The sequence below is a fragment of the Vibrio gallaecicus genome (assembly GCF_024347495.1).
In the GTDB taxonomy this organism is placed as follows: domain Bacteria; phylum Pseudomonadota; class Gammaproteobacteria; order Enterobacterales; family Vibrionaceae; genus Vibrio; species Vibrio gallaecicus.
Genome location: NZ_AP025490.1, coordinates 288358 through 519043, shown reverse-complemented (window position 1 = coordinate 519043; position 230686 = coordinate 288358). Strand labels below are relative to the sequence as shown.

Genomic DNA, 230686 nt, shown 5'->3' with positions numbered 1-230686 from the left:
TGAGTGTGTTCAATTGTCATCAATTCTTTCTCGTTATTTTGCTAAAGCTTTAATAGCTTCAGCGACAGTCACGTCAGCATCGAGCTTTGCAGCATTACGAGCTTTAGTCGCCATCATTTTTAATTCATTTCGGTCTAGTGTTGCAATTGCATTTGTTAAATTATCGACAGTTAAGTCAGGTTGCTCAATCATAAATGCAGATCCACACTCTACAAGGTGGTCAGCATTCAGTGCTTGTTGGCGATCTTTATGCATAAATGGGATAAAAATAGCACCTACACCAGCAGCCGAGACTTCAGATACGGTTAACGCACCTGAACGGCAAACTAACAGATCAGCCCACGCATAAGCTTGAGCAACATCATCAATAAACTCCGTAACTTGGACAGTATCAACAGAGTGTGAGCGATACGCATCTAACACATTTTCTTGATTATTCTTTCCAGCTTGGTGCATAACGGTAAAACCAGAGCCCAGCTGTGACATGACTTTTGGTAAAGTATCGTTAAGAACTTTAGCCCCTTGGCTTCCGCCCATCACTAATATACGAACATCACCTTGGCGATCTTTCATACGCTCGCTTGGATCTTCCAATGCCACCACATCTTCACGAACTGGATTACCAACGACTTCTGCTTTAGGGAATGCCCCTGGAAATGCCTGAAATACTTTTTTGGCTATTTTAGACAGCCATTGATTCGTTAAACCCGCAACAGCATTTTGTTCATGTAATACAACTGGAATACCTGATAACCAAGCCGCAATACCACCGGGACCACTTACGTACCCTCCCATGCCTAATACAACATCTGGCTGCCAAGCTTGAATATGCTTTTTCGCTTGGATAATGGCATTTATTATTTGAAATGGTGCTTTAATCAGTTTGGATACACCTTGACCGCGTAGTCCTTTGACTTTGATGAAGTCAATGTCAATACCGTGTTTAGGTACAAGGTCGGCTTCCATCCTGTCAGCAGTTCCTAACCAACGAGTTTCCCAACCTTGTGCCTGCAATTTTTTAGCTACGGCTAAGCCTGGGAACACATGACCACCAGTACCACCAGCCATTACTAAGAGTTTTTTATTTTTCTTCATGTCATTCTTATTCTATTTGGTCGTCTAAATCATCACCATGTTCCAACCTTTCAAGTCGGCACTCATGATCAATACGCAATAACATCGATACCGCCGTCGTCATCACTATTAGGCTTGAACCACCATAACTAATCAATGGGAGCGTCAGACCTTTTGTAGGCACAAGCCCGGCAGCAGCACCAACGTTTACAAGGGTTTGAAAAGCAAACCAAATGCCAATACCAAAGGCTAAGTAGCCTCCAAATTGTTGATTCGCTTCAAACGATCTTTTCCCAATAAATACTGCTTTTAGGACTAAGCTAAATATCAACATTAAAACCAAGGTCACTCCAACGAAGCCTAGTTCTTCAGCAAGCACAGCAAACACAAAATCAGTATGAGCTTCAGGTAAATATTCTAGCTTTTGAATGGAGTTACCTAAACCTTGCCCCATCCAATCACCGCGACCAAAAGCCATCAATGATTGTGTTAACTGATAACCGCTACCAAAGGGATCATTCCAGGGTTCCCAAAACGATGTAACTCGTCGAATACGGTAGGGTTCTAGAGCAATAAGCCCTATTACCGCCGCAATACCAGCGACCATTAAAGCAATGAACTGAGTCAGTTTTGCTCCAGCTATGAATAACATTCCAAATAATGTCACAAGCATTACAACAACAGTCCCTAAATCAGGCTGACCTAGTAACAAAACGGCAAGTGCCCCAAAAACCATAATGGGTTTAGCAAAGCCGCCAAAAAATGTTGCTCGCACTTCATCTTGCTTGCGCACTAAGTAACCCGCCATGAATATAAATAGCGATAATTTCGCAACTTCAGCTGGTTGTAAATTAAATAAGCCAAGCGGGATCCAGCGAGAAGCACCATTAACCGACTTACCAGCAGCTAATACTATAACCAAAAGCACGAAAGATAAGGCAAGCAAGTAATAGCTGTACTGCATCCACCGTTTCATTGGCACTTGTAAAATCACACTCGCAACACCGAGAGCCAGTAACAGAAAAGTAGCGTGCCGAAACATGAAATGAAACGGTTGATCAGTTAAACGCGAACTAATAGGGAATGAAGCCGATGTCACCATCACGAGCCCGGTGAGCATAAGCCCAAGTGCAATCCATACTAACTGACGATCAAATAATGTATCTGGCGTAGATCGATTAAGCCACTGCCATATGTTTTGATTAATTTCTCGTACACTTCGCACTTAATCTTAATCCTTTACCAAATTACGCGAATTCATGTGCAAGTTGGGTAAATACATCCCCCCTCGCCATAAAATTATTGAACTGGTCGAAGCTCGCACATGCGGGAGAAAGCATCACCATATCTTCTGCTTTAAGTCTCTTAGATATGCTTTCAATCACATCTCTCATAGTGTCAAATTGGGTTGCAGACTGGTGCAGAGGCATAAATTCAACCGCATCCTTACCAAAACAACAAAGTTCAAGAGAATTTAGTTGAGCTAAGACCGGAGCCAGTTCGCTAAAATCAGCACCTTTGCCTACTCCACCTACCAGTAAATACAGTGTTCCTGAGCAATCCAATCCAGATAATGCGGCTAAAGTACTCGCGACATTAGTCGCCTTAGAGTCATTCACCCACTTTATACCACGCTGATCTACTACTACTTGACAGCGATGAGTCAGACCATTGTAATTTTTTAAAGCATTTATCGATTTAGAATAATCAACTTGTATATTTTTCAGTAACGCTAACGCCACTAATGCATTAGAAATATTATGTCGACCTACTAAAGTTAAGTCTTTGCACTTAACGACTGGCTTACCAAAATCAGCTAACCACTCTTCACCGTTCAGCTTGATTAAACCGAATTCTTTTTCATCAGAACCAAAGCTTACGATAGATAACTGATCACCCATGTTTTGAGGATAGGTTTCTTTATCTTCTCGGTTAACAATTGCACACTGAGCATTATCAAAGATTCTAAGCTTCGCTAAACGGTAATCATCCATACCCGTATAACGATCCATATGATCTTCAGATAAATTTAGGAAGGCAGCGGCAGAAAGTTGTAAATTCGATGTAGTTTCGAGCTGAAAACTAGAAAGCTCAAGTACATATAAATCAGCATCAAGCTCTAGAAGGTCTAAAGCTGGAATACCGATATTGCCACCCACACCCACTTTTAAACCGGTTGCTTTTGCAAGTACACCAGTTAAATCCGTTACAGTGCTTTTGCCATTAGAGCCAGTAATAGCCACTACAGGTTTATCTACCGCCCAAGCAAATAGCTCGATGTCACCAATAACGGCCACATCAAGTTGAACGACAGTTTGGATCTCTGGAGTAGCAAGAGCAATACCGGGGTTAACAACGACTAAATCGGCTTCAGCTAGCCACTGTTCATTCCAACTTCCAGAATGCAGTGAGACTGAGTTGGGTAGAGCATCTAAACCGGGAGGTTGTTCACGAGTATCAATCACACGAACATTACATTGAGGTTGGTATTTTACGAGATGCTTAACGACGGAGAGCCCGGTAATACCGAGCCCTACAACCACTACATTATGAATATTCAGCCAACGATCCATTTGAACACGATGCTCTCTATTTGAAGTGAGCACCTGCCTTTAATACAGATGCTCGAATTATTAACGTACTTTCTATTAACGAACCTTTAATGTCGCTAAGCCGATAAGAACAAGAAGGATTGAAATGATCCAAAAACGTACAATAACACGAGGCTCTGGCCAGCCTTTTAGCTCATAGTGATGATGAATCGGAGCCATACGGAAAATACGCTGACCCCGTAGTTTGTATGAACCTACCTGTAAAATTACAGACAAAGTTTCCATTACAAACACACCACCCATAATAACCAATACAAGTTCTTGGCGAACTAAAACAGCAATAACACCTAAAGCGCCACCTAATGCAAGTGAGCCTACATCGCCCATAAATACTTGAGCCGGGTAAGTATTAAACCATAGGAAACCTAAACCAGCCCCTACCATTGCAGTACAAACAACCACTAACTCAGAAGCATAAGGGATGTATGGGATATGTAAGTATTCGGCAAAATTAACATTACCTGTTGCCCATGCAATTGCAGCAAAACCAGCAGCTACAAGCACTGTTGGCATAATCGCTAACCCATCTAGGCCATCGGTTAAATTAACAGCGTTACTGGTTCCCACAATAACAAAGTAAGTCAGAACGATATAGAGTAAACCGAGCTGAGGCATAATATCTTTAAAAAATGGGACAACAAGCTGAGTCGCGGCAGTATCTTTTCCGTGAGCATACAAAGCAAAAGCAACAATTAATGCAATCGCGGATTGCCAAAAATACTTCCAACGAGCAACTAAGCCATCTGTATTTTTTCGCACGACTTTACGGTAATCATCGACAAAACCTACAGCACCGTAACCGAGTAAAACAGCTAATACTGCCCACACGTAAGGGTTTGATAGATCTGCCCATAGCAAGACAGTAATCACAATTGCTGCAAGGATCATTATACCCCCCATCGTTGGGGTACCGCGCTTGCTGAAGTGAGATTCAGGACCGTCATTACGAACAACTTGACCAATTTGTAGCATCTGTAAACGCTCAATTAGCCTAGGTCCCATCCAAAGAGATAAGCACAATGCAGTAATTACACTAACGATTGCACGAAATGAAAGGTATTCGAACAATCGGAAAAAAGAAAAGTATGGCTGTAGTAGCTCTGATAGCCAAATTATCATGAAAAAGTCTCCTTTAAAGCAGCCGCTATTTTACTCATCCCAGCACTATTCGCTCCCTTAACTAATAAGGTGTGGTTCGTGCTGTTGGATAGGGTTAATTGCTGCTTTATGTATGTAATCATCTCGGAATGTGTTTCGAAGTGAATGCCGTTACAAACATCACTGATCACTTTCGTGTCTTCACCATAAGTGAGGACATACTCAAAATTGAATGGGGCAGCATATTCACCGACTTGGCGGTGAAGTGCAAGGCTTTCATCGCCGAGTTCTGCCATATTACCTAAAATTAACCAACGCTGACCTTTAAAGCCAGATAGCAACTCTGCAGCCGCTTTCATAGCAGGAACACTGGCGTTGTAGCTATCATCAATTAATTTAATTTTCTCTGTTAAAGGCTGAACTTCAACTCTACCTTTAACCTGTATTAGATCTGTAAGACCTGCCTGAATTTGTTTCAGTGTAGAGCCAAACTGTATCGCTAGTGCGGCGGCAGCAAGAGCATTAGCAACGTTATGACGCCCAATAATACCGAGTTTCACATCTATCGAACCAGTTGGCGTATTAAGCTCAAAGCTGGCTTCACCTTCAGTATTTATCTCGATATCTCTAGCAAAATAGTCGGCTTCAGTATCAGCTGTAGAAAAAGTAATAACAGACTTATCGGCTAAAACATCATCCCAAAAGTGTCCACCATTACTTTCTAAATTAAGAATGGCAGTTCCACCAGATGGCAGCCCTTGGAAAATTTCACCTTTAGCTTGTTTAACACCGTCAATAGAACCAAAACCTTCTAGGTGTGCAGCCGCAACATTGTTCACTAGTGCGACTTGCGGAAGCACAAGTTGTGTCGTGTACGCAATTTCACCGATATGATTAGCACCTAGCTCAATAACGGCAAACTCAGCTTCCCTTTCACTTCGTAATAAAGTCAGAGGAACGCCAATTTCATTGTTAAAGTTCCCAGCAGTAAAAAGTACATTGCCGCGTAATTGCAATATACTCGCCACCATCTCTTTAACTGTCGTTTTGCCACAGCTACCAGTAATAGCCATTGTTGGTATATCACACTGTTTGTGTACCCAAGAGCCCAACTGACCTAAAGCGATTTTAGAATCTTCAACAATCACTTGCGGAATATCAAGAGCAAGCTTTTTTTCAACTAATAAAGCACTCGCTTTAGCATCGACTGCTTGTTGACAGAAATCATGGGCATCAAAACGCTCACCAACAAGGGCTACAAATAAGGCACCAGTATTGAGTGTTCTTGTGTCCGTTGAGACTGCTGTTATCGTGCAATCTTCACCAATTAATTTCCCTTTTACGGCAGAGCAAATTTGCTCTAGGGATACATCAATCATAATGATATACCTAAAAGTTCTGTTGCAGACTCTCTGTCAGAGTAATGCACTATTTCATTCTTTAATACTTGATAGTCTTCATGCCCTTTACCTGCCAATAAAATAATATCGTTAGCAGATGCATGAGCCAGTGCCAGCTTTGCGGCTTCATAACGGTCATGCTCGACAAAAGCTTCATCAGCTTTATTTAACCCCGCAAGCATATCTTTAACGATTAATCGAGGGTCTTCACTACGAGGATTGTCATCCGACAAAATGAGTTTATCTGCAAACTTTTCTGCGGTTTCAGCCATCATTGGTCGTTTACCGATGTCTCTATCGCCACCACAGCCAAAAATAACCCATAGCTGACCAGAACAATGCACTCTCAAAGCTGAAAGCGCTTTTTCAAGAGCATCTGGTGTATGAGCATAATCAACGACAACTTTGGCTTTCTCCGGTACTTGGAATAATTCCATTCGACCAATAACAGGCTGAAGTTTAGATGCTGTATCGATTAGTGCTTGCTTATCAATACCTAACGACAGCAAGGTAGCAAAAGCCACTAATACATTTGACGCGTTGAATTGTCCAATCAACGGAACCGACAAATGCCCTTGCCCATAACAGCCATCAAAAGAAAGCTTAATCCCCGTTTCAGCATAAACCACTTTTGTTGCCCAAATACCTTTATAAAAATCAGCTATTGGTTTTAAAGAAACCGCCACAGCATTAGGTAAGTCTTCCACCCAAGAATAACCGACAGGATCATCAATATTAATGATCGATGCTTGGCATTTATGCTGAGTAAATAAGCTTTGCTTTGCGAGTGCGTACTCTTCCATTGTCCCATGATAATCAAGGTGATCACGGCTTAGGTTCGTGAATACTGCCGCGCTAAAAGTAAGAGCTTTAACTCGACCTTGTACTAACCCATGAGAAGAAATTTCCATGGCAGCATACGCGGCATCTTGCTTAGCTAATTCACTTAATGTCTTTTGAATTTCAATAGCACTGCCAGTGGTGTTTGTTGCAGTTTTTAAATTATCAAGAAAACCATTGCCGGTTGTTCCCATCACAGCAGATCGCTGACCAATTAAGTCTAACCACTGAGTGATTAATTGGCTGATGGTGGTTTTTCCGTTAGTCCCGGTAATACCGATTAATTTCATGTTTTCCGATGAATACAATCGCCCTGCTAATTTAGACAACGACTGATTTAAGTCATCAATATAAACAACTGGAATTCCACCTACTACACCAACACTTCCATGAAGATGTTCATCACACGCCTGAGCAATAACTGCTGCAGCACCTTGCTCAATAGCCGTAGGAATAAATTGACGACCATCAACAGCATGACCAATCACTGCCACAAAGACATCACCACTCGATACTTTACGGCTGTCTAACTCTAAAGACTTAACCGGTATTGCATCTAGTTGCGAGGAGTTAAAATCTCCCCAAGGAGAAAGTAGGCTGGAAAGTGAAAGAAGATTGCTCATATCTAGTCCTGATCTACGCTAATTTTGGAATTGATTTTCATCTGGTGCCACATTTAAAATTTGTAACGCACCTTTCATAATTTCTGAGAATACCGGAGCCGCAACCGAACCACCGTAATACAAGTCACCTTGTGGCTCATTCACAATAACAACAAGTGCAACTCGCGGGTCACTCACAGGTGCGACACCTGCGGTAATTGCAATGTATTCATCACTGTATCCACCTGCCGCTGCTTTTCGAGATGTACCAGTTTTAGCCGCAACTCGGTAACCCGGCACTGCAGCTCGTGTCGCTGTACCGCCTTTTTGAGTCACGCCTTCCAGCATTTCTAAAACAAGTTGAGCATTTTCTGGCGAGACTACCTGTTTAGAAAAGTCTTGTTGGTTACTGTTTATGATATGAATGGGCTCATACATGCCTTTATTTGCAAGAGTCGCGTACGCGTGAGCTAACTGAATAGGGGTAACTGAAATAGCATAACCAAAAGATAAGGTCGCAATTTCAAATTTTGACCATCGGCGACGGTTAGGGAAAATACCAGAAGTTTCACCAACTAAGTTAAGCCCAGACATTTCACCTAAACCAACAGAACTGTACATACCAAGTAGGGCTTCAAGAGGCATATCCAAAGCTAGCTTTGCGACACCGATGTTACTCGATTTCTTTAATATTGTGGCGAGGTCAGCCTTACCAACCTTTGATGTATCGCGGACTCGGCTACCCCCAATCTGCATAATTCCGTTGCCCGTATTAATCACAGTCTCAGGGGTGGCAGTTTCATTTTCTAGAGCCGCTAATACCACAAACGGCTTTACTGTTGAACCTGGCTCCATTGAATCAGTCAGTACACGGTTACGCATTTTAAAGCTTTGTAAGTCCGAACGATTATTTGGGTTATAGGACGGTGCATTGACAATTGAGAGTACGGCACCGGTTTTAACATCGAGTAAAATGGCAGAGCCCGAAGTAGCTCGATGATCAGCGACCGCCTGTTTTATTGCGCGGTACGCAATAGCTTGTAACCTTTGATCAATAGTTAGCGTAAGTGGCTTACCCTGCTCACGCTCTTCTAAAGCAATATTTTCAACTACACGACCATAACGATCTTTACGTATCGTACGCTTACCCGCTTCACCAGTAAGCCATTGGTCATAACTGCGCTCAACGCCTTCTAAACCATGTCCATCAATACCAGTTACACCGATTAAATGTGCACTAACTTCACCTGCTGGGTAATAACGACGAGATTCAGCTTTTAGACCGACGCCAGCCAGTTTCAACTCACGAATGTATTTTGCCATCGCAGGACTAACTTGGCGCTGAAGGTAAATAAAACGGCGTGACTTATTCTTAGTGATTTTATTGATCATCGATTGGCGGTCGATACCCAAAACATCAGCGAGTGCATACCAGCGATCTTTCTCTAGCAAGCCATCTTCTTTAAAGATCGTTTTAGGATCAGCCCAAACGGCTTCGACAGGAACACTAACCGCAAGCGGTTCACCATTTCGATCTGAAATAATACCACGGGCAGAAGGTAATGCTTTGACTCGAACAGAACGTAAATCACCTTGGCGGATGAGGTTATCAGGTTCAATAATTTGAATGTAAGCGACACGTGCAACAAGCGCAGAAAAGACAATAAATATGAAGAAAATAACGACGTTAAAACGCCATTTAATTAAAATTGGAGCCGCTTTTACTTCCTTTTCAGAACGCCCACTTTTCGGCGTTTTATCCTTTTTAGCTATCATTTCAATGAAATCACGACTTCTTTATCAGAATCAGGGCGTTTCATCTCTAATTCTGTTTTTGCTAACGATTGAACTCGGCTGTGTTCAGCAAGAGCAGTTTCTTCAAGCATTAAGTTGCGCCATTCATCATCCAGTTGTTCTCTTTCAACAAGAGCCATATCTTTCTGAGTAATGGCTTGGCGCGACATATGAGTACTGAGCACAACTGCCATGGCACTAACAAAAATACAGATCAACAACAGTAATGGAACTCGTCCCACCGTCAGTAAATCAAAAAAAATTATCTTTGCTAAATTTGGCTTTGAAGCACTCATCTGTAATTACAATTTCTCAGCAATGCGTAATACTGAACTGCGTGAGCGAGTATTATCATCAACTTCATTTTTAGATGGTTTAATTGCTTTACCGATTGGTTTTAAATCCGCACTTCCAAGCTCACTAATCTGAGCTTCTGTAAGCGGTAAGCCATGAGGTACTTGTGGTCCTTGGCTTTCTTTACGAATAAAACGCTTCACCATACGATCTTCCAATGAGTGGAAGCTGATCACAGATAAACGACCTTCCGGTGCAAGAATGCTAGCCGCACCTTTTAATGCCGTATCAATCTCTTCTAATTCACTATTGATGTAAATTCGGAAAGCTTGGAAAGCACGGGTAGCTGGGTGTTTTTTCTCTTTAAAGTTTTTAGGCGCAACATCAGAAATAAGCTTTGCTAACTGACCAGTACGCGTTAAAGGTTCGTTTTCTTCGTTTTCTTGATAAGCAATAATGCCTTTCGCAATGCGGCGAGCATGCTTATCTTCACCAAACTCACGAATCACCCAAGTAATATCATCTAAATCTGCATCAGCTAACCATTGAGATACGGGAATACCTGAAGTCGGGTCCATACGCATATCTAACGGACCATCTTTCATGAAACTGAAACCTCGCTCAGCATCATCTAACTGCGGAGATGAAACACCTAAATCAAACAGTACGCCATCAACCTTACCTACTAGGTCATAACGTTCTGCGTATTCAGCAATGCCCGAAAACGGACCATGAACAATCGTAAAACGAGGGTCATCGATAGTTTTTGCTTCAGCAATTGCCTGAGGATCACGGTCAATACTGAATAAACGACCATTTTCACCTAGCTTAGACAAAATCGTACGACTATGACCACCGCGGCCAAATGTACCATCGATATAGGTACCGTCAGGTTTGATCGCAAGTCCGTCAATGGATTCGTTAAGCAATACTGATACATGTTTGAATGCTTGTGTCATAGTCTTCTCAATGAGTGAATGTGGCCATTTAATACGGCATGTTCAAATATCGTTAAACTTTCAGTGTACTGATTTCGTACTTTATCGCCACTATTTGTGCATTGCTTCGCGTGATTTTGCCGCCAAATTCAATGGATATTACAAATGTTAAAGCAATTTAAAAGCTTAACGTCAATATAAAGCAAAAAACCCATCACTACTGGTTAGTAATGATGGGTTCTTATAATAGGTGGAGTTGACACATACGCCGGGTTCTGTACCGTTTTCACGGTGGTAACCATTCGTCTAGGCCTGCAATCGCTCACAGGCTCAAGCAATCTACCCGCCCCCATACGCGAGCAACGCAATGTGAGGGCCTATTTGATCTTGCTCCGGGTGGAGTTTACCTTGCTACGAACTGTTGCCAGCCGCACGGTGCGCTCTTACCGCACCCTTTCAGCCTTACCTGTGCCTCTTCCGAAGAAATGAGGCCATCGGCGGTCTTCTCTCTGCTGCACTTGTCGTGGGCTCGCGCCCCCCAGACGTTATCTGGCACCCTGCTCTATGGAGCCCGGACGTTCCTCCCCTCCATCAGTCTCCCGAAGGACATCAATGAAGCAGCGATTACCCGTTCAACTCCGAGGCGGATTGTATAGTGAAAGTTTAAGAGTGTCTACTAAACACCAACTAAGTGGTCACTAACTAATCCAATTATTGATTCAGCCTATCGATAGCGAACTATAAGAGACTAATCTAAGTTCTCAAGTCCCCATTTATAGAGTGCATTCTTCTTCAAATTATAAATTTCAGCCGTCATTGCTGCCGCTTTTTTAAGTGGAAGTTCTTTCGTTAAAATACCAAGAGTTCGAGTCGCCTCATCAGGAATGTCGGTTGTTGCTTCTTCACGGTGCCCATGAATCAACAACACCATTTCACCACGCTTACGATTCGAGTCTTCTTCAATCCAGTCAATAAGCTCTCCTAACGGCAAGCCTTGAATAGTTTCAAATGTCTTGGTTAGCTCACGCGCCAATACTACCTCACGATCAGGACCTAAGATCTCGAGCATATCTTGCAGTGATTCGGTAATGCGATGTGGTGACTCATAAAAAATACAAGTGCGTTCAGCTTTAGCTATCTCTAAGAACTTGTCTTTACGACCTTTGCTTTTTGCAGGTAAAAAACCTTCAAAGCTAAAGCGATCAGACGGCAAGCCCGAAGCACTTAACGCAGTAATAACAGCACAAGCACCAGGTAACGGGACAACTCTAACACCCGCTTGACGACATTGAGATACAAGATGGTAACCTGGGTCACTAATTAAAGGGGTTCCAGCATCAGAGACTAATGCGATAGACTGCCCCTCTAATAACCTTTCAACTAATACTTGCGCTTTGGTTTGCTCATTGTGATCATGTAATGCAAACGTTCTAGTTGAGATATTGAAGTGTGCTAGTAGTTTGCCTGTATGACGAGTGTCTTCAGCAGCAATAACATCAACACTTGATAAGATTTCAATTGCTCTTTGAGTGATATCTCCCAAATTTCCAATTGGGGTAGGCACAATATAGAGAGTCGGGCTCTCTTCGAGCAAGGTTTTGTTATCTGTCATTTGTTTACCATCACTTCAACGATTAATATAGATACAACTTTATACGGAATTATAAGAACTCATGGCAATGATGAACCATAAGAGACTCAGTGTACCACGCTTATTAACTCCAATTGCATTAGCAATTACATTGGCAGCTTGTTCTTCTTCACCACAAGCCCCTGTAAGCGTAGATATTACTCTAGATCCATCTCAAAGCACTCAAAACTACATGATGCAAGCAGATAGTAGTCAAGGAAGCCTACAAAACGACTGGTTAATCATGGCGCTTAAAGCTGCAATTCAATCTGGTAGCACTGACCAAGCAACACTGCTTATCAAACGGTTAGCCAAGCAGCAGCTTTCTGAAATTCAACAAGCAGAATGGCAATTATCTAGAGCTCAGTTACTTTTTAATAACGACCAACCTGAAGAAGCTTATAAGCAGCTTAATTTTCAAGCGTGGTGGAAATTACCAAGTGAGCAATGGAAAGACTATTACAGTTTGCGCTCAGATATGCTTGAAGTCATGAGTCAATATTTCTCTGCAAGTCGAGAGCTAGTATTACTATCGGACTATGTAGAGACAGCTGAACAAGAACTGATCGCCAATCGAATTTGGCAGAACTTATCAGCCTATTCTCAGTATGAAATCACCGAATTAGAAACGAATAAAAATGAAGAAGTATTAGACGGTTGGCTGCAACTAGCCATTTATATGAAGACGCTCAACTCTAATGTTCCACAGCTAAAGAATACGCTTGAGCATTGGCTTGAAGAAAATTCAAATCACCCAGCTGCTTTATATACTCCCATTGAAATCTCTGACATCTTAAAATTAGATATAAGTAAGCCAACAAGCACAGCCCTACTTCTTCCATTAACAGGAAAGTTTGGTAAACAAGCTCAACTTGTAAGAGATGGTTTTATCTTCGCAATGATGAATGATACAGAAAGAGAGCAAGATGCTACATTGACTGTGCTAGATACAAACACTCAAAGTGCTGAAGCCATTAAAGCTAAGCTCATTGAAGATAATGTTGATTTTATTGTCGGTCCTCTAATTAAAGGCAATATCACTAAACTTCAGCAAGCTCAAACAGGCAAGGTAGATGCAATTCCAGCTTTAGCGCTTAACATTCCAAACGAAATCGTCGATGGAACGAACATGTGCTACCTCGCTTTGTCACCAGAGCAAGAAGTAGCACAAGCTGCTAAACATTTATTCACTCAAGGCTACAAATACCCCCTAATCTTAGCGCCAAAAGGTCGTCTTGGTGAGCGAGTAAAAGAAGCGTTTGAGCAAGAGTGGCAGAAATACAGCAGCAATGAAGTGGCGATGAGCTCTTTTGCTGATAAGCGTCAATTACAACGTAATATCAATCAAGTGTTTGGTCTACAAGAAAGCCAGCAACGTATAGCGCAAATGGATGCCCTGCTTAACCTTCAAATTGAAACTGAGCCAAGAAGCCGACGTGATATTGATTCAGTATACATTGTGGCTAAAAATTCAGAGCTCACTTTAATCAAACCATTTATTGAAGTCGCTATTAACCCAGATGCAAAACAGCCTGCGCTATTTTCCAACTCACGTAGTAATAGCGGTGATAAACAATATGAAGATTTAACCGGTGTTATTTACAGTGATATTCCATTGCTCATTGAAGAACAAAGTGCTGTAAATAGCCAATTAAACGAATTATGGCCAAATAACTCTCATGCAAAAAAACGCTTACAAGCTTTAGGAATGGATGCTTATTCATTAATGGAAGCACTTCCACAAATGAAAGTGATCGATGGCTATAGTATTTCCGGTGAAACCGGCGTTCTCACTATTGATAACCAGTGCATTATCCAAAGACAAATCAGCTGGGCGGAGCATGGGGCTATTTAGCCGTAAAGCAATAACCGATAGAATCACCCGAAAGCAAATAGGTGATCACTACGAAGCCTTGGCAAAGAGATACCTTTCACGCCAAGGCTTATCGTATATCACTGCAAATTTCACAACTAAATTCGGTGAAATTGATCTTATAATGAAACACCACCAAACCATTGTGTTTGTTGAGGTGAAATACCGAAAACAATCACATTATGGGCATGCTGCAGAAATGGTGACGCCGCAAAAAATGCGAAAGCTCTATAAAACAGCAAATGTTTGGCTGATAAAACAAGGTTTGTCTGTCCACACAACCGACTTCAGGTTTGATGTTATCGCCATTCAAGGTGAAGAGAACAACATCGACTGGATCCAAAACGCTATTACCCAAGGATAAGCAATGCTAGAAAGCATTAAAGAAAGTTTTACTGAAAGTATTCAAATTCAAATTGCTGCAGCTGAAGCACTCCCTGATGCTATCACTCATGCAGCTCAAGCGATGGTTGCCACTCTTCTAAATGGTAATAAAATCTTATGCTGTGGAAATGGCGGGTCTGCATCTAACGCACAGCAATTTGTATCATGCTTGCTTAATCGTTTTGAAACTGAGCGTCCTAGTTTACCCGCGATGGCATTAACTGCCGACAACACAACGCTTACTGCAGTCGCAAACGACTACCATTACGAAGAGATTTTTTCTAAGCAAGTTCGTGCTTTTGGGCAAACTGGAGACATCCTACTTGCTATCTCGACTAGTGGTAATAGCAAAAATATTATCAAAGCAATGGAAGCGGCTGTAACTCGTGATATGACAATCATTGCCTTCACTGGTAAAGACGGTGGTGAAATGGCAGGGTTATTAGGTGAACATGATGTTGAAATCAGAATCCCTTCTCATAGAACTGCACGCATCCATGAAGTACATATGGTCACCCTTCACTGCTTATGCGATTTGATAGATCAAGTTCTATTCCCAGCCCATGAAGAGTAATGGAGCGACTATGAAGTTATTAAAAATTATTACTATACCTTTACTAGCCTTCTCTCTATCTGGATGTGCAGGGTTATTTATTGCCGGAGCAGCTACTACTGCAAACTTGGTTACTGATACCCGAACAACAAAAGAGATGTGGAATGATAGCAACATCGAATTTGAAATAGCTGCAATCAGTAATAAAACACCATTCAAAGGTAGCACTAGAGTCACAGCAAGTGCCTATAATGGCTCGATCATTTTGATGGGGCAAGCTTCAACAGATGCAGAGCGAAGATCATTCGAAAGTAAGGCTAAAGATATTGATGGCGTTACCTCAATTCATAACCAGATTAGAGTCCAAAAACCTTTGTCAGTCAAAGAGATCAGTAATGACAGTTGGATCACGACTAAAGTTAAATCGGCACTTTTAGCTAATGCCGATTTAAATGGCATTAAAGTAAAAGTCATTACAGAAAATCAAGAGGTCTTTTTACTCGGTTTTGTATCTCATGAACATGCCGATATTGCTACTGAAGTAGCAAGAAATATTTCAGGAGTGAAGCAAGTCATAAGAGCATTTCAGTACAGTGAACACGAAAATGATGAAAGCTAATTAAAGATTTGAGCGAAAGAGCTAAATCGTTCAAATTAATGAAAGCAATTTTTAGATAAGAAAAAAGCAGCGATAGTCGCTGCTTTTTTTTATTTGATAACTCTCAAACTTGGCTTGCCTTTAGGACGAGGGATTTCTGGTTCAGGACCAGGTTCCTGAGAAGCTACCTCTGGTTTTGCTACGCTTAAAGTTGGCGCTGTCGTTACTTCTTCAAATGGAGACTCTTCAATCTCATTATCAGTAGCATTAACATATGCTTCTTCAGGTTCAAACATAGTACCAGCACCGTTTTCACGGGCATAAATAGCTTGAACGGCGTACAAAGGTACAATCACGCTATGAGGGCGACCACCAAATCGTGCACTAAAAGTTACAGCTTCGTTACCTAGCTCTAACTGACCTACGGCACGTGGAGCAACATTTAGAATGATTTGACCATCTTCAATGAACTCTTCAGGTACACGAACACCTGGTAAAGTTGCATCAACTACCAAGTGAGGTGTTAACTCGTTATCTACCAGCCACTCATAAAATGCACGAAGCATATATGGACGGCGTGGAGTCATATTTTCAATATCCATAAACTTAACGAGTTAATCGCATCTCACGCTCAGCTTCAGTCAAAGAAGCTAAGAATGAATCGCGTTCAAATACACGGTTCATGTAGATCTTAAGTTCTTTCGAACCAGGACCAATCAACTCAATACCTAACTCTGGCAGGCGCCATAGTAAAGGAGCAAGGTAGCAGTCAATCAAGCTAAATTCTTCACTCATGAAGTATTCGTATTCAGCAAAAATTGGAGCTAGTGTTAGAAGGTCATTACGTAATTTAACGCGTGCTGCTTCAGATTCTTCAGCATTACCTTTAACAATTTTTTCAGCAACTGAGTACCAGTTACGCTCAATGCGGTACATCATTAGACGACTGTTACCACGAGCAACCGGGTAAACAGGCATCAATGGTGGATGAGGAAAACGCTCATCAAGATATTCCATGATGATCTTTGAGTCATATAAAGCAAGCTCACGATCAACTAGAGTTGGTACTGACTTGTAAGGGTTCAGTTCAACGAGTTCTGCTGGCAAGTTTGCCTCATCGACTAACTCTACTTCAACACTTACGCCTTTTTCAGCAAGAACAATGCGCACCTGATGGCTATACATATCAGAAGCACTTGAGAAAAGAGTCATTACAGAACGTTTGTTGGCAGCTACAGCCATGGAGCCCTCCAGTACACTTTAAATAAAAAAAATGGAGGCCTAAGCCTCCATTGTAAATTTAGGAATTAGCACGAAATTATAGCACAATTAGTGCACATCACGCCAATACTCTTTCTTCAGTAACACAACAACTATGGTGAATAGCACAAGGAATGCCATTACCCACCAACCTAAAGCATGTCGCTCAAGTTGGACAGGGTCTCCTGAGTAAACGAGGAAATTCACTAAGTCGCGAACAGCATTATCGTATTCGCCAGTACTTAGTTCACCTGAACCGTCTGTTTCAATACCGACAACGGCAGTTACTTCTTCACCATCGACCATGTGTGTATCGTAAACCGGAGTTGGGATACCTTGCAGCTCTTCAAGAACATGCGGCATACCAACACTTGGGAAAACGATATTATTCACACCAAATGGGCGAGATGGATCTTCATAAAATGAACGAAGATAAGTATATAGCCAATCAGCACCACGAACACGAGCAACGAGAGTTAAGTCAGGTGGCGGAGCACCAAACCAATTCGCAGCTTGCTTTGCAGGCATAGCGTTAACCATAAGATCACCGATTTTTGCCTCAGGGTCAAAAACCAAGTTCTCTTTCATTAGGTCTACTGGGATTTCTAAATCATTCGCAACACGCTCATAACGCTGATATTGCGTAGAGTGACATGCGAAACAGTAGTTCATGAATAACTTCGCACCATTTTGCAATGAAGCTTTATCTGTTAGGTCATTATTTGCTTTATCAAGCGGTACACTTGCGCCAGCAGCCATTGCTAGTGAAGGTAACATAGCAAATAAAATTACAATCCACTTTTTCATTTGAATGTCACCCTTTCTGGTAATGGTTTCGTCGCTTCATTTTTACTGTAGAACCACAGTAGAACGAAGAACATGAAGTAACCTAAGCTAAAGATTTGAGCTAATAATGTGTATGTTGGTGTTGCTGGAAGCGCACCAAGGATACCAAGCGCAATAAAGCTTATTGTGAATTGGATGATGTTAATCAAATGCAGCTTGCTACGGTAACGGTATGAACGTACTTTACAACGATCGAACCATGGCAGTAAGAACAGCACAACAATAGACGCACCCATTGCTACAACACCTAACAACTTATCAGGAACAGCACGAAGTACAGCGTAGAACGGCGTGAAGTACCAAACGGGAGCAATATGCTCAGGTGTTTTCAGTGGGTTAGCAGCTTCAAAGTTAGGCGGCTCAAGGAAGTACCCACCCATTTCAGGGTTAAAGAACAGCACGTAACAGAACAAGAATAAGAAACCAGCAACACCTACCATATCTTTCACAGTCCCGTATGGGTGGAAAGGAATAGAATCGATGATGTCGTATTTCTTCGTGTAGTCCTTGTGGAATGGGAACTGAGTTTTGTAGTCGTCGCCCATAGTACCTTTAGGAAGTTTAGTTTCGATACCATCAGGGTTATTCGAACCAACTTCGTGTAGCGCTAGTACGTGTAGAACGATAAGCAGCAATAGTACAATTGGTAGAGCAATAACGTGTAGCGCGAAGAAACGGTTTAGCGTTGCACCAGAGATGATGTAGTCACCACGGATCCAAAGCGTTAGGTCATCACCAATAACAGGGATCGCACCAAACAGAGATATGATTACCTGAGCACCCCAGTAAGACATTTGCCCCCATGGTAGTAAGTAACCCATGAAAGCCTCTGCCATAAGCACTAAGAAGATCAACATACCGAAGATCCAAAGTAGCTCACGAGGTTTTTGGTAAGAGCCGTAGATTAGACCACGGAACATATGCAGGTATATAACAACGAAGAACGCAGAAGCGCCAGTCGAGTGCATATAACGCAGTAACCAGCCGTATTCCACATCACGCATGATGTATTCAACAGAAGCAAACGCACCTTCACCTGATGGAACGTAGTTCATTGTTAACCAAATACCGGTAAGGATTTGGTTAACCAGTACTAACATTGCTAAAGAACCAAAAAGGTACCAAAAGTTAAAGTTCTTAGGCATCGGATATTCTGACAAATGCTTTTTATATGCATTCATCGCGGGTAGACGTTTTTCTACCCAATCAAGCAGTCCTTGCATTATGCATCTCCCTCGTCAATGCCGATAAGGATCTTAGTGTCACTCAAATACATATGCTTTGGCACAACAAGATTCAAAGGAGCAGGAACACCTTGGAACACTCGACCAGCCATATCAAACTTAGAGCCATGACACGGACAGAAGAAGCCAGATTTAACACCTTGAACTTGTTCTGCAAAAGAATCAGGAAGGTAAGTTGGGGAACAACCTAAGTGTGTACAGAAACCAACAGCTACAAAATACTCAGCTTTAATAGAACGAAACTCATTCTGTGCGTATTCTGGTTGTTGTTCAGCTTCTGATTGTGGGTCGCGTAATTGGCTACCGATAGACTTCAGGTTTTCAAGTACCGAATCAGCACGGCGTACAACCCATACAGGTTTACCTTGCCACTCGACACGAACCATCTGACCGGCTTCAAGCTTACTGACTTCCACTTCAACCGGAGCACCAGCAGCTTTCGCTTTAGCACTCGGATTCCATGATTTAATAAAAGGCACGGCGACAGCAGCTGCTCCTAAACCACCAACAACTGCTGTTGTTGCGGTTAAGAAACGCCTGCGACCGTTATTTAATGGCGCGTTGCTCATCCAAACATTCTCCCATTTGCTCCTTTTGGATTATAATTATTCCGCTTACAGAGCATGGCTAACAAAATTATACATTTAGTTCTATTTATTGACGGAAGATGATAAATAAAACCCTACTTTTTGACAAGATAAAGCTACCTTTTTGTAACAATCATGAGGCAAAGCGCACATAGAGTTATAAAAGCTTTCAAATTATAAGAAATGGATTAGAAATCTAGTAAGGAAAGGAGTTTTGCGAAGTGTAAAAAACAAAAAGCCCGGCATATAGCCGAGCTTTTGGACAACAATTCCAGTAATAAAACTGAAGCGTGTTTTCTGTAATAGAAAATTAACGCTTAGAGAATTGTGGTTTACGACGTGCTTTACGTAGACCAACTTTCTTACGTTCAACGCAACGAGCGTCACGAGTAACGTAACCAGCTGCACGTAGAGCAGGACGTAGAGTTTCATCGAACTCCATTAGAGCACGTGTGATACCGTGGCGGATTGCGCCAGCTTGACCAGAAATACCACCACCAGAAACAGTGATGTAAAGGTCAAGTTTCTCAGTTAGTTCAACTAGCTCAAGAGGTTGTTTAACAACCATGCGAGAAGTTTCACGACCGAAGTAAACATCAAGGCTACGCTTGTTGATTACGATCTCACCAGAGCCTGGTTTGATGAAAACACGAGCTGCTGAGCTTTTGCGACGACCAGTGCCGTAGTATTGATTCTCTGCCATTTTCATAATCCCCTTAGATGTCTAGTACTTGTGGCTGTTGAGCAACATGGTTGTGCTCAGTACCAGCGTATACTTTAAGCTTACGGTACATCGCGCGGCCTAGTGGACCACGTGGAAGCATACCTTTAACTGCTAGTTCAAGAACCATTTCTGGTTTCTTAGCAATTAGCTTTTCAAAAGTGATAGTTTTTAGACCACCAGGGAACTCAGAGTGACGGTAGTAAACCTTACCCTTAGCTTTGTTACCAGTTACAGCAACTTTCTCAGCGTTAACAACGATGATGTAATCACCAGTGTCTACGTGAGGAGTGTATTCTGCTTTGTGCTTGCCGCGTAGGCGAGAAGCGATTTCACTTGCTAGACGGCCAAGAGTTTTGCCTTCAGCGTCTACAACATACCAGTCGCGTTTTACAGTTTCTGGTTTAGCAACGAAAGTTTTCATGCTAATAATTACCTATTTAAAAAATTTACACTTAAGGAATACGGAAGTATTCCCACTGTCTAAGAGTACCATTCATCACCCCTTCGAGTGTTGGAGACTCTTGGCATAGCTAGATTTTACTCATTGCTAGAGGCCCGCAGTAACGGTAGGTCGCAGGATTATAGAGAAGAGCGAAGAAAAAATCACCTCTTTTTGAACAAAATCACGATTTTTTTATTCTCTGTTTCTGTTGTACACATTTAATACTAACTGAGGTGCTCTTTTGCTAAGTAGTCATGACTTTGCATTTCGATTAAGCGTGACTGACAACGCTTAAATTCAAACTCTAGTTGACCTTTAGTATACAAATCTTCAAGAGCTACTTCGGCTGAAATTATGAGCTTCACATTACGCTCATAAAATTCATCGACTAATGCAATAAAACGTCTAGCTGCATCATCTGAAGTCGCTCCCATCTGTAATACATCAGCTAGCAAAACTGAATGATAGATTCTAGATAGCTCTATATAGTCATTTTGGCTTCTAGCTGATTGGCATAACTGAACAAAAGTTGCATGTAAAACACCATCACTCGCTTCAAGTACATCCACTTGGCGGTGATTCACTTCAATTTGAGAGAGCTTTTCTTTATCTTCTCCAACTAACTGAGCGTAATACTTTTCCAAGTTGATGTTAGCTTGCTTATCTAGAGGGTAGTGATAAATCTCAGCTTGCTCTAATGTTCTTAATCGATAATCAATACCGCTATCTACATTAAGAATGTGACAATTCTCTTGGATAAGTTTTATAGCAGGAAGAAAACGAGCGCGCTGCAACCCATTTCGGTACAAATCAGCAGGGGGAATATTTGATGTTGCTACCAGCACAACACTTCTTGAGAAAAGCTCTTGGAACAATGTTCCTAAAATCATCGCGTCTGTGATATCTGAAACAAAAAATTCATCGAAACAGATAATGTCTGCTTCTAGCTTCAATTTATCGGCGACTAAAGGTAATGGATCACTGACATTACCCAGCGCCTTCAACTCATCATGCACCCGATACATAAAGCGGTGGAAGTGAACTCTCATTTTTTTTGTGGTTGGTAATTCATCATAAAACGTATCCATTAGATAAGTTTTACCTCTCCCTACCCCTCCCCAGAAATACAGACCTTTGGGAGGTTGTGGAAGCTCAAGCTTCTTCCCCATCAGTTTTTGAAAACGAGTCAGCTGCGGTGTAGGTGCATTCAAATAATCTTGAAATTCATGAAACAGTTTATCCAAGCTTTGAACCGCTTGCTCTTGGGCTGGATCTCTTTGAAAACCATGCTCTTGTATATCTTGTTCGTATTTTTGAATTGGGTTCATGACGGAGGTTTCCACAATAAAAGCCACACTGGCTCACTACCAAACTTAGATAAAGCCAGAATAAAACAGTGTTCACAATAGTATAAATCGACGCCAACTTGCTAACTAGCGCACATGCATTTCTCTTTATACTGCATCATTCTCATAGTACCATGGAGCCGCAATACGTGTAACTACACAGTAACAAACATGTTAAAAAACAATTATAAGGAGCTGTTATGCCTTGGATGTATGCCGTTGCTGGTTTGCTTGTGGGAGCAATTTTAGGGGTTGTTATTTCTCGTCTCATGACCCCTGAATACAACAAACAGAAAAACGTACAAAAAGAATTAGACTCTGCAAAGTTTGCATTAGAGCAACAACGACAAGAGTTAGCTGATCACTTTGCACAAACTGCAGAAATGCTGGACACCTTAGGAAAAGACTACACTAAGCTGTACCAACATATGGAAAAAACGAGTGCTGAACTTCTTCCAAACTTACCAGAGCAAGACAACCCGTTTGTAAAAACAGCGGCAGTTCACTCTGACAAAGCTGAGAAGTCGGAAACTTCAATTGAGCAGCCACCAAAAGATTATGCTCACGGTGCAACCGGTTTGTTTAGCGAACCAGAAAAAGAAATTATCGATTCGCCTGAACTAGTGACAGCAAAAGCATCATAATCTTATTGCACCTAAATCATTTAAGGTGAACTTTAGAAAGGTTTTTGAGTCATAACTTTCACTCAGGTCTACTGATTAGCATCATTATTTATCTACATATGATGATACGAGACCATAACTAGAGAGGAGTTTATGATGAAAAAACCTTTGCTTGCTTTATCGATAATGACTTTAAGCTTAAGTTCCATCATCACCCCCATTCAAGCCACCGCAGCACTACCACTGAGTGTAAATGGTGAGCAACTTCCCAGCCTTGCACCTATGCTTGAACAGGTGACCCCTGCAGTAGTGAGCATTGCCGTTGAAGGTAAGCAAGTTCAACGTCAACGTATCCCTGAACAATTTCAATTCTTCTTTGGTCCTGAACAAACTCAAGAACGTCCATTCAGAGGATTAGGATCTGGTGTCATTGTCGATGCTGAAAAAGGTCATATCGTTACTAACTATCATGTGATTAATAGTGCGGACGAAATCAAAGTAAAATTACACGATGGTCGTGAATACGACGCAGAGTTGATTGGCGGTGATGAAATGTCAGACGTCGCTCTTCTCAAATTAGAAAAAGCAAAGAACCTAACTCAAATTAAATTGGCGGATTCAGACCAACTTCGTGTTGGTGATTTTACTGTTGCAATCGGCAACCCATTTGGCTTAGGTCAAACAGTTACGTCTGGTATTGTCTCAGCATTAGGTAGAAGTGGTCTAAACCTTGAGAACTTTGAGAACTTCATTCAAACCGATGCGGCAATTAATAGCGGCAATTCCGGCGGTGCCTTAGTCAACTTGAACGGCGAACTGATTGGTATCAATACGGCTATTTTAGGTCCCAATGGTGGAAACGTTGGGATTGGCTTCGCTATCCCATCCAATATGATGAAGAACCTCACAGAGCAAATCCTAGATTTCGGCGAGGTTAAACGCGGTATGTTGGGAGTTCAAGGTGGAGAAATCACTTCGGAGTTAGCTGAAGCCCTCGGCTACGAGTCCAGTAAAGGTGCGTTCGTTAGCCAAGTTGTGCCAGATAGTGCGGCAGACAAAGCCGGCTTAAAAGCTGGAGACATTATTGTCTCTATCAATGGCAAACGTATCGACACTTTCAGTGAATTAAGAGCCAAAGTTGCCACTCTGGGGGCAGGTAAAAAAATCAAACTGGGAGCAGTGCGAGATGGTGACCAAAAATCATTCGACGTTACTCTTGGCGAATCGACCAATAGCAAAACGAAAGCAGAAAAACTGCATGACGGTTTAGCGGGCGCAGAGCTTACGAATACCACAGATAAAGATGCTGTAGTCGGAGTTAAGGTATCCTCGGTAGCGAAAGGATCCCCAGCTGAAGCTTATCAACTCCTAGAGAATGACATCATAATTGGTCTCAATCGACAGCGAGTAGAAAACCTCGCAGAATTACGAACAATGCTAGAAAAGAAACCAGCAGTTCTCGCTTTAAATATCCAAAGAGGTGAGCGCACTATCTACCTAGTAGTTAGATAACGTTACTGACTGACTAGGTACCAGTATAAAATTGTACCAATGCAAAAAATAAGGGGAATGGCTGAAAATATGGTTAATACCATCGCGACACAAACCAAAACCCTATGAAAAATAGAGTGAACATTCGATGAACTGTTGGGTGTTCACTCTTTCATTTCGCTGAATCAAAATGCTATGCTTCACTGGTAAATCACTTTGCCGTCTTACATCGGTGACTTATACCTTACCTGTTGAAGAGGGAAACATGCTGTCCTTTCTATTTCGTTCTATCTCACTAGGGCTAGTGTCTGCCGCACTTGTACTGACTGTATCCCCTAGTCTTCGACCTTCAATTATTCCTCAAGTTATTGAGCAACAGGTTAGTAATCTCAACTCACTACAAGTCTCATTCAACCAAGCGGTAAGACGAGCCTCGCCAGCAGTTGTAAATATTTATAGCCAAAAATACTCCGATAACGACCGAAGTAAACTTCTCATTCAAGGGCTAGGCTCTGGGGTCATCGTAAGTGAAAAAGGCTACATTATTACGAACTACCATGTTGTGGAAATGGCAGACCAAATTATTGTAGCACTTCAAGATGGGCGGTCTGCAGCTGCTCAACTTGTTGGCTCAGATGAGCGCACGGATATTGCGATATTACGAGTCGAGGGTGATAACCTACCAGTGATCCCACTTAACCCAAATTACACAGCCAATGTGGGTGATGTGGTACTCGCAATAGGTAACCCTTACAACCTAGGGCAAACCACTACATTTGGGATTATCTCAGCGACAGGTCGCTTTTCAAATAATACTGATGGGCACCAAGCCTTCATTCAAACAGATGCCGCTATTAATGAAGGCAACTCTGGAGGAGCTTTAATTAATACCCAAGGTGAGCTGGTCGGCATTAATACCGCATCATATCAACCAGCAACGGACATGGAAACTTATGGTATTTCATTTGCGATTCCCTACCAATTAGCGAATAAAATCATGCAAAAAATCATTGCTGATGGTCGAGTTATACGTGGGTATATCGGCGTTAACGGGCTAGATATAAATTCAGTCACTGGTCGCCTTATCGGCAGCAAAAGCATTGGAGGTGTTGTCGTACTTCGCATTGACCCGAATGGACCGGCAGAAAATGCAGGCTTTGAAGTGCAAGACATAATCCTTAAAATTAACAACATAAAAATAAACGACCTACAAAGTGTGAGGGATATAGTCACTGATTTACGACCAGGAACTGTGATTGATGTCGGTATACTTCGCAAAGGTGAAGAGATCACGCTTCAAGTAACAGTTGAGGAAGCTATTCGTTAAACTGGGTAATGTGATACCTCCTTGAACTCCTTATCAATTCATCATGCTGTTCATTTCTTTTAGCGGCATGATGTGATCTCTCAGCTATTTTAAATAGCTACTTGTTTTTTCTTTACTTAGCATCCATGTTAGGCAAAGACAAAAATATCTAAACGCACATATCAATAGGTTTGCTGACATGAGAGTACCTCGTATTTATCACCCTGAATTCATCCACCAGCTAGGCGCCCTTTCTTTAGGTGAAGACGCTGCCGGTCACGTTGGTCGAGTATTACGAATGAAGGAAGGCCAAGAGGTCCTACTATTTGATGGTAGCGGTGCGGAGTTTCCTGCAACGATTTCAGAAGTCACAAAGAAAAGTGTCATTGTTGAAGTAAGTGAACGTATTGAGCGTAGCAGCGAATCCCCCCTGAATTTACACCTAGGTCAGGTTATCTCTCGCGGTGATAAAATGGAGTTCACCATTCAAAAGTCCGTCGAATTAGGTGTGAATACCATTACCCCTCTAATTTCAGAGCGTTGCGGTGTAAAGCTTGATGCCAAGCGTTTCGAAAAGAAGCTGGCTCAATGGCAAAAAATTGCTATTGCAGCTTGCGAACAATCAGGGCGTAACACTGTTCCAGTTATCCGACCAATCATGCAACTTGAAGAATGGTGCGGTGAACCAAGCGAAGCCCTAAAGCTGAACTTACACCCTCGAGCAAAATACTCCATTAACACACTTCCAGAGCCTATCAATAAAGTTCGACTCTTGATCGGACCAGAAGGTGGGTTATCCGCTGAAGAAATCAGCATGACAGAACAATATCAATTTGAAGAGACGCTACTCGGTCCTCGTGTATTACGTACCGAAACCGCGGCTCTAACTGCAATTACTGCCTTACAAGTCCGTTTTGGCGATCTAGGCTAGGAGAATAAAATGATCAAACTTGGCATCGTAATGGATCCGATTTCATCCATTAATATTAAAAAAGACTCTAGCTTTGCCATGATGCTTGAAGCACAGCGTCGTGGTTATGAAATCCACTATATGGAAATGGATGATCTACACTTAGATCAAGGTGTCGCTATTGCAGATACGAAAGTAGTCGAATTAAAAGAAGATCCAAACGGCTGGTATGAATTCAAATCAGAGCAAACTATTGCACTATCTGAACTTGATGCTGTATTGATGCGTAAAGATCCTCCTTTCGATACTGAATATATTTACGCAACTTACATTCTTGAGCGTGCAGAAGAAAATGGCGCTCTTATTGTCAACAAGCCTCAAAGCTTGCGTGATTGTAACGAAAAACTGTTCACAGCTTGGTTCCCGGAACTGACACCCACGACAATCGTAACTCGTAAAGCTGAAAAGATTAAAGCGTTCCGCGAGAAGCACGGTGATATCATCCTGAAACCATTAGATGGCATGGGTGGAGCTTCAATTTTCCGAGTGAAAGAAGGCGATCCAAACGTATCAGTGATCATCGAGACATTAACAAACCACGGTCAAAACTACGCAATGGCACAAACTTTCGTGCCTGACATAAGTAATGGCGATAAGCGTATTCTGGTTGTTGATGGTGAACCTATGCCTTACTGCCTAGCTCGTATCCCAGCTAAAGGTGAAACTCGTGGCAACCTTGCTGCCGGCGGTACAGGTGAAGCTCGACCTCTAAGCGAAACTGATTGGGCGATCGCTAAAGCGGTTGCACCGGCACTAAAAGAAAAAGGACTGATTTTTGTTGGTCTTGATGTTATTGGCGACAAACTAACTGAAATTAACGTTACGAGCCCAACCTGTATCCGTGAAATTGAAGCTGCATTCGATGTTTCAGTAACAGGCAAGTTAATGGATGCGATTGAACGCCGAGTTAACGATAAATAGTAATTCCGAAGTCTCAAGGATTTCGATAATCTCTAGCAAAACCTATACAATTAGAGCGACAGCTTTGTCGCTCATTTTTCCTTAGTGGCAGGAGATATTATGAATTTGACTAACCATTTTCTCGTAGCAATGCCCGGAATGAAAGATCCCTACTTTCAGCACTCAGTTATCTACTTATGTGAGCATAATGATGAAGGTGCAATGGGGTTAATGATCAATGCTCCAATTGATGTCACAGTAGGGTCAATGCTCAAGCAAGTTGAAGTAGAACCGATCCAACCTCAGCATAAGCAAGCCAGCTTAGCGCAACCTGTATTAAATGGTGGACCTGTCGCTGAAGATAGAGGTTTTATTCTTCATCAACCTAAAGATACTTACCAATCAAGCATCAATATGACTGATCATATCTCGGTAACCACTTCCAAAGATATTCTTTCAGTACTTGGCACCGATGCGGAACCTCAGAATTACCTTATCGCTCTGGGTTATTCAGGGTGGGACCCAGGTCAACTAGAGATAGAACTCACCGAAAACTCTTGGCTTACCATCGAAGCTGATCCAAAAGTCATTTTCGATACACCGATAGCTGAACGCTGGAAAGTAGCGGTACAAATGCTAGGCATCAATGTATCTCAATTGTCTTCGGATGCTGGTCATGCCTAGAGATCATAAGTTCTAAATTTTAGTCGCACACAACAAAAAGCCTTTTCTTTAAAACATTTGGAAATACCATGTCACGAACAATTATGGCGTTTGATTACGGTACTAAAAGTATCGGTAGCGCTATCGGTCAAGAGATTACTGGTACAGCAAGCCCGTTAAAAGCATTCAAAGCAAAAGATGGTATCCCTAACTGGGATGATATAGAGAAACAACTCAAAGAGTGGCAACCCGATTTGGTTGTCGTTGGTTTGCCTACCGATCTTCACGGCAAAGATTTAGAAACGATCACACCAAGAGCAAAGAAATTTGCGAATCGCCTCAAAGGACGCTTTGGTGTGAACGTTGAGCTTCATGATGAAAGGTTATCAACCACAGAAGCGAGAGCAGACCTATTCGAAATGGGTGGATATAAAGCGCTGAGTAAAGGTAATGTCGATAATCAGTCAGCAGTGGTTATCCTAGAAAGCTGGTTTGAAGCTCAATGGGGCGAGTAATCAAATAAAAAAGGGTTGCTACCAAGCAACCCTTTTTTATATCTGTAAATTCATACTAGTAAGAAATCGTTCTTACTCCATATCAATCTTCACACCTGCAAGTGCACCGGTTCCGTAGCTGTCATCACCGCGTTGGGTCTTGAGCATCAAGCGTAGATCATTGGCAGAATCAGCACTATGAAATGCATCCTCTTCACTGATTTTCCCTGAAACAACTAAGTCATATAATGATTGATCAAAAGTTTGCATACCAACTTCTTTCGATTTCGCCATCGTCGCCTTCAATTCATGAAGATCACCGCGGCGAATCAAATCAGAGATCCTTGGGCTATTGAGCAGAATCTCAAACACACCATGTCGACCATTACCATTTTTATCTCGGATAAGTTGCTGAGCAACCACACCGCGCAAGTTCATTGATAAGTCGAATAAGAATTGCTCTTTTTGCTCTTTTGGCACTAAATGCAAAATACGCTCTAACGCTTGGTTAGCATTATTGGCATGAAGTGTCGCCATACAAAGGTGACCAGTTTCCGCGAAAGTCATGGCATATTCCATCGTTTCACGGCTACGTATTTCACCAATAAGAATCATATCAGGCGCTTGTCGAAGCGAGTTCTTTAAAGCAACTTCATAACTATCTGTATCTAACCCAACTTCACGCTGAGTAACGATACATTTTTTGTGCTCATGAACAAACTCGATTGGGTCTTCAACCGTTAGGATATGCCCTGAGCGGTTAGAATTACGATAACCTGTCATTGCCGCCATAGAAGTTGATTTACCCGACCCTGTAGCACCTACCACCAGCACTAACCCACGCTTAGCGATAGATAGGTCTTGGAGTACATCAGGAAGTTTAAGCTGCTCAAAGCTAGGGATATTGGTTTCGATACGGCGAATGACAGCACCAGGCAATTCCCTCTGGAAGAAAGCACTCACACGAAAACGCCCAGTATCTCGAACTACCGCAAAATTTGATTCACGAGTTCGACGATACTCAGCACGGCGATCTTGATCCATCATGGCATCAAGCAACTGAGCAACTTGAGCTTCATTGAGCTTTTCACCTTGAGGGCGCAACTCCCCGTCAACTCTAAATAATATAGGTGCATCCACCGTGATATAAAGATCCGATGCTTTTTGCGAGATCATCCCTTCGAGAATTTGATTCAATTCCATTTTAATTTAGCCTTAATGCACATTTTTAACCAAGAAAGCTTTAATCAAAAAAGCTTTAAGCAATATTTTAACTGACGATACTGTTAACTGACGAGATTGATAGCCAACGAACTAGAATAACGATGTTTCAATTTTCTTCTGAACTTCTTCTGGATCCACCAAACCTTGAGCAATCAACTGCTTGGAGTTTTGTTCCATTGTTTGCATGCCGTGAGCAGCTCCCGTTTGGATAATTGAGTACATCTGCGCCACTTTATCTTCACGTATCAAGTTACGAATTGCTGGCGTCGCCATCATAATTTCGTGGCAAGCAACACGCCCGCCCCCAATACGCTTAAGCAACTTCTGAGCAATAACCGAACGAAGTGATTCAGAAAGCATAGACCGAACCATGTCTTTATCACTACCGGGGAATACATCAATAATACGGTCAATGGTTTTTGCCGCAGAGCTAGTATGCAATGTACCAAAAACAAGGTGCCCCGTTTCGGCTGCTGTAAGCGCTAAACTGATCGTTTCTTGATCACGAAGCTCGCCCACCAAAATAACATCAGGGTCTTCACGTAAAGCACTGCGTAAGGCTGCTTTAAAGCTATGGGTATCTCTATGTACTTCACGTTGGTTTATCAAACACTTATTGTTGGTATGTACGAATTCAATCGGGTCTTCGATGGTTAATATGTGTTTGTTATAGTTACGGTTTACATAATCTACCATAGCGGCAAGTGTGGTCGACTTACCAGAACCAGTAGGACCCGTAACGAGTACTAAGCCCTTTTCATAATTTGCAATTTTTTCAAAGATCTCTGGCGCACCTAATTGATCTAAGGTTGGGATCTCAACGGGAATGGTACGAAATACAGCAGAACAGCCACGAGCCTGATTAAATGCATTAACACGGAAGCGTCCAACACTAGGTAATTCAAAAGAAAAATCGACTTCCAGCTTTTCTTCAAATTCACTGCGCTGGGAATCGTTCATGATCTCAAAAACCAAACGATGTACATCAGCATGACTAAAAGCAGGAACTCCAAGCTTCCTTACTTCACCATCTATACGTACCATTGGAGATACACCCGCAGAAAGATGTAGATCTGACGCGTTATGCTTTACACTAAAATCCAGTAACTCAGTGATATCCATTTATTTTCCCTTAAGTAAAGTCAGCTATGAGTAGTATTCAACAAAATATTGAACAGATCACCTCGCAGATCCGTAATGCAGAACAAAAGTGTGGCCGACCTCCAGAGTCCGTGCAACTTTTAGCCGTAAGTAAAACTAAACCTATCGAGGCAATTCTAGAAGCCGCACAAGGTGGGCAAGTTTCATTTGGTGAAAACTACGTCCAAGAAGGCGTAGATAAAGTAAAACACTTTTCAGAACAACATTCTAACTTAAATTTAGAATGGCATTTTATTGGTCCAATTCAATCCAATAAAACGCGACCAATCGCTGAAAATTTTGATTGGGTACATTCTATTGAACGAGGAAAAATAGCTCAGCGTTTAAATGATCAAAGACCTGAACACCTATCCGCTTTGCAGGTACTCATTCAAGTCAATACAAGTGGTGAAGATTCAAAATCAGGCACCTCTGAAGCAGAAATTTTTGAATTAGCAGAGTTGATTTCTTCACTTCCCAACCTCACTTTAAGAGGATTGATGTCAATTCCTGCTAACGTGTCAGATTATCAATCACAGCTTAATGCTTTTTCACAATTAGCATCTCTTAACAATAAGCTTAGTGATAAATATTCAGGCATAGATACACTCTCAATGGGTATGAGCGGTGATATGGATGCCGCTGTTGAAGCAGGCAGCACAATGGTAAGAATAGGCACGGCAATTTTTGGTGCTCGTAATTACACCAAATAATATCAGCCCCAAATAGTTGAGCTAATGATGAACAAGCTAGTTCGTCACATTACAAGGTTAGGACCGAGAAATATGGAACACAAGAATATCGCCTTTATTGGTGCAGGGAACATGGTTCGTTCAATTGTTGCAGGTCTTGTGGCGAGTGGTTATCCCGCACATAAAATCACGGCGACGGCTCCTTCAGAAACTAGAAGACAGCCTCTTGAAGCTGACTATGGCATTAAAACTACCAGTGATAACTACACAGCAGCACAAAATGCAGACGTCATTGTGTTATCCGTTAAGCCGCAAATGATGGCTGATGTGTGCAAACCTCTGCAAGCTATCAATTTCGAAAATAAATTAGTGATTTCAATTGCTGCTGGTATTAGTGCAAAACGCCTTAATGAAATGCTCGATAGCCAATTGAACTTGGTTCGTGTCATGCCAAATACTCCATCATTACTTGGTAAAGGTATGAGCGGGCTTTATGCCGACCAGAAAGTCAATGAGCAAGATAAAAACTTCGCTTCTCAATTAATGCAAGCAGTTGGCGAAGTGTGCTGGGTTGAGCAAGAATCGGGTATCAATAACATTATCGCGGCAGCTGGCAGTGCCCCTGCGTATTTCTTCTTATTTATGGAAGCTATGCAAGCCGAAGCCATCAAACAAGGTTTCGATGCCGACACTGCACGTAAGTTGGTTCAACAGTCAGCATTAGGTGCAGCAGAAATGGTAGTTGCTAACCCAAGCACAGAGTTATCGACACTGCGTGAACAAGTCACATCAAAAGGTGGCACGACAGCAGAAGCACTCAGAACTTTCAATGAAAACCAACTGTCAGACATTGTAGCCAAAGCCATGCAAGCGGCTGTGTCTCGTGCTGAAGAGATGGAAAAACTGTTTTAATTATTATGTGGCAGGCATTAGTAAGCGCTCGCCACAAGTCACTCCGAAAAAGGAAACTCTATGAATTCGATGAGCTTTTTGATCTCTACCGTATTTGATCTTTACATCATGGTGGTCATTCTGCGTATTTGGTTACAGGCCTCGCGTGCAGATTTCTATAACCCATTCTCACAATTTATCGTTAAAGCGACACAACCTGTTGTGGCCCCTTTACGACGCTTCATCCCATCGATTGGTAGCTTTGATGTAGCAACCATTCTATTTGCTTATGTATTATGTGTATTGAAGTTCACGGCACTAAACCTAGTGATTTCAGGTGGCGCAGCGGTATTTGATGTTAGCTTCCTAATCTTTGGATTACTTGCATTACTTAAAGCAGCTGGTGGGCTTATTTTCTGGGTTCTACTTATTCGCGCTATCCTGAGCTGGGTAAGTCAAGGTCGCAGCCCAATCGAGTATGTTTTCCATCAATTGACAGAACCAATGCTTGCTCCAATTCGTCGTATTCTTCCAGCAATGGGCGGTTTTGATTTAAGCGTACTGGTACTGTTTATTGTTCTGCAATTTGCGAACTTCTTAATGGGTGACCTAATTGGTCCTATTTGGTATCAGCTATAATCAGACCCTATGGTGCTGAGCAAACCAAAGGTAGCACTAAGTTAAAACACTAAGGCACTAACCAATGCCAAAAGCAGTTTGGGCTGATGAAGACGATATTCTTTTACGGCTCTATATCCAACCTAAAGCAAGCCGAGATAAAATTGTCGGCTTGCATGGGGATGAACTTAAAATTGCCATTACAGCTCCACCTGTCGATGGCAAAGCCAATGCTCATTTAGCAAAATATCTAGCGAAACAATTTAAGGTAGCTAAAGGGCTTATTAAAATTGAAAAGGGAGAGTTAGGTAGGCACAAGCAAGTTCGAATCTGCTCACCTAACCAAATCCCTAATGAAATCAAAGCCATCCTGTGATGGCTTTTTGCTATATTTTTGGAGCCAATATGCGTTTATGGATAACAGCACTACTTATCAGCGTCATCGCCTTCCCTACTTGGGCTGGTCAATTTAAAAACATTAAAGATGTTGAGGTTCACTATTCAGCATTCAATTCCACTTTCTTATCTGCGGAAGTCGCCAAACAGTATCAACTAAAACGAAATGGCTACTCTGCGGTTCTAAACATCAGTATTCTAGATAACTCAGCGTTGGGTAAACCAGCAACCACAGCAAAAGTATCTGGCACGGCAAAAAACTTAGTCGGTAACACACGTAAATTAACCTTCAGAGAAATTAAAGAAGGTGATGCCATTTACTACCTAACTGAATTCCCAATTACTCACGAAGAAAATATCACCTTCACTATTGATGTTAATGCTGGGATAAAAGGCGCGGGTCCATTACGATTCACCCAAAAATTCTACACAGAAGACTAAGCTTTAACTAAAAGCTTCTTCCACAACCCATTTATTAGAGTTATCCGACCATGAGTAAAATCGTTCTAGCAACAGGCAACCAAGGTAAAGTACGTGAAATGGCAGATCTTCTGTCTGATTTTGGTTTCGACGTAACAGCACAAAGTGAATTTAACGTTTCTGAAGTTGCAGAAACAGGCACAACTTTCATTGAAAATGCAATTATCAAAGCTCGCCACGCTGCACAAGAAACCGGGCTACCTGCTATTGCTGACGATTCAGGCTTAGAAGTCGATTTTCTTCAAGGAGCTCCTGGTATTTATTCAGCTCGTTATGCAGGCGAAGATGCATCTGACCAGCAAAACTTAGAAAAGCTGCTAGATGCGATGCAAGGCGTAGAAGAAGCAAAGCGTACTGCGCGCTTTCATTGTGTTTTAGTACTGATGCGCCATGCAAACGATCCAACACCAATTGTTTGCCACGGTAAATGGGAAGGTCGAATTTTAAGGAAGGCGCATGGTAAAAATGGATTCGGCTACGACCCAATCTTCTTTGTTCCTGAAGATAACTGCGCATCTGCAGAGCTTGAATCAACTCGTAAAAAGCAATTATCTCATCGTGGAAAAGCGCTAACAGCACTATTCAAAACGCTAAAAGAGCAAGCTCTATAATGCCAAGTGCTGTATTAACACCACCGGCATTGAGTCTTTATGTGCACATTCCATGGTGCGTACAGAAATGCCCATATTGTGATTTCAATTCGCATGCACTCAAAGCTGATATTCCTGAAAGTGAATACATTGATGCGCTACTGGAAGATTTAGACACTGATATCGAAAAATATCAGCTTAATGTTGCGCCTCGCCCATTACATTCCATTTTTATTGGTGGTGGTACTCCCAGCCTATTTTCACCGGAAGGCATTGGTCGTTTACTTCAAGGTATTGAACAACGTATTCCGTTCAAACCCGAAATCGAAATAACCATGGAGGCGAACCCTGGCACCATTGAGGCTGAACGCTTCGCTGGGTATAAAACAGCAGGTGTTACTCGCATTTCAGTTGGCGTACAAAGCTTTGAACAAGAAAAGCTAGAAAGATTAGGACGAATTCACGGGCAAGATGAAGCAGTAAACGCCGCTCACTTAGCACATAAAATCGGTTTAAATAGCTTCAATCTAGATCTTATGCATGGTTTGCCTGATCAAAGCATTGATCAAGCATTGGCTGATTTGGATAAAGCGATCGAACTGAATCCGCCACACCTATCTTGGTATCAGTTGACGATAGAACCTAATACCATGTTCTATTACAAAACACCGGCACTACCTGATGACGATGACCTTTGGGATATTTTCGATAGAGGTCACCAAAAGCTCACTGATGCTGGTTATGTACAATATGAAATATCTGGGTATAGCAAACCCAACTACCAGTGCCAACATAACTTAAATTATTGGCGCTTTGGTGACTACTTAGGAATCGGCTGTGGTTCTCACGGTAAGCTCAGTTTTACCGATGGTCGAATCATCCGTACGACTAAAGTGAAACATCCCAGAGGTTATCTTGCGGCTTACCAGAACTTAATCAAACCTTATCTATCCGATGAGTTTGAAGTAGCAAATGATGATCGCCCTTTCGAGTTTTTCATGAATCGTTTTCGATTAATTGAAGCGTGCCCAAAGCAAGATTTCATTGACACAACAGGCCTAAGTTTAGATTCAATTAAGGAAACCATTGATTGGTCAAAAGAGCTGGGCTACTTGAATGAAACGCCAACACACTGGCAAATCACCGAGAAAGGAAAACTCTTCCTTAATGATCTTCTCGAAGCTTTCATGGCTGACGATGAAGGCTCTTAAAATAAAAAACCTCTCATCATGAGAGGTTTTTTTATTTAATTAAGAACAACTTACCGCTAAAAAATGGAACGACCAATACGCTCAGAAAGCAGCTCTAAAGCTTGAGTACCAGCCAGTGAATTCCCTGACGGGTCTAATTCAGGAGACCAAACTGCAATGGTCATCTCACCAGGTACGATAGCGATAATACCGCCACCTACGCCTGATTTACCTGGCATTCCGACACGATAAGCAAACTCCCCTGCACCATCATATAAACCACAAGTCGCCAGTAAAGCGTTCAATTGTTTGGTTTGAACGGGGGTAATGATCTCTTTCTTAGTTTGAACTGACACTCCTTTATTTGCTAGGTAGCTAAAGGTCTTAGCCAGATCAACACAAGTCATCTTAAGTGCACAGGCATGAAAATAATTATTGAGAACAGGAATAACATCATTCTCAAAATTACCAAACGAACGCATCAAGTAGGCAATAGCCGCATTTCGATCACTGTGCATCATTTCAGAAGCCGCTACGACTTTGTCATACACAATATGAGTATCACCAGATAACTGGCGCACAAATTCCAATAAACGGTGCCTAGGAGCTGATAAGCGGCTTTGTAATAAATCAGCGACGACTATCGCACCAGCATTGATAAATGGATTACGAGGGATACCATGCTCCATCTCAAGCTGAATCATCGAATTAAAAGCCTGACCAGAAGGCTCTTTACCCACTCTTTTCCAGATTTCTTCTGGTTTATACAACACCATAGCTAAAGTAAGACTCAGCGCTTTGGAAATAGATTGCACAGAAAAAGCCTCTTCAGCATCACCGGCTTGAATCACTTCTCCTTCATTGGTATACACCGCAATCGCCAACTTTTGATTCGATACACGAGCCAATGCAGGAATATAATCCGCGACTTTTCCCTGACCAATTAAAGGGCGAACTTCTTCTAATATCTCGGTCAAAATAGCTTGAGTGGGTTTCATGAGTGCTTACTTCTATATTGTTATTTTTGTAGGGGTGTTTTCATTATTTTGTCCTTAAGCCTCTATTCATTGATAAAAGCCTAAGGACAAAAAAGCCAACATTACAATAATGTTGGCTTTTATCAATCTCATAAAATGTAGGGGTAAAACTAAGTCAATTAGCCTCTACAGCTTTGAGATCGGAAATTACTTAGTACGCTTGTACTTAATGTCCCAAACGCCATGACCTAAACGGTGACCACGAGCTTCAAATTTAGTCAGTGGACGTTCATCTGGGCGAGGGATATAGTCACCATCTTCAGCGATATTCTCAAAACCAGGCGCAACATTCATCACTTCGATCATGTGCTCTGCGTAGTTTTCCCAGTCTGTTGCCATATGGAAAATGCCAGTATCAAGCTGAAGCTTACCACGTACCATTTCCGCAAATTCTGCTTTAACGATACGACGCTTATGGTGACGAGCTTTATGCCATGGGTCAGGGAAGAACAGCTGCAGCGTATGTAAGCTGCTGTCTGGAATCATATGCTCAAATACTTCAACAGCATCGTGGCACATTACGCGAAGGTTAGTAACACCCGCATCGCGAGCTGTACCTAAACAGGCACCCACACCAGGGCTATGTACTTCAATACCTAGGAAATTCTTTTCTGGTGAATTCTTTGCCATTTCAACCAGTGATGCACCCATACCGAAGCCAATCTCTAGTACAACAGGGTTATCGTTACCAAATACTTCTTTCCAATTAAGAAGCTCTGGGTTGTAGTCGATGCCCATTGTTGGCCAGCATTCATTCATCGCATTTTCTTGACCTTTAGTTAAACGGCCTTCGCGGCGAACAAAACTGCGTATCTTACGAACCAGTTTGCCGTCTTCAGTATATTCGTTAGTGGTCACTTCACTCATTGATTTTTTGCCTGCACATTGATTAATCAAAGCGGGGATTATCCAAAGAAATGCCTTCGGTGCAAGTCTTTCCGTGGATAAATTCCCACACAATTTGTCTGTTTTACATCCAACGCTAAGTGTGGTGCAATTTCACCTCTAATAATAGCAAAGCATTGAGCAAGCCGTGACTCCTTTCGCAAGCGCCATTTTAAAGTGGTATGACGCCTATGGGCGTAAAGAACTGCCTTGGCAAAAAAACAAAAGCGCCTACACCGTTTGGTTATCTGAAATCATGTTACAGCAGACGCAAGTGACAACAGTGATTCCTTATTACGAACGTTTTTTAGCGCGTTTTCCGACCGTCATCGACCTTGCAAATGCAGAACAAGATGAAGTCCTCCATCTTTGGACAGGGCTTGGCTATTACGCCCGAGCGCGAAATTTACATAAAGCAGCAAAAATAGTTGCTGAACAATATGGTGGAGAGTTCCCTAAAGACTTAGAACAAATGAATGATCTACCTGGCGTTGGACGCTCTACTGCGGCGGCGGTTCTTTCATCTGTTCACAAGCTCCCTCATGCAATTTTAGATGGCAATGTGAAACGCACTTTGGCTCGCAACTTCATTGTTGAAGGGTGGCCAGGGCAAAAAAAAGTAGAAAACAAACTTTGGGAATATGCAGAGCAGCACACTCCTCGTAAGGATGTCGATAAATACAATCAAGCCATGATGGATATGGGCGCGCTTGTATGTACTCGAACTAAACCCAAATGCTCGTTATGCCCTGTCAGCACTATGTGTGAAGCCAACAAATTGGATAAGCAGCTCGATTTCCCAGGGAAAAAACCTAAAAAAGAGAAGCCAGCAAAGGAGACTTGGTTTGTGATGCTTTATCACGATAATCAGGTTTGGCTTGAACAGAGACCTCAATCAGGTATTTGGGGAGGGCTATTTTGCTTCCCTCAAAATGAGACTGCTGAAATTGAACACCAATTAGATCTCAGATCTATTCAAGAACAAAATATACAATCAAACGAAACCTTGATTGCATTTAGGCACACCTTTAGTCACTACCATTTAGATATCACCCCTGTATTGGTTAAATTAACTAAACAACCTGATTTGATAATGGAAGGGACAAAAGGTCTCTGGTATAACTTATCTCAACCAGAAGAAATTGGCTTAGCGGCTCCAGTAAAACAGCTGTTAGAAAGCCTTCCATTCGAACTAGACACATGCGTTTAATACCAACATAACGCGATAATAAGGATTCATTATGAGCCGTACTGTATTTTGTACTCGATTACAAAAAGACGCTGAAGGCCTAGATTTTCAACTTTACCCAGGCGATTTGGGTAAACGTATTTTTGACAACATTTCTAAAGAAGCTTGGGCTCAATGGCAAAGCAAGCAAACCATGCTAATTAACGAAAAGAAACTTAACATGATGGATCCAGAGCACAGAAAGCTTCTAGAAACTGAAATGGTTAACTTTCTTTTTGAAGGTAAAGAAGTCGTTATTGATGGTTACACTCCACCAAGCGAATAAGACATTTATTTAGATAAAATTTAATGACATCATACCCTTGGTTATGATGTCATTTTTATATGAGGGTCTATGAAAAAGCTTGGTTACTTCTTAGCAGCAATGCTACTCACAGGATGCAGCAGAGAATTTATTGAAGGTTTATACGACGTCAATTATGAGCCAACCAACCGCTTCGCTGGCAACTTAGCTGAACTTCCAGGTCAATTTGAAAAAGATACTGCAGCTTTAGACTCTCTCATCAATAGCTTTTCCGGCAATATTCAAAAACGCTGGGGCTCTAAAGAAATAAAAATGGCAGGTAAAAGTAACTATGTGAAATATATAGATAATTACTTGAGTCGTTCTGAAGTTAATTTCACCAAAGGTACTATCCTTGTTGAAACAGTTTCTCCAACCGAGCCTAAAAAACATCTTAAGAATGCGATCATGACAACGCTTCTTACGCCTGATGATCCTGCGAACGTTGATCTATTTTCGTCTAAAAGCATCACTTTAGAAGGTCAGCCTTTCCTTTATAATCAAGTGGTTGATCAAGAGCAAAAGCCAATTCAGTGGACATGGCGAGCTAATCGATTTGCCGATTACCTCATCGCCAATAATCTAAAAACTAAAGAAGTCGATTTCAAGAAATCATATTATGTTGAAATCCCAATGGTGGAAGATCATGCCATTAAACGAAGTTATAAATACGCCGACATAGTAAGACGTGCCTCGAGAAAATACGACATTCCAGAAGACCTGATCTATGCGATCATCAAAACAGAAAGCAGCTTTAATCCATATGCGGTAAGTTGGGCTAATGCCTATGGCTTAATGCAAGTCGTACCGAAAACAGCGGGACGTGACGTATTTAAATTGGTAAAAAATAAACCAGGTGAACCAACACCGGAATATTTATTTAACCCTGAAACCAATATAGACACCGGCACTGCCTATTTTTACATCTTAAAAAATCGTTATTTAAAAGATGTGAAACACCCTACAACACTCGAGTACAGTATGATTTCCGCTTATAACGGCGGCACTGGGGGCGTATTAAATACATTCAGCAGTAACCGAAAGCGTGCGATGAATGACTTAAATGCCTTACAACCAAACCAAGCATATTGGGCGTTAACTAAGAAACACCCCAATAAAGAATCACGTAGGTACTTAGAAAAAGTAACAAAATTCAAGAAAGACTTTAACTCTGGCAAAACTTAACGCCTACTTTTGAATAAAAAAACAACGAACACACCTTTTTTTAAATATTTTCAAAAAAAGGTGTTGACGAAAATACGGAAAAGCCTTTTAATAGCGCCCCGTTGCCCGGATAGCTCAGTCGGTAGAGCAGAGGATTGAAAATCCTCGTGTCGGTGGTTCGATTCCGCCTCCGGGCACCACAATTTGTTTTGTTGGTGCTGATACTTTTAAAGTAAAACACGGACAAAAAATAAAAGAATTTAGTGTGCCGACTTAGCTCAGTAGGTAGAGCAACTGACTTGTAATCAGTAGGTCACCAGTTCGACTCCGGTAGTCGGCACCATTCTTTTGCCCGGATAGCTCAGTCGGTAGAGCAGAGGATTGAAAATCCTCGTGTCGGTGGTTCGATTCCGCCTCCGGGCACCATTATTTGGTTCTTAACTTATGTTAAGGCAAATAATTCCCCTTTAGTTCAGTTGGTAGAACGGCGGACTGTTAATCCGTATGTCGCAAGTTCAAGTCTTGCAAGGGGAGCCACATTCGAGAATGAGTTTAGATTAAACTTATACTCACAAAGCATAAGAATATAGTGTGCCGACTTAGCTCAGTAGGTAGAGCAACTGACTTGTAATCAGTAGGTCACCAGTTCGACTCCGGTAGTCGGCACCATTCTTTTGCCTCGATAGCTCAGTCGGTAGAGCAGAGGATTGAAAATCCTCGTGTCGGTGGTTCGATTCCGCCTCGAGGCACCATAATTTGTAATTTAGTTATTCATAAGAATAGTTAAACAAACAATTCCCCTTTAGTTCAGTTGGTAGAACGGCGGACTGTTAATCCGTATGTCGCAAGTTCAAGTCTTGCAAGGGGAGCCAATTTAAAAAGCCGCATCAATGATGCGGCTTTTTTGCATTCTGAACACAGTAACATTCCTAATCCCCAACACCTTTTTAAATCGACTCACCTCACAAACGCCCGCCATCTATTATATAAAACCCAATTAACCATCACATTTTACTTTTTTTGCATCGTAAATTTAATCTTCATCATACTTTAGAGCATTCCTCATATTAGCGACTACACTACTTAGATTAAGATTTAATGAATAATTACTATAAATGATATTTTCTAATTTATCGCTGTGTGAGGATGTATGAAATTAAAGACACAAGCTTACCTATTGTCCACTGTAATACTGGCTGCGTTACTTGTATTAACCGCTACAGGACTTTGGACTTTACGAGTTGCAAGTGACATGGACAACAAAGCCCGAGTAACGGAACTCTTTAAAAGTGCGTATAGCATCTTAACTGAAGTTGAGAAAATGACTATTGATGGCACCCTAGAAGAAGAACAAGCAAAACAACTGGCGACTCGACTGCTCCGCAATAACATTTATAAAGACAATGAATATGTTTATGTAGCAGATGAAAACATGACTTTTGTCGCTACCCCGCTAGATCCACAATTGCATGGCACCAGCTTTAATGATTTTAAAGATGGTGATGGAAACAGCGTCGGGCAACTAATACAAAGAGTATTAGGTAACAGAACTGGTCAGATTGTTGAATATACATGGACACAGAAGCAGCCAGACGGAAGCATTGAAGAAAAGTTATCCATCGCTGAAAAAACACCGCACTGGGGCTGGGTCGTAGGTACAGGCATTGGTTTTAATGAAGTGAATGCACGTTTTTGGTCTACCGCACAATGGCAGCTATTTCTCTGCTTAGTGATTGCAGGGGTTATCTTAACCAGCTTAATCATTTCAATTAAACGCATGCTTGCTTTGCTAGGTGGTGAACCTAAAGATGTACGTGAAGCAGTACAAGCGGTAGCTCAAGGTAAGATACAAACATCTTTCGATACAGAAGCGGTACCAGGGAGTATCTACCAAGCGGTGCAACAGATGAGTTTATCTCTTGCCGATCTCGTTTCAAACCTAAACACATCAATGCTTGCTCTACGCTCTGAATTACACAGTGTTGAATCTCGTGCTGGTTCAATTGCTCAGCTTACGGATACACAGCAACAATCCACTGAAATGATTGCTACAGCAATGACTGAGATGGCATCTTCAGCTAATAATGTTGCAGACTCTGCTGGTGATACCGCTAGAAATACAGATGAAGCGGATAAACAAAGCCAACATACTCAGCAGCTAATTCATAACACCGTGGATAATATTCAAGGACTGGCAAGCCAGCTCAACACAGCGAGTGATGCTGTTGCTGATTTAGGTAATGACGTAAATAACATAGTAAAAGTGCTTGATGTAATTGGTGACATTGCCGAGCAAACTAACCTACTCGCACTAAATGCGGCAATTGAAGCAGCAAGAGCTGGTGAACAAGGTCGAGGCTTTGCAGTTGTTGCTGATGAGGTTCGAAACCTAGCGGGTCGAACCCAAGCCAGTACCAAAGAAATTCAGCTGATGATCAATAACCTTCAAGAAGGTTCAAGAAACGCAATTCATACTATGGGTGTATGCGCAGAAACCAGTCAAAGCACTGTGACCGAGTCTCAAAACGCTTCAGAAGCTCTACAACAGATTGTTAATGCTCTTGAGTCCATCTCATCCATGAGCCACCAAATAGCGACTGCAGCAGCGGAACAGACGCAAGTAAGTGATGATATTTCAAAACGAATTAATATGATTGAAGAAAGTGGTAATCAACTAAGTGATGTAGTGACAGAAAGCCATAACAGTACTCAAACCCTAACTTCACTTTCAAATGAACTTGAAAATTGGGTCAATCGATTTGAAGTGAAGCATTAATGCTCTTGTGATTTAAATTACATCGGTCCTGAATTATGCCGACCAATTAAATGACTAAGGTCGGCTAACCTACTTCAATAATCCACCATAAACAAAAAGACCTCACCATTTCTAGTGAGGTCTTTTTGTTTTATTCATTTTAGAGCAAGCTCTAATCCTTTGAGGAGCTGGCTTTCTTACTAAAAACTAATTACTGAGTACTAATCAAAAAGGCGAACAAACCAATACCGAGTAGCAGTCGGTATATCACAAACGGTGTCATGCCCATACGCGAAATAAGCTTCAAGAAGAAGTGGATACAGATATACGCACTAATGAATGAAACGACGATACCCGCCAGAAGTACACCTGCGTCAATCACCTCACCACTAGTCACGAGCTTTAAGCCTAAATAACCACCAGCAAGTGTAATGATTGGAATTGACATCAGGAACGAGAAACGGGCTGCAGCTTCACGAGTAAAGCCGAGGTAAAGAGCTGCAGTAATTGTCGCGCCTGAACGAGATGTACCAGGGATAATAGCCATAGCCTGAGCTAGACCAATAAACAAAGCTTTCTTCCAACCCGCTTGATATTCATCATCACGTAATGAAGCGTTCTTATCTACCCACCACAGCAACAAACCAAAGACGATGGTAGTCGTTGCAATTACCCATGCACTACGTAAGTAGATCTCAATGATATCTTTCATCAGAAGACCGAAGATACAAGCAGGTATTGTAGCCAGAATAATAAGCCAAGCTAGCTTCGCTTCTTTGCTTCTATCACCTTTAAAGATAGAGGCGAAAAACGCACTGAGCAGTGATACAACTTCTTTCCGGAAGTAGATAACAACAGCAGTCAAGGTTCCTACATGAACCGCCACATCAAATGCTAAGCCTTGATCTTCCCAACCTAATACCGCTGAAGGCAAAATCAAGTGTGCCGAACTCGAGATCGGCAAAAATTCGGTAAAGCCTTGTACCAAAGCCAAAATAAACGCTTCAAAATAACTCATTACTTACCTTTAAATTATAATTCTATGTCTACTACAGATAAGGAATCTAAATGTTCCATTTTCTGCCATATTTCACTGACGGTTCGTCCGTCTTGCGGGATAACTCTCGCAGGACAGAGATCATAAAGTGGTTGTGTTACAAAAGGATATTTAAAAATATCACTTCGAGGTAGTTCTGGAGAATGTTTGGAAACCACGTCACCAAAGAGCACAATATCAAGATCAAGAGTCCGATCTTGCAATTTATGCGCGTTCTCCGACCTGCCCCATTTAAACTCAATTTTACGCAGCTCGTGTGAAAATTCAGTCAATGATAGTGATGTTTCAAGTTCTATAACGAAATTATAAAACGCATGGCTATCAAAGCCGACTGGATCACAGTGGTAAATAGTTGAACTCCGAAGATTTCTTCCAAGAGTCTTTAATTCAGCCCACGCCGCTTTGGCATGCTTATCTCTGTCTATGTTAGTTCCGACACCAACATAGGTGAGTGTCATGCTTGACCTCGTTCAATTACAACACCAACGGCTTTTGCTTGTGGTACGGCTCCTGGTTTCGCTAAGCGGATTTTGATCCAAGGTACTGAAAATTGATCCATGATTAACTCTGCAACTTCTTCCGCCACACGCTCAACCAGCAGGAATCGGCCATTTTCAATATGATCTAATACCAAAGTACTGACTTTCGAGTAATCAAGAGCATCAACCACATCGTCACTTTTACCTGCAGGTCGGTTGTCATGCGCCATTTCAATATCAAGAACAAGCTTTTGCTTAATTTCTTGCTCCCAATCGTAGACACCAATTGTTGTGATTACTTCTAACTGTTCAATGAAAACTTTATCCAGAGCCATGACTTGTCCTTTTAGAGGTCGGATACCCAAATGAGGGAAAAAAACGTATTATTTACAGGATTCCAGATATGATATCAATTACTCTTGGATAAAGCATTGACTCTTAAATAATGCGTTACTTTCCAAGCGTTAAGACTTATTAGCCTGTTTAAGGACAAACATGACCCCTTTAGCACTCATTATGATTATTGCAGCCTACTTACTGGGTTCGATCTCTAGTGCTGTCTTAATTTGCCGTGTCGTCCGTTTGCCAGACCCTAGAACGGTCGGTTCAAATAATCCAGGTGCGACCAATGTACTGCGCATAGGGGGGAAATATGCTGCGGCATCGGTACTTCTTTGTGACATGCTGAAAGGGACCATTCCAGTTTGGCTTGGATATTTTCTAAATATTGACGCCGTAATACTTGGCGTCATCGCCATCGCTTCTTGTTTAGGCCATATGTATCCCCTTTTCTTTCACTTTAAAGGTGGAAAAGGTGTGGCAACAGCCTTAGGAGCCATCGCTCCGATAGGGTTAGATCTAACTGGCATGATTATGGCGACATGGTTAATCATTGCTTTTATTTTTCGCTACTCTTCTCTTGCCGCAATTGTCACCGTATTGCTTGCTCCATTTTATGCATGGCTAGTTAAGCCGCAGTACACTTTGCCAGTCGCTATGCTTTGCTGCTTGATTGTGTTGCGACATCACCAAAACATTCGTCGTTTAATTGATGGAAGCGAACCAAAAATTGGACAAAAAAAATCAGCTTAGCACATGATCATTTGGCTATTAACTTGCAAGAAGTAAACCTTCAACATGAGTTAATGATTGAAGCCAATGAATCAACAAGACTAAACTGATTTTTATTACCTGTAATCACATTCAAGTAATCAAGATGATTGGTCAGATAACGACTCTAGCCATAAACTTTAGCTAAGAATGTTTCGAGCATCTTAGTCACAAACTCTGGCCGCTCTAAGTTACTGATATGCCCAGCTTTGGGAATTTGCACAAGCTCACTCCCTGTAATGCAATCATGCATTAAGTAAGACTCTAATACTGGTCTCGGCTTATCTTCTTGACCAACAGCCACCAGAACTGGCAAAGCAAACTGTTCAACAGTATCAATGAGATCTCTTCGACCAAAGACCATGCGCCCAATTCGTGCAATTTGCTCAGCATGCTCACCCTGTATTTTAGATAGAGTTTGAGCAAAATCACCAACCAACTCAGGGTTATCTGTTTGTGCATCATTAGCAAAAAATAATGGAACAACAGCATCAACAATAGGTTGAGGAACCGATTTCAGTTGTTCAATACCACCTAGCATTTCAAAATATTTTGCATGAGCAACTTCTGGTTCTAGGCCCACAAACGTATCCATCAGCACTAAAGATTTAACACGAGAAGGCGCTAACGCGGCTAACTCCGCACCCCACATACCACCAACAGATAAACCGATAATAGAAAAATCTTGGATCCCTAAATGATCCAATAATGACAGAATATGCTGTGCGTAATCTTTTAAATTACGCATGGCCGTAGGGGCTGCTTCCGAAGAACCATGAGACCATAAGTCAGGTACAATACAACGATAGGATTGACTAAGAGCTTCAATCTGAGGCTGCCACATTTTGCTATCCCAAAGGTAGCTATGCCCTAAGACTAAAACGGGTCCCTCACCTTGGTCGATATAAGTCATTGTATGATTGTCTATCGTAAACTTTTCCATTTCTCTTCCTACTTTCTTTACCTAACAAAACGGTCGCTATAAAAGCGACCGTTTAGAAATACGTGAACATTAATACGTCAGTAAATAATACATCAGTAAAAGTTCAAACTGTTATGCCACCGGTTCAAGCTGGTCAATAGGCCAGCGAGGTGTAGCGTGTACTGATAAATCCGCCACTTCGCCATTTTTAAGGCGTTGCATTCCTGCATAAGCGATCATCGCCCCATTATCTGTACAGAACTCAGTACGCGGGTAATACACCTCACCACCAATTTTATTGGCAAGCGCTTCAAGCTCAACACGTAACTGCTTATTTGCACTTACACCACCAGCAATCACTATACGTTTCATGCCTGTCTGTGCCAATGCGCGCTTACACTTGATTACTAAGGTTCCACATACTGCTTCTTGGAATGCATAAGCAATATCAGCACGAGTTTGCTCATCGTCATCATTTGCTCGAATGGTATTTGCAGCAAATGTTTTAAGACCAGAAAAACTCATGTCTAAGCCAGGGCGATCTGTCATTGGACGTGGAAATTTAAATCGACCAGGCGTGCCTTTTTCAGCAAGGCGAGACAGCAATGGTCCACCTGGGTAATCTAGCCCCATTAGCTTAGCCGTTTTATCAAAGGCTTCACCCGCCGCATCATCAATCGATTCACCAAGGATCTTATATTCGCCGATCCCTTTAACTTCCACCATCATAGTATGACCGCCAGAAACCAGCAGAGCCACAAATGGGAACGGTGGTGGATTATCTTCTAGCATAGGAGCAAGCAGGTGACCTTCCATGTGGTGAACTGGTACAGCTGGTACGCCCCAAGCGTAAGCAATACTGCGGCCAATTGTTGCACCAACCAGCAGTGCGCCAACCAAACCAGGACCAGCTGTATAAGCCACGCCATCAATATCTTTTGATGTTAAGTTTGCTTCCGCTAAAGCTGCTTTAATCAGTGGAATGGTCTTTTTCACGTGGTCACGTGATGCCAGCTCAGGCACAACACCGCCATAGTCGGCATGCAGCTTTACTTGGCTATATAATTGATGAGAAAGCAGCCCCTGCTCATCATCATAAATCGCGATTCCTGTTTCATCACAAGAGGTTTCAATACCAATAATGCGCATAATTTTCTCGGCACGCTTTCGTCTAAAATGGGAAATTAGCGCAATATTACCCTGCCTAAGCTCTTCAAACAAATATTGTACAGACTATAATCGACAAAGTGCTTTACAAAGCCACTGTGATCGGATTAAAATTCCGCACCATTTTTGATCAAGCTGGTTAGAGACCAAACATAAAAGAGAGTTAGCTCGATGGGTAACTTCTCTGATTTGGAAATGAGTAACCAGCGATAATGAATAACCCCTGAGGTGAAAGGCATATGCCAATAGTTAAAGTACGTGAAAACGAACCGTTCGACGTTGCACTACGTCGTTTCAAGCGCTCTTGTGAAAAAGCAGGTATCCTTTCTGAAGTGCGTCGTCGTGAGCATTACGAAAAACCAACTACAGTTCGCAAACGCGCTAAAGCAGCAGCTCAAAAGCGTCACGCTAAGAAGCTAGCTCGCGAAAACGCACGTCGCGTTCGCCTGTACTAATAACTTAATCCATAAGGACTGAGTTATGGCTCTAATTGAAAAACTCAAAGACGAGCAAAAATTAGCGATGAAAGCCAAGGACAAACCGCGCCTTGGTACTATTCGTTTAGCCCTATCAGCAATTAAGCAACGTGAAGTTGACGAGCGGATCACTCTGACCGACGACGACATTCTTGCAGTGCTAGTAAAAATGGTTAAACAACGTCGCGATTCTGTTACCCAATATGAATCAGCTAATCGTCAAGATTTGGCTGATGTGGAGAAAGCAGAAATTACTGTACTTGAAGGCTTTATGCCTCAACCGTTAACGGAAGATGAAGTGTCTGCTCTAGTTGATAGCGCAATCACAGAATCTAACCCTGCGGGCATGCAAGACATGGGTAAAGTAATGGCTATCTTGAAACCACAAATTCAAGGGCGTGCAGATATGGGTAAAGTTAGTGGTTTAGTTCGTTCTAAACTCGCTTAATCCCATAAAAATTGCAGCAAGCCGTGTAATCCTTTGGAAAGCACGGCTTGTTTGTATCTATAGCCTATTCAATTTTCACTAATACCTAACTATTATCTACTCCTCTAGTTAGTGCTTTTTTCTAAGGTTTTATGGCAGGACACATCCCTCGCAGTTTCATTGATGATCTCCTTGCACGTCTTGATATAGTCGACATCGTTGACGCACGCGTAAAACTTAAGAAAAAAGGCAAAAACTACGGTGCTTGTTGCCCTTTCCATAACGAAAAAACACCATCGTTTAGCGTCAGCCAAGAAAAGCAGTTTTACCACTGTTTTGGTTGTGGCGTACACGGTAATGCTATCGATTTCATCATGGAATTCGAACGCTTAGACTTTGTGGAAGCAATAGAAGAGCTGGCTTCATATCTCGGATTAGAAGTCCCTCGAGAACAGCGCAGTGGTGCGATCACAACTGCACCCAGAGCTAATTCAGAACAAAAGCGCAATCTCTATGATTTAATGGAAGGGATTAGCCAGTTTTATCGTTCTCAATTGAAACTGTCTGCCAATAAACCTGCGATTGAGTATCTCAAGAACCGTGGTTTATCAGGCGAAATTGTCCAGAAGTTTGGTATCGGTTATGTCGCTGATGAATGGGACTTAGTTCGAAAGAATTTTGGTCAGCAGAAAGATGCTCAAGATATGCTCGTCACTGGCGGCATGTTAATTGAAAACGACAAAGGCAACCGATACGACCGTTTCCGTGGTCGGGTGATGTTCCCAATCAGAGATCGACGTGGTCGCGCGATTGGCTTTGGTGGGCGAGTATTGGGTGATGGTACACCTAAATATCTTAACTCACCTGAAACACCGATTTTTCATAAAGGCAAAGAGCTATACGGGCTTTACGAAGTCTTACAAGCATATCGTGAACCGCCTCAAATATTAGTCGTTGAAGGCTATATGGATGTAGTCGCGCTTGCTCAATATGGTGTAGATTATTCGGTCGCATCATTAGGCACATCCACTACTGGTGATCATGTTCAAATGCTATTTCGCCAAACGAATACCGTGGTGAGCTGTTACGATGGTGACCGAGCAGGTAAAGAAGCCGCATGGCGCGCACTAGAGAACTCACTGGAATACCTTAAAACAGGTAATACTTTGAAGTTTTTGTTTTTGCCTGATGGTGAAGACCCAGACAGTTATATAAGAGAAAACGGGAAAGATGCGTTTGAACACTTAGTTCAAAATGCGACTCCGCTTTCTACCTATTTATTTGATAACTTGATTGAGCTACACCAGCTTAATCTAGGAACAAATGAAGGGAAGTCAGCACTGCGAGCTCATGCCAGTGCCATGATAAATAAAATTCCAGACAGTTATTTCCAAGAATTACTGGAGAAATTACTGGATGAAAGAACCGGTTTTGATAACCAACTAAGAAGAGCAAGAAATCACAGCCAAGGTAACAAGCCTCAACCTCATAAAGAGTTGAAGCGAACACCAATGCGAGAGGTTATTGCTTTGCTTATTCAAAATCCGAGCTATGCTGATATGGTACCGGATTTATCAAGTGTGAAAGAGCTTACTCTCCCAGGGTTAAGTTTATTAACAGAAGTACTTGATAAGTGTCGTTCGAATCCCCATATCAACACGGGTCAATTATTAGAACATTGGCGCGATAGTAAAAATGAGGCACTTCTGTCTCGTCTTGCGAGTTGGGAGATCCCCCTCGATGAAGACAATCAAGAAGATATATTTTTAGACTCATTGGACAATATACTTGCCCAGTGCGTGGAAAAACAAATTGAAAATCTACAAGCTAAAGCAAGAAGCATCGGTTTATCAGCCGAAGAAAAAAGGGAGCTGCTAGCACTTATGCTAGATTTAAAAGCGTAACCCTACTTGGTTAGTCAGAAATCAATCAATTTGTTAGAATTTATGGTTTGCATCAAGAATGCAACGTCCTTCACCAGACCTGAAGTTGGATATCATCTATGGATCAAAATCCGCAGTCACAGCTAAAATTACTTGTTATTAAAGGCAAGGAACAAGGCTATCTGACCTACGCCGAAGTAAACGACCACCTACCTGCAGAAATTGTTGATTCTGAACAGGTAGAAGACATTATTCAGATGATCAATGACATGGGTATTAAAGTAGTTGAAACTGCTCCTGATGCTGATGATCTTGCTCTGAATGATGACGATACCAATATAGATGAAGATGCAGCTGAAGCTGCTGCCGCAGCTCTATCAAGCGTAGAAAACGAAATTGGTCGTACAACTGACCCTGTCCGCATGTACATGCGTGAAATGGGTACTGTTGAGCTACTAACTCGTGAAGGCGAAATCGATATCGCTAAGCGTATCGAAGATGGTATTAACCAAGTTCAGCTTTCAGTTGCTGAATACCCTGGCACTATTCCATACATCTTGGAGCAGTTCGACAAGGTTCAGGCTGAAGAGTTACGCTTAACTGACCTAATCAACGGCTTCGTTGACCCTGATGATGATGGCACTGCAGCACCAACTGCGACTCACATCGGTTCTGAACTTGCTGAAACTGATCTAAAAGATGAAGACGGCGAAAACAAAGAAGGCGACGACGAGGAAGAGGAAGAAGAAGACACAGGTATCGACCCTGAACTTGCTCTTGAGAAGTTTACTGCTTTACGCACTAGCTACCAAAATCGTCAGCTTGCAATCAATGAATACGGCAATGACAGCCCGAAAGCAGTACTTGCAACAACAATGATGCAAGACGTTTTCAAAGAGTTCCGTCTAACGCCGAAGCAATTTGATTACCTAGTAACCCAACTTCGAACTTCAATGGATCGTGTACGTACTCAAGAACGCTTAATCATGCGTCAAACTGTTGAGTACGGCAAAATGCCGAAGAAATCTTTCATTGCACTATTTACAGGCAACGAATCTAGCGAAGCATGGTTGGATGAAGTATTAGCTTCAGATAAACCATACGCTGAAAAAATCAGACGTAATGAGCATGACATCCGTCGTTCTATTCAAAAGCTAGACATTATTGAACGTGAAACATCTTTAACAGTTCAAAGTATTAAAGATATTAGCCGTCGTATGTCTATCGGTGAAGCAAAAGCTCGCCGTGCAAAGAAAGAAATGGTTGAAGCTAACTTACGTCTAGTAATCTCGATTGCTAAGAAGTACACAAACCGTGGTCTACAATTCCTGGATCTAATCCAAGAAGGTAACATCGGTCTGATGAAAGCTGTAGATAAGTTTGAATACCGTCGTGGTTACAAGTTCTCAACTTACGCTACGTGGTGGATCCGTCAAGCAATCACTCGTTCGATTGCCGACCAAGCTCGTACTATCCGTATTCCGGTTCACATGATCGAAACGATCAACAAACTAAACCGTATCTCTCGTCAAATGCTACAAGAGATGGGTCGTGAACCACTACCGGAAGAACTTGCTGAACGCATGCAGATGCCTGAAGACAAGATTCGTAAAGTACTGAAAATCGCTAAAGAGCCAATCTCAATGGAAACACCAATCGGTGATGACGAAGATTCGCACCTAGGTGACTTCATTGAAGATACAACTCTAGAGCTTCCACTAGACTCAGCGACAGCAACCAGTCTACGTGGCGCAACTAAAGACGTTCTTGCAGGTCTAACACCTCGTGAAGCAAAAGTACTGCGTATGCGTTTTGGTATCGATATGAACACAGACCACACTCTAGAAGAGGTTGGTAAACAGTTCGACGTTACTCGTGAACGTATCCGTCAGATTGAGGCTAAAGCACTTCGTAAGCTTCGTCACCCAAGCCGTTCAGAAACTCTGCGTAGCTTCTTAGACGAATAATTACAGATTAAAGTGTGATTAACTTTTAATCATAAAATACAAAAGGTGAGCACTGGCTCACCTTTTTTGTATCCCACTGATTTAAGTGGTTAATATATAATCGCGATCCGTACAATTTGTCTCTATAACAGCTATATCGAAGCTAGACACAGTAAAAAGCATCCCCTATAATCTATCCCCTATCGGCCCCTTAGCTCAGTGGTTAGAGCGCACGACTCATAATCGTTCGGTCCCCAGTTCAAATCTGGGAGGGGCCACCAAATTAAAAAAGCCAGAACAGTTTACGCTGCTCTGGCTTTTTGCTTTTCTAAGGTCGACATTCGACTGTATGACAATATCCATACTCGAAACTAACTAGATTAGAAATAAAAAAACGAGAGCACTTAGGCTCTCGTTTATTCCAGTCAGCAAAAAGCAAAGGTGGTATCGACTTTATTAGTAGTTGATTACCTGCATCTATAAAGTTAGCAGCTCTAGGCTTTATTCAAATTGAAAATTCCATAAGCTGTGACCAATAAATTATTTAACACCACAAATAAATGCAATATTACATAGAACAATGAATAGACACCTTTGCATTTACAATGGATATTATTCTACTGTTACAGCTTTCGCTAAGTTACGAGGCTGATCGACATCAGTACCTTTAATCAAAGCTACATGATAAGACAGCAATTGCATTGGTACCGTGTAGTAGATAGGTGCGGTTACTTCATTCACATGAGGCATCTTGATGATCTTCATATTCTCATCACTTTCAAAGCCTGCATCTTCATCAGCGAATACGTAAAGTAAACCGCCACGAGCACGTACTTCTTCAACGTTCGATTTCAGCTTCTCTAGCAAATCGTTGCTTGGTGCAATAACAACTACTGGCATGTCTGCATCAATAAGAGCCAAAGGACCGTGCTTAAGCTCACCAGCAGCGTATGCTTCTGCGTGAATGTAAGAGATCTCTTTCAATTTAAGAGATGCTTCCATCGCGATTGGGTAGAACTCGCCACGACCCAAAAACAGAGTGTGGTGCTTATCAGCAAAATCTGGTGCCAGTGCTTCAATCTCTTTATCAAACGCTAGTGCTTTCTCGATATCAGCAGGAAGTTGATGAAGTGCTTGAACGATCTCAGCTTCTTTCTCTTCATTGATACGACCTTGCAGGCGACCAATTGACGTTACCATCATCAGCATAGCCGCTAGCTGTGTTGTGAAGGCTTTAGTTGAAGCAACACCGATCTCAGTTCCTGCACGAGTCATGAAAGCAAAATCAGATTCACGAACCAACGAAGATCCTGCAACGTTACAGATAGTCATTGCAGACATGTAACCCTTCTCTTTTGCAAGACGAAGCGCAGCAAGTGTATCAGCGGTTTCACCAGACTGAGACAGAGTCACTAAAAGGCTGTTCGGGCGAACAACGAAATCACGGTAACGGAACTCAGAGGCAATCTCTACGTCACAGCTTACGCCAGCTAGAGACTCAAACCAGTAACGTGCTGCCATACCAGAGTTGTAAGATGTACCACACGCGATGATCTGCACGTGTTCAACCTTACTTAGGATCTCTTCAGCTTTAACACCAATTGCGTTAGTGATAACAGAAGTGTCAGAAATACGACCTTCCACAGTGTTGATTAGCGCCGTTGGCTGTTCAAAGATCTCTTTCTGCATGAAGTGACGGTATTTACCTTTATCACCTGCGTCATGTTCTGCATTTGACTCAACGATTTCACGCTCAACACGCTCGCCCGCTACATCAAATACTGTCACGTCACGGCGAGTCACCTCAGCAACATCACCTTCTTCTAAGTACATGAAACGACGAGTTACACTTAAAAGTGCAAGTTGGTCAGATGCTAGGAAATTTTCACCCACACCAAAACCAATAACAATAGGGCTACCAGAGCGAGCAACAACAACGCGGCTTGGATCTTTGCGATCTACAGCTACGGTACCGTATGCACCTTCTAATTGTGTTGCTGTTTTCTGTAGCGCTTCAACCAAAGAAGCTGAAGTACGAAGTTCCCATTCAACTAAGTGAGCAATAACTTCAGTATCAGTTTGTGAAGTAAATACGTAGCCACGCTCTTGCAGCATAGCTCGCAGTGCTTCGTGGTTTTCGATAATACCATTATGTACAACAGCGATATCACCAGACATGTGTGGGTGTGCGTTCGCTTCAGATGGCTCCCCGTGTGTAGCCCAGCGTGTATGAGCGATACCTGTACCACCAATAACATCTTGAGAATTTACTGCATCAGCAAGCTCTTGCACTTTACCCAAACGACGCACGCGAGTCAGGTTATTATCAGAATCAACAACCGCTACACCTGCTGAATCGTATCCGCGGTATTCTAAACGACGTAAGCCTTCTACTAAAATTTCAGCGACATCACGTTGTGCTACAGCACCGACTATTCCACACATGGTTATACTCCATTAATTTTTGGTTATTCCTACAGCAGCAAGCAAAGGCTATATCTATAAAGATTAAATGTAGGACATTAAATTTATATTGTTATTTAAATTGATTTAAACCGGCTTGGTTAAGATCACTCGAACTTGATGCGACTCAATGGTCGCTTTAGCTTCTGGGGCTAATTCTGCGTCTGTAATCAATACATCTATATGCTGCCAAGCCAATTCTAAATTTGGTATTTTTCTTCCAACTTTCTCTGATTCCACCATGACGATAACTTCACGAGAAACTTCAGCCATGACTTTACTAAGCCCAACTAATTCATTAAAAGTGGTCGTTCCACGCTCTAAGTCAATGCCATCAGCACCGATGAAAAGCTGATCAAAATCGTAAGCTCGCAACACTGACTCAGCGACTTGCCCCTGAAAAGATTCAGAATGGGTATCCCATGTTCCGCCCGTCATTAATAAAGTGGGTTCGCTTTCTAATTCATTCAAAGCATTCGCAACATGTAATGAGTTAGTCATGACTACTAAGCCACGCTTACCATTTAATTGCTCAATCAACGCCCCTGTCGTACTGCCACTATCGATAACAATACGATTATGGTCACGGATCAGGTTTGCAGCAGCACTTGCAAGAGAAATCTTTCGATTCGAAACCTTATGGCTCATTTCGTCACTTGCAACTTCCTTAGGTAAGGCAATCGCTCCGCCATAACGGCGTAAAAGCTGACCATTTTTCTCAAGAGACGCAAGATCCTTTCTAATTGTGACTTCAGAGGTTTCAAACTTAGCGGACAATTCATCGACGCTAACCTCACCTTTTTCATTTACGAGGCTAGAAATTGTATGTCTTCTAAGCTGAGTGTTTCGTTTCGACATTTAAGAAAGACCAAATAGTTTCGATTTGAAACTTATTATAGTTACATCGAAACTATTTAGTCTATTTATTTCGATCTAAAAAATTAATCTTTTGAGATAAAACCTTGTCCTAAGACAATTGTTAAGCAGTGATATTGAAGTGATTCGGTGGTAGAATCCGCACCCGAAAAGAAAAAAAATTACAGAATTGACCGTTATTTTTCTGCAACTTTCACCTGTTATGTTGGTGTAAGTCACAGAAACCCGATGTTGAATCAAAACAGTTTGGTCATAAAATGACTAAAACTGATGAAAGACTTACAACTCTGAAGGTTAAAAGCAACACACTATAGTTTTACTAACAGGCACAAAATGTTGGAGTTATAGATGAGCACCTTTAGGCAATAAACAAATTTCAAATTGTAACAATACTTACCGGAGAGTACCTTCCATGAAAAAGACCAAAATCGTATGTACGATTGGCCCTAAAACTGAATCTGTAGAGAAGCTAACTGAACTAGTTGATGCTGGCATGAACGTTATGCGTCTTAACTTCTCTCACGGTGATTTCGCAGAGCACGGCACACGTATCGCGAACTTCCGTAAAGTAATGGAAAACAAAGGTGAGCAACTTGCTATCCTTCTAGATACTAAAGGTCCAGAAATCCGTACTATCAAATTAGAAGATGGTAATGACGTAGATCTAGTAGCTGGTCAAGAGTTCACTTTCACAACTGACTCAACAGTTGTTGGTAACAAAGACGTAGTAGCAGTAACTTACCTAGGTTTTGCAAAAGACCTAACAGCAGGTAACACAATTCTTGTTGATGACGGCCTAATCGAAATGGAAGTTATCGCAACAACAGAAACTGAAGTTAAGTGTAAAGTTCTTAACAACGGTGCTCTAGGCGAAAACAAAGGTGTTAACCTTCCTGGCGTTTCTGTTCAACTTCCAGCTCTTTCTGAGAAAGACAAAGCTGATCTTAAGTTTGGTTGTGAGCAAGGCGTTGATTTCGTTGCTGCTTCTTTCATCCGTAAAGAAGACGACGTTAAAGAAATCCGTGAGCTTCTAAACGCTAACGGCGGCGAGAACATCCACATCATTTCTAAGATTGAAAACCAAGAAGGCGTAGATAACTTCGATTCAATCCTTGAAGCTTCTGACGGCATCATGGTTGCTCGTGGTGACCTAGGTGTTGAGATCCCAGCTGAAGAAGTAATCTTCGCTCAGAAAATGATGATCGAGAAGTGTAACCGTGCACGTAAGATGGTTATCACTGCAACTCAAATGCTTGACTCTATGATCAGCAACCCACGTCCAACTCGTGCAGAAGCGGGTGACGTTGCGAACGCTATCATGGATGGCACTGATGCTGTAATGCTTTCTGGTGAAACTGCTAAAGGTAAGTACCCAGTTGAAGCTGTTACTATCATGGCTCAAATCGCGAACCGTACTGATGGTGCTCTTAAAGCAGAACTTGGTTCTCGCCTAGACAGCCCTCGCCTACGTATCACTGAAGCAGTTTGTAAAGGTGCAGTAGACACAGCAGAGAAGCTAGCTGCTCCTCTAATCGTTGTTGCAACTGAAGGCGGCAAATCTGCACGTTCAGTACGTAAGTACTTCCCTACAGCAAACATTCTGGCTCTTACTACAAACCAGAAAACAGCTGCTCAGCTAGTTCTAACTAAAGGTGTTACACCTGTAGTTGTTGAATCTATTGCAAGCACTGATGCTTTCTACATCGACGGTAAAGAAATTGCTCTACAATCTGGTCTTGGTAAAAAAGGCGATATCGTAGTAATGGTTTCTGGTGCTCTAGTTTCTTCTTGCACTAACACTGCATCTGTACAAGTTCTATAAAAAGTAAATAACTTCACATAGAATATAAAAAGAGGGCTTCGGCCCTCTTTTTTTATGAATCAAATCTTGCCTAACTTTTCAGTACGCTGTATTATCCACCCCAGAACTCCGTACTGTTATTTTCCTATTCTACTCATTACAAATCAGAAAATTGACAGACAAAAATCCAAAAAAGATTGAGAGCATGTAATGTCTAGTCCAACACTAACTGACAAAGTAGCAAAAATGATTCGCCAAGATATTTTGAAAGGTGATTTACGCCCTGGTCAAAAGCTTGTGGTAGCAGAATTAAAAGAAAAATATTGCGTTGGCGCTTCACCAATACGTGAGGCCTTAGTTCAATTATCTTGGAGTAAATACGTTAAGCTAGAGCCACAAAAAGGGTGTTGGGTCGCTCCTGTCTCAAAAGAAGAGTTGAACGACTTATACGAAAGCTTACGTGTTGTATCTTCCGTACTATTGAAAAAAGCAATTGCTATGGGCGATGAAACTTGGGAATTGGAAGTACTAACGTCTTATCACAAGCTTTCACGTATTCAGAACGTAGTAGAAGAATTCGACAGTGCAGAATGGGAAGAGCGCCACCAACAATTTCATATTGCTCTTCTTGAAGGCGCAGACTCTAAAAATATGTTTGAATTCTTTAGCGATTTGATTAATCAGGTTAAGCGATACCGCTTCCTAGCACTATCTGAAAACTCTTTATCCGATGATTTGTTTAACATCGATGAGCACGAGATGATCATGAAGTTAGTACTAGCAAAGAACTCTGAACAAGCAGCTGAGCTGCTTGACCGCCACCTTCATGGTTCAATGAAGCGCATTGAACAAGTGATTGAAGCTGCTTAAAAATCAAGTTGATATTAAAACGGAGCCTTTCGGCTCCGTTTTTTATTACCAACCAAAAAACTCTTTGTGGTGAGTATTCAGTAGCAATACCATCAATAAGAAGTACAGTGCACTAAGTTTAAACCCAAGTATCAACAATGTACCTATTGTAATCCTCACTAAACAATCAACATACATACCAAGCCTCTCAAAACCAGATAGTATGATCCCCAAATCTATTCACCTTAAACAATTCCAATAAGCAATAATCCAAACTCTCTAACGTTATTCATGGCTTATTAGAATTGATTAATCATGTACTGATTAACGTTATTCCATACAAGTAAAACTAATCATCAACTACAACAACAGAATAAAAGCTCAGGATCTTTCCCATAATTCAGTTTAGTGAAGCATTAGACTTTAGTCTAATATCCTTAACTTTATGAGAGAGAATATTGATAAACATAATCATATGTAGAGATAAAAATAGGCTGGTAAAATCAAGAAATGAAGTGACTTAGCTAAAGAATAAGCTAGGCGATATCGTCTTGGCTGCCGCAAAGAGAAACCAAGTTTCGGCCTGAAGATTTAGATTCGTACAGCGCTATATCTGCACACTTATAAGAACGGGTACTGTTACTCGTTAAGTCAGTAAAGCCTATGCTGATCGTAACTTTCGTCCCATCAGTTTGCTCAACTTGTTCTCTCAAACGATTGAGTACCAACTGCGCCTCAGCTACCGATGTATGAGGCATGAGCAAAGCAAATTCCTCACCTCCAACTCGAGCAACAAAGTCAGTAGTGCGCAGGCTTGTCACTAATAATTGTGCGACCGCTTGTATTACTCGATCTCCTTCATCGTGACCGAGTTCATCATTAATCCGTTTGAAATGATCAATATCTACGAGTGCTAAGCAGCAGGTTGCTTCATTTGGGTAGCGTTCACATAAAAGAGAATGGCGTTCAAGTTGCTCTTCAAACTTTCTACGATTCCACAGCTGGCTTAACGAATCACGCTCACTTAAGATACGCAGCCTATCCTCTAGCTCCTTACGTACCGATATATCAACTAATGAAGTAATATAGTAGCTCGTTTTATTCGATGCATTTTTAATGGCATGAACGCGCATGATGGCAGTAAAAGGCAAACGTAATTTTGTTTTACACGTCACCTCGCCTTCCCAAATATCCTCATCGGCTAAATGGGTCCAAATACGTTTCATAGCATCAAGATCATCAGTGTTTTCAAATAAGATTTTAAGTGCGTTCTTCCCTTCCAGAGACGCACCGCCATACCCCGTCATACTCTCAAATTCATTATTAATCATAAGCGTTCGATGAGATTTATCGGAAATCATAACAGCCGACATACCATTCAAAGCTGCACGCGCCAGCTTACTTTCAATATTTCGGCGACGAAAATGAACCACGACAAAAGCAAAAGGTATAGCAAAGATCAGCATCGCAAAAAGTACAATGACCTGTTCTTTAGCCAAGTCATCCAAGTCACGTTCAGCCCTTTGTAAAAGCTGAGTTTCATTCAGTTGTACCACAAGAAATAGCTTTTGCTTCGCAGCTAAGCTAACTTTATTGAATGCAAATAAATTATCATCTTCAAAAATATAACCCGTTTGCTCCTGAGAAATATGATCCCACAACTTTGGTGCTATTTTTTTAAGGTTGAATGCTTTGCGCTCTGGGATCGAGTCACCAAATAACTTGCTATTGTTATGGCTGGCAATGTAATAACCGGACTCGTTAACCACTTCTGCTCTGACATCATGATCTGGAGAGAAGTTTAGTCTTGAGGCTAAATTCCAAACATCGATATTAATCACCAGGTAACCTGCAACCTGACCTTTCGCCGATACAGGTGTGATAATCCTTAAAATAGGCTTATATGGATAAACCAGTTCACCATGGTCAGTTTCGAGTTCTATTCCCCAAGCCCCGATTTCTTCTGCTTGCAAACTTTTCGCATAATTAAAGTAACTTTCTTGAGACTTATCTTGCAAACGACCAGGTACCGTCACAATTCCATCAGAGAAGGAATAATTCATTCGAACTTGTTCCATACCATTCAAATCAAGTAAATGAATTTGGGTATACCACTTTTGATTTCTTAATACTGACTCCCATACTTCCTCTAACACTTTCTTGTTTTGAATTGATGGAGAAGTAGAAAATTCGATCAAACGCTGGCTATGGCTAAGTAGTTCCATAACAGAAAGAAGTTGGTCTCGCCAAACGCTATATTCACGTTCGGTATAGACTAATTGGTGCAGAGCTTGTTTTGCAGTGTTGTTGAAGCTTTGATGTTTAACATTTTGATATCGTTGTAAGTAATACAAACTAACAACAGAGCAAAAAGTAATACTGATGATGAGAAGCGTAAACACTAATTTTTTATTTCTCATCTTTTTCTCTCTGCTCTATGAATTGGGGAAGGAGTATACCACCGTAAAGTTTGAACAAAATAAAAGCCGCTAGAAAAAAGCGGCTTTATTGTCAATTTTATAAATAACCAATACTAATGAGGTATCTAACCTTTAAGTGACCTTTCACCACGAGCAATGCCCACGACGCCACTTCGGGCGACTTCTACAACGTCAGTCACTTCAGAGAGAGCTTGAATGAATGCATCTAACTTTTCACTGGTACCTGCCATTTGAACCGTATATTGAGAGGCAGTAACATCAACAATCTGCCCTCGGAAAATATCAGCGGTACGCTTAACTTCCGCACGAGCAAAACCACTGGCTTTAACTTTTACCATCATAAGCTCACGTTCGATATGCTCAAATTCCGAGACTTCTTGAACTTTGAGTACATCAATTAACTTATGCAGCTGCTTTTGAATTTGCTCTAATTGCATCTCATTAGAATTAGTCGTTACGTTCAAACGCGATAATGTTGGATCATCCGTTGGTGATACGTTCAAAGATTCAATGTTATAGCCACGCTGAGAAAACAAGCCAACCACACGAGAAAGCGCACCAGGTTGGTTTTCCATTAATAGCGAAATAATGTGTCTCATATTATGTTCTCTCCGTCTTGCTTAACCACATATTATCCATACCTTCGCCTTTAATTTGCATTGGGTAAACGTGCTCGGTGTCATCCACGCTAATATCGACAAACACTAAACGATCTTTCATTGATAGTGCTTTTTCTAAACCTGCCTCTAACTCATCAGGAGAAGAAATACGCATACCGACATGACCATACGCTTCTGCGATTGCAGCAAAATCTGGAACTGAGTCCATATATGAATTTGAGTGGCGACCTTGATAAACAATGTCTTGCCACTGCTTCACCATTCCTAAGAATCGATTGTTTAGGTTGATGATCTTAACTGGAATATTGTATTGAAGAGCCGTAGAAAGCTCTTGGATATTCATTTGAATACTGCCATCACCCGTTACGACAACGACTTCTTCTTCTGGTTTAGCGAATTTAACACCCATACCAGCAGGCAGACCGAAGCCCATAGTGCCAAGACCACCAGAGTTAATCCAACGACGTGGTTTATTAAATGGATAGTACAGAGCAGCAAACATCTGATGCTGACCTACATCTGAAGCAACATATGCATCGCCATTGGTTACTTTATGGAGTGTCTCAATAACTTGTTGTGGCTTAATACGTTCTGATGATTTCTCGTATGCAAGACAATCACGATCTTGCCATTGCTTAATTTCACTCCACCAGCTTTCCAGTGCTTGTTCATCATTCGTTCCACCTTGCTCAATCAGCAAGTTAACCATGCTCTCTAGCACTTTTTCGGCAGAACCAACGATAGGTAAATCGACTTTTACGTTTTTAGAGATCGATGATGGATCGATATCAATATGCATGATCTTCGCATCGGGGCAGTATTTTTCTAGATTATTGGTCGTGCGGTCATCAAAACGAACACCGATACCAAAAATTAAGTCTGCATTGTGCATTGCCATATTGGCTTCATACAAACCATGCATGCCCAACATGCCCAGAGAATTTTTATGTGTACCTGGAAATGCCCCAAGCCCCATCAGAGTGCTCACGACAGGTAAGTTCAACGTTTCTGCCAGTTTAAGCAATTGCTTATCGGCTTCTGAGATAACAGCTCCACCACCCACATAAAGCACTGGCTTTTTCGCTTCTAAAAGCGCTTTTAGTGCCTTTTTAATTTGGCCTTTATGACCAGTCAGAGTTGGATTATACGAACGCATTTTGATGGTTTCTGGGTATTCATATGGAAGTTTGATCTGCGGGTTTAAAATATCTTTAGGCAGGTCAATAACCACAGGGCCAGGGCGTCCGGTAGTGGATATATAAAAAGCTTTTTTAACGACTTCAGGAATGTCTTCTGCTTTCTTTACTAGGAAACTGTGTTTAACAATCGGGCGAGATACACCCACAATGTCACATTCTTGGAAAGCGTCATTACCAATTAAGTTATTTGGTACGTTACCAGAAATAACAATCATTGGAATTGAGTCCATATAAGCGGTAGCAATACCTGTTACGGTATTGGTCGCTCCTGGACCTGAACATACCAGCACAACACCAGGCTTACCCGTTGAGCGGGTGTAACCGTCCGCCATATGGGTTGCAGCTTGTTCATGTCGTACTAATACGTGTTTAATTTCGGCTGTTTTGGCGTGCAGGGCATCATAGATATCAAGCACAGAACCACCTGGGTAGCCAAAGATTTGTTCAACACCCTCTTCAATAAGAGACTGAACAACCATCTCTGCGCCAGATAACATTGCTGTTTCAGATGATACTGAGGTCTCTGATGACACAGCAGCTTCAGGTTTTGTTGTCATATTGCTCTCCTTACCAGTTTCCATTACTGCCTGTTGAGCAGAGTGGGCTGGTTTTACATAGTCTAGGTCTTATTCGTAGCCTAATTCGAAATACTTCCACTTTTTCGGCTATGGCTGCTCTTTGTGGTAACAAGAAGCAGCAGTACGAAACAACTGTAACTTTTTATTATCATATGGTCTAACCCTGATTAATCTTTTATCTCATCAATCTACTGCTTAATACAATAAAATCACCATATAAGGCTTACCATAACTCACCACGCAAAATTAAAAGCCACAAGCGATCAATAAAAAAGAATAAAATATCCAACATGCCGACCTGTTTTAATTTTTTATCCCTATTTTATCTGTGCGCTTTCGCACATTTTTTTAATGCCTAGATACAAAAAATCCCCCAATAAACGTACTTACGTTCACTGGGGGATTTTTATACAACTAAAAAATTAACTTAAGAAAAATTACTTCTCTTTCGACTTTTCAGTATACATTTCTTCGATTTCGTCCTGATACTTGTCATGAATGACCTTACGACGCAATTTCTGGGTTGGCGTTAATTCACCATCATCCATAGAGAACGCTTTAGGTAATAGCTTGAATCGTTTGACTTGTTCAAACTTAGCTAACTCATTTTGTAAGCCATTCACACGCTTTTCTAGCATCTCAACAATTTGGTGATGCTTAATAAGCTCAACGCGGTCGTGATACTTGATATTCAGTTCTTTGGCATACTCTTCTAGCGAGTCATAACAAGGCACAATCAATGCAGAAACAAACTTGCGAGTGTCAGCAATCACCGCGATCTGTTCAATAAAGTGATCTTTACCAATCGCACCTTCAATAACTTGAGGAGCAATGTATTTACCACCAGATGTCTTCATCAATTCTTTAATACGATCAGTAATGAATAGGTTACCATTTTCATCAAACTGACCCGCATCGCCCGTCTTTAAGAAACCTTGCTCATCAAATGTCTTTTCGGTTTCTTCTGGCATTTTGTAATAACCACGCATCACCATTGGACCACGAACTAAAATCTCGTTTTTGTCACCAATTTTTACTTCAGCGCCAGGCATAGCCATACCGATAGAATCCGGATTAAAGCACCGGTCGTCCCAGCATGAAACTGTTGCCGTAGTTTCTGTCATACCGTAACCAAGCTTCACGTTGATTCCAATTGCATGGAAGAAACGTCCAATCGTCTCATCAAGCTTTGCACCACCACACGGCATAAAGTTGATGTTACCGCCAAGCAATGCACGCAGTTTAGACAAAACAAGCTTGTCTGCTAGCGCATGGCTCTTTCTAAGCATGAATGATGGTGTGCGACCTTCTTGGTGACAAACAGACAGCTTTGCCCCCATGTTGACTGCCCAAGTAAACATCACTTTACGGATGAAAGGCGCTTTAGATACTTTTTCATGAATAGCTGAGAAAATTTTCTCGTAGAAGCGAGGAACTGCGCTCATCACCGTTGGTTTAACATCGCTTAATGCATCACGTACTTGCATGGTGTCTTGTAGGTAGCAATTTGTTGCACCTTTATATAAGACATAAAACGTCCACGCACGTTCGAATACGTGAGAAAGCGGAAGGAAACACAAAGACACATCATCTTGGCTTAGACTCAAACGCTCATCATGTCCTTCAAGCTGAGAACCAATGTTTGTGTAGTCAAGCATTACGCCTTTTGGTTGACCTGTGGTACCTGATGTATAAATCAGCGTCAGCAAGTCATCCATTTGCGCATCAGCTAAACGAGTATCTAATTCAGCTTGTTGAGCTTCAACGCCGCATGCCATGAATTCAGCCCAAGACAGAGCAAAATCATGCCCTTGAGTATCGATGCCTTCTGACATTACAACAACAGTTTCAAGCTGCTCACATTCTTCAAAAATATCCACGGCGGCATCAAATTGAGCTTGCTCACCAACGAACAGAACCTTTACATCTGCATTTTGAATAATGTAAGACGACTGAGCAGCCGTATTAGTTGGATAAATCGGAACGGTAACAAGACGAGCTTGTAATGATGCAAAGTCAGCAATTGTCCACTGAGGCATGTTATTTGAAAAGATACCGATCTTATCTTGGATTTTCAGTCCTTGAGCCAGTAACGCTAATGATAGCGTATCGATTTGCTCACCAAACTGCTGCCAGCTAATGCCTTCCCACACGTTGTTTACTTTATGTTTTAAAGCAGTGCGGCTGCCACCTTGGGCAATTTGGTCACGAAGTCTTTTTACGATATGAAAATCTAAATTGGCCATGTCTATACCTTTGGCTTACACCTGTAAGCTTTTTTGAGCGCACAAGTGTACCTTTGATCATAGAAAAGGCAACTGATGAAGCTCAAAGTTATAAGTAATAGTATGCTCAACTTTAACTTAATGATGCATTTATCACTTAACAAACAAAAAAGCCCCAAGCTAAACATTAACTTGAGGCTTTAATATCAATAAGATAGCGACTTAATTAAGTGCGACTACCTCACCGCAAATCATCATCAATTGATCTCGTAACCAAATGTGACCTTTATCTTTTTCACTTGATTCATGCCAGCTTAAGTAGCCTGAAATCGCAGCATTATCGAATGGGAAATCAATCACTTGTAGCTGCTCTTTATTCGCAGCGTTCTCTACCATCCAACGAGGAGCAATCGTCACAAGTTCAGATTGACCTACTACGTACAACACATTGCTTAAACTTGTACCTTCGTAATATGCCAAGCAATCAAGATCTCGATACGCTTGCTCAGAGAAACTGCGTTGGCCATGAATACGAGAAAGTTTCGCATGCTTTTCATCCAGCAATTCAGCCTTTGTCACTTCACCATTGATGCGTGGGTGAGATTTAGCAACAACAACCACTAATTCATCTTGAAAAATCTCTGTGCTAGAGAAACCTTGCTCGTCAAATCGAGCATAATCGATGACAAAATCGATCTCTTGGTAACGCATACGCTCAGAGAGTTGACGATCAAATTCCGCATCCATATGCAGCTGAACATTTGGTGCTTGAGTACCAATTGTCGACATAATCTTAGGTGCAAAGCGCATATCACAAGGGCTGCAAATTGCGAGCTTAAACATGCGTGAAGACGTTTCTGGAGAAAACACAGAGCTTGGTAATTCGTTACGCACAAGCTGTAGAGCTTGACGAATTGGACCGAATAATTGACGAGCTCGTTGAGTCGGTTGAATACCACGACCTTGACGCATAAACAGCTCATCATTAAACATTACCTTAAGACGCGCAACAGCATTACTTACTGCTGGTTGAGACATCCCTAAATTATGAGCTGCTCGTGTAATGTTTTGTTCTTGCATTACGGCATCAAAAACAGTTAAAAGGTTTAAATCTACTCCACGTAATGTGCTTTCCATTCTATAGCTTGCAATAGCACTCATTGCGTCTTTTTTCTCTAACATTTAGGTTGCCTCTTGTCATGTTCGACAGTGTTAAATTTGTAATGGTGTGGGAATAGATAACCACTGATTCTTATATTTGCCAGGTCGATATTTCTCGGCTGACTTCTACTATTAACCAATACTTTGCAGGCCACCAACTAGATTGATAAAGAATAATGTAATTTTACCTCACGTATTAAATAACCATTAAATTTCAGCATCTTATATAATCATAAAAAAATATAAAATTGTTCAATTTTGGTTTTAAATATCCTTTGAGCTACCACTTAGATTATTGGTTACATTTGTTACAAGCCATTGAGGCTGTGTATTAATGGATAGCCCCATTCAAAAACCTCAGCTATGAATCAATTTATTGATGCATAACTTGGGAAATCGACCTTGTCCCAAAGTTGCTTTCTAAGATTGTCTTGATTCGTCCAGTCACCCGCTAAGACCCATTCAACGATGGCACTGGCAACATCTGGGTAAGTCACGATTTCCGCTTGTTCTTCATTGAGCCAGCTACGCAAAATAGCAGGGTCTAAAAAACTCATGGTTTGAGCCAGACCTAAAGCTTCCAAAGTAGCGGCATTACTACGCTGTTCAAACTGTCCATCTAAGGGTTTCAGAAGCAATTTTTTACCTAGAGTTAATGCTTCTGATGGCAATTCAAACCCACCATTAGCAACCACCCCAGAGCATTTCTTTAAGTCCATTTGGAAGTGACCGAAACTCAATGGTTTGAATACGACATTTTCAATTGTATTTTGCTCAATAACCTCAGGGTGATAACAGACAAATTGGTGTGAGATAAATTTCATCAATAATTCAGAAATTGCCTCTACATCTTCAAATGGTAGATAAACCAAAGTGAAATGTTGTTGCTCTTCTATCTTCACGCTCTCTTGATTGGTATGAACTATAGGAGGAAGAATCGGCTGATCGAAGTGATACCAATGTAAGCCTATATAATGTTCCGTTGGAGCAAAGTGCTGTATAACTGAATGCTCTATCCAGTTTCCACCAGCTTTGGGTACATCAAATCGGAAAGCATTTTGATGACTAATACCAATACAAGGGACTTTTTGCTTTCGTGCAGCCCATGCAGTCACAGGCTCAAAGTCATTCAACACCAAGTCATATTGCGTTAAATCGAGCTGGTTTATTTCTTTCGCAAATCGCCATAGATTATTTTTCCTAAAGGTCTTTGAGTACTTAACTTGCCCTTGTTCGCAATAGAACGTAAGTCCACTTCTTGTTTGGTAATTACCAAAATCTTCCATTGAAAAATATTTATTGGTATCTCTACCTGAAAACAAGAAATCAACATCAATATTCTGCTTACGAAACGCGATTGCCATTGCGCGAGCTCGGGCGATATGACCATTTCCTGTACCTTGTACACCATAGAGAATTTTCATTTTTAACGTCGACCACTCTTCTTGTTATCAATTTAGGCTATATAAGCTTTGTTATATAAGCTCTTGCTATATAAATCTGTCATGTAGAAATCTAACTATAAAACGCTGTTTATCGCCAAGTTGGCGCACGCGATGCCTAAAGCGGCACCAATTAACACATCAGTAAGAAAATGTACTCCGAGTAAAATTCGAGACGTTCCAATAGCCAATGCCCAAATTAAACAAGCTGGATATAAGCTTGGATAAAAGTGACCAATAACCGTCGCCATTAGAAAAGCTGCAGCAGAATGCCCAGAGGGCAGACTGTATTTATCGGATGGAACAATGTGAGACTGAAGTAAATCTGAAAACTCAGCAGGGCGACGCCGTTTAAGCGTATTTTTGGCTAGCCAGTAGATAGGCAGTTCAACAGTAAACGCAGTTAAGCCCACCGCTAGGAAGTCCCCTCCATGCTGGCTATCGATAAGTACAGCGAGTAACGCAAATAATAGATATAAGTGCCCATCCCCCGTATGTGAGATAGCTTTACTGACCATTGCACTTTGGTTGCAATAGCGACTTCTTAGGCAAAATAATGAAAATGCCACATCCCAGCGGACGATTGGCTCGATAGTGCGCATGCGATCTTCCTTAGCGTTTTTGATTCCATTAACGCTAAAGTTAGGTGCAAAAAGTGACAGTTGAGTGACGATTATGAGGATAAAAAATGAACATCACTCAAACTTTGAAGATGAGAATTTGAAAAGTGATAAAACAAAAAAAGCGACTCTCGGTCGCTTTTTTTACTCGTTAATAGGCTATGCCGCCAATGGCTCGTGTTTTTTAACCATTCCGAAATCGGCCAAAATGGCATAAGCAGCGGGGATCATAAACAGCACAAGTAGAGTTGAAGCAAAAATACCAAACACTATAGATATGACCAAAGGTTGGATAACCTGGGCTTGTAAGCTTGTTTCCGTTAGTAATGGTAATAAACCAGCCGCCGTAGTCATGGATGTCAAAAATACTGCACGAAAGCGTTCACGGCTCGCCTTCACTACCGAGTCATGCACGCTATCCCCTTCATCCACATGATGCCTTATATATTGCACTAACAAGATAGAGTCATTCACTACAATACCCGCTAAAGAAACAAAACCCATCATGCTAGGCATACTAAGAGCATGTCCCAACAGCCAGTGCCCAATAACCACACCTATGAACGCGAGTGGAATAGCAAGCATCACCACTACTGGTTCTAAGTAACTTCTAAACTGGTAACTAAGAATAGCGAAAACACCAAACAGTCCGAGTAAGAAACCTTTCCCCATTGAGGCACCTGTTTTAGCCGCATCTTTAGCTTCCCCTTCAAAGTCAAAACGTAATCCAGGGTATTTACTTATGAGCTTGCCAACCTCTTCTTTTTGGAACTGAAGTAAAATTGCCGATGAACTGGCTTTCTTATTATCAATGTCACCAAAAACGCTGATCGTTCTTAATCCATCAATACGTTGAATTCGAACGTAGTTTCTTTGGAAATCAAGAGTCGCTAACGTTGCTAGCGGAATCTGGTTGCCATCACTGGTTATGATCGGGAAGTTAGCAAGTTGCTGTAAGTCACCCGCTTGGGCTTTATCTAAACGTACTTCAATAGAGATATTCTCAACCCCTAATTGAATTTCATCAGCGGTTTGTCCAAAGAATGCAGCACGCAGTTGTGATGCGATCATTTGTCCATTTACGCCATAAGTTTCTGCACCATCACGTAATTTAACCAACACCTCTTCTTTACCCATGCGCATGTCATCAAGTACACCATGGACACCATCAAATCGATTCAGGTAGTTTTGGATATCGATAGACGCCGATTTCAATTCATCTAAATCATCATGCTTCACTCTGATTTCAATTGCGCGTCCACCTGGTCCCATTGTCGGTTGTTTAAATACAAGGGATATTGGATCAGCAAGCTCGCCTATATCTTCACGCCAAGCATCAATAAAATCATCAATGACGGTGTTACGGCTTTCTGAACCTCGTAAGTCCAGTCGAACCGTCGCAAGGTGAGGTCCCGATTCATTGGCATCCGCATTGGCATTGAATTGACTCGTGATATGTTCAACTAATGAGTTACCATCTTCAACTTGCTCACTCCACTCCTCATTTAATCGCTGCGCTGAAGTGACAATTCTATCCACCACTTTTTCAGTTTGTGCTAATGAAGAGCCAGGAGGAAGAATAATGCGCGCTTCAGCAATGTCTCCATCAAGTTCAGGGAAAGGTTGGAATTTAACTAAGCCACCAACAATTAATGAAATGGATATCAGTAAGAGTGCTAGCACGCCTCCCATGAAGGCATAACGATATGCCACCACTTTTTCAACGGCATTCATCAAAGTTGTATTTCTGAAGTTCTCAAACTTCTCAAGTAATACCACTTTGAAGCGTAACGCTGGTTTTTCTTTTTTCTCTTTATGCAGAGAGTGGGAAAGGTGATTTGGCAGAATTAAAAATGCTTCGACTAAACTTAATGACAACACCAAAATCAGAACCTGTGGTACCGCTTTAAGTACCGCCCCCATTTCTCCATCAAGAAACAGTAAACTTCCGAAAATACAGACGGTCGTTAAGAATGAAGACAATACACCGGGAAAAACTTTTTTCACGCCGTTATAAACCGCATCATCGACCTTCTGCCCTCTGTCGAGATGGGAAGCTATTGATTCTGCAATTACGATGGCGTCATCCATCATGATCCCGATAGCCATTAATAGACCGACAAGAGACATAATATTGATGGATAAGCCTAGGTTAGCCATCAGAAATAAGCCACCTAAGAAAGCAACAGGAAGACCCGCTGCGACCCAAAATGAATAACGTAAACTGAAGAACAACCACATAGTGGCAAACACAAGAACAATACCTTGCCAGCCATTACTGACCATCATGGTCAGCCTGTCCCAAAGCACTGATGACAAGTCATTGGTCATCTGCAATGTCACGCCGTCAGGAGCTACGGCACGTTGATCTTCAACAAACTGACTCACACGTTCTTTTATACGCAGCGCATCATCTTCTTTGTTCTTACTAATTTTAAGTAGTGCCGACGGTTTACCATCAAACAATACTTTCTGTTCATCTAGCTCAAACCGGTCAGTGATCGTAGCAATGTCTCTTAAGCGAATCACAGAGCCATTTGCAGCAGAGCCCACTACAATATTTTCAAGCTCTACAGGGGTCACTTTTCTTTCATCAAAACGAATAAGGAAGTGTTTATCCGGCGTTTCAATGTTACCGCTCGGCAATTTAATATTTTGCCTGCCAATTTGGTCTGCAATATCACCGACCGTTAACCCAAGCTGCCGAACTGCTTGTCCATCTAATTCCACACGATATTGGTGATCAGAAAACCCACTGACTTCAACCAACGAAACCTCATAATCCAGCTTCATGATCCGCTTCAGATCTTCCGCATAAGCTTTCAAGTCAGGCCAAGAGGTATCCGCAGTAATAGCAACATCCACAACAGGCTCATTCCAGTCCAGCTCTTGAACAATAGGAGACTCGATTTCAGAAGGAAAATCATTAATAGAGTTGATCTGGGTTTGAACGTCCACCAGCATACGACCAATATCAGCTTTTTCATTGAGCTTTAAAATCAGCCGAGCACTGCCTTCGATTGCCTCACATTGCGTCTCTTCAATATTAGATAAGCCATCTACCGCATCTTCCATACGAATACATAAGCTTTCTTCTACTTCTTGAGGAGAAGCTCCGGGATACACGACCCCAGCCATAATGTAAGGAGGATCATAAGCGGGGAAAGTTTCTCGTTTGATCGTGGATAACGAACTTATCCCCATAATTAATAGACCCAGCATCAATAAATTGGCTGCGGTTGGGTGGCGAGAGAAAAACTTAATCATAGTGAGCTGTCCTCTTCACTATTAAGGATAGACTCACGCAACAGCATTCCATCAATCGCTGGTAAAATATCATTGAGGATCAGCTTGTCGCCTTGCTCAAAATCACCTTCCACTACCACGGTATTATCTCGGCGATAAATCACAGAGACCGACTGCATTTTCAACCGGTTGTCTTGACCAAACATATACACGGTATCGCCATGTAATGCTCGTTCAGGTATCAACCAACTCGGGTTTGCGATACCTTCAATTTCAGCCCTTACAAACATACCATTGACTAATGGGGGCACGCTGTTAGGCATAAGCTGCGTATAGTCTTGCTGGATCTCTAAAATTACCCCCGCCGTAGCTTGGTTTTCATCAACCGTTTCGCTGATACGAGCCACTTTAGCGTTCCACTGCACATGCAAATTACCACTACTTAATTCAATAATGGCAGAAATTGGTGAAGTATCCGGAGTTGGAATACCAGATTCATCTCGGCTGAAAACTCTCAAGCTTGATGCCAACACTTGCATGTCATGGATCGATAACTGTGCTTCCACTTCCATGACATCAATACCATGCGCAATCACCATGGTTTGTTGCAAATTCACGACTTGGTTCTGTTCAATATCGACCTGTGCAATGCGCATTGCTGTAGGCAATGTCACGCTAGTTTTATCAAGTGATCGCTGAGCTTCTTGTACTTTAGATACATTAACCTTCACAACCGCTTCAGCTACGCGTTTTTCATCAGGCATCAATGCAATTTGGTTTTCGACATCAAGCACTAACTTGCGTTGAGACAGAGCGCTTTGCTCCTGGAGATCAACATCAGATTGAGAAGTGAGCCCTTTTTTACGAAGATCTTGTTTTCGTTGCAGCTCTTTATTACTGATCACTAATCGATTCTTTTCGATCTTTAGCGTCTGTTTTAAATTACTTTCTTCAAGGGTTAGTTTTGCTAAAGATGTTTGGCTGGATTTTAGATCTGCCTGAGCTTGAATCAGCTTCAGTTCGTAATCTAAAGGATCAATCCTAAGTACCTCAGTACCCGCGGGGATCACCTGACCTTTTTCAAGGTTAGGATGGCGAAACACAATTTTACCTGTCACTTCAGCAATGGCTTTCCACTCAACCTTAGGTGTGACCTTTCCAAAACCAACCGCCAATGGTGCCATTGGCTGTTTTTCCAACATCACAGTATCGACGAGTCTAGCCCGGTCACCTGCTGGTTTGGTTGGTAAGTCTGGTCGTAAATTGGATGCAATAAAAAGAGTCACGACACCTACCGCTAGCGCAGGAAAAAACAGGAGTTTACGGTTTAATTTCATTGTTATAGTCCTTTAATAACTACGCAGATGGTTTTTCATGTACAGAAGGTTGAGATGTCAAAGGTGATGCTGTGTCAGAGTAAGATGATGATTCAGTATTAATAAACCCCGAAGTCATCAGTTGAATACTGTGTTCGATTAAGCGATTCAAAAAAGCATCATTAAGCTCAACGCCATGTAAAGCAAGCAATGGCGGTGGTGCTATAAAAGGAAAAACCATTAAACTGACAAAAGATATTCTGCACAATTTGGGGTCCATCCCCTCTTTTAAGACACCACTTTCTAGCAACTTACCAAAAATGGCATCTTGGCAAGGCTTGGTGACATCTAGGAATACTTTTTCCAGTAATCCACGCTGTATATCGGAAGGTGGCATATTCATGACTTGAGCAATGAGGCGTGGGAATCGAGGTGTTTTAACCATTTCTCGGTAATACGTTCTCATTAAGCCTATGAAGTTTTCTTGGTTGCTGTTTTGCACCAACTTATCCATTTGCACTTTCATTGGCTCAAGCGTTTCACGGACCATACTTTCAAACAGCCCTGCTTTATTGCCAAAGTAATAACGGATCATCGCAACATTGACTCCAGCTCGTTCGGCTATCAACCGGGTCGATACTTTGTCATAAGAGTGAATGACGAATAAGTCACGAGCACTACTAATCAGTAATTCTCTCGCTTCCGTTTTATGGTGGGGTCGACCCGCTTTTCTCGATACCATGTCACTAATCTTTAAATTAATTAATCAATGATTAATTCTAGACTATCAATATAAAATGGTAAGCAGAATAATTAACCAAAAGTTAATCAATTGATTAATTAACCTAGCCACTATGAATAGCATTATGCCGATTGTTAACAACAAAAAAGATCGACACAAAACTTTAACCCACCTATCAGAGACAACCTAACGTCAACATCCATACAAAACGCAATACTCGGAATATAACTCCGGATTTATTTAATTATTTAGATTAAACCAAATGAATCATTGTACCCATGATGCTTTTATTGGATTTTCCCGTTTGACGACTAGAATAAATTGCGGTAAATATGGTGTTAACAGTTTATTTACGGATATTTGTGTAATGCCTTTTTCTTTTACTCTACTGCTGAAACTTCTCCTTATCGTGAACCAATCGCGTGGGTAAGTTGTGGGTAAAGATACACACAAATATGAAACCCGCGCTAAGCGGGTTTTTTTGTAACTAACGACACTTAAAGAACATCATTCTTAATAATAATCTGGATAGCAATCGATTTAATATCGAAATAAGGAAGCACCCATGAACGATCAAGTGATAATTTTTGATACGACCTTACGTGATGGTGAGCAAGCATTGGCTGCAAGCCTAACGGTAAAAGAGAAGTTACAAATTGCATATGCGCTTGAACGACTGGGTGTAGATGTTATCGAAGCTGGATTCCCAGTTTCTTCTCCAGGTGATTTTGAATCCGTTCAAACGATTGCACGAAATATTAAAGGTAGCCGTATTTGTGCTCTTTCTCGTGCCGTAGCAAAAGATATTGACGCAGCAGCAGAAGCATTAAAAGTTGCAGAGCAGTTCCGTATCCACACTTTCATTTCAACCTCAACGGTTCACGTTCAAGATAAGCTACGCCGTAGCTACGACGATGTTGTCGAGATGGCAGTAAAAGCCGTCAAACACGCTCGTAACTACACTGATGACGTTGAGTTTTCTTGTGAAGATGCAGGGCGTACACCAATCGATAATTTATGTCGTATGGTTGAAGCCGCGATCAACGCAGGTGCTAAAACGATCAACATTCCAGACACCGTTGGCTACACCGTACCTAACGAATTTGGTGGCATTATTCAAACGCTTTTCAATCGTGTTCCAAACATAGACCAGGCAATCATTTCGGTTCACTGTCACGATGACCTAGGCATGTCTGTTGCGAACTCTATCGCCGCGGTTCAAGCAGGAGCTCGTCAAGTAGAAGGCACAATAAATGGTATCGGTGAGCGTGCGGGTAACTGTTCACTAGAAGAAATTGCGATGATCATCAAGACGCGCGAAGAACTTTTAGGCGTAACGACTGGTTTGAAATATGACGAAATCCACCGTACAAGTAAGTTAGTTAGCCAACTTTGTCATATGCCAATTCAAGACAACAAAGCGATTGTCGGTGCTAATGCATTTAGCCACTCTTCAGGTATCCACCAAGATGGCATGCTAAAGAATAAAAACACATACGAAATCATGACGCCTGAGTCTATTGGCCTTAAGAATAAAGCATTGAACTTGACCAGCCGTTCTGGACGAGCAGCTGTGAAAAGCCATATGGACGCAATGGGTTATAAAGAAACTGAGTACAATCTAAATTCACTATATGATGACTTTGTAAAACTAGCAGACCGAAAAGGGCAAGTCTTTGACTACGACTTAGAAGCTCTAATGTACTTCTCTAACCTTCGTGATGAAGATGACTTTTATAAACTTAACTACCTAAGCGTGCAATCTGGTAGTGTTATGTCTACAACGAGTATCAAGCTTCAATGTGGTGATGAAGAGAAGTGCGAAGCGGCTGTGGGTAATGGTCCTGTTGATGCACTTTACCAATGTATCTACCGTGTAACTGGTTATGAAATTGTCCTAGATAAGTTTGACCTTACAGCAAAAGGCGAAGGTGAAGATGGTTTAGGTCAAGCCGATATCATCGCTAATTACAAAGGTCGTAAATACCACGGAACGGGTATTTCAACAGATATCGTTGAAGCGTCAGGTGAAGCCCTATTACATGTAATCAATAGCATTCACCGTGCCGATCAAATTGCGGAAATGAAACAAAATAAAGCCGCGGCAGAATAGACACACCAAATAACAGACACCTTAGTGTCAACCTCTGTTGAGCGACATGAACGCTTTAAATAAGAGGGGTTATTTGGCACTAAGGACAAAGAATAAAGTGAGCACACTAAGCTCAGTATTAGAATTAAAGGATTAACATGACTGAAAAATCATACAAAATTGCTGTTTTACCTGGTGACGGTATCGGTCCAGAAGTAATGCAACAAGCAAACAAAGTACTAAATGCAATTGAAAAGAAGCACGCGATTAGCTTCTCTCGTGAAGAGTATGATGTAGGTGGCATTGCAATTGATAACCACGGCTGCCCACTACCTGAAAGTACAGTAACAGGTTGTGAAGAATCCGACGCCGTGTTGTTTGGTTCTGTTGGCGGTCCTAAATGGGAGCACCTTCCACCGAATGATCAACCTGAGCGTGGTGCACTACTTCCACTGCGTAAACACTTCCAACTGTTTTGTAACCTACGTCCTGCGCAGATCCATGCCGGCTTAGAAGATTTCTCGCCTTTACGTGCTGATATTTCAGGTCGAGGATTCGATATCGTTGTGGTTCGCGAACTGACAGGTGGTATTTACTTCGGTCAGCCAAAAGGTCGTGAAGGCGAAGGTCCGAATGAAAAAGCATTCGACACTGAGGTTTACCACCGCTACGAGATCGAACGTATTGCAAAAATTGCTTTTGAATCTGCACGTCTACGCAATAAAAACGTTTACTCAATAGACAAAGCAAACGTACTACAAAGCTCTATTTTATGGCGCGAAGTTGTAGAGGAAGTCGCAAAAGATTACCCAGATGTAAAACTGAGCCATATGTACATTGATAACGCAACGATGCAGCTTATCAAAGACCCTTCTCAATTTGATGTAATGCTATGTTCAAATATCTTCGGTGACATCATTTCTGATGAGTGTGCAATGATCACAGGCTCTATGGGCATGCTTCCTTCTGCTAGCCTAAATGAAAGTAACTTCGGTCTATACGAACCCGCAGGCGGCAGTGCTCCTGACATTGCAGGAAAGAATATCGCAAACCCTGTTGCACAAATCCTTTCTGCTGCTCTAATGCTACGTTACAGCCTAGGCGAAGAAGCAGCGGCACAAGATATCGAAACAGCAGTATCTAAAGCTCTGTCTGCTGGCGAGTTAACTGCTGATCTTGCAGGTGATAACCAAGCACTTACAACCTCAGAAATGGGCGATAAGATCGCTGAGTACATTTTAGCTTCGTAAGCTCTAAGCTCTAAGCTCTAAAATTAAAGCAAGCACATAAGAATAATATCAAGCCAAATCATAAACATCTTGATTTGGCTTGAAACAAACACTGGGACTGATGCCCCAAGGAAGAAAAGCTATGTCGACAAACCAGCAAGCAAAAACCTTATACGAAAAAGTTTATGACGCTCATGTTGCAGTTGCAGCTAAAGGCGAAACTCCAATTCTTTATATCGATCGCCACCTAGTCCATGAAGTTACGTCGCCACAAGCTTTTGATGGTCTGCGTGAAAAAGGTCGTAACGTTCGCCAAGTGAACAAGACTTTCGCGACTATGGATCACAACGTATCGACACAAACTAAAGATATCAACGCTTCTGGTGAGATGGCTCGTATTCAGATGGAAACGCTATCGAAGAACTGTAAAGAGTTTGGTGTGACGCTTTACGACCTAAACCACAAATACCAAGGTATTGTGCACGTGATGGGGCCAGAGCTAGGTATTACTCTTCCGGGCATGACGATTGTGTGTGGTGACTCGCATACCGCGACTCACGGTGCATTTGGTTCATTGGCATTCGGTATCGGTACTTCTGAAGTTGAGCACGTTCTAGCAACTCAAACGCTAAAACAAGCTCGCGCTAAAACTATGAAGATCGAAGTAAAAGGTAAGGTTACTCCAGGTATCACAGCTAAAGATATTGTACTAGCGATCATTGGTAAGACTACGGCAGCCGGCGGTACAGGCTACGTGGTTGAGTTCTGTGGTGAGGCAATCACTGACCTTACGATGGAAGGTCGTATGACGGTATGTAACATGGCGATCGAACTGGGCGCGAAAGCAGGCTTAATCGCTCCAGATGCAACGACATACGAATACATCAAAGGCCGTAAGTTCTCTCCAGAGGGCGAAGACTTAGACGCAGCTATTGAATACTGGAACACATTGAAAACCGATGCTGATGCTGAATTCGATGCCGTTGTAACGTTAGAAGCAGCAGACATCAAACCACAAGTTACTTGGGGGACTAACCCAGGTCAGGTTATTTCGGTAGACACACCGATTCCAGCACCAGAAAGCTTCGCTGACCCTGTAGAAAAAGCATCGGCAGAAAAAGCTTTGGCTTACATGGGGCTTGAGGCGGGTAAATCTCTATCTGACTACAATGTCGATAAAGTGTTTGTTGGTTCTTGCACTAACTCTCGCATCGAAGACATGCGTGCAGCAGCAGCGGTAGCGAAAGGTCGTCAAGTTGCGAAACATGTTCAAGCATTAATCGTCCCAGGTTCTGAGCAAGTAAAAGCACAAGCAGAAGCAGAAGGCTTAGATGTTATCTTTAAAGAAGCCGGCTTCGAATGGCGCTTACCAGGTTGTTCGATGTGTCTTGCAATGAACAACGACCGCTTAGGTCCACAAGAGCGCTGTGCTTCTACATCAAACCGTAACTTTGAAGGTCGCCAAGGCCGTGATGGTCGTACGCACCTAGTTAGCCCAGCAATGGCGGCCGCAGCGGCTATCGCTGGTCACTTTGTCGATATTCGTGAACTTTAATTAGAGGATTTAACATGTCAGGTTTTCAACAACACACCGGATTAGTCGTTCCTCTAGATACGGCCAACATTGATACAGATGCTATCATTCCAAAGCAGTTCTTACAGAAAGTTAACCGCATTGGGTTTGGTAAGCATTTATTCCACGACTGGCGCTTCCTAGATGATGCTGGTCAGCAACCAAACCCTGAATTTGTGATGAACGAACCACGCTACCAAGGTGCATCGATTCTATTGGCTCGTGAGAACTTTGGTTGTGGTTCATCTCGTGAACACGCACCGTGGGCACTTGCCGACTACGGCATTCAAGTGATGATCGCTCCAAGCTTTGCCGATATTTTCTACGGCAACTCAATCAACAACCAGATGGTTCCTGTTCGACTAACGGAGCAAGAAGTTGATGAGATTTTCCAGTTCGTTGAAGCGACTGAAGGTGCTGAAATCAACGTTGATTTAGAAGCAATGAAAGTCAGCGCTAACGGCAAAGAATACTCGTTTGAAATTGATGAGTTCCGTCGCCACTGCTTACTGAATGGCTTAGATAATATCGGTCTAACACTTCAGCATGCCGATAAGATTTCAGAGTTTGAAGCTAAGATCCCAAGCTTCCTAAAATAAGAAACCTAAGATAAAGTTGCACGGTTCTGTGTACACACAAAAGGTTGGCCTAGTGCCAGCCTTTTTTATTTGGCTTAACCTCTTTAATTAGACCAACATCTTTATTTAACTGAGCCTGAAAGAAAATAGTGAGCCGTAAGGTCTTAATAGTCAGTCATCAGGAGAATGCCATGAAACAACTACTTTTAATTGTCAGCCTACTTTTCTCAACCTTAGCTTGGTCTGCGCCTAAATCCGAACTGTGGCCATACTGGAAGCAAAGTAATGAAGCAAACCCAACACAAGTCTCCCACCAAGATTGGCAGCAATTCCTCGATAGCTATTTAGTTAAACAAGGTCAACACACCCTAGTACATTATCAAGCGGTGAGCACTGAAGACAAAGCAAAGCTGGAACAGTACATCAAGCTATTGGAACAGGTAAATCCGATAGACTATTCAAAAGCTGAGCAGTATGCCTACTGGGTTAACCTATATAACGCAGTGACTGTCGATTTAATTCTCAATGCTTACCCGATTAAATCCATCACTAAACTCGGTGGGCTATTTAGTTTCGGTCCCTGGGGAGATGACGTGGTAGTGGTCAATGGTAAGTCACTAACACTCAATGACATTGAACATCGAATCCTAAGACCTATTTGGCAAGATCCGCGTACGCATTATGCAGTGAACTGTGCAAGTTTGGGTTGCCCTAACTTACAGTCTGAAGCTTTTACCTCAGACAACACTGAGACCTTATTAGAACAAGCGGCAACTGAGTATATTAATAGCAATAAAGGCGTGTTGATTGAAAATAATAAGCTTCAACTATCATCGATTTACGAATGGTTTGCTGTGGATTTTGGTACAGAAAAACAACTCATTCAACACTTAGATCAATATCGAACAAAGCCGGTAACGAACACTAATAAAATCAGTTATGACTACGATTGGTCGCTTAATCAAGTAGACTAATATCAACACAAAAATATCGATAACGTTAAATAAAAAGAGGCTAATGGCTTTTATTAACCATTAGCCTCTTCTCAGTTATTTGACCGTAGTTCGACCATTAAAAGCTTGAGCCTGGCTGCTGCAGAAACTCAATTTCATCCTCAGTCGAAGTTCTTCCTAATACCTCATTCCGATGAGGATAACGGCCGAATCGTTCGATAATCACCTTGTGCTTAAACTCAAAATCTAGATTATTTTCCAATCCCGTTTGAGAAAAAAGCCCAACAGCTTGTTCATGCATAAGCAAAGATTCGCTATGCATATAAGGCATATACAAAAAGCTTTTCTGCTGTTGGTTAAGCTGATGATCAAAGCCGCCCGCAACTGCTTCCTGAGCTAAAGCTAAAGCCATTGGATCAGCCAAAAATGCAGTAGGGCTATTTCTGCCAATATTCCTAGAAAACTGGTCCAGCACAATAATCTCAGCTAAACGCCCTTGAGCGGTTTGGCGCCATTCAAATAGTTCACCTTGAATGGCTGCTTTGTGCAGTTCAGAAAAACGGGATTCAATCAAAGCATCAATCTCTTCACCACCAGCAAACCAGTCCTTAGGCGTCAGTTCATCAAACCAAAACTCTAGAACACCATGATAAGTTACTGTCATATAATTCCCTTTAATAAACAACCGAGTGATTTTGTTATTTCTCGGTTTAGTGTTCGATCACTTAAAGCCTTTAACCTTCTTAATTAGGTCATAAGCATTCTGAATTTCTTGCGATTTCTCTTTCGCAACATTCATCATTTCAGGCGGTAAACCTTTCGCCATCAGTTTATCTGGGTGATGCTCATTCATCAGTTTACGGTAGGCTTTCTTAACCTCTTTACCCTCAGCACTTTCACTTACACCAAGAACTTTAAACGCGTCTGCCAATTGATTTTGCTGTGAAGCCTGTTGCCAACCCGAGGATTGACCAGCCCCTTGCTGACCACCAAAGCTTCCACCTTGCTGCTGAAAACGAAAAGCAGCTTCTTGCATTTGTAAACGACGCTCTAATTGCTCAGAAGAAAAACCTAGCCCTCGCGCAATTCTGTGCAGAACTTCTCTTTCACTAGGGTGTAAATCACCATCAGCAAATGCTGCAGACACTTGCAATTCAAGGAAGAATTGAAGTAAATCAAATCGACCACCTGAAGAAATTTTTACTCGCTCTAAAATATCATTAAGCGGAAAGTCGCTTTCTTTGCCCTCTCGAAAGGCATCTTGTGCTGCTTTACGCTGCTCACCGTGCAAATTCATCCGTTCCATCATAGTGGAAGCTAGCTGAATCTCTTCTCGTGTCACTTGACCTTTTGCTTTCGCTACATGCCCCATAACAGCAAAAGCAGCTTTAAAGAACTCATTCTGCTTTTCTGCTTGATTCGGACCGCGACCAAAACCTGAAGAATTAAACCCCGATTGATTCAAGCGACGAGCTTTATCGAATTGGTGCCCTAAAAAAAGCCCGAAGATCAGACCTAAAGGGCCGCCAAACAAAAAGCCAAAGAAGGCTCCTAAGATTTTGCCAAATATCTGCATTATGTGTTCTCTATCAATGAATTTTTTTCGAGTAACGCGGTCTTATAGTGCCTGATGCCATTATTTCCTTTATCATAAGGAAAGCGCTTTATTCAGTGGATTGATATTAAATCAGCCCTTCTTTTTGTGACATAGGATCGTTCACTTCATGCAATGTTTCTCCCGCACTCTGTTAGCTGCTTCTATTAGCACCGCATTATTTGTGCCGACAACTCAAGCTGAAACAACCAAAGACAGTGTGCAGGAAATGCCCTCTGCAGATCAATGCTTGATCACGCCTTCGGATAATTCAGACCTTCAATTACCAGCACAAGTTGAAGCCGATCGACTTGAAGCGATTAACGGTCAAAAAGCCAGTTACTCTGGAGACGTAAAAGTCACGCAAGGAAACAAAATTATTCTTGCCGATAAAGTCACTCTACATCAGCAAGAAAATATTGTCGTGGCTGAGGGTGATGTTACTTTCAATGATGGCCAAGTTAAAGCTACATCCAGCAAAGTGACCAATAATCTAACAACAAATGAATTTGAGTTAGAAGATACACAATATGAGTTTTTATGTGAACAAGGTCGTGGCGAAGCGATATATATAACGAAAACGGGCAAAGCTATCTATGAAATGACTGATGGCTCAATTACTTCGTGTCCTGAAGGTGATAATTCGTGGAGACTCAAAGCGTCTAGTATTCAATTAGACCAAAATGAGGAACAAGCCACTCTTATTAACCCCCGCTTTGAAATACAAAGTGTGCCTGTTTTTTACCTTCCATACATGACAGTTCCCGTGGGTGACACTCGTAAAACGGGCTTCCTTTATCCAACCGTTTCTTATGGCTCCAGCGATGGTTTTGAAACCGAGATTCCATTTTATTGGAACATTGCACCAAATTACGACCTTGAAGCCACGTTGAAACAGATGCAGGAAAGAGGCACTCAGCTTAATTCCGAATTCCGCTACCTCACCCACTTTGGTCAAGGCAGCATAAAATCTGAATACCTCTATGATGATCAAAAATACCCAACAGAAGGTAACCGTTGGGGGGGGCAGTTTACCTTTGATGGTATTTACCAAGAATCTTGGAAATTCAATGTCGATTACTCTCAAGTTAGTGATGTTAACTACTTTACCGATGTCGACTCTTCAATCGGTAATCGAGAAGATGGGCAACTATTGCAAACCGGAGAAGTGGCTTATCGTACCCAAAACTGGGATACATCGCTTGCAGTTCGTGATTTCCAAGTCTTAACGGAAGAAGGTAACCAACCGTATAGGTTGATGCCACAGCTTAAATTTAACTATTATGCACCTATCGTATGGGATATCGTCGAAATAGACATGAAGTCTCATTTATCACGTTTTGATACAGACGCAGCAGGTAAGCCGTCAGCGACGAGAGTACATATAGAACCAGGTGTTAAAGTTCCACTAAGTACAACTTGGGGTACCTGGACAACTGAGGCTCGAGTTCTCGGAACCTACTACCAACAAGACCTTAATGGTGTTGATACAACAACGGGTTCAAGTTACGAAGGGCTTGAAGAAAAAGTTTCACGAATTATTCCTGAATTTAGAAGCCATGCTGGGCTTGTTTTAGAACGCGATACCACGGTTCTAAATGGTTACACCCAAACACTAGAACCTCAAGTGCAGTACCTTTTTGTACCGGAAGAAGATCAAAATGATATTGGCTACTACGATACGACTTTACTTCAAACCGACTACTATGGACTTTTCCGTAGCCGGAAATACAGTGGCGTAGACCGAATAGCAGCAGCAAATCAACTAAGCTACGGTGCATCATCCCGCTTTTATGATGATGCTTACAAAGAGCGCTTGAATGTTTCCTTCGGCCAAATTTTCTTTATTGATAAAGATACAAAATCGCCAGATGCCAATAACACAGAAGAGTCAAAATCAAATTATTCTTCTTGGGCTGTAGAAGTAGACTTCAATTATGACGATTACTTTTTCTATCATGGTGGCGTTCAGTACGACATTGATTCAGGGTCAATGCAACTCGCAAATAGCACCTTTGAATACAAGCTGGATAAAGGTTTTGTTCAAACAAACTATCGCTACGTAACGAAAGAGTATATTGATGATAACGTCGGTGAAAGTATTCCTGATATTAACTCAATTACTCGAGAAGGTATTTCCCAAGCAGGTATAGTCAGTGGTTACCAATTCACACAAAACTGGTATGCCAGCGCTCAGTACTATCATGATATGAACGAAGATATTGCGATTGAATGGCTAGCAAATCTGCGCTACACCTCTGATTGTTGGTATGTAGGCATGACATACAGCAACGAGTTGAGAAATTGGTCTGGTGACACCGGCTACGCGAATCCAGATTCAAATCCTGAGTATGAAAATAACTTCAGCATTAACTTTGGTATTGTTGGTTTTGGCACCAATATTGGCTCAGGTTCTACAGAAAAGGGTTATGACAGCTCAGGTAACTCTCTTGAATATGGTCGCCCATTCTTCTTAAATAACTAATTTTTCTTTATTGATGTTGAATCAATAAGTTTCAAAGGACTACAAATGAAATTGTGGAAACAAACCCTACTTGCTATTGCAACTGCATGTAGCTTTTCAGCCGTTCACGCAGCACCAGTTGAATTAGATAAAGTAAAAGTCATTGTGAATGAAGGTGTCATATTACAAAGTGATATTGATACATCATTAAAAACACTTCGCGCTAATGCAAAGAAAAGTAGCCAAGCTCTGCCATCTGAAGATGTACTGATTGAACAAGTCCTTGAGAAGCTGATCATTGATACCATTCAAAACCAAGAAGCCGAGCGTATTGGAGTTCGAATAGATGATACTCGCTTGAACCAATCTATCGCTGATATAGCAAAAGAGAACAATCAAACGATTGATGAACTCACAGCTTCTGTCGCATCTGAAGGGTTAACTTACACTGCTTTCCGAGAGCAAGTACGTAAAGAAATTGCAGCAAATGAAGCTAGAAATGCTCTTGTTCGTCGACGTATCAATATCCTACCAGCAGAAGTCGATAACCTTGCAGACATCCTTGCTCAAGAAACTAACGCGACTGTGCAGTATCAAATTGGTCATATTCAACTAAGATTTAATGATGACCAAACGAAAGAAGAGCTTGAAACTCAAGCGAATGAACTTGTTGAAAAACTGAATGCTGGTGAAGACTTCAGCACAATGGCTTACACCTATTCTAAAGGTCCCAAAGCACTGCAAGGCGGAGATTGGGGCTGGATGAGAAAAGAAGAGATGCCAACAATATTTGCTGACCAAATCAAAATGCAAAACAAAGGCAGTGTCATTGGTCCGTTTAGAAGTGGTGTCGGTTTCCACATTCTTAAAATTGAAGATATCAAAGGGTTAGAAACCGTAGCGGTTACCGAGGTCAATGCTCGTCATATCCTTCTTAAACCAACAGTTATCCTTAGTGATGACGGTGCAAAACAGCAATTAACTGAGTTTGTTCAAAGAATTAATGCTGGTGAGATTACCTTCGGAGAACTGGCGCAGCAATACAGTCAAGATCCTGGCTCAGCAGTTCAAGATGGTGAACTAGGTTACCAAACACCAGATTTATATGTTCCCGAGTTTAAGCACCAAGTAGAGACCATCGCTAAAGGTCAAATCAGTGAACCTTTTAAAACAGTACACGGCTGGCATATTGTCGAAGTGTTAGACCGTCGTGAAGTCGATAGAACGGATTCAGCATTAAAGAATAAAGCATACCGAATTCTATTTAACCGTAAATTCAACGAAGAAGCGGGCGCATGGCTCCAAGAACTACGAGCAAGTGCCTTTGTAGAAGTGGTTCAGGAAGACCAAGATGACAACTAAACCGAACTCTGAAATCAAGCGTATCGTAGTTACGGCTGGTGAACCGGCGGGAATAGGTCCGGATCTGACCCTTTCCCTTTCTCAAGAGAATTGGGAGCATCAAATTGTTGTCTGCGCAGATAAACACATGCTTGCAGAAAGAGCCTCACTTCTTGGTATTGATGTCGATCTCATTGATTACGATGCCAAAAAACCAGCTTCGGCTCAACGCTCAGGAACATTAGTAGTTAAGCACATTCCATTAGCCGTGCCAGCTCTTGCTGGTGAGCTCAATGAAGCGAATGGTCATTATGTATTAAATACTTTAGAAACCGCCGCAATTGGCTGTATGAATAATGAATTTGATGCTATTGTCACCGGCCCTGTTCATAAGGGTGTAATTAACCGTGCTGGCGTTGCATTTAGCGGCCACACTGAGTTCTTTGCAGAAAAGTCCAATACTCCACTCGTGGTGATGATGTTGGCAACTGAAGGGCTGCGTGTTGCACTTGTAACAACACACATCCCTCTAGCTTATGTATCTCAAGCTGTAACCGAAGAAAGACTAGAAGAAATCATCAGAATTCTTCACAAAGATTTAGTCGATAAATTCGCAATTGAGAAACCGACCATTTATGTCTGTGGGTTAAACCCACATGCAGGTGAAGATGGCTGTTTAGGTCGTGAAGAAATAGAAACCATCACACCAACGCTAGAAAAAATTCGTCAACAAGAAGGTATAAACCTGATTGGTCCATTGCCAGCAGATACCATCTTTAATGAAAAATATTTGCAAGATGCAGATGCTGTTTTAGGTATGTATCACGACCAAGTACTCCCTGTATTAAAATACAAAGGTTTTGGTCGCTCAGTGAACATCACACTTGGTTTGCCGTTTATTCGAACATCTGTCGATCACGGTACAGCCTTAGACTTGGCAGGAAAAGGTCAAGCCGATACAGGGAGCTTTAGAACAGCGCTCACGCACGCCATTGAATTAGTAGAGAAAAAACAATGAGAAATGATGTCCACTTAGGGCACAAAGCGCGTAAACGTTTTGGTCAAAACTTTCTAAACGATCCATACATTATTGATGGCATCGTATCTGGAATCAATCCACTTCCAGGTCAAAATCTAGTTGAGATCGGCCCTGGTTTGGGCGCAATTACTGAACCAGTTGGAAAGCTGGTCGATAAGCTAACAGTAATTGAATTAGATAGAGATCTAGCAGAACGTCTACGAAATCATCCAGATCTTGCAGAGAAGCTAACAATTCATGAAGGCGATGCTATGCGTTTCGACTTTAATGAATTAGTGAAGCCAAATAACAAACTGCGTATCTTTGGTAACTTGCCATACAACATTTCAACGCCGTTAATGTTCCACCTTTTTGAATTCCATAAAGACATTTCTGATATGCACTTTATGCTTCAAAAAGAAGTGGTGAATAGACTAGCGGCTGGTCCTGGCAGTAAAACATATGGCCGTTTAACTGTGATGGCGCAATATTACTGCAAAGTAACACCTGTACTTGAAGTGCCACCAACAGCGTTTGTTCCGCCACCAAAAGTAGATTCAGCAGTAGTTCGCCTTCAACCATACGAAGTACTTCCTTACCCTGCGAAGAACTTGAAATGGCTTGATCGTGTTTGTCGTGAAGGTTTCAACCAACGACGTAAAACAGTACGTAACTGTTATAAAACTCTGCTGAGTAAAGAGATTCTAGAAGAGCTTGGAGTGAATCCAGGTATGCGCCCTGAGAATCTGACTCTAGAACAATTTGTTGATATGGCAAACTGGCTAGAAGACAATCACAGCGCTGAAAAGCAATAATGAAAAGGCTCCTACACTTCGGTGAGGAGCCTATTTTTTAGTTGAGGGATCAAGGAGCAAATATGGATATCTCTACGCCCTGCATCAAATGCCAAGTACACACTAAATACATAAAAGAACAATCACAACCAGATAAAAGCCGCTATGTTTTTGCCTATATCATTACAATCAAAAATCTAAGTAAAAGCACAGTCCAATTAATGACTCGTCGATGGCTAATCACCGACTCCAATGGTAAGCAATTAACTATCGAAGGTGATGGTGTGGTGGGGCAACAGCCTATTATAGAACCCAATGATGAATACACTTACACCAGTGGAACCGTGATTGAAACGCCTGTAGGTGTTATGCAAGGGCACTATGTAATGGCAGATCAAGATGGAAACGACTTTTTCGCGGAAGTAGATCCTTTTAGGTTAGCGATCCCTAACATTCTTAACTAACGAGAGAGCCTTCGTGTCTAACTATATTGTTGGTGATATCCAAGGTTGTTTCGATGAGCTGCAACTTTTATTAAACAAGATTAATTTTGACCGTAAAGTCGATACTTTATGGGTGGCCGGAGATCTTGTCGCAAGAGGACCAAAGTCTCTAGAAACTCTACGTTTTATTAAGTCTCTAGGGCAATCAGCAAAAGTCGTCTTAGGTAATCACGATTTACACCTTCTTGCAGTATCTCTAGAGCTGTTTCCAGCAAAAGCAAAAGATAAAACGCTCCCTATTTTGGAAGCGCCTGATAAATTAGAACTTCTGGAATGGCTTCGACACCAACCCTTAATGCAAGAGCATAACGAATTTGTTATGAGCCATGCGGGCATTTCACCGCAGTGGAATTTACCTCAGGCTCGCTCTGCAAATGAAGAAGTCACTTCTGTATTACAATCTGAAAATTGGCGTTGGTTGATAGGAAACATGTACAGTAATGAGCCAGACTATTGGGATATCGACCATACTGGAATAGATCGCTATCGCTATATTATCAACAGCTTTACTCGCATGCGCTTTTGTTCCCATGACGCCCGTTTAGACATGGCATGCAAACTACCACCAAAAGAAGTCACTGACGGCTCTTATATTCCATGGTTCGAATTACCGAGCAGGATCAAATTAGAAAAAACCGTATTATTTGGTCACTGGGCTGCACTGGAAGGGTATTCAGGAAAAGAAGTCATTGGGTTAGATACTGGATGTGTTTGGGGCGGTGAATTAACAACACTAAGGTGGGAAGATAAGAAATTCTTCACACAGAAAGCAATATAGGTCTAAACCTTATTTGCATAGCTTGCTTTACACCAGTAAAGCAAGCTATTAGAAAACTATAAACGCTCTAAAATAGTAAATTCCATATCGTAAGCATTTTTTTCATCAGCTCGATAAGCTTCACTTGTAACCTTATTCCAGCCCTCTCCCCAATCAGGAAACTGAGTATCACCCTCAACAGAAAGACCTATATGTGTTAAATACAGCTTATTCGCCAGAGGTAAACAGCTCGAATAAATCGCCCCCCCGCCAATAATCATCACTTCATCAACATTATTAACGACTTCAAGCGCGGCTTCAATTGAAGTCACGGTTGTCACACCTTCAATAGATAATGATGAATCACGACTAATCACGATATTTAAACGACCAGGTAAAGGACGACCAATAGACTCATAAGTCTTACGCCCCATCACTACAGGTTTTCCCATAGTAGAACGCTTAAACCAAGCAAAATCCGCAGGTAAATGCCAAGGCATTTGATTATCTTTACCAATTACACGGTTATCTGCCATAGCAGCAATCATACTTATGATCATGTGAGTGTCAGTCCTATTCAATTACGATTAAAGAAATTCATACAGACCCAAAAAAACCACGATTAAACAATGGGTCTGCGACGATAGAATAACAGCCCTGGCATAGCTAATCCAATCGCAAGACCTGCAATGATGAACATCGCTTTAAGGAAGTTTTCCATCAACATTGCGACTAATTCAGGTGTATACCCTAAGTTATTAATCTCAACCATCGCGATCATTGCTTTAAACGCGAAGACTCCGGGGACCATAGGAATCAAAGCAGCGACGGTAAACACCTTCGGGTGAGCTAACAGTTTACGAGACCACACCACACCAATCATGCCCACAAGAGTTGCCGCAAAAAAAGTGGCCCACTCGATAGGGACACCAAACTCCATCATCAGATATCGACTGCCGTGACCAATAGCACCACCCAAGGCACAATAGATCAGCGCTCGTTGCGGAACATTAAACACCAAAGCAAAGCCTACTGCTGGAATAGAGGCAAAGAACATATCATTCAATAAACCAAGTAACAGATCGAATGTCATCATTGCCCCACCCATCCAAACACACCTGAGATATTCATTGCCGCTACAATGCCTAAGCTCGTAGCAAGAGTCAGTAGACTCGCCATCGTAAAACGTGCAATCCCCATATTAATGTGGCCCTTCAACATATCGGCAACAGAATTAATAAGAGGGAAACCTGGCACAAGCATCAGAACGGAAGAAGCCATAACAATAGTGGGCTGATCTCCAATCTGATGAAGTACAGCCTGAGCTGAAATGACAGTCGTCACAAATGCTGTGACAGCAAAGTTCATGAATGGATTGAAATGGCGATGACCAATTTCTTGTCTAACAATCATTCCACATGCAGAAGCCAAGAACGTCATCATAAATACATGCCAATCACCACCAGCAAGCCTGCTAAATGAAGCACATGAAAGGCCGATCATGACTACAACAATCCATCGGTTATAACGAGCAGGGCTAATTGCATCAAGTTTTTCTTGAGCGAGAGATCTATCCAAGATCCCTTTTTCCAGCATGATACAAATACGCTGAATTTGCGTAATAACAGACATATTAATACCGCGGTCTGCACAACTTCTTGTGGTCGTTATGCAATGATCATCCATAACGGTTGTCACAACGAGTGCATTAGCAGATAACGCTACTTCAACTTCCTTCACGCCACTCGCTAACCCAATACGGCGCATTATATCCCCAACGAGTGTACTCTCTGCTCCATGAGCCAGAAGCATTTGTCCTGATTGAGCGACTAATCGAGAAATCGCCCTTTGTTTCGATGCCATGATTTCCTTCCCATAGGCTAATAAATTTCAGAGATCGATTTTGCACGAAAACCAACCGCTTCAACATGATTTAGATACAAAAAAACCGCAATTTACATTGCGGCTTTCTTTAATTAACTAATGATTAGTCACGAACATAGATAACATGACCGTCATCTTCTTCGTCGTCCCAATCATCCCAGTCGTCGTCATCTTCAGTAACAACATTTTTACCACTCATTGCATCTTTATGGTAGTCGTCCCACATGAAGTTAACTTTTTCTTCTTCTACAAATTCTTCCACTTCACGCGGTAAGTGATCCATGAAGTCAGCAAGCTTCAAGCAAAGCTCTTTCGTACCACGTTTATTCACTGCTGAAATCTTGTAGTGTTCACCTTCCCAACCTAAAGCATCTAAGATCTCTTGGATCTTTTCATCTGCATCTTCTTCAGGCATTAGATCAACTTTATTGAAGATCAACCAGCGAGGTTTTTGTGCCACTTTTTCACTGTATTGCTCAAGTTCATCCATGATCGTTAGTGCATTTTGAATCGGGTCTGACTCATCGATCGGCATAATGTCAATCATATGAAGAAGAACACGACAACGCTCTAAGTGCTTAAGGAATCGAATACCAAGACCAGCACCATCTGCAGCACCTTCGATCAGACCAGGAATGTCCGCCACTACGAAACTTTTCTCTGGGACAACACTTACCACACCTAAACTTGGGATTAAGGTAGTAAACGGGTAATCAGCTACTTTTGGTTTAGCTGCAGATACAGAACGAATGAACGTTGATTTACCCGCATTTGGCAAACCAAGCATACCAACATCAGCAAGAAGAAGTAGCTCTAAGCGTAATTCACGAACTTCACCTTTAGTACCCATTGTCTTCTGACGTGGAGCACGGTTTACTGAAGATTTGAAACGAGTGTTACCTAACCCGTGCCAACCACCTTTAGCAACCATGATAGTTTTGCCGTGTTCTGCAACTTCAGCAACAATCTCATTAGTGTGAATATCTACAGCTCGAGTACCAACTGGTACTTTCAGCGTAATATCTTTACCACGCTTACCAGTACAGTTACCACCACGCCCATTTTCACCACGCTCAGCGTCATAAAAACGTTGGAAACGGTAATCGATTAGTGTGTTTAAGTTCTCGTCAGCTTGAAGGTAAACATCACCGCCATCACCGCCATCACCACCATCAGGACCGCCTTTAGCAACGAACTTCTCGCGCCAAAAACTAACTGTACCATTACCGCCATCACCGGCTTCTACTTTTACTACCGCTTCATCAACGAATTTCATTTTTTACTCCGCACTGTGCGTTGCGATATCAATCGCGAGGGACTGATATAAATTCTAGCAGATCCGTATTTAGATCGATCACCTAAGATCTTCGACCAACCTGCAATAAGGAACAAATAAGAAGCCACTCTTTACTTCATCAAACAAAACTTAACTTTATAGCTATAGTTCATGTTCAAGCTCTAAGCTCTAAGCTCTAAGCTCTAAGCAAAAAGTATCTGCTTTTTTATTCCCGCTATAAATAAAAAACCCCACCGAATCGGCAGGGCTTTTGAATTCAGCTTAAAAGCTACTGTAATTATAATCTAATTAAAGATTAGATTACTCAGCTTCGATGCTTACGAATTTACGGTTTTTAGGACCTTTTACTGCAAATTTCACTTTACCTTCAGTAAGAGCGAAAAGAGTATGGTCTTTACCGATGCCAACGTTTGTGCCAGCGTGGAACTTAGTACCACGTTGACGAACGATGATGTTACCTGCAAGAACAGATTCACCACCAAAACGCTTAACACCAAGACGTTTGCTTTCTGAATCGCGGCCGTTATTAGTAGAACCGCCAGCTTTTTTATGTGCCATTGTTAAACTCTCCTAATACTTAAGCGTTAATGCCAGTGATTTTCACTTCTGTGAACCACTGACGGTGACCAGCTTGCTTACGAGAGTGCTTACGACGACGGAACTTAACGATTTTTACTTTATCGCCACGACCGTGTTGTACTACTTCCGCAGTAACTTTACCACCTTCAACAAGAGGTGCACCAACAGCGATTTCTTCGCCGTTAGCAACAAGAAGAACTTTATCAAATTCTACAGTTGCACCAGTTTCAACGTCTAATTTCTCTAAACGAAGAGTTTGACCTTCGCTTACACGGTGTTGTTTACCACCAGATTGGAAAACAGCGTACATATTTTACTCCGCTTTTTCCGCACAGCCTATGGTTGTTAATTGTACAACTCGGGTGTGCGCTAAACTAATCAATAGGGCGCAGATTCTACTGGAACCATGACGCTATGACAAGCCATATTTTTAAAATATTGGCGAAAACATGTTCGCCAAAGAAAAGTGCCGCAATCATGCCCTTAAGTGATGTATTAATCAACGTTTTTTAGTGTATCATTCGTTAATTAAATATAATGAATAAGCCTTACAGGTTCTAACCTCAGCCGGATGAATAATGGATTTTAAAGCTATCCAAGCGCTTACTGCCGATGATATGGCAAAAGTAGATAAAACAATTCAAGCTCAACTAAATTCTGACGTAAGTTTAATCAATCAGCTCGGTTTTTATATCGTAAGTGGCGGTGGTAAACGCCTACGCCCATTGCTTGCAATCTTGTCAGCTCGTGCTCTTGGTTACCAAGGAGAAGCACACACTACCTCAGCCGCGTTTATTGAATTTATTCATACTGCCACATTACTTCATGATGATGTGGTTGATGAATCTGACATGCGTCGCGGTAAAGCCACTGCTAATGCAGCCTTTGGCAATGCAGCCAGTGTTTTAGTTGGTGATTTCATTTATACGCGCTCATTCCAAATGATGACAAAGCTAGGATCTTTAAAGATCCTTGATCTCATGAGTGAAGCGGTAAATGTAATTGCTGAGGGTGAGGTTCAGCAGTTGATGAACTGTAATAACCCAGATGTAACCGAAGAAAGCTACATGCAAGTTATTTATTCTAAAACCGCTAGACTGTTTGAAGCTGCGACTCAGATTGGTGCGATTCTTACTGAATCTTCCCCTGAGATTGAAACTGCAATGCAGAATTACGGAAAATACCTTGGTACTGCATTCCAGCTGATTGACGATGTGATGGACTATACTGCTGATGGTAAAGAAATGGGGAAAAATGTTGGGGATGACCTTGCTGAAGGCAAACCAACACTGCCACTTTTATATGCGATGCATAATGGCACCCCAGAGCAATCTAGCATGATTCGTGAAGCTATCGAGAAAGCGAATGGCATGGATAAACTGACTGAAATTCTCGCGGCTATGGATGCGACCGGGTCTCTAGAGTACACAACTCAGAAAGCGTATGAAGAAGCAGATAAAGCTATACAAGAGCTTTCTGTACTTCCTGAATCTGAATATAAAGAAGCTTTGGTTACCCTAGCCCACCTTGCAGTGAAACGCTCTAAATAAAGCAGACTAACTTCTTAGATGGCGCTGAATTACGTTCCTATATAAAGCTGCATTACGTTTCTGCTTTATATAGGACTAATAATTTATATAGTAATCACAAATTGCTTAACCATAAACATTAAAAAAGCCGCTCAATGAGCGGCTTTTTGTTTATTAGATGAAGCTTAAAACGGCTTAGTCTTACTTATTTAGCAAACTCAACACCGATTTTAATATCGCCATTTAGTGTTTCAAGCATGCTATCAAGTGATGACTTTTCGAAATCGCTCAGTTCACCGTAGCTAAGAATAGCTTCTGCGCCATCTTTACCTAGTTTCACTGGTTGTGCGAAGAAAGGAGCATGTTCACCTGCACCTTCTACATATGCACATTCAATTACGTTTTCTTCACCTTGCAGTGCTTTCACTAATGCAAGACCAAAACGACAAGCAGCCTGACCCATTGATAATGTTGCACTACCGCCACCAGCTTTTGCTTCAACGACTTCAGTACCAGCGTTTTGAATACGCTTAGTTAATGCTGCAACTTCTTCAGCCGTAAACTCTACGCCTTCAACTTGAGATAGAAGAGGAAGAATTGTCACACCAGAGTGACCACCGATAACAGGTACACGGATATCGCTTGGATCTTTATCTTTCAATTCAGCAACGAACGTTTCTGAACGGATAACATCAAGAGTGGTAATACCGAATAAACGACGCTTATCGTAAACACCAGCTTTCTTTAAAACTTCAGCAGCAATTGGAACCGTTGTGTTTACTGGGTTAGTAATGATACCAACGCAAGCTGTAGGACAAGTAACAGCAATCTTTTCAGCTAAAGACTTTACGATACCTGCATTTACGTTGAAAAGATCGGCACGATCCATTCCTGGCTTACGAGCAACACCAGCAGAGATAAGCACAACATCAGCACCTTCTAGCGCTGGAGTTGGATCTTCACCTGCATAACCTTTGATCGAAACAGGTGTTGGGATATGACTAAGATCAGCAGCAACACCCGGTGTAACAGGTGCAATATCGTATAAAGCTAAATCAGAACCGGCAGGGAGGCGGTTTTTAAGTAGTAGGGCTAGGGCTTGACCGATGCCACCAGCGGCACCAATAACAGCTACTTTCATTGTTATTCTCCTTGAGAACTTATCTCTTATAAGATTTTTGTAGGGTATAAAATGAGCTAATTAAGTTAGAAAACTATAGTAATCACAAAATGATTACAATCAATTAACGCTATCTTTGCGACCTCGCGCAAGTCAATAAAACCGTGCTACACAGAGCATCTGCATTATGAGAATAATCACCTGAAATAACAAAAGAAATATGCTCTAACAGCACGATTGACCATTAGTTTTTTACAGTGACACAACTAACAATTTGATATGTAAACTTGGCGGAAACTGCATATGTATGCGAAAATATGCACAATATTTATGTTAACGAATAAGAAGCCACCATGCGCAATACAGAAAAACAAGACACTTTAGTTCGCGCTTTTAAATCTTTACTAAAAGAAGAGCGTTTTGGCTCTCAAGGTGAAATCGTCGATGCTCTTAAGCTAGAAGGCTTTGAAAGCATCAACCAATCAAAAGTATCGCGCATGCTTACCAAATTTGGGGCTGTTCGAACTCGTAATGCAAAAATGGAAATGGTGTATTGCTTACCAGCAGAGCTTGGTGTCCCTACTGTTTCAAGTTCTTTACGTGAATTAGTTCTCGATATTGACCATAATGCCGCTTTAGTTGTTATCCATACCGGCCCTGGTGCTGCACAATTAATTGCTCGATTACTGGACTCTTTAGGGAAGTCAGAAGGAATCCTTGGTGTAGTCGCTGGTGACGATACTATCTTTATCACTCCTACTTTGGCCGTGACAACGAAGCAACTATTTGATTCGGTATGCGAGCTATTTGAATACGCAGGCTAACACGTAGTGAACAGTCACTAAGTTCATAACTTCACACCTCTATTTACTATTTTAATGGATCACGGCTACTCATTATCACCGTGATCCAAATCACATCCTAGACTATTCGAAAACACCTACCATAAACAAACTAACCTACTGATTTAAAAATACATAATGATAAAATTCGTATAATATTCATGCAGCATCCCTTAGACTTTTCCGCTATATGTTTTAACAATTGAGTAATTTTGTGCCATTTTTTTGATACTATTCAGCCACTTTTTCAACAGATGGATTGAAAAAGGTGCCGTTTCCAAATAGGAAACTCCAGAAGTAACTACACTTACTTCAGGGTTAATAATGAATAAAGGAAGGGAAATTCATGGCATTTACCAAACTTATTAAAGTTGGCGCTATTGCAGCTGCTGTAATGGGCGCTGGCGCGGTTAACGCTCAAGAGTTCATCACTATCGGTACTGGTTCAGTAACAGGTGTTTACTACCCTACTGGTGGTGCTATTTGTAAGCTTGTGAATAAAGGTCGTAAAGATCACAACATTCGTTGTTCTGTTGAGTCTACAGGCGGTTCTATTTACAACGTAAATACAATTCGCGCAGGTGAACTAGATTTTGGTGTTGTTCAATCAGACTGGCAATATCACGGCTATAACGGCACAAGTAAGTTCGCAGAACAAGGCGAGTACAAAAAACTTCGCGCAATGTTCTCTCTACATACAGAACCATTCAACATTATTGCTCGTACTGACTCTGGTATTAACAATGTTGCTGACCTTGCAGGTAAGCGTGTAAACATTGGTAACCCAGGTTCTGGTGACCGTGCAACTATGGGTGTTGTAATGGACGCTATGGGTTGGACGAATGACAGCTTCAAACTAGCTTCTGAACTGAAAGGTTCTGAGCGTTCACAAGCTCTTTGTGATAACAAGATTGACGCATTCATCTACATGGTTGGTCACCCGAACGGATCAATCAAAGAAGCAACAACATCATGTGACGCTAAGCTAGTATCAGCTACAGGTCCTAAGATTGATGAAATCGTTGCTGAAAACCCTTACTACGCATACAGCACAGTACCAGCTGGCATGTACCGTGGTACAGAAAACGACGTAAACAGCTTTGGTGTAGCCGCGACAATGGTTACAACAACAGATGTTTCAGATGAGACAGCGTACAACGTAGCAAAAGCAGTTTTCGAAAACTTCTCTACGTTCAAACGTCTACATCCAGCATTTGCTAACCTGAAGAAAGAAGACATGGTGAAAGCAGGTCTTTCAATCCCTCTTCACCCAGGCGCTGCAAAATACTACAAAGAAGTAGGTCTTCTAAAGTAATAACGCTTTAGCCTACCGAGCCAATAAGGGTGGTTAACATCCTTATTGGTTTTTCACGTTTTATAAAACAAAAAGTAACCAGCGTGAAAAGAAAACAATCTTTAAGTTAATCCATTTTGGATAACTTACCTTCGTTTCAAGCCTAAGATAAATCAAAACCAGAACACATTTTCCCATCTATTTACTACACTAATAGATGCTTAAGAGGTTCTGCTGTTTTGTTTATAGGTGAGACCATCAATAATAAGGATAAAGTACATGACGCAGACAACTTCACCGTCTTCAGATGTGCAAGAAATGGTGGCACAGTCCGACACTGGTGCACGTAGCCCAAGCGGCTTACAAGGTCGTATTTTATGGTTTGTGCCTTTATGTTGGTCATTATTCCAACTTTGGTACGCATCACCGCTGCCGTTTATATTCGACTTTGCTATTTTAAATGACACTGAAGCTCGTTCCATTCATTTAACTTTCGCTATTTTCCTAGCATTTACCGCTTATCCGGCGTTAAAAAACTCCCCGCGAGACCGTATCCCTGCGATGGATTGGATATTAGCTTTAGCCGGCAGTTTCTCCGCAGCGTATATCTATATTTTTTACACAGAGCTTGCCGGTCGTTCTGGTGCTCCAACCACTTTTGATATTGTTGCTGCAGTAACAGGTATGGTGCTTCTTTTAGAAGCGACTCGTCGAGCTTTAGGTCCACCGCTGATGGTGGTAGCTGCCGTATTCTTGCTATACACATTTGGCGGTCCTCATATGCCAGATGTCATTGCTCATAAAGGCGCAAGCTTAAACAAAGCAATGTCTCATCTATGGCTGACGACAGAAGGTGTATTTGGTGTCGCTCTCGGTGTTTCTACTTCTTTCGTATTCTTGTTTGTACTTTTCGGTGCAATGCTAGAGCGAGCAGGTGCTGGTGCATACTTCATTAAAGTCGCATTTTCTCTACTTGGACACATGAAAGGCGGCCCTGCAAAAGCAGCGGTTGTAGCTTCAGGTCTGTCTGGTTTGGTTTCTGGCTCATCGATTGCTAACGTAGTAACAACCGGTACTTTTACCATTCCACTCATGAAACGTGTGGGTTTTTCCGGTGAAAAAGCGGGCGCTGTAGAAGTTGCCGCTTCAACTAATGGTCAATTAACACCACCAATCATGGGTGCTGCTGCATTCTTAATGGTTGAATACGTAGGCATCTCATACGTTGAAGTTATTAAAGCGGCTCTACTTCCTGCTTTAATTTCTTATATTGCACTGATTTACATTGTTCACTTAGAAGCATGTAAAGCAGGTATGACAGGACTTCCTCGTCGTCGTACACCAACTATTGTTCAAAGCTTACTGTCGTTCACTGGCACTATTCTAGGCTTATGTGTAATAAGCGCTGCTGTATACTACGGTGTTGGTTGGACAAAAGATGTATTCGGCGATGCTGCTACACCTATCGTAACGGTTGCTCTACTAATTTCGTACGTTGCTTTAGTTCGAGTATCAGCGAAGTATGCAGTTGAAGGCGGACTCGAAATCGATGAAAACCTAACTGAAGTTCCTGAACCAGGTCCGACAGTAAAATCTGGTCTTCACTTTTTATTGCCTATCGTAGTACTGGTTTGGTGTCTAACCGTTGAACGTTTCTCTCCAGGCTTATCGGCATTTTGGGCAACAGTATTCATGATCTTTATCTTGATTACACAACGTCCATTAATGGCATTAATGAACAAGTCAGATGATCTTGCGACCCAAACTAAAGCCGGATTTATCGACCTTGCTGAAAGCTTAGTGTCTGGTGCGAGAAACATGATCGGTATCGGTGTAGCGACAGCGGCGGCAGGTACTGTTGTTGGCGTAGTAACGCTAACAGGTATTGGACTTGTAATGACTGATTTCGTTGAGTTTATCTCAGGCGGAAGCATCATTCTTATGCTTCTGTTCACAGCGGTTATCAGCCTGATCTTAGGTATGGGTCTACCCACTACAGCAAACTATATTGTTGTATCGACTCTAATGGCTCCAGTTATCGTAACTCTAGGTGCCGCACATGGCTTAATCATCCCACTGATTGCGGTTCACTTATTTGTGTTCTATTTCGGTATTCTAGCTGATGATACTCCACCCGTTGGTTTAGCCGCATTTGCAGCTGCTGCTATCGCGAAATCAGATCCAATTCGTACCGGTATCCAAGGCTTTACCTACGATATCCGAACCGCGATTTTACCATTCATGTTCATATTCAATACTCAACTGCTATTGATGGGCATTGATTCTTGGTGGCACTTAGCACTCACAATTTTCTCATCAGTTACAGCTGTCCTTATTTTTGCAGCAGCAACACAAGGTTGGTGGTTTACGAAGAATAAATGGTGGGAAACGATCCTTCTGATCGCACTTACTTTCACATTCTTCCGCCCTGGCTTCTGGTGGGACATGGTGTACCCAGCTAAAGTTCTTTCTCCAGGAGTTGAGATTGCTCAAATCACTGAAAATCTTTCTGTGGGACAATCACTTGAGTTAAGAATTGGTGGTGAAAACTTAGAAGGTGACTATTCTGAGAAAACCGTTCGTCTTCCATTTGAAGATTCAGCGATAACAGCGAATGACCGAATCGCATCAATGGGGTTAATGCTAACGGAAACTGACGGCAAGATGATTGTTGATATGGTTGAATTTGGTAGCCCAGCAGAAGCGTCTGGTATTGATTTTGATTGGGAAATTAAATCCATCATCCAACCAGCTGAAAGACCAATGAAAGAATGGGTATTTTTACCAGCATTGCTAATTTTAATTGGCTTAGCGATGAATCAAAGAAGACGTGCTCGTAAGGATGAGATTAGTGCGTAATGTATTTAGCCATACGGGCTTTATACTATGGAAAGGATCATTACAGCACCTAGCCTAACCTAGGTGCTGGTTAAAAAGAGAATAAAACATGTATAAACAAATCCTTGTTCCTGTTGATCTTAATGATAAAGGCTTTGCTGATAAAGCCGTTGAACTTGCAGTTTGGCACGCAAAGCACAGCAATGCAGAAGTACATTTACTGAATGTTCTACCGGGCATTCATATGTCAATGGTCGCATCTTATTTTCCGAAAGATGCCGCAAATCAGATGAAGTTGGACGTAAAAAACCAACTGAAGGAATTTGCTGACAAGCATATTGATGATGAAATCATTTACAAAGTACACGTATCGGAAGGCAAAGCTTATTCGACTATTTTGGATTTCGCAGAAAAGCTTGGAGCAGACCTTATCGTCATGCCAAGCCATAAGCGCTCTAAGATCGATAAAGTTGTACTTGGTTCAGTGGCGAGTAAAGTCGTACAAAACTCACCAATTAATGTTTTGGTCGTGAAACCTCAAGGCTAAACATACCTATCTATTAGGTCTTAAAATTTCTATTCGATATCAAAAAAGGTTGCTATAACAGCAACCTTTTTTATTTCCTGACTCGTCAACTTATACAACTCGATTAAGCTTTTCATCCCGCATAAAGCTATTCAGATTTTCTATCAGTATGTCGGATAAAGCTTGGATTGCGGAGTCACTTCCCCAAGCAACATGCGGCGTCAAAATAAGGTTTGGTAAATGGCTATGTGCCAATAATGGATTACTTTTATCGGCGGGCTCTTCACTAAAGACATCAATGCCAGCCCCTGCAATCTCGCCAGTTTGTAATGCATCCACTAATGCTTGTTCATGAACTAAGTTGCCCCGCCCTGCATTAATTAACACGGCACTTCTTTTCATCAACAACAGCTCACTTTTACCAATGAGATGATGAGTTTCTTCATTTAAAGGGCAGTGCAGAGTAATAGCATCTGACTGTTGTAGTAGCTCTTCAAATGGCAAGTAACCTTCTCGGCAGATACTAACGCCTTTTCTTTCTGAAAAAAGTACATTCATCCCAATAGCTTTCGCCAGTAAGGCTGTGGCTTGACCTAATCCGCCACTACCAATAATTCCAAGCGTACTACCTGATACATCTTGAATAGGGTGAGTAAAAAAACAGAACTGCTTATCTTTTTGCCATTCATCCTTTTCTATATCTTGATGATAACCCACTAGGTTTCTCTTCAATGAAAATAGCATCGCGATGACATGTTCCGGAACAGACCGAGTAGCATAACCTTGAACATTAGCGACCCCTATTCCATTAGCCTCACAGTAGGCTGTGTCTACGTTATTCACGCCTGTTGCAGAGATTGCAATAAGTCGTAAGCGAGTCGCTTGCGATAAATTTCTGTCATTTAGAATGACTTTATTGGTAATTACAATGTCTGCATCAATAATGCGTTCTTGAACTTGTTCAGGTTCCGTAAAATCATATTCCACCCAACTATGTTCAAAATTGGGTTTCTTTAATTGGATCTGAGATGGAATGGTTGCGCGATCTAAAAATACAATTTTCATTTGTGCTTAGGATTCCTTATTTTTGCGTATTCATACTCAGCCCAATTCGAGAGCAGTAACAGTTAAAGTTAAGCTTTTAACTTTTTATAGTCTGGTAGCTCTGTCGCAATCTCAAAATGTTGGCGGACTTGCGGCTCTGCTTCTTCATAAAAATCACACGGTACAAAGGCACTGAATAATTGATTATCAGCAGGGTGATAAAAACTCAGTTCACACGCATGTAACTCTAAGCGGTCAGAAAAAGCATACGCTTCAGGTGAAGCATAAAACTCATCACCGACAATTGAGTGACCAATTTCCATGGAATGCACTCGTAATTGATGTGAACGACCTGTGATAGGCAATAAGCGCAGTAACGTAGTGTGCTGATCATACTGAACAACTTGGTAACGGGTTTGCGAAGGCTTGCCATGCTCGTAGCACACTTTCTGTCTTGGTCTATTCGGCCAGTCACAGATTAGCGGTAAATCAATCATTCCCTCTTGCTGTTCTACTTTTCCCCATACTTTCGCGTAATACACCTTATGAGTAAGCCTGTATTGAAATTGCTTTTTCAATGAACGCTCAGCTTCTTTATGCTTAGCTAAGAGCATCAATCCTGATGTCGACATATCTAAACGGTGTACTACTTGGATTTCTGGAAACTCGACAACTAGGCGACTCCACATACTATCGTAATGCTCAGGCGCACGCCCCGGCACAGAAAGCAAACCAGGTGGCTTATTGACCACCAAAACATCGTCATCTTGGTAGACAATATCAATCCAAGGTTCGGTTGGTGGAGTGTACTCAAGCATCGCCATAATTGTTCTCTTTTATATGTTAACTGCGGAATGTTAGTTAGCTGCGGAATATTGGCTGCAGAATGTTAGCCGCGGAGTATAGCAGAGCAAACGCAATGAAAATATTTCCCAAATTTCAATTAAACCGTACAGATGTATTGACGACTAAATCAAATGTGTTAAAGATGGTTTCCTTAACAATAAAATAACACATCAAAGGATGGATGATGGAAAATACGGCTCACCCGACAAAAGAACCCCAAAAATCTAACGCAATAACAAAGCTGCTCAGTTCTTTAGGACCAGGGATAATGATGGCAGCAGCGGCGGTTGGCGGATCTCACCTTGTCGCTTCAACGAAAGCAGGTGCCATTTATGGTTGGCAGCTTGCGGGTCTTATTCTTTTAGTCAACGTTTTCAAATACCCATTCTTTCGAGCTGGTGTTCAATACACGATGGGCACGGGGCAAAGCTTGGTTGAAGGCTACTCAAACTTAGGCCGTCCTTACCTTATTATTTTCTCAATTCTGAGCAGTATTTCTGCTGTCGTAAACACCGCCGCTTTATTGTTATTTAGCGCCAGTTTGCTCAGTTATTTTATTCCTGTCGAACTCGCTACTACCACGCTGTGTATGATTGTCCTAGCCACCTGTCTGATTATTTTATTTGCAGGGCACTACCGCGCTTTAGACAGCCTATCCAAAGTGATCATGGCAACCCTAACCATTACGACATTAGCTGCCGTTGCGATGGCTCTTGGTTCTCCCGTTGAACCTGCCGACGCTTTTGTTCCACCATCACCTTGGTCTCTAGCCGCAATAGGTTTTATAGTCGTAACAATGGGCTGGATGCCTGCGCCAATCGAGATCTCAAGTATCACTTCAATGTGGTTAAAAAGTCAGGTGAACAAACAGGACGTTACCGCTAAGTCTGCCTTATTTGATTTTAATGTCGGTTATATCGGCACAGCGTTATTAGCCATTGTATTCCTTGCTCTTGGTGCTTTAGTCCTACACAGATCTGGTGTTGAATTTTCAAGATCTGGTATGGGTTTTGCTCAACAGCTTGTTGGAATGTATGCCACAACGATTGGTGAATGGTCTCGACCGCTTATTGCCGTGATTGCCTTCTTCTGTATCTTTGGTAGTACAATTACGGTTATTGATGGCTATGCTCGTGTGTTAGCTGAATCTCAACGTTTACTCTTCAAACAAGAAGCAAAACCTGGGTTCACTCAAGCTTGGATCATTGTTATTTCAGTACTGGCTTTGGCAATTGTTGCCTTTTTCACTTCAGCACTTATGCCAATGCTTAACTTTGCGATGATCATGGCTTTTGTGACTACGCCATTTTTTGCTCTTCTTAACTACATTCTTGTAAGCAAAGCTGAGTTGCCGGAAGAACTGGCAATGGGTAGTAAGCTCAAAGGACTTTCGATTATAGGCTTAATCTACCTCTTTGGATTTCTTGCGGTATTCGTTTGGTGGAAATGGTTTATTTAATCGGTTCTTTAAACCGCTCACTTAGAGTAAACCTCTGAAACCTAGATACAAATAAAGCCTTCAAATGAAGGCCTTATTTAATATTTCATAATGCTTTTATTAGTGATTAATTATGAGAAACCACAATCAGACGTAATGAATCTAGCTGTACTTGCGCTTTACTGATGTAACCCGTTAGCTGAGTAATTTGAGTCTCAATCGCTTCAAGTTCTTCATCACGGATATTAGGGTTAACCGCTTTCAAGGCCTGTAAACGTTCTAACTCACCATTAAGATTCGCCAGCATGTCTTGTTGAGCTTGCTCTCTCACTTCCTCAACCTTCGGCAATACCTGAGCTTCACCAGCTTCAATCAAACTATGAATATCGGCTTGAACTGAGCTTACTAACTTACTTGCTAGGTGTCGGTTAACAGGACTTAGTTGACGGTTAAAGCTATCAAATTCCACTTGAGCAGATAGGTCATTACCACGAGCATCCATCATTAGACGAATTGGCGTTTTAGGTAAGAACTGACTGATCCCACTTCGTTTAGGCGCTTGCGCATCCACAAGGTATACAAGCTCAAGTAAAATGGTGCCAACCGGCAGCGCTTTATTTTTCAATAATGAAACCGCAGATGTGCCCACACCTTCGCTCAGTAGTAAATCAATACCACCTTGAATCATCGGGTGTTCCCAGCTAATGAAGTTCATATCTTCACGAGAAAGCGCAGTTTCTCTATCAAATGTGATAGTTGCCCCTTCATAAGGCAGGCCAGGGTAACTTGGTACCATCATATGTTCTGACGGTGTTACTACTAACGCATTTTCGCCTTTATCATCTTGGTTCAAACCAATCGTATCGAATAGGCTCAAAGCAAAAGTAACAAGGTTAGTATCGCCGTCAGTTGAAGCAATTTTCTCAGCAATATCATGCGCTTTATCACCGCCATTAGAATGCATTTCTAATAGGCGATCTCGTCCTTTTTCAAGATCCGCTTTTAACGCTTTGTTTAGTTTTGCAGACTCAGCAATGACTTCATCAAGCTGCTCGGTATTTCCCGAAGCAAGCATAGAAATCAACTCACCTGAGAATTTGTCATACACGGTACGGCCGGTTGGACAAGTTTCAGCGAAAGCATTTAAACCTTCATCAAACCAACGAGCAAGAATCGCCTGAGATGTACCTTTCAGATAAGGAACATGTACATCAATGTCACGCAATTGACCAATACGGTCTAAACGACCAATACGCTGCTCTAATAAATCAGGGTTAAATGGTAAATCGAACATAACCAGTTGATTTGCAAACTGGAAGTTACGCCCTTCAGAACCAATCTCACTACAAATTAGAACCTGCGCTCCACCTTCTTCTTGTGCAAAGTACGCTGCAGCTTTATCGCGCTCAATAATAGACATGCCTTCATGGAAGACTGTGGCACGAATACCTTCACGTTCACGCAGAGCTTGCTCTAATTGCAGAGCAGTACTAGAACGAGAAGCGATAACCAACACTTTCTCACTACGCTTTTCTTGGATTTTTTCAAGTAACCAGTTAACGCGAGAGTCGAATTGCCACCAGCTTGAATCTTCACCTTCAAACTCTTGAAAGATCTCTTCAGGGTAAAGCATTTTCATGGCACGAGCTTCAGGTGCCATCTTTCCACCAATCATGCCAGATACACGCATCGAGGTGGTGTATTGAGACGGGATGTCCATTGGTAATAAATGCACGTTTCGCTTAGGGAAACCTTTAATCGCAGCTCGTGTATTTCGGAATAACACACGTCCAGTACCATGACGATCCATTAAGTTATCAATCAACTCTTGGCGTGACGCTGCTTTTTCTTCTTCGCGGCTATCGCCTTCAATAATACGGAAAAGTGGCTCGACATCTTGCTCAGACAATAGCTCTGTAATTTGGTTTTTAGCGCTATCTTCAAGCTTCATTCCTGAGAATAAAGCCGTTACGGCATCTGCAACAGGTGCGTACTGATCTTCTTCTGCAACAAAAGCCTCGTAATCATAGAAGCGATCAGGATCCAATAAACGAAGACGAGCAAAGTGACTTTCACGACCTAGTTGCTCAGGAGTAGCAGTAAGCAATAAGACACCCGCAGTTTGCTCCGCTAAACCTTCAATAACTTGGTACTGACGGCTAGGTTTTTCTTGGCTCCACTCAAGGTGATGAGCTTCATCCACAACCAGTAAATCCCACTCACCTTCCAGTGCTTGTTCAAAACGTTTGCGGCTTTTACGCAAGAAATCAAGAGAGCAAAGTACATATTGCTGAGTATCAAATGGGTTATCTGATTCAGCAAAAGCTTCGATGCAGCGTTCTTCATCAAAGATAGAAAAATGCAGGTTAAAACGACGCATCATTTCTACAAGCCATTGATGTTGAAGCGTTTCAGGAACAACAATTAAGATTCGTTCAGCACGACCAGCCAACACTTGTTGATGAATGATCATACCTGCTTCAATGGTTTTACCTAAGCCAACTTCATCAGCGAGTAATACTCGTGGCGCATGACGACGACCGACTTCATGAGCAATATAAAGCTGATGAGGAATTAGACCGGCACGCATTCCGCATAAACCACGCATTGGGCTTTTATGCTGTTGATATTGATTGCTTAGTGCTCGGTAACGTAAAACAAAGTTATCCATTCGATCAATCTGACCGGCGTACAATTTATCTTGAGGTTTGTTAAAACGAATTTGATTGCTCAAAAAGATCTCACGAAGAACAATGCCACCTTCTTCAGTGTCTGTACGCGTGCCTAAGTAAGTAAGAAGACCTTTATCTTCAATCACTTCTTCGACGCTCAAAGACCAACCTTCTTGACACTCGATAACATCACCGACATTGAACGTTACTCGGGTTACGGGTGCTTCAGTTCGTGCGTACACACGATTTTCTTCTGATGCCGCAAACATTATTGTAACTGTGCGAGCATCCATTGCTACAACGGTACCTAAACCTAAATCGCTTTCCGTATCGCTAATCCAGCGTTGCCCCAAAGCAAATGTCATGAATCGACTACCTCATCTTAATGTGTGTAATTTGGTCTTTTTCTAAATGGCTATTTTTATAGTAGTGAAAAAACGTTTAACTTTCCGCCACTTTTCTAATCAACGCTCGATAATAAAGCTTGTTAGAGAATGGTATAGAAAAAGGTCGCTAATCTTACTTGATGCTGTGATTTAGGTCACGTCTAAAGGTCGCTATTTCCATGCTTTTTTTTAGTTTTCTTAAATGAAATAAAACTGAAAAAAATTCATGCTTAATCTATAGATAGCAGATTAATAGAAGTGACGGTATGAAGCGTATTCAAATAAAAATACCAAGCCCAATACTTTAAATTTGCCTCATTGGTTAAGTATTTATCTACACTTACTCTAATACTTAACGACTTAAACCCGTATTCAATCAATGCAATACAAGCCGACTTTCGGCAAGGAGATGCTATGGGCGATACCACACGGAAACTGTTCGTTTTAGATACCAATATCCTACTTCATGAACCTTATGCGATTTATTCATTTCAAGAGCATGATGTCGTCATTCCAATGACAGTCCTCGAAGAGCTCGATCGAATTAAAGACAGTAAGCGCGATGTTGCACGAGATGCTCGAGTCGCCATTCGAACTTTAGAAGATCTCTTTCACGATGCCACCCCCGAGCAAATATCAGAAGGCATTCCCTTTTCTAAAGACATTCAAGCTTCAGGAAACAAAGGTGCTGAAGCGTCTGGCACCATTTCGATACTCGCTGACTATGAGCTTCAAGAAACGGTCAAAGCTTTCAATGATGATAAAGCGGGGGATAATCGAATTCTCAACGCTGTTATCTACCTACAGAATAAACGAGCCCCTCGTGAAATAGTGCTCATCACCAAAGACATCAACATGCGGCTGAAAGCGAAAGGCGCTGGCGTTCGCTTCGTTGAAGACTATCAAACCGATCAGTTAATTGATGATATTCAATATTTAACGAAAGGGTTTCAACAGATTGAGGGCGTATTTTGGGATGGTATTGATAATGTAGAGAGTCGAAATGTTGCAGGTAAAACACTGCATACCATGGCTCGTGAGCCTTTTGAGCCGACTTTCATTAATCAATACATCATCGATCAACACAGTGATTTCGCAGGGCGAGTGGAAGAAATTACCACAGAGCATATAACGCTGAGAGACTTAAGCCGTGAAAGGATAATGAATCGAAGAGCGTGGGATATTACCCCTAAGAATGTTTACCAAGGCATGGCTATAGACGCGCTACTCGACCCGGATATTGATTTGGTCATTCTAACGGGGGCGGCAGGCAGCGGAAAGACGTTACTGGCTATGGCAGCTGCACTTGAACAAACCATTGAACGTAAACAATTCGATAAGATCATAGTAACTCGCAATACCCCCGACATTGGTGAATCTATCGGTTTTTTACCGGGCACAGAAGAAGAAAAGATGCTTCCTTGGTTAGCAGCGGTTACCGATACGCTAGAAGCTTTACACAAAAACGATCACTGCACGGAAGGTTCAATGAAATACATTTGTGATAAAGCCAACATCCAATTTAAATCGATCAACTTCATGCGTGGGCGATCCATCCAAAATGCCTTTGTACTTTTGGATGAATGCCAGAACCTGACCGCATCTCAAATCAAAACCATCATTACACGTTGCGGTGAAGGCACCAAGATTGTGTGCTCTGGTAATTTAGCTCAGATTGATTCGGCTTACCTAACTCCTGTGACTTCTGGTCTCACCTACATGGTGGAAAGATTTAAAAACTTTGAAGGCAGCGCGAATATTCATTTAAATGGTGTAGTGCGCAGCCGACTCGCTGAGTTTGCAGAAGAGAATATGTAATAGCTCTGTTGTATCCCAAAATGCAGACTCTAAACAGGTTTAACCTAAAGCCGATATAAATCGAAACCAATAAAAAAGCGCCTCACAATGGAGGCGCTTCTTATCTATTAATTTTTAGCGAATGAGTTTTCACTAGGCAGATATCTGGAGTGACTTACTCAGTACCACCAACAGTTAGAGAGTCTAGCTTCAATGTTGGCTGACCAACACCTACAGGTACACTTTGACCCGCTTTACCACACACACCAACACCGCGGTCGATACTTAGGTCATTACCCACCATAGAAACTTGCTGCATGGCTTCAATACCAGAACCAATTAACGTCGCACCTTTGACTGGGTGAGTGATTTTTCCGTTCTCAATCATGTACGCTTCTGATGCAGAAAATACGAATTTACCAGAAGTGATATCAACTTGACCGCCACCGAAGTTGGGCGCGTAAATACCTTTCTCAACCGTTGAAATAATTTCTTCCGGTGTATGCTCGCCCGGCAGCATGTACGTGTTTGTCATACGCGGCATAGGTAAATGTGCATATGATTCACGACGACCATTACCTGTTGGTGCAACACCCATTAAACGTGCATTCAACTTATCTTGCATATAGCCTTTTAGTACACCCTTTTCAATCAAGGTATTGTATTGACCATTCACACCTTCATCATCCACATTCAGTGAACCACGTAGGTCTGTTAGCGTACCGTCATCAACAATAGTACAAAGGCTTGATGTCACTTGCTCACCTACTTTCCCAGAGAACACTGAAGACTCTTTACGGTTGAAGTCACCTTCCAAACCGTGACCTACCGCTTCATGAAGTAGAACGCCAGGCCAACCTGAACCTAATACGACAGGCATTGCGCCCGCAGGTGCAGCAACCGCTTCTAAGTTGACTAATGCTTGGCGAATTGCTTCATCTGCGAATTGGAAAGCGACTTTAGAACCATCTTGATCAGATAAGAAGAAGTCGTAACCGAAACGACCACCGCCACCAGCACTGCCTCTTTCACGGCGATCGCCTTTTTGTGCCAATACGCTAATAGATAGTCGAACTAGCGGGCGAATATCACCTGCGTAAGTTCCATCGGTTGCGGCAACAAGCATCTGCTCATGCACGCCACTCAAACTTACCGATACTTCCGTTACCATTGGCTCTTTAGTACGAATGTACGCATCTAATGATTTCAGTAGTTCTGTTTTTTGCTGCTTTTCCCAACTCGCTAGCGGGTTTACAGCATCATAGTAAGCTTGATTTTGATTACGTTTAAACGCTTGAACAGAAGCGCTTTGACCTTGCTGTGCAATACCACGAGCAGCAATAGCACTTTGCTTCAGACCTTCAAGCTGAATTTGGTCTGAATAAGCAAAACCTGTTTTTTCGCCTGCAACAGCACGAACACCCACACCACAATCAATATTGAATGAACCATCTTTGATGATGCTATCTTCAAGTACTAAAGATTCATGCCAGCTAGACTGGAAATAGATATCGGCATAATCAACCTGGCGGGTCGCAATGCTCGCTAATGTATCTGCGATATCTTGCTCCGTAAGCCCTGTAGGGTTGAGTAGCGCTTCTTCAATTTGACTAATGCTCATATCTAGCTCTTGTTATTTAAATTAAAATTGGTTGGTAAAACGAGTATGTTGCGCTATCGGCATATTCTTTCTGATGGACTCACAACTTGTAATATCTAACTCGACTACAACACTTTCTGCTTGTTGTCCTAATTGGGTCACGATTCTTCCCCATGGGTCAATAACCATAGAGTGACCCCAGGTTTCTCTTAGGCACGGATGAATGCCACCCTGACCAACAGCGACAACCCAAGATTGGGTTTCAATGGCTCGGCATCTTAACAATGCTTCCCAATGTGCTTCACCTGTTACCGCAGTAAAGGCTGCCGGGACAATCATGACTTGCGCACCTTGCTTACGTAATTCCGAATACAGGTTAGGAAATCGCACATCATAACAAATACTCAAACCCAGGCGACCAAAAGGCGTTTCTGCGGTAACGACTTTATCTCCAGCCGTAAAAATATCAGATTCTCGATAATGCTTTTGCGCATCTGCAACATCCACATCAAACATATGCAGCTTGTCATAGTGGGCAACTATCGCCCCAAAATCATCAATCACTAATGTAGTAGTGGTCACACCTTTCGAGGTCTGTATTGGCATACTTCCAATCACAATCCAAATTCGCTGTTCTCTAGCTAATTCGGATAACTGCGTTTGAATAACACCTTCGCCGATCTTTTCTGCGTATCGGTGGTAATCGGATTTCGCCCCGAATATTAATGCATTTTCAGGACACACGACCCACTTAGCGCCGAGAGCTTTACATCGAATCACTTCTTGGGTGATGTAAGCTAAGTTTAGTTCAGGGTCCGCTCCTGAAGTCATTTGGATTAAACCAACACTATCCATGTGTTTGCTCCATTCTTTATTGAGTATAGCCTGACTCAATAGCTGTTATTAAAACGGCTATCTATTCGGCTAACTTTCTTAATTTTTCAGGTAATTTAAACTCACCTTTTCTTCGTGATAATTCACTAACCGTAGGCGAGTCTAAAGGTCCTTTCACTGAGTAGTTTACTTGAGTAAAAACTTCCACAACTGGCGAGATAACTGTTGTAATCGCAAGTACATACAAAGCCGTTTGTGGGGTTACCGCAAACGCCGTCAAAACTGGAATACCGGATGTGATATCTGGTGTGAAGTTCACTTCAGCATCAACCAACCTCGTATTCAAGTTTGCAATACCATTGATCTGCATTTCACCCGCAACGGCATCCATATTCAGATCGTTGGTTAAGAAAATCCCACTTTGAAACTCACCAGTTCCTGTAATTGAGTTAAATGCCATGCCCTTATCGAATACATCAGAGAAATCGAGTTGCATCTTACGAATGATCGAGTCCAAGCTGAACAACCCAAGAAGCCTAGCAGCACCACTTACATCTGAAATAATGCCTTTACCAAACTTAGTCTCGACATTACCGTCTAAAGTATCGGTTTTGATTCCCCATGGCGATCCGTCCCAAGTCATATTCGCTTGAAGCTCAAATGGAGCTTTTTGTATCCCAGAGGTGATACCGAAACGCTCCATTAACTCACTGTTATTTTCGCCTTCGATATCAACATTCAGCGTAGACTGACTAATATCACCATCCAGTTTCCACCAACCACTAATGTCGGCTTTATTTGTACCACTGCGAACCTGGATCTTTTCCCATTCAATACGATCTTCTTGGCGTAAAAGTTCAACATTCACCTCTCCGACCTTATAACCTTGTAACCACAAGTCGTCGATTAAAAGTGTCACATTCGGCATTAGATCATGGATCTTACGGTCAAAATTCGAGATCAATGGAGCCTGTTCCTCTTTAATTTTTAATAACGGCTCTGATTTCTTTTCTGTAGACCATTCAGGAACAAACACGTGTAACCTATCCAGAGAAACACTCAGATCATATGGCTCTAAATAGTGGATATCACCTTCAACTTCCTGACTCTTAAGCTGTACTTTCCAAGCCGAGTTCTGCTTGCGAGCTTTGAAGTCAACATCATTCCACTGAATACCCGCTAATGTTAACTGCTTACTTTCAAGGGTCACTCGCTCTGGCATTGGGATTTCAGGGGTGTTCATAGTACTCAACACCGCCTTGCTATCCGCTTCAGAGTGATCGGTGACACTAAGCCAATCATCTAGGTTGAATTTATCCGTACGAATGAGGGCATTGTGTCCAACCACAGGGCTAATTTTATATCCACCACGACCAAGTACTAAATTGGTCGCGGTCAGAACTGGCACTTCACCAGTTATATCAATCTCAGTTTGATATTTACTATTAGGTAGTTGTAGACGGGCCGTAATTGACTCTTGATTCCCCGAAGCCTGAAGCCTTAAAGCACCATTTTCTAATGATTTCTTAGCTAATGGATAAGGGTATTCACTAGCAATAAATTTAAGATCAGATTGCAGATCGAGTTGGTACGTAAAACCAATATCATTTAATTGAATATCGATTCCAGTCTGCCAAGGAGCATGCCCTGAAATCCGGCTCAACCAACGTTCACCAATATAAGGTACTAAAGGATCGGTATCCCAGTCCCCTAGAACATCGATATCAACAACATAGCCAGTACCTTCATTTTCACCTTTAAAATCAACAGAAATACCTTGTTCTAATAACTCCGCAGCGAGACCATTTGCAGTCACTACATCATTATCAAACTCAATTCTACCCGTCACATTTTCCAGCGTTATTGGCGGAGCTTTTATATCGACATGGTTACCTTTTAAGTCAGCATAGCCCCACGCTCTAGACTCTACATTGGAGTCAAAAGGAATATACAGCTGAAATTTAGAATCTACCTTTCCGTCTACCTGTAAAGCAGTTAAAGCCGCCCCCACAGAATCAACCAGTGGTGTTGAGGTCATATAATTGCGCACAGCATTACCAGAAGCGGCAGCACTTGCTTCAATTTCTATGTGACCGCCTTCCCCAAGGTAAGGAATTCGCCCTGTAATTCGCTTTGCTTTTACATCCATTAATTGAGCTGAACGAGAATCCAAATACATGGCATCATTTTCAAACAAGAGATCTAATTGCAAATCGGTAATGAGCGGCCAAGCTGTATCAAAACTAAATTTCGCTTCCTCTAACCCAACCCATACCTGAAAGGTACCCTCATTATTTGAATATGGATATTGAGCTAATTCGCCATGCCATAACAGCTTTACAGTCTCAGCTTTTCCGCCTTGAATAGCCGTTGAAAGGTAATCGGTAAGATCTTGCCCTAAGGCGAGAGTCGGTAAGTAACGCCAAGTTTCACCTACATTGTATGCGTCTGCCTCACCATAAAATGATAAGAACGGGCTACTATCATTTGGAAAGTCTAAACGAAACGCGCCCAGAACTTGCAAATCTGGTGTGGCAGCTGTGACTTTATCTGACCATAACCTCCAACCAGACTCATCTTGCTGCCAAACAATGTCGACTTGACCTTGCTTTATATTTAATGGGGCTTGGAAAACTTCACCATACGGAAATACGTCATCAATGACGGATAAGCTGGTATATGCTTGAACTGTTGAACCAGAAATTCTGCCTGAGACATGATTAAAACCAGGCAACAAATCCCACTGTTTTAATGACATATCACGAAAACTTGCAGAATAGCGAAGGCTTTCTAGTTCTTCACCCATCGAAACTCGAATGTCTTCAATAACACCAGCAGGATTGAGTTTTTCAATCCATTTAGTAGAAGTGGCTGAATCAGGCATTAGCTTAATTAAGGGCGTAAGAGCGGAAACCTCAACCTGAGACACATTCAAATGCCATAAGTCATGTTGCCAATCAAACGCAACATCAAGTTCAGGCCATTGAGTATCGTCCGTTCTCAAATTAAGTGAGTGACCATTTACTTGCCAGCCATTCTCCGTAGGAGATAACTTAAATACACCTGATTCCACTAAAAAATCATGGTCTCCATCTTCTGTCCAACTAAGCTCAGAAGGTAGAACTTCAACATAAGCATCAACAGGCTTGCTGTTTTTTAGAGTCAACCAACTATTTAAGCTTATTGTTCCACTCTTTATTCCAGACTCAGCCTGCATGTAGTGAGTAAGCCATGGTTGAATTGAAACGCTATCAGCACTTACATAAAACTCACCGGATACATCAACTAATGATCCACCATCAATAAAGTTAGCGCTTACTGACAAAGAGTTCAGGTTAGCATCTTTAATGCTTACGACACCTTCAGCTAAATGCTGTTCACCTGAATTTCGCCATTTAAGGTGCTCTATATCGAGCTGGCGCTCTTCACCTGAAATCGAAACATACTGGATAGAAGAGTCTTTAACTGTAAAATCCACCAGCGTTTTCAATAAGAAGTTATCTAACTCCTTTATCATTTTAGACTTTGAGGACTCATCTGAATCCAAACTTTCTTGCGCTACTTCTAGTGAATCATTTTTTGATTTCGTCCCTAAAATATCTAAAGAGCGAACATCGACCGCCATTTCGTTCATGATCAAATCAGTGACGACAGGCTGCATAAGTAAAACGGATTGAATGAGGTCGAATTCCACTTCAACACGTTCAACTGAAAACTGTAAATTTTCAGACTGAGGAAAAATGGCTTTAACGCCTTGAATAGCAATAGAAGGGTGAGTATTTCGCCAAAATCCACTCACATCTTGAATAGAGAATTCAAAACCTGAATTTTGATTAACCCAGGATTCGATATCTGATTGATATTTATTTAAATTTGGTAAAGCAACACGCAACGTTGTTACTGCTATCGCCAACATGACCAATACAGTAACAACTAACCACAATAATGCGCGCAGTAAACGGGTAAGACCTGAACTCACAAAAGACCTACTACATCATGACTACGTCAAACTGTTCCTGAATATATAGAGGTTCAGCTTGAATTTTAACGTCTTTTCCAATGAAGACTTTAAGCTCCGCTAATGCGTGAGACTCGTCGCCTTCTAATGTCTCAGCCACAGCTGGTGAAGCATAAGCAACAAACTTATCGGCATCATAAGCTCGGTTAACACGAGTGATTTCTCGCAATATTTCATAACACACCGTTTCGACTGTTTTGACGCTACCTCTGCCTTCACAAGTAGGACAGCTAGAGCAAAGGATATGTTCAATACTTTCTCGTGTACGCTTACGGGTCATTTCAACTAAACCAAGTTGTGTGAAACCATTAATGTTGGTTTTCACTCGGTCTTTATCAAGTGCCGCTTCTAATGAAGTAAGTACACGCTTACGATGTTCTTCAGAGAGCATATCAATAAAGTCGATAATGATAATGCCACCTAAATTACGAAGACGTAATTGGCGAGCTATCGCCTGAGTCGCTTCCACATTCGTATTGAAAATGGTTTCTTCAAGGTTACGGCGACCAACAAAAGCCCCAGTATTGATATCGACAGTGGTCATGGCTTCCGTTTGATCAATGATCAAGTATCCGCCAGATTTAAGCTCTACTTTACGATCAAGAGAACGCTGAATTTCGTTTTCCGTATCGTACATATCAAAGATTGGCTTATCACCTTCGTATAGCTCGAGTTTATCCGTTAATTCAGGTACATATTCAGAAGTAAACTCTTTCAAGTTTTCAAATTCTTGCCGTGAATCGACTTGGATCTTACTCAGCTCAGTACCAACAAAGTCACGCAAAATACGCTGACTTAAACACAGCTCACCATACAAACGAGTACGGGCTTTATGCTTACCTTTGCGCTCAAGTACTTTTAACCACAAGCGTTTTAAGAAAGCTGCATCTTGAGAAAGTTCATGAGCATCAGCCCCTTCAGCAGCAGTTCGGATAATAAAGCCACCATGCTCATCACAGTAACCAGATACAACTTTCTTCAAGCGGTTACGTTCAGATTCGGTTTCTATACGTTGAGAAACGCCAACATGACTCGCACCAGGCATAAATACTAGGTAGCGAGAAGGCAAAGTAATATCCGTAGTTAAACGAGCACCTTTTGTTCCAAGCGGATCTTTAACTACTTGTACAACGATGTCTTGTCCTTGACGAACGAGTTCTGAAATATCACGAACCTGAAATTGCTTCTTTTCATTTTCAGCAACACATTCAGTATGCGGAACAATATCTGACGCGTGTAAAAATGCAGCTTTTTCAAGCCCAATATCTACAAACGCAGCTTGCATCCCCGGCAATACTCGACTTACTCGACCTTTATAAATATTTCCAACGATCCCACGTCTCGAATCACGTTCTATATGGATTTCTTGAAGAGATCCCCCTTCAATCATGGCCACACGAGTTTCACTCGGAGTCACGTTCAGCAGCAATTCAGCACTCATGGTGCACCTCAAATTTTAAAACTATAAGAATTCTTGCAGTAGTTGGTCTGTTTCAAATAAAGGTAAGCCGACTACGGCGTAAAAACTACCTTCAACTCGGGTGACAAAGCGTCCTCCAAGCCCTTGAATACCATAACTACCTGCTTTATCGCATGGCTCCCCAGATTGCCAATATTGTTCTATTTCTTTTTCGCTAAGGGGCTTAAACCATACGTCTGTAATAACAACGTCTGTTTTTTGCTTTTCGCCCGTCACCACGGAGACTGCAGTCATCACTTGGTGTTGGCTATTTGATAATTGCTCAAGCATTCGCTTTGAATCATCGTAATCTTTTGGTTTTTCTAGCACTTTTCCATGGCTAACCACAACCGTATCAGAGCCAAGTACAACGGCATCGCTTTCTGATAAAGCTAAACCAGCCATTGCCTTCTCTAAAGATAGACGCTTTACGTACTCTTCCGGAAGTTCTTGATCTTGTTTTACTTCTTCAATATCAGTAATCAAGATAGAAAACTCATAACCCAATTGGCTAAGAAGCTCTTTTCTACGCGGTGAGCCTGACGCTAAAATTAATTTATGTTGCTCAATCATTACATTACCTAACATGCCAATGACGTCGAACACGCCTCATTAACAAAAACATCCATGGCCAAAGTATACAGTTTATCAATGCACTCCATAGCGACAATGGGTTGAATACCACATCCTGGATCAAATATTCACCAAAGAATATAAATACTTCGAACAAAACGGTCAGCGCTGCAATGATCAAGGCTTGTTGCCATAAAGCTAAATTACGAATAACCAAGAAGTTTAAAGCGATGATATAAACCACTATGGATATCATCATCCCTCGAATGCCGAGGGTAGAACCAATAAGTAGATCCCAGAGTAGACCTAAAATCAAAGCGGTTCCCACGTTAACTCGGTGTGGCAATGCCAATACCCAATAGCAAGTGACTAATAGCAACCAAGATGGTCGGAATAAATCTAAACTGCCAGGCCATGGGATCGTTTGTAAAACCAGTGCAACCAAAAAGGAGCAGCCGATAACGATTTTACTTCTCAATACACTATTGGCCATTTTCACCCTCTAGCATGACTTGCTCAATACTCGATTTCTCGACTTGTAATTGTTTATTTTCATCCGGCCAAATCAGCAATAAATATCTAAGTCGATCAAACTCAACCACAGGCTCTGCTTTGATCACCGCGAACTCTCGCTGAGGATCATAATTAACCGATGAAACATAAGCGACTGGGTAACCCTCAGGATAAATACCACCTAGTCCTGATGTAACAAGCATGTCTTCCTCTTGAATATCAGTGCTTGTTGGAATGTGTTCCAGCTGAATTTCATCAACTTTTCCGTTACCAGAAGCAATAACACGGATATCGTTACGAATAACTTGCACAGGAATCGCATTATTTGCATCAGTAAGTAGTAGCACTCGACTATTGTGCGCAGCAACAAATGTCACTTGCCCAACAATACCCTTTTCATTAATGACAGGCTGACCTTCATACACACCATCAATAGTGCCTTTATCTATCACTACTTGATGGCGATAAGGTGAGGTGTCGACTGCCATGACTTCAGTTACTACTTTTCTTTCATCACGAACAAAGGGAGATCCAAGGAGTTTACGTAAACGCTGGTTTTCTTCTTGGTACTGCTCAAGAAGAATGAGCTCACTTTTTAAGCGTAAAACCTCTCGCTTTAGAGAGTGGCTTGATTCAATAAGCCCTTGACGAGTATTAAATCTTTCATACACACCATCAAACATAGTGCGTGGAAGATTCGCAGTGTACTGAATTGGAGCAACCATGCTATTCAATAGATAGCGGACATTTGAGAAAGCATCTAAACGACTATCAGCCAGCATAAGGCTGGCTGATACGATTACAGCAAAAAACAGGCGCAATTGTAGAGAAGGGCCTCTACCAAAAATTGGCTTCATTTATATGGGTCCTAGAGCTATATGTGATCCTATAGACAAGGTCCTAGGCTATTTTGTATTTACGTTAAAGACAAAATAGCCTAACACTGAATGATTATTCTTCGCTGAACAGATCGCCGCCATGCATGTCGATCATCTCAAGCGCTTTACCGCCACCAAGAGCTACACATGTCAGAGGTTCTTCTGCAACAACAACAGGAATACCTGTTTCTTCTGTTAGCAGACGATCAAGATCTTTAAGCAGTGCACCACCACCAGTCAGTACCATACCGTTTTCTGAAATATCAGAAGCAAGTTCTGGCGGACACTGTTCAAGTGCAACCATCACTGCAGATACAATACCAGATAGCGGCTCTTGAAGAGCTTCAAGGATTTCGTTTGAGTTTAGGCTAAAGCTACGCGGTACACCTTCAGCGAGGTTACGACCACGAACTTCGATCTCTTCTACTTCATCGCCAGGGTAAGCTGAACCGATTTCGTGTTTGATCTTCTCTGCTGTTGCTTCACCGATCAAGCTGCCGTAGTTGCGACGAACGTAGTTGATGATCGCTTCATCAAAACGGTCACCACCGATACGAACAGAAGACGAGTAAACCACGCCGTTCAGTGAGATAACCGCTACTTCAGTTGTACCACCACCGATATCAACAACCATTGAACCCGTTGGTTCAGATACACGCAAGCCAGCACCAATCGCTGCGGCCATTGGCTCATCGATAAGGTACACCTCACGAGCACCAGCACCTAGCGCTGATTCACGGATAGCACGACGCTCAACTTGTGTTGAGCCACAAGGAACACAAACCAAAACACGTGGGCTTGGTTTAAGTACGCTGTTGTCATGCACTTGTTTGATAAAGTGCTGAAGCATCTTTTCTGTTACGTAAAAGTCTGCAATAACGCCATCTTTCATTGGACGAATAGCAGAAATATTACCTGGAGTACGACCAAGCATTTGCTTAGCAGCGTGACCAACAGCTGCAACACTTTTTGCAGAACCCGCACGATCTTGGCGAATAGCTACAACGGAAGGCTCATCAAGAACAATGCCTTGGCCTTTAACATAAATAAGGGTATTGGCTGTACCTAGATCAATCGATAGGTCGTTTGAAAACATGCCACGAAGTTTTTTAAACATATTCTTCGCTCATCCTGCAAGAATTAGAAGACAAAAATTGCACTAAATGTACCAATGCCTTGCTGTCACGGCAAGGCATTGAAGTATAAACATGGACTGAAACCCGCAATTTCTGACAGATTCCTTACTTAACCGCTAAATTTTATATTTATTACTGACCAATGAGCCCACTTTCTCCACGGAAAATGACTCGATCACTACCTCGATAAATACCAAACGTAACAACAGATGAAGGGTCTTCTTCTCAAGTGTATCTTAGTCATGGTGTATTGCTTTATTTTTCCCTTACCCACACTTCTTGATTTCGTTGAACTTGGCTAATTCCTGAACCGCAGACAACCGATGACTCTAAAACATAAAAAACCAAGTCATCTAACTCGCCCCGGCTTGAACATTGTAGTTGGTTAAGAGAACAGTTCATTGCAGACTCAGTAACTATGGCATTTGCAACCGTAATAACGGCTCCCGGCATAGGGTCAGTACAAACAGTAGGGACTGCTGAAGAAGATAGCGGATCGGGATCAGGATAGAATTGCGTCATAACATACTCATTCACTGAATGGCTTAACAGCCAAGCTTGTGTTCCCAAAACTGTTCTAGTGTTTGAATCATTATCTGACCAACTCGTTCGGCTCAAACTCGCGGCAAGAAAACCAAGCACCACAATGATGAAAATAACAATGATCAGCATACTGCCTTCTTGATTTGATTTACGGGACATTGATCACCTGTATATCTTGCTCAAACATTGTCGATTCGTTATTTTCTTCAAATTCTAGAATCACTTCTACCAACCCATTGCTTTGCACTGTCGCAGGCTGATAACTCAAAACACTATTATCGACGACAATTCGGTCGCTTATAATTATGCCATTTCTAGTCATTAGATTATTAGCAGCAAGGCAGTATTCGACTAGATTATTTTCATCAAAGACATAATGCCTGTTGCTCACAGACCCACCAATGAGACTAGTTGCACCACTAGGTATAGTGAAGAAATCTTCCGAGGGTAGTGATGTGATACCACTAAGAGAAAATACATTATTGACGCCGCCACTCACAGCTGTGTGAGGTTGCGTAGGGTTGATGACTAAAGACATGGATTGTAATGATGCGCTGGTTGCCCCTGCATCACTAACTAAAAAATTAATATCACTTCCTGAAACCGCATAAAAACCTGAATCGACAATCGGGTAAAAGGAAACACAGCCACTGCTCACTGCTGATGGGAATATATTGGGTACTGCATGTCTCACTTCGCGGGACAGCTTCTCTAGCACAAACCTAGCTTCCGTTTGTAACCGAAAACGCTCAACAGAACCAAAATAGCCTCTCATCCCTAATTCCGTAAAGTTAGCAACCCCAAGCATGATTACACTTGAAATCACAATTGCCAAAATCATCTCTATCAGCGTAAAGCCTCTACCTTTCATTAGTACTCCCCTTTGAAGGCAACTAACGTAATAGGAGGGTTATTACTGGCGGTAATTACTAGCGTCATTTTTTGCATTGAAGCCGTTGGGTTATTGTTATCAACCGTTAGATTTACATTAAAATTAGTATAAGAGCTGCCAAGAACTATCGGTGTTCCGGAGCTTACTGACCCATAATCTCGAGCGAGAAGATCCGTCATAATGCTCTGACCCAGTGCAGACGCTCGATTGGAATAATTCACTTGCCCTGAAAGCGCAGATTGCGGAGCAAGAAATGTTGAGAATGCGAGCATTGCAAAACCCAAAAGTACAATCACAATAATGGATTCGATGAGTGTGAAGCCGCTCTTCCCATTCTTTATGTTCATGGGCATACCTGATTACTTGGATAAACAAACCCTTGAGAATTAATGCAAACCCAAGCTCTGTCTGAAGTATTATTTGATGAGATTGTAACTTGAACGCCTGACGAGGCTGTATTTTCTGGGTTGCCTAAAAGGCTGAATTCAATTGGAGAAGAATAGTTCGATGCTGGTACAGATGAAAAGCTATAGTTATCACTAGTGATAACATCACTTCTCGTTTCAGACAATTTTGAACAAGCAGATTGTGAACCGATGCAATTGTTCTCAGCCACCAAACGTAAATCTTCAGCGCCAGAAGCTGACATATCCATATTTGATTGCATTCGATTTAACTGAACTTGCCGAACAATAGAAGAAACCTGCTCTTGCAGAGCATACAGTTCGTAACTCTGACGCCCACCAAAGCGACTTATGGCAACCGCTGAAATAATCGCGAGTAAAAGAATCACTACAATTAATTCCACTAAGGTGAAACCGCTGTTTGACTTTAGATCCATATAAGCCCTAAGTGGTTAATTTGTATATCTAGATTATAAGGTAAAATGAAAAAAGACGTGTAGGCTGGTGTATATATTTAGAAGGAATAGATAAAGAAAAGGCTGGTCAATACCAGCCTTTTACTAAAGATTACTGACAGCCAGCACCTTGTGTAACAGAAGTAGTTGCAGCAGAGGCAACTGTTGTCCCAGTAGCTTGTGTATAAGTAACAATACAAGCTGCAGCTGCAGAAGCAGTTCCAGGGAAAGAGTATGTAATACTCTCACCTGCAGCAACAGCTGTTACAGTCCAATCAGTTGTTAAACCAACAACTGCTTCACCAATACCGTCAGCGTCAGCGGTTGGGTAACCAAATGCTGTTGTTATACCATCTACACTACTTGCACCGCTAGCTTCTAAACCATCAATAGCCGCTTTACCATAAACAATACCAGCTGCGCCATCGATAGCACCTTTCAAACCTTGTAACGATGAAGCACGAGCATCATCTTGCAAGTTTAGGAAACGAGGTGCTGCAGTTACTGCTAAAATACCTAAAATAACAATTACTACCACTAACTCAATTAGGGTGAAACCGCCTTGTCTTTTCATAGTTGGACTCTCTCTATGTTTCAATATAAGCAGGGTTACTGCAAAGTTACGGTCACACGACCAGTTTTAATTTCGTAAACGAATTGATGCTCCGTACTGCCTTCTAATTGAATATAAGTGCAGTAAGAGTTTTCACTATCCGCTTGCGCCGAATACTTGAAATTTTCACTACTTGCTACTTCAGTCAAAGTACCAACTTTAGGCGGATTTTGAAGTAGATTATCCATTAATTCGACACATGCTGTATCTGTAATGCTTCCAGGGAAAGAAGTCGAGTTCTCATTCAAAGCCCATGGGTAGCCATCACGGAAATCAGTATCAACATTGCCACTGTCTTTTGATCTTGTTAACCAAAAGTCGACACCATCATAATTTACCGTATTGTACACTTCATCACCAATGGTTTCTGAAGGTCTAGCTTCGGCTTCCCATTGTGCTCTTGCTGATAATACGCCAGTAGCAAAGCCACCTGCGACACCTTCTATGCTTGCTTTTTTTGCTTCATCAGTCACATCCAAAAATTTAGGAAGGGCTGCAACTGCTAATAAACCAACAACAACTATCACAACAACTAATTCGACAAGGGAGAAACCCTTTTGATTTTTAATCATTTTTCTACCTACTCATCTAATTGGTATAACATATTATACATTTACGCATGTATATGAAACATCAAATACTGTCAAAAAATCATAAAGCCAATATATTGGCCTTTATATTAAAACGCTCTTGATTGAGCTGCACATCAATTTGATACTTATTTGTATAATGATAACGACAATGAAACTGCGTTTGATTACTCATATCTTCGATAATAGGGGAGCCTACTCCTAAAATCTGTTTTTTGGGATAAAGCTGTGAAAGCCAAAAATCACAGCTCCGACTGTCTTCTGCTATCGGTAAAAGCCACCCCGTATTGCTATAGTGAATTTCACCGCTAGTTTCCGCTATATTTTTCTTCCCATACAATAAATATTGTTGCTTAAATAAATTTGCTCTCTCCAGCATTCGCTTACTCGCGACAATCACAGCAGTATTTGTTGCTTCTTCTTCAACAGATTGCCAAGCACTCATCAACGTCATTAATAAAATAACGATTAATGAAAACCATATAACAAACCGCGCGCGGCGTTGCTCAAAAATAATAGCTTATCCCTTAATTGCGTCTAACATTCCCCACATAGGTAAGAAAATACCTAGGGCTAGAATCAATACCATGCCTGCAACGATAACAAGCAAAAAAGGTTCGATCCTAGCTGTTAATGTTTTTAGGTCGTAGTCCACTTCTCGATCGTAAAAATCTGATACTTCTAAAAGTAGCTCATCGATTTGACCAGTTTCTTCACCAACCGAAATCATTTGAATAACCAAAGGGGTAAATATTTCACTATTAATTGCCGTCGAAGAAACCGTGCTTCCCGCCTCAATTGCGGCTTTCATTTCGAGTACTCGTAACTCTAAAAATCGGTTATCTAAGGCCTCTGCCGATAATGATAAAGATTGGTTAAGAGGTACACCCGCTTTTAGCATTAAAGCGAAAGTTCGAGAAAATCGAGACAATAGAGCTCTATTCACAACTCCGCCAATAACGGGCATTTTTAAGCGGAATTTGTCCCAAGTTTCTAAGCCTTTATCTGTTCCTTTCCAGGTTTTAAAAGCAAAGATAAGACCAAATATGATCCCAACAAGCAGCCCCCAGTAATTTACAAAGAAATCAGACATGCCAATCAAAATACGGGTAGGGAGAGGTAAATCAACTCCGAACCGGCTGAACATGCTTGAAAACTGTGGGATTACTTTTACATTCAAAACAAACAAAGCAATCACAATAAAACTGATCACGAAAGTTGGGTATCGCATTGCTGTTTTTATTCGTTTTCGCGTCTCCACTTCTTGCTCGTAGTATCCTGCAAGTTGTAATAATGCCTGGTCTAAGCGACCGGTATTTTCACCGACACTGATCATAGAAACAAATAAGGGGGTGAATACTTTAGGGTGCATCTGCATTGAGGCAGATAACCCACGACCATTTGTCAGCTCAGCTACGACTTCTTCAAGGGCTGATTTTAGCTGCTTATTTTCACAATTTTGCGTTAAGCCTTTCATTGAGCGAAGAAGCGGAACACCAGCTTTGGTCAAGCTGAATAGCTGTCGACAAAATAAGACGAGCACCTCTAGCGGCACCTTCGGCGTAAATAAAGCCGATACATCCATATTAAGCATCGAACCACTGCTTCCCAGCGAAATAGAGGTAGGAATAATACCTTTCCCCATCAAGCTTTCTGCAGCTAGATCTTCAGAGTTAGCTTCCACTTGACCTGAAACTTGGCTTCCATCTGAACTTCGACCGACATAGCGATACGTTGGCATAACTTACCTTCCTAAAGCAAGATAGCATCGGCTGAGCCTGATGCATCTCCCTCACCTAAATTCATCACTTCATCTAAACTCACAATGCCTTGCAATGCCAACTCCATTGCGGATGCCAATAACGGTTTGTAGTTTTTAGATTGGCGAGCAGCATGAGCAAAACCAACAGCATCATTTGCTCTTAGTGCGTCCATCATGTGATGTTCTAATTCCAACATTTCAAATACACCAATTCGACCTTTATACCCTGTCAGATTACAGTTCTGACAACCTCGACCTTTAGTAAAGGATGCGGACGATTGATTGGGGAAACGAACATTCAGCCACTGCTTTCTCGCTTCATCTAATTCATCATCAACTTTACAATCAGTACAAACCTTTCTCACCAGTCTCTGGGCTACTACTGCCCGAACGGCACTTGCAACCAAGTAACCAGGAGCTCCCATATCCATCATACGCAGAGCACTATCAACTGCATCGTTGGTATGTAAAGTACTTAAAACTAAGTGACCAGTCAGTGCGGCTCTTAAACCTATCTCTACCGTTTCATGATCACGCATCTCACCAATAAGAATAATATCGGGATCCTGACGTAAAAATGTTCGTAACACATTCGAGAAATCTAAGTTGATCTTAGGATTGATCTGAACTTGGTTAATACGTGGTAAGCGATACTCAACGGGATCTTCCGCTGTAATGATTTTCTTACTTGCTTGGTTAAGTTCCGTTAAAGCACCATAAAGAGTGGTTGTTTTACCCGACCCCGTTGGGCCTGTAACCAAGATCATTCCATGAGGACGACGTAACTGAGACCTTAACCTTACAAGTAAATCCGCAGGTAAACCTGATTCTTCTAATTTTCTTAAACCCGCAGATTGGTTAAGCAAACGCATCACAACCGATTCACCATGCTGTACAGGCATAGTCGACATACGAATATCAACCGATTGACCTTTTGCACGAATGTTAAATCGACCATCTTGAGGCAAACGCTTTTCAGATATATCGAGGTTTGCCATCAACTTTAAACGTAGAACCAACGCAGAAGCTATGTTGACTTCATTTAAGAGCGTTTCATGCAACACACCATCGATACGTTGACGCAGTCGCAATACATTAGCATCCGGCTCAATATGGATATCCGAGGCTCCAACCTGAATAGCATCTTCAAATAAAGAGTTAATCAATTTTACAACGGTAACTTCATCACTATCTTCATCAGTGATATCAAAATCGAAAGCTTCCGTTACCTGATGCTCTGCTTGTAATTGCTCAGCAAATGAAGCAATTTCTTTTGTTCGACGATAGTAACGATCGAAGCCATCAACAAGCTGTCTTTCAGGTGCTATTACGAACTCAATAGCATAATCACCAAGTTGACCTAATAACGATTCTTGAGCGAACAAGTCGGCGGGGTCACTCATAGCAATTCTTAAGGTATCGCTATTACGACCAATGACTAACGCTCTTAATCGACGAGCATGAACTTCAGGTAAAAGCTGTACAGCATCAATATCAACATTGGCACGACTTAAATCGATAAGTGGAATATCTAACTGCTGCGATAAGAAAGTCAGCATTTGTTGTTCAGATAAAAAACCCAGCTCAATAAGTGCATCACCCAACTTCCGACCAGTACTCTTTTGAGCAGCTAATGCCTGCTGAACTTGGGGTTCTGTGATGATCCCTTCTTCAACTAATAAGTCACCAAGGCGCTTTCTTAATCTAATTTGCACTCGTCGTTCCCTCTAAATCTTTCAATATTTTTAACCTGTCACGGACGAAGTTCTGTGATTGAGATGAGATCCCAACCCTGACTAAGGCCTGCTCATACGAGTGAGTCGCACCAGCTAAATCAAATTGACGCTCTTGCTGTATGCCTAGCCCTAGCCACCAGCGCGCATTATCACCATCAATGTTGACTAACTCTTGATAACTTTCTAGCGCCATCTGTTCTTGCTGCGCTTTTTGGCTTAAAGCGGCACGCATTGATAAATAGTCTTTACTTGGTTTAGGTGGAAGGTGGACTAGCGGGCTTAAAGCCGCTTCAGACTGATTTGCCTTAATTAACAACTTAGATAAGCCGAGTCGTAACCCTTCACTGTCTGTATTCAAACGAATACCAGTTTGCAGTAGCTCATAAGCTTTACGTGTATCACCTTTACCAAAATAAAGTATGGCAAGCTTTTGTCTCACATCTTCATTACGAGGCGTATAGCGCAGCGCTTCAGTATAACTGGTCAGCGCAATGAGTAAGTCATTACCATCTAATGCTTTTTTAGCCCGACCAATCGCATTATCAGCTAACTGCTCAGGTGTAAGCTCGACTTGCTCTATAAGAATTGCGGATGAAGTATTACTTTGACCCTCTGTGCTTGTAGTTACTTTAGAAGTTTGTTTTGGCTTAGCAGCTTTAGTGAGGGAAGTGACTTGAGGCGTGTCTTTCTGAGCCACTTTTGCCACAAGTACAGGTGTCACTTCTTTTCTTTTTTCAGATGACTGATTAGAAGTGAGTTCTGCTTTCTTTTGTTCCACAACGACTGGTTTAAGGTTCGTTGCTTTATTTTCCTTGATGATACCTTTAGCAGGGTCTGCTGCTAATACGATCTCTTGAGAATCAGATATAGATGCCGGCACTATAATTTTTTGAGTGACAGGTGTGATAACACGACTTGAAGTCTCTTCTACTTGCATGCTTGATTGAGTAGGAGCGGAATTCGAAATTGAATCAGTATAGTCAATGGTTGGTGACTGAGATATCGCCCATCCTCCGACAGTTAAACTAATCCCAAAACCAGCAGCAACCCAAACCCATGGAGAGCGCCCTTTCACTGGCGGAATGACCGCGGCCTCTATCGAGGGCGATGCGTCTTTCTTAGATAGCTCAGATAAAGCGTTGTTAATAACACTCATAGTTAATCCCATCCCCACAACATTGGGGTTTTAAATTTAGGCTTAGCCACATCATAGGTTTCATGCATTGCTATAAATAAATGTTGATTCTCAACTTTATCTTTCTGCTCGCTATAACAAAGTAAGAGCGCTTTATGACAAAGTTGGTTGATTAGCCTTGGTATCCCACGAGAAGAGCGCCATATCGCTTTTTTATGGCTTAACGTAAACACACCATCATTCCCGCCAGATTTTTCAATACGGTTACCAATATAGGCTACCGTTTCATCAAGTTTTAATGATCTCAGCTTAGAGCTAAAACTTATCCTTTGCCGAAATTGCCGTAAATGATGGGCTTCTAGCCGCTCATCTAACTCCGGTTGTCCTAGCAAAACAAGTTGAAGTAATTTTTCATCTTCAGTTTCTAAATTGCCAAATAATCGCAGTGTTTCCAGCGTTTCATCAGAAAGAACCTGAGCCTCATCTAACACCGCAACAGCCCTTCTTCCTGCTTTATGCAGCTCAATCAACTTGTGCTGAATTTCATCGACAATTGTCACTTCATTCTCAATGCTCAAGCCTAATTCTGTCGCGACTGCTTGTCTTAAAACAGCACCGGATAATACAGGGTTAGGTAGGTAAATAAGTGCTGATGATTCTTGCAGATGGTTAACTAACATTCTGCAAACCATTGTCTTACCAGTCCCCACTTCACCAGTGACTTTGATAACCCCTTCTCCCATCTTTAATGCTGAGATTACGGTTTGAATTGCCTCAAAATGAGGAGGCAATCCGTAAAACAAGTCCGTATTAGGCGTTAACGCAAAGGGCTGACGCTCAAAACCAAAGTGAGATTGATACATTCAGTAGAATTAACCTCTACTCTTCATCAGGAAACCATTGTTGAAGCAAATCACGAGAGCGTTCTAACTCTTTTTGCCATGTATTAACACCAACAATCGTCGGCTTTAACAAGATAACAAGTTCAGTTTTTTGAGTGATTTGAGAAGTATTTCTAAATAGATGCCCTAGAGCTGGAATATCACCTAAGAAAGGAACTTTCGACACTATTTCGGAGTTATTCGATTTCATCAAGCCACCGATCACAACTACATCACCATCTCGAGCTCGAATCACTGAATCTGATTCTCGAATAGAGCTTTTAGCAAGAGGCAAAATAACATCACCCGTAGATGAACCTAAGTTAAGCTGCTTGGTCTCTTCTTCCACTTCAATAACCGCTGGATGTACATGTAAAAATACGTTCCCTTTATCATCAATTTGCGGAGTCACATCAAGAGAGATACCAGAGAAAAACGGCGTCAATTCAACTTCAGGTGCCACGTTCGCATTATCTCCGCTGCCAACAGAGCTTGATAGGTCAGTCACATAGTATTCATCAGTACCGACTTTAATTACGGCTTTTTGATTATTGGAAGCAGTCACTCTTGGGCTAGAGAGTACGTTTAAGTCACCTTGAGTATCCATAAAGCTCAGCACAGCTTCAAAACTGCCACTGGAGATCACAATATTGGACTGTCCCCCAAGTGCCGCGCCAATAGCATCTAGACCAGGAAGAGTGGAAGGTACAATAGCACCCGCGGTATCTTTAACTATAGAACCGGCACCAATCGTGTAATTTGTACCACCAGATGAGAACATTTTCGTCCAGTTAATTCCTTGCTGATAGCCGTCACTTAATGTCACTTCTAGAATCTTAGCTTCAAGTATCACCTGACGCTGTAGACGCTTCTGGGAAATACCTAGGAATTGACGCACCTCTCGAATCTCGTCTGGATACGCCCTTACGGTAATAACGCTCGCTTGCGGTGTAACCACTACACTTTGACCATCACCAGAACCAATAAGTTGAGAAACAGCCGTTTCTAGCTGAGGCCAAAAATCACTTTCTGAAGTCGTTTCAATTTCAGTTCCGCCAGTAGCGGTACTGCTTGATGAAGAGTTTGATGAGTTAGAAGAGTTCGAGTTTGAACTTGAGCTCGAACTCGAAGAACTAGAATCTGAATTACTTACTGTGCCTGTAGTTATAGTCGTTAATGAACGTCCAGTTCTCTTTACTTGCAGGTAATCAACTGGAATAGTGACCGTGCGTAAGCCTGCTGGATAGATCTGAATGACTTTGCCACGCTTTTCAATATCATAACCATACATGTCTTGTATAACACTCAAGACTTCATCAAGCGTTACGTCTGTTAGGTTTACCGTAACTCGACCAGAGACACTTGGGTGAATCGCTGCGCTAAACTCTGTTCCTTTCACTAAGCTCGCAAAAAATGTACGAGCATCGACATCTTTTGCTTGGATTCGGAAGCGTTTAACGAGCTCAGTATTACGTCCACCAGTATCCGCCTCTAATTCAGGCATTAAATCATCTTGTACAGACGATGGAAGCTCTTGTAGTGCTCGACTGTTAGCTTCATTAATAGATTCATTTAGGGCTTCTTTGATCTCAACAGGATCACGATGCCCCATTGAACAGCCAGCTAAAGATGAGATTATGATTGCAACGACAAGTTTTCGCATTTTTTCACTCAAACCTTAATTATTCTTAATATCTAAAGAGAACATTTCCAACTTCCACTGTTTAGAGTTTCTCTGCAGAGTGACGTATTCTGGGTTTATTTCTTTTATTCGATAGCCTCGAACAGCCTCACCTTGAGAAAGTATTTCATCATTCAATACGGCATAACAAGGTAGTTCACCTTTACAAACAATGCTTTGTAACGTGGGCAGTCGATAGTTCACTGATTTCTTTTGTACAGGTTTAGATTGGGGTTGATTAGGTACCATCCAACCAAGTGGTGCAGTTGGGTCTTGCTCTGCCCACGCAATTTGAGAAGTCACCAATACCATAAATGCGAATACTTTAACCACCGATAAACTCCTGCCTTGTGCCTAAGGTATAAACTTCAAAAACTAGCCTAGCATTTGGATACTCTTCAACTGTGTATTGAAAGTTTCGCCAATAATACTGAACAGGTAAAGCCTCCAACGCCTGCAGGTAAGCTGCGATATCAAAATAGCTCCCAGTGAGCTCCATACGAACCGGGTGGAGGAAGTACCCTGACTGATCACTTGCAGATTTTTGATTTGAAATGGACTCAGGCTTTAATGATTCCAATGACACTAATTTTAACTTTTTGCCTGAAGATAAAACACTTTCAAGCAAATCTGTCATTTGAGTTGGAGTAATAAGACCATCAATCACTTCAGCTAATTTCATCGATAGGTCTTGGCTTTGAACTAATAGATTTTTGTACTCAATATCAATGTCTTTGTCGGGGTTTCTTTTCAACTTCGCTTGCAATACTAAAAGTTCACCTTGTAACCTTTGGTTACCTTGAACCAAATTCCGATGCTCAATTTTACTCGCTTGTAAGCTTTTATAAGCCGGTTCAAACACCAAAGTAAAGAGCACTAAAGACAAACCAATGACACCACACAATGTCACTAACCACTTCTCTCGTGAACTCAATGCTAAAAACTTATCGCTGATTACCGTCCACTGCTGCATTACTGTTTCTCCCTACGAGTACGTAATTCAAAAGTAATGATATCTTGTTCCGTTCTGCCTATTTTAAGTGTTTCAAAGGCACGACCGACTAAGTCCATTTGCCCTTTAAACTGACCAACCCAATTAGGAATAACATCAGCATTTCGAGCGTAGCCCGCTAAATCTAAAGTATCACTACTCATATAAATATGTGAAACCGAGATGTCATTACGACCAAGCTGAGCCAATGCTGTCATCACTCCAGAGTAACCAATTTTTTGAGACTCATCATATTCCCCAACCGCGGTTAACGCATCTTGCTTCGACTGAATCTCACGCTTTAACCGAGCAACTGCTGCGACTTTTTCAGGCGAAGGTTTATGTTGCACAAGTTCTGCTTTCAATTGGCTCACTTGTTGATTGAGGCTTCGGGATTCAGCCCTTTCAATAACCAATTTTTTATTTAAAGATTCGGCTTCAAAGTGAACATAAGCATAACTACTTAAAGAAACTATAATGATCGCCAGCCAACTCCCGACGACGTTCGCCAGTGTAAAGTATTCTTTCTTAGGGCGAAGGTGAGTTGGATATAGGTTGACCTTCGTATCTGGGATTGTCTCAGCAATTGCAATAAGAAAGCTTCCAGAACTTTCTCTGTTCACTTCTGTTAATCGAGATACTTGGGAACTCAGCGTATCATTTAATACACTTTGTAGTTCTTCTTCATCTTCTTCATCACAACAGATCTTAAGTTGATGAAGCTGCGTGCCTTTTATTTGGGAAGACAGGTAATCAATTGAACGCTGTAACTCAAGAGCTAGACCATCAAGTTGAAGTGCACTCGACGCAACACCAGTTAACGGGGGGGTAACACTACGAATAGTTCGTTGGAAACAAACTGTATGCTCTACATACGCACCAAGTTTAAAGTGACCATTTTTACTGCGCTGAAGTAAAATGAAGTTAGATAATTCGCCGGCGGCATGTCCCCAAATCTCATCTTCAGGCACGACACATTCAAGTTCAATACCTGATTCGTTTGAGATATGAACAAGTTTATTGAGTATCTTTTTAGACAGGACATAGACTTGTAACTTATTGCTTGTAGGGAGTGCGACAGCATTAGCAACAATCTCTGTCACTTTTTCACTGATCAAATCTTTTAATAAAAACGGAAGCGCGACCGGCCATTCGCTTTCTGGAACTTCTGGCTTTTCAATTTGGTACGTTTGATAAAAAGTTGAACCCAGAATTATTCGAGCTTTATTGCCTTTAAACCCTTCGCTTTTTAACTGTAGTTCAAGCGCGGACTCCCAATCGCCGTTTTGTGTAGAAGTAACTAAAGGTGCGGGGGTTTCTTCATTCGATGACGCGTAGACAGCCTCAGGCTGAACCATAACGGTCTGAGCTTGGATTTTTCCTTTAGTCGGCTTAATTTTATCTAATATCGATTTTAAGTTCATTGTATAATTACTTACTCTTACGCCATCGATTTCTTCGCCCTAACTTAACCACAGATTCAAGTTGAGGAGCAGGAATAATTTGTCTCTCTTCTGAGAAATATCGCCCTTGTGAGCCATGTACACCTAGTTCAATTAAAGTTTCTTGTTCTTGCTTACTTTCAACACCTACAGCTATAACTTTAGTTGAAGAACTTCCACACGCCCCAATCAGGCTTCTAACAAACAATTGGTTTTCGTGTCTGCGATCTATTTTTTTGATCAAACTTCTATGTAGCTTTAAATAATCAACCTTTAGGTCTTTAATATAGTGAGTGCTTACAATCGTTCTACCTGCTTGACCGACAATAACGGTACAACCCAGCCCTGAAAGCATTTTCACTACAGGTCTCATGTAATCAAGGTGCTGAATTAAACGCCCTTCCGGAAACTCAAAGCTCAATTGACTTCGCATTGTAGTTGTTAGCTGTAATAACTCATTTCTAAACCATTTGAAATACCGTTTGTTGGAAAACGGTACAACATTCAAGTTTATAGAGTAACATATTGATTGAGGTGAATCTTTCAACTTATTAAGCAATAACATAAGGATAGATCTATCCATCTGAGATTCATACCCCACCTGCTCAATCGCCGACATAAATCGCGAAGCCTTTAATAGACCTTTCTCAGGATCTTGAATTCGGGCAAATACTTCTTGATGTAACTCTACTGGCTGATTGATATTTGAAAGCAAGTAGCAAGGTTGTGTGAAAATGACTAAATTATTCGGTTGTAGCGCAGTATCAAATAATGTTCTCCAGCGAACACTGCCTCTGTCGAATTCACTCCTACTTTTTTTAGGGTAACGACTCCAATTATTAACTTGTTCTAGCTGAGCACTTTTTAATGCTGTCTCGGCTTCATCCATTATTAAGCTATGTCGCTCACCTTCCCAATACATAGTGACGCCAATATGGCACCAATTATCCGAATCTAGTGGCTTAGGTGGTGTTACTTTTTCAAGCTGCCTTAAACATTGGGATGCTAATGCTGCAATGTCTTTACTGCCTTGATGGGGGATGAATACCGCAAAGTCTGCATCATAATATCGAGAAAAGATAACATCAGGATAACGCTGAACAATATTCGAGAGTATCCCACCAACTTCAATAATAAATTCATCCGCGACATGCTTATCATTTTCTTCACAGATTTGTTCCCACTCTTCGAGACGGATTAAGAGAATGCCACCTCTCGCCCCACTTTCTAATAGTGCTGATTCAAGCTTATTATCAAACAAAACTCGGTTAGCCGTTCCTGTGAGCTTATCGAGGAAGGTTTGTGTTCGTATGAAAGTATCAAAGCGGCTTCGTTCTTGACGAGCATCTTGTAGCTCATCAATAAGCACATCTAAAGCTTCACTAGCAGTATAGGGCCACTCTCTTAAATCTCCTTTGGCATGGGCTTCAACTTGCCCAGCTAAGATCATACGACCACGTTCTTCTAACATTTCAGAGCCAAGTAATTGCTCTTTTAGCCATTGAACACCCCGAGCTAAGCAAAAAATGATAAGAGCAACGGCTAGGGTAATAGACCACATAGCTTCTAACGAATAGCTGTAACCTATATAGGGAGGGAGTGCTTTAAATGATATTTGATAGCCTTCATTCCGATCTAGGGTAAATGTTTCTTCATAAAGACGATTTGAATCAATTCTGGGGGACGTATTTTTGAACCGGTACACAATACCAGTTGAGTTTGAAAGGGTCATTTCAACAATGTTGCTTGCTTGCAACATTTTAGGCATCCAGCGCTGCATAGAATAGGCGGCATCAGGATCTTCCATTTCTTTATCCACGACTTCAACAATACCCACCAAATAATGATTTAAGTATTCCTGACCTATTCGCTTAAAAGATAATGTTCCCCCAATAAAGAGGATAAACATTGCACTAATAACGATAACAGTGACAAATGCAATTAATCTTGTGCTCAACTTCAGCGTTGGGGTATATCTCATGAATAACGAAATCCTTTTCAACTCACACTATACCGTATTGCTACTTATACTATAGATGCAGTTGTAAACAAAGCGTGAACAACTTTGGATAACAAAAAGCCGCGATGAACGCGGCTTTTCCATTCTTAGCAATGAATCTTCGATTACATTTAATTAAAAGTGTAAGATTTAGAACGGAATATCGTCATCAAAATCCATAGGTGGCTCATTGTATTGCGGCTGAGCTTGTTGAGGAGCTTGCTGCGGTGCCTTTTGTTGAGCAGGGGCATTATATTGCTGCTGTTGTTGCTGCTGAACAGCAGGCTGTTGCGGTTGACCCCAACCACCTTGTTGCTGTTGCCCCATGCCGCCTTGAGCAGGAGCACCACCTTGCGCACGACCGCCAAGCATTTGCATTACACCGTTGAAGCCTTGAACAACAACTTCTGTAGTGTAACGATCCTGACCGCTCTGATCTTGCCATTTACGCGTTTGAAGTTGACCTTCAATGTAAACTTGAGAACCTTTACGCAAGTACTCACCAGCCACTTCAGCTAGCTTGCCAAACAAAGCAACACGGTGCCATTCTGTTTTTTCGCGTTGCTCGCCTGTTGCTTTGTCACGCCATGATTCTGACGTTGCAATCGTAATGTTCGCTACCGCACCACCATTTGGCATGTAACGAATTTCTGGGTCATTACCTAGGTTACCCACCAATATAACTTTGTTAACTCCACGGCTAGCCATGATTTGCTCCGTCTAAATTCATAGTGTCATAAAATTTTTAGCGACCAAGAATAGCATGCTTTTCTACACTGATAAATCGCAATCCGACACTTGTCAGAAACCAAAAAATAAAAGCCTAATAAATCATGATTTTCAGAGGTGTGTAACTCAAAAAGCAACTAACAAACCACACATTTACTTTTCGCATTGATATGCAACGCAAGTCATTAAGTCTCATATGGAGAATGGAACGATTGAATGCCAACGTATTCTGACTGCTCATTCCAAAGGTTACTCAATGAAACAATCCAGTTATGCTCGTACTATTCATTTTTTATGTTTAGACCCTGAAAGTGTTTATTTGCATGTGGATCAAATAAAGAAACATATGTCAGTACCATTGCAACTGATTACACCTAATGAACTGCTGTTAGTGAACCAAAAACAAAGAAACAGAATTTTACTTGTCGATCACAAACAATTCGATAACTTACTCAATCACTATGAAAACCTTCCGGTGATTTGGAAGCACTATGAAATTATATTATTTAATGTAACGAAAAGGCTAACGACCGCGGAGTTGATTGTCTTTGGGATATTAAAGGGCTTGTTTTACAGTGGCAGTAACCAACAAGATATCGCAAAAGGGTTGCATGCCATTATAGACGGTCAAAATTGGCTACCTAGACAAGTTGCAAGCCAACTTCTTTTTTATTACCGAAATATTGTGGATACTAATACCACTCCAACCAATGTCGACTTAACGATTCGAGAGCTCCAAGTACTTCGGTGCCTGCAAGCTGGTTCATCAAACATTCAGATAGCAGACGATTTATTTATTAGTGAGTTCACCGTCAAATCACACCTTTATCAGATATTTAGAAAACTAGCAGTCAAAAACCGAGTTCAAGCCATTGCGTGGGCAAATCAGAATTTACTTTCTTAATTTAGTTAAGTGAAATATTAATAATGCTCTCTGATACTCATGAAAATTTCACATTGGATATGCTAGAATTTCAGACATAAAAACATCCATAGATAAAGAGCTTACCATGATTAATAAATGCCTTTTCCCTGCAGCAGGCTACGGTACACGATTCTTACCAGCAACGAAATCTATGCCAAAAGAAATGATGCCAGTGGTCAATAAACCACTTATCGAATATGGCGTAGAGGAGGCGATTCAAGCTGGGATTAATGGTATGTGTATCGTAACCGGTCGAGGTAAGCACTCGATCATGGATCATTTCGATAAGAACTACGAACTTGAACATCAAATCAGTGGTACCAACAAAGAAGAACTGTTGGTCAATATCAGAGAAACAATTGAAGCCGCTAACTTCACCTATATTCGACAACGTGAAATGAAAGGTTTAGGGCATGCTATTTTAACCGGTCGTGAACTCGTTGGTGATGAACCTTTTGCTGTAGTGCTAGCAGACGATTTATGTGTAAATGAACAGCAAGGCGTTCTAGCTCAAATGGTTGCTTTATATAAACACTTTCGCTGTTCAATTGTTGCTGTACAGGAAGTACCTGAAGATGAAACTCACAAATATGGCGTGATCTCAGGTGAAATGATCAAAGACGATATTTATCGTGTTGAAAATATGGTGGAAAAGCCAGAACAAGGTACAGCACCAAGTAACCTTGCAATAATTGGTCGTTATATTTTGACACCTGATATCTTTGAGTTGATAGAACAGACTGAACCGGGTAAAGGCGGCGAAATTCAAATAACAGACGCTTTATTGAAACAAGCAAAATCAGGCTGCGTCCTTGCTTACAAGTTTAAAGGTAACCGATTCGATTGTGGTAGCGTTGAAGGCTATATCGAAGCAACTAATTACTGCTTTGAGAACTTGTATAAAAAAGACCAGAAAAAAGTTGAGTTAGATAAGCATTCAACTAAAAAAGAAGCATAAACTCATATTTTAATAAATATTATAAAGGCGACCAAATTGGTCGCCTTTCTTTTTACTGTTTTTTTATCCAGTAAAACTTTGCACAAATCTCACACTATGTAATACTTTACCCACTAAAAACACAGGGTCGGTAGAGATGGATAAAATAGAAATTAGAGGTGCGAGAACGCATAACCTTAAAGACATTAATCTGACAATTCCCCGAGATAAATTGATTGTTATCACAGGGCTTTCAGGTTCAGGTAAGTCCTCATTGGCGTTCGATACCCTCTATGCAGAAGGACAACGCCGCTATGTTGAATCTCTTTCAGCATATGCTCGCCAATTTCTCTCTTTAATGGAAAAACCCGATGTTGACCACATTGAAGGCTTATCTCCAGCAATCTCTATCGAACAAAAGTCAACATCCCACAACCCACGCTCAACGGTTGGTACAATAACCGAAGTTTATGATTACTTACGTTTATTCTATGCAAGAGTTGGGGAGCCTCGATGTCCGGAGCATCACACTCCTTTAGCAGCTCAAACCATAAGTCAAATGGTAGACAAAGTTTTAGAACTTCCTGAAGGTTCTAAAATGATGTTGCTCGCCCCGATTGTGAAAGAACGTAAAGGTGAGCATGTTAAAACGCTCGAAAACCTTGCAGCTCAGGGCTTTATTCGCGCTCGAATTGATGGTGAGACTTGCGATCTATCCGATCCACCAGCATTAGAACTTCATAAAAAACACACTATCGAAGTTGTCGTTGACCGTTTTAAAGTACGCCCTGATCTACAGCAGCGACTTTCAGAATCTTTTGAAACCGCACTAGAACTTTCTGGTGGCATAGCAGTAGCTGGATGGATGGATGAAACCGACCAAGAGGAAATAGTCTTCTCTGCTAATTTTGCATGTAACCAATGCGGTTATAGCATGCAAGAATTGGAACCAAGGCTCTTTTCCTTCAACAACCCCGCAGGAGCATGTGGTACATGTGATGGTTTAGGTGTTCAACAATATTTTGACCCAAGCAGAGTCATTTTAGATGAAAAGTTAAGTATTGCTGAAGGTGCGATTAAAGGCTGGGATCAAAAGAATTATTACTATTTCCAAATGCTCACGTCTTTATCTGAGCATTATGGTTTCGATCTCTATGCTCCTTTCTCTTCACTTCCCAAGAAGACAAAAGACATCATTTTAAAAGGCTCTGGGCATACTGAAGTTGAATTTAAGTACATCAATGACCGCGGCGATATCAGATTAAAAAGACATCCTTTCGAAGGTATTTTAAATACCTTAGAGCGTCGATACCACGATACGGAATCGAGCGCTGTTCGTGAAGATTTAGCCAAATACATTTCGACTAAGTCTTGCTCTAGCTGCGGCGGAACAAGATTAAGAGTAGAAGCTAGAAATGTTTTTATTGCGGATACCGCTTTACCGGAAATTGTAGAATTGAGCATTGCAGATGCACTTCATTTTTTCCAAACATTGAAGCTGGAAGGTCAACGCGCTCAAATAGCAGAAAAGATCATGAAAGAGATTAATGATCGACTGCACTTCTTGGTTAACGTTGGCTTAAATTACCTGAACCTTTCACGAAGTGCTGAGACCTTATCCGGTGGCGAAGCTCAACGAATCCGTTTAGCTAGCCAAATTGGTGCTGGTTTGATGGGGGTAATGTATGTTTTAGATGAGCCTTCTATCGGTCTCCACCAACGAGACAATGAGCGCTTGCTCAAAACATTGATCCACCTTAGAGATCTTGGCAACACCGTATTAGTTGTTGAGCATGATGAAGACGCAATCAGGTGTGCAGATCACGTCATTGATATTGGTCCGGGAGCTGGTGTGCATGGTGGTCATGTAGTTGCTGAAGGGACAATGGCTGAAATAATGGAAAACCCTGACTCACTGACAGGTCAATATCTCAGTGGTAAAAAAGAAATTGCCATTCCAGAAAAAAGAACGCCGATTGATAAAAAGAAAGTGGTCGAAATCATCGGAGCTACTGGTAACAACTTAAAAGAAATTACCGCAACGATACCTGTTGGGTTATTTAGCTGTATCACTGGTGTATCGGGCTCTGGTAAATCTACGTTAATCAATGACACCTTCTTTAAGGTTGCACATACCCAATTAAATGGTGCGACTACGGCAGTGCCTGCTCCTTATAAAAAAATGAAAGGATTAGAGCACTTCGATAAAGTGATCGACATCGATCAAAGTCCAATAGGCAGAACGCCAAGATCAAATCCAGCGACTTACACGGGAATCTTCACTCCAATCCGAGAATTGTTTGCAGGAACTCAAGAGTCTCGTTCTCGCGGTTATAAACCAGGAAGATTTAGCTTTAATGTAAGGGGCGGTCGTTGCGAAGCGTGCCAAGGCGATGGCGTCATCAAAGTAGAAATGCACTTTTTACCTGATGTTTATGTTCCTTGTGATGTTTGTAAAGGTAAACGCTATAACCGAGAAACTTTAGAAGTAAGATACAAAGGAAAAACCATTGATGAAGCATTAGCGATGACTGTCGAAGATGCGCATGAGTTCTTCAAGCCTGTTCCGGTAATAGCTAGAAGATTACAAACATTAATGGATGTAGGGCTTTCATATATCCGATTAGGTCAAGCGGCAACAACACTTTCTGGAGGGGAGGCTCAACGTGTCAAACTAGCACGAGAACTGTCCAAACGCGATACTGGAAAAACACTCTATATTTTGGATGAACCAACCACAGGGTTACACTTCCACGATATTCAGCAGCTGTTAGTCGTTTTACACAGGCTTAGAGACCATGGAAATACGGTTGTCGTCATTGAGCATAATTTAGATGTAATCAAAACAGCGGATTGGATTATTGATTTAGGCCCGGAAGGTGGGCAAGGCGGTGGTAAAATCATTGCATCAGGAACACCAGAAGATGTGGCGCAAGTCGAAGGTTCTCATACAGCTCGATTCCTTAAGCCCATGTTAAAGTTATAAAAAGCTATAATCGTCGAGAGTAAATCTCCGACAGCGAGCAATCGCAAAAAATGTTAGTGTGTAGAGCTTGCTTGATAAGGCAAGCTCTTCTTTTTCCAAGGTTAGGATATATGGTCACAATACATAAAAGCGGGACACAATTAGATAGTAATACTCAAGCACTTCCTTTAAATCGAGTATTTCTTGCTTCCTTAGCGGTAGTGTTTCTTCTTGCTATGCATTTTTTCATGCCTAACCCCGGAGGCTCAGGCTTAGCACTCTCCTTTAATCCAACCACTTGGTTCGCTCTCAGCTTCAGCTTGGCGATTGGCTTTTATCAACTAGCAACAAACCGTGTAATTCGCTACACCAAATTGACCATCGGTTTATTTATCAGTTGTGTAATACTTACCACTCCAATCCTATACAGCAATGCTGATATTTCTGGTGCAGCAGGCCGACTAGTAGGACTATGGACTGGCTTTATTTTCTTCGTTTTATTACAACAGTTTCATTTCAGTAATAGACATAAGCAGCGCCTTCTGTGGTTCATTGTGCTAGCTGTCTTACTGCAAGCATTTTTTGGCTATGTTCAATTTTTCCACCTTGAGCCTGGAAATATTTTTGGCTATAACACCATAAGTAATAGACCCTATGGTATTTTCCAACAGCCGAATGTAATGGCAAGTTTTCTTGCTACAGGACTTGTGCTTTCAGCTTATTTACTGGCCAGGCAACCTCACAAATACAATCATAAGCTCAGTGAATCTGCCCTTCTTTACATAATTCCAACAGTCACTATTCCTCTGCTCATCATTATTGCCTCTCGTACTGGGTGGCTAGCGAGTATCATTGGGGTTCTGCTTATTCTTCCTTACCTCTACCGATTTTCAACAACAAAACGCTTTCTGGGATGGTGTATTTCTGCTGTTGTTGGGATTACCATCGGTTTTGTTATTATAAACACAGGGGACAGCCTAGCTTCTAAGAGAGCTCATTTAGAGAGCCCAAGAGCTTATACCTTTCCCCAAACTCTCGATATGCTGACAGAAAAGCCATTGACTGGTTACGGCTATGGCAAATTTGAATCTGAATATACGCTTTATACTGCACGCCAGCACCAGCTAAATAGCAGCTATCGCCCGGGATTACCTGCAATGGATCACCCTCACAATGAATTACTTTACTGGGGTGCAGAAGGTGGAATTTTACCCTTAATTGGTATTTTTCTCGCAGCTGGGCTAGTGCTTGTTAGAATATCAAGTGCGAGTAAAGGCACTCGGTTGGCCATGTTAGCCCTCTTCATCCCTATTGTTTTGCATTCTCAGCTAGAATATCCATTTTATCACTCAGCTGTTCACTGGATTACTTTCATCATTTTGCTTTACTGGGTTGATCAACGCGTCTCACGCTATTCTCAAAAAAGCTTTGGTGTGATTAATAAGACAACATTTCGGGTTACCAGTTTAGTTTTGCCGATACTTGTTGGCTTTTACATGCTAAGTGCATTGCACACGAATTATATATTGACCAAATTTGAGCAATCACGCCCTAAAAACCCAGATGTCCTGAAGCAAGTCACCAACCCAGTCGTTTGGAAGGATAGGTTTGATTGGGATGTTTATAGTACTTACTTAAATATAGGTTTGTATAAAAACGATCCTGAGCTAATTCAGCCGTACATTGATTGGTCATTAGAGATTATAAAAAGCAAGCCAAGACCTGCATTCTACAGTAATTTGGTCCTGGCATACCAAGGTATAGGTGAGGTAAGTAAAGCTGAGCAAATACGCAGAGAAGCCGAGTTTTTGTTCCCATTAAAAGACTTTTCTCAAATACAATACCAACCAGTATCGACGGCAGTATCTTCAGCTAAATGATACAAAAAAGCCCTTCCTCTATGACTAGTTGGAAGGGCTTTCTTTAAACGAGACAGCTCTACTGGTTAGTCTATTTAAGTTACGTATCTATTTACCAACACTAACTATGTAAAGAGATAAATCAACTAGTTACCAGCTAGTTCATTACTTCCTCTAGAGCTCTCAAGCATAGAGAAACATTTTCATTTCTAGCACCATAGCCCATTAAACCAATACGCCAAGCCTTTCCAGCTAATGAACCCAGCCCTGCGCCAATTTCTAGGTTGTACTGTTCAAGTAAGTCTCCTCTAACTTTAGCTTCATCAGTGCCTTCAGGTATATAAATAGCATTCAATTGAGGTAAGCGGCTACCTTCAGAAACCACAAACGAAAAGCCTAGTTTTTCAAGCCCAACCTTTAGCTTATTGTGCATGCTTTGATGTCTTGCCCAAGCTTGTTCAAGCCCTTCATTTTTAAGCGCAACTAAGGATTCATGTAGAGCATATAAGCTATTTACAGGAGCCGTGTGATGGTAACTACGCTTCCCTTCTCCACTCCAATATCCTAAGACAAGGCTTTGGTCTAAAAACCAACTTTGTACAGGGGTCTCACGCTTTTGTATTTTATCCACTGCTTTTTTAGATAAGGTCACAGGAGATAGCCCTGGCACACACGACAAGCATTTTTGACTACCTGAATAAACTGCATCCAACTGCCACTCATCAACAAGTAAAGGCACACCACCAAGAGAAGTCACAGCATCAACAATAGAAAGCGCATCATACTGCCTTGCAACCTGAGAAATAGCCTCAGCATCAGAAAGTGCACCTGTAGAAGTTTCTGCATGTACAAATGCCACTGCAACTGCATCAGGGTTGGCTTTTAGTGCCTGCTCGATTTTTTCAACAGAAACAGGAGCACCCCATTCATCATCAACTAAAATGGCTTCACCACCGCAACGTACTACGTTTTCACGCATGCGTTCTCCAAAGACACCATTTCGGCAAACTACGACTTTTTCACCTGGTTCTATCAAGTTAACAAAGCAGGTTTCCATACCCGCACTACCTGGCGCAGAGACAGCAATTGTGAATTCATTTTCAGTTTGGAAGGCATATTTCAATAGCTGCTTAAGTTCATCCATCATGCCAATAAATAAAGGGTCAAGGTGACCTATAGTTGGGCGACTAAGCGCTTGAAGAACTTGAGGCGAAATATCGGAAGGTCCTGGTCCCATTAACGTTCGTTGAGGAGGAATAAAGCTTTGGAGAGAATTTGGAGAGTGAAAACTAGACATGTGCATCCCTGAGTCAGTGATTTAGATATCCACACTAAAACAATTTTTCACAGGCATCAATTAGCCGTAAGTATGAGGTCAAACCAGTGTCACAAAGTTGTTAAATTTAATTTACTATTTATATTCAGTTACCGATTGACATTCTTATCACAAAAACGTTCAATGAAATGGCTATCAAGCAGAAGAGGAGCATTGCCCAGGCAGATATTTTGTGGAACCTCATTTCCAATACAAAATATTCAGGGGGAGCAATGCCGAGATAATACAAGCATGTGGGCTCGTGTTATCGGTTGATTGGGTTGAATCCCGTCGACTGTCATCATTTCTATATGGTGAAGAGCTTCTGAGGTTTACAATTCTATTAATACCTCTCTAATTGCTCAAAAACTCTCTTCAAACATTGGATGTTGGATTACCAACCGTAATTTTATTTAGGAAGTCGTGGGAGAAACATCGTGAGCGCAATTAATGTAGCTGGTTCTTTTAATGTCGCTAAGTTTGGTGGAACAAGTGTTGCCAACTTTGAATCAATGAGCCGTTGTGCTGCTATTATCGAAAACAACCCAAATACAAAACTCATAGTGAGCAGTGCTTGTTCAGGCGTAACTAATCTTTTAGTCGAACTTGCCAATGGTGTTCAAGATAAAACTCGCAGATCAGAACTGCTCCGCCAATTAACTGAAATTCACCATGCAATTTTGGATGAGCTTGCTGATCCTGTTGCCGTTGAAAAAGATATTCACACCATTTTAGATAACATCGCTAGCGCCGCAGAAGCTGCATCATTCCAGTCGAGTGCAAAACTCACCGATCACCTTGTTGCTTGTGGTGAACTAATGTCAACTCACCTTCTCGCTCAAATATTGCGCGAAAGAGGCACGCAAGCTGTGCGCTTTGATATTCGTGAAGTACTAAGAACAACCAATGCTTTTGGTAAAGCTGAACCGCTATTAGATGAGATTTCATCATTAGCAACAGAAAAGCTAATCCCATTGTGTCATTCTCAAGTAGTTGTCACACAAGGGTTCATAGGTGCGGACAGCGACGGAAACACCACAACATTAGGTCGAGGTGGAAGTGATTACTCAGCAGCATTAATTGCAGAGTCTGTCCAAGCATCTGGGCTAGAAATTTGGACCGATGTTCCTGGGATTTACACAACCGATCCTCGAATCGCACCAAAAGCCTCTCCTATTCCTGAAATTAGCTTTAGTGAAGCTTCTGAGATGGCGAATTTTGGTGCAAAAATTCTACACCCTTCAACCCTTGTACCAGCTTTACGTCATCAAATACCTGTTTTCGTTGGCTCATCTAAAGAACCTGAAAAAGGAGGAACTTGGATTCGTCAGCAAGTGGAAAGCTCTCCTCTATTCAGAGCTTTAGCTTTACGTTGTAATCAAACAATGGTCACTTTACGCAGTGCTAACATGTTCCATGCTTATGGCTTTTTAGCCAAAGTGTTTGAGATTCTCGCAAAACATAAGATATCTGTAGATCTAATCACCACGTCAGAGATCAGCGTATCTTTAACTCTTGATCAAACAGACACATCAGGTGGCGCTCCCGAGCTTCCAGAAATCGCCAGAAAAGAGCTGGAAGAGTTATGTACTGTAGATATAGAACATAACCTATGTTTAGTTGCTCTAATTGGTAACAATATGAGTGAGAGTAAAGGCTATGCTAAACAAGTTTTCGGAACACTAGAAGATTTTAACTTGCGAATGATTTGCTATGGAGCAAGCCCGCATAACTTATGCTTCTTGCTTCATGAATCGGTTTCTCGTGCTGCTATCCAAAAATTACACAAAGAGCTTTTTGAAGACTAACCTCAGATTAAACGTTTCAAAAAATAAAAAGGGTTGCCCATCAGCAACCCTTTTTAATCGATATCAGTCCAGATAACACTAGTTAATGTTTGGACCTAACCATTTTTCAGCTTCTAACATATCCCAACCTTTGCGATCAGCATAACTTTCCACTTGGTCTTGTTGTATTTGAGCAATAGCAAAGTAGCGAGAGTCAGGGTGTGAGAAGTACATACCTGAAACAGAGGCGCCGGGCCACATGGCGTAACTAGTTGTTAAAGACATATCTATTGCCTTCTCAACATCCATTAATTCCCACAACGTTCCCTTCTCAGTATGCTCTGGACAAGCTGGGTAACCAGGTGCTGGGCGAATACCTTGGTATTTTTCGCGGATTAAATCATCATTGGTTAAGTTTTCATCCGGAGAATAACCCCAAATATTCTTACGCACTTCTTTATGGAGGTACTCAGCAAAAGCTTCGGCTAAGCGATCCGCGACAGCTTGAATCATAATGGCATTGTAATCATCGCCATTCGCTTTATATTCATCAGCCAATTCACGTTCACCAATACCACCCGTCACAGCAAAACCACCAATCCAGTCTGGTTTTCCACTTTCTTTAGGTGCGATGTAATCAGATAAGCAGTAGTTAAAGCCTTTCGGTTTTTCAGTTTGCTGACGAAGGTTATACAATACTTTGAGTACCTCAGTTCGAGACTCATCAGTGTAAACCTCAATATCATCACCAACGCTATTGGCTGGAAACATCGCACACATACCACGAGCCTCGAGTAATTTTTCTTTCTCAACTCGATCTAGCAGTTCATTTGCGTCTTTATATAAACGCTTAGCTTCTTCACCGACTTCTTCATGATCAAGAATTGCAGGGTATTTACCCATTAACGACCACGTCATAAAGAAAGGAGTCCAATCTATATACTCTCGTAACGTCTTAATATCGAAGTCATCAAAGATGTGAACACCAGGGTTAGTCGGAGCTGGCGGTGTGTAGTTAGCCCAATCAATATTCACTCGATTAGCTCTTGCTCTTTCTAAGGATACTGGTTTGGTTCTTGGTTTTTTACGATTATGCTGATCACGAACCCGCTCATAATCTAACTCTAACTTTTCAACAAAATCAGGTTTTAGTTCATCCGACAGCAAAGAAGTACACACACCTACGGCACGAGATGCATTGTTAACGTACACAACTGGCTCCGAATAGTTTTGTTCAATTTTAACAGCGGTGTGCGCTTTTGATGTTGTTGCACCACCAATGAGCAATGGAAGCTTAAAACCCTGTCGTTCCATCTCTTTGGCAACATGAACCATTTCATCAAGAGAGGGAGTAATTAACCCCGAAAGACCGATAATGTCGACATTTTCTTCTTTGGCTACTTTAAGAATTTTTTCACAAGAAACCATGACACCAAGATCGATAATTTCATAGTTATTACACTGAAGCACAACTCCTACAATATTCTTACCGATATCGTGAACATCACCTTTAACTGTTGCAAGTAGGATCTTACCGTTTGTGGCTCCCACATCTTTAGTCGCGTTAATAAAAGGTTCTAAATGAGCAACAGCTTGCTTCATTACTCGAGCGGATTTAACCACTTGAGGCAAGAACATTTTACCTTCACCAAACAAGTCACCGACAACGTTCATGCCATCCATTAAGGGACCTTCAATTACCTCAATAGGGCGAGAAGCATTCACGCGAGCTTCTTCTGTATCCTCGACAATGAAATCAGTAATCCCTTTGACTAGAGAATGCTCTAAACGCTTCTCCACAGACCAAGTTCGCCACTCCAGCGCTGATTTGTCTTCAACTTTTCCAACAGCACGTTCTAAGTACTCTGTCGCAATATCTAGCAAGCGTTCAGTCGAATCATCACGACGGTTTAAAACGACATCTTCAACTGCTTCTCTTAAGTCTTCAGGAACGTTGTCATAAATTTCTAGTTGCCCAGCATTAACGATCCCCATATCCATACCATTTTTAAAACAGTGATATAGGAATACGGCATGAATAGCTTCACGTACGTAATTATTTCCTCGGAATGAGAATGAAACGTTAGACACGCCGCCTGATATCATTGCATGGGGTAAATCTCGTTTGATATCACCGACAGCCTCAATGAAATCAACCGCATAATTGTTATGTTCATCAATACCAGTAGCAACAGCGAAAATGTTCGGGTCAAAGATAATATCTTCAGGTGGGAAACCAACTTCATCGACAAGAATGTTATAGGCATTCGTACAGATTTCTAATTTTCGTTCTCTTGTATCAGCCTGACCAACTTCGTCAAATGCCATCACAATGACAGCAGCCCCATAACGTCGCACAAGTTTAGCTTGTTCAACAAATTTCTCTTTGCCTTCTTTCAAAGAGATGGAGTTTACGATGCCTTTACCTTGAATACATTTAAGACCTGCCTCAATTACTTCCCATTTTGAAGAATCAACCATGACTGGTACTTTAGATATCTCAGGTTCTGAAGCACATAGATTTAAGAAGCGAACCATGCAAGCTTCTGCATCAAGCATACCTTCATCCATGTTGATATCGATGATTTGTGCACCATTTTCAACCTGTTCGCGAGCAACACTCAATGCTTCATCGTACAGTTCTTCTTTTATCAATCGTTTGAAACGTGCAGAACCAGTTACGTTGGTTCGTTCACCAACGTTAACAAATAAAGATTCTTTTGAAATAGTAAGAGGCTCTAAGCCTGACAACCGGCAAGCTACTGGAATGTTGGGTAACTGGCGAGGTTTAACGCCTTCAACGACCTCTGCCATTTGACGAATATGTTCTGGTGTAGTACCACAACAACCACCAATTAGGTTGAGGAAGCCACTTTCAGCCCATTCTTTAACATGCTCTGCCATATCTTCAGGGGAAAGGTCATACTCACCAAAAGCATTAGGCAAACCAGCATTTGGGTGAGCAGAAACACTGCATTCAGAAATACGAGAGAGTTCACTCACGTATTCACGTAATTCATCCGGACCTAATGCACAGTTAAGACCAAAGGATATCGGTTTTACATGGCGTAAAGCATTGTAGAAAGCTTCTGTTGTTTGGCCAGAAAGAGTTCGCCCTGAAGCATCAGTAATTGTACCGGAGATCATCACTGGTAAAATAATACCATCTTCATCGAATACGGTTTCAACAGCAAAAGAACAAGCTTTAGCATTAAGAGTATCAAAGATAGTTTCAATTAAGATAAGGTCCGCACCACCTTTAATAAGTGCACGGGTTGACTCAGAGTAAGCCTTAACTAATTCGTCAAACGTAACATTCCGAAATCCAGGGTCGTTCACATCCGGAGATATCGTACAGGTTCTATTAGTAGGTCCAAGAACACCTGCAACATACCTAGGTTTCTTTGGAGTTTTAGCAGTCCATTCATCTGCAGCTTCACGAGCGAGTTTTGCCGCAGCGAAATTGATCTCTTCACTAAGGCTTTCCATGTCATAGTCAGCCATGGCAATGGTAGTTGCATTAAATGTGTTCGTTTCTAAGATATCAGCCCCAGCCTCCAAGTACTGGTTATGAACATCTTTGATGAGTTGAGGCTTAGAAAGCACAAGCAAGTCATTATTACCTTTAAGATCACAATGCCAATCAGCAAAACGATCTCCTCGATAATCATTCTCTTCTAACTTGTAGTCCTGAATCATAGTGCCCATACCACCATCAATCAGCAAAATTCTCTGTTCTAATTGAGCAACAATTTGTTGTCTAATATTACTTCCCACAGTACAGCCTCATTCCTTTAGTTATCCATCCATCCTACCATATAAAAAGTAGAAATCTAGACGTCTAAAATAGCTTTAATTTTGTAAAAGACTAATAAGCCAAATTCACAATAGCATGACAAAAAGTGGTTGCTATTTACTCACTTAAAAATGAGAATCTTATGTAATAATTTGTTACACAATAAGAGCTCAATATGTCGGTCTACTATACGCTTTGCTTCCTTTCTGCAGCAGCAATGCTCATAGCATTTATAAATAGCAAAATAGGTAAGATGCAAACAACTATCGCAATTACAGCAGGATCAATGATGCTGTCGCTACTGATTTTAATTGCAGGGCAAAACGATTGGTTTCAACTATCCCAACTCGCCTCAGAAACAGTAGCAAGTATTAATTTCGAAGACTTCTTACTTAAGGGGATTCTAGGTTTTTTACTTTTTGCCGGTGGATTAGGCATTAAGCTTCCAAACCTAAAAGATCAAAAATGGGAAATTACAGTGCTTGCTTTAGGGGCAACACTCTTTTCTACATTTTTCATTGGCGGAGTCCTATACGGATTTTGTCATCTCATAGGAATTGAATTTGATTTTATATACTGCCTATTGTTTGGTTCATTAATATCGCCAACCGATCCGATTGCCGTTCTCGCCATTGTCAAAAAGTTGGATGCGCCCAAACGTATTTCAACTCAAATTGAAGGAGAATCATTATTCAATGATGGATTCGGTTTAGTGATCTTCGTGACTATTTTCACCATAGCCTTTGGCACAGAAACACCAACAGTAGGCAGTGTCAGTATGTTATTCGCACAAGAAGCAATTGGTGGCATTGTTTATGGCTTCGCATTGGGTCTCCTATTCCATTACCTAATCAGTGCAACTGATGACCATTCAATGGAACTGTTACTGACAATAGGAATTCCAACTGCTGGGTACGTGTTTGCAGACGTTATACATGTGTCAGGTCCTCTTTCCATGGTCGTATCTGGCATTATGATAGGAAATTGGACACGCTTTATTGGCTTCTCTAAAGAAAGCGAAGAACACTTAGATCATTTCTGGGAGCTCATCGATGAATTCCTAAATGGTGTCCTATTCTTACTTATCGGTATGTCTATGCTGCTTTTTGATTTTCATAAAGAAGACTGGATATTAATGGCTTTTTCAATTCCGTTAGTCTTAGGAGCACGTTACCTAAGTGTCTACATTTCATACTTAGGGTTTAAACGCTACAGAGAGTATAACCCTTGGGCGGTAAAGATACTGACATGGGGCGGGTTACGGGGTGGATTAGCTCTTGCAATGGCATTATCGATACCATCAGGAGTCCTTGTTATTCCTGATAAACTCATCGATGTAAAAGAGATTATTCTTGTGATGACCTACTCAGTTGTTGTTTTTTCTATTTTGATTCAAGGCTCAACAATCACTCCTATGATAGAAAAAGCAAAACTTGCCGAAAGAGAGTAACGTAAGATAACCGCAAATATAGCAGCTATAAGCTGCTATATTACATATAACCTTACAGTTAAACTCCATCAGCTAAACAGATATTCATCGTTTAAAAACAAAATATCTGCGTTATATCCCTCTAATATCCAGAAGATCTACAGCTACAATTAATGGTAAAGAATTCTTCGATCGAAACTTGAGTCACATGAAAGTCCATAACTTTACTGTACCTGTTTTTTAAATAAGTGAGCGCCAAACATGATATATATAAGTGCGCTTAATTAATTCTATCGTTTTGATGGGTAAATTTAGACGGAGTATTAAGTTCTGAGAAATTCGCAACCGAGTATATGTACAAAATATATCTTTCATAGCTAGTAAGCCTCTAAGAGCTATCAACTCTACCTAGAAAATTGTTTGAAGAGCAAAAGTGCCGTTAGAAAAATTATGAATTCAACTACTAATACCTTAAACGTAAAAAAGCCCTAGTCGTAAGACTAGGGCTTTTCAAATAGTGGCGGAGTGGACGGGACTCGAACCCGCGACCCCCGGCGTGACAGGCCGGTATTCTAACCAACTGAACTACCACTCCGCAGTGGTCAACTCACTAAGTGAGCGTCCATATCTCCAGGTTGGTCAACCTAAAGATTATAATTTAAAGCCTGGCGATGTCCTACTCTCACATGGGGAAGCCCCACACTACCATCGGCGCTATTGTGTTTCACTTCTGAGTTCGGCATGGGATCAGGTGGGTCCACAATGCTATGGTCGCCAAGCAAATTTTGCTTTTACTTTCAGTTTTAAAAACTGAAGGCAAAATAATCTGGAAAGCTGTTTTTGTTCTCTTCAAACTCATTCAAGGTCTGGTATTTCTATGAGTCCACAAAACCCCTTGGGTGTTGTATGGTTAAGCCTCACGGGCAATTAGTACAGGTTAGCTCAATGCCTCGCAGCACTTACACACCCTGCCTATCAACGTCGTAGTCTACGACAACCCTTAAGGACGCTTAAAGCGTCAGGGAAAACTCATCTCAAGGCTCGCTTCGCGCTTAGATGCTTTCAGCGCTTATCGATTCCGAACTTAGCTACCGGGCAATGCCATTGGCATGACAACCCGAACACCAGAGGTTCGTCCACTCCGGTCCTCTCGTACTAGGAGCAGCCCCTTTCAATTTTCCAACGCCCACGGCAGATAGGGACCGAACTGTCTCACGACGTTCTAAACCCAGCTCGCGTACCACTTTAAATGGCGAACAGCCATACCCTTGGGACCGACTTCAGCCCCAGGATGTGATGAGCCGACATCGAGGTGCCAAACACCGCCGTCGATATGAACTCTTGGGCGGTATCAGCCTGTTATCCCCGGAGTACCTTTTATCCGTTGAGCGATGGCCCTTCCATTCAGAACCACCGGATCACTATGACCTGCTTTCGCACCTGCTCGAATTGTCATTCTCGCAGTCAAGCGGGCTTATGCCATTGCACTAACCACACGATGTCCAACCGTGTTTAGCCCACCTTCGTGCTCCTCCGTTACTCTTTGGGAGGAGACCGCCCCAGTCAAACTACCCACCAGGCACTGTCCGTAATCCCGATTCAGGGACCGACGTTAGAACATCAAGCATACAAGGGTGGTATTTCAAGGACGACTCCATCACATCTAGCGACGCAATTTCATAGTCTCCCACCTATCCTACACATGTAGGGTCAATGTTCAGTGCCAAGCTGTAGTAAAGGTTCACGGGGTCTTTCCGTCTAGCCGCGGGTACACTGCATCTTCACAGCGATTTCAATTTCACTGAGTCTCGGGTGGAGACAGCGTGGCCATCATTACGCCATTCGTGCAGGTCGGAACTTACCCGACAAGGAATTTCGCTACCTTAGGACCGTTATAGTTACGGCCGCCGTTTACCGGGGCTTCGATCAAGAGCTTCGACCGAAGTCTAACCCCATCAATTAACCTTCCGGCACCGGGCAGGCGTCACACCGTATACGTCATCTTACGATTTTGCACAGTGCTGTGTTTTTAATAAACAGTTGCAGCCACCTGGTATCTGCGACTCTCGTCTGCTCCATCCGCAAGGGACTTCACTGATAAGAGCGTACCTTCTCCCGAAGTTACGGTACCATTTTGCCTAGTTCCTTCACCCGAGTTCTCTCAAGCGCCTTGGTATTCTCTACCCGACCACCTGTGTCGGTTTGGGGTACGATTTCTTATAATCTGAAGCTTAGAGGCTTTTCCTGGAAGTATGGCATCAATGACTTCACTACCGTAGTAGCTCGACATCGTATCTCAGCGTTAATGAAAGTCCGGATTTACCTAAACTTTCCGCCTACGTACTTGGACCTGGACAACCGTCGCCAGGCTCACCTAGCCTTCTCCGTCCCCCCATCGCAATTATAAGAAGTACAGGAATATTAACCTGTTTCCCATCGACTACGCCTTTCGGCCTCGCCTTAGGAGTCGACTTACCCTGCCCCGATTAACGTTGGACAGGAACCCTTGGTCTTCCGGCGAGGGAGTTTTTCACTCCCTTTATCGTTACTCATGTCAGCATTCGCACTTCTGATACCTCCAGCAGCCCTTACAGACCACCTTCAACGGCTTACAGAACGCTCCCCTACCCCACATACCCTAAGGTACGTAGCCGCAGCTTCGGTGTATAGCTTAGCCCCGTTACATCTTCCGCGCAGGCCGACTCGACCAGTGAGCTATTACGCTTTCTTTAAATGATGGCTGCTTCTAAGCCAACATCCTGGCTGTCTGAGCCTTCCCACATCGTTTCCCACTTAGCTATACTTTGGGACCTTAGCTGGCGGTCTGGGTTGTTTCCCTCTCCACGACGGACGTTAGCACCCGCCGTGTGTCTCCCGGATAGTACTTACTGGTATTCGGAGTTTGCAAAGGGTTGGTAAGTCGGGATGACCCCCTAGCCTTAACAGTGCTCTACCCCCAGTAGTATTCGTCCGAGGCGCTACCTAAATAGCTTTCGGGGAGAACCAGCTATCTCCAGGTTTGATTGGCCTTTCACCCCTAGCCACAAGTCATCCGCTAATTTTTCAACATTAGTCGGTTCGGTCCTCCAGTTGATGTTACTCAACCTTCAACCTGCCCATGGCTAGATCACCTGGTTTCGGGTCTAATCCTAGCAACTGTACGCCCAGTTAAGACTCGGTTTCCCTACGGCTCCCCTAAACGGTTAACCTTGCTACTAAAATTAAGTCGCTGACCCATTATACAAAAGGTACGCAGTCACACCACGAAGGTGCTCCTACTGCTTGTACGTACACGGTTTCAGGTTCTATTTCACTCCCCTCACAGGGGTTCTTTTCGCCTTTCCCTCACGGTACTGGTTCACTATCGGTCAGTCAGTAGTATTTAGCCTTGGAGGATGGTCCCCCCATATTCAGACAGGATATCACGTGTCCCGCCCTACTCGATTTCACTGATTATGATGCGTCGGTTACGGGGCTATCACCCTTTGTTGCGACACTTTCCAGAGTCTTCACCTGCATCATTAAAAGCTTAAGGGCTAATCCAATTTCGCTCGCCGCTACTTTCGGAATCTCGGTTGATTTCTCTTCCTCGGGGTACTTAGATGTTTCAGTTCCCCCGGTTTGCCTCCTGTTGCTATGTATTCACAACAGGATACTTACTTATGTAAGTGGGTTTCCCCATTCAGGAATCCCAGACTCAAAAGGTTATTACTACCTAATCTGGGCTTATCGCAAGTTATTACGCCTTTCATCGCCTCTGACTGCCAAGGCATCCACCGTGTACGCTTAGTCACTTAACCATACAACCCGAAAGGGTCTTGTGTATGGCAACTAACCAAGGTTTTTGGTTGTCATCAAGAAGGGTTAATTCTTGATAACTGTTTGCCGGACTCAATTGTGAATCAAACTAGGTTTGATTCGAATACAAGACACTTGAATGTGTTTGTTGTGTTTATCTAGTTAAAGATAAACATTGAGAACTTTTAAATTTGATTGAATTACTCGTAAGTAATCAATCAGTCAGCTTTCCAAATTGTTAAAGAGCGAATCACTTCATAATGAAGTAACCATTTTTAAAAATTCTTATAAAAGAACATTTAAAGATGGTATCCCGTAGGGGAGTCGAACCCCTGTTACCGCCGTGAAAGGGCGGTGTCCTAGGCCTCTAGACGAACGGGACACTGGATATTGAAGAACTTGGGAGTTCTTCGTCTCTTTTACTTTCTAAACCTAATCAATCTGTGTGGGTACTCATCAACGATATCTTCGTATAAGGAGGTGATCCAGCCCCAGGTTCCCCTAGGGCTACCTTGTTACGACTTCACCCCAGTCATGAACCACAAAGTGGTGAGCGTCCTCCCCGAAAGGTTAAACTACCCACTTCTTTTGCAGCCCACTCCCATGGTGTGACGGGCGGTGTGTACAAGGCCCGGGAACGTATTCACCGTGACATTCTGATTCACGATTACTAGCGATTCCGACTTCATGGAGTCGAGTTGCAGACTCCAATCCGGACTACGACGCACTTTTTGGGATTCGCTCACTATCGCTAGCTTGCTGCCCTCTGTATGCGCCATTGTAGCACGTGTGTAGCCCTACTCGTAAGGGCCATGATGACTTGACGTCGTCCCCACCTTCCTCCGGTTTATCACCGGCAGTCTCCCTGGAGTTCCCGACATTACTCGCTGGCAAACAAGGATAAGGGTTGCGCTCGTTGCGGGACTTAACCCAACATTTCACAACACGAGCTGACGACAGCCATGCAGCACCTGTCTCAGAGCTCCCGAAGGCACACCTGCGTCTCCGCTGGCTTCTCTGGATGTCAAGAGTAGGTAAGGTTCTTCGCGTTGCATCGAATTAAACCACATGCTCCACCGCTTGTGCGGGCCCCCGTCAATTCATTTGAGTTTTAATCTTGCGACCGTACTCCCCAGGCGGTCTACTTAACGCGTTAGCTCCGAAAGCCACGGCTCAAGGCCACAACCTCCAAGTAGACATCGTTTACGGCGTGGACTACCAGGGTATCTAATCCTGTTTGCTCCCCACGCTTTCGCATCTGAGTGTCAGTATCTGTCCAGGGGGCCGCCTTCGCCACTGGTATTCCTTCAGATCTCTACGCATTTCACCGCTACACCTGAAATTCTACCCCCCTCTACAGTACTCTAGTTCACCAGTTTCAAATGCAGTTCCGAGGTTGAGCCCCGGGCTTTCACATCTGACTTAATGAACCACCTGCATGCGCTTTACGCCCAGTAATTCCGATTAACGCTCGCACCCTCCGTATTACCGCGGCTGCTGGCACGGAGTTAGCCGGTGCTTCTTCTGTTGCTAACGTCAAGAGATAAGCGTATTAAGCTTACCCCCTTCCTCACAACTGAAAGTACTTTACAACCCGAAGGCCTTCTTCATACACGCGGCATGGCTGCATCAGGCTTTCGCCCATTGTGCAATATTCCCCACTGCTGCCTCCCGTAGGAGTCTGGACCGTGTCTCAGTTCCAGTGTGGCTGATCATCCTCTCAGACCAGCTAGGGATCGTCGCCTTGGTGAGCCATTACCTCACCAACTAGCTAATCCCACCTAGGCGTATCCGGTAGCACAAGGCCCGAAGGTCCCCTGCTTTGCTCCGTAGAGATTATGCGGTATTAGCCATCGTTTCCAATGGTTATCCCCCTCTACCGGGCAACTTCCTAGGCATTACTCACCCGTCCGCCGCTCGACGCCCAACAAATCATCCGAAGAGTCAATGTTGTCGTTTCCGCTCGACTTGCATGTGTTAGGCCTGCCGCCAGCGTTCAATCTGAGCCATGATCAAACTCTTCAATTTAAGATTTTGTCGGCTCAATGAATACTGACTTCAAAACTAATATTTACCGAAGTAAACATGTAATTCTAAAGCTATTACCATTCCAACAGAATGGTAATGAATTGACTGTGCCAAAATTAAGTAAACTTAATTTTGTATTGGTCACTCAGTTCATTGAAACCAAATTGATTTCCGAAGAAATCTTGCTTTGCTATTGCAAAACAAATTTTGATATTCATCAACGAGTGCCCACACAGATTGATAGGTTTAAATTGTTAAAGAGCTTTGCTTTCAGTGCCTTAGCACTTAAGCAGGACGCGTATAATACGCTTTCTACTTTGAAAGTCAACATAAAATACTAAGAAAACTTAGAACTCTATGGTGACTTGTCTAGAAACTAGACAAAGTCGAAATTAAAGCCTGGCGATGTCCTACTCTCACATGGGGAAGCCCCACACTACCATCGGCGCTATTGTGTTTCACTTCTGAGTTCGGCATGGAGTCAGGTGGGTCCACAATGCTATGGTCGCCAAGCAAATTTTGCTTTTACTTTCAGTTTAAAAACTGAAGGCAAAATAATCTGGAAAGCTGTTTTTGTTCTCTTCAAACTCATTCAAGGTCTGGTATTTCTATGAGTCCACAAAACCCCTTGGGTGTTGTATGGTTAAGCCTCACGGGCAATTAGTACAGGTTAGCTCAATGCCTCGCAGCACTTACACACCCTGCCTATCAACGTCGTAGTCTACGACAACCCTTAAGGACGCTTAAAGCGTCAGGGAAAACTCATCTCAAGGCTCGCTTCGCGCTTAGATGCTTTCAGCGCTTATCGATTCCGAACTTAGCTACCGGGCAATGCCATTGGCATGACAACCCGAACACCAGAGGTTCGTCCACTCCGGTCCTCTCGTACTAGGAGCAGCCCCTTTCAATTTTCCAACGCCCACGGCAGATAGGGACCGAACTGTCTCACGACGTTCTAAACCCAGCTCGCGTACCACTTTAAATGGCGAACAGCCATACCCTTGGGACCGACTTCAGCCCCAGGATGTGATGAGCCGACATCGAGGTGCCAAACACCGCCGTCGATATGAACTCTTGGGCGGTATCAGCCTGTTATCCCCGGAGTACCTTTTATCCGTTGAGCGATGGCCCTTCCATTCAGAACCACCGGATCACTATGACCTGCTTTCGCACCTGCTCGAATTGTCATTCTCGCAGTCAAGCGGGCTTATGCCATTGCACTAACCACACGATGTCCAACCGTGTTTAGCCCACCTTCGTGCTCCTCCGTTACTCTTTGGGAGGAGACCGCCCCAGTCAAACTACCCACCAGGCACTGTCCGTAATCCCGATTCAGGGACCGACGTTAGAACATCAAGCATACAAGGGTGGTATTTCAAGGACGACTCCATCACATCTAGCGACGCAATTTCATAGTCTCCCACCTATCCTACACATGTAGGGTCAATGTTCAGTGCCAAGCTGTAGTAAAGGTTCACGGGGTCTTTCCGTCTAGCCGCGGGTACACTGCATCTTCACAGCGATTTCAATTTCACTGAGTCTCGGGTGGAGACAGCGTGGCCATCATTACGCCATTCGTGCAGGTCGGAACTTACCCGACAAGGAATTTCGCTACCTTAGGACCGTTATAGTTACGGCCGCCGTTTACCGGGGCTTCGATCAAGAGCTTCGACCGAAGTCTAACCCCATCAATTAACCTTCCGGCACCGGGCAGGCGTCACACCGTATACGTCATCTTACGATTTTGCACAGTGCTGTGTTTTTAATAAACAGTTGCAGCCACCTGGTATCTGCGACTCTCGTCTGCTCCATCCGCAAGGGACTTCACTGATAAGAGCGTACCTTCTCCCGAAGTTACGGTACCATTTTGCCTAGTTCCTTCACCCGAGTTCTCTCAAGCGCCTTGGTATTCTCTACCCGACCACCTGTGTCGGTTTGGGGTACGATTTCTTATAATCTGAAGCTTAGAGGCTTTTCCTGGAAGTATGGCATCAATGACTTCACTACCGTAGTAGCTCGACATCGTATCTCAGCGTTAATGAAAGTCCGGATTTACCTAAACTTTCCGCCTACGTACTTGGACCTGGACAACCGTCGCCAGGCTCACCTAGCCTTCTCCGTCCCCCCATCGCAATTATAAGAAGTACAGGAATATTAACCTGTTTCCCATCGACTACGCCTTTCGGCCTCGCCTTAGGAGTCGACTTACCCTGCCCCGATTAACGTTGGACAGGAACCCTTGGTCTTCCGGCGAGGGAGTTTTTCACTCCCTTTATCGTTACTCATGTCAGCATTCGCACTTCTGATACCTCCAGCAGCCCTTACAGACCACCTTCAACGGCTTACAGAACGCTCCCCTACCCCACATACCCTAAGGTACGTAGCCGCAGCTTCGGTGTATAGCTTAGCCCCGTTACATCTTCCGCGCAGGCCGACTCGACCAGTGAGCTATTACGCTTTCTTTAAATGATGGCTGCTTCTAAGCCAACATCCTGGCTGTCTGAGCCTTCCCACATCGTTTCCCACTTAGCTATACTTTGGGACCTTAGCTGGCGGTCTGGGTTGTTTCCCTCTCCACGACGGACGTTAGCACCCGCCGTGTGTCTCCCGGATAGTACTTACTGGTATTCGGAGTTTGCAAAGGGTTGGTAAGTCGGGATGACCCCCTAGCCTTAACAGTGCTCTACCCCCAGTAGTATTCGTCCGAGGCGCTACCTAAATAGCTTTCGGGGAGAACCAGCTATCTCCAGGTTTGATTGGCCTTTCACCCCTAGCCACAAGTCATCCGCTAATTTTTCAACATTAGTCGGTTCGGTCCTCCAGTTGATGTTACTCAACCTTCAACCTGCCCATGGCTAGATCACCTGGTTTCGGGTCTAATCCTAGCAACTGTACGCCCAGTTAAGACTCGGTTTCCCTACGGCTCCCCTAAACGGTTAACCTTGCTACTAAAATTAAGTCGCTGACCCATTATACAAAAGGTACGCAGTCACACCACGAAGGTGCTCCTACTGCTTGTACGTACACGGTTTCAGGTTCTATTTCACTCCCCTCACAGGGGTTCTTTTCGCCTTTCCCTCACGGTACTGGTTCACTATCGGTCAGTCAGTAGTATTTAGCCTTGGAGGATGGTCCCCCCATATTCAGACAGGATATCACGTGTCCCGCCCTACTCGATTTCACTGATTATGATGCGTCGGTTACGGGGCTATCACCCTTTGTTGCGACACTTTCCAGAGTCTTCACCTGCATCATTAAAAGCTTAAGGGCTAATCCAATTTCGCTCGCCGCTACTTTCGGAATCTCGGTTGATTTCTCTTCCTCGGGGTACTTAGATGTTTCAGTTCCCCCGGTTTGCCTCCTGTTGCTATGTATTCACAACAGGATACTTACTTATGTAAGTGGGTTTCCCCATTCAGGAATCCCAGACTCAAAAGGTTATTACTACCTAATCTGGGCTTATCGCAAGTTATTACGCCTTTCATCGCCTCTGACTGCCAAGGCATCCACCGTGTACGCTTAGTCACTTAACCATACAACCCGAAAGGGTCTTGTGTATGGCAACTAACCAAGGTTTTTGGTTGTCATCAAGAAGGGTTAATTCTTGATAACTGTTTGCCGGACTCAATTGTGAATCAAACTAAAGTTTGATTCGAATACAAGACACTTGAATGTGTTTGTTGTGTTTATCTAGTTAAAGATAAACATTGAGAACTTTTAAATTTGATTGAATTACTCGTAAGTAATCAATCAGTCAGCTTTCCAAATTGTTAAAGAGCATAAAGCAAAAAGCTTTAATCAATAACTCGCGTTATTAATTAAAGCTCTGGCTTTAACTAAATCTAAACCATCAATCTGTGTGGGTACTCATCAACGATATCTTCGTATAAGGAGGTGATCCAGCCCCAGGTTCCCCTAGGGCTACCTTGTTACGACTTCACCCCAGTCATGAACCACAAAGTGGTGAGCGTCCTCCCCGAAAGGTTAAACTACCCACTTCTTTTGCAGCCCACTCCCATGGTGTGACGGGCGGTGTGTACAAGGCCCGGGAACGTATTCACCGTGACATTCTGATTCACGATTACTAGCGATTCCGACTTCATGGAGTCGAGTTGCAGACTCCAATCCGGACTACGACGCACTTTTTGGGATTCGCTCACTATCGCTAGCTTGCTGCCCTCTGTATGCGCCATTGTAGCACGTGTGTAGCCCTACTCGTAAGGGCCATGATGACTTGACGTCGTCCCCACCTTCCTCCGGTTTATCACCGGCAGTCTCCCTGGAGTTCCCGACATTACTCGCTGGCAAACAAGGATAAGGGTTGCGCTCGTTGCGGGACTTAACCCAACATTTCACAACACGAGCTGACGACAGCCATGCAGCACCTGTCTCAGAGCTCCCGAAGGCACACCTGCGTCTCCGCTGGCTTCTCTGGATGTCAAGAGTAGGTAAGGTTCTTCGCGTTGCATCGAATTAAACCACATGCTCCACCGCTTGTGCGGGCCCCCGTCAATTCATTTGAGTTTTAATCTTGCGACCGTACTCCCCAGGCGGTCTACTTAACGCGTTAGCTCCGAAAGCCACGGCTCAAGGCCACAACCTCCAAGTAGACATCGTTTACGGCGTGGACTACCAGGGTATCTAATCCTGTTTGCTCCCCACGCTTTCGCATCTGAGTGTCAGTATCTGTCCAGGGGGCCGCCTTCGCCACTGGTATTCCTTCAGATCTCTACGCATTTCACCGCTACACCTGAAATTCTACCCCCCTCTACAGTACTCTAGTTCACCAGTTTCAAATGCAGTTCCGAGGTTGAGCCCCGGGCTTTCACATCTGACTTAATGAACCACCTGCATGCGCTTTACGCCCAGTAATTCCGATTAACGCTCGCACCCTCCGTATTACCGCGGCTGCTGGCACGGAGTTAGCCGGTGCTTCTTCTGTTGCTAACGTCAAGAGATAAGCGTATTAAGCTTACCCCCTTCCTCACAACTGAAAGTACTTTACAACCCGAAGGCCTTCTTCATACACGCGGCATGGCTGCATCAGGCTTTCGCCCATTGTGCAATATTCCCCACTGCTGCCTCCCGTAGGAGTCTGGACCGTGTCTCAGTTCCAGTGTGGCTGATCATCCTCTCAGACCAGCTAGGGATCGTCGCCTTGGTGAGCCATTACCTCACCAACTAGCTAATCCCACCTAGGCGTATCCGGTAGCACAAGGCCCGAAGGTCCCCTGCTTTGCTCCGTAGAGATTATGCGGTATTAGCCATCGTTTCCAATGGTTATCCCCCTCTACCGGGCAACTTCCTAGGCATTACTCACCCGTCCGCCGCTCGACGCCCAACAAATCATCCGAAGAGTCAATGTTGTCGTTTCCGCTCGACTTGCATGTGTTAGGCCTGCCGCCAGCGTTCAATCTGAGCCATGATCAAACTCTTCAATTTAAGATTTTGTCGGCTCAATGAATACTGACTTCAAAACTAATATTTACCGAAGTAAACATGTAATTCTAAAGCTATTACCATTCCAACAGAATGGTAATGAATTGACTGTGCCAAAATTAAGTAAACTTAATTTTGTATTGGTCACTCAGTTCATTGAAACCAAATTGATTTCCGAAGAAATCTTGCTTTGCTATTGCAAAACAAATTTTGATATTCATCAACGAGTGCCCACACAGATTGATAGGTTTAAATTGTTAAAGAGCTTTGCTTTCAGTGCCTTAGCACTTAAGCAGGACGCGTATAATACGCTTTCTACTTTGAAAGTCAACATAAAATACTAAGAAAACTTAGAACTCTATGGTGACTTGTCTAGAAACTAGACAAAGTCGAAATTAAAGCCTGGCGATGTCCTACTCTCACATGGGGAAGCCCCACACTACCATCGGCGCTATTGTGTTTCACTTCTGAGTTCGGCATGGAGTCAGGTGGGTCCACAATGCTATGGTCGCCAAGCAAATTTTGCTTTTACTTTCAGTTTAAAAACTGAAGGCAAAATAATCTGGAAAGCTGTTTTTGTTCTCTTCAAACTCATTCAAGGTCTGGTATTTCTATGAGTCCACAAAACCCCTTGGGTGTTGTATGGTTAAGCCTCACGGGCAATTAGTACAGGTTAGCTCAATGCCTCGCAGCACTTACACACCCTGCCTATCAACGTCGTAGTCTACGACAACCCTTAAGGACGCTTAAAGCGTCAGGGAAAACTCATCTCAAGGCTCGCTTCGCGCTTAGATGCTTTCAGCGCTTATCGATTCCGAACTTAGCTACCGGGCAATGCCATTGGCATGACAACCCGAACACCAGAGGTTCGTCCACTCCGGTCCTCTCGTACTAGGAGCAGCCCCTTTCAATTTTCCAACGCCCACGGCAGATAGGGACCGAACTGTCTCACGACGTTCTAAACCCAGCTCGCGTACCACTTTAAATGGCGAACAGCCATACCCTTGGGACCGACTTCAGCCCCAGGATGTGATGAGCCGACATCGAGGTGCCAAACACCGCCGTCGATATGAACTCTTGGGCGGTATCAGCCTGTTATCCCCGGAGTACCTTTTATCCGTTGAGCGATGGCCCTTCCATTCAGAACCACCGGATCACTATGACCTGCTTTCGCACCTGCTCGAATTGTCATTCTCGCAGTCAAGCGGGCTTATGCCATTGCACTAACCACACGATGTCCAACCGTGTTTAGCCCACCTTCGTGCTCCTCCGTTACTCTTTGGGAGGAGACCGCCCCAGTCAAACTACCCACCAGGCACTGTCCGTAATCCCGATTCAGGGACCGACGTTAGAACATCAAGCATACAAGGGTGGTATTTCAAGGACGACTCCATCACATCTAGCGACGCAATTTCATAGTCTCCCACCTATCCTACACATGTAGGGTCAATGTTCAGTGCCAAGCTGTAGTAAAGGTTCACGGGGTCTTTCCGTCTAGCCGCGGGTACACTGCATCTTCACAGCGATTTCAATTTCACTGAGTCTCGGGTGGAGACAGCGTGGCCATCATTACGCCATTCGTGCAGGTCGGAACTTACCCGACAAGGAATTTCGCTACCTTAGGACCGTTATAGTTACGGCCGCCGTTTACCGGGGCTTCGATCAAGAGCTTCGACCGAAGTCTAACCCCATCAATTAACCTTCCGGCACCGGGCAGGCGTCACACCGTATACGTCATCTTACGATTTTGCACAGTGCTGTGTTTTTAATAAACAGTTGCAGCCACCTGGTATCTGCGACTCTCGTCTGCTCCATCCGCAAGGGACTTCACTGATAAGAGCGTACCTTCTCCCGAAGTTACGGTACCATTTTGCCTAGTTCCTTCACCCGAGTTCTCTCAAGCGCCTTGGTATTCTCTACCCGACCACCTGTGTCGGTTTGGGGTACGATTTCTTATAATCTGAAGCTTAGAGGCTTTTCCTGGAAGTATGGCATCAATGACTTCACTACCGTAGTAGCTCGACATCGTATCTCAGCGTTAATGAAAGTCCGGATTTACCTAAACTTTCCGCCTACGTACTTGGACCTGGACAACCGTCGCCAGGCTCACCTAGCCTTCTCCGTCCCCCCATCGCAATTATAAGAAGTACAGGAATATTAACCTGTTTCCCATCGACTACGCCTTTCGGCCTCGCCTTAGGAGTCGACTTACCCTGCCCCGATTAACGTTGGACAGGAACCCTTGGTCTTCCGGCGAGGGAGTTTTTCACTCCCTTTATCGTTACTCATGTCAGCATTCGCACTTCTGATACCTCCAGCAGCCCTTACAGACCACCTTCAACGGCTTACAGAACGCTCCCCTACCCCACATACCCTAAGGTACGTAGCCGCAGCTTCGGTGTATAGCTTAGCCCCGTTACATCTTCCGCGCAGGCCGACTCGACCAGTGAGCTATTACGCTTTCTTTAAATGATGGCTGCTTCTAAGCCAACATCCTGGCTGTCTGAGCCTTCCCACATCGTTTCCCACTTAGCTATACTTTGGGACCTTAGCTGGCGGTCTGGGTTGTTTCCCTCTCCACGACGGACGTTAGCACCCGCCGTGTGTCTCCCGGATAGTACTTACTGGTATTCGGAGTTTGCAAAGGGTTGGTAAGTCGGGATGACCCCCTAGCCTTAACAGTGCTCTACCCCCAGTAGTATTCGTCCGAGGCGCTACCTAAATAGCTTTCGGGGAGAACCAGCTATCTCCAGGTTTGATTGGCCTTTCACCCCTAGCCACAAGTCATCCGCTAATTTTTCAACATTAGTCGGTTCGGTCCTCCAGTTGATGTTACTCAACCTTCAACCTGCCCATGGCTAGATCACCTGGTTTCGGGTCTAATCCTAGCAACTGTACGCCCAGTTAAGACTCGGTTTCCCTACGGCTCCCCTAAACGGTTAACCTTGCTACTAAAATTAAGTCGCTGACCCATTATACAAAAGGTACGCAGTCACACCACGAAGGTGCTCCTACTGCTTGTACGTACACGGTTTCAGGTTCTATTTCACTCCCCTCACAGGGGTTCTTTTCGCCTTTCCCTCACGGTACTGGTTCACTATCGGTCAGTCAGTAGTATTTAGCCTTGGAGGATGGTCCCCCCATATTCAGACAGGATATCACGTGTCCCGCCCTACTCGATTTCACTGATTATGATGCGTCGGTTACGGGGCTATCACCCTTTGTTGCGACACTTTCCAGAGTCTTCACCTGCATCATTAAAAGCTTAAGGGCTAATCCAATTTCGCTCGCCGCTACTTTCGGAATCTCGGTTGATTTCTCTTCCTCGGGGTACTTAGATGTTTCAGTTCCCCCGGTTTGCCTCCTGTTGCTATGTATTCACAACAGGATACTTACTTATGTAAGTGGGTTTCCCCATTCAGGAATCCCAGACTCAAAAGGTTATTACTACCTAATCTGGGCTTATCGCAAGTTATTACGCCTTTCATCGCCTCTGACTGCCAAGGCATCCACCGTGTACGCTTAGTCACTTAACCATACAACCCGAAAGGGTCTTGTGTATGGCAACTAACCAAGGTTTTTGGTTGTCATCAAGAAGGGTTAATTCTTGATAACTGTTTGCCGGACTCAATTGTGAATCAAACTAAAGTTTGATTCGAATACAAGACACTTGAATGTGTTTGTTGTGTTTATCTAGTTAAAGATAAACATTGAGAACTTTTAAATTTGATTGAATTACTCGTAAGTAATCAATCAGTCAGCTTTCCAAATTGTTAAAGAGCATAAAGCAAAAAGCTTTAATCAATAACTCGCGTTATTAATTAAAGCTCTGGCTTTAACTAAATCTAAACCATCAATCTGTGTGGGTACTCATCAACGATATCTTCGTATAAGGAGGTGATCCAGCCCCAGGTTCCCCTAGGGCTACCTTGTTACGACTTCACCCCAGTCATGAACCACAAAGTGGTGAGCGTCCTCCCCGAAAGGTTAAACTACCCACTTCTTTTGCAGCCCACTCCCATGGTGTGACGGGCGGTGTGTACAAGGCCCGGGAACGTATTCACCGTGACATTCTGATTCACGATTACTAGCGATTCCGACTTCATGGAGTCGAGTTGCAGACTCCAATCCGGACTACGACGCACTTTTTGGGATTCGCTCACTATCGCTAGCTTGCTGCCCTCTGTATGCGCCATTGTAGCACGTGTGTAGCCCTACTCGTAAGGGCCATGATGACTTGACGTCGTCCCCACCTTCCTCCGGTTTATCACCGGCAGTCTCCCTGGAGTTCCCGACATTACTCGCTGGCAAACAAGGATAAGGGTTGCGCTCGTTGCGGGACTTAACCCAACATTTCACAACACGAGCTGACGACAGCCATGCAGCACCTGTCTCAGAGCTCCCGAAGGCACACCTGCGTCTCCGCTGGCTTCTCTGGATGTCAAGAGTAGGTAAGGTTCTTCGCGTTGCATCGAATTAAACCACATGCTCCACCGCTTGTGCGGGCCCCCGTCAATTCATTTGAGTTTTAATCTTGCGACCGTACTCCCCAGGCGGTCTACTTAACGCGTTAGCTCCGAAAGCCACGGCTCAAGGCCACAACCTCCAAGTAGACATCGTTTACGGCGTGGACTACCAGGGTATCTAATCCTGTTTGCTCCCCACGCTTTCGCATCTGAGTGTCAGTATCTGTCCAGGGGGCCGCCTTCGCCACTGGTATTCCTTCAGATCTCTACGCATTTCACCGCTACACCTGAAATTCTACCCCCCTCTACAGTACTCTAGTTCACCAGTTTCAAATGCAGTTCCGAGGTTGAGCCCCGGGCTTTCACATCTGACTTAATGAACCACCTGCATGCGCTTTACGCCCAGTAATTCCGATTAACGCTCGCACCCTCCGTATTACCGCGGCTGCTGGCACGGAGTTAGCCGGTGCTTCTTCTGTTGCTAACGTCAAGAGATAAGCGTATTAAGCTTACCCCCTTCCTCACAACTGAAAGTACTTTACAACCCGAAGGCCTTCTTCATACACGCGGCATGGCTGCATCAGGCTTTCGCCCATTGTGCAATATTCCCCACTGCTGCCTCCCGTAGGAGTCTGGACCGTGTCTCAGTTCCAGTGTGGCTGATCATCCTCTCAGACCAGCTAGGGATCGTCGCCTTGGTGAGCCATTACCTCACCAACTAGCTAATCCCACCTAGGCGTATCCGGTAGCACAAGGCCCGAAGGTCCCCTGCTTTGCTCCGTAGAGATTATGCGGTATTAGCCATCGTTTCCAATGGTTATCCCCCTCTACCGGGCAACTTCCTAGGCATTACTCACCCGTCCGCCGCTCGACGCCCAACAAATCATCCGAAGAGTCAATGTTGTCGTTTCCGCTCGACTTGCATGTGTTAGGCCTGCCGCCAGCGTTCAATCTGAGCCATGATCAAACTCTTCAATTTAAGATTTTGTCGGCTCAATGAATACTGACTTCAAAACTAATATTTACCGAAGTAAACATGTAATTCTAAAGCTATTACCATTCCAACAGAATGGTAATGAATTGACTGTGCCAAAATTAAGTAAACTTAATTTTGTATTGGTCACTCAGTTCATTGAAACCAAATTGATTTCCGAGGAAATCTTGCTTTGCTAATGCAAAACAAATTTTGATATTCATCAACGAGTACCCACACAGATTGATAGGTTTAAATTGTTAAAGAACTGTTCTTCTTAGTAACTAACATCACTTCGGAAGAGGCGGCTATTCTAGCTATTTAAATCTCAGTGTCAAACACTTTTTAAATTTAATTTCCACTTTTTTAAAAAGTAGAAGCGAATTATCGCTTTAAGCTAGTAACCTAACCAACATTCTTCGCTGAAGCCTTGTGGCGTCTGCCGTGTCAGTGAGGCGGCATTATAGAGAACCTCAGTATATTGGCAAGCTTTAATTTAAGATAATTGCAAAAATAGAGGCTAAATGGCAAATAAACGACCAAACACCTATTTTATTACATTTAACCCCAAAGCAAATACACCATACCCACAGACTTATCCACAAACATCATATTTTCTTAATCACCAAAATAAAAAAAGCAGCCTAAAGGCCGCTTCTCTCACTAATTAAAATCAAATACCAGATCCGTGTGACTCACCATCATCTTCATGAAGACCACATTCTCGCTTCAATCCATTGAATCGAGTTTCTTCTTCAGTCATACCTGGTTCCCACTTTTTCGTAGTGTGAGTATCGCCAATTGACAAATACCCTTGCTCACGTAGCGGGTGATACTGAAGGTTATGTTTCTCTAAGTAATAGTGCACATCTTTATTTGTCCAGTCGATAACAGGTAAGAATTTAAAAACACCATTTTGCAGAGACAGTATTGGAAGATTAGCACGTGATTGAGATTGCTCACGTCTCAGCCCAGAAAACCAAGTACCAGCTTCTAGTTCATCTAGCGCTCTTCTCATTGGTTCAACTTTATTAAGTTTATTGTATTTCTCTATTCCTTCGATCCCCTGCTCCCACAACTTACCATATTGCGCTTCTTGCCAATTAGGGCTTTGGTGCGATCGAAATACTTGTAGGTTAAGAGTGAGCTTATGACTTAACTCATCAATGAAGCGATAGGTTTCTGGAAACAAATATCCAGTATCAGTAAGGATAACTGGAATATCCGGTTTAGCCTGAGTCACTAAGTGCAGCATTAACGCAGCTTGGATACCGAAGCTAGAAGAAACAACATGCGTCCCTTCTAAATTCTCTAATGCCCATTGGACTCTTTCTAATGCAGTTAGCTGCTCTAACTCAGAATTAATTTGCCCAAGACGAAGTATCTGCTGCGTCTTGGTCAATGTGAGTAGTTCTGCTAACTTCAATTTTGAAGCGACAGAGTTATGCATGTAGATCCCTCTTAGAAATAATCACCTCTTCGATGATCCCAGCTCGGATAGTGAAGTCACCAAAGCCTTCATTTTCCTCACGCTCTTTAGACCAACGATCCACCAGCGAATCAATTTCTTCTAAAATTTGAGCTGATGTGATGTTCTCTTTATACATCTTAGGGATACGAGTGCCTGCTTTATTACCACCTAGATGCATGTTGTAACGACCAGGAGCTTTACCAACTAAACCAAGTTCAGCCAACATTGCACGCCCGCAACCATTTGGACACCCTGTAATACGAAGGATGATATTGTCATCCTCTGGTAGACCGTGCTTCTTAAGAATATCTTCAACATCAGTAACAAACTCAGGAAGGAAACGTTCAGCTTCAGCCATTGCTAACGGACATGTTGGAAACGCAACACACGCCATCGAATTTTTACGCTGTTCTGAAACAGCATCATCCATCAAGCCATATTGACGAGCTAACCCTTCAATTACTTCTTTTTGATCTTCAGGTACACCAGCCACAATTAAGTTTTGGTTTGCTGTCATACGGAAGTCACCTTTATGGATCTTCGCAATTTCTGCAACGCCAGTTTTAAGTGCCTTACCAGGAAAATCCAGTAAACGACCATTTTCAATAAATAGTGCTAAATGGTGTTTACCATCGATGCCTTCAGCCCAACCGATACGATCGCCACGTTCAGTAAATTCATAAGGGCGACTCTGTGAAAACTCAACGCCAGCTCGTTTTTCAACTTCAGCTTTGAATACATCAATGCCTACTCGGTCTAACGTGTATTTAGTTTTGGCATTCTTACGATTTGAGCGATTACCCCAATCTCGTTGAGTTGTAACAACTGCAGCTGCAACTTCTAATGTTTTCTCTAACGGTACAAAGCCAAAATCATCAGCTTTACGTGCATAAGTAGAAGTATCGCCATGAGTCATCGCCAGACCACCACCGACTAATACGTTAAAGCCTACTAACTTTCCATTATCTGCAATCGCAATGAAGTTCAAATCATTAGCATGAACATCTACATCATTTTGCGGCGGAATCACTACCGTCGTTTTGAATTTACGAGGAAGGTAGTTACTGCCTAAAATTGGCTCTTCATCTGTGGTTTCTAGTTTCTCACCATCTAGCCAGATTTCTGCATAAGCGCGTGTCTTAGGTAATAAGTGCTCACTGATCTTTTTCGCCCACTCATAAGCTTCTTGGTGAAGCTCAGATTCTACTGGGTTAGTCGTACACAAAACATTTCGGTTTACATCGCCCGCAGTTGCAATCGAATCAATGCCTATACTATTGAGCGTTTGGTGCATCAACTTGATATTTGGCTTTAAAACACCGTGGAACTGGAATGTTTGACGTGTAGTTAAACGAATACTTCCGTAAGAGGTACTTTCATCCGCGAATTTATCAATCGCTAGCCACTGTGTTGGAGTAATGATTCCGCCAGGCATACGTGCACGAAGCATCACATTATGCAGAGGTTCTAGTTTCTGCTTAGCACGCTCATTACGAATGTCACGGTCATCTTGTTGATACATACCGTGGAAACGGATCAGCTGGAAGTTATCAGCCTTAAATCCACCAGTGATTCTATCTTGCAAATCTGCTTCAATCGTACCGCGAAGATGGTTACTTTCTCTCTTTAAACGTTCATTATCAGAAAGAGGACCTAATACTTGTCCTAATACTTCTTGTTTGCTCATTAGTACACATCCCTTTGGTAACGCTTCGCTTTGCGTAAATCATTAATATATTGTTCAGCTTGCTCACGCTCTAACTGACCTTGCTCTTGAGCAATTGTCACTAGTGCATCATGAACATCTTTCGCCATACGAGTTGCATCACCACACACGTACAAGTAAGCGCCATCTTGCAGCCATTGCCAAACTTGTTCTGCTTGCTCAAGTAAACGGTGTTGAACATAAACTTTTTCATTCTGATCTCGGCTAAATGCAACATCGAGACGAGTTAACACACCGGACTTAAGATACTTCTGCCATTCCACTTGATATAAGAAATCTTGAGTAAAGGTACGGTCACCGAATAACAACCAGTTTTTACCTTCAGCTTCGCGGTTTTCACGCTCTTGAACAAAACTACGGAACGGAGCAATACCAGTACCAGGACCAACCATGATTATTGGAGTACTGTCATCTTGTGGAAGTTTGAAGTTATTATTATTTTCAACAAAGACTTTAACTTCCCCACCTTCTTCTAGGCGTTGAGATAAGAAGCTTGATGCTCCACCGAAACGAGTCTTTTCACCTTTTTGGTATTCAACTAAACCAACCGTTAGGTGAACTTCTTCATCTACTTCCGCTTGGCTAGAAGCAATTGAGTACAATCGAGGAGTTAGCTTACGCAACAACCCAATTAATTCTTCAGCCGATAATTTAGTTTTCTTTTCAGCTAATACGTCAACAACTTGAGTATTACCTGCGTATTCACGTAATTTGTCTTTATCTGCCACCAGCTTTTCTAGTTTTTTACTGCCAGATAACTCGGAAAACTTGGTCACTAGTTGCGGGTTTGATGAAGTAATTTCATATTTACTGACAAGAGCACTATGAATAGAAAGACTCTCACCATCGACTTCAATGCTTTCAACACCAGATAAACCAACCTTCGCTAAAATTTCATTTGCTAGATCAGAGCTGTTTTCATACCACACACCAAGTGCGTCGCCAGGTTGGTAAGTAATACCTGATTCATCTAAATCAATTTCGATGTGGCGAACGTCTTTACCTGAATCTCGACCTGTTATTTTCTGGCTAGTCAGTAAAGTGGCGGTATATGGATTTTGTTTCGTGTATTGGGAATGACCAGGTGCAGCTTGACCAACAGGTAATTGAACCACTTCTGCTTCACTGCCTGAAGAAAGCGCTTCTTTAACAGTTTCTAATGCCTTGGCATTCCAGTCACTTGCCGCTTCTTCGTAATCAACATCACAATCAATACGGTCAATGAAGGGAGTCGCACCTAATTTAGCAAGGTAGCTATCAAAATCTTTACCCGTTTGGCAGAAGAATTCATAGCTAGAGTCACCTAATCCAATCACACCATATTGTAGATTGGATAACTTAGGCGCTTTCTTTGATTGTAAAAACTCGTGCAGTTCAATGGCATTATCAGGCGCTTCACCCTCACCATTTGTTGATGCTACGAAAATAACGTGCGTTTCTTTCGCAAGGTTTTTACCTTTGTAATCGCTCGCATCAAACAATTGAACTGAAATACCTAATGCCTTAGCTTCAGCTTCTAAAGTTTCAGCAACGCCTTTAGCATTACCAGTTTGAGAAGCGAAGATAATAGAAAGCTTACCTGCAGGTTTTGCAGCAACTGCGGCTGCAGCATGAGCGATAGGCGCAGCAGCTCCAACAGGTTGAGATTGACTCACTCCCCAAAGGTAACCACTCACCCAAGCAAGTTGTTGAGGTGATAATTCAGAAACAGTTTGTTGAAGTTGACCAAGTTGTTGGTCATTTAAAGGTGCAGCTAAGCCAGGTAGCGATACCGAAGCAGCGTTTCCTGATGACTCATTATTTTGTAAAGATTCTTTTTTGTGTAACGACATGGTCACGACATCCCTAATCATTGCGTGCCGTTAGATTAACCACTCCTCTTAATAACAAGAAAGAATAGATAAGTATGTTTTATAACTTTTTGGAAGTAAGAAGCCTATAAACTCAATATATTCACTTATTTTCAATACGCACTTGCTGAAAACCAACAGCCATGGCTGATTTAGAAGCAAGATCTAAATCATCATAATGGCACTCTCCACCATGGGTATCCGTTAATAACACAAAGCCACCACTTAAGTGCCTAAACTCTACAACCCAAGTCCCTTCTTGTATTGAGGGCTCTATAATAGCTTCTACTAACAAGTTTTCTCTGTATAAATTTCTCAGCTCATTGAGAGTCATAGTCTATCCTTCCTTCAAACCCTAACTTAAACGTTCGGCAATACGTTCAACTTTAAGGATGGTAGAAAGTCATGAATGTGCTAACTAATTCCAGAACGATATAATCAATAGGTATAAAAAAACGCCACTTAATAAAGTGACGTTCTAAAAATAAGCAGGAGGATCTTAAAAGCGCAGCTCTGCACCCATAAACCAGCCATCAACCATTACGAAAGCTTTACCTGCATCTGAAGCGAATACCTCATCAGAATCAAGGTCGATAACTCTATAGCCGCCTCGAAATGCAACTTCAGAATCAACAACTGGTAAACGATATTGAACACCAGCCATTAAGTCAGTGCTTTTAATGCCCTTACTGTCACCAAATTCCATTGAGCCAATAAAATCAATATTCGTTTTAGGAACGTTTATCTCAGCGCCGCCATAAAAGCTCCAAGTTAACTCGTCAAAATCAGACTGACCACCGTTTACAGGTTCAATATACTTAGAACCAGAATACTGAGTCACAGTGATACCAGCATCAAAATGCATTAAGTCATGATCTAATACATTGTAGTAAAAAGTATAATCGTATTTATCGAATGCTAAGTCACTAGAGTCAATTGTGGTATAGCGAATGCTTGCGTTAGGAAGCATTGGAAATTTATGTTCAAATGCAAAATACAGCGAAGGTGAACTCGAGTCGTCTTTTCTAACTTCATTCAACTTAGTGCTTCCCCACCACATGTCAGCCCCCACTTTTCCTTTATAAAAAGAATCAGTTTCAGTCGCTGCGAAAGAAGAAGCATTAAAAGACAACAAGCCTACTAACGCAACCAACGGTAGTTTATTCATTTGAGATGGCTCCGATTTTATTCTGGTGCCAGCACATGGGCACTTTCAATCAATTAATGAACAAAATTCTACCACACATCTTTAAAACTAAACGACAAACATTAGCAGCGGTGACATTTAACGAGTCGAGTAGACAAAGTTCTTAAAGAACCAAACACCAAGAGCAATCACAATAAGCCAAGGTAAAAGTTTAAGCACGACACCCATCATGCCTAAAACAAACATCACAATTAATGCGATAGCGGTTGCAGCTAGGACCGTCATAAAAGTAATACCGGTAACCAACAGCGTTGCGACAAAAATTAAAACAAAAATCAATTCAAACATTCTTATTCTCCTAACTTAGCTAATTCACTACAGTTAAGACATTGCAGCATCCATACCAAGATACAAAAACAAATAAAAACCATATAAATCAACAAAATAAAAAGCCACACCTATTTAGGCGTGGCTTCTCACTTTATGGGAGAGGTAAATTTAGCCTTTAGTGGCAAAATTCACACTCAAAAACATTCTATACATTAAGCTCTTTAGGGATTTTAGCGAGAGCCGTTTCGATTACTTCGATTCCAGAGCCTTTCTTATGCGCATTCTCACTAATATAACGACGCCATTGTCTTGCGCCCGGCATGCTTTGGAACAAACCAAGCATATGACGAGAAATGTGCCCTAGGCTTGCGCCATTTGATAACTCACGTTCAATGTACGGATACATCTCTTCAACTACCTGTGAGCGCTTCTTAATTGGCGTATCTAAACCAAATATTTGCTGATCAACTTCAGCCAAGATAAACGGGCTATGATAAGCCTCACGACCAATCATCACACCATCTAAATGCTTCAGGTGCTCTTTCGAGTCTTCCAGTGTGGTGATACCACCATTCAACGCAATAACAAGCTCAGGGAAGTCTTTCTTAATTTGGTATGCTCGCTCATAGTCTAGAGGTGGGATCTCTCGATTCTCTTTTGGGCTTAGACCACTTAACCAAGCTTTACGTGCATGAATAGTGAATTGTTCACATCCGCCTTTCTCATAGACAGTTGAAATAAACTGCGTAAGAAACTCATATGAATCTAGATCATCGATACCAATTCGCGTTTTCACAGTGATAGGAATATCAGCCACTTCTTTCATTGCGCTTACACAATCAGCCACCAGCTCTGGTTCAGCCATTAAGCACGCACCAAAACGACCATTTTGAACACGATCAGAAGGGCAACCTACGTTAAGGTTTACTTCATCATAGCCACGCTCTGCCGCTAACTTAGCGCAAGCCGCTAAATCAACTGGGTTTGAACCGCCAAGCTGCAAAGCAATAGGATGTTCCTGCTCACTGTATTGAAGGAAATCACCTTTACCATGAAGGATTGCACCTGTCGTCACCATCTCGGTATACAAAAGCGTCTGCTGTGAAAGCAAACGGTGGAAATAACGACAATGGCGGTCAGTCCAATCGAGCATGGGTGCTACCGAGAATCGAGATGGTGCGAACATATTTCAAAAACCCTTATAATTTAGCGAGTTACAGTTAATACCACATAGGGGCATTGCTATATATTTCATCCGATTTCAGCCTATTTTGACACTAGGGGACAGATCGGGGGACAAATGAGGGACATTAACTGTCCCCCAAGCGAGTATTCAAGGAGCGGATTATAGCGATCAGTCGCTAGTGCTTCAATGCTCACGAGAGACATAAAGGTAGAGCACCTCTTCATCAACAGATAAGAGGTTCTTATGGCTACAATTCACATCGAAAAAATTAAACGCAATTCTGGGATCAAGTATAAAGCGCGCGTTAGAGCAACACGTCACAACAAACGAGTATTTGAAAAGTCAAAAACATTTAACAAGAAAACTGATGCCACCAAATGGGCAAAAGAAATCGTTAAAGAGCTAGATGAGCAGGGTATTCCTTCCCTTGATGCCCCTAAGAGAAGCATCTTAATTGGTGACCTCATCACCCTCTACCTAAATGACCGAATTACTTCCAAAGATCTTGGCCGCTCCAAAGCGGCTGTTTTGAGACGGTTGCGTAGTTATGACATTGCTTTGGTACAGGCAGATCAGCTTAGTGCCCACCATTTAGTTAGACATTGCCGAGAACGTTTGCAAGAACCGACAGCACCACTGCCGCAAACTGTCTATCAAGACATCACATATCTGCGTAGTATTATTAACGTTGCAGGGCCAATGTTTGGATATTTAGCCAACATACACGCCCACAACGAAGCAATACCGACTCTCGTTCAGTACGGATTGATTGGCCGCAGTAATCAACGAGATCGCCGAGCAACGAAAGAAGAATTGATACTGGCTGAAGAAGGCTTGCATAAACGTCAGAGCCATCGAGCATCACATATACCTTTAGTCGATATCTTCCACATGTCAATTCTAACATGCATGAGGCTTGGAGAGATTACCCGTGTCACTTGGGACGATTTGAACCTTAAAGACGGCACGTTGACCATTCGAGACCGTAAAGATCCTAGAAGGAAGAAAGGTAATCATTGCACGATACCACTGTTTCCTGAGGCATTAGAGATCATCAAACGGCAGGCTAAAAGCGAAGAGTGTATCTTCCCGTATAAAGCCACCTCAGTAGGTGCGGCATGGCAACGAATGTGCCGAGAACAAGGTATTAGTGACTTGCACTATCACGACCTCCGTGCTGAAGGCGCATGCCAACTGTTTGAACGAGGGTTGAACATTGTAGAAATATCTAAAATCACGGGGCACAGGGACATCAATGTCCTAAATAATATCTACCTTCGATTAGGGGTTGGTGACCTTCACAATCGATAAACTCTCTCCTTAAGCCTGCCACATGGCAGGTTTATTCTGACTCAACTCTCCAATTAATTCTGTTATTTAAAGAATTTAAATACTTAATTTATCGTAAAGACCCGAACATAAGTGCTTGAATCACTTAAAATCCCAAGCTCTATTACAAGTAAAAATTACTTGTAAGTGCCTGATTAACAAGAGATTTATCTAAAGATTACCCCTTTACTTGCGGTTGCTGATAGTTTAAATTCACTCCAACGCCTAAACGGCATTAACTTGGAGATGGACAATGCCATCTACTTTTATTGAGAAATCGAACCCGAAAAACAAATACTGCACTAAACACAAAGTACGAGCGCGAACTCTTCAAACTGACCCGCTTGTTGCTCAAAAGTCACGTACCTTTTCAACCAAATCAAAGGCACGAGCTTTCGAAAAAAAACTCAAAGATAAGTTTGAGAAGGGTGATTTAAGCTTCTTCTCCCAAACGCAAAAACATCTATCTATGTCCGAGGTTATCAATGCGTGCATCAGCAGCCCTCGTTTCATTGATTTGAAAGTTGAGAGAGCTTCGCTACTCAAACGAATTGCTCGTACTTCTTTTGGCAATGCTCCCGCCGACCAGCTAAAAGCCCATCACTGGTTTAATTTAGCTGAACACATGCATGACAAATGGGGGAACCAACCTCAAACAGTTGCTCACAACATGTCAGTGCTGCGCTCAACTTTGCAAGATTGCAATACAATCTTGCAACTGGAAATTGAACTCGACGGCAATGCCGCTGCCACCAAGACTGCAAGACGCAGAGGCTATATATCACGCAGCGCGGAGCGTACTCGCCGCCCATCAGAAGATGAGCTGAATTCAATTGCACTAGAGCTTAAAAAGCAGAGCCTCAACTCTCGCTATAAAATTCCTATGCTAGATATTTTTGAGTTTGCACTAGAAACAGCAGCAAGACGTGGAGAGATTTGTAGTGAAAAGATCTGTTGGGGGAACTGGAATGCTGAAAATCGCACCCTTACGATCAGTAACCGTAAAACACCAGTCAAAGGTCAGAAGATAACTTCAACTTTTGAGCTATCGTCTAAAGCGATTGAAATTATTGAACGACAACCTCGCGGCAAAAACAGTGATCCTATTTTTCCCTACAACGCTGATTCGGTAACTACTTCTTGGGGAAGAACAATGAAAAAACTTAAGATTAAAGACCTGCACTTTCATGACCTTCGGGCAGAAGCACTATGTCGTTTGTATGAAGCAAACTGGAGTCTCCCTGCGATTTCGAAAGTCTCTGGTCATCGCGACTTGAACATCCTGAACAATATCTACTTACGCTTCTACCCGACACTACCCAGTCGTTTAGCCGCTTAGATCTTAATTTAAATCCTCGTTGATCCTATCTCCAATAATCGGGGGAGGGATCACTGTTATCAAAATATAGGAAAACATTACATGTACACATACAGCACCAACGGAAATATTCGCACTAAATTCCCACTAGAGCGCGCTTACGGAGACCGGAATGGTAACTACTTATCTTTCATCCTCTCGGTGGAATATCAACAAGCCAATGGAGACTGGGCTGAGGCTGGTCTGCGCTGGGTGATCAATGGTGAAGATAAGGTATTCGTGATGGAAAACGGCTTCAAAGATTTCCCACACCGCGTTCGTTAATTCTCACATATAAGAACTTTCTGGCGAGTCACAGGACTCGCCTTAATTTGATAACAAGCAAATACCGCTTCTTATCTCACAGAAATGGTCTCACACAGCCCCTTCCCATTACTTAAATATTGAAACTGGATATATAACTAAAATGAAAAACACCCTAACAAATACAATGAAAATGCTTACTGCTTTTTCTATTAACGAAGACCTAGAAAAATTCAAACAAGAAGCTTCTGAAAGCACTTTTATTTTAGATAGGTTCGTCCTTAAAGGGCAATCAAACACCCTCTTCGCTCCACCGAACGTAGGTAAAACCTTACTAATCATCAATCAACTTAAAGAAGCCTACTATGCAGGGCGTCTTAATGACCTATCAGTCTTTTACGTCAATGCGGATGATTCTCAAAATGGTGTTATTGAGAAAACTGAAATCTTAGCCCGCATCGGTGTCCACGCGCTTGTCCCGGGCTACAACGGCTTCAAATCGCATTCACTGCTTAGCATTTTGGATGGGCTATCTGCCGAGAATGCTGCAAATAACGTTGTTATCATTGTCGACACACTAAAAAAGTTTGCCGACACAATGGACAAGAAGAACATGCGTACCTTTGGTATCAAAGTAAGCGAATTCATTCTTAAAGGCGGCACATTTATCGGCTTAGGTCATACCAACAAAAATCGAGATCTAAATAACAACCTTGTCTATTCTGGCACGTCAGATCTCATGGAGGATGTCGATTGTATTTACCTGATGGACATTGAAGATGAAAAAATGGATCAATCAGGACGACAAACCAAATACATCAAACTGACCAACCAAAAACTGCGCGGTAATAACGCGCTCGAACTCACATACGCTTATGAGAAATCTGAGAGTATGTCTTACGTTGATATGGTTGACTCTGTCTACAACGTCGACTCTGATACTTACTCGAAAGAGAAGATTTTGCGTGATGAGGAGAACAAATACACTCAATTTATCAACCAGTATCAAGATGCTGTTTCACTCATTACCAACCTATTAAGCACCACTGAATCAGACAAAACCGAACTGAGGGAGCATCTGATAAAACATACCTGTTATGGTCGTGACAAGTGTATTGAAATCATTGATAAGCTATCAGGCAAGCTCATTGACTTTAAAATGGGTGGCAAAACTGGGCGTAAAAAATTTTACTACCTCATCACCAGCGCTTAGATCCTATAACCGTTTCTTCCGTTCTTTACGTTTATTTAATCAACTGAAAGAACGGAATGTCCTAGAGCTTGAGCCAGTCATTCACGCTGGCTCATCCCCTCACAAATACTCTACTTCGATTCACCCCGCCTCTTCATTCCAAAAATACAGCTCTTTATCCCTTATACCCACTCAACATATCAAAGATAACCCGCGCAAACTGCTGAGTTTTTGTAGGGTCAGACAGAAGCTGCATCATCTGCTCTTGATGCGCTTCATTACTTCCAAGAATCGCATCATCAATTGCCTGTGGGAAATCACCAAGCATTGCTTGTTCACGGGTGTTATTGGCAATTTGGCTCATTACAGCTTCATTCTCCGTGAGCTTGTCTCGAACAGTAAAGGCATAATTGATCATGTCTTTGTCTGACAGGTTATCAGTGATGAACACTTCGTTGAGTTTGTCGAGAATATGGGAAAGGAACTCTTCCTTCTTGTCCTTTGCCTTAGCTGTGCCTATATCGGTACTTGGCTCAAGTTGGTATTCAGGAGAATCTTCTTTGAGCTGAATATCTTGCTGACGGATCTTGGATAGACGGTAGTGACTCATTACAACGTTATCTAAATCTAGCTCATCTTCCTCAATCACCTTCTCACGCAACAACGGACGCAAGTGACGAGCGTATAGGCTTAACTTTTCTAGCTCTTTATCATCGTAATCAACGAGCTGAGACATAAACTCATAGAAGCGGGTAAAGCTGCCGAGATCCTTCTTGAATATCTCAAGACGGTCTTTCTCTTGCTTGCAGTCTTTAAAACTATTCTCTGCATTGGCAATAAGAACAGCGTCGCCTGTTTTCTTGGTGCGTTCAAACATCTCTTTGGCTTTAATATAAGCCTCTACCGCTGAGGTATAACGCTTTTGCCAACGCTCTTTGGCTGGGTGACAGATGTTACTGATTGCGGCATTAGATTTGTTCTTGGCGAAGAAGGCTTCGCAAAACTGCTCTACTTCAGACCATAAGAAAATACCACTGGTACGCAGCTTCTCATACAGGTCAAACACCATATTAGGATCGGTGACGTCCGCCAATTCTGCGGTTTGGTAATAGGGTTGGAAGGAACCTAAAATCTCGTCTGGTTCATTGTAAAAGTCTAATACGAATGTGCCTGTTTCTGCCTTGCCCGGATAAGTACGGTTAAGGCGAGAAAGAGTTTGAACACACTCTACGCCACCTAGCTTCTTATCAACGTACATAGCGCATAACTTCGGTTGGTCAAAGCCTGTTTGGAACTTATTCGCCACAAGCATTACCTGATAGTCGTCACTATCAAAGGCTTTACGCATATCCCGACCTTTTAAGTCTGGGTTCATGTTCTTTTCCGTGAACTTCTGATCGATAAAAGCAAAGCTATCAGGATCATTGGCGTTAAATTCGACTTCGCCAGAGAAAGCTACCATAGCGCGAATCGCATCATAGCCAGTCTTCTTCTCGGCGAGCGCATCCGCCACGTACTTATCAAAAGCTAGCTTATAACGCACTGCTTCTTTACGAGAGCTGGTGACCACCATTGCTTTAGCCTGACCACCTAATAAGCCCATGACGTTATCTTTGAAATGCTCAACAATCACTTTGACCTTTTGTGAGATGTTGTGATCGTGTAGGCGTACCCACTGGTTTAACTTAACCTTGGCTTTCTTGCTGTCGACTTCTTTATCAGCAGCCTCCACCTTCTGCGCTAATTGATACATCACCTTATAGTTGGTGTAGTTCTTTAGCACATCTAGAATAAAGCCTTCTTCAATAGCTTGGCGCATTGAATACACATGATACGCTTCTGGTTTATTCTGCTTGGACGGCGCAAGCTCAGGCTTAGGTAAACGCCCAAATAGCTCCATTGTCTTTGGTTTCGGGGTTGCTGTGAAAGCGTAGTAATTAAGGTTGGCACTGCCTTGCCGTGCTGCAATGGTCGCATCCAAAATATCTTCCGACGATAATTCAACGTCATCATCGGCTTCTTCGGTCATCAACACTTCTTTCAATTGACGAGCAGTAGAACCACTTTGCGAAGAGTGCGCTTCGTCCGCGATTACGGCATAGCTGCGCTCTTTCAAGCTAGTGCTATTTTCTATTGCACGCAGCACAAACGGGAAGGTTTGAATGGTCACGATGATAATAGGTTGCGAGTTCTCTAACGCTGAAGCCAACTTCTCAGACTTAGAACCATCGCCCTCTTTGTTATTGATACGCCCTACCACACCATCGGCATGTTCAAACTGGTAGATAGTATCTTGCAGTTGGTCATCAAGAACGGTTCTGTCAGTTACAACAATGACAGAATGGAATTGCTTGTTACCTTCAGCATCATAAAGCGTAGAAAGCTGGTGTGCTGTCCATGCAATAGAGTTCGACTTACCCGAACCCGCACTGTGCTGCACAAGATACTTATTACCAGTACCCTCTTCGATAGCGGCATCAATCAGCTTAGTGACTACATCCCATTGGTGGTAACGAGGGAAGATAAGCGTTTCTTTCTTGGTTTTACGCCCTTCCCAATCTTCTTTCTCTTCAATTTGTAGGTGAACAAAGCGACCGATGATATTCAATAGGTTGTCAGGGACTAATACCTCATTCCACAAATAATCTGTAGCATAACGGCTCTTGTCTTGAGGCACATCGTTGCCCGCACCGCCTTCTTTAGTACCTTTATTGAAAGGAAGAAAGAAGGTGTCGTCACCTGCCAATTTGGTTGCCATGTAGACTTCGTACTGACTCACGGCGAAATGCACCAAAGCACCACGTTTAAAGGTTAATAGTGGCTCTGGTTTCTTGGTCGCAGGGTCTTTGGGTAGACGAGTACGTTTGTACTGCTTAATCGCATTCTCTACCGCTTGCTTGAACTCTGATTTCAGTTCAAGCGTTGATACTGGTAAGCCGTTGACGAACAGCACCAGATCAATACGCCACGCCTTAGCTTTACTATTTTTTTCAGAGGAAGCTGTCGCCTCTACGTATTCTTTAGTTGCATAAGGGCTGTAAACCAGTTCTGGAACAATACGGCAGATATTCTGCTGATAACGTGCCAAGGTTTCAGGGTTTAGGTTATGCTCTGGCTGAAACTGACACAGCGAGAAACGTGCATTGCGAATTTTCAAGCCGTGACGCAGTACACCTAAAGTACCAAAACTACGGGAGGCTTGGTCAGTGGCATTCACATCGGCTTTTTTAAGCTGTACTACTAAGGCATCAATGAAGTGACGGTCGGATTCATTTGGGTAAATCTTACAGAACTTCTCCCATTCTTTCGGTTGGGTTCCTTTCACAAAGTTGAGCACATCTTGTTCATAGAGTGCCGAGTCTCGGTTATAGCCTTCAGGTTTACCTTCTATCCAACCATTCGCCACCATCTGACGAATGATGTCATCTTGGAAGATGCGTTCTTGAGTTGAATCGGTGCTCATTAACCAGCCTCCTGCTGAGTTTCTTGGTTCACAGGAACTTGCCAATTACGTACGTCGATTTTACCTGTGACGGCGGCTGAGATTAGGGCTGTACGACGTTCAGACAGCAACTCAATACCCTTCACAGATCTTTGTTCTAGTTGATCATACCTATCCATTTGAACCTTAAGAACATCAACAATTTGTTGCTGTTCTTCAACTGGAGGTACAGGGAACAAGCTATTAGTAAGATATTCGTGCTCTATACTTTCAACTGTTGCACCTTCTTTTGACCACTCTAAAAGTAGTTTATCTACATTTCCAACAATATAGTTTGCAGCGTAAATAGCAGTCATTCGCTCATTAAAGCGAAGAGCTTTCATGTCTTGATTCAAAGTAACAGGGATAGTGTTGATTGCTATCGGAATCGTTCTTTGTAATATTCCAGAGCGTACTACCATCAGAAGAGCGCCTGTTTCCACCAAGTTCGTAGAAGACTCCTTTACAGCAATATCTGTAATGTAATCTTGGGTCTTATCGACCCAAAACGTTTTCATATCTTTAGGAGAAACCCAAGGCATTGTGCCGTTAGTCCAATACGCTAAATTATCTTTTGAAGGCGTACCTCCCCCACTAAATAGGCAAAGATACTTGAGTGGTACTAAATCCCAATGCTCAGGCACTTTCCCCAACCATTCCACCCCAGAACCTTTCATCGGTGCCTCTGGGTTTAGCCCCTTAGTCACCGCATGGCTGATCACCGCTTGGCGCTTTTCTTTCAGCAGTTTGATAAGTTGCTGCTGCTTGTCGATCAAGGTATCGATTTTGGCGGTTTCGTGATCGAGGAAACTGGCGATTTTGGTTTGTTCATCCGCCTCAGGTGTACCAAGGGAATATCCATTAACAACATCTGATGGTACGCGCTTTAAACCGCCAGCTCCCGTCATCGCCGCGGTTGCAATATCCATAAAACTGTCTTCTTGAAGGCGGTAGTACAGAAAACGGTTATCTGTCTTTTCATTAGAGCGAAGAACGTAAATCTCAGATGAACCAAAACCAACGCCGTTTACCAATCCACAAGCGACTGCGATATTTTTATTCTCAAAGCAAGGGGTTACCTTAGCCATGAGTACATCTCCATCTTCGAAGTATGTATAGCCATCATAAACATCGCTGACTAGGCGTTTCTCATCCAAAACAATGGAGTTCAGTTTTAGCTTCTCCATAGGGAGGAAATTGCATTCTTTGTTTAGCAATGTATGGTCAATTGCAGATTTTTTAGGGTTTAAATCTGCTAAATGTTTAATTGGTATTACTCGCCAATGGCTTGGCATTTCCCCTAACCATTCAACTCCAGAGTCTTTATATTCTGGATACGCCTGATACTTACTCATTCTCACCACCCCAAAAAATATGTTCTTGCCAACCATCAGGAAAGCCCATTGGTGCCAAAGGTACCGATGGGTGTAATACAATCAAAGCTTTGACTTTATTGTGCCATTGACTATCAGGGCTAATTTGCCGCATCAAATGCGCCAACATCAACAACACCATATAAACACGGTGTTTGGGGCGAACTTGGCTAGGTTCTAATTTATCAGGCAAAGTCCATACTTCACCATTAGGGATTTTAGGGGAAATGGATAATTCTCGGTTCCAAAGACGGCTATGGTGGGCACAGCAATTACGAACAAAATTAAGTGTATGTAGCCAGCTTTGAAACACATCTTGAGGCGTATCAAATCGTTTAGCTATCGCTTTACGATCTGCATCTTTCGATAAACCTTTGTAAATATGAGAAATCGTACCAAAGGTTAACTCTTCCACCATCGCCCAGCTTGGCATCAATCTAGGTAATTGATAAGTCTGCTGATAAAATCTCGGATAGCTTTCACGGATACGGTTGTTGATGTGATGCTCTTTAATATCGTTCGCTATGTTTTTCTTTTTGATTTTTTGAATATCTCTCAACAATTGTGCATGGTCACGAGATTGACAATGCTCAACATCACTCAACATTTTTTTATGGCCATAGTCGCGACGAAACAAAGTTTCATTCAAATACCAGTGAGAACCAGAATTCTGGTCATCTGTTTGATATTTAATACCCATGTGGTTATTAATAGTGGCACGAACTGCAACTTCAACACGTTCAATAGCATCCATCATTAACAGACGCAGCTCACGATCAAAAGCATAGAGATCGACTATCGATTTAAACTCAGCACCAGCTTTAAACTTGTGTAACTCGTCATGAGGGATTTGAAACGGGCGCATATAACTTGATAAGCGAAAAAAGCTGATTACTTCGAGGTAGCGTTTGGCACGTTCGGGATCACGAATCGTAAGCCCACGATCTTGCAGTAAGGCTATTTGTTCATCTAGTGTTTTAGCAGTTTTCGTAAAGGTTGCCATCAGTTCGCCTCCGTGACTGGAGCGAAGCAAATAGCGCGTTGCGGCAAATTACAGGCAGAAAAAAGCCCACTCAATTTGAGCTTGCAGAGCATAGGCTTGGTGGGCGTGTTAGGGACATTATTGACCACGCTGTCATTTTTAGTCAAGTAAAATTGTTGACAAAACCGTTTAAAAACACGGAATGAAGCAATTAGAGGATACATATTGATCACGAGTGCACCTCTTGAAGTAGCGTCATAATGTCGGCACTGACGGCATCCAAATCGGCATCAATCACTTCCAGCTCACGCGGTGGCTGGTAGATGTAGAAATGGCGGTTAAACGGGATTTCATAGCCAACAACACCAATTTCAGAATCTTTATCGTCACGCTTATCAGCATTAATCCATGCATCAGCAACGTGAGGTACCACCTCTCTATTGAAGTAGGTTTCAATCAGTTCAGAGGTGCTTACGCTAGGGTCAAGCGGCACGTTCTCATTATCACGCAGGTCGCCGTCTTGCTGGAACTCAACAACTTTACCTTTGTATTCAAAAGCGCCGTACAGTGGCTGAGCACCTTCCTTCAGAGCCTTTTTAACGACTGGTTCCGCCTCTTGGTTCTTCCACGTTACTGCATCTATAAACTGCTTTTTCTCTTTGGCATCAAACTTAATACCTGTTGCTTTAAACGCGCCTTTCAATGTCAGTTCAAACTGGTTGAAGTCATCCGACTGTTGCGCTTTGCCACCAAGAGATTGTCCTATTTCAACCTGAAGCTGTTGAGCTTTCTCCATTAGTGACTTTTGGAATAGCCAAATCTTGCTATCCAAGACATCTTTAATTTGTTTTTCTTTTAGCTCTGGAAAATCCGCTTTAATTAAGGCACGAACCTCAGTTTCAACATGACCTAACAGACCATATGTCTCTTCTGTCCACTCTGAACCAAATTTCTCATAGATCGCAGGCATAACTGCGTTGAATGGCTTAGGAGCAAAACGGAGAGTATTGATTCTCTCATTCGTTAATTGTGTAGATAAACGTAATGGGCGCTCAATCGTTAGGCGGCGGTAGCCAAACTCGTAAATATTAAAGATCTTACTTGCGAAGGTTTTCGGCGCTTCTGTTTTGGGTGTCGCTGACTGACGTCCACGGTTAGACTTTTGCTCTGCTGGCTTATCAAGCTCGCGGGCATCAACCACTTCAAAATCACCAAAGCTGCGAGTAATGGTTTTAATATCATCTTCACTCATTACATTACGCTTAGAGCCTAGCGATTTACGCATCTTGCCACACAGGTTAGAGCCATCAATTAATTGAACTTTACCTTTACGTTCTGAGGCTTTCTTGTTACTTAGCACCCATACGTAAGTTGCAATACCTGTGTTATAGAACATGTCGGTTGGTAGCGCGACGATGGCTTCAAGTAAGTCAGCTTCAAGGATGTAGCGACGAATCTCACTTTCACCACTACCAGCACCACCAGTAAATAATGGCGAACCATTAAGGATGATGCCAATACGCCCACCATCCGTAACACTGCCGTCAACAGCATGAGTGTCACGCATTTTGCTGATCAGGTGCATCAAGAACAGTAGAGAACCATCAGACACACGAGGTAAGCCCGCACCAAAACGACCATCGAAACCTTTTAGGGCGTGTTCGTCTTTGATTTCACCTTCAATTTTCTTCCAATCAACACCAAACGGAGGATTAGATAGCATGTAGTCAAATTGGTCGGCTGGCAGTTGATCATTAGAGAGCGTGTTACCTAGTTTGATACGGCTAACATCTTGCCCCTTAATCAACATATCTGCTTTACAAATCGCGTATGACTCTGGGTTTAACTCCTGACCAAAGGCACGCATCACGGCTTTAGGGTTCAGTTCATGCACATATTCCATACCTGAAGATAGGAAGCCACCCGTACCCGCAGTAGGATCGTAGATGGTGCGAATGATGCCTTCTTTGGTAAGTGCATCATCATCTTCCATAAACACAAGCGATGTGGTTAGGCGAACAATATCACGAGGGGTAAAGTGCTCACCTGCCGTTTCATTTGAGCTTTCAGCAAAGCGGCGAATTAACTCTTCAAACACCAAACCCATTTCATGGTTGGATACTTTTGTTGGGCTAAGGTCGGTAGTCGCAAACTTCTTCACTACCTTATAAAGCAGATTGGCATCATCCAGCAGACCAACAAACTCATCAAACTTAAAGTGCTCAAAAATTTCACGAGCATCCGCAGAGAAGCATTGAATGTAGTTCTCTAGGTTATCTTTGATATCCTTCTGTCCCATCTTCCCAAGGTTCATTGGTGATGTATTGAAGAACGACAAACCGTTAGTAGCACGAAGCAGCATCTTCTCTTGAGCTTCTTCAGGTAAGTTCATGGCTTTCACTTTCTCAGCCTGAATAACGACAGCATCTTTGCTTTCTTCCAGTACACACTCAAGGCGACGAAGAAGAGTGAAAGGCAAGATCACACGCCCGTATTGAGATTGTTTGAAGTCACCGCGAAGAAGGTCGGCAACCGACCAGATGAATGCAGCGGTTTGAGAAAAGTTTGTATTAGTCATCTAGACAGTCTCTGATTAGTTCTTCTGGGAGAAACTTGTATGTTTCAACATTTGGGTAAGGGCACACAAAACGTAAGTTGCCTTCTACGGGATCACTGTAGAAATAGAACCCCATGATCTCGCTATTTTGCACAGTTTCTCTCATTGTTAATAGAGGGAATAGCTTTGTAACTGCAATACTCTCTTCGTGAGTTAAGTCGCTGTGAGCCAGATATAGCTGCCCAGATACCATTGGCTCTTGAGTTTTAATTCTTGCTGTTTTCGCAGGGTTTATCCCGAGCCCTTTCAACACTTCCACTTCATAGAAAAATGAATTGCCATCATATTGTGCTTGTATGGGTTTAATCAGTGTTGTCATCTCAAAAAATGGCCTCAGTTGACTCTGCATTTTTTCATTTAAAGACTGTATCGTTTTCTTTGCATTACGCACTAATTCTGCTGATGGAAGCCCTCTGTGGGCAATATCATTTCGAAGGTCTGTTGCTCGAGATAGTAGATCCGTAATATCACCATGACAAAGAGAACTAATTAACGCTGTCGAATCAGGGAAATGATGCTTGTATTCACTTAATCGGTTGTGACTGAAAGCCATTGTTAAACTCTTTAGCCCTTTTGCTGAGCATAAAGTCTTCTTGGGTGGGCTTATATGCCCAAAAACTATGGACACTAAATATAAGCCCAAGAATTCATAGGTCTTAATAAAAGCCTCAGCTCTCTCTCTTTCATTAAATTTCGACTCTGCTAACTCCCAAAGAATGGCTAAAGGTGTAGGTAACATCGATGAGAATTCTTGTTGATATCGGTTCGTAACACTCTGATAAGGAAGTATCTGTTCTTTTGCAGTCTGAAAGTCACCAAATACTGATTTTTTTAACAATTTAACCCGAGTAAGCACGGCATCACACTCAAACCAAAAATCAATCAATGCAGATTGGTTAGAAACCGGAGGAACGGATATTCGTGCATTTAGCCATGAAGTCATTGATACGTTCCTCCATGAACTCGAAGACATAAAGTTACTATCGAGCCAGTCTTTACCTTCTTCTTGCTGTAAGAATATGTTGTAGAATTCAGCAAGTAGAGTGTTCGTAGGTAAATCAAAACGTATTGGAGCTTGCGCTTTTCTTTGCTCATTTAAGCTAGAGAACTCGACGATTCTCCCTGTTGGTGTATCAAGAACAAGTAGCCCTTTCGGATCTATCGTTACAATTTCTTTGAGTCGAAATTGTGTCCCTTTGAGTAATTCATCTCGAGAGTGATTTCTTTGAAAAAAAGAACGAAAATTAATTTCATATCCAACGACACCTATTTCATTATCATGCTCATCACGTTTATCTGCGTTAATCCATGCGTCTGATGAATACGGTTGTACTTCTTTTATAAAACAAGATTCAATGAGTGCTGAGGTTGTTAATCTCGGATTAAGTGAAACGTTCGCATTATCACGCAAATCGCTATCTTGTTGGTACTCGACGACTTTACCTTGCCACTCCTTAACATTACCGCTATAAGAAAAGGCGCCATAAAGCGGCTTCGCTCCTTCTTTCAGAGCTTTTTTTACAACAGGTTCCGCATCTTGGTTTTTCCACGTTACCGCATCAATGAACTGCTTTTTCTCTTTCGCATAAAACTTAACACCCGTGTTTTTAAACGCGCCTTTCAGCGTGATTTCAAACTGGTTGAAATCATCACACTGTTGTGACTTTCCACCTAGAGAACCAGCGAACTCAACTTGAAGCTGTCGAGCTTTGTCCATTAGTGATTTTTGTGACAGCCATATTGTGCTATCCAAGATATCTTTGATTTGCTTTTCTTTAAGTTCAGGGAAATCAGCTTTGATTAATGCACGAACTTCGGCTTCAACTTCGCCCAGCATGCCATAGGTGTCATTCGTCCATTCGGAGCCAAACTGCTCATAAATAGCAGGCATAGCGGCATTGAACGGCTTTGGCGCAAAGCGCAGTGACGCCAACGCACAATCAGTCATTTGTGCGGATAAACGCAGTGGGCGTTCAATCGTTAGACGGCGGTAGCCGAACTCGTAGGTATTAAAGATCTTACTAGCAAAGGTTTTAGGTGCTTCAGTTTTTGACGGTGCAGATTGGCGTCCACGATTAGATTGATGTTCAGTAGACTTATCTATTTCACGAACATCAACTACTTCAAAATCTCCAAAACTGCGAGTTATGGCTTTAATATCATCATCATTCATTACGTTACGCTTAGAGCCTAACGATTTGCGCATCTTTCCACACAGATTAGAGCCATCAATTAATTGAACTTTCCCTTTACGTTCTGAGGGCTTCTTATTACTTAACACCCATATGTAAGTTGCTATACCTGTGTTGTAGAACATGTCTGTTGGTAATGCGACTATTGTTTCAAGTAAGTCAGTTTCAAGAATGTAACGACGAATTTTACTTTCTCCACTACCAGCACCACCCGTAAATAGTGGTGAACCATTGAGTATGATACCGATACGACCACCAGTAATACTGCTGCCAGCAGCATTAGAGTCCCGCATTTTGCTGATCAAATGCATCAAGAACAATAGAGAACCATCAGACACTCGGGGCAAGCCCGGGCCGAAACGACCATTAAGAGACTTTAGGGTATGTTCATCTTTGACTTCACTTTCAACCTTCCTCCAATCAACCCCGAACGGAGGGTTAGATAGCATGTAATCAAATTTGCCGTCTGGCAATTGGTCATTGGATAGAGTGTTACCTAACTTGATAAGGCTAGCATCTTGTCCCTTGATCAACATATTAGCTTTACAAATTGCGTATGACTCTGGGTTTAGTTCCTGACCAAACGCATGCATCACTACTTTTGGGTTCAGTTCATGAACATATTCGATACCTGACGATAGGAACCCCCCCGAACCCACTGTAGGATCATAAATAGTACGTATAATGTCTTCTTTAGAAAGTGCATCATCATCTTCCATTAACACGAGCGATGTAGTTAAACGAACGATATCACGAGGGGTAAAATGCTCACCTGCCGTTTCATTTGAGCTTTCAGCAAAACGACGAATCAACTCTTCAAACACCAACCCCATATCATGGTTAGACATAGATTTAGGGGAAAGATCGGTAGCGGCAAACTTCTTAACTACTTTATATAGAAGGTTAGCGTCATCTAACAGACCAACAAACTCATCAAACTTAAAATATTCAAAGATCTCACGAACATCCGCAGAAAAACCTTGAATGTAGTTATCTAAGTTGGCTTGGATATCACTATACCCTACATGATTTAGATTCATTCGGGAGGTATTGAAGAACGACAAACCGTTAGTAACACGAAGCAACATCTTCTCTTGGGCTTCTTCAGAAAGGTTCATAGCTTTCACTTTCTCAGCCTGAATAACAACTGCATCTTTACTTTCTTCCAGTACACATTCAAGGCGACGAAGAAGAGTGAAAGGTAAGATCACACGCCCGTATTGAGATTGTTTGAAGTCACCGCGAAGCAGATCGGCAACCGACCAAATGAAAGCAGCGGTTTGAGAGAAGTTGTTGTTGGTCATAGTTCTGTAGTCAATCTGACGAAAATTGCGCTGATTATACCCTACCGATATCATAGGGACAGCGACCTAAAACAAAAAAAGCACCTACATCAAGTGCTTAATTAAACAAGTTATCTTATTGAGAAATCATCAAGCCTTATAGCATGGGGCGGCGTCAATGATGTGCTTAGCAAGTAACTCTAGAATTTCCTTTACTTGCTTGTCACGACGATCCAAAAGCTGCTTGAGATTAGTGATTTTCACCTCAAGATCTTCGCCATCAGCGATATCTTCTAGGTTGTAAGCATCTTCAGCATGTCGAGTAACCTTTTCTATCCATGCCAACTTTGATCGGTTATCTGGTGTATCACTTAAAGTAAGAAAGCCAGCTTCAATTGCTTTTTCTATTACTTTTTCAGCAAGTCTGGTTGCTTCAAATTCTTCTAAATCGTATGCAAATTTGAATAATAGTTTGGTGGGAATAAGTTTGCTCATAGTGTTTATTTAAAGGATACATTTTCTTTTTCCAACAGCAAAATTTGGTAAAAGTGCGAGCGCTCTTTTTAGGGGTAGTTAAGAAGGGTCTCCCTTCTTGCCAGTGACAATGCGAAGCCGTTGTCCTATCTGGAACCACTACTGGATATGTATGGTTACAGTCCAGTAGTTTGTACAGGTTAAGGCAAAAGTCTAAAATTTAAATAAACATCCAACATGCTAAAAAACTGGACTGTAATAACCCAACCCGTTCGCTTTGCTACTGATGGCGTCATGATGCGCGAACGCTACCTTCAAAGCCTAACGCACGCCAACCACAAACATACCCAGCGTATCGTTTCTATTTTTGGTTGCGCGGAAACATCTAACCGCATAGCGCTTGCTGGCGAAGAGTTTAGACTGAATCAACAGATGTATAACAGTCGTGGCGGTCGCCCCCTTTCAAGCTACGCGGTTGAATACTGTCTCACTTTACCCAAAGGATACCGCCCTACTACCCAACAATGGCAATCCGTGATTAAGGATTGCAGCTTAGCGTTGGCGAAGCTCTGCAAACTGAATAAATCTGAGTTCGCTCAATACAGACAACAAATCCGAGCTGTATTACACCAACAAGAACAAGGCGGAAAACGCGGCAGCGGCGATCACGTCCACTTAATTATTGGGAAGGTCGTTGGCAAGCGAGTTCTGAAGGAACTTCAGCAGAAGAAAGTCACTAGATTAATCAAGGAAGCTTTCAATTCTGCTGTTTTAAAACATGTCGGGGTAGATCATAGAAGCTATGAACCTATTGAAGCTGAAAAAGGCAGAAGGCTCTCGACTTGGCAATATAAGTATGAAAAAGCTAATCAAGCTTTAGAGATAGAAAAACTTATCTCGAAGATGCAAAACCAGTTTGATAAGTGGTTAAAAGCGAAAGAAGAACATAACGACAGGCAACAACGACGCCAAGAGAATCGACTCATGAAAACCTATGAATCTCTCGCTTATCACTCACTGTCGAAGCAGCAACAAGAGCAAGCTGAAGTTATAAAAAACAAGATACACTAATTTGTAGGAAGCCTGTCATATCAACAGGCTTCACTTTTTACCTAGCACTGCATGCGAAGCCAATCGCATTGAGACTCGGTGGCTACACGCTCTACATAAGCGATAAGGTGGTTAAAATCGACCAACCACGGGGCTTTCTGAGAATCGCCTAAACGAATTACAGGAAAAGGGAGGTCATTAATGCGTGCTTTCCGTTTCGCTGTACTTGCTGTCAGCCCGAGATAAGTTGTTGCAACAACTTCCAACGGAATAAGAGGCTCGTTGCTATGTTTGGCTGCTAAAAGCGATTGAGTGGAAATGGAATTCAAAGTAACGCTCATCGGTGCTCCTAATTTATTATCGTCGGTCATAGTGACACGCTCTATCAATAATATTTAGCTGCACTTTTTCACGCCCATAAAGCATTTTTTTGGAATTGTTCAGAAAGGGAGATAGTATGGGTAAGACGGTGCTTTTATTTTTATGACGAGTAACAGTCCCCTAACCATCCCCTCAACTTCTCAGAACAGACGTAACACTCTGTTTTTATAGGCCAAACTAGCTCAGTGCTACGAATCGAGCATTGGAGCGACGGATAAGCGGGATGATGGATACATATTTGATACCTCTTAGAAATTCAACGATATAGCTCATAGCACACCGCTTTATGTGTTAGCTGTTCTTATGTAGAGAGAATGAACGATCACCCTCGGTTCAACATAAGGCGGGGGATTATACAGCCCTACTAGCATTGCTTCAATCATAAGCAGGCTTGGCACGTTCCCTTTCATTTCAGGTCTAATTGCCAAACCATGAGCTCCTAAATGGTCTCGATAATTTCTATCAATATTCATACCTCCTAACCAGGCATAAATAGATTTATATCTAATATTGTCAGATTTTATTCTAAAAAAAGTACTATCCGCGATCTAATGGTTCGCCTTATGTCCATTAAACCCATAAGCAAACCTGAATATAAAAAGGACGTACGATTAATGAAAAGAATAAATTTCTTAACAGCAGCGATTACCGTAGCTTTGGTTGGTTGTGGTGATGATGACTCTCCATCGCAAACCATCGATGATGTATTTATTCAAGAGAGCGTAACCGCAACTCAAGGATTGACTCGCAATTTGATGTCTCCGAGTGTTGGTCAAATGTGGGAGTATGGGAGTGACGAATCCTTCGCTTTTACAGGTGGCTCATATTGTGGAGGAGGATCTTGCCTTGATGATGTTGGCATGAGCACGGAAGAGCACCAAACTGCATTGGCTGCGCTTGGTGCTTTGAATATACAAGAAGGTAAAACTCTAAGATACCGAACGGAGTCTGATGTGAACGGGGTTTCATCTACTGCTCCAATGAGTGATGACGGTTATAGCCGATTAGTAACAGTTTTCATCAATGATAATGAACATTTAACACCTGAACGCCGCGCCCTAATTGTGGATGCTGTTGGGACAATCGAGGCACAAGTAGGCGTTAAAATATTCAACGATGAAATCTTGGATGTAAACTTGGCACAATTCGATCCTGATTTTTACCTAAACGAAGAACGCAAGTTTAAAGAAGCTATTGAATCTGGTGGTGAGTATTACGATACTGCAAAGCAGTACCGCAACTTGTGGAAGGGTCATACATACAACAGCGACAAAACACGTAACTACGACGCAGACACAGCTACGCACACAGATGTGGACCACCCTAAATATGGTAACGTTATTGAAACCGACAGCTATGAAGACATCGTTGATTACTATGGTGTTCGTGGTGCAATCACAATCTCCTACGGTACTACTCATGCGTTGCTTGATTCGTCACAGTGCAGTAATTACAAAGCAAACCACAGTACGTTCCCGTTTTATGGTGGTGACACGGGCTTCAAAATTGACGATAAAGCCTACTTCACGAACAGCAACTGGCACATGGTTAACCTGGGTAGTCATAACAGCATCTGTAAGAATATGGGCACCATCACTAAAGACATTATCATTCATGAGTTAGGTCACGCACTAGGTCTTGGGGCCCACTTTAATGGTTTCGGCATGGACGGAATTTGGGATGAGCGAGCAATCGCCGTTTTGAAAGCTATCTACCATAACCCAGTGGCAACACCAATCAGCGAACTAACAGTTGTTGAGTAATAACCTCGCATAATTCAAAACAAAACGATGCCACTTGGCATCGTTTTTTAGGCAATAACTATCTAAATCAAGTGTCTCTAAACAGATATTGCCAAAAGCACATAACCGCTACTTAAGAAGATAAGGCATTAATAGCGGCAGCTCTTACCTTTTCCTTCAACCAAATAATAGATGGGTCAAGGTTTCTAGATTTTGACCAATACACACACGCCTCAACTTTCTGCTCTAAAAAATTATTATCCAAAATTTTTAAATTAAAAACGTCCGAGTTTTTTTCCACCATTTTACGCGTAAAAATAGCTAGGTTATTACTACTTTGAACAGAAGATAGTAACCCCCAATAACTCGCAACTTGTCTTTTCACTTTTCGTTTTTGCAGCAGTTGAATGCTCGAGGGTAATAAACTCTCGAAAAAACTATGATTACCAGAGATACTTGAAAGTGTAACGTGTTGATGTTCTAGAAACTCACTCTCGCTTATCGTATTTTCAGAAAATGCAGGATGATTTTTCCGACAGACGATAACTAACTCATCATCGTAAATAATGTGGGAAAGTATTGATGATTCAGTATCAGAAGAACCTTCTAGTGAGAGATCAATCGTACCTTGCCTCAACATATCTTTGGTTTCTTTTGTACTGTGATTATCAACTAAAATCGTCACATACGGAGCTTCATCTTCAATTTCCTTAAAAAGCTCGGGTATTAAAGTGTGCTCAAATAGACTGATGGTTGATATTTTAAATACACGCTTACTCAGACTCGGATCAAATCGAGTCCTTGTCGCTGATAATGCATCTAACTTTAAAATTGCATCAGCAATATCTGGGTAAATTTCTAACGCAAAAGCTGTCGGTCTAACGCCTAACTTCTCCCTAATGAAAAGTGGATCGTTATAGATATCTCGCAGCTTTGAAATGCTTTGGCTCACCGATGGCTGAGTTATCCCTAACCGCTTCGCCGCATTGGTATATTGCCTTTCTTCCACCACCGCTGCAAAAACAGCCAACAAGTAGTACTCATTAAAGTTCATATTGATTATTAATATAAATATTTTTATATTTAATAGTATCAGTAATACCTCTTCAGAAAGTTGACTTCATTCACTTTCCACTCGTTACACCACGCTGTTCTAGTTAGTCAATTAACAATCTGTGTCTTATTACTCTCTCCTCTACTGCATCAACCAAAAGCTATATTCCAAAATTCACAAGCTGAATTCTCTCCAGCTAAATATAAAGTTATTTATATTTGATAGTGCCAAATTTCACCCTCAAAAACGTAGACTTCGCGATCTTATTAAATGGTTATATTTCATTTAAATCCTGATAAGCCAAAGACTAAAACTCACCTACGAAGGACGTAAGAGTAATGAAAAAAATCAGCTTGCTGGCAGCGGCAGTTTCAATGGCGTTAACGGGTTGTGGGAGCGATGACTCAAACTCTTCTCCAACACCAACACCAACACCACAGTTCACAATCACAGCCATTGATGGCTACCTAAATAATGCCGAAGTTTATATTGGAGATAACTGTGACTCGTTTGTAGGTAGAACCAACCGAAGTGGTCAACTGACACTCGATCTTACGGATGACATTGTTGACCAAAAGGTGTGCATTAAAGCCATTGCAAATGAAACGATTGATATGACCCGCGGTGTTGTTATTGATGAGTTTACTCTTGCAGCCCCTTCGGTACCAAAAAGTGCTGACGAGCCTATTGTTGTTAGTCCAATGACGAACCTTGTTGTTGAACAAATTGAGCATTCCGAAGCTAATGGCACTGAAATGACTCAAGAAGAGGCCGAGCAAGCTGTTGTTGAGTCTTTCAATACTAATGACAATGTGGTTTTTAATTCTGAAGATATCTTTGGTGATTACGTCGCAGTGGCAGAAGGAGAAGGCGAAGAAGCAGAAAAGGCTAAAGCCATCAATATTGTAGGTGAAACGTTAGTTGACTATGACGATGTGCTTGCTCCGGCAGACCAACTCAATGTTATTGAAGATATATCGACAGAGACTTCAGATATTATTGCGGATGAAAACCAAACTCTAAGCGATGAGTATGCCCCTGTAGTGAACACTGGAGAAAACGGCTATATCGGTATTACACCAAATAATCGCCCTACTCAAGCTGAAGACACTAGCATTCAACCAGTCACCTTCGAACTTGGCCAATCACGCAACTATGAATTAAATGCACTTTTCATTGATGCTGATGGCGACGCCTTAGTGTATACCGTTGACGCACAAGAAGAAGCAGGCGCTGATATTACGAACAGTGGTACAACTTTAACGGTTACTCCCACTCAAGCTGGTGTATACGATGTGTTGATCTATGCATCTGATGAAGTATCTCGCTCTTACCCATTAGTGCTAAATGTAACAGCAACAACACCCAATACCGCGCCAATATTAAATGAGCAAAATACCTTACAAGCCGATCTCGACGCTCTAAATCTGACTGCGACGGTAAGTACAGATGCGCGTCTATTGATTGACAATTTATTTATCGATGCCGATAACGACGAACTGACCTACGAGGTTACTGAAGCCGAACAAAGTGGGCTGAGTATCAACGTTGATAACGCAAGTGATGAGATCCACATACTTGGAACACCAGAACAAGAGGGTGTTTTTACATTTAACGTAACGGCTAATGATGGCGTAAACCCAGCAGCAGCCCAAAGCTTCTCCCTTACAGTTTCAGAAGCTCCAAATACAGCTCCTGTTACAGAACCAACACAGCAGCAGCGCGTGGCAGATGAACTGACAGCCCTTGAGTTACAAGTTGGTATTGCGGTTAACGCCAACATAAGCCTTGACCAACTATTTAGTGATGACGATACATTAACCCTGACAACGCAAGACACTATCGAAGGTGTTAATACAACAATTAACGAGGCAACTCTTTCACTAATAGGCATTCCTACGACTCAAGGGAATGCTGATCTCGAAATTTTTGCTTCTGATGGTGTTCACGATCCAGTATTAGCCAAATTTGTTGTACCTGTAGCAGAAGAAGACTCGTCAGAGCCTACAGATCCTGTTTTACCCGCTCCAACCCCTCGCTTTGAAGAGAAGCACTTTATTGGCGGTGAGTGGCGGATGGGTGAAATCGGGAGAGATTACGGTGACATTGGAATGGGCTGGGCTTCACTGATGAAAGACCAAGATCAACACTACTTCTGTTGGAAGAAAAGTTTCGACATTGCAATCCCAGCCCAACTGGAAGCACTCGAAGATCCAGAAAATAAAAAACTAGTAATTAGCCCGAACAGTGAGGACTGCAAACCTGTCACTATCCAACCTGATGGCACCTTATTGGGTGACGGTGACATATATACTCCGGTCTACTCATCAGAAAAAAATGGTGACTATCAACTTGTATTAAAAATGAAAGATGACTTGTATTGGTTAGATTCAACTGAAGAACTTCCATTTACTGCAATGCTTCCTATTCCACCAATGGGTAATACAATTTATCAAAGCATTGAATCTGTTGGATACGTTCCCTTAAGAAGCGTTAATTTTATGGTTAACGAACAACATATCTATGCTTCCGAGGTTACACAATCAGGAACATATACAGCCCGTGAACTAGAAGCCTATGATGATAACTATTTGTTACCTTCAGTTTGGGCGGGCACCTGGGAGGTATCGACCTGGAATGATGGAAAAGAGTTACTAACTTATCAAAATTGGGAAAGCGCTTTTAACGAAGGTCGATACATGCGTCAGTTTAATGATGGTGAACTAAACATCATTGTTGCACAGCATGAAGATGATATGGATGAAGAAGTTGTAATTGTCTTAGAATCACCCGATGAGTCATTATTGCGTAGTATCAATGCGGTATGGGACCCAAGCTCAACACAACCTAAGCCAACATTACCAGAGATCCTTGACCCAAGCTTACTTAACGGCAAAACGTTCTATATGACTGAATACGGTTCATCTACTGGGGATGGGGAGTCTTTAGAGCATAGCGTTGTATGGTGTGATGCAGTCAAATTTGAAGATGGAAGTTACTACTGGAGTAAACGTAATCCATCGAACAATACCACTTGCCCCACAGATGCTGACTTGATTGAAAGCGGTACATATACCATTGATGATGAAAACTCAGTAATAGTTGTTCAAGCTGGCATTTACTCAACAATTTATACCGTGATTGGAGATGCTAGTGACCTTTCACCTGGCGCTCTATCCATCATAGCTCATAGCTCTCGAAAAACTCACTTTACAGATAAAAGCGCTGCAGAAGAGCGTTTAAATGCGAAATCAAATATGGGTGGTCACACTGGCAATAGTTTTGATTTCTACTTACCCACAGAGCAAAAGGGAACATCTGTACTGGGGAAAGTAAGTATCAACCTGACACAATCTAACGCAAGTATTACCTTTGAAAAATCACCAAATGGTGAAGACCTCAATTGTCAGTTGATTGGTGATAGTTTTGATGGATTCTGGTTAAGTTCTGGCGATAAAGCTGACTATTTGTGGGAAATTTCATCTCACTGTAGAAGCGATTATCGAGGCAATGTTTCCATTAGCATACCTAGAAGGTTTGAACTAGAGACAAATACTATATACAGCTTTGTTGGAAAATCAGATTATGCTCATCAAGAATCCGTTAAATACAATATTCATTGGAATCGCAATTTAGCCGATTAGTTTTTATAAAAAACACCATTATCAATAAAAGCCCTGCCATGTAGGGCTTTTTAGTTCTTTCATCGATGTAATTCAACCTTAAAAACTGCAGGTTTACCCTCTCGTTCATCTGTTCAATAAACTAAAATGAACAGTTAAAATGCTGCGCAAACATGTGTGATATGAACTTTACCTCACACTTTTTATTTAAACCGTTTTATCAATGAACAATTTCCTTTTGAACAACCACTTATACCTTGAGTCATACGGGTACTTTGAGTTACCTTGTTTAATCCAAAGTAGTGGTCCACAATACGCTCTGTACCTCACTTTAAACGTAAAATTATTGGTTCTCCCACGAAAGTAGTCTAGAAATAGTTTATGATTATAAGAGTCCAACTATTATGGTGAAAAAATTGGACCAAACATTGATAGAGCAAGTTGAAGGGATATGCGCAGCGAGAGGAGTTCGTTTAACTCCACAAAGAAAGCGAGTTTTTGAACTGATTTTATCTAACAAGAAAGCATCCAGTGCTTACGAGTTATTAGAACAATTAAAAATAAGCGAGCCGCAAGCAAAGCCTCCCACTGTATATCGCGCTTTAGATTTTTTATTGGAACAAGGTTTCATTCACCGGGTCGAGTCGACAAATAGCTTTATATGTTGCTGCTCATGCAATGCTAATAAACATTTTTCTCAGCTATTAATTTGCGATAAATGTGGCACTGTTATTGAATTGCAAGACGATGCTTTAATCGCTCAACTGGCTAGTAACGCAGAGAAGCATGGCTTCCAACTGACGAATCACGTCATTGAGTCACACGGAATATGTCAACCTTGCTCCTCCAACATGAAAGAATAAAATAGAAGAACATTATGCGCGCTGAATTTGTAAACCCGTTTTTAGCCTCTTTAATGAATGTACTAAAAACGATGGCCTCTCTAGAATTGAAGCCACAAAAACCAAGAGTAAAGAAAGACGAAATTGCTCGAGGTGATGTATCAGGCTTAATCGGTATGGTTGGCCAACAAAGTCGCGGCTCTATGTCGATTACCTTTGATGAAGGGCTTGCGCTAGAGATCATGCAAAACATGCTTGGTGAAAGACCAAATGGTCTAAACGAAGAAGTGACAGACATGGTCGGCGAAATCACCAATATGGTGACGGGCGGTGCTAAGCGCATCCTTGCTGAAAGTGGATTCGATTTCGATATGGCAACACCAGTTGTTGTATCAGGTAAAGGTCATACGATTCGCCATAAATGTGAAGGCTCTATTATTATCATGCCATTCACATCTCAATGGGGTAACGCCTTCATTGAAATTTGTTTCGAGTAATTTTTACCGCTAATGAATAAACAAAAAGCCGACGCAATTGCGTCGGCTTTTTTATACCTGGTATTTTCAAACCTGATAATAATGGCAAGTAAAGCCAAATGCATGGCTCTACTTACAGCACCCCGACCATATCACGTTAGCAATAAGCGTCAGGTAAAACAGTTATTATGCTTTGAACGCGTTAAATGCGTTAATCAGGCCATTTGTTGAACTGTCATGAGATGATACTTCAGAACCATCAGCCAGCTCAGGAAGAATTTGGTTTGCCAGTTGCTTACCAAGCTCTACACCCCATTGATCAAAGCTGAAGATATTCCAGATAACACCTTGAACAAAGATTTTATGTTCGTACATGGCAATCAAGTTACCTAGTGTGCGAGGTGTAATCTGTTTAACCAAAATAGAGTTTGTTGGGCGGTTACCCTCAAAAACTTTAAATGGTGCCAGTTCAGCCGCTTCTTCTGCAGTTTTACCCGCCGCTAGGAACTCAGCTTCAACTACTTCTTTCGTTTTACCAAACGCAAGTGCTTCAGTTTGAGCAAAGAAGTTCGACATCAGTTTTTGGTGATGATCAGATGCAGGGTTATGGCTAATTGCAGGAGCAATGAAATCTGCAGGGATCAGCTTAGTACCTTGGTGGATCAGTTGGTAGAAAGCGTGCTGACCGTTTGTTCCAGGTTCACCCCAAATAATAGGACCAGTTTGGTAATCCACAGGGTTGCCATTACGGTCAACAAACTTGCCATTTGATTCCATGTTACCTTGCTGGAAGTAAGCAGCAAAACGGTGCATGTACTGATCGTATGGCAAGATCGCTTCAGACTCAGCGCCATGGAAGTTATTGTACCAAATACCAATAAGAGCAAGGATTACAGGAATATTGCTTTCTAGTTCAGTTGAAGCAAAATGGTTATCCATATCATGAGCACCATCTAATAGCTCAACGAAGTTATCGAAGCCAATAGAAAGTGAGATAGAAAGACCAATAGCAGACCATAGTGAGTAACGACCGCCAACCCAGTCCCAGAATTCGAACATATTGTCAGTATCAATACCGAACTCAGCAACAGAAGGTGCGTTCGTTGAAAGTGCAGCGAAGTGCTTAGCAACGTGTGCTTCATCACCAGCTTCAGCTAAGAACCAATCACGAGCAGAGTGTGCATTCGTCATCGTTTCTTGAGTGGTGAATGTTTTAGATGCAACCAAGAACAACGTTGTTTCTGGGTTTAGAGGCTTAAGTGTTTCAACGATGTGAGTACCATCAACGTTAGAAACAAAGTGCATATTTAGGCGAGTTTTGTATGGCGTTAGCGCCTCAGTTACCATGTATGGACCAAGATCCGAGCCGCCGATACCGATGTTTACAACGTCAGTAATCTCTTTACCTGTGTAACCTTTCCAATCACCAGAAACGATGCGGTGTGTAAACAGTTCCATTTTTGCTAGTACTGCGTTTACTGCAGGCATTACATCTTTGCCATCAACGATTACAGGGTTATCGCTGCGGTTACGTAGAGCAGTATGAAGAACAGAACGACCTTCTGTTTTATTGATTGCTTCACCACTAAACATAGCTTCAATTGCTGATTTCAGTTCTGTCTCGTTCGCAAGAGAGAACAACTTATTCATAGTGTCAGCATCAACTAGGTTCTTTGAATAATCAACTAAGATATCTGAACCAAATTTTGTAGAGAATTTTTCAAAGCGCTGCGCATCTTTTGCAAAAAGATCTTTAAGAACCATATCTTGTGCAGATTCAAAATGAGCTGTTAGATCTTTCCACGCAGATGTTTGCGTTGGGTTAATGTTTTTCAACATGATGTCTATCCCGATATTTCTGTTGGTTTTATTCTAGCCACCGTTAACGATGAGTAGAACCCCCGATTAGGCGATAATATTTTCATTCAAAAAAAGTACTTGGGCTTCTCTTGAACTCTTATTTGTAATTTATTTTCATGACGTATTATGCAGCAGTTAAAAATCAACTTATTGAGATAAATCAGATTACATTTGTTGATTTAAAAAGCAGCATGAGTAAAGCTCCACTCTATTAGCAAATTGAGTCAAACCTTATAAATTCAAGTCTAAAAGATAGCGTTAAACGACTATTTTTCCAAATACAATATAAAGGATGCCATATGTGGGTTCAGAAGACGATTCATCTCGATGCCAGAGAACGTGGCTTTCACCTTATTACTGATGAAATTGAACAACAAATTAATTCTATCGATAATCTCTCTGTTGGTTTATTACACCTTTTTATACAGCACACTTCTGCCAGCTTAACTTTAAATGAGAACGCAGATCCGACAGTCCGTATCGATATGGAGTCACATTTTAATAAATACGTTCCAGAACGAGCAAGTTACTACCTTCATACTTACGAAGGAGATGACGATATGCCAGCCCACATCAAAGCTTCTCTTTTAGGTAATAGCATTACCATCCCGATTACCAATGGTCGGTTAGCTTTAGGTACATGGCAGGGTATTTACTTAGGAGAGCACCGTGATTACGGTGGGAGCAGAACTGTCATTGCAACCATTCAAGGTGAGTGACTATTCACTGTTAGTCACAATTAACGGTGAGCAACAGTTCAAAATAGGCAACAACACGCTGGCAATGGCAAATAAAAAGGGTGGTACAGTTATGACCACCCTTTAACGATAAGAGACATGGTTTATCAAAGATGACATTCTATCTTTGCCCATAAACTTTTGATGCAGGCTTTAGATACTAGATTTAAATACTGGCTTTTAGCTTAAAAGGGTTGGTTTATCATTACCCGAAAAGTACCTTCTTCACTGCCTCTGGCTATTTCAGTACGAACTACTATACCTTCAACTTGAAAGCGTACCGCACCACCTAGGCTCCACTTCATATCCGTGTGTAAGGTCTTTAAATCGTACTCTTCAGAGACTCTACCTACTTCAGCAAAAGCTACCCATTGCCACCAAGGCAAATCATAGTAATTGATTACTGGAATGCTCTCTAAAGGCTGCCAATCCGGGAGCACTCGATACTCTGCAGAGTAATGGATTGCCGAACGTCCGTGGAAGCGCCCGCCTGTATAGCTTCTTAATCGATATAAGCCGCCAAGACGAGCTTGCTCCATTTCTGGAGGGCGAGCACAATGATCAGAAGAGCAGTTATCCCAAGTAGGGGTATCTGATGTATAGAAATCGAACGCGACAACTTGTTGGTCAAATAACTCTCCAAGAGGTCCTAATGCGTAATAATGGCTATTTTGGAAAGTCCATTTAAGCCAAAGATCATCGTCTCCCCAACTCTCTGCACCAGTCATTAATTCAAAAGAAGTGTGAGAACCTTTAGTTGTGTTACGCGTGCTGTCACGGTTATCCCAATCAAACGCTAAGCTTAAACCAGTGGCTTTCTCATCGTCATAAAAACCATCTAATTCACGAGAGCTGAAAAAAGGCGTCACAATTATCGAACTGACTCCAGATTCCATTGGAGAGGCAAAGCTAACATCGCGAATAGGTTGGAATGCGCCGAGCAAACCATGCTCAGCAACATTACCCCAAGGTAATAAATACTTAAATTCAAACTGATAGTTTTTTTCTACACCATCAATGATCGTTTTATCAGTGTTCGATGAATTGTTGTCTCCTTGAGAGCCAAGGTAATAGGGGTTGTCATTAAAGCGGGCTTGGTACATTTGAGTACTGAACAACCACTCTTCCGATAACGCATAATTGAAAGCAGAAACGAAGCCTACATAACTGTCTTTATCAGAATACAACGCCATACCAAATAAAGCTGCTTGTGGCTGACCAACACCTTTAGCGACACCGGCAACCCCAAAGGTATTTCCCATCACTTCCGTGCTGAAGTAAAAAGGTAAGAATGCTGAATCCTTTTCTTCACTAGCAACATTGAATGAGAAAAAAACACACAGAACACTGAGTAATGAAGGTAGCAGCAAGGTGGCTATGCGCTTTGTAAAGTTCGCCAAAGGCATCATTAGTACTCGTATTCCATTTCTACTCTTGAGGTCAGTTTAGTCACTAATTCATACGCTATCGTACCGATATGCAGTGCGACCTCCTCCGATGGTAATTCCCTTCCCCACAACGTAGCTTCATCACCAACTTTATCTTTAGCATCAGGACCTAAGTCAACAGTGAGCATATCCATAGAAACTCGCCCCGCAATTGGCGCTTTACGACCATTAATAAAAACAGGTGTACCATTAGGGGCTGTCCGAGGGTAACCATCACCGTAACCTATTGCGATGACACCAATTTTGGTATCTCGCTCACTAGTCCAGTTACCACCATAGCCAACACTTTCACCTGCTTTCAAATCACGTACTGCAATCAGGTGAGATGTCAGAGTCATTACCGGCAGAAAGCCTAATTCTTTAGCTGACTTATCAACAAACGGAGATACACCGTAAGAAATAATCCCAGGTCGAACCCAATCTAAATGGCTGTCAGGCCAAGCCAGTAAACCTGCTGAATTCGCAAGAGAGCGCTCCCCTTCACAGCCTTCAGTCAAAGACAGGAACAATTCAGTCTGTTGCTCGGTCGTGGCTTTGTCTAACTCATCAGCGCAACCAAAGTGGCTCATGTAGCGTAGTGGTTTTGCCACATTCGGGCATTGATGTAGGCGCTCAACAAAATCTTGATACTGTTCAGAGCGAACACCTAAACGGTGCATACCGCTATCGACTTTCAACCAAACGACAACAGGCGTTTCAAGTTGAGAGTTTTCTAGAGCACTCAACTGCTCTTCACAATGGACCACTGTTTGAATGTTATTAGTCACCAGAATTGGTAAGTCACCCTGGGAGTAAAACCCTTCAAGCAATAAGATGGGTTGAACAATACCGCCAGCGCGAAGCTGTAAGGCTTCTTCAATTCTAGCGACACCAAAAGCATCCGAGTTTTTAGAATGCTTGGCGATATGCAGTAAGCCGTGTCCATAACCGTTGGCTTTGACTACCGACATCACTTTACTGTTCGGCGCTTTGGACTTAATCAACCGCAAGTTATGTTCAAGCGCACTTAAGTTAATACTCGCCGTTGCGGCTTTCATATATGTCATAGCTGCTTACTCGTCATCAAATGCAGGACCTGCATAGTTATCAAAACGAGAATGCTGACCTTGGAAAGTAAGTCGAACTGAACCGATAGGACCATTACGCTGCTTACCTAAGATTATCTCTGCAATGCCTTTTAATGAGCTGTCAGGGTTATAAACTTCATCACGATAGATAAACATGATCAAATCGGCATCTTGCTCGATAGAACCTGATTCACGCAAATCTGAGTTTACAGGTCGCTTATCTGCACGTTGCTCTAGGGAACGGTTAAGCTGAGAAAGGGCTACAACCGGCACATTCAGCTCTTTGGCTAATGCTTTTAATGAACGAGAGATCTCTGCAATTTCAAGAGTACGGTTTTCAGATAAAGCAGGAACACGCATTAATTGAAGGTAATCGATCATGATCATCGAAATACCGTCATGTTCTCTTGCAATTCTTCGAGCTCGTGAGCGAACCTCTGTAGGAGTCAGACCTGAACTGTCATCGATGTACATGTTCTTCTTATCCATAAGAATACCCATACTCGAAGAGATACGCGCCCAATCCTCATCATCTAGCTGACCTGTTCGGATCTTGGTTTGATCGACACGAGAAAGAGAAGCAAGCATACGCATCATTAATTGTTCGGCTGGCATCTCTAAAGAAAAGATTAAAACCGGCTTGTCTTGTTTCATCGCTGCGTTTTCACACAAGTTCATCGCAAACGTGGTTTTACCCATCGATGGACGAGCCGCGACAATAATTAAGTCAGAACCTTGCAGACCCGCTGTCTTCTTGTTGAGGTCATTGAAACCAGTATCGACACCTGTTACGCCATCTTGTGGTGATTTGTATAGGATCTCGATTCGTTCCAACGTTTTTTCTAGAATGCTGTCTACATTCTGAGGGCCTTCATTTTCACTCGCACGCCCTTCAGCAATAGCAAATACTTTACTTTCGGCTAGATCCAATAAATCTTCAGAGCTGCGACCTTGAGGGTCATACCCTGAATCTGCAATTTCATTAGCGACACCAATTAAGCTACGGACAAGCGCTCTCTGCGCAACTATTTCAGCATAAGCATTAATATTAGCTGCACTTGGGGTGTTCTTAGCTAAATCAGCCAAATAAGCGAAACCGCCGACTTCTTCAAGTTGCTCGCGAACTTCTAAAAATTCGGAAAGTGTAATCAGATCAAGTGGGTTACTTTCTTCAAGAATTGCTTTTACCGCTTCAAAAATTAAGCGATGAGGTCGACTGTAAAAATCTTTACTCACCACTTTTTCTGAAACCGTATCCCAGCGTTCGTTGTCCAGCAACAAACCGCCAATCACAGATTGTTCAGCTTCTAATGAATGCGGAGGAACTTTGATTGCGTCCACCTGATCGTTGGCTGATTTCTGATTTCTGGTATCCACTATGACTACACTCAATAACTATTAATGACCGCTCATTATACGCAAGAACGATAATTTGTAATCCACCCGACAGCGTTTGTTTTACTCTTAATTAAGAATTTACTTATTGCTGACTCAAATAAGCAAAGGTACGATTACGATCCTTATATTCATATCACTTATAATGAGGTCTGCGTGTCCAAAGTATTAGCGCTCAGCATTGGGCTTTTGAGTGCTCCGCTGGTTTTTGCAGATGGTGTCACCGCCACTACTGCAACTAATAATATGGATATTGCACCCGCAGACACTGAACTACCTAGTCCCTGGGCAACTGAAGTCGAGTTTGGTTACCAATCTCATACCGGAAATTCGGATACTCACTCGTTGAATGCACGCCTTAAGGGTGAGTATACGGCCGGTCGTCATAGGACTAACGGTGAATGGAAATACTACAATTTATATAAAGATGGTGAAGAAGATAAAAGGCAATCGACCTACTCAGCGCAAAGCGATTATAAGCTAAGCCCGAAAACCTATTTTTATGGAAGCTTTAAAGGTATAGATTCAAGGTACAGTGCGTATTTTAAGGACTATACCGTTTCTAGTGGTTTAGGTTATCAATTTTCCAACACTGAAGTCTTTGTTTTAGAAGTCGAGATGGGCCCTGGTTTTCGATACCAAGAACCTAATTTAGATGAGATCGATGATGACGATATTATCTTTCCCGATATTGTCGAAGAAGGGATTTTCCGAGGGAATATCAATACATCATGGCAAGTTTTAGACAACTTACAGTTTAAAGCGGACATGACATTGGTCTCAGGCAGAAGCAATATTCGATTGGATACAGATTTAGAAGTCATCAATGACATTACCGATAATATCGCGCTGAAAATTGCGCACTCTCGTCAGTATCACGATAAAGTTCCTGAAGGGTTGAATAAAGAAGACTCTGTATTATCCATAAACTTATTATTTCAATTCTAACCGAGCCTGCTAGTTAGTAGGCTCTACCGCTCCACATTGTTAATGTTAACAGCCACACCTTTGAATACCTCATATTTTAGACATAAAAAAACACCAGCCGAAGCTGGTGTTTAAAACTTTCAAAACGAAAGAATTCGTCTCGTACTGAAATTACGCAGTAGCAACGATAGAGATTTTCGCAGTAGCAAAAACTTCAGAGTGAAGTTGGATGCTTACTTCGAAATCACCGATGTTACGTAAAGCGCCTTCAGGTAGGCGTACTTCGCTCTTAACTACTGCAACACCAGCTGCTGTAATAGCGTCTGCGATGTCACGAGTACCGATAGAACCGAATAGTTTGCCTTCGTCACCAGCTTTAGAAGCGATTGTAACGCCTTCTAGAGTGTTAACTGTCTCTGCGCGAGCTTCTGCAGCAGCTAGTTGCTCAGCAACTTTAGCTTCTAGTTCAGCACGACGAGTTTCGAACATAGCAACGTTTTCTTTAGTTGCCATAACTACTTTACCCTGTGGGATAAGGAAGTTACGAGCGTAACCAGATTTAACGTTTACTTGGTCGCCAAGGCCACCTAGGTTACCGATTTTATCAAGTAGAATAACTTGCATTATCTTAGTCCTCTTAAACTATTGTTAACTATTACCGATTACTGATGCTTGTCAGTGTATGGTAGTAGAGCTAGGTAACGAGAACGCTTGATAGCGCGAGCTAGTTGACGTTGGTATTTAGCACTTGTACCAGTGATACGGCTAGGTACAATTTTACCAGCTTCAGTGATGTAGTTTTTTAGAGTTGCTACGTCTTTGTAGTCAATCTCTTGTACGCCTTCTGCAGTAAAACGGCAGAATTTACGACGACGGAAGAAACGAGCCATGGGCTATCTCCTGATCTAAATTTAATAATGCGGTATTCACACAAACTTATAATTAAGTTAAGCCAATGCTTATAGTGAAAATACCTAAACGAGTCGAATAAAATTTAATGACCTAAACGGTCAAAAAATAATTACTCAGCAGCAGCTTCTGGCTTAGCTTCTTCTTCACGACGTGGTGCACGTTCTTCACGGTCATCACGACGAGGAGCACGCTCTGCACGCTCTTCTTTTTGCTTAAGCATGATAGATTGCTCAGTCACAGCGCCTTTAGTGCGCATGATCATGTTACGTAGAACTGCATCGTTAAAACGGAAAGCAGTTTCTAGCTCGTCCATCACTTCTTGACCAGCTTCAACGTTCATAAGAACGTAGTGAGCTTTGTGAAGTTTGTTGATTGGGTAAGCCATTTGACGGCGGCCCCAGTCTTCTAGACGGTGGATAGTACCACCAGCTTCAGTGATTGAACCAGTGTAACGCTCGATCATGCCAGCTACTTGCTCGCTTTGATCAGGGTGAACCATGAATACGATTTCATAATGACGCATTTGGTTGCTCCTTACGGATTATTAGCTTCCACGAAAGGCTCGGTCGTCCAAGGGAAGCAAGGAACTAAAGAAAAATGACCGAGTTTTAAGGACGGCAAATATTATAGAAAGAGCTCGTTATTAGCAAGCAATATTTGGCGAAAAATAAAACAGTTTAGTGCGTATCGTTTTCGTTCTCTTATCGCAATAAAAATCCCTACTACAAGTAATAGGGATTCACGAATAAGAACTCAATAAAAACGCTAGGCTAGGCGTTGGCGAACCGCTTCAAATAAGCAGATACCTGATGCAACAGAAACGTTCAAACTTGAAACGCTACCCGCCATTGGGATCTTAATTAAGTCATCACACGTTTCACGAGTCAGTCTACGCATACCATCACCTTCAGCGCCCATTACAATCGCTAATGGACCAGAAAGTTTAGCTTGGTAAATATCATGTGTCGCTTCACCAGCCGTGCCCACAAACCATACGCCTTGCTCTTGCAGAGCTCGCATAGTACGAGCGAGATTGGTTACACGCACTAAGGGAACAGTTTCAGCAGCACCACACGCTACCTTACTTACTGTTGCCGTTAACGGCGAAGAACGGTCTTTAGGAACGATAACAGCGGCCACACCTGCGGCATCTGCATTACGTAAGCAAGCGCCTAGGTTATGAGGGTCTGTCACGCCGTCTAGAACCAATAGTAGAGGCTGTTCGTGCTGCGCAAGGATATCATCTAGGTGCGTTTCATTAAGCTGTTTAGCTGGCTTAACTTTAGCAATCAAGCCTTGGTGATTAGCACCACTAGCTTTGTCATCTAAGACTTTGCGACCCATTTGCTGAATGGAAACACCAAACTGTTGTAATTGGTTCAATAGAGGAAGTAAGCGCTCATCCTGGCGTCCTTTAAGGACATAAGCTTCAATAAAGCGTGCTGGATCTTTCTCTAGTACGGCTTTCACCGCGTGAATACCGTAAATAAATTCGTTACTCATTGTCTCAAGTTACTCTTATTGCTCAGAGATGAATATCATCAATACCGATGTATCCATCTCTGTGTTGTTTATTTCGAGAGCATGCGTCTTTCGCCTGATACTCTCGCATTAAAGTGATTTCGCATTTAATTAGTTAGATGCTGAACTTTATCAGCACCAAGCCTTAAGACTTATCAGCCTTTGGCTTACGGCTTGCCGCACGTTTTTTCTTTGCACGAGCCTTAGCAGCACCAGTTTTATTCGCTGGTTTTTTCTTTTTAGCAGAGCTTTCGCTGCTGCCATCAGGTCGCTTCGTTGGTTCAACCAAAGGCTTCGCTGATACGCCCGGCTTATTGCTCTTCACCGCTGAACGCTTCTTGCTTTTTGCCTTTTTCATTGCTTCTGCTGCACGCTTTTTGGCAGTTTTTCCTTTACCACGTGGCTGACGAACAGTGTCTTCTAAATCAAAGTCAATTTGGCGAGTTTCTAAATTAACCGCAGACACCTTCACTTTAACTGAATCACCTAAGCGGTAGATATTACCTGAGCTTTCACCAACCAGACGCTGACCAACAGCATCAAACTGATAGTAGTCATTCGCTAGTGCGGAAATATGTACTAGACCATCGATGTGCAGTTCAGTTAGACGCACAAAGAAACCGAAGCCAGTCACGTTGGCAATCACGCCATCCATCACTTCACCGACATGGTCTTGCATGTATTCACATTTCAGCCAGTCGTTCACTTCACGTGTAGCATCATCAGCACGACGCTCAGTCATTGAACACTGCTCGCCGTAGAAATCCATATCATCGAAAGTGTAGTGGTAACCACCAGTTGGCGTCCAACGTTCGCTGTTACGACCTTCTTCTTTAGCAATAAGGTACTTAATCGCACGGTGCAATAGCAAATCTGGGTAACGACGAATTGGCGAGGTAAAGTGAGCATAGCGTTTAAGAGCCAGACCAAAGTGACCCGCGTTATCCGCGTTGTATACCGCTTGCTTCATTGAGCGCAGCAGCATAGTTTGGATTAATTCACGATCTTCACGTTCGTTAATCTGTTGCATCAGCTGTGCATAATCTACCGGAGATGGCGACAAGCCACCTTCCAGCGTTAAACCTAATTCACTTAAGAAGCTCTTAAAGCCCATTAAGCGCTCTTCACCCGGAGTATCGTGAACACGGTACAGCGCAGGCTCTTTGGCTTTTTCTACGTAAGATGCCGATGCGATATTCGCAAGAATCATACATTCTTCGATGATCTTGTGTGCATCGTTACGAATTACTGGTTCAATACGGTCAATCTTACGATCCGCATTGAAGATAAACTTAGTTTCTACCGTTTCAAATTCAATCGCACCACGTTCGTCACGCGTTTTCTTAAGCACCTTGTACATCTTATGAAGCTCTTCAAGATGTGGTACTTCTGGTTCGTAACGCTCACGTAATTCTTCATTGCCATCTAAGATCGCGCCTACTTTGTTGTAAGTGAGACGAGCATGAGAATTCATTACCGCTTCGTAGTGCTTGTAGCCCGACAGTTTACCTTTGTCTGAGATAGTCATCTCACACACCATACATAAACGGTCTACCTGAGGGTTCAATGAACACAAACCATTTGAAAGTACTTCTGGTAGCATTGGTACAACTTGTGACGGGAAGTATACCGAGTTACCACGGTTAATTGCTTCTTTGTCTAGCGCCGTATCTGGGCGAACGTAGTAACTTACGTCAGCGATCGCTACCCATAGACGCCAGCCACCGCCTTTCTTCGCTTCACAGTAAACCGCGTCATCAAAGTCACGCGCATCTTCACCATCAATCGTAACCAATGGCAGTTTGCGTAGATCAACACGTCCTTCTTTTGCTTCTTCAGGAACATGCTCACCAAGATTTTCGATTTGCTTATCTACCGCTTCAGGCCACTCTTGTGGGATTTGGTGAGTACGGATCGCGATCTGCGTTTCCATACCCGGTGCCATGTTTTCACCAAGAACTTCGGTCACTTTACCCATCATGTTACGAGAACGACCACCACGATCCGTAATTTCAATCACAACCACATTACCCATTCGAGCACCGCCTTTATGCTCAGTAGGGATTTGAATATCATGACTAATACGTGAATCATCAGCAACCACGTAAGAATGACCGTACTCTAAGAAGAAACGACCAACAAGTGGGGTTTTACGCTCTTCAAGAACACGAACCAAACGACCTTCACGACGGCCACGCTTACTGTTGTCAGTAGGCTGAGCCAATACGTAATCACCGTGCATGATGGTTTTCATCTGATGATGCGGCAACACGATATCATTGTCTTTACCAACGCTTCCATCAGGACGAACCCAACCATGACCGTCTTTATGACCAATCACATAGCCTTTAATAAGTTCCATCTTCTCTGGTAATGCATAGCACTGACGACGAGTAAAGATAAGCTGTCCATCACGTTCCATTGCACGTAAACGACGACGCAGCCCTTCATATTGTTCCTCTCCAGCAAGGCCCAGAGCTTCGAATAGATCGTTACGGTTCATTGGAATATTCGCTTCTGTTAGAAACGAAATAATAAACTCTCGGCTTGGTACTGGATTTTCGTAATTTTTCGACTCTCGGTCGGCAAAAGGATCAACAGTGGTTGTCGCTGTCGTGTTTTCTGACATTGGTGTGTTTTTTGACATAGGCGGACCTGCTTAAGCAAGGAAGGTATATATCCCTAGTATATCTGATGCTAGGGGTAACCTACAGATATGCTTTGGAAATCACTCTAAATAGGGCAAATTTATCCCACTTAAAATTATCGTCACTATTTAAAAAATAAAAATTGGAAGGTTATAAGTACACTTCCCAACAGACAGTTTTCGCTCCCTTATATAAACAGAAACACCTCGACAAGCGAGGTGTTTAAGTCAGATTTCAGTCTAAAACGTCATAAAGATAAAGTGCAGGTTCATCTTTATGTCAGCCTTTTACCAAAAGACATCACGGCGTTTAGCTCGAGCAATGATGTTATCAGGCATTCTTTGCTCTAAACCATTTCGCAAAACTGAAATTCTTTTATGCTGCCTTTGATCAGCAGTCACAGAGTTATATAGCCAGCGATAAGCATCTTCATAATCGAGAGGGCTTCCGTAATCACGGAGTAACAATTCCGCTAAATGAATACGGGCTTTAAGGTTCCCCATAGCCGCAGCTTCGCGCAAGTAAGGGATGGCTCGCTCTTTATCTTGCTGAACTAAAGTACCTCTCGAGTAATAGCGCCCGAGTTGCTCTAGAGCCACAGGTAAACCTTGGTGTGCTGAATTTTCCATATAATAGAGACCAAGCTCTACATCTTGTTCAACACATACTCCCCACGCAAGCATGTCACCGTATAAGAATTCATAAGACGGCAAACTAATACGCGTTGCACGGGCAACAATATCTTCAACCAACTGACATTTATCCGCCTTTACACGCTCTAAATGTTGATTGCGTTCTATTAAATTAATCAACTCAGCTTCAGTGTATATCGGTACTGGCTCTCCAACATCAGCTAAATCTGCATAGCTGAAAGTTGAGCTCAACGCGAATACTAATGAAGCTGCTACAATTCGTAGCTTCATACCTGCACTCTTTTATCTGTCTTTGAAACGCAAGACTCACTGCTTTTAATGCAGCAAAGACTTATAGCACTTCACTTACCATGATAACTGTATCGGCAACTGACATATTTGCTTTAGACAAAACTTGCCGATGATGGGCAATATTTTGCCAGATAGCGTACAAAAGATCATCAGCAATAATAAAAACTATAAATCATAGATATAAAAAAACCGACTTAATAAAGTCGGCTTTTAGAAAACTATTTTATTATCAAAGCACTAAATTAAAGTGCTTGGTAATCACTCAAAGGCATTACGCGCCGTATGGGTGAACCTTGATGATAGTTTCGTTACGATCTGGACCCGTTGATACGATATCAATTGGAACGCCAGTTAGGTCTTCAATACGCTTGATGTAATCTAGAGCAGCTTGTGGAAGCGCATCAATAGTCTTAGCACCAAATGTGTTCTCGCTCCAACCTGGCATTGTTTCGTAGATTGGCGTTGCTTCTTCAAATGACTCAGCAGCCATTGGAGAAACTTCTAGAACAGAACCATCTTTCATCTTGTAACCAGTACAAATTTTTAGCTCTTCTAGACCATCTAGAACGTCTAGTTTAGTTAGACACATACCAGATAGAGAGTTGATTTGGATTGCACGACGCATAGCAACTGCATCAAACCAGCCAGTACGACGTAGACGACCAGTTGTAGCACCGAACTCGTGACCAACATCGCCTAAGTGTTTACCTACTGGGTCTTGCTTTTCAAGGCCATCGTAAAGCTCTGTAGGGAATGGACCTGAACCAACACGAGTACAGTAAGCCTTAGTAATACCAAGGATGTAACCAATGTGACGAGGACCGAAACCAGAACCTGCAGCAACACCACCAGCAGTAGTGTTAGAAGACGTTACGTATGGGTAAGTACCGTGGTCGATATCTAGTAGCGTACCTTGAGCACCTTCGAACATGATCTTGTCGCCGCGCTTACGCGCTGCATCTAGTTCGTCAGTTACGTCGATAACCATCGCAGTTAACATATCTGCGTAGCTCATCGCTTGCTCAAGAACTTCTTCGTAGCTTACTGTTTCAGCTTTGTAGAAATGCTCTAGTTGGAAGTTGTGGAATTCCATAACTTCTTTCAGTTTCACTGCAAACATTTCTTTATCGAAAAGGTCACCAACGCGTAGACCGCGACGAGCAACTTTATCTTCGTAAGCAGGACCGATACCACGACCCGTTGTACCAATAGCTTTAGCGCCACGAGCGATTTCACGCGCGTTGTCGATAGCAATATGATACGGAAGAATTAGTGGACAAGCTTCAGAAATGAAAAGACGTTCACGAACAGGAATGCCGCGATCTTCAAGAGGCTTCATTTCTTTTAGAAGTGCGTCAGGCGATAATACTACACCGTTACCGATAACACATTTTACGTTATCGCGAAGAATGCCTGATGGAATTAAGTGAAGAACGGTTTTTTCACCGTCAATGACAAGAGTGTGACCTGCATTGTGACCGCCTTGGTAGCGAACCACGTATTTTGCATCTTCAGTTAAAAGGTCAACAATTTTACCTTTACCTTCGTCACCCCATTGGGTGCCCAGAACGACTACGTTATTTCCCATCTTTCCAATTTCTGTTGCTAATTAAAAATGGATTCTAGCACCGAATCGCTCTATTTGCAGTCATTTTTTGTTCATAACTCAGATTATTACCCATAGAAAATGCGGCAGGTATACTGATATGATCACAAAAACCATTGATATATTGAACATTTTCACTCACTAGGGACAAACGATGTCAAATTCAATCTGGCTTGCGATAGGACTGGTTCTAATTGTAGAAGGTCTAGGACCTTTAATTGCACCGAATGGCTGGCGAAATATGGTCGCTCAATTGAGCCAACAGCCTGATAATCAACTTAGACGAATTGGTGGGTGTTTAGTCGTTGCTGGAATAGTGATTGCGGTGATGACTGCATAACGTTGAATTTCGAATAGACCTAAGCTCCTAAGTAAATTATAAAATTCATAACATTTGAAAAGCAAAAAGGCTCCCTAAGGAGCCTTTTTATTATCAATACACTTCTAATCTAATTAGCTTAGATAAAGTCATCGGTCTCAATAACTATTGAGCGCCTTTTGACGTATTCATGTATTGGAAGAAGTCCGTTTTAGGATCAAGAACTAGGATATCGCTCTTGTCACTAAATGAAGCTTCATATGCTTGAAGTGAACGTAAGAAACCGTAGAACTCAGGATCTTTGCTGTACACATCAGAGTAAATTTTTGCAGCTTCTGCATCAGCATCACCACGTGTTACTCGAGCTGTACGATCAGCTTCAGCAAGAACAGTAGCTACCTCTAGCTCAGCTTGAGCTCGGATAACTTCAGCCTTTTCACGACCTTGAGAACGGTGTTTACGCGCAACAGATTCACGCTCTGCACGCATACGTTTATAGATAGAGTCACTGATGTTATCTGGAAGGTTGATTTTCTTCATGCGGAAATCAACGATCTCAACACCTAGATCTTTCATTGCAGAGTCACGTGTACCAACCAGTACTTCTGACATGATTTGATCACGCTCACCATCAATTTCTAACGCTTCTTTTGCAGCTTCAGTCGTTACAACTTCAGTGTCATCAGCTTCAGGCAAAACATCTTTGTTTCGAGGACCAGAAACAATCTGCTTAATTTCTCGAGAACCAATTTCAGAACGAAGAACATCTGTTACTTTACGTTCAAGTAGTGCTTCAGCTGTTAGAGCATTACCACCACCAGTTGCTAAGTAATATTGTCCGAAATCTTCAATACGCCACTTCACGTAAGTATCGATGATTACATCTTTTTTCTCAGATGTTACGAAACGGTCTGAACGACCATCCATTGTTTGGATACGCGCATCAAGAGTTTTTACACGGTCAAATAGAGGTAGCTTGAAGTGTAAACCAGGTTCATGAATACGAGAGATATCATTGTTATCTTTCAGTACTCGACCAAAACGAATCACGATGCCGCGCTCGCCTTCTGGTATCACAAATACAGACATCAGCATTAGAGCCAATGCTACAACCAATACAGGGATCATTAACTTACGCATTATTAGTATCTCCCTTGACGTGAGCTGTCTGAACGAGTTTGAGAGCTAGACTGAGGATCGGCTTGAGTTTCAAGTTCAATCTGGTCATAAGTCGATGGTGCTTTTTGACTTTTCACTGCTTTCGAACCGCCTTGACCCAATTTATCGATTGGTAGGTATAGCAAATTACCGCTCGATTCAGAATCAATCAGAACTTTAGATGTGCTTGAGTACACTTTTTCCATCGTATCTAAGTACATACGGTTTCGTGTTACTTCAGGTGCAGCTTGATATTCAGGTAATAGTTTCTCGAATTGAGCCACTTGACCTAGTGCACCATTAATTGTGCGCTCAGAGTAACCTACGGCTTCTTTCTTCAAACGCTCAGCACGACCCGTAGCTTTAGGAAGAATATCATTACGGTAAGCTTCAGCTTCACGCTCAAAACGCTCTTCATCCTCTCGAGCAGCAATCGCATCATCAAATGCATCTTTTACTTGCTCAGGTGGACGTGCTGACTGGAAGTTAACATCAACAATAAGAATACCCATATCATAGCCATCAATAATGCGGTTAAGCGTTTCTTGAGTGCTTTGACGAATCTGTTGACGACCACTTGTTAGGATACTGTCCATCAAAGAATCACCAATTACCGCACGCAATGCAGAGTCTGTAGCTTGACGCAAACTATCGTCAGCATTCGTTACTCGGTATAGGTATTTGTATGGATCAGAAACTCGGTATTGAACACCCATTTCAACTGTGACTACGTTTTCATCTTTCGTCAGCATCGTACCCGAAGCACGCAGTGAACGAATAGCTTGAACGTTTACAAGTTGCTCTGCTTTCACTTCATCAATGAAACGCGGGTGCCAGTTAAGACCAGGTTCTTCGATTCGATCAAATTGACCTAAACGTAAAACAACAGCTCTTTCTGCTTCGCCAACGGTATAGAAACCAGCGAAGAACCAAACTGCGACAGCGATTACTGCAATGACACCAAAGCCAATTGCACCACCACCGCCAATTGATGGACCATTACCACCTTTTTTACCAAACTTGCCACCCAGCTTTTGACTCAGTTTATTAAATACTTCGTCTAAATCTGGCGGTCCTTGATCTCGGCCACCGCGATTATCTTTCTTACCCCAAGGGTCATTATCGCGGCCGTTATTGCCGTTGTTATTTCCAGGCTCATTCCACGCCATTAGAAAGCTCCATCATTTGATATGACGTTATACTCTAGCAGTCTCTTCAGTAACGATAAAGTCACCTAAGAGTGCCCCTTCTCTTTTTTCGAGTTTAGACCAATCTACTTGTTGCATTCGAATATCAATCAACAAGTTACCATCTTGGTCATATTCTTCTCGTTGAATACAATTCAGCTGAAAGAACTTACTACGAATTTTACCTTGGTACTGAGGTGGAATTCGTAATTGGTATTGAACAATTTGACTCGCTAACCGCTCAGTTAACGCTTCAAATAGTAAATCCGTACCCAAACCATCCATTGCGGAGACCCAAACCGTGCGAGGCACGCCTTCGTCATCTCTTTCAATGCGTGGTTTTTGATTGTCCATGCGATCGATTTTATTCATGACGACTAATGTCGGCACTTCATGCGCATCAATTTCTTCTAGCACATCATGAACAGCCTGGATATTCTCACGAAAACGGTCATCACTGGCATCAACAACATGTAACAAAATGTCAGCTTCTTGCGTTTCTTGCAATGTTGCCTTGAATGCTGCAACCAAGTCATGAGGCAAATGTCGAATAAACCCAACAGTGTCTGCAAGGATAGCTGGGCCCACATCGGCTAATTCGATCTTACGTAGAGTAGGATCAAGTGTTGCAAATAATTGGTCTGCAGCATAAACACCAGCTGAAGTAATTCGATTAAACAACGTCGATTTACCGGCATTGGTGTAGCCCACAAGAGAGATTGTCGGTATCTCGGCTCTATTTCGAGCACGACGACCTTGTTCACGCTGCTTAGCCACTTTAGCTAAACGACGTAATATCGCTTTAATACGATCACGCAACAAACGGCGGTCTGTTTCTAGTTGAGTTTCTCCTGGACCACGTAAGCCTATCCCACCTTTTTGTCTTTCTAGGTGAGTCCAACCACGAATCAATCGAGTCGATATATGGCGAAGCTGAGCAAGCTCAACTTGCAATTTACCTTCATGGGTTCGGGCTCTTTGAGCGAATATATCTAAGATCAAGCCAGTACGGTCAATCACTCGACATTCACACAAAGCTTCAAGGTTACGTTCTTGGGCAGGAGAGAGGGAATGGTTAAAAATTACAATTTCAGCGCCAGTAAGTTGGACAGCTTGAGCAATTTCTTGGGCCTTACCCTCACCAACATAGTATTTAGGGAGCGGGGATTGTCGACTACCAGTAATTACCTGTAGTGTTTCAACCCCTGCAGAAGAAACCAGCATTTCACACTCGCTAAGATCTTCCCACTCACCTTCTTGCGTGAAGTTGATATGAACAAGCACCGCTCGCTCACCGGATTCATAACGGTCAAACAAGCAACCAACTCCTTATTACAGCAATTGCTGTATTACTAATACTATTAATCTTCAGATTTCTCTGGACGATCAGATGGCGCACGTTGCTCGCCGCTGTGGTGGCTTACTGCACGTGCAGGTACCACAGTAGAAATAGCATGCTTGTATACCATTTGGTTTACAGTATTTTTCAGCAAGATCACGAATTGATCAAAAGACTCGATCTGACCTTGTAGTTTGATACCATTCACAAGGTAGATAGACACTGGAATACGCTCTCGGCGGAGTGCATTTAGAAACGGGTCTTGTAAAGATTGCCCCTTAGCCATTTTATTTTCCTTATTTGTATTTTGTTGTAATTATTTAGCTAGTGGTGCACTCAAAGGTGCGGCCTTTGCTTCTGAGCTAAATGAATAAAAAACTCCGTTGTTATTGAAAGACTGCAAGTTTAAAAGTCTCAATAACGGATCCTTTCCAGAGTTTATTCACGAAAAAGCGATCACATTATACACAGCATTACTCATCATGCGCTATTGCATCTGATAGAGTTTCTAACGCTTGTTCAATGTTTTCACTATCTAACCAAGTTAAATTGTCCCAGCTACGTAGCCAGGTTATTTGTCGCTTGGCCAATTGACGAGTTGCGCAGACACCACGAAAAATCGCTTCGTCTAAACCACAGTTCCCGTCTAAATAATCCCACATTTGTCGATAACCTACGCATCGAACAGAAGGGAGATCCGGGTGAAGATCTTCTCTAGCGTATAACGCTTTCATTTCATCTTCAAACCCTGCTTCAACCATCTTTTCAAAACGAAGTTCGATACGACGGTGTAATTCAGATCTTTCCTTTGGTGCTATCGCAAATTGCTTAACACGAAAAGGAAGGCTTTCACCTTTTGTTTGAGTAAGCTCAGTTAGAGTTTTACCTGAAATTCGGTAAACTTCCAATGCTCTTGATAATCTTTGCGGATCGTTGGGGTGAATTCGATCACCCGCAACTGGATCTATGTTTTTTAATTCTTCGTGCAGCGCAACCCAGCCTTTCTCAGCCGCTTCAGCTTCTATTTGTTGACGAATATCTTTATCAGCGGCTGGAAGTGGTGATAGCCCTTCTAATAGAGCCTTGTAGTACAGCATAGTTCCGCCAACTAGCAACGGAATTTTCCCTGCAGCTACTATTTCATTCATTTCCTTTAAAGCATCACGTCGAAAGTCTGCCGCAGAGTAGGCTTCTTTTGGATCTAGAATATCGATTAACCGATGAGGCGCTTGTGCAAGTTCGCTTTCATCAGGCTTTGCCGTACCGATATCCATACCTTTATAGATCAGCGCTGAATCTACACTAATGATTTCCACTGGAAACTTTTGGCGTAAACGGATAGCCAAGTCAGTCTTTCCTGATGCAGTAGGGCCCATTAAAAATAGCGCTAAAGGTAATTTTTGAGTCATGATTATTTATTTCTACTATTAAAAATCGGTTTATCTAATACGCTCGCCTAAGACGAAAATATAATGCGAATAAAATAAAGGCGGTACTAGTGAGGTGAAAATGCAGCAATAGTCGCTGAAAAATCTATAGGCTTCACAAACTCTGGGTCATCTAACGGAAGTAGACCATGCCACAGTTGTTCAAGTTCCCCAACTAGTTGAATCGCTTCTGATAAAGTGTAGTCGCTTTTTACTTGAGTCGTTTGAAATGCGATCCAATGAACCAATAAAGGCATCACCTTATCAGCCTCTCTATCAGTGACATTAGTGCTATCGACTACACTATTGCTGTCAACTGCATTTATTGAAGCCGCGTACGATAACAGATCTGGGATCAAAGTCTGTAAGTTTTGCTGCCTTAACGGAGATGGCACGCCCATCACCATAATCGCTTCTTTATTTCTCGCTTTAAGCTCTATACCTAACTGCAATAGCTTCGGACCAAAAATATGCGAAGCTTGCATAAGCTCAGGTTCAACTTTTAAAGATAAAGGAACAAGTAATGGCTGACTCTTTAGTGGGGCTTGTTGAGTATCAAGTTGCCCTATAATTCTCAATAGTTCAGCTTTAGCTAATGAAAGTAGAACACAACCATGTTTCCCGCCCATGACAAGATATTGCTTTTCTACAACTGAAACGGCTTTTCCTAACTCTGTTATTGGTTGTATCGCACTTGATACAGGTTTCGAACTATTCCCTACTTTATGAGAAATATTTAGCTCTGAGCTCATATAAGGTTCGGGACGATTAAGGCTATCCGAACTATCAAACCTAGTTGGTAAATCAATTGAAGCCTGGCTTTTCTCTTTTTTTGAATCATTAGGCTTATCGAGAATATCTGATGAATGATCCACATGAGGCGTATTTAAAAGCTCTTTATACGCATTCACTTCTCGCTTCGAAGGTGCAGGTTCACCATAGTGTTGTTGTGACTCTTTCTCTTTTCTTGGCGCTGGTTTTGATTCAATCCAATCTTGGCGGTCCACTACCCCTTCCCTTTGATTTGGAATTGAAGCGGTTTGGAAGTAATGACTTGGTTGATCTTGAACCTTATTTTCAGCCTGAGGAGAAGGTTCTACTTTTCTAGGATAAGATGGTGTTTGCTCGATAGCCTGCAACACTCGCTCAGGAACGAAAGAATCGACATGATTTAAACCGGTCGTTTCTTCATGAACCTGCGTTGGTGATTCTTGATGAAAGGCAGACTCCCTCATAGGTACTGCATCTATTTGTTTAGTTTGAGCAAGACCATCGCTTAAAGCTTGATAAATAAAATCATGTACAAGACGAGCTTGATGAAAACGAACTTCGTGCTTTGCAGGGTGTACATTAACATCAACTTGATGAGGGTCGATTTCAATAAAGAGTACATACGTAGCAAATTGTTCTGGCCGTAAGCTGCTTTCATAGCTTTGGCGAATGGCATGATTGATCAGCTTATCTCGCATCATTCGTCCATTCACATAGCAGTACTGCAAGTCACTTTGCTGCCTTGCTCCATCTGGAGTTGTTATCCAACCATGTAATTTAAGCCCTTGATGATCAAGCTCAATTCTAAGCATATGACGAACGAATGAATTTCCACACACAGCTGAGATACGCTTTTCAGCTTGCACTTCTGTTTTTGCCGCTCGATATTGACGAATCATCTTGCCGTTATGACGCAAATTGATAGTCACATCAAAACGACTCAGAGCAATACGCTTAAGAAGTTCATCAATATGAGTGAACTCTGTTTTCTCAGTTCTTAAAAACTTACGTCTTGCTGGCGTATTGAAGAAAAGATCGAGTACTTCAACAGATGTTCCAATTGGGTGCGCGGCAGGTTGTAATTTCACCTGCATATCACGACCTTCGCTGTATGCAGACCATGCTTGATCTTGAGTAGCCGGTCTTGAAGTGATAGTCAGGCGTGCGACCGAGCTAATACTGGCAAGTGCTTCACCACGAAAGCCAAGACTAACAATGGCTTCTAGATCATCCAGAGTATGAATTTTAGATGTAGCATGTCGACTCAAAGCTAGCGCGAGTTCATCTTTCACGATCCCTTTGCCATTATCTCGGACACGGATCATTTTCGAGCCACCTTTCTCGATATCAATATCGATTCGTGTCGCCCCTGAATCCAAGCTATTTTCAACCAGCTCCTTTACTACTGAAGCTGGTCTCTCTACCACCTCACCCGCTGCAATTTGGTTTGCCAAACGGGCAGGCAATATCTTTATCGTCATAACTTCATCTTTTATTCTGATTCCAGCAATTACTTATGCGGAATTATCAGTACTTGCCCAATAGCGAGTTCATCCGAACGTAACTTGTTGGCTTGTCGAATGCTATTCACACTCACCCCATATTTGGATGCGATTTTGCCTAAGAACTCCCCTCGCGCGACTTTATGCCTACGCAAAGGAATATCTTTCAAACTCACGGTCACTTTCAGCTTTTGTCCAACTTTAAGTGTTTCTGATTTCAGGCGGTTTTCACGCTTAATCGATGCTACTGATACTTTATATTTACTCGCAATCTTTCCTAAGTATTCGCCAGACTTAACAACATGAGTAACCGTTTTAGTCTCGACTGTGTTTGTTATTTTAGGCACAACTAAAGAATCTGCGGTTCCAGGGATTTTAAGTATCTGACCAATCGCTAGGCTACTTGATTTCAAGCCATTTGATTTCATTATGGCTTGTGTTGAAGTTCCGTATTTTTTAGCAATAACCGATAGAGATTCTCCACGACTGACTTTATGGGAAGTTTGCTTTGAAGAGGAGCCTGAGAGGATAGTGCCTTCAGGTGGATTCGCCTTTAAATACTTCACAACAGCTTGTGCAATAGAACGAGCAAGTTTGTCTTGATGCGAACGCTGGAAAAGCAACTTTTCTTCTGTTGGGTTAGATATAAACCCCGTTTCAACCAATACTGATGGGATTTGAGGTGATCTCAATACGGCTAAACTTGTATTGATCGGCTTTGAATTATGTAATTTAGCGACTTTGCCCATCTCCGACAAAATCTCTTTCGCCAGTTTATAGCCTTCTTTCTGCGAATGACTAAACTGCAAATCCAGCAATGTTTGGTTTACATTTTTATCTGCAATGTTCCCTGTAAATGCCGCACCACTGCCACCTAATAATTCAGACTGCTTTTCTTTATTTTCAATCCAGCGTGAAATTTCCGTATTCGCTCGTCGCGTATTAAGTACAAATACAGATCCACCACGAGGTTGTGGAGTAGTAAAAGCATCAGCGTGGATAGAAATAAGCAGATGTGCTTCATTTTCACGAGCAATAGCAACCCGTCGGTTTAAATTAACAAAGTAATCCGAGTTTCGCGTTAAACGAGTTTTAATACCAGGAACGGCATTTAAGTTCGCAGCTAATTTTTTAGAAATACTCAATGTTGCATTTTTTTCATACTTACGAGAAGGGCCGATCGAGCCAGGGTCTTCACCACCATGTCCAGGGTCGATAACAATCAAAATATCTTGCTTACGAGGAACTTGAGTAATGCTCTTACTTACTGCAGGTTTAGTATTTGAAGCTGTAGGCTTAGTCGAGGAGCTTTTAGCCCCATGTGGGAAATCAATAACTAAACGATGCCCATACTGACCACCAGGAGTTGGTTTCAGCTTAAATAACTCAGCTTTAGAGGCTTTCTTTAACTCAAAGACTAATCGGTAAGTACTTTTTTCTGGAGGAGAACTTTTGCGTACTTTACTTAATACTGGGCTGTCTTTTACCGTAATAGGTAGCTTACTCGCCAGCGTCGTGTTTTTGAGATCAACGACTAAACGGCTTGGACTACTCAAAGTGAAATAACTGAAGTCTACTTCCGACTTCAGATCAATCACGACTCGAGTTTCGTCCGGTGAAGGCCATACCCTCAACCCTTCAAGTGCGTTAGCAAAAGTAGGAAGGGATATAAAAAATGTAAATGCAGTGATAACCGTGATCACTGCAGAAAGAAGATGCCTAAAAATCAATTTAACTCCAACTGATCAAGCAAACGCTGCCCATATTCATTATTAGCGGTTAAAGAAACAATACGGTGATCATCTTGGTAGCGAATATCAATATCCATATCAGCTTCAGGTAACATACCAACTCCCTTTTCAGGCCATTCCACTAAGCAAATAGCATCGGGAGTAAAGTAATCACGAATACCCATAAATTCTAACTCTTCAGGATCGGCAAGTCGGTACAAGTCGAAATGATAAACCTGCCAATCAGCCAACTGATATGGTTCAACTAAAGTGTAAGTCGGGCTTTTTACATTCCCTTGATGACCAAGCGCTCTTACAAAACCACGACTAAATGTCGTTTTCCCTGCGCCAAGATCACCATGCAAGTAAATAGTCGTTTGCTGTGAGCATAGATTTGAAAGACTGGTGCCTAATTGAATCGTTGCTTGCTCATCTTTCAAAATAAATTGTTTCGTGCTCATGAATAAGTTCTCTAAATATCGATCGTTGACTATATAAAAATCAAATGAACAAGAATAGTAAACCGTGTTGCTTTTGAGAGACAAGATCTCAAATGTAAGTTATATGAAAAATAAGCAAGAAAGTACGCGAGTTCTGGTTAATTTCTTCAAGATCCGTTAAGATCCGCCCCCATTTTTTGTTTGACCTCATAAAAACAGAGCTGACAACATGAACCTTGACCAACTTGCTGAACAAATTAAAGTTTGGGCCAAAGAGCTCGGATTCCAAAAAGTAGGGATCTGTGACATTGACTTAAGCGAACACGAAGCAGCGCTGCAAGATTGGTTAGACAAAGGCTACCATGGTGGAATGGATTGGATGGCACGCCATGGAATGATGCGAGCACGTCCTGATGAACTTCATCCGGGCACCGTTCGAGTAATCAGTGCTCGAATGGATTACCTTCCTCCTGAAGCTCAGTTTGCTTCTAATCTAAATGATACTACCCAAGCTTACATCAGCCGTTATGCCCTTGGTCGCGATTACCATAAACTCGTTCGTAACCAGCTTAAAAAACTAGGGCAAAAAATCGAGCAAGAAGTGGAAGGTTTAGACTACCGTCCTTTTGTTGATTCTGCTCCGATATTAGAGCGCCCACTAGCGCAAAAGGCAGGACTAGGTTGGACAGGTAAACACTCCTTAATTCTAGATAAAGAGTCAGGTTCTTGGTTTTTCCTCGGAGAGCTACTCGTTAATATCCCATTGCCGGTAGACACACCAAGCGTTGATGAATGTGGGAAGTGCACAGCTTGTATCACTTCATGCCCTACGGGAGCAATTATCGAAGAAGGAATTGTTGATGCTAGAAAGTGCATCTCATACCTTACGATTGAATTCGATGGAATTATCCCTGAGGAATTCAGAAAACCAATGGGAAATAGGATTTATGGCTGCGATGACTGTCAACTAGTTTGCCCTTGGAATCGACACGCTGAAGTTAGCATCCAAAAAGACTTCCACCGTAGAGACGATTTTCAAGACTCAGACCTTGTTCAACTCGCAAGCTGGGACGAAACAACATTCCTGAAAAAGATGGAAGGCTCAGCAATTCGACGTATTGGGCACCAACAATGGCTTCGCAACTTGTTCATCGCAATGGGGAACGCTCCTTACCAACAACGAATCGTCGATACCTTAGAAAGTAACTTAGGAAAAAGTGAATTATTAGATGTTCATATTTTATGGGCATTAGAGCAACAGTCTCAACAGTTACCTACAGGTACAAGTAAGGTAGCAAGCAAAAAACAACGATTGATTCGTATTGTTGAAAAGGGGCTACCAAGAGACGCATAGCCTACCTGTCTTTATACATCGCCATTGTTAATCACTACTCAGCCAGAATTGATAATGGCTTCATACGCAATGACATCTCTTTCCTGCACAAATTTATACTGCAATATTTGATATTGTTCTCAAATTCAATAATGTGGAAAAGGTTTAATAAGTTGGTGGGATTCAAGCATATCGTGAAAGTTAAACACATTCCTAATAAATGACTAAGATCAAAAAACAAGAGCTTAACGATCTTTAAATTCTAATGTAAAAATAGCCACTTGACACAATATTCAAGCAAAAACAAACAGTTATGTTTGATTGTTACTTTTTCAACAAACAAGAATCAAAAAAAGATCTTTTATATAGACAATAATAATTAGCTCTGAAACAAGTTTATCAACTAACTTATCCACAATTGGGATTTTGTGGATAAGTCTGTTTACAGGTGCGAATAAACCTCAGATTCAATTATATAGATCTGATAGTTACTAGCATTCCATTTGCTAATTCATATTTGAGACGCAAAAATATCCACCGAAAAGGAGGATTAATTGTTTATTTTGGGGGATTATGCTTCGCAGCATTAAAGAAAGAGCGTGACCTAATGGTATAGGTCTATCTCAAAACTCAGGGCTTAGAGATAAATTGGAGCGATACATCGGGTTCGAACCGATGACCTCAACCTTGGCAAGGTTGCGCTCTACCAACTGAGCTAGTATCGCATGAGCTAACCGTTCTTCTTTTCAGTTAAGAAGCTAAGTTCTTACTGCAAGACAGTATTAAACGTTCAACTGTAATGTGGTTGCGGGAGCCGGATTTGAACCGACGACCTTCGGGTTATGAGCCCGACGAGCTACCAAACTGCTCCATCCCGCGTCCGGATGCATTATTTAAGTTAATGACTCTATATTCCCAACATCAATCCTAAGAAAGAAATTGGAGCGATACATCGGGTTCGAACCGATGACCTCAACCTTGGCAAGGTTGCGCTCTACCAGCTGAGCTAGTATCGCTTAGTTAACCGTTAAATTTGCCTACTAAGAAGCATCAAATCAACGTTTAGCTGTAATGTGGTTGCGGGAGCCGGATTTGAACCGACGACCTTCGGGTTATGAGCCCGACGAGCTACCAAACTGCTCCATCCCGCGTCCGGATACATTGTTTAAGACAATGAAACTGTTCTCTAAAAAGAGAGAATTTGGAGCGATACATCGGGTTCGAACCGATGACCTCAACCTTGGCAAGGTTGCGCTCTACCAACTGAGCTAGTATCGCATAAGCTAACCGTTCATCTTGTCTGCTAAATAAGCATCAAATCAACGTTTAACTGTAATGTGGTTGCGGGAGCCGGATTTGAACCGACGACCTTCGGGTTATGAGCCCGACGAGCTACCAAACTGCTCCATCCCGCGTCCGGATGTTTCTCTTTTCGCATCATTACCGTTTAAGACAATGAGACTAAACCATTTTCATTCTGAGCACTTTCTCAAAGAGACAGCTTCTAAGAATAGAATTTGGAGCGATACATCGGGTTCGAACCGATGACCTCAACCTTGGCAAGGTTGCGCTCTACCAACTGAGCTAGTATCGCATAAGCTAACCGTTTATCTTGTTTGCTAAGAAGCATCAAACCAACGTTTAACTGTAATGTGGTTGCGGGAGCCGGATTTGAACCGACGACCTTCGGGTTATGAGCCCGACGAGCTACCAAACTGCTCCATCCCGCGTCCGGATGTTTCTCTTTTTCGCATCATTATCGTTTAAGACAATGAGACTAAACCATTTTCATTCTGAACACTTTCTCAAAGAGACAGCTTCTAAGAATAGAATTTGGAGCGATACATCGGGTTCGAACCGATGACCTCAACCTTGGCAAGGTTGCGCTCTACCAACTGAGCTAGTATCGCATAAGCTAACCGTTCATCTTTCTGCTAAGAAGCATCAAATTAACGTTTAACTGTAATGTGGTTGCGGGAGCCGGATTTGAACCGACGACCTTCGGGTTATGAGCCCGACGAGCTACCAAACTGCTCCATCCCGCGTCCGGATGCATTGTTTAAGACAATGAAACTGTTCTCTAAAAAGAGAGAATTTGGAGCGATACATCGGGTTCGAACCGATGACCTCAACCTTGGCAAGGTTGCGCTCTACCAACTGAGCTAGTATCGCATAAGCTAACCGTTCATCTTGTCTGCTAAATAAGCATCAAATCAACGTTTAACTGTAATGTGGTTGCGGGAGCCGGATTTGAACCGACGACCTTCGGGTTATGAGCCCGACGAGCTACCAAACTGCTCCATCCCGCGTCCGGATGTTTCTCTTTTCGCATCATTACCGTTTAAGACAATGAGACTAAACCATTTTCATTCTGAGCACTTTCTCAAAGAGACAGCTTCTAAGAATAGAATTTGGAGCGATACATCGGGTTCGAACCGATGACCTCAACCTTGGCAAGGTTGCGCTCTACCAACTGAGCTAGTATCGCATAAGCTAACCGTTCATCTTGTCTGCTAAATAAGCATCAAATCAACGTTTAACTGTAATGTGGTTGCGGGAGCCGGATTTGAACCGACGACCTTCGGGTTATGAGCCCGACGAGCTACCAAACTGCTCCATCCCGCGTCCGGATGTTTCTCTTTTCGCATCATTACCGTTTAAGACAATGAGACTAAACCATTTTCATTCTGAGCACTTTCTCAAAGAGACAGCTTCTAAGAATAGAATTTGGAGCGATACATCGGGTTCGAACCGATGACCTCAACCTTGGCAAGGTTGCGCTCTACCAACTGAGCTAGTATCGCATAAGCTAACCGTTTATCTTGTTTGCTAAGAAGCATCAAACCAACGTTTAACTGTAATGTGGTTGCGGGAGCCGGATTTGAACCGACGACCTTCGGGTTATGAGCCCGACGAGCTACCAAACTGCTCCATCCCGCGTCCGGATGCATTGTTAAGTACAATGAAAATACTATTTCTTCGAAAAGAAATTGGAGCGATACATCGGGTTCGAACCGATGACCTCAACCTTGGCAAGGTTGCGCTCTACCAACTGAGCTAGTATCGCAATCATGAACGTCTTTCGCCGTTCAGGGCTGCGAATTATAAGAGCATTTTTTTGTGATGCAAGTCCTTAATGCAAAAATATGAAAAATTTTCATTACTTGCTGAAAAAGCACACAAAAAAGAGCACTGTCA

At 42.2% G+C, this 230686-nt stretch carries 178 protein-coding genes, 27 tRNA genes, 9 rRNA genes, 1 other RNA gene, 2 pseudogenes and 1 riboswitch (1 of these 218 cut by a window edge); of the genes and pseudogenes, 74 read left to right on the top strand and 143 right to left on the bottom strand.

Going from position 1 to position 230686, the window contains the following annotated elements:
* The 12 genes from murC to rsmI form a co-directional block, all read right to left on the bottom strand.
* Nucleotides 1–20, bottom strand: the beginning of a protein-coding gene (gene murC, locus OCU78_RS02350) for a UDP-N-acetylmuramate--L-alanine ligase (RefSeq protein ID WP_137374498.1). The gene continues 1441 nt to the left of window position 1, outside the view; only the first 20 of its 1461 coding nucleotides appear in the window; its start codon is at nt 18–20; its stop codon lies off the left edge, out of view.
* A 13-nt stretch (nt 21–33) separates the two neighbouring features.
* Entirely contained in the window at nt 34–1095 is a 1062-nt protein-coding gene (murG, locus tag OCU78_RS02345; protein WP_137374497.1) for an undecaprenyldiphospho-muramoylpentapeptide beta-N-acetylglucosaminyltransferase, read from the bottom strand.
* A gap of 7 nt (nt 1096–1102) precedes the next feature.
* On the bottom strand, nt 1103–2299 hold the full coding sequence (ftsW, locus tag OCU78_RS02340) for a cell division protein FtsW (protein WP_137374496.1): 1197 nt from the start codon (nt 2297–2299) through the stop codon (nt 1103–1105).
* Nucleotides 2300–2321: 22 nt separating this feature from the next.
* The gene (gene murD, locus OCU78_RS02335; protein WP_137374495.1) at nt 2322–3647 is read right to left on the bottom strand and encodes a UDP-N-acetylmuramoyl-L-alanine--D-glutamate ligase; all 1326 of its coding nucleotides are present in this window, start codon (nt 3645–3647) and stop codon (nt 2322–2324) included.
* Nucleotides 3648–3722: 75 nt separating this feature from the next.
* A complete protein-coding gene (mraY, locus tag OCU78_RS02330; RefSeq protein WP_137374494.1) occupies nt 3723–4805 on the bottom strand; it encodes a phospho-N-acetylmuramoyl-pentapeptide-transferase in 1083 nt (360 codons plus the stop codon).
* A complete protein-coding gene (locus OCU78_RS02325) occupies nt 4802–6163 on the bottom strand; it encodes a UDP-N-acetylmuramoyl-tripeptide--D-alanyl-D-alanine ligase (RefSeq protein ID WP_137374493.1) in 1362 nt (453 codons plus the stop codon). The genes mraY and OCU78_RS02325 overlap by 4 nt, the downstream gene beginning before the upstream one ends.
* Entirely contained in the window at nt 6160–7647 is a 1488-nt protein-coding gene (gene murE / locus OCU78_RS02320) for a UDP-N-acetylmuramoyl-L-alanyl-D-glutamate--2,6-diaminopimelate ligase (protein WP_137374492.1), read from the bottom strand. The genes OCU78_RS02325 and murE overlap by 4 nt, the downstream gene beginning before the upstream one ends.
* A gap of 18 nt (nt 7648–7665) precedes the next feature.
* Nucleotides 7666–9402, bottom strand: a complete 1737-nt coding sequence (locus OCU78_RS02315) for a penicillin-binding transpeptidase domain-containing protein (RefSeq protein WP_137374491.1) — start codon at nt 9400–9402, stop codon at nt 7666–7668.
* Nucleotides 9399–9716: a cell division protein FtsL gene (ftsL, locus tag OCU78_RS02310; RefSeq protein WP_137374490.1), complete on the bottom strand. Its 318-nt coding sequence runs from the start codon at nt 9714–9716 to the stop codon at nt 9399–9401. The genes OCU78_RS02315 and ftsL overlap by 4 nt, the downstream gene beginning before the upstream one ends.
* 6 nt (nt 9717–9722) lie before the next feature.
* Nucleotides 9723–10673 (bottom strand): 16S rRNA (cytosine(1402)-N(4))-methyltransferase RsmH, encoded by a 951-nt coding sequence (rsmH, locus tag OCU78_RS02305; protein WP_137374489.1) that lies wholly within the window; start codon nt 10671–10673, stop codon nt 9723–9725.
* A gap of 227 nt (nt 10674–10900) precedes the next feature.
* An RNA gene (gene rnpB, locus OCU78_RS02300) (RNase P RNA component class A) lies at nt 10901–11292 on the bottom strand.
* A gap of 108 nt (nt 11293–11400) precedes the next feature.
* Complete coding sequence (gene rsmI, locus OCU78_RS02295) at nt 11401–12264, bottom strand: 16S rRNA (cytidine(1402)-2'-O)-methyltransferase (RefSeq protein WP_137374488.1); 864 nt, start codon at nt 12262–12264, stop codon at nt 11401–11403.
* Nucleotides 12265–12325: 61 nt separating this feature from the next.
* On the opposite strand from rsmI, the gene OCU78_RS02290 reads away from it, so the two are divergent.
* Genes OCU78_RS02290 through OCU78_RS02275 form a run of 4 tightly spaced genes read left to right on the top strand, consistent with a single transcriptional unit; the run spans nt 12326 to nt 15711 of the window.
* Entirely contained in the window at nt 12326–14137 is a 1812-nt protein-coding gene (locus OCU78_RS02290) for a penicillin-binding protein activator (RefSeq protein ID WP_137374487.1), read from the top strand.
* A complete protein-coding gene (locus tag OCU78_RS02285) occupies nt 14124–14519 on the top strand; it encodes a YraN family protein (RefSeq protein WP_137374591.1) in 396 nt (131 codons plus the stop codon). The genes OCU78_RS02290 and OCU78_RS02285 overlap by 14 nt, the downstream gene beginning before the upstream one ends.
* Before the next feature lie 3 nt (nt 14520–14522).
* Nucleotides 14523–15113, top strand: a complete 591-nt coding sequence (locus OCU78_RS02280; protein WP_102576580.1) for a phosphoheptose isomerase — start codon at nt 14523–14525, stop codon at nt 15111–15113.
* A gap of 10 nt (nt 15114–15123) precedes the next feature.
* A complete protein-coding gene (locus OCU78_RS02275; RefSeq protein ID WP_372264438.1) occupies nt 15124–15711 on the top strand; it encodes a BON domain-containing protein in 588 nt (195 codons plus the stop codon).
* A gap of 89 nt (nt 15712–15800) precedes the next feature.
* Here the strand turns inward: OCU78_RS02275 and sspB are convergent, their stop codons facing one another.
* The 8 genes from sspB to zapE all read right to left on the bottom strand — a co-directional run bounded on the left by sspB (nt 15801) and on the right by zapE (nt 22121).
* On the bottom strand, nt 15801–16277 hold the full coding sequence (gene sspB, locus OCU78_RS02270) for a ClpXP protease specificity-enhancing factor (RefSeq protein WP_180033733.1): 477 nt from the start codon (nt 16275–16277) through the stop codon (nt 15801–15803).
* A gap of 19 nt (nt 16278–16296) precedes the next feature.
* Nucleotides 16297–16932: a stringent starvation protein SspA gene (gene sspA / locus OCU78_RS02265; RefSeq protein ID WP_137374484.1), complete on the bottom strand. Its 636-nt coding sequence runs from the start codon at nt 16930–16932 to the stop codon at nt 16297–16299.
* Nucleotides 16933–17019: 87 nt separating this feature from the next.
* Entirely contained in the window at nt 17020–17757 is a 738-nt protein-coding gene (locus OCU78_RS02260) for a cytochrome c1 (protein WP_137374483.1), read from the bottom strand.
* Nucleotides 17754–19019 carry a cytochrome b gene (locus tag OCU78_RS02255; protein WP_137374482.1) on the bottom strand — a complete coding sequence of 422 codons (1266 nt, stop codon included), beginning with the start codon at nt 19017–19019 and terminating at the stop codon, nt 17754–17756. The genes OCU78_RS02260 and OCU78_RS02255 overlap by 4 nt, the downstream gene beginning before the upstream one ends.
* Nucleotides 19019–19609 (bottom strand): ubiquinol-cytochrome c reductase iron-sulfur subunit, encoded by a 591-nt coding sequence (petA, locus tag OCU78_RS02250; protein WP_137374481.1) that lies wholly within the window; start codon nt 19607–19609, stop codon nt 19019–19021. Before petA ends, OCU78_RS02255 begins: the two co-directional genes overlap by 1 nt.
* Nucleotides 19610–19937: 328 nt before the next feature.
* Nucleotides 19938–20330 carry a 30S ribosomal protein S9 gene (gene rpsI, locus OCU78_RS02245; RefSeq protein ID WP_137374480.1) on the bottom strand — a complete coding sequence of 131 codons (393 nt, stop codon included), beginning with the start codon at nt 20328–20330 and terminating at the stop codon, nt 19938–19940.
* Between the two features lie 13 nt (nt 20331–20343).
* The gene (gene rplM, locus OCU78_RS02240; protein WP_010434689.1) at nt 20344–20772 is read right to left on the bottom strand and encodes a 50S ribosomal protein L13; all 429 of its coding nucleotides are present in this window, start codon (nt 20770–20772) and stop codon (nt 20344–20346) included.
* 245 nt (nt 20773–21017) lie between these two features.
* On the bottom strand, nt 21018–22121 hold the full coding sequence (zapE, locus tag OCU78_RS02235; protein ID WP_137374479.1) for a cell division protein ZapE: 1104 nt from the start codon (nt 22119–22121) through the stop codon (nt 21018–21020).
* Nucleotides 22122–22339: 218 nt separating this feature from the next.
* Here zapE and zapG point away from each other — a divergent pair, with 218 nt between their 5' ends.
* From zapG to ruvX, 7 genes are all read left to right on the top strand, one after another.
* Nucleotides 22340–22783 carry a Z-ring associated protein ZapG gene (zapG, locus tag OCU78_RS02230; RefSeq protein ID WP_137374478.1) on the top strand — a complete coding sequence of 148 codons (444 nt, stop codon included), beginning with the start codon at nt 22340–22342 and terminating at the stop codon, nt 22781–22783.
* Between the two features lie 135 nt (nt 22784–22918).
* A complete protein-coding gene (locus OCU78_RS02225; protein ID WP_137374590.1) occupies nt 22919–24274 on the top strand; it encodes a Do family serine endopeptidase in 1356 nt (451 codons plus the stop codon).
* A 244-nt stretch (nt 24275–24518) separates the two neighbouring features.
* Complete coding sequence (degS, locus tag OCU78_RS02220; protein ID WP_137374589.1) at nt 24519–25580, top strand: outer membrane-stress sensor serine endopeptidase DegS; 1062 nt, start codon at nt 24519–24521, stop codon at nt 25578–25580.
* A 178-nt stretch (nt 25581–25758) separates the two neighbouring features.
* Nucleotides 25759–26490 (top strand): 16S rRNA (uracil(1498)-N(3))-methyltransferase, encoded by a 732-nt coding sequence (gene rsmE / locus OCU78_RS02215; RefSeq protein WP_137374477.1) that lies wholly within the window; start codon nt 25759–25761, stop codon nt 26488–26490.
* 9 nt (nt 26491–26499) lie between these two features.
* On the top strand, nt 26500–27450 hold the full coding sequence (gene gshB / locus OCU78_RS02210) for a glutathione synthase (RefSeq protein WP_137374476.1): 951 nt from the start codon (nt 26500–26502) through the stop codon (nt 27448–27450).
* Nucleotides 27451–27549: 99 nt separating this feature from the next.
* The gene (locus OCU78_RS02205) at nt 27550–28113 is read left to right on the top strand and encodes a YqgE/AlgH family protein (RefSeq protein WP_137374475.1); all 564 of its coding nucleotides are present in this window, start codon (nt 27550–27552) and stop codon (nt 28111–28113) included.
* Nucleotides 28114–28181: 68 nt separating this feature from the next.
* Nucleotides 28182–28607, top strand: a complete 426-nt coding sequence (gene ruvX / locus OCU78_RS02200) for a Holliday junction resolvase RuvX (RefSeq protein WP_137374474.1) — start codon at nt 28182–28184, stop codon at nt 28605–28607.
* Nucleotides 28608–28679: 72 nt separating this feature from the next.
* On the opposite strand, the gene OCU78_RS02195 is transcribed toward ruvX, so the two are convergent.
* Together OCU78_RS02195 and OCU78_RS02190 are read right to left on the bottom strand one after the other, a co-directional pair.
* Nucleotides 28680–29789, bottom strand: coding sequence for a PilT/PilU family type 4a pilus ATPase (locus OCU78_RS02195; protein ID WP_137374473.1), 1110 nt, complete (start codon nt 29787–29789; stop codon nt 28680–28682).
* A 111-nt stretch (nt 29790–29900) separates the two neighbouring features.
* The gene (locus OCU78_RS02190) at nt 29901–30932 is read right to left on the bottom strand and encodes a type IV pilus twitching motility protein PilT (protein WP_137374472.1); all 1032 of its coding nucleotides are present in this window, start codon (nt 30930–30932) and stop codon (nt 29901–29903) included.
* Between the two features lie 26 nt (nt 30933–30958).
* Between OCU78_RS02190 and OCU78_RS02185 the strand changes: the two genes are divergently transcribed.
* From OCU78_RS02185 to hemW, 7 genes are all read left to right on the top strand, one after another.
* Nucleotides 30959–31663, top strand: coding sequence for a YggS family pyridoxal phosphate-dependent enzyme (locus OCU78_RS02185; protein WP_137374471.1), 705 nt, complete (start codon nt 30959–30961; stop codon nt 31661–31663).
* Nucleotides 31664–31735: 72 nt separating this feature from the next.
* A complete protein-coding gene (proC, locus tag OCU78_RS02180; protein WP_137374470.1) occupies nt 31736–32554 on the top strand; it encodes a pyrroline-5-carboxylate reductase in 819 nt (272 codons plus the stop codon).
* Between the two features lie 60 nt (nt 32555–32614).
* Entirely contained in the window at nt 32615–33172 is a 558-nt protein-coding gene (locus tag OCU78_RS02175) for a YggT family protein (RefSeq protein WP_137374469.1), read from the top strand.
* A gap of 64 nt (nt 33173–33236) precedes the next feature.
* Nucleotides 33237–33527: a DUF167 family protein YggU gene (gene yggU / locus OCU78_RS02170; RefSeq protein ID WP_137374468.1), complete on the top strand. Its 291-nt coding sequence runs from the start codon at nt 33237–33239 to the stop codon at nt 33525–33527.
* 29 nt (nt 33528–33556) lie between these two features.
* On the top strand, nt 33557–33988 hold the full coding sequence (locus OCU78_RS02165) for a DUF4426 domain-containing protein (RefSeq protein ID WP_137374467.1): 432 nt from the start codon (nt 33557–33559) through the stop codon (nt 33986–33988).
* Between the two features lie 50 nt (nt 33989–34038).
* Nucleotides 34039–34638: an XTP/dITP diphosphatase gene (locus OCU78_RS02160; protein ID WP_137374466.1), complete on the top strand. Its 600-nt coding sequence runs from the start codon at nt 34039–34041 to the stop codon at nt 34636–34638.
* Nucleotides 34638–35828, top strand: coding sequence for a radical SAM family heme chaperone HemW (hemW, locus tag OCU78_RS02155; protein ID WP_137374465.1), 1191 nt, complete (start codon nt 34638–34640; stop codon nt 35826–35828). Before OCU78_RS02160 ends, hemW begins: the two co-directional genes overlap by 1 nt.
* Before the next feature lie 56 nt (nt 35829–35884).
* On the opposite strand, the gene glsB is transcribed toward hemW, so the two are convergent.
* The gene (gene glsB / locus OCU78_RS02150; protein ID WP_137374464.1) at nt 35885–36805 is read right to left on the bottom strand and encodes a glutaminase B; all 921 of its coding nucleotides are present in this window, start codon (nt 36803–36805) and stop codon (nt 35885–35887) included.
* Nucleotides 36806–36991: 186 nt separating this feature from the next.
* Nucleotides 36992–37711, bottom strand: coding sequence for a tRNA (guanosine(46)-N7)-methyltransferase TrmB (trmB, locus tag OCU78_RS02145; RefSeq protein ID WP_137374463.1), 720 nt, complete (start codon nt 37709–37711; stop codon nt 36992–36994).
* Nucleotides 37712–37877: 166 nt separating this feature from the next.
* Between trmB and mutY the strand changes: the two genes are divergently transcribed.
* From mutY to OCU78_RS02090, 11 genes are all read left to right on the top strand, one after another.
* Nucleotides 37878–38939 carry an A/G-specific adenine glycosylase gene (mutY, locus tag OCU78_RS02140; protein ID WP_137374462.1) on the top strand — a complete coding sequence of 354 codons (1062 nt, stop codon included), beginning with the start codon at nt 37878–37880 and terminating at the stop codon, nt 38937–38939.
* 31 nt (nt 38940–38970) lie between these two features.
* Nucleotides 38971–39243, top strand: coding sequence for an oxidative damage protection protein (locus tag OCU78_RS02135; protein ID WP_137374461.1), 273 nt, complete (start codon nt 38971–38973; stop codon nt 39241–39243).
* Between the two features lie 69 nt (nt 39244–39312).
* Complete coding sequence (gene mltC / locus OCU78_RS02130; protein ID WP_137374460.1) at nt 39313–40446, top strand: membrane-bound lytic murein transglycosylase MltC; 1134 nt, start codon at nt 39313–39315, stop codon at nt 40444–40446.
* A 103-nt stretch (nt 40447–40549) separates the two neighbouring features.
* Nucleotides 40550–40625: transfer RNA gene (locus OCU78_RS02125), tRNA-Phe, on the top strand.
* A 67-nt stretch (nt 40626–40692) separates the two neighbouring features.
* Nucleotides 40693–40768: transfer RNA gene (locus OCU78_RS02120), tRNA-Thr, on the top strand.
* Nucleotides 40769–40775: 7 nt separating this feature from the next.
* A tRNA-Phe gene (locus OCU78_RS02115) sits at nt 40776–40851 on the top strand.
* Between the two features lie 35 nt (nt 40852–40886).
* Nucleotides 40887–40962 (top strand) — tRNA-Asn (locus OCU78_RS02110).
* Between the two features lie 56 nt (nt 40963–41018).
* A tRNA-Thr gene (locus OCU78_RS02105) sits at nt 41019–41094 on the top strand.
* A gap of 7 nt (nt 41095–41101) precedes the next feature.
* Nucleotides 41102–41177: transfer RNA gene (locus OCU78_RS02100), tRNA-Phe, on the top strand.
* 44 nt (nt 41178–41221) lie between these two features.
* Nucleotides 41222–41297, top strand: a tRNA-Asn gene (locus tag OCU78_RS02095).
* Between the two features lie 278 nt (nt 41298–41575).
* A complete protein-coding gene (locus OCU78_RS02090) occupies nt 41576–43201 on the top strand; it encodes a methyl-accepting chemotaxis protein (RefSeq protein WP_137374459.1) in 1626 nt (541 codons plus the stop codon).
* Between the two features lie 190 nt (nt 43202–43391).
* On the opposite strand, the gene OCU78_RS02085 is transcribed toward OCU78_RS02090, so the two are convergent.
* The 3 genes from OCU78_RS02085 to folB are packed head-to-tail and all read right to left on the bottom strand — an operon-like array spanning nt 43392 to nt 45051.
* Complete coding sequence (locus OCU78_RS02085; protein WP_137374458.1) at nt 43392–44198, bottom strand: undecaprenyl-diphosphate phosphatase; 807 nt, start codon at nt 44196–44198, stop codon at nt 43392–43394.
* A 14-nt stretch (nt 44199–44212) separates the two neighbouring features.
* Entirely contained in the window at nt 44213–44695 is a 483-nt protein-coding gene (folK, locus tag OCU78_RS02080) for a 2-amino-4-hydroxy-6-hydroxymethyldihydropteridine diphosphokinase (RefSeq protein WP_137374457.1), read from the bottom strand.
* Nucleotides 44692–45051 carry a dihydroneopterin aldolase gene (gene folB, locus OCU78_RS02075; protein ID WP_137374456.1) on the bottom strand — a complete coding sequence of 120 codons (360 nt, stop codon included), beginning with the start codon at nt 45049–45051 and terminating at the stop codon, nt 44692–44694. Before folB ends, folK begins: the two co-directional genes overlap by 4 nt.
* A 160-nt stretch (nt 45052–45211) precedes the next feature.
* Between folB and plsY the strand changes: the two genes are divergently transcribed.
* The gene (plsY, locus tag OCU78_RS02070) at nt 45212–45808 is read left to right on the top strand and encodes a glycerol-3-phosphate 1-O-acyltransferase PlsY (RefSeq protein WP_137374455.1); all 597 of its coding nucleotides are present in this window, start codon (nt 45212–45214) and stop codon (nt 45806–45808) included.
* A gap of 145 nt (nt 45809–45953) precedes the next feature.
* Here the strand turns inward: plsY and OCU78_RS02065 are convergent, their stop codons facing one another.
* A complete protein-coding gene (locus OCU78_RS02065; protein ID WP_137374454.1) occupies nt 45954–46769 on the bottom strand; it encodes an alpha/beta fold hydrolase in 816 nt (271 codons plus the stop codon).
* A gap of 111 nt (nt 46770–46880) precedes the next feature.
* Entirely contained in the window at nt 46881–47897 is a 1017-nt protein-coding gene (gene tsaD, locus OCU78_RS02060) for a tRNA (adenosine(37)-N6)-threonylcarbamoyltransferase complex transferase subunit TsaD (RefSeq protein WP_137374453.1), read from the bottom strand.
* Between the two features lie 257 nt (nt 47898–48154).
* Here tsaD and rpsU point away from each other — a divergent pair, with 257 nt between their 5' ends.
* From rpsU to OCU78_RS02035, 5 genes are all read left to right on the top strand, one after another.
* Nucleotides 48155–48370, top strand: coding sequence for a 30S ribosomal protein S21 (rpsU, locus tag OCU78_RS02055; protein WP_004396009.1), 216 nt, complete (start codon nt 48155–48157; stop codon nt 48368–48370).
* Between the two features lie 25 nt (nt 48371–48395).
* Nucleotides 48396–48839 carry a GatB/YqeY domain-containing protein gene (locus OCU78_RS02050; protein ID WP_137374452.1) on the top strand — a complete coding sequence of 148 codons (444 nt, stop codon included), beginning with the start codon at nt 48396–48398 and terminating at the stop codon, nt 48837–48839.
* Between the two features lie 131 nt (nt 48840–48970).
* Nucleotides 48971–50722 (top strand): DNA primase, encoded by a 1752-nt coding sequence (gene dnaG / locus OCU78_RS02045; protein WP_137374451.1) that lies wholly within the window; start codon nt 48971–48973, stop codon nt 50720–50722.
* A gap of 98 nt (nt 50723–50820) precedes the next feature.
* Complete coding sequence (gene rpoD / locus OCU78_RS02040) at nt 50821–52668, top strand: RNA polymerase sigma factor RpoD (RefSeq protein WP_137374450.1); 1848 nt, start codon at nt 50821–50823, stop codon at nt 52666–52668.
* A gap of 184 nt (nt 52669–52852) precedes the next feature.
* Nucleotides 52853–52928, top strand: a tRNA-Ile gene (locus OCU78_RS02035).
* Nucleotides 52929–53259: 331 nt separating this feature from the next.
* Here the strand turns inward: OCU78_RS02035 and glmS are convergent.
* Together glmS and OCU78_RS02025 are read right to left on the bottom strand one after the other, a co-directional pair.
* Nucleotides 53260–55092, bottom strand: a complete 1833-nt coding sequence (glmS, locus tag OCU78_RS02030; RefSeq protein ID WP_137374449.1) for a glutamine--fructose-6-phosphate transaminase (isomerizing) — start codon at nt 55090–55092, stop codon at nt 53260–53262.
* 105 nt (nt 55093–55197) lie between these two features.
* Nucleotides 55198–55968 carry a DeoR/GlpR family DNA-binding transcription regulator gene (locus tag OCU78_RS02025; RefSeq protein ID WP_137374448.1) on the bottom strand — a complete coding sequence of 257 codons (771 nt, stop codon included), beginning with the start codon at nt 55966–55968 and terminating at the stop codon, nt 55198–55200.
* Between the two features lie 430 nt (nt 55969–56398).
* On the opposite strand from OCU78_RS02025, the gene pykF reads away from it, so the two are divergent.
* Complete coding sequence (pykF, locus tag OCU78_RS02020) at nt 56399–57808, top strand: pyruvate kinase PykF (protein WP_137374447.1); 1410 nt, start codon at nt 56399–56401, stop codon at nt 57806–57808.
* A 189-nt stretch (nt 57809–57997) separates the two neighbouring features.
* Complete coding sequence (locus tag OCU78_RS02015; RefSeq protein WP_137374446.1) at nt 57998–58657, top strand: GntR family transcriptional regulator; 660 nt, start codon at nt 57998–58000, stop codon at nt 58655–58657.
* A gap of 515 nt (nt 58658–59172) precedes the next feature.
* On the opposite strand, the gene OCU78_RS02010 is transcribed toward OCU78_RS02015, so the two are convergent.
* The 10 genes from OCU78_RS02010 to OCU78_RS01965 form a co-directional block, all read right to left on the bottom strand.
* Nucleotides 59173–61056: a sensor domain-containing diguanylate cyclase gene (locus OCU78_RS02010; RefSeq protein ID WP_137374445.1), complete on the bottom strand. Its 1884-nt coding sequence runs from the start codon at nt 61054–61056 to the stop codon at nt 59173–59175.
* 125 nt (nt 61057–61181) lie between these two features.
* The gene (gene ilvN / locus OCU78_RS02005; RefSeq protein WP_137374444.1) at nt 61182–61676 is read right to left on the bottom strand and encodes an acetolactate synthase small subunit; all 495 of its coding nucleotides are present in this window, start codon (nt 61674–61676) and stop codon (nt 61182–61184) included.
* 1 nt (nt 61677) lies between these two features.
* Nucleotides 61678–63453 carry an acetolactate synthase 3 large subunit gene (locus OCU78_RS02000; RefSeq protein ID WP_180033731.1) on the bottom strand — a complete coding sequence of 592 codons (1776 nt, stop codon included), beginning with the start codon at nt 63451–63453 and terminating at the stop codon, nt 61678–61680.
* Between the two features lie 458 nt (nt 63454–63911).
* Nucleotides 63912–65720, bottom strand: a complete 1809-nt coding sequence (locus tag OCU78_RS01995) for an AMP-dependent synthetase/ligase (protein ID WP_137374443.1) — start codon at nt 65718–65720, stop codon at nt 63912–63914.
* A 201-nt stretch (nt 65721–65921) separates the two neighbouring features.
* The gene (leuO, locus tag OCU78_RS01990) at nt 65922–66881 is read right to left on the bottom strand and encodes a transcriptional regulator LeuO (protein ID WP_137374442.1); all 960 of its coding nucleotides are present in this window, start codon (nt 66879–66881) and stop codon (nt 65922–65924) included.
* 347 nt (nt 66882–67228) lie between these two features.
* On the bottom strand, nt 67229–68284 hold the full coding sequence (locus OCU78_RS01985) for an MJ1255/VC2487 family glycosyltransferase (RefSeq protein ID WP_137374441.1): 1056 nt from the start codon (nt 68282–68284) through the stop codon (nt 67229–67231).
* Between the two features lie 95 nt (nt 68285–68379).
* Nucleotides 68380–68904, bottom strand: coding sequence for a phosphatase PAP2 family protein (locus OCU78_RS01980; RefSeq protein WP_137374440.1), 525 nt, complete (start codon nt 68902–68904; stop codon nt 68380–68382).
* Nucleotides 68905–69081: 177 nt separating this feature from the next.
* A complete protein-coding gene (locus tag OCU78_RS01975; RefSeq protein ID WP_137374439.1) occupies nt 69082–72189 on the bottom strand; it encodes an efflux RND transporter permease subunit in 3108 nt (1035 codons plus the stop codon).
* A complete protein-coding gene (locus OCU78_RS01970; RefSeq protein WP_137374438.1) occupies nt 72186–73505 on the bottom strand; it encodes an efflux RND transporter periplasmic adaptor subunit in 1320 nt (439 codons plus the stop codon). The genes OCU78_RS01975 and OCU78_RS01970 overlap by 4 nt, the downstream gene beginning before the upstream one ends.
* A gap of 19 nt (nt 73506–73524) precedes the next feature.
* Entirely contained in the window at nt 73525–74226 is a 702-nt protein-coding gene (locus OCU78_RS01965) for a TetR/AcrR family transcriptional regulator (RefSeq protein WP_137374437.1), read from the bottom strand.
* Between the two features lie 565 nt (nt 74227–74791).
* On the opposite strand from OCU78_RS01965, the gene leuA reads away from it, so the two are divergent.
* The 5 genes from leuA (at nt 74792) to OCU78_RS01940 (ending at nt 80672) form a co-directional block, all read left to right on the top strand.
* Nucleotides 74792–76339 carry a 2-isopropylmalate synthase gene (leuA, locus tag OCU78_RS01960; protein ID WP_137374436.1) on the top strand — a complete coding sequence of 516 codons (1548 nt, stop codon included), beginning with the start codon at nt 74792–74794 and terminating at the stop codon, nt 76337–76339.
* A 137-nt stretch (nt 76340–76476) separates the two neighbouring features.
* Nucleotides 76477–77568, top strand: a complete 1092-nt coding sequence (gene leuB, locus OCU78_RS01955) for a 3-isopropylmalate dehydrogenase (RefSeq protein ID WP_137374435.1) — start codon at nt 76477–76479, stop codon at nt 77566–77568.
* A 121-nt stretch (nt 77569–77689) separates the two neighbouring features.
* Nucleotides 77690–79102, top strand: coding sequence for a 3-isopropylmalate dehydratase large subunit (leuC, locus tag OCU78_RS01950; RefSeq protein ID WP_137374434.1), 1413 nt, complete (start codon nt 77690–77692; stop codon nt 79100–79102).
* 14 nt (nt 79103–79116) lie between these two features.
* The gene (gene leuD, locus OCU78_RS01945; protein ID WP_137374433.1) at nt 79117–79719 is read left to right on the top strand and encodes a 3-isopropylmalate dehydratase small subunit; all 603 of its coding nucleotides are present in this window, start codon (nt 79117–79119) and stop codon (nt 79717–79719) included.
* Nucleotides 79720–79889: 170 nt separating this feature from the next.
* Nucleotides 79890–80672, top strand: coding sequence for a DUF547 domain-containing protein (locus tag OCU78_RS01940; RefSeq protein ID WP_137374432.1), 783 nt, complete (start codon nt 79890–79892; stop codon nt 80670–80672).
* Between the two features lie 97 nt (nt 80673–80769).
* Here OCU78_RS01940 and OCU78_RS01935 read toward each other — a convergent pair whose 3' ends face one another.
* Nucleotides 80770–81315, bottom strand: coding sequence for a DUF924 family protein (locus OCU78_RS01935; RefSeq protein ID WP_137374431.1), 546 nt, complete (start codon nt 81313–81315; stop codon nt 80770–80772).
* Between the two features lie 57 nt (nt 81316–81372).
* A complete protein-coding gene (gene djlA, locus OCU78_RS01930; protein WP_137374430.1) occupies nt 81373–82227 on the bottom strand; it encodes a co-chaperone DjlA in 855 nt (284 codons plus the stop codon).
* A gap of 148 nt (nt 82228–82375) precedes the next feature.
* Between djlA and lptD the strand changes: the two genes are divergently transcribed.
* The 6 genes from lptD to OCU78_RS01900 all read left to right on the top strand — a co-directional run bounded on the left by lptD (nt 82376) and on the right by OCU78_RS01900 (nt 89143).
* A complete protein-coding gene (gene lptD, locus OCU78_RS01925; protein ID WP_137374429.1) occupies nt 82376–84730 on the top strand; it encodes an LPS assembly protein LptD in 2355 nt (784 codons plus the stop codon).
* Between the two features lie 45 nt (nt 84731–84775).
* On the top strand, nt 84776–86071 hold the full coding sequence (gene surA / locus OCU78_RS01920; protein WP_137374428.1) for a peptidylprolyl isomerase SurA: 1296 nt from the start codon (nt 84776–84778) through the stop codon (nt 86069–86071).
* The gene (gene pdxA, locus OCU78_RS01915) at nt 86061–87068 is read left to right on the top strand and encodes a 4-hydroxythreonine-4-phosphate dehydrogenase PdxA (RefSeq protein ID WP_137374427.1); all 1008 of its coding nucleotides are present in this window, start codon (nt 86061–86063) and stop codon (nt 87066–87068) included. The genes surA and pdxA overlap by 11 nt, the downstream gene beginning before the upstream one ends.
* Complete coding sequence (rsmA, locus tag OCU78_RS01910; protein WP_137374426.1) at nt 87065–87883, top strand: 16S rRNA (adenine(1518)-N(6)/adenine(1519)-N(6))-dimethyltransferase RsmA; 819 nt, start codon at nt 87065–87067, stop codon at nt 87881–87883. The genes pdxA and rsmA overlap by 4 nt, the downstream gene beginning before the upstream one ends.
* 62 nt (nt 87884–87945) lie before the next feature.
* Complete coding sequence (gene apaG / locus OCU78_RS01905; protein WP_137374425.1) at nt 87946–88326, top strand: Co2+/Mg2+ efflux protein ApaG; 381 nt, start codon at nt 87946–87948, stop codon at nt 88324–88326.
* Between the two features lie 13 nt (nt 88327–88339).
* Complete coding sequence (locus OCU78_RS01900) at nt 88340–89143, top strand: symmetrical bis(5'-nucleosyl)-tetraphosphatase (RefSeq protein WP_137374424.1); 804 nt, start codon at nt 88340–88342, stop codon at nt 89141–89143.
* Between the two features lie 56 nt (nt 89144–89199).
* Here OCU78_RS01900 and folA read toward each other — a convergent pair whose 3' ends face one another.
* The 6 genes from folA to rplU form a co-directional block, all read right to left on the bottom strand.
* Entirely contained in the window at nt 89200–89682 is a 483-nt protein-coding gene (folA, locus tag OCU78_RS01895) for a type 3 dihydrofolate reductase (RefSeq protein ID WP_137374423.1), read from the bottom strand.
* 62 nt (nt 89683–89744) lie between these two features.
* Nucleotides 89745–90218, bottom strand: coding sequence for a threonine/serine exporter family protein (locus OCU78_RS01890; protein WP_137374422.1), 474 nt, complete (start codon nt 90216–90218; stop codon nt 89745–89747).
* Nucleotides 90215–90985 (bottom strand): threonine/serine exporter family protein, encoded by a 771-nt coding sequence (locus tag OCU78_RS01885; RefSeq protein WP_137374421.1) that lies wholly within the window; start codon nt 90983–90985, stop codon nt 90215–90217. The genes OCU78_RS01890 and OCU78_RS01885 overlap by 4 nt, the downstream gene beginning before the upstream one ends.
* Nucleotides 90986–91109: 124 nt before the next feature.
* Entirely contained in the window at nt 91110–92282 is a 1173-nt protein-coding gene (gene cgtA, locus OCU78_RS01880; protein WP_137374420.1) for an Obg family GTPase CgtA, read from the bottom strand.
* 321 nt (nt 92283–92603) lie between these two features.
* The gene (gene rpmA, locus OCU78_RS01875) at nt 92604–92861 is read right to left on the bottom strand and encodes a 50S ribosomal protein L27 (RefSeq protein WP_004735905.1); all 258 of its coding nucleotides are present in this window, start codon (nt 92859–92861) and stop codon (nt 92604–92606) included.
* Between the two features lie 19 nt (nt 92862–92880).
* The gene (gene rplU / locus OCU78_RS01870; protein WP_004740823.1) at nt 92881–93192 is read right to left on the bottom strand and encodes a 50S ribosomal protein L21; all 312 of its coding nucleotides are present in this window, start codon (nt 93190–93192) and stop codon (nt 92881–92883) included.
* A gap of 268 nt (nt 93193–93460) precedes the next feature.
* Here rplU and ispB point away from each other — a divergent pair, with 268 nt between their 5' ends.
* A complete protein-coding gene (gene ispB / locus OCU78_RS01865) occupies nt 93461–94432 on the top strand; it encodes an octaprenyl diphosphate synthase (RefSeq protein ID WP_137374419.1) in 972 nt (323 codons plus the stop codon).
* A 184-nt stretch (nt 94433–94616) separates the two neighbouring features.
* On the opposite strand, the gene mdh is transcribed toward ispB, so the two are convergent.
* Entirely contained in the window at nt 94617–95552 is a 936-nt protein-coding gene (gene mdh, locus OCU78_RS01860) for a malate dehydrogenase (RefSeq protein WP_137374418.1), read from the bottom strand.
* A gap of 332 nt (nt 95553–95884) precedes the next feature.
* Between mdh and argR the strand changes: the two genes are divergently transcribed.
* The 4 genes from argR to OCU78_RS01840 all read left to right on the top strand — a co-directional run bounded on the left by argR (nt 95885) and on the right by OCU78_RS01840 (nt 101052).
* On the top strand, nt 95885–96355 hold the full coding sequence (gene argR / locus OCU78_RS01855) for a transcriptional regulator ArgR (protein WP_137374417.1): 471 nt from the start codon (nt 95885–95887) through the stop codon (nt 96353–96355).
* A 364-nt stretch (nt 96356–96719) separates the two neighbouring features.
* The gene (locus OCU78_RS01850; protein ID WP_137374416.1) at nt 96720–97688 is read left to right on the top strand and encodes a TAXI family TRAP transporter solute-binding subunit; all 969 of its coding nucleotides are present in this window, start codon (nt 96720–96722) and stop codon (nt 97686–97688) included.
* Nucleotides 97689–97946: 258 nt separating this feature from the next.
* A complete protein-coding gene (locus tag OCU78_RS01845) occupies nt 97947–100526 on the top strand; it encodes a TRAP transporter permease (protein WP_137374415.1) in 2580 nt (859 codons plus the stop codon).
* Nucleotides 100527–100614: 88 nt separating this feature from the next.
* Nucleotides 100615–101052, top strand: a complete 438-nt coding sequence (locus tag OCU78_RS01840) for a universal stress protein (RefSeq protein WP_137374414.1) — start codon at nt 100615–100617, stop codon at nt 101050–101052.
* Nucleotides 101053–101142: 90 nt separating this feature from the next.
* Here the strand turns inward: OCU78_RS01840 and OCU78_RS01835 are convergent, their stop codons facing one another.
* Together OCU78_RS01835 and rluA are read right to left on the bottom strand one after the other, a co-directional pair.
* A complete protein-coding gene (locus tag OCU78_RS01835) occupies nt 101143–102096 on the bottom strand; it encodes a D-2-hydroxyacid dehydrogenase (protein WP_137374413.1) in 954 nt (317 codons plus the stop codon).
* A gap of 68 nt (nt 102097–102164) precedes the next feature.
* Complete coding sequence (gene rluA, locus OCU78_RS01830) at nt 102165–102899, bottom strand: bifunctional tRNA pseudouridine(32) synthase/23S rRNA pseudouridine(746) synthase RluA (protein ID WP_137374412.1); 735 nt, start codon at nt 102897–102899, stop codon at nt 102165–102167.
* A gap of 206 nt (nt 102900–103105) precedes the next feature.
* Between rluA and OCU78_RS01825 the strand changes: the two genes are divergently transcribed.
* Entirely contained in the window at nt 103106–104380 is a 1275-nt protein-coding gene (locus OCU78_RS01825; protein ID WP_137374587.1) for an NRAMP family divalent metal transporter, read from the top strand.
* Nucleotides 104381–104486: 106 nt separating this feature from the next.
* On the opposite strand, the gene rapA is transcribed toward OCU78_RS01825, so the two are convergent.
* Nucleotides 104487–107396, bottom strand: a complete 2910-nt coding sequence (gene rapA, locus OCU78_RS01820) for an RNA polymerase-associated protein RapA (protein WP_137374411.1) — start codon at nt 107394–107396, stop codon at nt 104487–104489.
* Nucleotides 107397–107831: 435 nt separating this feature from the next.
* Here rapA and OCU78_RS01815 point away from each other — a divergent pair, with 435 nt between their 5' ends.
* Nucleotides 107832–109235 carry a PhoH family protein gene (locus OCU78_RS01815; protein WP_137374410.1) on the top strand — a complete coding sequence of 468 codons (1404 nt, stop codon included), beginning with the start codon at nt 107832–107834 and terminating at the stop codon, nt 109233–109235.
* Between the two features lie 154 nt (nt 109236–109389).
* Here the strand turns inward: OCU78_RS01815 and tldD are convergent, their stop codons facing one another.
* From tldD to OCU78_RS01690, 26 genes and pseudogenes are all read right to left on the bottom strand, one after another.
* Nucleotides 109390–110835 (bottom strand): metalloprotease TldD, encoded by a 1446-nt coding sequence (tldD, locus tag OCU78_RS01810; protein WP_137374409.1) that lies wholly within the window; start codon nt 110833–110835, stop codon nt 109390–109392.
* A 21-nt stretch (nt 110836–110856) separates the two neighbouring features.
* Nucleotides 110857–111669 carry a carbon-nitrogen hydrolase family protein gene (locus OCU78_RS01805; RefSeq protein WP_137374408.1) on the bottom strand — a complete coding sequence of 271 codons (813 nt, stop codon included), beginning with the start codon at nt 111667–111669 and terminating at the stop codon, nt 110857–110859.
* Nucleotides 111670–111730: 61 nt separating this feature from the next.
* On the bottom strand, nt 111731–115627 hold the full coding sequence (locus OCU78_RS01800; RefSeq protein ID WP_137374407.1) for a YhdP family protein: 3897 nt from the start codon (nt 115625–115627) through the stop codon (nt 111731–111733).
* Nucleotides 115628–115637: 10 nt separating this feature from the next.
* Entirely contained in the window at nt 115638–117107 is a 1470-nt protein-coding gene (gene rng / locus OCU78_RS01795) for a ribonuclease G (protein WP_137374406.1), read from the bottom strand.
* A 21-nt stretch (nt 117108–117128) separates the two neighbouring features.
* The gene (locus OCU78_RS01790; protein ID WP_167494060.1) at nt 117129–117698 is read right to left on the bottom strand and encodes a Maf family protein; all 570 of its coding nucleotides are present in this window, start codon (nt 117696–117698) and stop codon (nt 117129–117131) included.
* 4 nt (nt 117699–117702) lie between these two features.
* Nucleotides 117703–118191, bottom strand: coding sequence for a rod shape-determining protein MreD (gene mreD / locus OCU78_RS01785; protein ID WP_137374405.1), 489 nt, complete (start codon nt 118189–118191; stop codon nt 117703–117705).
* Nucleotides 118181–119068 (bottom strand): rod shape-determining protein MreC, encoded by an 888-nt coding sequence (gene mreC, locus OCU78_RS01780; RefSeq protein ID WP_137374404.1) that lies wholly within the window; start codon nt 119066–119068, stop codon nt 118181–118183. The genes mreD and mreC overlap by 11 nt, the downstream gene beginning before the upstream one ends.
* A gap of 94 nt (nt 119069–119162) precedes the next feature.
* Nucleotides 119163–120206, bottom strand: a complete 1044-nt coding sequence (locus OCU78_RS01775) for a rod shape-determining protein (protein WP_017062957.1) — start codon at nt 120204–120206, stop codon at nt 119163–119165.
* 151 nt (nt 120207–120357) lie between these two features.
* Nucleotides 120358–120450: pseudogene (locus OCU78_RS22930) on the bottom strand (DUF6701 domain-containing protein); the annotation flags it as partial.
* A gap of 30 nt (nt 120451–120480) precedes the next feature.
* A complete protein-coding gene (locus OCU78_RS01770) occupies nt 120481–120927 on the bottom strand; it encodes an MSHA biogenesis protein MshP (protein WP_137374403.1) in 447 nt (148 codons plus the stop codon).
* Complete coding sequence (locus OCU78_RS01765; protein ID WP_137374402.1) at nt 120917–121639, bottom strand: prepilin-type N-terminal cleavage/methylation domain-containing protein; 723 nt, start codon at nt 121637–121639, stop codon at nt 120917–120919. The genes OCU78_RS01770 and OCU78_RS01765 overlap by 11 nt, the downstream gene beginning before the upstream one ends.
* On the bottom strand, nt 121639–122001 hold the full coding sequence (locus tag OCU78_RS01760) for a type IV pilus modification PilV family protein (protein ID WP_137374585.1): 363 nt from the start codon (nt 121999–122001) through the stop codon (nt 121639–121641). Before OCU78_RS01760 ends, OCU78_RS01765 begins: the two co-directional genes overlap by 1 nt.
* A 2-nt stretch (nt 122002–122003) precedes the next feature.
* Nucleotides 122004–122501 carry a prepilin-type N-terminal cleavage/methylation domain-containing protein gene (locus tag OCU78_RS01755; protein ID WP_137374401.1) on the bottom strand — a complete coding sequence of 166 codons (498 nt, stop codon included), beginning with the start codon at nt 122499–122501 and terminating at the stop codon, nt 122004–122006.
* Between the two features lie 130 nt (nt 122502–122631).
* Nucleotides 122632–123093 carry a type II secretion system protein gene (locus OCU78_RS01750; protein WP_137374400.1) on the bottom strand — a complete coding sequence of 154 codons (462 nt, stop codon included), beginning with the start codon at nt 123091–123093 and terminating at the stop codon, nt 122632–122634.
* Nucleotides 123094–123128: 35 nt separating this feature from the next.
* Nucleotides 123129–123704: a prepilin-type N-terminal cleavage/methylation domain-containing protein gene (locus OCU78_RS01745; protein ID WP_137374399.1), complete on the bottom strand. Its 576-nt coding sequence runs from the start codon at nt 123702–123704 to the stop codon at nt 123129–123131.
* A gap of 79 nt (nt 123705–123783) precedes the next feature.
* Nucleotides 123784–124239 carry an MSHA biogenesis protein MshF gene (locus OCU78_RS01740; protein WP_137374398.1) on the bottom strand — a complete coding sequence of 152 codons (456 nt, stop codon included), beginning with the start codon at nt 124237–124239 and terminating at the stop codon, nt 123784–123786.
* A gap of 3 nt (nt 124240–124242) precedes the next feature.
* Nucleotides 124243–125463 (bottom strand): type II secretion system F family protein, encoded by a 1221-nt coding sequence (locus OCU78_RS01735; protein ID WP_137374397.1) that lies wholly within the window; start codon nt 125461–125463, stop codon nt 124243–124245.
* Between the two features lie 11 nt (nt 125464–125474).
* Entirely contained in the window at nt 125475–127199 is a 1725-nt protein-coding gene (locus OCU78_RS01730) for a GspE/PulE family protein (protein WP_137374396.1), read from the bottom strand.
* Entirely contained in the window at nt 127189–128388 is a 1200-nt protein-coding gene (locus OCU78_RS01725; RefSeq protein WP_137374395.1) for a tetratricopeptide repeat protein, read from the bottom strand. Before OCU78_RS01725 ends, OCU78_RS01730 begins: the two co-directional genes overlap by 11 nt.
* A complete protein-coding gene (locus OCU78_RS01720; protein WP_137374394.1) occupies nt 128379–129218 on the bottom strand; it encodes an ExeA family protein in 840 nt (279 codons plus the stop codon). The genes OCU78_RS01725 and OCU78_RS01720 overlap by 10 nt, the downstream gene beginning before the upstream one ends.
* A gap of 16 nt (nt 129219–129234) precedes the next feature.
* Entirely contained in the window at nt 129235–130899 is a 1665-nt protein-coding gene (mshL, locus tag OCU78_RS01715; RefSeq protein ID WP_137374393.1) for a pilus (MSHA type) biogenesis protein MshL, read from the bottom strand.
* 15 nt (nt 130900–130914) lie between these two features.
* Nucleotides 130915–131229 carry an MSHA biogenesis protein MshK gene (locus OCU78_RS01710; RefSeq protein ID WP_137374584.1) on the bottom strand — a complete coding sequence of 105 codons (315 nt, stop codon included), beginning with the start codon at nt 131227–131229 and terminating at the stop codon, nt 130915–130917.
* 13 nt (nt 131230–131242) lie between these two features.
* A complete protein-coding gene (gene pilO, locus OCU78_RS01705) occupies nt 131243–131890 on the bottom strand; it encodes a type 4a pilus biogenesis protein PilO (RefSeq protein ID WP_137374392.1) in 648 nt (215 codons plus the stop codon).
* Complete coding sequence (locus OCU78_RS01700; protein ID WP_137374391.1) at nt 131890–133332, bottom strand: MSHA biogenesis protein MshI; 1443 nt, start codon at nt 133330–133332, stop codon at nt 131890–131892. Before OCU78_RS01700 ends, pilO begins: the two co-directional genes overlap by 1 nt.
* A 7-nt stretch (nt 133333–133339) precedes the next feature.
* Complete coding sequence (gene csrD / locus OCU78_RS01695; RefSeq protein ID WP_137374390.1) at nt 133340–135331, bottom strand: RNase E specificity factor CsrD; 1992 nt, start codon at nt 135329–135331, stop codon at nt 133340–133342.
* Between the two features lie 168 nt (nt 135332–135499).
* Nucleotides 135500–136057: a single-stranded DNA-binding protein gene (locus tag OCU78_RS01690; RefSeq protein ID WP_137374389.1), complete on the bottom strand. Its 558-nt coding sequence runs from the start codon at nt 136055–136057 to the stop codon at nt 135500–135502.
* A 277-nt stretch (nt 136058–136334) separates the two neighbouring features.
* Here OCU78_RS01690 and OCU78_RS01685 point away from each other — a divergent pair, with 277 nt between their 5' ends.
* From OCU78_RS01685 to OCU78_RS01670, 4 genes are all read left to right on the top strand, one after another.
* Nucleotides 136335–136982, top strand: a complete 648-nt coding sequence (locus OCU78_RS01685; protein WP_137374388.1) for a LuxR C-terminal-related transcriptional regulator — start codon at nt 136335–136337, stop codon at nt 136980–136982.
* A gap of 106 nt (nt 136983–137088) precedes the next feature.
* Nucleotides 137089–137961 (top strand): UTP--glucose-1-phosphate uridylyltransferase GalU, encoded by an 873-nt coding sequence (gene galU, locus OCU78_RS01680; RefSeq protein WP_137374387.1) that lies wholly within the window; start codon nt 137089–137091, stop codon nt 137959–137961.
* A gap of 136 nt (nt 137962–138097) precedes the next feature.
* Complete coding sequence (uvrA, locus tag OCU78_RS01675; protein ID WP_137374386.1) at nt 138098–140926, top strand: excinuclease ABC subunit UvrA; 2829 nt, start codon at nt 138098–138100, stop codon at nt 140924–140926.
* Nucleotides 140927–141036: 110 nt separating this feature from the next.
* Nucleotides 141037–142785 carry a PglL family O-oligosaccharyltransferase gene (locus OCU78_RS01670; protein ID WP_137374385.1) on the top strand — a complete coding sequence of 583 codons (1749 nt, stop codon included), beginning with the start codon at nt 141037–141039 and terminating at the stop codon, nt 142783–142785.
* Nucleotides 142786–142921: 136 nt separating this feature from the next.
* Here OCU78_RS01670 and OCU78_RS01665 read toward each other — a convergent pair whose 3' ends face one another.
* Complete coding sequence (locus OCU78_RS01665; RefSeq protein ID WP_137374384.1) at nt 142922–144061, bottom strand: pyridoxal-phosphate-dependent aminotransferase family protein; 1140 nt, start codon at nt 144059–144061, stop codon at nt 142922–142924.
* Nucleotides 144062–144235: 174 nt separating this feature from the next.
* Nucleotides 144236–144412, top strand: a riboswitch (Lysine riboswitch).
* Between the two features lie 104 nt (nt 144413–144516).
* Between OCU78_RS01665 and lysC the strand changes: the two genes are divergently transcribed.
* Nucleotides 144517–145887 (top strand): lysine-sensitive aspartokinase 3, encoded by a 1371-nt coding sequence (gene lysC / locus OCU78_RS01660; protein ID WP_137374383.1) that lies wholly within the window; start codon nt 144517–144519, stop codon nt 145885–145887.
* A 78-nt stretch (nt 145888–145965) separates the two neighbouring features.
* Here lysC and metH read toward each other — a convergent pair whose 3' ends face one another.
* Nucleotides 145966–149643, bottom strand: coding sequence for a methionine synthase (metH, locus tag OCU78_RS01655; RefSeq protein ID WP_137374382.1), 3678 nt, complete (start codon nt 149641–149643; stop codon nt 145966–145968).
* Between the two features lie 194 nt (nt 149644–149837).
* Here metH and OCU78_RS01650 point away from each other — a divergent pair, with 194 nt between their 5' ends.
* Nucleotides 149838–151112 carry a cation:proton antiporter gene (locus OCU78_RS01650; protein ID WP_137374381.1) on the top strand — a complete coding sequence of 425 codons (1275 nt, stop codon included), beginning with the start codon at nt 149838–149840 and terminating at the stop codon, nt 151110–151112.
* Nucleotides 151113–151609: 497 nt separating this feature from the next.
* Here the strand turns inward: OCU78_RS01650 and OCU78_RS01645 are convergent.
* The 18 genes from OCU78_RS01645 to dusA all read right to left on the bottom strand — a co-directional run bounded on the left by OCU78_RS01645 (nt 151610) and on the right by dusA (nt 175505).
* Nucleotides 151610–151686: transfer RNA gene (locus OCU78_RS01645), tRNA-Asp, on the bottom strand.
* Nucleotides 151687–151754: 68 nt separating this feature from the next.
* Nucleotides 151755–151870, bottom strand: a 5S ribosomal RNA gene (gene rrf / locus OCU78_RS01640).
* Nucleotides 151871–151997: 127 nt separating this feature from the next.
* A 23S ribosomal RNA gene (locus tag OCU78_RS01635) occupies nt 151998–154891 on the bottom strand.
* 304 nt (nt 154892–155195) lie between these two features.
* A tRNA-Glu gene (locus tag OCU78_RS01630) sits at nt 155196–155271 on the bottom strand.
* Nucleotides 155272–155362: 91 nt separating this feature from the next.
* A 16S ribosomal RNA gene (locus OCU78_RS01625) occupies nt 155363–156917 on the bottom strand.
* Between the two features lie 397 nt (nt 156918–157314).
* Nucleotides 157315–157430, bottom strand: a 5S ribosomal RNA gene (gene rrf / locus OCU78_RS01620).
* Nucleotides 157431–157556: 126 nt separating this feature from the next.
* Nucleotides 157557–160450: ribosomal RNA gene (locus OCU78_RS01615) — 23S ribosomal RNA — on the bottom strand.
* 354 nt (nt 160451–160804) lie between these two features.
* Nucleotides 160805–162359, bottom strand: a 16S ribosomal RNA gene (locus OCU78_RS01610).
* Between the two features lie 397 nt (nt 162360–162756).
* Nucleotides 162757–162872, bottom strand: a 5S ribosomal RNA gene (rrf, locus tag OCU78_RS01605).
* A 126-nt stretch (nt 162873–162998) separates the two neighbouring features.
* Nucleotides 162999–165892: ribosomal RNA gene (locus tag OCU78_RS01600) — 23S ribosomal RNA — on the bottom strand.
* Nucleotides 165893–166246: 354 nt separating this feature from the next.
* Nucleotides 166247–167801: ribosomal RNA gene (locus OCU78_RS01595) — 16S ribosomal RNA — on the bottom strand.
* The 16S, 23S and 5S rRNA genes sit together here with 2 tRNA genes alongside, the layout of an rRNA operon.
* Nucleotides 167802–168468: 667 nt before the next feature.
* Nucleotides 168469–169245 carry a phosphoadenylyl-sulfate reductase gene (locus tag OCU78_RS01590; protein ID WP_137374120.1) on the bottom strand — a complete coding sequence of 259 codons (777 nt, stop codon included), beginning with the start codon at nt 169243–169245 and terminating at the stop codon, nt 168469–168471.
* Nucleotides 169238–170953, bottom strand: coding sequence for an assimilatory sulfite reductase (NADPH) hemoprotein subunit (gene cysI, locus OCU78_RS01585; protein ID WP_137374119.1), 1716 nt, complete (start codon nt 170951–170953; stop codon nt 169238–169240). The genes OCU78_RS01590 and cysI overlap by 8 nt, the downstream gene beginning before the upstream one ends.
* The gene (locus tag OCU78_RS01580) at nt 170953–172824 is read right to left on the bottom strand and encodes an assimilatory sulfite reductase (NADPH) flavoprotein subunit (RefSeq protein ID WP_137374118.1); all 1872 of its coding nucleotides are present in this window, start codon (nt 172822–172824) and stop codon (nt 170953–170955) included. Before OCU78_RS01580 ends, cysI begins: the two co-directional genes overlap by 1 nt.
* Nucleotides 172825–172945: 121 nt before the next feature.
* On the bottom strand, nt 172946–173176 hold the full coding sequence (locus OCU78_RS01575) for a hypothetical protein (RefSeq protein WP_137374117.1): 231 nt from the start codon (nt 173174–173176) through the stop codon (nt 172946–172948).
* Between the two features lie 165 nt (nt 173177–173341).
* The gene (locus OCU78_RS01570; protein ID WP_137374116.1) at nt 173342–174010 is read right to left on the bottom strand and encodes a TIGR04219 family outer membrane beta-barrel protein; all 669 of its coding nucleotides are present in this window, start codon (nt 174008–174010) and stop codon (nt 173342–173344) included.
* A 117-nt stretch (nt 174011–174127) separates the two neighbouring features.
* Complete coding sequence (pspG, locus tag OCU78_RS01565) at nt 174128–174337, bottom strand: envelope stress response protein PspG (RefSeq protein WP_137374115.1); 210 nt, start codon at nt 174335–174337, stop codon at nt 174128–174130.
* Between the two features lie 187 nt (nt 174338–174524).
* Nucleotides 174525–175505: a tRNA dihydrouridine(20/20a) synthase DusA gene (gene dusA, locus OCU78_RS01560; RefSeq protein ID WP_137374114.1), complete on the bottom strand. Its 981-nt coding sequence runs from the start codon at nt 175503–175505 to the stop codon at nt 174525–174527.
* Nucleotides 175506–175748: 243 nt separating this feature from the next.
* Between dusA and OCU78_RS01555 the strand changes: the two genes are divergently transcribed.
* The 4 genes from OCU78_RS01555 to OCU78_RS01540 all read left to right on the top strand — a co-directional run bounded on the left by OCU78_RS01555 (nt 175749) and on the right by OCU78_RS01540 (nt 179668).
* Nucleotides 175749–176816: a site-specific integrase gene (locus OCU78_RS01555; RefSeq protein WP_137374113.1), complete on the top strand. Its 1068-nt coding sequence runs from the start codon at nt 175749–175751 to the stop codon at nt 176814–176816.
* 271 nt (nt 176817–177087) lie between these two features.
* Complete coding sequence (locus tag OCU78_RS01550) at nt 177088–178173, top strand: site-specific integrase (protein WP_137374112.1); 1086 nt, start codon at nt 177088–177090, stop codon at nt 178171–178173.
* Nucleotides 178174–178254: 81 nt separating this feature from the next.
* Nucleotides 178255–178476: a hypothetical protein gene (locus tag OCU78_RS01545; protein ID WP_102501347.1), complete on the top strand. Its 222-nt coding sequence runs from the start codon at nt 178255–178257 to the stop codon at nt 178474–178476.
* A 142-nt stretch (nt 178477–178618) separates the two neighbouring features.
* Nucleotides 178619–179668, top strand: a complete 1050-nt coding sequence (locus OCU78_RS01540) for a helicase RepA family protein (RefSeq protein WP_218941046.1) — start codon at nt 178619–178621, stop codon at nt 179666–179668.
* Between the two features lie 154 nt (nt 179669–179822).
* Here OCU78_RS01540 and OCU78_RS01535 read toward each other — a convergent pair whose 3' ends face one another.
* The 6 genes and pseudogenes from OCU78_RS01535 to OCU78_RS01510 all read right to left on the bottom strand — a co-directional run bounded on the left by OCU78_RS01535 (nt 179823) and on the right by OCU78_RS01510 (nt 192070).
* Entirely contained in the window at nt 179823–183110 is a 3288-nt protein-coding gene (locus OCU78_RS01535) for a type I restriction endonuclease subunit R (protein ID WP_137374110.1), read from the bottom strand.
* Nucleotides 183110–184483, bottom strand: coding sequence for a restriction endonuclease subunit S (locus OCU78_RS01530; RefSeq protein WP_137374109.1), 1374 nt, complete (start codon nt 184481–184483; stop codon nt 183110–183112). Before OCU78_RS01530 ends, OCU78_RS01535 begins: the two co-directional genes overlap by 1 nt.
* Nucleotides 184476–185504, bottom strand: coding sequence for an Abi family protein (locus tag OCU78_RS01525; RefSeq protein WP_137374108.1), 1029 nt, complete (start codon nt 185502–185504; stop codon nt 184476–184478). The genes OCU78_RS01530 and OCU78_RS01525 overlap by 8 nt, the downstream gene beginning before the upstream one ends.
* Before the next feature lie 208 nt (nt 185505–185712).
* The gene (locus OCU78_RS01520) at nt 185713–188061 is read right to left on the bottom strand and encodes a type I restriction-modification system subunit M (protein ID WP_137374107.1); all 2349 of its coding nucleotides are present in this window, start codon (nt 188059–188061) and stop codon (nt 185713–185715) included.
* Between the two features lie 1267 nt (nt 188062–189328).
* Nucleotides 189329–191596: pseudogene (locus OCU78_RS01515) on the bottom strand (type I restriction-modification system subunit M); the annotation flags it as partial.
* Between the two features lie 129 nt (nt 191597–191725).
* Nucleotides 191726–192070: a hypothetical protein gene (locus OCU78_RS01510; protein ID WP_102501352.1), complete on the bottom strand. Its 345-nt coding sequence runs from the start codon at nt 192068–192070 to the stop codon at nt 191726–191728.
* Between the two features lie 216 nt (nt 192071–192286).
* Here OCU78_RS01510 and OCU78_RS01505 point away from each other — a divergent pair, with 216 nt between their 5' ends.
* The gene (locus OCU78_RS01505) at nt 192287–193120 is read left to right on the top strand and encodes a hypothetical protein (protein WP_137374106.1); all 834 of its coding nucleotides are present in this window, start codon (nt 192287–192289) and stop codon (nt 193118–193120) included.
* A gap of 41 nt (nt 193121–193161) precedes the next feature.
* On the opposite strand, the gene OCU78_RS01500 is transcribed toward OCU78_RS01505, so the two are convergent.
* Nucleotides 193162–193440, bottom strand: coding sequence for a pyocin activator PrtN family protein (locus OCU78_RS01500; RefSeq protein ID WP_137374105.1), 279 nt, complete (start codon nt 193438–193440; stop codon nt 193162–193164).
* Between the two features lie 654 nt (nt 193441–194094).
* Here OCU78_RS01500 and OCU78_RS01495 point away from each other — a divergent pair.
* Nucleotides 194095–195243 carry a hypothetical protein gene (locus OCU78_RS01495; protein WP_137374104.1) on the top strand — a complete coding sequence of 383 codons (1149 nt, stop codon included), beginning with the start codon at nt 194095–194097 and terminating at the stop codon, nt 195241–195243.
* Between the two features lie 112 nt (nt 195244–195355).
* Here OCU78_RS01495 and OCU78_RS01490 read toward each other — a convergent pair whose 3' ends face one another.
* The gene (locus tag OCU78_RS01490; RefSeq protein WP_167494050.1) at nt 195356–196255 is read right to left on the bottom strand and encodes a LysR family transcriptional regulator; all 900 of its coding nucleotides are present in this window, start codon (nt 196253–196255) and stop codon (nt 195356–195358) included.
* 359 nt (nt 196256–196614) lie between these two features.
* Here OCU78_RS01490 and OCU78_RS01485 point away from each other — a divergent pair, with 359 nt between their 5' ends.
* The 3 genes from OCU78_RS01485 (at nt 196615) to OCU78_RS01475 (ending at nt 201238) form a co-directional block, all read left to right on the top strand.
* A complete protein-coding gene (locus OCU78_RS01485) occupies nt 196615–199920 on the top strand; it encodes a putative Ig domain-containing protein (RefSeq protein ID WP_137374102.1) in 3306 nt (1101 codons plus the stop codon).
* 383 nt (nt 199921–200303) lie between these two features.
* Entirely contained in the window at nt 200304–200762 is a 459-nt protein-coding gene (gene zur / locus OCU78_RS01480) for a zinc uptake transcriptional repressor Zur (RefSeq protein WP_137374101.1), read from the top strand.
* Nucleotides 200763–200776: 14 nt separating this feature from the next.
* The gene (locus OCU78_RS01475; RefSeq protein WP_137374100.1) at nt 200777–201238 is read left to right on the top strand and encodes a chemotaxis protein CheX; all 462 of its coding nucleotides are present in this window, start codon (nt 200777–200779) and stop codon (nt 201236–201238) included.
* 165 nt (nt 201239–201403) lie between these two features.
* On the opposite strand, the gene pgi is transcribed toward OCU78_RS01475, so the two are convergent.
* Nucleotides 201404–203056, bottom strand: a complete 1653-nt coding sequence (pgi, locus tag OCU78_RS01470) for a glucose-6-phosphate isomerase (RefSeq protein WP_137374099.1) — start codon at nt 203054–203056, stop codon at nt 201404–201406.
* Nucleotides 203057–203376: 320 nt separating this feature from the next.
* Here pgi and OCU78_RS01465 point away from each other — a divergent pair, with 320 nt between their 5' ends.
* A complete protein-coding gene (locus OCU78_RS01465) occupies nt 203377–203796 on the top strand; it encodes a secondary thiamine-phosphate synthase enzyme YjbQ (protein ID WP_137374098.1) in 420 nt (139 codons plus the stop codon).
* Between the two features lie 203 nt (nt 203797–203999).
* Here the strand turns inward: OCU78_RS01465 and OCU78_RS01460 are convergent, their stop codons facing one another.
* Genes OCU78_RS01460 through OCU78_RS01450 form a run of 3 tightly spaced genes read right to left on the bottom strand, consistent with a single transcriptional unit; the run spans nt 204000 to nt 207706 of the window.
* On the bottom strand, nt 204000–205220 hold the full coding sequence (locus OCU78_RS01460) for a BamA/TamA family outer membrane protein (protein WP_137374132.1): 1221 nt from the start codon (nt 205218–205220) through the stop codon (nt 204000–204002).
* Between the two features lie 2 nt (nt 205221–205222).
* Entirely contained in the window at nt 205223–206299 is a 1077-nt protein-coding gene (gene alr, locus OCU78_RS01455) for an alanine racemase (RefSeq protein WP_206383702.1), read from the bottom strand.
* A 15-nt stretch (nt 206300–206314) separates the two neighbouring features.
* On the bottom strand, nt 206315–207706 hold the full coding sequence (locus OCU78_RS01450; RefSeq protein WP_171737316.1) for a replicative DNA helicase: 1392 nt from the start codon (nt 207704–207706) through the stop codon (nt 206315–206317).
* Between the two features lie 174 nt (nt 207707–207880).
* Here OCU78_RS01450 and OCU78_RS01445 point away from each other — a divergent pair, with 174 nt between their 5' ends.
* Nucleotides 207881–208672, top strand: coding sequence for a DUF481 domain-containing protein (locus OCU78_RS01445; RefSeq protein ID WP_137374095.1), 792 nt, complete (start codon nt 207881–207883; stop codon nt 208670–208672).
* Nucleotides 208673–208822: 150 nt separating this feature from the next.
* Here the strand turns inward: OCU78_RS01445 and rplI are convergent, their stop codons facing one another.
* The 7 genes from rplI to OCU78_RS01410 form a co-directional block, all read right to left on the bottom strand.
* The gene (gene rplI, locus OCU78_RS01440; protein ID WP_137374094.1) at nt 208823–209275 is read right to left on the bottom strand and encodes a 50S ribosomal protein L9; all 453 of its coding nucleotides are present in this window, start codon (nt 209273–209275) and stop codon (nt 208823–208825) included.
* Between the two features lie 38 nt (nt 209276–209313).
* Complete coding sequence (gene rpsR / locus OCU78_RS01435) at nt 209314–209541, bottom strand: 30S ribosomal protein S18 (RefSeq protein ID WP_000090472.1); 228 nt, start codon at nt 209539–209541, stop codon at nt 209314–209316.
* A gap of 131 nt (nt 209542–209672) precedes the next feature.
* Complete coding sequence (gene rpsF, locus OCU78_RS01430) at nt 209673–210086, bottom strand: 30S ribosomal protein S6 (RefSeq protein ID WP_004735855.1); 414 nt, start codon at nt 210084–210086, stop codon at nt 209673–209675.
* Nucleotides 210087–210328: 242 nt separating this feature from the next.
* Nucleotides 210329–211066 carry a 23S rRNA (guanosine(2251)-2'-O)-methyltransferase RlmB gene (gene rlmB / locus OCU78_RS01425; RefSeq protein WP_137374093.1) on the bottom strand — a complete coding sequence of 246 codons (738 nt, stop codon included), beginning with the start codon at nt 211064–211066 and terminating at the stop codon, nt 210329–210331.
* A 163-nt stretch (nt 211067–211229) separates the two neighbouring features.
* Nucleotides 211230–213731 carry a ribonuclease R gene (gene rnr, locus OCU78_RS01420; RefSeq protein ID WP_137374092.1) on the bottom strand — a complete coding sequence of 834 codons (2502 nt, stop codon included), beginning with the start codon at nt 213729–213731 and terminating at the stop codon, nt 211230–211232.
* Nucleotides 213732–214019: 288 nt separating this feature from the next.
* On the bottom strand, nt 214020–214655 hold the full coding sequence (gene motX / locus OCU78_RS01415; protein ID WP_137374091.1) for a flagellar protein MotX: 636 nt from the start codon (nt 214653–214655) through the stop codon (nt 214020–214022).
* 292 nt (nt 214656–214947) lie between these two features.
* Nucleotides 214948–216264: an adenylosuccinate synthase gene (locus OCU78_RS01410; RefSeq protein WP_137374090.1), complete on the bottom strand. Its 1317-nt coding sequence runs from the start codon at nt 216262–216264 to the stop codon at nt 214948–214950.
* A gap of 172 nt (nt 216265–216436) precedes the next feature.
* Here OCU78_RS01410 and OCU78_RS01405 point away from each other — a divergent pair, with 172 nt between their 5' ends.
* Entirely contained in the window at nt 216437–216622 is a 186-nt protein-coding gene (locus tag OCU78_RS01405; protein ID WP_137374089.1) for a DUF2065 domain-containing protein, read from the top strand.
* A 144-nt stretch (nt 216623–216766) separates the two neighbouring features.
* Here the strand turns inward: OCU78_RS01405 and hflC are convergent, their stop codons facing one another.
* The 8 genes from hflC to tsaE form a co-directional block, all read right to left on the bottom strand.
* The gene (hflC, locus tag OCU78_RS01400; RefSeq protein ID WP_137374088.1) at nt 216767–217741 is read right to left on the bottom strand and encodes a protease modulator HflC; all 975 of its coding nucleotides are present in this window, start codon (nt 217739–217741) and stop codon (nt 216767–216769) included.
* A gap of 2 nt (nt 217742–217743) precedes the next feature.
* Nucleotides 217744–218928: an FtsH protease activity modulator HflK gene (hflK, locus tag OCU78_RS01395; RefSeq protein ID WP_137374087.1), complete on the bottom strand. Its 1185-nt coding sequence runs from the start codon at nt 218926–218928 to the stop codon at nt 217744–217746.
* A gap of 27 nt (nt 218929–218955) precedes the next feature.
* Nucleotides 218956–220263 (bottom strand): ribosome rescue GTPase HflX, encoded by a 1308-nt coding sequence (hflX, locus tag OCU78_RS01390; RefSeq protein WP_137374086.1) that lies wholly within the window; start codon nt 220261–220263, stop codon nt 218956–218958.
* Nucleotides 220264–220307: 44 nt separating this feature from the next.
* Nucleotides 220308–220571 carry an RNA chaperone Hfq gene (gene hfq, locus OCU78_RS01385; RefSeq protein ID WP_137374085.1) on the bottom strand — a complete coding sequence of 88 codons (264 nt, stop codon included), beginning with the start codon at nt 220569–220571 and terminating at the stop codon, nt 220308–220310.
* Nucleotides 220572–220758: 187 nt separating this feature from the next.
* Complete coding sequence (miaA, locus tag OCU78_RS01380) at nt 220759–221694, bottom strand: tRNA (adenosine(37)-N6)-dimethylallyltransferase MiaA (RefSeq protein WP_137374084.1); 936 nt, start codon at nt 221692–221694, stop codon at nt 220759–220761.
* A gap of 86 nt (nt 221695–221780) precedes the next feature.
* Nucleotides 221781–223964 (bottom strand): DNA mismatch repair endonuclease MutL, encoded by a 2184-nt coding sequence (mutL, locus tag OCU78_RS01375; RefSeq protein WP_137374083.1) that lies wholly within the window; start codon nt 223962–223964, stop codon nt 221781–221783.
* Nucleotides 223965–223993: 29 nt separating this feature from the next.
* A complete protein-coding gene (locus tag OCU78_RS01370) occupies nt 223994–225688 on the bottom strand; it encodes an N-acetylmuramoyl-L-alanine amidase (protein WP_240701757.1) in 1695 nt (564 codons plus the stop codon).
* Nucleotides 225689–225711: 23 nt separating this feature from the next.
* Complete coding sequence (gene tsaE / locus OCU78_RS01365; protein WP_137374081.1) at nt 225712–226176, bottom strand: tRNA (adenosine(37)-N6)-threonylcarbamoyltransferase complex ATPase subunit type 1 TsaE; 465 nt, start codon at nt 226174–226176, stop codon at nt 225712–225714.
* A 208-nt stretch (nt 226177–226384) separates the two neighbouring features.
* Here tsaE and queG point away from each other — a divergent pair, with 208 nt between their 5' ends.
* Entirely contained in the window at nt 226385–227509 is a 1125-nt protein-coding gene (gene queG, locus OCU78_RS01360; protein ID WP_137374080.1) for a tRNA epoxyqueuosine(34) reductase QueG, read from the top strand.
* A gap of 628 nt (nt 227510–228137) precedes the next feature.
* Here queG and OCU78_RS01355 read toward each other — a convergent pair.
* From OCU78_RS01355 to OCU78_RS01275, 17 genes are all read right to left on the bottom strand, one after another.
* Nucleotides 228138–228213: transfer RNA gene (locus OCU78_RS01355), tRNA-Gly, on the bottom strand.
* A 77-nt stretch (nt 228214–228290) separates the two neighbouring features.
* Nucleotides 228291–228367 (bottom strand) — tRNA-Met (locus OCU78_RS01350).
* A gap of 61 nt (nt 228368–228428) precedes the next feature.
* Nucleotides 228429–228504 (bottom strand) — tRNA-Gly (locus tag OCU78_RS01345).
* A gap of 58 nt (nt 228505–228562) precedes the next feature.
* A tRNA-Met gene (locus OCU78_RS01340) sits at nt 228563–228639 on the bottom strand.
* A 51-nt stretch (nt 228640–228690) separates the two neighbouring features.
* A tRNA-Gly gene (locus OCU78_RS01335) sits at nt 228691–228766 on the bottom strand.
* A 60-nt stretch (nt 228767–228826) separates the two neighbouring features.
* Nucleotides 228827–228903 (bottom strand) — tRNA-Met (locus tag OCU78_RS01330).
* Between the two features lie 103 nt (nt 228904–229006).
* A tRNA-Gly gene (locus tag OCU78_RS01325) sits at nt 229007–229082 on the bottom strand.
* Nucleotides 229083–229141: 59 nt separating this feature from the next.
* A tRNA-Met gene (locus OCU78_RS01320) sits at nt 229142–229218 on the bottom strand.
* 104 nt (nt 229219–229322) lie between these two features.
* Nucleotides 229323–229398 (bottom strand) — tRNA-Gly (locus tag OCU78_RS01315).
* A gap of 58 nt (nt 229399–229456) precedes the next feature.
* A tRNA-Met gene (locus tag OCU78_RS01310) sits at nt 229457–229533 on the bottom strand.
* A 51-nt stretch (nt 229534–229584) separates the two neighbouring features.
* Nucleotides 229585–229660 (bottom strand) — tRNA-Gly (locus OCU78_RS01305).
* 60 nt (nt 229661–229720) lie between these two features.
* Nucleotides 229721–229797: transfer RNA gene (locus OCU78_RS01300), tRNA-Met, on the bottom strand.
* 103 nt (nt 229798–229900) lie between these two features.
* A tRNA-Gly gene (locus tag OCU78_RS01295) sits at nt 229901–229976 on the bottom strand.
* A 60-nt stretch (nt 229977–230036) separates the two neighbouring features.
* Nucleotides 230037–230113 (bottom strand) — tRNA-Met (locus OCU78_RS01290).
* Between the two features lie 103 nt (nt 230114–230216).
* A tRNA-Gly gene (locus OCU78_RS01285) sits at nt 230217–230292 on the bottom strand.
* A 59-nt stretch (nt 230293–230351) separates the two neighbouring features.
* Nucleotides 230352–230428: transfer RNA gene (locus tag OCU78_RS01280), tRNA-Met, on the bottom strand.
* 51 nt (nt 230429–230479) lie between these two features.
* Nucleotides 230480–230555, bottom strand: a tRNA-Gly gene (locus OCU78_RS01275).
* Between the last annotated feature and the right edge of the window lie 131 nt (nt 230556–230686).

Excerpts from the sequence above, each read along its gene's own strand:
- OCU78_RS01980 (WP_137374440.1), bottom strand. The coding sequence starts at position 68,904 with ATGCGCACTATCGAGCCAATCGTCCGCTGGGATGTGGCATTTTCATTA.
- OCU78_RS02175 (WP_137374469.1), top strand. The coding sequence starts at position 32,615 with ATGAATTCGATGAGCTTTTTGATCTCTACCGTATTTGATCTTTACATC.
- OCU78_RS02025 (WP_137374448.1), bottom strand. The coding sequence starts at position 55,968 with ATGTCGAAACGAAACACTCAGCTTAGAAGACATACAATTTCTAGCCTC.
- OCU78_RS02160 (WP_137374466.1), top strand. The coding sequence starts at position 34,039 with ATGAGTAAAATCGTTCTAGCAACAGGCAACCAAGGTAAAGTACGTGAA.
- OCU78_RS01720 (WP_137374394.1), bottom strand. The coding sequence starts at position 129,218 with ATGTATCAATCTCACTTTGGTTTTGAGCGTCAGCCCTTTGCGTTAACG.
- rsmA (WP_137374426.1), top strand. The coding sequence starts at position 87,065 with ATGAGAAATGATGTCCACTTAGGGCACAAAGCGCGTAAACGTTTTGGT.
- proC (WP_137374470.1), top strand. The coding sequence starts at position 31,736 with ATGGAACACAAGAATATCGCCTTTATTGGTGCAGGGAACATGGTTCGT.
- OCU78_RS02015 (WP_137374446.1), top strand. The coding sequence starts at position 57,998 with ATGTCTAGTCCAACACTAACTGACAAAGTAGCAAAAATGATTCGCCAA.
- petA (WP_137374481.1), bottom strand. The coding sequence starts at position 19,609 with ATGAGCAACGCGCCATTAAATAACGGTCGCAGGCGTTTCTTAACCGCA.
- rpsU (WP_004396009.1), top strand. The coding sequence starts at position 48,155 with ATGCCAATAGTTAAAGTACGTGAAAACGAACCGTTCGACGTTGCACTA.
- OCU78_RS01405 (WP_137374089.1), top strand. The coding sequence starts at position 216,437 with ATGTCAAATTCAATCTGGCTTGCGATAGGACTGGTTCTAATTGTAGAA.
- miaA (WP_137374084.1), bottom strand. The coding sequence starts at position 221,694 with ATGACTCAAAAATTACCTTTAGCGCTATTTTTAATGGGCCCTACTGCA.
- pgi (WP_137374099.1), bottom strand. The coding sequence starts at position 203,056 with ATGTTGAAAAACATTAACCCAACGCAAACATCTGCGTGGAAAGATCTA.
- dnaG (WP_137374451.1), top strand. The coding sequence starts at position 48,971 with ATGGCAGGACACATCCCTCGCAGTTTCATTGATGATCTCCTTGCACGT.
- ftsL (WP_137374490.1), bottom strand. The coding sequence starts at position 9,716 with ATGAGTGCTTCAAAGCCAAATTTAGCAAAGATAATTTTTTTTGATTTA.
- OCU78_RS01670 (WP_137374385.1), top strand. The coding sequence starts at position 141,037 with ATGGTCACAATACATAAAAGCGGGACACAATTAGATAGTAATACTCAA.
- pykF (WP_137374447.1), top strand. The coding sequence starts at position 56,399 with ATGAAAAAGACCAAAATCGTATGTACGATTGGCCCTAAAACTGAATCT.
- OCU78_RS02260 (WP_137374483.1), bottom strand. The coding sequence starts at position 17,757 with ATGAAAAAGTGGATTGTAATTTTATTTGCTATGTTACCTTCACTAGCA.
- motX (WP_137374091.1), bottom strand. The coding sequence starts at position 214,655 with ATGAAGCTACGAATTGTAGCAGCTTCATTAGTATTCGCGTTGAGCTCA.
- uvrA (WP_137374386.1), top strand. The coding sequence starts at position 138,098 with ATGGATAAAATAGAAATTAGAGGTGCGAGAACGCATAACCTTAAAGAC.
- OCU78_RS01850 (WP_137374416.1), top strand. The coding sequence starts at position 96,720 with ATGGCATTTACCAAACTTATTAAAGTTGGCGCTATTGCAGCTGCTGTA.
- mutL (WP_137374083.1), bottom strand. The coding sequence starts at position 223,964 with ATGACGATAAAGATATTGCCTGCCCGTTTGGCAAACCAAATTGCAGCG.
- OCU78_RS01775 (WP_017062957.1), bottom strand. The coding sequence starts at position 120,206 with ATGTTTAAAAAACTTCGTGGCATGTTTTCAAACGACCTATCGATTGAT.
- OCU78_RS01510 (WP_102501352.1), bottom strand. The coding sequence starts at position 192,070 with ATGAGCAAACTTATTCCCACCAAACTATTATTCAAATTTGCATACGAT.
- mltC (WP_137374460.1), top strand. The coding sequence starts at position 39,313 with ATGAAAAAGCTTGGTTACTTCTTAGCAGCAATGCTACTCACAGGATGC.
- leuA (WP_137374436.1), top strand. The coding sequence starts at position 74,792 with ATGAACGATCAAGTGATAATTTTTGATACGACCTTACGTGATGGTGAG.
- OCU78_RS02010 (WP_137374445.1), bottom strand. The coding sequence starts at position 61,056 with ATGAGAAATAAAAAATTAGTGTTTACGCTTCTCATCATCAGTATTACT.
- OCU78_RS01505 (WP_137374106.1), top strand. The coding sequence starts at position 192,287 with ATGCTAAAAAACTGGACTGTAATAACCCAACCCGTTCGCTTTGCTACT.
- OCU78_RS02275 (WP_372264438.1), top strand. The coding sequence starts at position 15,124 with ATGAAGTTATTAAAAATTATTACTATACCTTTACTAGCCTTCTCTCTA.
- OCU78_RS01665 (WP_137374384.1), bottom strand. The coding sequence starts at position 144,061 with ATGTCTAGTTTTCACTCTCCAAATTCTCTCCAAAGCTTTATTCCTCCT.
- OCU78_RS01840 (WP_137374414.1), top strand. The coding sequence starts at position 100,615 with ATGTATAAACAAATCCTTGTTCCTGTTGATCTTAATGATAAAGGCTTT.
- OCU78_RS02135 (WP_137374461.1), top strand. The coding sequence starts at position 38,971 with ATGAGCCGTACTGTATTTTGTACTCGATTACAAAAAGACGCTGAAGGC.
- OCU78_RS02000 (WP_180033731.1), bottom strand. The coding sequence starts at position 63,453 with ATGACAACAAAACCTGAAGCTGCTGTGTCATCAGAGACCTCAGTATCA.
- OCU78_RS02185 (WP_137374471.1), top strand. The coding sequence starts at position 30,959 with ATGAGTAGTATTCAACAAAATATTGAACAGATCACCTCGCAGATCCGT.
- folB (WP_137374456.1), bottom strand. The coding sequence starts at position 45,051 with ATGGCTCTGGATAAAGTTTTCATTGAACAGTTAGAAGTAATCACAACA.
- OCU78_RS01500 (WP_137374105.1), bottom strand. The coding sequence starts at position 193,440 with ATGAGCGTTACTTTGAATTCCATTTCCACTCAATCGCTTTTAGCAGCC.
- rng (WP_137374406.1), bottom strand. The coding sequence starts at position 117,107 with ATGAGTGCTGAATTGCTGCTGAACGTGACTCCGAGTGAAACTCGTGTG.
- murE (WP_137374492.1), bottom strand. The coding sequence starts at position 7,647 with ATGAGCAATCTTCTTTCACTTTCCAGCCTACTTTCTCCTTGGGGAGAT.
- OCU78_RS01770 (WP_137374403.1), bottom strand. The coding sequence starts at position 120,927 with ATGTCCCGTAAATCAAATCAAGAAGGCAGTATGCTGATCATTGTTATT.
- leuD (WP_137374433.1), top strand. The coding sequence starts at position 79,117 with ATGTCAGGTTTTCAACAACACACCGGATTAGTCGTTCCTCTAGATACG.
- OCU78_RS02315 (WP_137374491.1), bottom strand. The coding sequence starts at position 9,402 with ATGATAGCTAAAAAGGATAAAACGCCGAAAAGTGGGCGTTCTGAAAAG.
- rluA (WP_137374412.1), bottom strand. The coding sequence starts at position 102,899 with ATGGCGATGCTTGAGTACACTCCACCAACCGAACCTTGGATTGATATT.
- alr (WP_206383702.1), bottom strand. The coding sequence starts at position 206,299 with ATGAAAGCCGCAACGGCGAGTATTAACTTAAGTGCGCTTGAACATAAC.
- OCU78_RS01550 (WP_137374112.1), top strand. The coding sequence starts at position 177,088 with ATGCCATCTACTTTTATTGAGAAATCGAACCCGAAAAACAAATACTGC.
- rplM (WP_010434689.1), bottom strand. The coding sequence starts at position 20,772 with ATGAAAACTTTCGTTGCTAAACCAGAAACTGTAAAACGCGACTGGTAT.
- OCU78_RS01700 (WP_137374391.1), bottom strand. The coding sequence starts at position 133,332 with ATGAACTTAAAATCGATATTAGATAAAATTAAGCCGACTAAAGGAAAA.
- OCU78_RS02065 (WP_137374454.1), bottom strand. The coding sequence starts at position 46,769 with ATGGAAAAGTTTACGATAGACAATCATACAATGACTTATATCGACCAA.
- OCU78_RS01935 (WP_137374431.1), bottom strand. The coding sequence starts at position 81,315 with ATGACAGTAACTTATCATGGTGTTCTAGAGTTTTGGTTTGATGAACTG.
- OCU78_RS01975 (WP_137374439.1), bottom strand. The coding sequence starts at position 72,189 with ATGATTAAGTTTTTCTCTCGCCACCCAACCGCAGCCAATTTATTGATG.
- OCU78_RS01710 (WP_137374584.1), bottom strand. The coding sequence starts at position 131,229 with ATGGTATTGGTGACTTCTCAAATTGCGTGGGCAGAGCAAGACCCAACT.
- OCU78_RS01805 (WP_137374408.1), bottom strand. The coding sequence starts at position 111,669 with ATGGATAGTGTTGGTTTAATCCAAATGACTTCAGGAGCGGACCCTGAA.
- OCU78_RS01790 (WP_167494060.1), bottom strand. The coding sequence starts at position 117,698 with ATGATTGAGCAACATAAATTAATTTTAGCGTCAGGCTCACCGCGTAGA.
- OCU78_RS02225 (WP_137374590.1), top strand. The coding sequence starts at position 22,919 with ATGAAAAAACCTTTGCTTGCTTTATCGATAATGACTTTAAGCTTAAGT.
- OCU78_RS01825 (WP_137374587.1), top strand. The coding sequence starts at position 103,106 with ATGGAAAATACGGCTCACCCGACAAAAGAACCCCAAAAATCTAACGCA.
- rpsF (WP_004735855.1), bottom strand. The coding sequence starts at position 210,086 with ATGCGTCATTATGAAATCGTATTCATGGTTCACCCTGATCAAAGCGAG.
- OCU78_RS02190 (WP_137374472.1), bottom strand. The coding sequence starts at position 30,932 with ATGGATATCACTGAGTTACTGGATTTTAGTGTAAAGCATAACGCGTCA.
- hemW (WP_137374465.1), top strand. The coding sequence starts at position 34,638 with ATGCCAAGTGCTGTATTAACACCACCGGCATTGAGTCTTTATGTGCAC.
- OCU78_RS02050 (WP_137374452.1), top strand. The coding sequence starts at position 48,396 with ATGGCTCTAATTGAAAAACTCAAAGACGAGCAAAAATTAGCGATGAAA.
- OCU78_RS01525 (WP_137374108.1), bottom strand. The coding sequence starts at position 185,504 with ATGGCAACCTTTACGAAAACTGCTAAAACACTAGATGAACAAATAGCC.
- mdh (WP_137374418.1), bottom strand. The coding sequence starts at position 95,552 with ATGAAAGTAGCTGTTATTGGTGCCGCTGGTGGCATCGGTCAAGCCCTA.
- OCU78_RS01885 (WP_137374421.1), bottom strand. The coding sequence starts at position 90,985 with ATGGCATCGAAACAAAGGGCGATTTCTCGATTAGTCGCTCAATCAGGA.
- rsmE (WP_137374477.1), top strand. The coding sequence starts at position 25,759 with ATGAGAGTACCTCGTATTTATCACCCTGAATTCATCCACCAGCTAGGC.
- OCU78_RS01985 (WP_137374441.1), bottom strand. The coding sequence starts at position 68,284 with ATGAAAATTCTCTATGGTGTACAAGGTACAGGAAATGGTCATATCGCC.
- OCU78_RS01940 (WP_137374432.1), top strand. The coding sequence starts at position 79,890 with ATGAAACAACTACTTTTAATTGTCAGCCTACTTTTCTCAACCTTAGCT.
- plsY (WP_137374455.1), top strand. The coding sequence starts at position 45,212 with ATGACCCCTTTAGCACTCATTATGATTATTGCAGCCTACTTACTGGGT.
- OCU78_RS01725 (WP_137374395.1), bottom strand. The coding sequence starts at position 128,388 with ATGGGATTAACTATGAGTGTTATTAACAACGCTTTATCTGAGCTATCT.
- OCU78_RS01520 (WP_137374107.1), bottom strand. The coding sequence starts at position 188,061 with ATGACTAATACAAACTTTTCTCAAACCGCTGCATTCATCTGGTCGGTT.
- OCU78_RS01685 (WP_137374388.1), top strand. The coding sequence starts at position 136,335 with ATGAAACAATCCAGTTATGCTCGTACTATTCATTTTTTATGTTTAGAC.
- OCU78_RS01545 (WP_102501347.1), top strand. The coding sequence starts at position 178,255 with ATGTACACATACAGCACCAACGGAAATATTCGCACTAAATTCCCACTA.
- ilvN (WP_137374444.1), bottom strand. The coding sequence starts at position 61,676 with ATGAGACACATTATTTCGCTATTAATGGAAAACCAACCTGGTGCGCTT.
- OCU78_RS02325 (WP_137374493.1), bottom strand. The coding sequence starts at position 6,163 with ATGATTGATGTATCCCTAGAGCAAATTTGCTCTGCCGTAAAAGGGAAA.
- queG (WP_137374080.1), top strand. The coding sequence starts at position 226,385 with ATGAACCTTGACCAACTTGCTGAACAAATTAAAGTTTGGGCCAAAGAG.
- OCU78_RS01890 (WP_137374422.1), bottom strand. The coding sequence starts at position 90,218 with ATGATGACATTCGATCTGTTACTTGGTTTATTGAATGATATGTTCTTT.
- lptD (WP_137374429.1), top strand. The coding sequence starts at position 82,376 with ATGCAATGTTTCTCCCGCACTCTGTTAGCTGCTTCTATTAGCACCGCA.
- argR (WP_137374417.1), top strand. The coding sequence starts at position 95,885 with ATGCGCAATACAGAAAAACAAGACACTTTAGTTCGCGCTTTTAAATCT.
- OCU78_RS02255 (WP_137374482.1), bottom strand. The coding sequence starts at position 19,019 with ATGCAAGGACTGCTTGATTGGGTAGAAAAACGTCTACCCGCGATGAAT.
- OCU78_RS01690 (WP_137374389.1), bottom strand. The coding sequence starts at position 136,057 with ATGGCTAGCCGTGGAGTTAACAAAGTTATATTGGTGGGTAACCTAGGT.
- OCU78_RS02280 (WP_102576580.1), top strand. The coding sequence starts at position 14,523 with ATGCTAGAAAGCATTAAAGAAAGTTTTACTGAAAGTATTCAAATTCAA.
- OCU78_RS02085 (WP_137374458.1), bottom strand. The coding sequence starts at position 44,198 with ATGAGTTATTTTGAAGCGTTTATTTTGGCTTTGGTACAAGGCTTTACC.
- rpoD (WP_137374450.1), top strand. The coding sequence starts at position 50,821 with ATGGATCAAAATCCGCAGTCACAGCTAAAATTACTTGTTATTAAAGGC.
- rplU (WP_004740823.1), bottom strand. The coding sequence starts at position 93,192 with ATGTACGCTGTTTTCCAATCTGGTGGTAAACAACACCGTGTAAGCGAA.
- galU (WP_137374387.1), top strand. The coding sequence starts at position 137,089 with ATGATTAATAAATGCCTTTTCCCTGCAGCAGGCTACGGTACACGATTC.
- zur (WP_137374101.1), top strand. The coding sequence starts at position 200,304 with ATGGTGAAAAAATTGGACCAAACATTGATAGAGCAAGTTGAAGGGATA.
- glsB (WP_137374464.1), bottom strand. The coding sequence starts at position 36,805 with ATGAAACCCACTCAAGCTATTTTGACCGAGATATTAGAAGAAGTTCGC.
- mraY (WP_137374494.1), bottom strand. The coding sequence starts at position 4,805 with ATGATAATTTGGCTATCAGAGCTACTACAGCCATACTTTTCTTTTTTC.
- OCU78_RS01735 (WP_137374397.1), bottom strand. The coding sequence starts at position 125,463 with ATGCCAACGTATCGCTATGTCGGTCGAAGTTCAGATGGAAGCCAAGTT.
- dusA (WP_137374114.1), bottom strand. The coding sequence starts at position 175,505 with ATGTTCGCACCATCTCGATTCTCGGTAGCACCCATGCTCGATTGGACT.
- zapG (WP_137374478.1), top strand. The coding sequence starts at position 22,340 with ATGCCTTGGATGTATGCCGTTGCTGGTTTGCTTGTGGGAGCAATTTTA.
- OCU78_RS02195 (WP_137374473.1), bottom strand. The coding sequence starts at position 29,789 with ATGGAATTGAATCAAATTCTCGAAGGGATGATCTCGCAAAAAGCATCG.
- mshL (WP_137374393.1), bottom strand. The coding sequence starts at position 130,899 with ATGCGAAAACTTGTCGTTGCAATCATAATCTCATCTTTAGCTGGCTGT.
- OCU78_RS01995 (WP_137374443.1), bottom strand. The coding sequence starts at position 65,720 with ATGGCCAATTTAGATTTTCATATCGTAAAAAGACTTCGTGACCAAATT.
- glmS (WP_137374449.1), bottom strand. The coding sequence starts at position 55,092 with ATGTGTGGAATAGTCGGTGCTGTAGCACAACGTGATGTCGCTGAAATT.
- murD (WP_137374495.1), bottom strand. The coding sequence starts at position 3,647 with ATGGATCGTTGGCTGAATATTCATAATGTAGTGGTTGTAGGGCTCGGT.
- OCU78_RS01745 (WP_137374399.1), bottom strand. The coding sequence starts at position 123,704 with ATGATTAAAAATCAAAAGGGTTTCTCCCTTGTCGAATTAGTTGTTGTG.
- ruvX (WP_137374474.1), top strand. The coding sequence starts at position 28,182 with ATGTCACGAACAATTATGGCGTTTGATTACGGTACTAAAAGTATCGGT.
- djlA (WP_137374430.1), bottom strand. The coding sequence starts at position 82,227 with ATGCAGATATTTGGCAAAATCTTAGGAGCCTTCTTTGGCTTTTTGTTT.
- OCU78_RS01965 (WP_137374437.1), bottom strand. The coding sequence starts at position 74,226 with ATGGTATCGAGAAAAGCGGGTCGACCCCACCATAAAACGGAAGCGAGA.
- degS (WP_137374589.1), top strand. The coding sequence starts at position 24,519 with ATGCTGTCCTTTCTATTTCGTTCTATCTCACTAGGGCTAGTGTCTGCC.
- rsmI (WP_137374488.1), bottom strand. The coding sequence starts at position 12,264 with ATGACAGATAACAAAACCTTGCTCGAAGAGAGCCCGACTCTCTATATT.
- OCU78_RS02165 (WP_137374467.1), top strand. The coding sequence starts at position 33,557 with ATGCGTTTATGGATAACAGCACTACTTATCAGCGTCATCGCCTTCCCT.
- rnr (WP_137374092.1), bottom strand. The coding sequence starts at position 213,731 with ATGTCAAAAAACACACCAATGTCAGAAAACACGACAGCGACAACCACT.
- murG (WP_137374497.1), bottom strand. The coding sequence starts at position 1,095 with ATGAAGAAAAATAAAAAACTCTTAGTAATGGCTGGTGGTACTGGTGGT.
- tsaD (WP_137374453.1), bottom strand. The coding sequence starts at position 47,897 with ATGCGCATTATTGGTATTGAAACCTCTTGTGATGAAACAGGAATCGCG.
- mreC (WP_137374404.1), bottom strand. The coding sequence starts at position 119,068 with ATGAAGCCAATTTTTGGTAGAGGCCCTTCTCTACAATTGCGCCTGTTT.
- rpsR (WP_000090472.1), bottom strand. The coding sequence starts at position 209,541 with ATGGCTCGTTTCTTCCGTCGTCGTAAATTCTGCCGTTTTACTGCAGAA.
- rsmH (WP_137374489.1), bottom strand. The coding sequence starts at position 10,673 with ATGACACAAGCATTCAAACATGTATCAGTATTGCTTAACGAATCCATT.
- OCU78_RS01755 (WP_137374401.1), bottom strand. The coding sequence starts at position 122,501 with ATGGATCTAAAGTCAAACAGCGGTTTCACCTTAGTGGAATTAATTGTA.
- rapA (WP_137374411.1), bottom strand. The coding sequence starts at position 107,396 with ATGACATTTGCTTTGGGGCAACGCTGGATTAGCGATACGGAAAGCGAT.
- folK (WP_137374457.1), bottom strand. The coding sequence starts at position 44,695 with ATGACACTCACCTATGTTGGTGTCGGAACTAACATAGACAGAGATAAG.
- apaG (WP_137374425.1), top strand. The coding sequence starts at position 87,946 with ATGGATATCTCTACGCCCTGCATCAAATGCCAAGTACACACTAAATAC.
- sspA (WP_137374484.1), bottom strand. The coding sequence starts at position 16,932 with ATGGCTGTAGCTGCCAACAAACGTTCTGTAATGACTCTTTTCTCAAGT.
- OCU78_RS01650 (WP_137374381.1), top strand. The coding sequence starts at position 149,838 with ATGTCGGTCTACTATACGCTTTGCTTCCTTTCTGCAGCAGCAATGCTC.
- OCU78_RS01535 (WP_137374110.1), bottom strand. The coding sequence starts at position 183,110 with ATGAGCACCGATTCAACTCAAGAACGCATCTTCCAAGATGACATCATT.
- rlmB (WP_137374093.1), bottom strand. The coding sequence starts at position 211,066 with ATGAGTAACGAATTTATTTACGGTATTCACGCGGTGAAAGCCGTACTA.
- OCU78_RS01590 (WP_137374120.1), bottom strand. The coding sequence starts at position 169,245 with ATGCATAACTCTGTCGCTTCAAAATTGAAGTTAGCAGAACTACTCACA.
- folA (WP_137374423.1), bottom strand. The coding sequence starts at position 89,682 with ATGATCATAAGTATGATTGCTGCTATGGCAGATAACCGTGTAATTGGT.
- OCU78_RS01575 (WP_137374117.1), bottom strand. The coding sequence starts at position 173,176 with ATGACTCTCAATGAGCTGAGAAATTTATACAGAGAAAACTTGTTAGTA.
- OCU78_RS01815 (WP_137374410.1), top strand. The coding sequence starts at position 107,832 with ATGGGCGATACCACACGGAAACTGTTCGTTTTAGATACCAATATCCTA.
- OCU78_RS01460 (WP_137374132.1), bottom strand. The coding sequence starts at position 205,220 with ATGCCTTTGGCGAACTTTACAAAGCGCATAGCCACCTTGCTGCTACCT.
- OCU78_RS01540 (WP_218941046.1), top strand. The coding sequence starts at position 178,619 with ATGAAAAACACCCTAACAAATACAATGAAAATGCTTACTGCTTTTTCT.
- cgtA (WP_137374420.1), bottom strand. The coding sequence starts at position 92,282 with ATGAAATTCGTTGATGAAGCGGTAGTAAAAGTAGAAGCCGGTGATGGC.
- OCU78_RS01580 (WP_137374118.1), bottom strand. The coding sequence starts at position 172,824 with ATGTCGTTACACAAAAAAGAATCTTTACAAAATAATGAGTCATCAGGA.
- leuC (WP_137374434.1), top strand. The coding sequence starts at position 77,690 with ATGTCGACAAACCAGCAAGCAAAAACCTTATACGAAAAAGTTTATGAC.
- OCU78_RS01530 (WP_137374109.1), bottom strand. The coding sequence starts at position 184,483 with ATGAGTAAGTATCAGGCGTATCCAGAATATAAAGACTCTGGAGTTGAA.
- OCU78_RS01410 (WP_137374090.1), bottom strand. The coding sequence starts at position 216,264 with ATGGGAAATAACGTAGTCGTTCTGGGCACCCAATGGGGTGACGAAGGT.
- OCU78_RS02290 (WP_137374487.1), top strand. The coding sequence starts at position 12,326 with ATGGCAATGATGAACCATAAGAGACTCAGTGTACCACGCTTATTAACT.
- rpmA (WP_004735905.1), bottom strand. The coding sequence starts at position 92,861 with ATGGCACATAAAAAAGCTGGCGGTTCTACTAATAACGGCCGCGATTCA.
- OCU78_RS01835 (WP_137374413.1), bottom strand. The coding sequence starts at position 102,096 with ATGAAAATTGTATTTTTAGATCGCGCAACCATTCCATCTCAGATCCAA.
- OCU78_RS02205 (WP_137374475.1), top strand. The coding sequence starts at position 27,550 with ATGAATTTGACTAACCATTTTCTCGTAGCAATGCCCGGAATGAAAGAT.
- pspG (WP_137374115.1), bottom strand. The coding sequence starts at position 174,337 with ATGTTTGAATTGATTTTTGTTTTAATTTTTGTCGCAACGCTGTTGGTT.
- OCU78_RS01765 (WP_137374402.1), bottom strand. The coding sequence starts at position 121,639 with ATGAAAGGTAGAGGCTTTACGCTGATAGAGATGATTTTGGCAATTGTG.
- leuO (WP_137374442.1), bottom strand. The coding sequence starts at position 66,881 with ATGTTAGAGAAAAAAGACGCAATGAGTGCTATTGCAAGCTATAGAATG.
- trmB (WP_137374463.1), bottom strand. The coding sequence starts at position 37,711 with ATGAGTGAAGTGACCACTAACGAATATACTGAAGACGGCAAACTGGTT.
- rplI (WP_137374094.1), bottom strand. The coding sequence starts at position 209,275 with ATGCAAGTTATTCTACTTGATAAAATCGGTAACCTAGGTGGCCTTGGC.
- surA (WP_137374428.1), top strand. The coding sequence starts at position 84,776 with ATGAAATTGTGGAAACAAACCCTACTTGCTATTGCAACTGCATGTAGC.
- yggU (WP_137374468.1), top strand. The coding sequence starts at position 33,237 with ATGCCAAAAGCAGTTTGGGCTGATGAAGACGATATTCTTTTACGGCTC.
- pilO (WP_137374392.1), bottom strand. The coding sequence starts at position 131,890 with ATGCAGCAGTGGACGGTAATCAGCGATAAGTTTTTAGCATTGAGTTCA.
- OCU78_RS01555 (WP_137374113.1), top strand. The coding sequence starts at position 175,749 with ATGGCTACAATTCACATCGAAAAAATTAAACGCAATTCTGGGATCAAG.
- OCU78_RS01475 (WP_137374100.1), top strand. The coding sequence starts at position 200,777 with ATGCGCGCTGAATTTGTAAACCCGTTTTTAGCCTCTTTAATGAATGTA.
- hflK (WP_137374087.1), bottom strand. The coding sequence starts at position 218,928 with ATGGCGTGGAATGAGCCTGGAAATAACAACGGCAATAACGGCCGCGAT.
- mreD (WP_137374405.1), bottom strand. The coding sequence starts at position 118,191 with ATGGCCAATAGTGTATTGAGAAGTAAAATCGTTATCGGCTGCTCCTTT.
- tsaE (WP_137374081.1), bottom strand. The coding sequence starts at position 226,176 with ATGAGCACGAAACAATTTATTTTGAAAGATGAGCAAGCAACGATTCAA.
- OCU78_RS02090 (WP_137374459.1), top strand. The coding sequence starts at position 41,576 with ATGAAATTAAAGACACAAGCTTACCTATTGTCCACTGTAATACTGGCT.
- sspB (WP_180033733.1), bottom strand. The coding sequence starts at position 16,277 with ATGACTCCACGCCGTCCATATATGCTTCGTGCATTTTATGAGTGGCTG.
- tldD (WP_137374409.1), bottom strand. The coding sequence starts at position 110,835 with ATGAGCATTAGTCAAATTGAAGAAGCGCTACTCAACCCTACAGGGCTT.
- leuB (WP_137374435.1), top strand. The coding sequence starts at position 76,477 with ATGACTGAAAAATCATACAAAATTGCTGTTTTACCTGGTGACGGTATC.
- ispB (WP_137374419.1), top strand. The coding sequence starts at position 93,461 with ATGGATTTTAAAGCTATCCAAGCGCTTACTGCCGATGATATGGCAAAA.
- hfq (WP_137374085.1), bottom strand. The coding sequence starts at position 220,571 with ATGGCTAAGGGGCAATCTTTACAAGACCCGTTTCTAAATGCACTCCGC.
- pdxA (WP_137374427.1), top strand. The coding sequence starts at position 86,061 with ATGACAACTAAACCGAACTCTGAAATCAAGCGTATCGTAGTTACGGCT.
- csrD (WP_137374390.1), bottom strand. The coding sequence starts at position 135,331 with ATGAGATATACCCCAACGCTGAAGTTGAGCACAAGATTAATTGCATTT.
- OCU78_RS01495 (WP_137374104.1), top strand. The coding sequence starts at position 194,095 with ATGAAAAGAATAAATTTCTTAACAGCAGCGATTACCGTAGCTTTGGTT.
- OCU78_RS01845 (WP_137374415.1), top strand. The coding sequence starts at position 97,947 with ATGACGCAGACAACTTCACCGTCTTCAGATGTGCAAGAAATGGTGGCA.
- OCU78_RS01485 (WP_137374102.1), top strand. The coding sequence starts at position 196,615 with ATGAAAAAAATCAGCTTGCTGGCAGCGGCAGTTTCAATGGCGTTAACG.
- OCU78_RS01970 (WP_137374438.1), bottom strand. The coding sequence starts at position 73,505 with ATGAAATTAAACCGTAAACTCCTGTTTTTTCCTGCGCTAGCGGTAGGT.
- zapE (WP_137374479.1), bottom strand. The coding sequence starts at position 22,121 with ATGAACCCAATTCAAAAATACGAACAAGATATACAAGAGCATGGTTTT.
- OCU78_RS01750 (WP_137374400.1), bottom strand. The coding sequence starts at position 123,093 with ATGAAAAGACAAGGCGGTTTCACCCTAATTGAGTTAGTGGTAGTAATT.
- OCU78_RS01465 (WP_137374098.1), top strand. The coding sequence starts at position 203,377 with ATGTGGGTTCAGAAGACGATTCATCTCGATGCCAGAGAACGTGGCTTT.
- hflC (WP_137374088.1), bottom strand. The coding sequence starts at position 217,741 with ATGCGTAAGTTAATGATCCCTGTATTGGTTGTAGCATTGGCTCTAATG.
- gshB (WP_137374476.1), top strand. The coding sequence starts at position 26,500 with ATGATCAAACTTGGCATCGTAATGGATCCGATTTCATCCATTAATATT.
- cysI (WP_137374119.1), bottom strand. The coding sequence starts at position 170,953 with ATGAGCAAACAAGAAGTATTAGGACAAGTATTAGGTCCTCTTTCTGAT.
- OCU78_RS02285 (WP_137374591.1), top strand. The coding sequence starts at position 14,124 with ATGGGGCTATTTAGCCGTAAAGCAATAACCGATAGAATCACCCGAAAG.
- rpsI (WP_137374480.1), bottom strand. The coding sequence starts at position 20,330 with ATGGCAGAGAATCAATACTACGGCACTGGTCGTCGCAAAAGCTCAGCA.
- OCU78_RS01570 (WP_137374116.1), bottom strand. The coding sequence starts at position 174,010 with ATGAATAAACTACCGTTGGTTGCGTTAGTAGGCTTGTTGTCTTTTAAT.